Source organism: Bacillus sp. VA13 (genome assembly GCF_055710085.1).
This window is the reverse complement of the sequence record NZ_JBVQPP010000003.1, coordinates 459086-634388: the sequence shown is the minus strand read 5'-3', so window position 1 is coordinate 634388 and position 175303 is coordinate 459086. Positions and strand designations below refer to the sequence as shown.

The following is a 175303-nucleotide window of genomic DNA, read 5'->3' as shown; positions in this document are numbered from 1 at the left end:
TAGTACCTGTGAAGATGCAGGTTACCCGCGACAGGACGGAAAGACCCCGTGGAGCTTTACTGCAGCCTGATATTGAATGTTGGTACAGCTTGTACAGGATAGGTAGGAGCCTTGGAAACCGGAGCGCTAGCTTCGGTGGAGGCATCGGTGGGATACTACCCTGGCTGTATTGACCTTCTAACCCGCCGCCCTTATCGGGCGGGGAGACAGTGTCAGGTGGGCAGTTTGACTGGGGCGGTCGCCTCCTAAAAGGTAACGGAGGCGCCCAAAGGTTCCCTCAGAATGGTTGGAAATCATTCGCAGAGTGTAAAGGCACAAGGGAGCTTGACTGCGAGACCTACAAGTCGAGCAGGGACGAAAGTCGGGCTTAGTGATCCGGTGGTTCCGCATGGAAGGGCCATCGCTCAACGGATAAAAGCTACCCCGGGGATAACAGGCTTATCTCCCCCAAGAGTCCACATCGACGGGGAGGTTTGGCACCTCGATGTCGGCTCATCGCATCCTGGGGCTGTAGTCGGTCCCAAGGGTTGGGCTGTTCGCCCATTAAAGCGGTACGCGAGCTGGGTTCAGAACGTCGTGAGACAGTTCGGTCCCTATCCGTCGCGGGCGCAGGAAATTTGAGAGGAGCTGTCCTTAGTACGAGAGGACCGGGATGGACGCACCGCTGGTGTACCAGTTGTTCTGCCAAGGGCATCGCTGGGTAGCTATGTGCGGACGGGATAAGTGCTGAAAGCATCTAAGCATGAAGCCCCCCTCAAGATGAGATTTCCCATTCCGCAAGGAAGTAAGATCCCTGAAAGATGATCAGGTTGATAGGTCTGAGGTGGAAGTGTGGCGACACATGGAGCTGACAGATACTAATCGATCGAGGACTTAACCCACATTTTGAATGATGTCACACCTGTTATCTAGTTTTGAGAGAATAAGTTTTTTCAAAAAATACTTGATTTTCTCAAGAATACATAGTATAATGTTAAATGTCACTGAAATTGTCTGGTGATGATGGCGAAGAGGTCACACCCGTTCCCATACCGAACACGGAAGTTAAGCTCTTCAGCGCCGATGGTAGTCGGGGGTTTCCCCCTGTGAGAGTAGGACATCGCCAGGCAGACTTCATTCCGCAGTAGCTCAGTGGTAGAGCTATCGGCTGTTAACCGATCGGTCGTAGGTTCGAATCCTACCTGCGGAGCCATTATTGGAGAGCTGTCCGAGTGGTCGAAGGAGCACGATTGGAAATCGTGTAGGCGGTCAACTCCGTCTCAAGGGTTCGAATCCCTTGCTCTCCGCCACTGATACTTATACATAATTACATTTGAAAGTCTGGGCCCGTTGGTCAAGCGGTTAAGACACCGCCCTTTCACGGCGGTAACACGGGTTCGAATCCCGTACGGGTCATTATATGATGGAGGATTAGCTCAGCTGGGAGAGCATCTGCCTTACAAGCAGAGGGTCGGCGGTTCGAGCCCGTCATCCTCCACCATTATCATCGCGGGGTGGAGCAGTTCGGTAGCTCGTCGGGCTCATAACCCGAAGGTCGCAGGTTCAAATCCTGCCCCCGCAACCAAATATATAAATGATATAAGAAGTGCCCGAAGGGTGCAGCCAAAATTATTTTATACAAATATGGTCCGGTAGTTCAGTTGGTTAGAATGCCTGCCTGTCACGCAGGAGGTCGCGGGTTCGAGTCCCGTCCGGACCGCCATTTAAATAACAAGGCTCGGTAGCTCAGTTGGTAGAGCAACGGACTGAAAATCCGTGTGTCGGCGGTTCGATTCCGTCCCGAGCCACCACCTATGCCGGTGTAGCTCAATTGGTAGAGCAACTGACTTGTAATCAGTAGGTTGGGGGTTCAAGTCCTCTTGCCGGCACTGTTTTTTCAAAACTTAATGTGGAGGGGTAGCGAAGTGGCTAAACGCGGCGGACTGTAAATCCGCTCCCTCAGGGTTCGGCAGTTCGAATCTGCCCCCCTCCACCATTTATAGGGGCATAGTTTAACGGTAGAACAGAGGTCTCCAAAACCTCCGGTGTGGGTTCGATTCCTACTGCCCCTGCCAAATTTATGACATCTTGAGATTATGGCGGTTGTGGCGAAGTGGTTAACGCACCAGATTGTGGCTCTGGCACTCGTGGGTTCGATTCCCATCAATCGCCCCATATTATCATTGGGCTATAGCCAAGCGGTAAGGCAACGGACTTTGACTCCGTCATGCGTTGGTTCGAATCCAGCTAGCCCAGTCTCACTTTTTATATTAATTGCATATGATGTATGAAGTCCCTTAAGATGCGGAAGTAGTTCAGTGGTAGAACACCACCTTGCCAAGGTGGGGGTCGCGGGTTCGAATCCCGTCTTCCGCTCCAATTACGGCGGCATAGCCAAGTGGTAAGGCAGAGGTCTGCAAAACCTTTATCCCCGGTTCGAATCCGGGTGTCGCCTTTCTTTTGCCGGGGTGGTGGAATTGGCAGACACACAGGACTTAAAATCCTGCGGTAGGTGACTACCGTGCCGGTTCAAGTCCGGCCCTCGGCACCAATTTTACTTACATGGTAAGTTGAATTGGTGTTTGTGTTTTATCATTATAACTAATCATATTAATGATCTACTTGTGTAGATCATTTTTTTATTGTTTTGATTTATGCAGCTAAGTTACGTTCCGATACATGATCATAAAGCTGCTTGAGTTATTATGTTTAGTTAAGTCTCTTAATCCTTTTTTATTTTATATTTCCAAAAAAACTTTTTTGAAATACGTTGACACTTTGTAAGATCCATGATATATTTATATTCGTCGGTTAGATACGACGTAAAACTTGCCGGTGTGGCGGAATTGGCAGACGCGCACGACTCAAAATCGTGTTCCTTCTGGAGTGTCGGTTCGACCCCGACCACCGGTATACTTGAAAAAAACCTGTTTCTTATACAGAAACGGGTTTTTATTTTTTATCAAAGAAAAGGAGCCTATCTTAATTGAGGCTCCTTTTATCATTCACTCAGCGTATTGGTCTATGATCTCTTCTAGTACCTCTTTAAGCTCTTCTGCATCTTCAAGCTCTGATTGGCTGAAACGGACGCGTACAAGCTGTTCTCCGTCATTATACATCTCTTCCAGCCATCCTCGCAGGCCTCTTGCCCTGCGGTCGACTTCGAAAATGATTTCTAAACCATTTTCGTCTAAAAGGAAAATAAGCTCTAATTCCTCAAGCATCTGACGATAGTAGCCTGATGTCGGAATGAACTCAAATTCTTGAACGAACGGAAGGCGGCGTTGGAAGTAGGGCGCTTGTTCGCAGTCTGCTTCGTTAAGACGGAAACCTAGGTTTTCGATTGCTTCCAGCACACTTTCAATCCAAGGGTGCGCTTCAACGAAAATGCGGTCTTGGTCGGATTTATCGATACCGCCTTGTATATCAAGGTCTGTCACTACGGCGACCTCTACTTTCCCTACAGTAATCGGTGTATCAAGAGGGAGGGTGAATGAGAACGGAAATTGCTGCTCTTCTCCAGGCTGAATGGTGAATGAACCAGTGACCTGAAAAGAATGAATTGTAGCGTATTTCCGGTGTTCTTCATCGTCTTTTACAATGACGTACCGTGTGTTAAGCTGTAAATCAATATAGCGGATGTCCTGAGCGATTTTCCCGCCTTTGACATGGACAGTTCCCCGTACTTCTTCTCCTGGATAATATGCGTCTTTCTCTAAAATTGTATCTACTTTTGCAGCACCGATACCGGCACTTGCTGCGAGCTTCTTAAAAAATGACATGTTAGATCTTCCCCTTTTTCTTTTTCTCAACAGATATACGTAAGAAGGAAGAAAAAAGATTCATTTGATTCATACTTTTTACCTATTATTCGTCCGGCCTAGGGACAGACTAAGAATACTATTGAAAGCAAAGGAGCGGATTGAAATGGATAAAGAAAGTATGGTTGCTGATGAATTACACAGAATGTTTTTGGCTGGTGAGCTGCAAATCACGGTAGAGGAGGATATAAACAATATTTCCGAAAGGCTTAGAAACGGTGATCTCAGTTTAGACCGATTAAGCGGTGAAGACGCGTTTATAAAAGAAACGGTAAACGAGGCTTTAAGAAGAGTGGAGCAATAAAAGGGAGAGACGGGATCTGAAAGATGAGATTCCGTCTTTTTTTGTGACTTTGTTACAGTTCTCTGCAAGATAAAAGCAAATCGATTTGAAATGGCTTACTCAGGAGCCAGCCTTTTTCCATCAGAAGTTCAGATAGTTCCCCATGCAGATGAACAGCTGCATCTAATTGATCATGCAACGCTGTTCGGAGGTCGGGGTTTGCAGTTTCCGTTATTGCGACAGTGTACTTTTTAATGATGATTTGTATTGTCGTTAAGCAATCAAGAATCATTATAGGTATGATTGGGGTTGAAAAATCGTTCAATGCCTTCACCGCCTGTTAGTGGGTTTTATCTTTTAGATCTTCCTATTGAGAAGTATTTAGCCTTGTTTCATGGATTTATACAAAATGCTATAATGATTAACAAATTTTTTCGGGGAGTGGGATGATGAAACAGATTATTGCGATGGGCGGCGGGGGTTTTTCGATGGAACCGGAAAATTTGTCCCTCGATCAATATATCATCAATCAATCGGGACGGAAGTCGCCTCGCATTTGTTTTTTGCCGACGGCGAGCGGTGATTCCCAAAACTATATTCAGCGGTTTTATCATGCTTTTCAAACACTGGATTGTGTGCCGTCTCATTTATCCTTATTTAAGCCGCCGACAACAGACTTCATTTCTTTTGTTATGGAAAAGGACGTGATTTATGTTGGCGGGGGAAATACGCGGAATATGCTTGTGCTGTGGAAGGAATGGGGGCTGGATCTTATTCTCAGAGAGGCATGGAAGAACGGGGTGATTTTAGCTGGATTAAGTGCCGGTGCGATCTGCTGGTTTGAAGAAGGAGTGACAGATTCGGCAGGACCGCTGACAAGTATGAAAAGTTTAGGTTTTTTGCAAGGGAGCTTTTGTCCTCATTATGACGGTGAAAAGAACCGGAGGCCGATATACCATCAGTTGATATCTAACGAATTCTTGTGCGATGGCTATGCGGCGGACGATGGAGCGGCTCTCCATTTCATAAATGATCAGCTGTTTCAGACTGTGAGTTCAAGACCGGGTGCAAAGGCATATCGGGTGATGAGGGGTGAACATGAGATTTCTGAAATCCCGCTGCGGGCCAAATATTTGGGTTGAATTAGCTGAATATTTTCTATATTCCTCTTTTTTTTCGATTGGTTTTATGTTAAGATGAGTCCGAAATCAATAGTTACTGGGGGTGCCCGTTTTCGGGCTGAGAGAGAAGGTAAGCTTCTTAACCCTTTGGACCTGATCTGGTTCGTACCAGCGTGGGGAAGTAGAGGAATTGTTTTTATTATTGTCGTGCTGGGCAATAATATGTTTCTTTCTGACTGTAACCGGGTTCATTCACTTGAATCCGGTTTTTTGTGCTGGTTATGGGCTTGATTTTGTCCTTTCAAACGAGAGAGGGGAAGGATCAATGATGCAAAACGATTCAGTGCAGCAAGCCAACATTTCCATTATGTCGAGTTTTTCGGGGAGTAAGAAAATATACGTGGAGGGTTCTTCCTCGGACATCCAAGTGCCGATGAGGGAAATCGCCTTAAGTCCGACGACAGGATCGTTCGGCGAAGAGGAAAACGCGCCTGTGCGTGTCTATGATACAAGCGGACCGTATACGGACCCTGATGTGACCATTAATATTCAAGAAGGATTAAAGCCGCTCCGCCAAAAATGGATCACAGAGCGTAACGATGTGGAAGAATATGAAGGACGGACTATAAAACCAGAAGATAACGGTTATAAAAAGGCAATCCCAAACATAAGCTACCCAGAACTAAAGCGGAAACCGCTGCGGGCGAAAGCGGGTCAAAATGTCACCCAAATGCATTATGCTAAAAAGGGGATCATTACACCTGAGATGGAGTTTATCGCCATTCGCGAGCATGTATCTCCCGAATTTGTCAGAGATGAGGTAGCAAGCGGCCGGGCGATCATTCCTTCAAATATTAATCACCCTGAAAGTGAACCGATGATTATTGGCCGGAATTTCCATGTGAAGATTAATGCGAATATCGGGAATTCAGCGGTTACGTCATCAATTGAAGAAGAAGTGGAAAAAATGACGTGGGCCATCCGCTGGGGAGCGGATACGATGATGGATCTATCTACCGGTAAAGATATTCATACGACGCGTGAATGGATTATTCGCAATTGCCCTGTGCCTGTGGGAACTGTTCCGATTTATCAGGCGCTTGAAAAAGTAAACGGCGTAGCGGAGCATTTAACGTGGGAGATTTACCGTGATACGCTGATCGAGCAGGCAGAGCAGGGAGTGGATTATTTTACGATTCACGCGGGTGTTTTGTTGCGGTATGTCCCGCTAACCGCCAAACGGACAACAGGAATCGTGTCACGCGGGGGAGCGATTATGGCACAGTGGTGTCTGGCCCATCATCAGGAAAGCTTTTTGTATACTCATTTTGAAGAAATCTGTGAAATCATGAAAACGTATGATATTGCTTTTTCTCTTGGGGACGGGCTTCGCCCCGGATCAATCGCTGATGCCAATGACGAAGCGCAATTTGCTGAATTAGAGACCCTCGGAGAACTGACGCAAATTGCCTGGAAGCATGATGTTCAGGTGATGATTGAGGGACCGGGGCATGTGCCGATGCATAAAATCAAAGAGAACGTCGATAAACAAATGGACATTTGCAAAGAAGCGCCTTTTTACACATTGGGGCCGCTGACGACAGATATTGCGCCGGGCTATGACCATATTACTTCAGCGATCGGAGCGGCGATGATCGGCTGGTATGGGACAGCAATGCTTTGTTATGTAACGCCGAAGGAGCATTTGGGGCTGCCAAACCGTGATGATGTTCGTGAAGGGGTCATTACATATAAAATTGCTGCGCACGCAGCAGATCTTGCAAAAGGGCATCCCGGAGCGCAAATACGGGATGATGCGTTATCGAAAGCCCGCTTTGAATTCCGTTGGCGAGACCAGTTTAATTTATCTCTTGATCCAGAAAGAGCGCTTGAATATCATGATGAAACACTGCCGGCAGAAGGAGCAAAAACCGCTCACTTTTGTTCAATGTGCGGGCCGAAGTTTTGCAGCATGAGAATTTCTCAGGATATTCGGGATTATGCGAAGGATAAAAAGCTTAGTGAATGGGATGCCATTCAAGAGGGAATGAAAGAAAAAGCTGAAGAATTTGTGAATCAAGGCAGCAAGCTGTATAAATAATAGATTGACAGGCGAAATGGAATACGTTTTAATATAGCTAATAAATATTACCAGCATTTGCTGATCGGGACACCGAAGGCTCTTATCTTTTAGATAAGGGCCTTTTTTGTATGAAAAAGGAGGGATCATTGATGGGAATCAAAAAAGAGAAGGGGAGAAAACGATTTAGGAAGCGAAAAATATATGGGAATCAGATTTTGCCGCTTGATCTTCTGATTGAAAAAAATAAACGAGAGATTATGAACAGCGCGGAGCTTATGGAGGAAATTTATATGAAGATTGATAAGAAGCATACGGCAGTGCATAACTAAATATAAAAAAACCCGCTAATTACAGCGGGTTTTTACATTTCTATTAAGCATCTTTTTTAATCGGCAATCCAAGGCCTTCTGCCACGCGTTTTCCGTATTCAGGATCCGCTTTGTAGAAATGCTCGATTTGGCGAAGTTTGATTTCTTCTTTTTCTACCGGCTTCATGGCGTTTACGATATTTTCAACAAGGCGGGCACGCTCATCTTCGCTCATTAAACGATAGAGGTCACCGGCTTGTGTGTAGTGGTCGTTGTGATCGTAGCTTACGCTGTCAGCGATTCCTTGTACCGGATATGCTGCTTGTTTATCCTCAGGTGACTCTTTCGGACCGCCGAAGCTGTTAGGCTCGTAATAAACAGATCCGCCGCCGTTATTGTCAAAACGCATTTGTCCGTCACGCTGATAATTGTTCACTTCGTTGCGTGCGCGGTTGATTGGCAGTGCTTGATGGTTTGCACCGACACGGTAGCGGTGTGCATCATGATAAGCAAACAGCCGGCCTTGAAGCATTTTATCTGGAGAAACATCAATACCAGGCACGAGTGTTCCAGGTGAGAATGTCGCTTGTTCTACTTCTGCAAAGTAGTTTTCCGGATTTCTGTCTAGAACCATGCGTCCGACTTCGATTAACGGATAGTCTTTTTGAGACCAAACTTTTGTGACATCAAACGGATCGAAGCGATACGTATTTGCATCTTCTAAAGGCATGATTTGCACATATAGTTTCCATGCAGGGAAATCACCGTTTTCAATTGCGTTGAAAAGATCTTCTGTATGGTAATCAGGGTTTTCACCGGCAATTTTTGCTGCTGTATTGACATCAAGGTTTTTTACGCCTTGTTCTGTTTTAAAGTGATATTTAATCCATACGCCTTCGCCTTCGGCATTTGTCCATTTGAATGTATGGCTTCCGAAGCCGTGCATGTGGCGAAGTGTTGCAGGAATTCCGCGGTCTGACATCAGAATTGTCACTTGGTGCAGTGATTCTGGTGAAAGTGACCAGAAATCCCATATAGCTGTAGGGTTTTTCAAGTGTGTTTTTGGATCTCTTTTTTGTGTATGGATGAAATCAGGGAACTTAATCGCATCGCGGATGAAGAATACCGGTGTATTGTTACCGACGATGTCGTAGTTTCCTTCTTCAGTATAAAATTTAACAGCAAATCCGCGCGGGTCGCGAACGGTGTCAGCCGAGCCAAGTTCACCGGCAACTGTTGAGAAACGGATGAACAACGGTGTCCGTTTGCCGACTTCAGAAAGGAAAGCGGCTTTCGTGTATTTTGTTACATCATTTGTCACTTCAAAATATCCGTGTGCGCCTGCTCCTTTGGCGTGAACGACACGTTCAGGAACACGTTCTCTGTTGAAATGGGCCAATTTTTCGAGTAAATGTACATCTTGGATTAAAGTTGGTCCGCGAGAACCGGCAGTCATTGAATTTTGATTATCTCCAACCGGAGCGCCCCAGCTAGTTGTCAGTTTATTTGAACTCATGTCATCACCTCTTGAAATTTATAAGAACATAATATCATCTCTAAGTAAAAAGTCAATATTATTTTATAATTATTATAAAATAGTCATTTCTATTAAGGGATATAAAGTATTAAAAATGTTGATAAACCCTTGTCATAACAGCTTATAAGAGAGAAAAAGTTTTTTGAAGAAATGATTTTTTCTTCTCTATTTGCGAATCAAGCAGATTAAGTGATAAACAAGAATGCCAAAAATCTTGTTTGAAAAAAGAGTTGACACATCGGAATAGTTTGAATTAACATGATATTCAAACAAAAAACAATTGGGCAGCTGATCGGACCGCCGAAGGCTCTCATCTCTACAACGAACAGAGATGGGGGCCTTTTTGTTTTTGTAGAAGGCGGGGTTGGCAGAAAGAGAGGGATAAAAGTGGCTGTGACCATCAGCATCAAAAAAAAGACATTCGTTCAAGAGGGCCGCAAAACAACGGTCTTGGAGAACATTCAATTATCAATCGCACCAGGTGAATTTCTTACGCTCATCGGACCTAGCGGGTGCGGAAAAAGCACGCTGTTAAAGATTATTGCGGGGCTTGATTCAAATTATGACGGGAGTGTTGAAATTAACGGACGCAGCGTAACAGCTCCGGGTATTCAGCAAGGATTTATTTTTCAGGAGCACCGCCTCTTTCCATGGCTGACGGTTGAGCAGAATATTGCCGCCGATTTGAACTTGAAAGATCCAACAGTCAAACAGAAGGTGGATGAACTGATTGAGATTGTCAGATTGAAAGGATCGGAGAAAGCATACCCGCGCGAGCTGTCAGGCGGTATGTCACAAAGAGTCGCTATCGCACGGGCTCTTCTGCGGGAGCCTGAGGTCCTGCTTTTAGATGAACCGTTTGGTGCACTCGACGCTTTTACTAGAAAACACCTGCAGGACGTGTTGCTGGATATATGGAGGAGGAAAAAAACAACGATGATTCTCGTGACTCATGATATAGATGAATCTGTTTATTTAGGAAATGAGCTTGCGATCCTTAAGGCTAAACCGGGGAACATCCATAAGCTGATGCCCATTCATCTGGCGTATCCACGAAACCGGACGACTCCGGATTTCCAAGCGATCAGACAGAAAGTGCTGTCGGAATTCGAGAAAACGGAAGATCTAGAGTACGCTGAAGGATCAGGGATATAGAAAGGGCGGAAGCAGAAATGAAAAAAGGACTCATTGTATTGGTTACCGTTTTTTTTCTGCTGGCAGGCTGTGGAGCAAATGGAGCCAGCAGTGACAACAAACAATTGAAAGAAATTCGAATCGGTATTCAGCAAAGTTTAAGCCCGCTTTTGATTGCGAAGGAGAAAGGCTGGTTTGAAGATGCATTTGAAAAAGAAGGCATCAAAGTGAAATGGGTGGAGTTTCAAAGCGGTCCGCCCCAATTTGAAGGACTTGCGGCAGACAAACTTGATTTTTCTCAAGTCGGCAATTCTCCTGTTATCGCTGGACAGGCGGCAGGCATTGACTTTAAAGAAATCGGTTTGTCTCAGGACGGATTGAAAGCAAACGGCATCCTTGTCAATCAAAACAGCGGCATTCAGGACGTCAAGGACTTAAAGGGGAAGAAAATTGCAGTCGCCAAAGGCAGCAGCGGTTTTGATTTTCTGTATAAAGCACTTGATCAAGTGGGATTGTCAGCTAATGATGTGACGATTATTCAGCTTCAGCCTGATGAAGCGGCCTCTGCGTTTGAAAACGGGTCTGTTGATGCCTGGTCCATTTGGGAGCCGTACTTGTCTTTAGAAACAATCAAACACGGAGCAAACATCCTTGTGAACGGGGAAAGCACAGATTTATATTCACCCGGATTTACTTTAGTAAGAACAAAGTTTGCCGAAGAGCACCCGGACGAAGTAGTCCGTTTTCTGAAGGTGTTTAATAAGGCTGTTGTGTGGCAAAAGGAACACCTGGATGAAGCCGCTGACTTGTATGCAGACATTAAAGGTCTCGATAAAAAGGTCGTCGAAAATGTGTTGAAAAATACTGAGCCTCTGAATGAGGTCATCAGTGACGACATTGTGAAAGCACAGCAGGAGACAGCAGATTTCCAATATCGAACGAAGGCGATAGACAAGAAGATTGATGTGAAAGAGGTTGTGGATAACACATTTATTAAAAAAGCGTTAAAGGAAAATTCCTCAGGAGGTGATCAATGATGAAAGCAGAGGATGCAGGCTCGCTGCCGAAAACGAGTGCGGAAGCGGTGCGGAAAAAGCCCGGAAGGATGAAATACGGCTGGATGAAGGGGCTTTTGCTGCCCGCTGTCATCATCGCCATCTGGCAAATCATCGGCGGCCTTGGGGTAGTGTCCGCTACAGTGCTGCCCACACCCGTTGCGATTGTCCTGACGTTTAAAGAGCTTATTTTGTCCGGTGAGCTGTTTAGTCATCTGCAAATCAGCATCTATCGGGCGGCGCTTGGTTTTTTGCTTGGCGCGGGGCTTGGCTTGATTATCGGGATTTTGGCCGGATTCTCAAAACGGACGGAGTTGTATCTTGATCCGTCATTGCAAATGCTCAGAACCGTTCCCCATCTGGCGGTCACGCCGCTGTTTATTTTATGGTTCGGTTTTGATGAGGTATCTAAAATTTTGCTGATTGCGCTCGGTGCTTTTTTTCCTGTCTATATCAATACATTTAACGGCATCCGCGGAGTTGACGCGAAGCTGTTTGAAGTCGCCCGGGTGCTTGAATTTAAATGGCATCAGCAGATTTCCAAAGTGATATTGCCGGCATCCCTGCCAAATATATTGCTCGGCATTCGCTTATCGCTCGGCATTGCATGGCTTGGACTTGTTGTAGCAGAGCTGATGGGCTCAAGCTCAGGAGTCGGTTATATGATCATGGATGCAAGACAGTTTTCACAAACGAACAAAGTGTTTGCCGGGATTATCATTTTTGCGGTGGTTGGAAAGCTGACGGATTCCTTTGTCAGGCTGCTTGAACGAAAACTGCTAAAGTGGAGAAACAGTTACGAAGGGTAATATACGTAAAGGGGAGATGGATATGGAAATTCTTTGGTTTATACCGACTCATGGAGACGCGAGATATTTAGGATCTGAAAGCGATGGACGGACTGCGGATCATCTTTACTTTAAACAAGTCGCGCAGGCGGCTGACAGGCTGGGATATACGGGTGTTCTTCTGCCGACGGGAAGATCGTGCGAGGACCCATGGCTTACAGCATCGGCTTTGGCAGGAGAAACAAAGGACTTAAAGTTTTTAGTCGCGGTAAGACCCGGTTTAATGCAGCCTTCTCTAGCAGCCAGAATGACATCTACCTTAGACCGCATTTCAGACGGCCGGCTGCTGATCAATGTTGTGGCAGGAGGCGATCCGTACGAGCTGGCTGGAGATGGCCTGTTTATCAGCCATGATGAACGCTATGAAGCGACAGAAGAATTTTTAACCGTTTGGCGGAGACTTTTGCAGGGAGAAACGGTTTCCTATGAAGGAAAGCATATAAAAGTGGAAAACAGCAATCTGCTCTTCCCGCCGCAGCAAGCGCCGCATCCGCCTATCTATTTCGGAGGATCGTCACAGGCGGGGATTGAAGCTGCTGCAAAGCATACAGACGTGTATTTAACGTGGGGCGAGCCGCCTGAACAAGTAAAAGAAAAGATTGAGAGAGTCAAAAAGCAGGCGGAAAAAGAAGGGAGATCCGTTCGATTCGGCATTAGGCTGCATGTCATTGCCCGTGAAACCGAACAAGAGGCGTGGGAAGCGGCTGAGCGCTTGATCAGCCACTTGGATGATGACACCATTGCCAAAGCGCAGGCAGCTTTGAGCCGTTACGATTCTTCAGGCCAGCAGCGGATGGCGGTCCTTCATCAAGGCGATCGGACGAAGCTTGAAATCAGCCCGAATTTGTGGGCGGGGATCGGCCTGGTCAGGGGCGGGGCAGGAACAGCTCTTGTCGGTGATCCGCAGACTATTGCCGACCGGATAGCGGAGTACCAGGCACTCGGCATAGAATCGTTTATATTCTCTGGCTATCCGCATTTAGAAGAAGCATATTATTTTGCAGAGCTTGTGTTTCCGCTTTTGCCGTTTGAAAATGAGCGCACGAGAAAGCTTCAGAACAAAAGGGGAGAAGCCGTCGGGAACACTTATTTTGTCAAAGAGAAAAATGCGTCAGTTTAAGTAAAACACAGCCCCCAAACATGGTATGATATTCAAATAAAGGGGGCTGTTTTTCTGAAAACATTGATAAGCGCAGCAGTCATTTGCCTGATAGCTATGCTGTCAGCATGCGGACATACAAAGCAGATGGAAATCAAAGCAGCGGACATGTCAGATCTTGAAAAAAACAGAATGGATATTGCAGCTTCACAGGCATTCACTGCCGAAGCCGTTAATATCAGTGAAAGTATTTCTTCAGTTGACATGTACATCGAACATTATCAAAAAGGAAAGCTTATTGAGACGATTGGTCCGGTAAGTGCAGATTATTCAGAGAAAAAACCCGATACATTACAATTTGTTTATTTTGAGAATGAAGAGGGAGAAGGAAAGACTAAACGCAGCACTGTTCATTTTGGCATTGTTGATAAACAGGGAAATACAGCGGCCAGTTCATCGGTGAAACGTGACGATAGCGCAACACAGGAAATGACTCAGACTATTTCATCGGCGGTACCGATTTCTTTCGAGAAACCTTTTTTGATCGGCAGCAGTATAAAAGGGACTGACGAGCCAATGCACACCTCTGAACATAAAAAAGAGCTTATGAAGCATCAAGATGCGTTACTGTATTATGTGGAGTTGCATCATTAGAAACGGGCGGCTTCAGGCCGTCTGTTTTACAAAGCGGTATGCTTGCTTTTTTGAATGGTGCATGATACATTTTAAATCGTAATAATTTCGATTTAAAAAGGAGGCTATGTGTCTTGGCTAAAAAGTCAAAAGTGGCAAAAGAGTTAAAACGCCAACAGCTTGTTGAACAATACGCTGATATTAGACGCGAGTTGAAAGAAAAAGGAGATTACGAGGCACTCAGCAAGCTGCCAAGAGATTCAGCACCGGGAAGGCTCCACAATCGTTGCATGGTAACGGGGCGCCCGAGAGGATATATGAGGAAGTTTAAAATGTCCAGAATCGCTTTCAGGGAACTGGCTTATAAAGGCCAGATTCCCGGTGTGAAAAAAGCGAGCTGGTAAGAAAAAACTCCGGCCGATTACAGCGCGCCGGAGTTTTTTTCGTTTTTCTTGAAAGAGATGACATAGGATAGGTGCTGGATGATCATGATGATAAACACAATAATAATAGGGAAAAACGGAATACGCGATTGAAAAAGCGGATAAAAAATGAGAAGAACCGCTGCGGCAGGAAGCGAGAAGTAGACGGCGATATATGACGCGCGGCATGCTTTTGCCGTCATCATCTTCTCTCTTTCGTCCTGCTCTTCAAATTCATCAGGCAGAAGAAGCTTTTTTGCAGCAGGGCGGCTTTTCTTCTGTAAGTACAAATAAACCGCAGACGCCGCAACAAACAGAATAAAGGGAGTGAGGTTTAATTCAAACACCATCTCGCCGCTCTTTGTGCGGATAAAGGATGCAATGCCTTCTGATGCTTCAAAGTATGCAATCAGCGTCCAGCATGCAAGGCCAAATAAAACAAGTTGAAAAGCTGCTTTTGTTTTCATGCTCATCTTAGTTTTCCTCCTCTAACCAAAAGACATCCTCCATTTTCATGGAGAAGGCTTTGCAGATTTTCAGTGCTAACAACAGTGAGGGAACATAATCGCCTTTTTCGATAGCTGCCACAGTCTGTCTTGTAACGCCAACCGTTTCTCCGAGTTTTTCCTGAGAATAGCCGAGGCGTGCCCTCAGCTCTTTTACTTTATTTTTCATCATGACGTCTGTCCCCTTCACATTCTCGATTGATTATATTGTATAGTATACTTAACATTATGTAAATGTGACTTAACACTTTACAAAAAGAAAACTTTTTTTCGACAAAATTTTTATATTCTCTTGACGAAAAATTAATAAACGTGTAATATAAAACAAGTCAGCGGTACTGTTACTGAAAAACACAAATGCGGGTGTAGTTTAGTGGTAAAACCTCAGCCTTCCAAGCTGATGTCGTGAGTTCGATTCTCATCACCCGCTCCATACATACGTTATTAACGCAGTGTTTCGTTTCTTAGATAAACGAAGTATTGCGTTTTTTTATGTAAAAAAGAACACGTCATTCGTGTTCTTTTACGTAAGCCAATGTACTGTATGGGTACCGCCGTGAATTTGTTCAAACATTTTCGTTAATGATGATAAGAGTTTAACAGCGCTGCTTTTTTCAATGGATGGCGGAAAAAAAATGATTTGCAGCATTTTCTTCGTCTCGTTTGAAATGGGATAGCGATTGACGCTGTTTTTTAAATCGCCAAATATGCCGTTTTCATCAGAGAAAAGCAGTATGTTTTCTTTTTCTCCCAATGAGATTCGGACTGGCTCATGAAGCTTGCCGGCATCATAAATCATAATGGGCAGAGAATATTTTAATGCGAAAAAATCGATGGTGTCATGGGCTGAATCCTTGCTTTCCATGAATTGTTCTTTGGATATTGGGATCAGCATGTCTTCCATTGGGGTTGTTTCTCCCTCAAATGTAGGGTTAAGCTGTTTAAAGAGTTCCCGCCATTCCTTGACGAATGGTTCATCAGATATTCCACCGTCCGCATAATCGAAAAACAGGGATTCTTGAAATAGGCGAAGCCTGCCTTTCAGCATTTGCGGAGAGGAGCCGACTTCGATATTCTCATAAATCACAGCCGCCGCATGTAAGCCGGCCGCACGTTCAGTAATAACAGAATCAAGTTTGATATTCACTAGCATTCACTCCAGTTACGTGATATCAACCTATTATAAACGCTGTATCGTTTTATCACAAAGAAAGGAGGCTGTGCAAAATATGAACGTTTATCAGCTCAAAGAAGAATTAATTGAATACGCGAAAAGCATTGGCGTGGACAAGATTGGTTTTACGACCGCTGATACATTTGACAGTTTAAAAGACCGTTTGATTCTTCAAGAATCACTCGGCTATCTCTCCGGCTTTGAAGAGCCTGATATCGAGAAAAGGGTGACGCCGAAGCTGCTTTTGCCGAAAGCGAAATCAATTGTGGCGATCGCTCTCGCATATCCTTCCAGAATGAAGGATGCGCCGAGAAGCACGAGAACGGAGCGCAGGGGCATTTTTTGCAGAGCCTCCTGGGGCAAAGACTATCACGATGTGCTGAGGGAAAAGCTCGATCTGTTGGAGGAATTTCTGAGAAGCAAGCATGAGGATATCAGAACAAAGTCAATGGTAGATACAGGTGAATTGTCTGATCGGGCGGTTGCAGAACGGGCCGGCATCGGGTTCAGCGCGAAAAACTGTATGATCACAACGCCTGAGTATGGCTCATATGTGTATTTGGCGGAAATGATCACAAATATACCTTTTGAGCCAGATGTGCCAATTGAAGATATGTGCGGGTCCTGCACGAAATGTCTGGACGCCTGTCCGACGGGAGCACTTGTAAATCCGGGACAGCTGAATGCCCAGCGCTGTATCTCTTTTCTGACCCAGACGAAAGGATTTTTGCCTGATGAATTCCGGACAAAGATTGGAAACCGCCTGTATGGGTGCGACACGTGTCAAACGGTGTGTCCTCTCAATAAGGGGAAGGACTTTCATCTTCATCCGGAAATGGAGCCGGACCCTGAGATAGCAAAACCGTTATTGAAGCCGCTCTTGACCATCAGCAACCGCGAATTTAAGGAGAAATTCGGACATGTCTCAGGTTCTTGGCGCGGAAAAAAACCGATTCAGCGAAACGCCATTCTCGCCCTTGCCCACTTTAAGGATGCTTCCGCACTGCCTGAATTGACGGAACTGATGCATAAGGACCCGCGTCCTGTTATCAGAGGAACAGCTGCATGGGCGATCGGTAAAATCGGAGACCATGCATACGCGGAAGAGCTTGAAAAAGCGCTGGAAAAAGAGAAGGATGAAGAGGCAAAGCTGGAAATTGAAAAAGGAATTGAGTTGCTAAAAGCTTCAGGCATGACTAAACAAGGCCTGTCCTGACATACGTATAGAACAGAAGGGAAAAACACTTGAGATGCATCCAAGTGTTTTTTCTCTATAAAAAAGTATGGTGGGTGGGGTGAGCTTGAAGCACATTTTAGAACAATTAGCGGAGGAGCGGCTGAGCTATTTGGTTAACGGGCATGCTATGAGACAAGAGTCTGAAGTCGGAGACCTTGAAGTCATGGAGCGAAAGAAGAAGCTTCTGGAAAAACGTAAAGTTGACATCATAAAAGCGAAAGCAAAGGCCGTCATCGATCATGTGCGGGTTGAGGATGACGGAACGACCTGCCTTACGTATACCATCCATTATGAATACGTGTGTAAAGAGCATGATGACAGCTTGTATATGGAAGAGCATATAGAGGAGCGGGTAGCTTTCCTTTATGATCATATTTTGATTAGTGATCAGGAAATTGCGAAAAAGTCGGCTGGATTTCATGAAGGGACCAGTATTATTGACTATTCTCAAGAGGAAAGGGAAGCGTTTGGCAGAGCCTTTCAATACGATCGTCTCGGCGCTGTGCAATATGCCGAGAAATTTTGGAACAAGCGCAACCCGGCTTATAAAAATTTCAGCGATAACTGCACGAATTTTATTTCACAGTGCCTTCATGCGGGAGGCGCACCGATGCGCGGCCATCCGAACAGAGGGTCAGGCTGGTGGATGAAACAAAGCTCATGGAGCTATAGCTGGACGGTGGCTCATTCTATGAAAATGTATTTGTCGAATTCAAAGGCCGGTCTTCGTGCGGTGCGGGTGAAATCTGCGGAAGAGCTGATGCCTGGCGATGTGATTTGCTATGACTTTGAAGGAGACGGCCGGTTTAATCATACAACGATTGTTGTGGCGAAGGACAAAGGCAATATGCCGCTTGTCAACGCCCAGTCCTATGACAGCCGGATGAGGTATTGGTCATACGAGGATTCTACGGCATACACGCCGTCAATACGATATGCCTTTTTTCATATCGTTGATGATACGACAAAAGACTAATTAATGATATAATGATGGGCGGATAAGAAAAACAGAGGTGAACATTGTGGCATTACATGTCGTTTTATATCAACCAGAAATTCCCGCCAATACAGGGAATATTGCACGTACTTGTGCAGCAACCAATACAACGCTCCACCTGATTCGTCCGCTCGGCTTTTCAACGGATGATAAAATGCTGAAGCGTGCCGGACTCGATTATTGGGAGTTTGTTAACGTTGTGTATCATGATTCGTTAGAAGAATTGTTTGAGGAATATCAAAAAGGCCAGTTTTTCTTTATCACGAAATTCGGCCAGCAGCCTCATACATCTTTTGATTACACTGATCTTGACGAGGATTATTTCTTTGTATTCGGAAGAGAAACAAGCGGTTTGCCAAAGGATTTAATTCAAAATAACATGGACCGCTGCCTGCGTCTTCCGATGACAGAGCACGTTAGATCGTTAAATCTGTCCAACACTGCGGCGATTCTCGTTTATGAAGCGCTGCGCCAGCAAAATTACCGTGATTTAAAATAGTGAAAAAATCCGCTCATCGATGATGGGCGGATTTTTTTGTGCTGCGAGAGATGCTTTGTTTTGTTTTTTGGGCTTAACAACGTAACAGTGTTATGTTACAATGTATCCATCAAAGGAGCTGGACTTATGGAAGAACAATTAATCTCTAAAAAAGAATTGCTTGAAAAAACATCGATTTCATACGGTCAGCTGTATCGGTGGAAGCGGAAAAACTTAATTCCTGAGGAATGGTTTATTCGCAAATCCACTTTTACAGGGCAAGAAACGTTTTTTCCGAGAGAGGATATTTTAAAACGCATTTCAATGATTCAAAAGATGAAGGAAAATTTGTCACTGGATGAAATGAGGGAAATGCTGTCGCCGAAAATGAAGGATGTCAGCATGACCGCTGATGAATTGATTCAGAAAGGATTGATTTCAAGAACTGCTCTTGATGTTTTTTCAGAAGGCGGAGGAAATTCGGTTTTTTCTTCTCGAGACCTGCTATCGCTGTATGTACTTGAAGGGCTCCTGCAGTCCGGAAATGTCAGTCTGGAAGAAGCAAAAATGGCTGCAGAGGTGTTAAAGCAGCATGATACTGAAGAGATCAAGAATCAGACGGAGCTGATTGTGCTGCGGAAGCTCGGTGTCACAACTTGTTTTATAGCGGCTGCAGCGGACAGCATTCTGTTTGAATCGTCCGTCAAGGTTGTGGAACGGGTGGATTTAGTAAAAGCGTCAGAGGAATTAAAAACAACATATATACAGGAGGGCCATCAATGGATGTAATGGAAAAGCTGGTGATAAACGGATCAGGAAGTTCAAAGGGAGGAACATTTCAATCAGTTGAAATAAACGGCAGCGGAACAGTGGCCGGGGACGTGGAGTGTGACACTTTTTCTTTTAATGGAACCGGAAAAGCTGACGGCAGCGTCAAAGCGAAAGCGGTAACCATCAGCGGTTCAGGAAAGATACATGGAGACGTTGAAGCAGAATCAATTCGGATTAACGGAACAGGTTTTATTCAAGGAGAGGTTTCCGCAAAACAATTGAAAATCGCTGGATCATCAACATTTGGTGGCACAGTCAAGGCTGATGGCATTGACATTAGCGGAAAAGCGGTCATGGAAGCGGATTGTGAAACGGAAACCTTCCAATCGGAGGGGAAATGCAAAGTCAGCGGGCTTTTAAATGCTGATGAGGTGACCATTAAGCTTTCTGCCGGGGAAAGTTATGTGCGGGAAATCGGATGCCGCCATCTTCAAGTGACCGGCAGAAAAGGAATGCTGACATTGCTCAGACTAATGCCGCAGCCTGTTTTAACGGCTGAACTGATCGAAGGTGATGTCATTGAACTGACAAATACAAAGGCGAAAACCGTGCGAGGAAATAAAGTGAAAATCGGTCCGGATTGCCAGATTGAAACCGTTGAATACAGCGGGGACTATACTTGTGATCCGAGCGCTTCGGTTGAAACATGCACGAAGATGTGAGGAGGATCGTAATGGAGACAACAAAACTGGGAAATTTAAAATTATATGGTGCCGGACATGCTGCAGGCGGCGCATACCACCATGTCAGCATCAAAGGTGAAGGTGTAATCGGTGAAGGGCTGTCTGCCGCGGGCTGCCGCATATTCGGAACAGGCCTTTTTCTCGGGGAAGCAGAGACTGAGCGGCTGCGTGTATTCGGAGAAAGTGAATGTAAAGGCAATCTGACAGCCGGCAGAATCAATATTTACGGCACAATGAAAGTCAGTGGCTCACTTCAATTTGATCGATTCAATCTAAAAGGCCTGACTGAAATTTGCGGGAATATGACTGGAGAATCGTGCGATGTGAAAGGGAAGCTTAGCGTTAAAGGTGATTGTGAAACGGAAATGTTCCATGTCACAGGTTGCGTTGATGTATCAGGTTTATTAAATGCGGGTGATATCAAGCTGGGATTGAGCCATGATGTAAGCCATGTGCGGGAAATCGGCGGAACAACCATTACAGTGAAAAGACGCGCGACATTTTTTAACCGGAAGAAAGTGAAACTGATTGCCGACGTCATAGAAGGAGATCAGGTTTATTTGGAGAATACCGAGGCGGCAGTTGTCAGGGGAAAAGAAGTGATCATCGGGGCGGGCTGCAGCATCGGAACAATTGAGTACAAAAATAAATGCGAATGTGATCATCATTCAAAGATTAAAGAAAAAACAAAATTATAAAACATTGTTCTGTTATACAAAAAGGGTGCTCTTATGAGGAGCACCCTTTTTTATTCTTTTCCCGGCTTGCTATCGTACCCTGCGGTAAAAATTGATACTAAAAAAGTGACAATGACACCCATCATGATGATTGTTTTCACCGTCTCTCCCCCTCTTCAATTTTTCCGTGCTGTCCGAGTCTGGATGATTCTGTATTTTTCTTTATTATGAACGGTCGCGGTCTGCCTTGTCAACGCCGTATAAGTATCTTTATTTTTAAGAAACCAAAGCATGTATCACGAGATGGCGGCATAGATTGTATCAAAGTACCTTATTTGCATAGCGCATCAAACATGATGGAGGAGGTCCTTATGGATATATTAAAGAAAATTGAACAGTACAGAGAGGAAGAGCAGCGGCTGAAATGGGAAGGAACATTCGCCGATTATTTGGAGATTATTAAAGAAAATCCAATGGTCGCGCAATCTGCTCATTCTCGTGTTTTTAATATGATAAAAGACAGCGGGATAGAGGAGATTGACGGACGTAAGAAGTACAGCTTTTTTGACCGCGAGCTGTTCGGGCTTGAGGAATCTTTGGAGCGTCTGGTGGAAGAGTATTTTCATCCGGCCGCGAAACGGCTTGATGTCAGAAAGCGGATTCTATTACTGATGGGACCTGTGAGCGGCGGTAAATCCACGCTGGTCACGATGCTCAAAAAAGGTCTCGAAGCGTACACCTTGACGGATAATGGCGCTGTATATGCGATTAAAGGCTGCCCGATGCACGAGGACCCTCTACATTTAATCCCCCATCATTTGCGTGATGACTTTTACAGAGAATACGGCATTAGAATAGAAGGAAGTCTTTCTCCTTTAAATGTCATGAGGCTGGAAGAAGAGTACGGAGGAAGAATTGAGGATGTGAAGGTTGAACGCATCTTCTTTTCAGAAGATAAGCGTACGGGAATTGGAACATTCAGCCCGTCTGATCCGAAATCTCAGGATATTGCCGATTTGACGGGAAGTATTGATTTCTCAACCATTGCCGAGTACGGTTCAGAATCAGATCCGCGCGCATACCGGTTTGACGGAGAGCTGAATAAAGCGAACCGCGGGATGATGGAGTTTCAGGAGATGCTGAAATGTGATGAGAAATTTCTCTGGCATTTGCTTTCATTGACACAGGAAGGGAATTTTAAAGCGGGGCGATTTGCGTTAATTTCTGCTGATGAGCTGATCGTGGCTCACACGAATGAAACGGAGTATCGCTCATTTATTTCTAATAAGAAGAATGAAGCCCTGCATTCGAGAATCATTGTAATGCCGGTCCCTTATAATTTAAAAGTGTCTGAGGAAGAGAGAATTTATGAAAAAATGATCGCGGAGAGCGATGTATCGGATGTTCACATTGCCCCGCATACGTTGAAGGTCGCTGCGATGTTCTCGATTCTTACCCGATTAAAAGAACCGAAGCGGTCGGATATCGATCTGGTCAAGAAAATGAGACTGTATGATGGAGAAAGTGTGGAAGGATATAATTCTGTCGACGTTGAGGATATGAAAAAAGAATATAATGATGAAGGCATGAGCGGCATTGATCCGCGGTACGTGATCAACCGGATTTCTTCAACGATTATCAGAAAAAATATGGAGTCGATCAATTCTCTTGATGTTCTTCGTTCCTTAAAAGAAGGTCTTGATCAGCATCCTTCGATTTCAAGCGAGGACAGGGAGCGGTATTTGAATTTTATTTCTGCTGCCCGCAAGGAATATGACGACATTGCGAAAAAAGAAGTTCAAAAAGCGTTTGTGTACTCATATGAAGAATCAGCTAAAACACTTATGGACAATTATCTCGATAACGTAGAGGCCTATTGCAATAAAAACAAGCTTCGTGATCCTTTGACAGGAGAAGAAATGAACCCTGACGAAAAGCTGATGAGATCAATCGAAGAGCAGATTGGCATTTCGGAAAACGCCAAAAAAGCGTTCCGCGAGGAAATCTTAATCCGTATCTCGGCTTATGCGAGAAAAGGTAAACGGTTTGATTATAATTCTCATGAAAGGCTGCGTGAAGCCATTCAGAAAAAGTTGTTTGCTGATCTGAAGGATGTCGTTAAAATTACGACGTCAACAAAAACGCCGGATGAGCAGCAGCTGAAAAAGGTAAATGAAGTCGTGGCCCGTTTAATTGATGAACACGGCTACAACTCGACGAGCGCCAATGAGCTGCTGAAATATGTCGGCAGCCTGCTGAACCGATAAGCAACGTGACCCGTCCGAATAGGGCGGGTTATTTTGTCCCATTTTCTAAATAGTTTGTCAATTAACCGTGCTTTTGTGCATATGATGAATATAAATCTTTTCGAAAGACTTGTTTCATAATCTGGCACAAGCCGGAATACGTATGTATCACGACCACAAATGGTTAAGGAGGGGAATTCATGTCCCAAAATGACAGCGGCCATTTTTTGATTTCTGAGGAAAACTGGTCCCTCCATCGCAAAGGCTTCGATGACCAGCAGCGCCACCAGAAAAAAGTGCAGGAAGCGATCAAAAATAATCTTCCGGACCTCGTGACTGAGGAAAGTATTATTATGTCTAATGGAAAAGATGTAGTGAAGATCCCAATCCGTTCACTGGATGAGTATAAAATCCGTTATAACTATGATAAAAATAAACACGTAGGGCAAGGAGAAGGCGACAGCCAGGTTGGAGATGTTGTGGCCCGGGATGGATCAGACAAAAAACAGGGACCTGGAAAAGGGCAGGGCGCCGGTGATCAGGCAGGCGAAGATTATTATGAAGCAGAAATTTCATTAATGGATTTAGAAGAAGCGCTTTTTAAAGAATTAGAACTTCCAAACCTTCAGCAAAAAGAGCGGGACAATATCATTCATACAGATATTGAATTTAATGATATCCGTAAAACAGGGTTAACCGGTAATATTGATAAGAAAAGAACAATGATGTCAGCTTTTAAACGAAACGCGATGTCAGGGAAGCCATCGTTCTATCCGATTTACCCGGAGGACCTGAAGTATAAGACGTGGAATGACATAACAAAGCCCGAGTCAAAAGCCGTCGTCTTAGCAATGATGGATACAAGCGGCAGTATGGGGGTTTGGGAAAAATACATGGCCAGAAGCTTCTTTTTCTGGATGACCCGTTTTTTGCGAACGAAATATGAGACTGTTGAAATTGAATTTATTGCCCATCATACAGAAGCAAGAGTCGTGTCGGAGGAGGACTTCTTCTCAAAGGGAGAAAGCGGCGGAACAATCTGTTCTTCCGTATACCGGAAGTCGCTTGAGCTTATTGACGAAAAGTACAATCCCGCCCGCTACAACATTTACCCGTTTCATTTTTCTGACGGTGACAACCTGACATCTGATAACGCGCGCTGTGTGAAACTGGTCAATGATATTATGAAGAAGGCCAATCTTTTCTGCTACGGCGAGGTCAATCAGTACAACAGGCATTCAACGTTAATGTCTGCATATAAAAATGTGAAAGACGAGAAATTTAAGTACTATATTTTAAAACAGAAGTCTGATGTTTTTCAGGCGCTGAAGAACTTTTTCAGAAATGAAGAGTCCGGAGTAAGCCATCAATTTTCGTAATGAAAAGCCCATTTCAGGGCTTTTTTTTATTTAATAAAAGTAAGAAAGCGGTTGCGAAAAAAATACGAGAAAAAAAGAGATTTTTCCTTTGACAAATCTTCTTTCATTTATTAATATTTTATCTTGTGAACTATTATTGAGGAATGAGGTGAAAAGGAGTTGACTGAATCAGAACGTGCTTTGCTCACTTTTGAACAGCTCTTTGATACGTCTCGGGCTATCTATAAAAAGCAGAAGAAGATATTGGAGATTGTACTTGAGCCTTTTGATATTACAGTCCTTCAATATTTACTGATGTTTAAAATTCATCAAAGCGGAAGCACGCCGCTCAGTAAGCTGGCCATGTCTCTTGATCTTAAGCCTGCTTCTGTGACCCGGATGACCGATATCCTGTATAACCGGCAATTGATGAATCGATATGACAGTCCGGCTGACCGCCGTATCGTAATGATTCAGTTAACCGAAGAGGGGGAAGAACTTTTACAGAAAGCCGCTGTGAAATACGCAAAAATGGGCGCGAGCCTGTATCAGGAGCTTGACACGTCTCAGCTTCAATATTTGCGCAAGCTTGCTGGGAGCTTATCGAAGCTCGCTGAAGGCTGTTCAGAAAAAAGCGGTAATTGAAAACTTCCCACATATTTTCACCATCTTTCCACAAAATGATAGAGGATGAAACGAAAGGAGAAAAACAAAATGAACAGAGGACGTTTAATTCTGACCAACATTATCGGTTTGATTGTTGTTCTTGCAATTATAGGCGGAGGTGCTTACTACTATTATCAAAGCACAAACTACGTAAAAACAGATGAAGCAAAAGTAGCCGGCGATATGGCTGCTATTACAGCTCCAGCAGCAGGTAAAGTATCTGACTGGGATCTTGAAGAAGGAAAAACAGTGAAAAAAGGCGACACAGTTGCAAAAATCAAAGGTGAACAAACTGTTGACGTAAAATCCATTATGGATGGAACAATTGTGAAAAACGAAGTGAAAAACGGACAAACCGTACAAGCTGGTACAACAATTGCACAAACGATTGACATGGACAACCTATACATCACAGCAAACATTAAAGAAACAGATATTGCGGATATTGAAGTAGGAAATAGTGTAGACGTAGTAGTTGACGGAGATCCTGATACAACTTTTGACGGTACTGTAGAAGAAATTGGCTATGCGACTAACTCAACTTTTGATATGCTTCCATCTACGAATTCAAGCGGAAACTACACAAAAGTAACGCAAAAAATTCCTGTTAAAATTTCAATCAAAAACCCATCTGATAAGGTGCTTCCTGGTATGAATGCATCTGTTAAGATTTCTGAGTAAAACAGATCAGTCATCACACCATGAAAGGAGGTTGTCTTAGATGGCTACAGGCAAAGAAAAAAATGCAAAAAGCCCTATGTCATTGCTGATTGTGCTAATGGCGGGTTTATTTCTGGCAATTCTAAACCAAACACTGCTTAACGTTGCAATGCCGCACTTAATGACTGAATTTGGCGTAAGTGCAACGACGATTCAGTGGCTCACAACAGGTTACATGCTTGTTAACGGTGTCTTGATTCCGTTATCTGCGTTCCTGATTACGCGCTTTGGTCAACGGAGTCTCTTCCTCGTTGCCATGTTCTGTTTTACGCTCGGTACGTTAGTCTGCGGTATCGCACCTAACTTCTCTGTAATGCTGATCGGCCGTTTGATTCAGGCCGTGGGCGGAGGTATCTTGCAGCCGCTCGTTATGACAACCATTCTGTTTATCTTCCCTCCTGAAAGCAGGGGGAAAGGAATGGGGATTTTCGGACTTGCAATGATGTTTGCTCCTGCAGTCGGCCCGACTCTTTCTGGGTGGATCATTGAGAATTATACATGGCGCATTATGTTTTACGGCCTTGTGCCGATCGGTGCCATTATTATTATTGTGGCTTTCTTCATCTTTAAAAACATGGTGGAACCGCAAAAAATCAAACTCGATACTCTCGGAGCGATTCTTTCTATTGTCGGTTTCGCATCTCTGCTATACGGTGTCAGTGAAGCCGGCTCTGACGGGTGGACTGATCCTATTGTATTATCAACAGTGATTATCGGCGTCATCGCAATAATTGCGTTTGTTGTTCAGCAATTGCGCCATGATGATCCGATGCTTGATTTCAGAGTGTTTAAATATGACATTTTCTCACTCTCGAGTGTCATTAATATCATTATTACAGTGGCACTTTACACTGGTATGTTCCTGTTACCGATCTATCTGCAAAACCTGGTCGGCTTTACGGCGCTTCAATCCGGTCTGCTTCTGCTTCCAGGTGCGATCGTTATGCTGATTATGTCACCGATCTCAGGTATTTTGTTCGATAAATTCGGACCGAGACCGCTTGCGATTATTGGGCTTCTCGTGACAGTGGTAACAACATATCAATATACGCAATTAACAATTGATACACCATATACGCACATCATGCTGATCTACTCAATTCGTGCATTTGGTATGTCTCTCTTAATGATGCCAGTCATGACAGCTGGGATGAACCAGCTTCCAGCCCGTCTGAACAGTCACGGAACGGCGATGAGCAACACGCTTCGCCAAATCAGCGGATCAATTGGAACTAGTTTAATTACGACGATTTATACAAACCGTACGACATTCCATTATTCACAAATTGCAGATAAAACAAGCACGGCGGACCCGAACTTCCTCCATGCATTCCAAAATGCAGTTTCGAATTTAATGGTGAATATGAATGTACCTTATGAAACAGCGAAAACGTATGTTTACACTCATATTTATAAACACGCGTCACTCGATTCAAACGTCATGGGGATTAATGACGCCTTTATGTGGGCAACAATATTCTGCGTAGCAGGGTTAATTTTAAGTATCTTCCTGCGTGACGTCAGAAAAGATAAATTGCGTAAGAAGAAAAAAGAGGAGCTTTCATTACTTCCTGCTCCAAAAGAAGCTAAGGAATCTTAATCTGTACAGGGAGGTTTCCTGAATGAAAATTTATGTAGTGTATGATAGTGAAGGCGAACATACTAAGGTGCTTGCAGAAGCGATTGCTGAAGGCGCGAGAGAAAACGAGGCGGCTGAGGTATTGATTGACCATGTCGATCAAGCAGATATCCGCAAGCTGAAAGATATGGATGCGATTATCTGGGGATGCCCAGGGCATTTCGGAACAATCAGCTCCGGTCTTAAAGCTTGGATAGACAGACTTGGCTACTTGTGGGCTGAAGGCGAGCTGATCAACAAAGTCGGCGCTGTTTTCTGCACAACGGCAACAACACACGGCGGTTTGGAAATGACAATGCACAACTTAATCACGCCGATGTTCCACCAAGGCATGATCGTTGTCGGTCTGCCTGGCAACGTGCCAGAAAACGCACTGTACGGCTCTTATTACGGAGCAGGCGTCACTTGTCCGGTTGACAGTGATGAGTTAATGTCTGAGGAAGGTATTCAGCTTGGACGCGCCTTAGGAAGACGCGTCAGCCAAGTCACAGGAAACCTAACAGCAGGACAGTAAGGAGAGGTTGAAATGGCCATTATTATAGCAATTATTGCTGCTGTCATTGTCATTGCGGGCCTTATTACATTTAACGTCCGCAACGCCTCTCCTGGACCCGAGAAGCAAGAAGCAACCGAAAGAATCGCCCCTCCAGAAGAGGAAAAAAACGAAGCGCAATACCCAGCTGAAGCAAGGGCTGCCGAGCATACGCCATCCGTTGTAAAAAACGATTCTCCAAAAGAGAAACGAGAAACAATGGGTGATGATATTTACAGGCAGGCGCTGCAAAAGTTTAAGCATTCTGATGAAGATCAGGCAGAAGAAGAGGTCACTGAAGAAAGTGACAAAATGCAGGACCGCAGCTATCGTGATGCACTGCTCTCCATGAAAAATAAGAAAAAGTAACCAAAAAGGCAAATCCGTTTACTCATGGCGGATTTGCCTTTTTTTTGCTATATGTCTGTATGTTTTATATTTGATAAGCGATATTATTATCTCATCTGATTTTTTAATAGTTTTCTCTACCTATTTCACTATTCTTTTGCAGGTAGCATTTCTCTTCTTACTATTTAATAAGGTAACAAAGTATATAGCACTTATCTTACTTATCACTTTACACTTAGGAATTGCAGTAGTAATGGGATTGATAACCTTCTCTCTAACTATAATCGTGATAGATGCAATACTTATTAGTGATAAAGATTATAAGAATATTTATAATTATATTAGAAATAAAATAAAGAGGCCAACGAAAGAAGAAGTAATACTCCCTCAAAACGGTCTAGTGGAATAAAGTATAATGAAAATATTAATGAAGGCAGATGAGATTAAATGAGGAAAAAACCGTTTATTGTCGATTATCTTTATAAAAACTCCTTAGATCAAACAATTGAACTTTGGCTCCCTATTCCTGATGGATTGGCTCACGCATCATTAAAACCATCTCAACTACATAGATTGCCTACTGGTGAAAATCTAGGTTACTTCATTCTACATAAAAATGATACATTACATTTTCAATATACTCGCGAATGGTATACCTCAGAAGGGGAGACGATACCTTTAAGCAAGGAAGAGGAAGAATACTATTTAAGAGATACGATTCTTTCACCTGTTAATAAAGAGACTTTAGATCTTGCACGAGATATTACAATAGGGATAAACAGTAAAAGGGAGCAAGCAAAAGCGATTTTTCGATATATTGTTACCAATTACAAGTATAAGTATCCCCCTAAGAGCAGAGGGGTAAAATCCTTCCTTCGATTTAAAAATGGAGATTGCGCTGAGTTTTCCTTTTTATTTTCTTCCTTGTGCAGGTCCCTGGGAATTCCTACAAGAACTTTATTTGGAAGTTGGTCATTTGGAAAAATGAATGGCCATGCGTGGAATGAAATATATTTAGAGGATGAGGGGTGGATTGCTGTTGATGTAAGTATGGCTAATCTGCGGAAACATAATATACTAAGGTTTTTATATAGCGATTTACGAACTATGTGGTGGGGAAAATACTTTGGTAAAACAGAAGGACAGCGGGTTGTTTTCTCCCGAGATAGTGAAATCGAACTTATGCCTGCATACGGCGACAGCAAAGGTAGATCCATAGCAATTGAACCTCTGCAAATTAATGATAGAGATTTTTATTGGGGACAGGAGTCCTTGAAGGGTGCTGCCCCTTACCTTCAACCAGCGTATGTGAAGATAGATACGCAAAATCTCCTACCTAGCACATCTATTGGTGTGGAAAACCTTCTGGGAACCTGGAAAGTAAAGGAAACTGGATGGCGAGGTTTCTTGGCGCAATCAAAGAAATATTTAGCAGTGATCGCCCTAACTACAATGGGTATAAATTATATTTATAGTAATGACTATCTTGAATTTTTATTTAAGTTTAGTTTTGTTGCGTTATTTACATGTTTTGTTTTAAGGAGAGAGCGAGCATTCTTATTTAGCATTTTTTTAGTTATTATGACTCTTTCTCTTTTATCTACAATATCTGAACTATTGTGAGTATATATTAGTTATAAAAAAATAACTTATAGGAAGAGAAAATGTGTATGAAGGTGCTTATATGACGGTGAATGCAATGTATGAAGTAGTTAATAAAAATTATTGTTCTTATTAATATAAAATAAAGAACGTTATATTTTTATATTACAGACTTTCATAGTGGCTGGTGGTACTTCATCCAGACATCGATATTTAAATTAATTTCCGAGCGACTAATGGACAACAGTGTATAAAATCTTAGCGACTAACAGAACACAAGAATTTTAAAATCTGATTCTTGCCCTTTTCCCTCAGAAAAAGCTAAAAAGAATGTTTTTATCATAACATATTATTCACTACTAACTTCAGACTTCTATAATCTGTTAAGTAACTATATGAATATAATAACTATAGAGCTGGGACTTTACCCAGTAGAATAAAAAATGTGGCACTCACCAATCAGCTGTGAGTGCCATGTTTTATCTATTTTAATTTTTTGTACACATGAAGTATACCTTCATTTTTTTACCTCTCATTTTGAGGGAAATCATAGATCACTTGAAGAAGTTGACGCGAGAAAAAGGAATGGCTGTCATCGTCTCAAGCCACCTGCTGTCAGAAATGGAACTGATGTGTGACCGAATTGCAATTCTGCAAAAAGGAAAGCTTATCGATATTCAAAATGTGAGAGATGAAATCACTGATGAGAACGATACATATTTCTTTAAGTTGAGCAGCTGAATAAAGCCGCTTCTGTTCTGAAGGAGTACAATTTGGTGAAGAAGGCAAATGGTGTAGAAGTCAAACTGGCTAAAGACGAAGTCCCTGCGGCTATTGAATTGCTGGTGATGCAGCAAGTCCGCATTTACGAAGTTAAAGTAGTGACAAAATCGTTAGAGGACCGTTTCTTAGAAATAACAGGTGAAGCAAAAGAGGAGGTTCAACATGCTTAATTTGATTTATAATGAGTGGATCAAAATTTTCAGCCGTGCCGGAACATGGGTGATGATCGGGATTCTGGGATTAACAATGGTTGGATTTGCATTTCTGGCGAATCATTTTTCTGCTGGTGATTCAAATCTCCATTGGAAACAAGAACTCCAAGCGGAAAACACCGTACTGAAGAAAGAAATTAAAGAAAATCCTTCACTGAAAGGTGAATATGAAGAAACAATCACACTTAACAACTATCATATAGAGCATAACATCCCCGGTGACACAGGCTATACTGTATGGTCTTATGTAACGGATTCAGCAGGTTTTACAATTCTTACCGGGCTGTTTACCATTATTATCGCAGCCGGAATTGTCGCGAACGAATTTAATTGGGGAACCATAAAGCTATTAATGATCCGCCCGCTCAGCCGTTTTCAGATTTTGCTCTCCAAATATATTACAGTTCTCTTGTTTGGTTTCTTATTGCTGTTTATTTTATTTATAGGTTCTACTTTGCTGGGACTGATCTTTTTTGGGACAGGCGGTGACACTGCCGCGAATATTCATTTAATCTATAAGGATGGCCATGTCATTGAGCAAAACATGATAGGGCATTTGGCCACAACGTATCTTTCTGAATCCGTCGCGGCTTTAATGGTGGCGACGATGGCATTTATGCTGTCCGCTGTATTTAGAAACAGCTCTCTTGCAGTAGGGTTTTCCATCTTTTTGTTGGTAGCCGGTACGACTGCCACTGCATTTATTGCAGCGAAATTTGACTGGGCGAAGTATATATTGTTTGCTAATGTAGATTTGTCTCAGTATGTGGATGGCACACCGTTAATAAAAGGGATGACTATGACGTTCTCTATCAACATGCTGGTGATCTACTTTATCATCTTCCTGTTGCTTGCTTTCGGAATCTTCATGAAACGGGATATTGCAAACTAATGAAAAAAAGCTGTTTTGCTTATGCAAAACAGCTTTTTTATCGAAATAAAAACTGCAGGTTTGCACCTGCAGTTTTTCATATCAATTTATGCTTACGCTTCTTTAGTAACGTTAGCAGCTTGTGGTCCGCGGTTTCCTTCAACGATTTCAAAAGAAACAGCTTGGCCTTCTTCTAAAGTTTTGAAGCCTTCGCCTTGAATAGCAGAGAAATGAACGAATACATCGTCTTGACCTTCTACTTCGATGAATCCGAAACCTTTTTCAGAGTTGAACCATTTTACTTTACCTTCTAACATGAAATTTCCTCCTAAAGCGATCATAACGCTTAAATTCACTATTCTTGCTCTTAACAAACTTTCAAGACGAAAACTCTTACAAAACTTTCTTCTTAAAGATAGTTCGAACAAAAATAATTACCTTTACTCTACCAGTAATCTTCAGAAAAAACAACTGCTAAATGAAACTTTTTTCGGAAAATACCATATTTATTTTTCAATTTGATATTTATTTACGGAAATTCATCTGTTTTCTCGATATGTGATCATACGTTTGCCTTAGTATTCCTTCTTTTCGGGAAGACAATGTAATAGGAATTGACAACCTTATTGGATATGAGTAAGGTAAAAGTTAATCAATATTACAAATGACAACGTTTATCAACTAAGAGAGCGTATGATTTTTATGTCTGATATTGGGTTGCATGCTCTAATACATAGATAGGAGTATGGTCACAATGAAAAAGTGGCTTATATGCAGTTTCGTTGTTGTTCTTCTCGTTTCATTTACAGCATGCTCACCGTCAGCAGAACATGAAACGATAAAAATCGGAATTGCTGAGTCTGACGAGGCAATATGGAACTATATTGCTAAAAAAGCTGAAGAAGCAGGGCTGGATATTCAGCTGATACCTTTTTCTGATTATGCGGAGTCTGATATCGCGCTTGCTAACAAAGAAATTGATGCCAACGCCTTTCAAAACATTTCATTTTTTCAGTCGTTCACTCAAAAATACAAACTTAAGCTGGAACCGCTCGGTACGACATACATAACGCCTATGGGCATTTATTCAAAGCAGTATAACCGATTCCAAGATATACCACGAGGAGCTGTCGTTTCTGTACCGGATAAAGCACTCGATTTTGGCAGGGCGCTTACGGTGCTTAAGGAGGCAGGGTTGCTAACGTTGAAAAACGGATTTAACGGAACAGGTTCAGTCGATATGATTAAAGATAATCCGAGGCACCTGAAATTAAAAGCCGTCCGGCAACAGGGTGCAGTGAGCGGCACCGACGTGTTTGTCATGAAACCGTCTGAAGCAAAAAAAGCGGGACTGAACCCGGAAAAACATGCCATAAAGAGCGGTGGACTAATGTCTAAGGAAGAGATGAATTTGATTGTTGTCAGAGCGGAGGACCAAGATCGGGAAGCGCTGCAAACCATTCTTGAGCTCTATCAAGCTGATGATACAGCGGCATTTATAGAAAAAGAATATCAGGGGGATCTTGTCCCGGCTTTTCTGCCTTTGAAACGTCTTTCAGATTGGAAGAATGAATTCGAACATTGAATTCATTCTTTTTTTTCTGAAAAACATACTTTGTTTCGTCCCGTTTCTTTCGCTTTGTACAGCATTTGATCGGCAAGAATCGGCAAAGATTCTGGATGCTCCGTATTATTAGGATAATGAGAGGCCCCCAGTGATATCGTAACTGACAGCTCTTCACCATTTGTTAATCTAATTGGTGCGTCACTGACAGCACATCTGATCCGTTCTGCGATCTGGGCTGCTTTATCAAGCGTACAGTTCGGCAGGAGCACGGCAAATTCTTCACCGCCAATCCGTGCGGCAGGATCAGTATTTCGGATGCTCTGCTTCAGACGTGAGCCCAGCTCTTTCAGCACCTGATCTCCTTCATGATGGCCGTATTGGTCATTGATGGTTTTAAAATGGTCGATATCCATATAAATCAGTGCGAATTGAAAATGCGGGGTATTGGCCGCCTGTTGATATAGAGCTTGTGTGATTTCTTCAAACTTTCTTCGGTTATAAATGCCTGTTAAAAAGTCAAAGTGCGCCTGAAACTTATATTGTTTAAAAAGAAGATGTGCATTTGTTTCATGATCAATAATATATAAACTGAGCATGCCGCCCGCTATTGAGACGATCCAAAAATATAAGTGAAGTTCATATGAATGTAAATCTATAAGAAAATAAAAGGAAAAGGAGATCATACTATTTGTGATCATTAAAAGATAGAAAGCATGTTTTAATTGGACTTTTTTTCTTCTAGAAACAATGAGTGACGGGATGGCAGCGATACAAATGATAATAACCGAGTATATTGCAGATGTGTTCATCGTGATCAGCATGCGGCCTGCAGCGATCATAACCAAGGCCGTTGCCGTTGAAACCCAGCCCCCATAAAGAGCGGCAATCATAATAGGGATATTTCGAAGATCAATGATTGAATGCTGATAGGTAAATCCAAAAACCATTAGAATAACCCCGAGCAAACCGCAGGCCAGTCCTTTAACAGCTTGGAAGGATATGCTGTCTTTTTTATGTACTAACCTTTCTTTAAACAGGTGGGTGAAGAGATAATTAAATGTGATTAAAATGGTCAAGTTTACAAACAGTTCTTTCAGCAAATATTATCACCCTTATATAAGGTACTAAAGATGGAAGGGAAAGAAAAGAACAAAAAAGGGATTATATAAGGTTTTTTTTACTTGAATCCTTAGTTTGAATAATTCGCACTTGACCTATCGGAATTAGTGTAATATAGTAAATGAGAAAATTTGAAGGGAGAGTTTACCTGCTTTGGAGACTTTACTAGTTGTATTACATGTATTTATTTTATTTTTACTTATCTTAGGGCTTTTTGTGATGCAGAAAAAACATGTTTCCTTCTCTAAACGTGTATTTACTGCGCTGGGGCTGGGGATTGTATTCGGATTTGCGCTTCAGCTGATTTACGGCCCGACTTCAAATATAGTCATTCAAACAGCGGACTGGTTTAATATTGCCGGGGGCGGGTATGTCAAATTGCTTCAAATGGTTGTCATGCCGCTCGTTTTTATTTCAATTCTCGGCGCATTTACAAAGCTGAAGCTGACAAAAAATCTCGGAAAAATCAGCGGTTTGATTATCGGGATATTAGTAGCGACAACAGCTGTAGCGGCAGCTGTCGGTATTGCCTCCGCGCTTTCTTTTGACCTGCAGGCGATTCAGGTTGACCAAGGGGATACAGAGCTTTCGCGGGGACAGGAACTTCAGCAGAAATCAGAAGATATGACAGCGAAATCGCTGCCGCAGCAGATTGTTGAACTGCTGCCGGGAAACCCGTTTTTAGATTTTACGGGAGCTAGACCGACTTCAACGATCGCGGTCGTTATTTTTGCCGCTTTCCTTGGAATGGCATTCCTCGGTGTGAAGCATAAACAGCCGGAACAGGCAGAAACATTTAAAAAAATGGTTGATGCCGTTTATGCCATTGTCATGCGTGTTGTTACCCTCATTTTGAGACTGACGCCTTATGGGGTGCTGGCCATTATGACAAAAACGATTGCGACGAGTGATATTGACAGCATTCTAAAATTAGGGATGTTTGTGGTTGCTTCGTATGCCGCGTTAATCACAATGTTTATCATTCATTTGCTGCTGCTGACGCTCAGTGGTTTGAATCCGGTTGTTTATTTGAAGAAGGCGCTGCCTGTACTTGTATTTGCTTTTACTTCACGGTCAAGCGCGGGTGCTTTGCCGCTAAATATTAAAACACAGAAAAGCATGGGTGTGCCGGAAGGAATCGCAAACTTTGCCGGTTCGTTTGGTCTTTCAATCGGGCAAAATGGATGCGCCGGCATTTATCCTGCGATGCTGGCGATGATGATTGCTCCGACTATCGGCCAAAATCCGTTTGACCCGGTGTTTATTATCACAGTTATCGCAGTCGTTGCCATCAGCTCCTTCGGTGTTGCCGGAGTTGGCGGCGGAGCGACATTCGCGGCGCTTCTTGTTTTATCATCATTAAATATGCCTGTCGCACTCGCCGGTTTATTAATCTCAATCGAACCGTTAATCGACATGGGGCGTACTGCTCTAAATGTCAGCGGAAGTATGACATCTGGCCTCATTACGAGTAAGGTAACGAAGGAAATTGATCCAGGTATATTCAATGATCAATCCAGAGTGATCGAAGCCGAAGAAGCGTAACATATGAAAACGTGTAATCCATCTTGGATTACACGTTTTTTTTAACGTCCGGGTTCTAAGTCCTCAAGCATTTCCATCATGGTGTTGTCGTCCATCACATTCATTGCGCTTTGTTCAAATTGAATGGGTTCAGCATAATGCGGCTGTCTTTTTTTCGCTGCTGTCTCAGTTTGCCTAGTTTGAGTCTGTGTATGCTGATGCTGGGTTTGCTGCGCTCCGGCATGCTGATGCTGACGGCCATTTTGCTGTTGGCTTTGATTTTGCGAACGTTCCTGATTATTACCGCCGCCAAGTGCTTGTTTGACCATATTTCCTACATTAGAAGCATCAAACATGTTATTTTTAGAATTTTGTCTGTTCATTTGTCCTGTAATAAACCCGCTGATTCTTTGGCGGATCTGTGGTGATAAAGCAGCAATAAGCATAGTTGACCCTATAATCATTGCTGCGGGGCTGAGTCCTCTTCGCTGATTGAACAACGTGATCCCTCCTTTATAAGTGTATTGATATTTTCCCCTCTAATTAGACAAATTAACCGCTTTATTTCCCGGGAAAGCATTTCCGTTATTTTTTCATGCATAATTAGAGCCAGTTAGAAAAACCTATAAGTAAAGTGATAAAGGAGGAATTCACATGCTTGGAAAAAAACAAGTCCTTGCGTCCATGCTTCTTATCCCTTTGCTTATGACTGGCTGCGGTATGGCCAATCAGGGTGAGGGCAGACGTGATAATGCAAATCCAGAAAACGTTAACTACCGCAATCCGGCAAACGATAATGGCACAAGAAATATTAACGATGCCAATAATAATCGTGACAATGTCGATAATAATGTAACTGACAATGTCAACGATAACGGCAACAACAACGGCAACAACGGTAATGATAACCGTAAATTAGAAGTTGCTGACGACGCTGCCGATAAAATCACGGATTTGAAAGAAGTAAAACATGCAAATGTAATTGTTGCCGGAAATCAAGCATATGTTGCGGTTGTATTAACAAATGGAAATAAAGAAGTTGGCAAAGATCTCAAAAAGAAAATTTCTGATAAAGTGAGAGACACTGATAAAAACATGGATAATGTTTACGTTTCTGCGAATCCAGACTTTGTAGACCGAATGCAGGGATATGGCGAGCGGATACAAAATGGCGATCCGATTGCAGGATTCTTTGATGAATTCAGTGAAACTGTACAGCGTATATTCCCGCAAGCTGAATAAATGAAAAAAGCCGCATAATTTGTGCGGCTTTTTCTTTGCGTTAATGACACACCGCGAATGCAGGCTGCATAGAGTAAAAATAAAAGGTACAAGACGGACCGGCTCAGGGAGGGAGACGTTTGCGGGATGGCATAGGAAAGCGTGCGGCATCCGCTCTATTCCTGTGCGGAGTCCTTGTGATGCTGGCTGTAAGCTCGGCCATCGTATCAAGCACGATGTATATACTGTCTTTGCCAGGGCAGGCATCTGGTATAACAAAAGAACAAGTGACGAAGCACATGAAGAAAGAGTCATTCAAACAGGCCGATATTTATTACACTTCTAAGGAAAAGTCCTTACTGCCATTGACGAAAGATACACTTGAATATGCGGTCAGTATTAATCAGATTATAATTGGATATTCGAACCAAAAGCCTATTGATATTATTTTTTTTCCTAATGAAAAACAGATGGAGGCTTACTCCGGTTTACTGGATGTCGTCGGTTTTTATTCTGAAAGGGAGCAGCTGATCGGATTGTTGCCTGAAGAGAAAAAGAAACTTTTAGAAGGTGACGAAGTAGCGGTTTATTTGTACCAGAGATTGTTGATTCATGAATACACGCACCATGCGTTTCACCAGAAATTGAAGGAGCTTGAAGCAGATCCCGATGAGTTTCCGTTATGGTTTCACGAAGGGTTAAGCGAGTGGATCGCGAACTATGAATTGCTCATAGATCCGATCACGTTTTCTGTCGTGCCCTTTGACCGTTTGCAGACAGATCAAGATTGGCAGAAAGCCCGAGCTGAATATGACACTGATGTCTATTTGCAAAGCTTTTATATGGTCAATGAGCTGACGGACAGATACGGGAAAGACATTATTTCTGAACTGATAAAGCAAACGGCAAAAAAAGGGGACTTTAAAAAAGGATTTCAATCGGCAACAAAGGAAAGTCTTGATCAGTTTGAAAAAGATTTTAAGAAAACATTTGAAGAAAACAGTGCGGCATTGGATAGTATTTATCCAATGCCTTTGTTATTAATGAAGTCCTTGCTGGCCCATACCGCCTTGAGTTGGAGGCATTTGTCCTTGTGCCGGAGCAAATGAATTTCTCAATTGTTCCATATCCTGCGCATCTAGCTGAGGAACTTGGTAATAGCCGTGTTTGTTTTGGTATAGGAAAATTTCAAAAGCCATTTCAACATACTGCTGAATTTGCGCAGATAGTACGCGTCTTACGGCTGGGTTTGTCATTTCCAGAGAAGCCATCGTCAGCATAGAAGCCTGTGCTTTAACTGCGCAAAGCATTTGTCGGCTGATGATGCTGTCATCAATATCATTCATGGATTGAACAGGTTTTTTAGGCTGTGACGGCTGCATGCCGTAAACAGTCTGGTTGTCTTCCTTCATCATATAAGTTGCTGTTTTTTGTGAAGGTTCGCTTCCTGTTTTGAAGCATTCTGCAGTTAAGTTATATTGAGACGTAATGAATTGATGTTGACGATCAAGGATGTTTAATAATTCCTGATCCTTACAAAATTGTCTCAGCATCATAAACTGATCAAGTACAGTAAGTGTTCCGGAAAGCACCTCGTGCATATCAAACATTTCATGTCCGCCGTGATTTTTATGCGGCTTGCCAGGAATACCTTTGTTCATTTGGGATTGTTGCTGCTGATTTAACTGATCCAAACCGAATTCCTCCTTTTTTTTTCAGATCAGCTGTATTTTGTGTCAGTCTGCCGCGATTTATGCAGAAGCCTGAAAGGAATTATATGCTGTCTGTCGAAATGATAAGCAGACAAAGTCGTTGTCATAAAGTGTATCTTAAAGGAGGAAAAATGATGAGGCGTATTCTGCATATTGTGTTGATCACGGCATTGATGTTCTTACATGTAATGTACACGTGCGAAGCTGTAAAGGCAGCTGAACCGCAACAGCCGATATCGGTTGATAAGGCGATACAGCAAAAAGAAGGACAGGCGCTTGTCGAAGGATATGCTGTCGGCCAGGCTGTTTCCCCGCAGAACTATAAGCTGACAAGCCCTTTTTCAAATGATTATAATGTCGCGCTGGCAGACAGTAAAAACGAGACATCGTCCGATCACATCCTTCCCGTGCAAATCCCCTCCGCCTTCAGAAGCCAATTTGGGCTGCAAACCAATCCGCTTCTTCTTGGAAAAAAGATAACTGTTCAAGGAAAGCTTGAAAATTACTTTAACACGACAGGACTTAAGAACGTTCAGTCGATGGACTTAACTGACGACGCGAAAACTCTGCCGGCTGAACAGCCAATGACGATAAATGAAGCGCGGGGACGACTGAATGAAGAAGTAACGATAAAAGGGATCGTCACTGCTGATCAAAGCGCGATCGGAGGCGGGAAGCTGTCGACCTTTATGCAGGATAAAAGCGGAGGCATTAACATTTATTCGCCTTCCCCTAAACAATTTCCCGAATTAAAAGAAGGCATGGATGTCACGGTAACAGGGAAAATCACGACATACCAAGGGCTGACAGAAATCATTCCAAACTCATCAGGCATCAAAATCAACAAGTCAAATCAACCTATCCCGTCTCCTAAACATTTAACAATAAATGAACTGATTAACAGCAGTCTTGGTGATCAGTTTGAAGGCCGCCTTGTGACACTAAAAGCATTTGTTTCCTCAATTCCAAATTCTCCTGCCGGCGGGGGTTATAATGTAACGATGGTAGATGAAGACCATCATGCGATGACGCTCCGGGTTATGAATGAAACAGGGGCGATAGACGAACTTGATGAGGGCAAATGGTATGAATTTACCGGTGTGTTAAGCAGATACCAATCCTTTCAGCTGCTACCGCGAAAATCGTCTGACTTGAAGCTGCTTAAAGAACAGCCCGCACCTCCGTCTGCGGAGGGTGAATATGAAGGTATTGTTGACCGGGTTGTTGACGGCGATACCATTCATCTTAAAACTCCAGTACTTGGAACGACAAAAATCAGGTTTGTAAATGTAGATACACCTGAAACGTATCACACACCCAAAAATGAAGCGGACGAAAATCAATTAAGATTTGGCAAAGAAGCATCTGACTATCTAAAAACGGTTCTGTCTCCTGGAGATAAAATTACTGTCAAGGTCGGAAGTGAAGCCAAGGATAACTATGGCAGACTTCTTGCACAGGTCATAACCGAATCGGGTTCAAACGTGAACTTAGAGCTTGTAAAAAATGGCTATGCTCCGACGTATTTTATTTGGCCGGTTGACAATGAAGGGGATTATCAGCAGTTTCAAGCTGCCGTAGCTGCTGCGAAAATAGAGCAAAAAGGAATTTGGAATGAAGACGATCCCCTCTTGGAAATGCCGTTTGAATTTAGAGCCAGAGAGCAGGGGAAAGGCCTGACAAGATATGTGGGAGATTCATCAAATAAAACATATGTGCAACCAGCTGACTGGAAGCAGGTAGCTGTGGAAAACAGAATTTTCTTCGCCTCAGTAAGTGAAGCGGAGAACGCAGGATATAAAAAGAGGCAAACGGCACCTCAAGAAAGTGTGCCGCTTAGAATTCTCAGCATGAATGATTTGCATGGCAAGATCGACCAGCAATATGAGCTTGATCTCGATGGGAACGGAACTGCAGACGGCCCTTTTGGACGCATGGACTATGCCGCCGCATATTTGAAAGAGAAAAAGGCCGAAAAGAAAAACACGCTAATTGTGCACGCGGGAGATATGATCGGAGGCAGCTCTCCAGTTTCATCTCTTCTTCAAGATGAACCGACTGTAGAGCTGATGGAGGACATCGGATTTGATGTCGGAACTGTCGGCAACCACGAGTTCGATGAAGGTACGGATGAACTGCTGAGGATCTTAAATGGCGGAGATCACCCGAAAGGCACGAGCGGATATGATGGACAGAACTTTCCCCTTGTATGCGCCAATTGTAAAATGAAATCTACAGGAGAGCCCTTTTTGCCGGCATATGACATCATAAATGTGGAGGGCATACCCGTTGCCTTTATCGGGGTTGTCACACAGTCGGCCGCGGGCATGGTCATGCCTGACGGAATAAAAAACATCGAGTTTACAGATGAAGTAACAGCGGTGAATGAGGCGGCCGAAGAGCTGAAGAAAAAAGGCGTGAAGGCTATCGCGGTTCTCGCGCATATGTCAGCCGAACAAAACGGTGCCGCAATTACCGGTGAATCTGCTGATCTTGCAAACAAAACAGATTCTGAAATCGACGTCATTTTTGCAGCGCATAATCATAAGGTTGTTAACGGTGAAGTGAATGGAAAACTGATTGTTCAGGCGTTTGAATATGGAAAAGCGATAGGTGTTGTTGATGTAGAGCTCGATAAAACGACAAAAGACATTGTCAAAAAGTCAGCGGACATCGTATATGTCGACCAAAGTAAAATAGAACCGGATGCCAGTGCGTCAGCCATTTTAAAGAAATACCAAACACTTGCTGAACCGATTATCAGCGAGGTTGTCGGCGAAGCGGCTGTTGATATGGAAGGGGGGTATTCGAATGACGGTGATACGCCTCTTGGAAACCTGATTGCGGATGGCATGCGAGCGGCCATGAAAACGGATTTTGCTCTTATGAATGGCGGCGGAATACGGGAAGCGCTGAAGAAGGGTCCCATTACGTGGGGAGATCTTTACAATATCCAGCCGTTCGGAAATGTGTTAACGAAGCTTGAGATTAAAGGAAAAGATTTAAGAGAGATTATCAATGCGCAAATCTCGCCGGTTTTTGGTCCTGACTACAGCATCAGCGGGTTTACGTATACGTGGGACAAAGAAGCCGGAAAAGCTGTCGATATAAAATTGGCAGATGGCACCGAGATACAGCCCGAAGCCACATATACATTAACCGTCAACAATTTTATGGCGACGGCGACAGGAACTAAATACCAGCCAATCGGATTGCTTGGGAAAAATCCGGTGACAGGGCCTGAGGATTTGGAAGCGACAGTTGCTTATGTGAAGAGCTTTGATGAGCCAATTGCTTATACAAAAGAGGGAAGAATTAAGCTTGCTGAAGCGAGTGACATTGAAGACCCTGTAACAGAAGACCCAGTTACGGATGAGCCGGGAGATGCCCCGGGAACGGAGCCGCCGGTTAAAGAGGATCCAGAGCCTGGGGAAGACCAGAATGATTTAAAAGAGACTCCAGGTACTGTGCCGGTTCATCAGCTGAAGCCTACAGACATTTTGAGATTAGGTGAAATGCCGAGCGGTGAAAAATATACTGACACAGCCGGCAAGATCAGCACATTGCCTTTACAAAATGGAACTGCGAAAGGCGGGTCTGATCATCAGCTTCCGGATACATCAGCGGGCTACTATAACTTTATGGTAATCGGTGCGGCGGTGACACTGTCTGGAACTTATCTATATGTCAGAAGAAAAAGGAGCGCCTCCAGAACGTGAAAAAGGTTATTCCACTCGTCATCATTGCGGTCGGTCTTTTGATCACAGGCTATGGGGGCCTTAAATTGATCGATACGAATAAGAAGACCGAACAGACATTAAAAGAAGCAAAACTGGCGGCTGAAAAGCCGCAGGAAGGCTCGGGCACAAAACAAAGCGCAGGTCATGCAGAGAACAAAGCATCATTTAAGCCTGAGACCGGCCAAGCGAGCGGCATTTTAGAAATACCTAAAATCAACGCGGAGCTTCCGATCGTGGAGGGCACCGATGCAGATGATTTAGAAAAAGGTGTCGGGCATTACAAGGACAGCTATTATCCTGATGAAAATGGGCAAATTGTGCTGTCGGGACATCGGGATACCGTTTTTCGCCGGACGGGAGAGCTGGAAAAGGGGGATCTGCTTCGTATACTCCTGTCATATGGAGATTTCACATATGAAATTGTGAAAACAAAAATTGTCGATAAAGATGACACATCCATTATTACGCTCCAGCATGAAAAGGAAGAGCTCATTCTGACGACCTGCTATCCGTTTTCATATGTCGGAAACGCCCCGAAGCGTTATATTATATACGGAAAACGAGTCACTTAAAAAGCCGCAGTCAAGTCCTGCGGCTTTTCTTCATGAAAAATATGTGTCGCAAAGGTTTTCTATATCAGCTGGGAAAGGCGCTTCGGCAACAATCTGCTCGCCGGTTATCGGGTGAACGGCTTGTACCTTTTTGGCGTGGAGCGCCTGTCTGTTTAGCAGCTTGCTCCCGCCTCCATAAAGCGAGTCTCCTGTCAGCGGATGGCCGATGCTCGCCATATGAACACGAATTTGGTGTGTTCTTCCTGTTTCCAGCTCTAATTCCACGAGCGTCAGTCGCTCTTTCGCATTGCTGGCAATCACCTTGAAATGCGTGACGGCTGTTTGTCCGCCTGGTGAAACCCGGCGTCTTGTCGGATGTGATCTGTCTCTGCCAATCGGTGAATCAATTGTACCTTTTTTTGACTTTAGCTGTCCTTCAGCGATGGCGGTATACGTTCGTTTTAGCGTCTTTTTCTCTAACTGCTGATCCAGGATGGCGTGTGCCAAACGATGCTTGGCAAAAACGATTGCGCCAGATGTATCCTGATCAAGACGATGGACGTGGCGCACCTTGCATATTTCCCCATTCACCTGATAATGGTATGCGATCAAATTAGCCAGTGTGCCGGTTTGGCCATCCTCATTCGGATGGGTCGCTATGCCTGCAGGTTTATTGACGATAAGCATATGATTGTCCTCAAATAAAATATCAAGCTCTCCATACTCTGGTATGACGGAGGATTCTTCACTTTCCTGAAGATTAATGAACACACGGTCTCCTTTTTTGACGATAACATTATTTATGACGGATTCGTGATTGACCTTTACCCGATGATGGGACATCCAGTCTTGAATCACGGGTTTAGAGGCTTTAAGCGCTGTTTTCAGTACAGAAAACAGCCATTTGCCATCTTGTTTTTCATTGATGAGGAGCTCAAGCCCTCTGCCTTTTTGTTTCATGTTAAATGGCTCCTTTTCGATGCGGAAGGCTGCTGTTTCTCATAGGAAACACTTACCTTAGCTTTCGTGTTTTTTTCTGTGCTATTCTTGATTAAGACTTAGGATATTCGATGGCAAGAAAGGTGATTGACGTGAGAATTGTGAACGCAGCAACTGCAGAACAGGAGAGCTTTATCAAGGAGCTGTCAATGGAGCTGATCCATGATGTATTTCCTCTTTATTTCTCCGAACTGGACATTCAGCGCTTTAAAAAGAAAGGCGTTCTGTCTTTAAATAACCATTATTACCAAGGAACATTAAAAGAAGCATTTCAAATTATGGCTTGTCTGCAAATGATACATATTATCCTGACAAAGCCTTCGCCGCACACTGATTTGAATGATCAAGCGATTTTTGAAAAAAACAGCAAGATGCTGAATGATTTTGGGATTTATTTTCCGTTTGCTTTTTCTGACTTTCAAACGAAGACAAACAAAGCCTTCTTCGGTCACAGAAGGCTGATATAATCAGGCAGCAAGAGCTTTTCCATTTTCAGAAAAGCTCTTTTTTGTATCAGAGAAATCATATCATAAAACCTTTCCTCTAACTCCCTTTTTAATCGGCACGTGTCTGAACATACTAATGATTGAAAGGGGTGCTGACAATGAGTTCAGTAAGAAATACAATGACAACGCAGGTAGCTACCGTTTCTCCGAATCAAACGATTCAGGAAGCGGCTTCTCTCATGAAACAGCATAACGTCGGGGTAATTCCCGTTGTAGAGCAAGGTGTTTTAAAAGGAATGCTGACTGACCGTGACATTGCATTAAGAACTACAGCTCAGGGCCGAGATGGCCAGACACCCGTTTCAGAAGTGATGTCAACAGACCTCGTATCGGGAAATCCTAATATGAGTCTGGAAGACGCGTCGCAGCTGATGGCCCAGCACCAAATCCGCCGCCTTCCTATTGTAGATCAAAACAATCTAGTCGGGATCGTTGCGCTTGGAGACCTGGCAGTCAATCAGATGTCGAACGAGTCTGCTGGAGAAGCGCTGACAAACATTTCTCATCAAAACATTCATTAATAAGGAAGAGCTTGCGGTGTGCAGGCTCTTTCTTCACATAAACCTTACTTTTTGAAAGCAGACATGTTTCGGGGTATAGTGAGTGTATACATATGTCTCAATTTGGACTAAAGGAGTTGTACGCAGTGATTAAAGCGTTAATTTTTGATTTTGACGGACTTATTCTTGATACAGAAACACACGAATATGAAGTCCTTCAGGAAATATTTGAGGAACACGGCTCAGTCCTTCCGTTATCCGTCTGGGGAAAGGTCATTGGAACAGCCGCGGGATTTCGGCCGTTTGAATATTTAGAAGAGCAGATCGGCAAAAAGCTGAACCATGAAGAGCTGACAACATTGCGAAGAGAACGGTTTGCGAAACGCATGGAAACAGAAAAAGCAAGACCGGGTGTCGAGGCGTATCTGAATGCGGCAAAGGATTTAGGCTTAAAAGTAGGCCTTGCCTCCAGCTCTGATTATAAATGGGTATCGGGCCATTTGAAGCAAATCGGCCTGTTTGATGATTTTGAGGTCATTCAAACGGCGGATGATGTGGAAGAGGTGAAGCCGAATCCTGAACTATATTTATTGGCCGCAAACAATCTTGGCGTATCACCATCAGAATGTCTCGCGTTTGAGGATTCTGTCAATGGTTCGATTGCTGCGAAAAGAGCGGGGATGAAGTGTGTCATCGTCCCGAATAAAGTAACAAGCACCTTGATGTTTGAAGATTATGATCACAGGCTTGAATCAATGGCGGAGATGGAACTCGCCCTATTGCTTGATCATCTGAATAAACAACAATAGAAAGGAGCGAGTAGATTGTCTGAGAAATTAGATTTGACCCGTTTTGAAAAGAAAATGGTCATTCGCAATATCGAAGAGAAAGACATCGACAAGATTATCGATCTTCAAAAGGACTGCTTTCCGGGAATGGAGCCTTGGAAGCGGGAGCATTTAATCAGCCATCTGGAACATTTTCCCGAAGGGCAGTTTTGTGCAGAATTCGAAGGTGAAATTATCGGTTCGTGCTCAAGTCTCCTGATTAATTTTGATGAATATGATGACCGCCATACGTGGCAGGACATTACAGATGATGGTTATATCACCAACCATAATCCGGACGGCTTGAATATGTACGGAATTGAGGTCATGGTGCATCCGAAATACAGACGAATGAAGATCGGCCACCGTTTGTACGAGGCGAGAAAGGACTTGGCCAGACGCTTAAATCTGAAAAGCATTATCATAGGCGGACGGATCCCGAACTATCATAAATATGCAGAAGAAATGACGGCGAGAGAGTATGTTGAACAGGTGACTCGCCACCAAATTTACGATCCGGTCCTATCTTTTCAGCTGATGAACGGCTTTACCCTTATGCGAATTAATCCGAACTATCTCCCGGATGATACAGCTTCGATCAAGTATGCGACGCTGATGGAATGGAACAATGTCGATTATCTTCCGCAGCAGACAAAACGTTATTATAAATCGGCGTTCCCTGTGAGAATCTGTGTGATCCAATATGAAATGAAGAAAATTTATTCCTTTGAGGAATTTGCGAATCAAGTAGAATACTATGTCGATGTCGCTTCTGACGCGAGATCTGATTTTGCGGTGTTCCCGGAAATTTTCACAACCCAGCTCATGTCTTTCCTTGAGGAACGGTCACCGAGCTTGGCGGTACAGAGAATTACCGAGTATACGGAAGATTACATCAGCCTATTTACTGATTTGGCTGTGAAGTACAACGTCAACATTATCGGCGGATCTCATTTCGTTGAAGAGGAAGGCAAGATTTATAATATCGCTTACCTGTTCAGACGGGACGGAACGATCGAGAAGCAATATAAACTCCATATTACGCCGAATGAACGCAAATGGTGGGGGATCAGCGCAGGAGACCAAGTTCGCGTGTTTGATACGGACTGCGGAAAAATCGCGATCCAGATCTGTTATGACATTGAGTTTCCTGAGCTTGCCCGGATTGCGGCGGATAAAGGGGCCAAAATCATCTTTACGCCATTTTGTACAGAAGACCGTCAAGGCTATTTGCGTGTCAGATACTGTTCGCAGGCTAGAGCGGTTGAAAATCAAATTTATACGGTTATCTCTGGAACGGTTGGAAACCTTCCGCAAACGGAAAACATGGATATCCAATACGCCCAGTCAGGCATCTTTGCCCCGTCTGATTTTGAATTCGCCCGAGACGGCATTGTCGGCGAAACAAACCCGAATATTGAAATGGTCGTCATCGGCGATGTTGACTTGGAAATTCTCAGAAGACAGCGCCAAAACGGTACAGTGCGCCAGCTAAAAGACAGACGGCGTGATGTTTATCATATTCAATATAAAAAATAATCCCGAAACCCGCCTGAAAATGGCGGGTTTTTTTATTAAAAACAGAATTGAAACGATTACGCGCTTTCTTTAAAATAAAAGTAAATTGTATATCGGAAAAGAAGGTGCCTTATGGAGTTTCTGCTTGTTTTAGTTCCTGTTTTCGGAATTTTCGCAATTGGTTATATCGGACAGAAAACGCTCGGCTTTAATATTCAAACGCTGTCCAAAATGTCCTTATACTTAATGTCTCCTTTTCTGGCATTTGATACGTTTTATACTAACAAGCTGACGATGGATTATGTCTATCTCTCTATTTTTGTGCTGGGGCTTTGCCTAGTTCTTGTTCTATTTGTCTACTTTTTATCTTTTTTTCATAAGTATCCGAACCAAGATCGCTGTGCCATGATCCTGTCATCCGCTTTTATGAATAACGGCAATTACGGAACGCCTGTTGTCCTGCTGGTGTTTGGGACAGCCGGCCTGGACACGGCCGTTGTGTTAATGGTGCTGCAGCAGTTAATCATGAGCACGATCGGCTTGTATTATGCGGCAAAAGGAGGTTCGGAGGAAGGCGGATTTAAAATGGTCATGACCCGGGTTATCCGTATGCCTGTTGCGTACGGGGCGCTTTTAGGCGCAATACTTCAGCTTATGCATATTTCAATTCCTAAAGAGTTAATGACAGGAATTGAGCTGGTCGGAAATGCAGCCATTCCTACGATTATGATCATTCTAGGCATGCAGCTTGCATTGATTTCTTTTAAGCATATTGAATACAGAAAAATTTCTTATTCATTGCTTTTGAAGCTGATGGTATCTCCGGTGATTGCGCTAGGCTTCACATTGATATTGCCGGTGGATGACATGACAAAACAAATCATGATTGTCGTCGCCGCCATGCCGACAGCTGCTAACACGACTTTAATGGCTGTCCAGTTTAATACAAGGCCGGAAGTCGTTTCGAGCGCAACCTTTATCAGCACGATGCTGAGTATTGTCACTTTGCCTGTTCTGCTTTGGATGCTGCATCCCCTTTCTTCTTGAAAAAGAGGATGTTTTATTATTTCCGGGGTTTATTGACTCTAACTCCGTCTGGCTTTATATTGAAGGCAGGGAAATCATCACCAAGACATCACATAAGAGAAGGTCTGTTTCAATTGAATTGGCACTTTAGTGAACGCTAATGAAATGGAGATGATGGGGATGGAAAACATTCAGCAAAATCAGGGATTAAAGCAAAAAGATGAGCAATTTGTGTGGCATGCCATGAAGGGAGCGCATCAAGCGGACAGCCTGATTGCCCAAAAGGCCGAAGGGGCCTGGGTGACCGATATAGATGGACGCCGCTATTTGGATGCGATGTCCGGTTTGTGGTGTGTCAATGTTGGTTACGGGAGAAAGGAGCTTGCGGAGGCTGCCTATGAGCAATTAAAGGAGCTGCCTTACTACCCGCTAACGCAAAGTCACGCACCGGCGATTCAACTGGCGGAAAAGCTGAATGAATGGCTTGGCGGCGATTATGTCATCTTTTTTTCCAACAGCGGATCGGAAGCAAACGAAACTGCTTTTAAAATCGCCCGCCAGTACCATCTGCAAAACGGCGACCACAGCCGTTATAAATTCATCTCAAGATACAGAGCATATCACGGCAACACATTGGGAGCGCTCTCAGCTACCGGCCAGGCGCAGCGAAAATATAAATATGAGCCTTTAAGCCAGGGGTTTCTGCATGCAGCTCCTCCAGATGTATACCGGAATCCTGAGGATGCCGACACGCTAGAAAGCGCAAATGAAATTGACCGCATCATGACATGGGAATTAAGCGAAACGATTGCCGGGGTCATCATGGAACCCATCATTACTGGCGGAGGCATCTTAATGCCGCCGGACGGATATATGAAGAAGGTGGAGGACATTTGCCGCCGTCACGGAGCTCTTTTGATTTGCGATGAAGTCATCTGCGGGTTTGGACGGACAGGCGAGCCATTCGGATTTATGCATTATGGCGTGAAGCCTGATATCATTACGATGGCAAAGGGAATCACCAGCGCGTATTTGCCATTGTCAGCGACTGCTGTTAAACGTGACATTTTCGAAGCGTATCAAGGTGAAGCTCCCTATGACCGTTTCCGCCACGTGAACACATTCGGTGGAAGCCCGGCTGCCTGTGCATTGGCGTTGAAAAACCTGCAAATTATGGAGGACGAACAGCTGATTCAGCGATCGCGCGACCTGGGAGCAACGCTTTTAGGTGAGCTACAAGCCCTAAGAGAACACCCGGCAGTCGGAGATGTTAGAGGAAAAGGGCTGCTGATCGGAATCGAGCTCGTCAAAGATAAATTGACAAAAGAGCCGGCTGATGCCGATAAAGTAAACCAAGTGGTTGCGGCGTGCAAAGAAAAAGGGCTGATCATCGGCAAAAACGGCGATACAGTCGCCGGCTACAACAACGTCATCCAGCTCGCCCCGCCATTTTGCCTGACAGAAGAGGACCTTTCCTTTATCGTGAAAACGGTGAAAGATAGCTTTCAGACGATTTAATATAAAAGTGATTTGTTAAAGGAGCACACAATGAGTTTTCACAACCAGCCCATTTTACCGGCTATTCGCAATATGAAGCAATTTGATGAGTTTTTGAACAGTTCATTTTCCTACGGTGTTATTCTTGATATTCATCTCGGCCAGCTGAAGGGCGTGATCAGAGAGGCACAAAAGCATGGAAAGAACATGATGGTGCACGTCGATCTCATTCAAGGGATCAAGCATGACGAGTACGGAGCGGAGTTTATTTGCCAGGACATCAAGCCCGCCGGGATTATTTCCACAAGATCGAACGTGATTGCCAAAGCGAAGCAGAAGAAAATTTATGCCATTCAGCGCCTATTTCTGCTTGATACAAGCGCGATGGAGAAAAGCATGGAGTTTGTCGGCAAGCATAAGCCAGACTTCATTGAAGTGCTCCCAGGCATCGTTCCGTCACTCATTCAAGAAATTAAAGAGAAAACGGGGATTCCCATCTTTGCTGGCGGTTTCATCCGTACGGAAGAGGATGTAGAACAGGCCTTAAAAGCGGGGGCTGTTGCTGTTACAACATCAAATACTAAATTATGGAAGAAATATGAAGACTTTTTGAACGGAAAATGATTGACACCGCTTTCATCCACTGATACAATTGCACTAGGTTAATACATTGTGATGGAGAACTCGGAGACCACAGCAGCTCTTTACGGTAAATGTTTATGCACCCGTAAAGCGGTTTGTTGTGGTTTTTTATTCTCTTCTTCTCTATCATACTTCTTAATCGTGACTTTAGGAGGAATGTGCTATGACAGCATTTTGGGGAGAAGTCATCGGTACGATGCTGCTTATCATTTTTGGGGCAGGTGTTTGTGCAGGTGTCAATTTAAAGAAATCGCTTTCATTCCAGTCTGGCTGGATTGTTGTTGTATTTGGGTGGGGATTGGGTGTTGCCATGGGCGCTTATGCAGTTGGCGGCATCAGCGGAGCCCATTTGAATCCGGCGCTAACGATAGCGCTTGCATTTGTGGGAGATTTTCCATGGAAAGAGGTTCCGGTTTATATTGCGGCGCAAATGATCGGAGCGATCATCGGTGCGGTGATTATTTATCTGCATTACCTGCCGCATTGGAAGTCAACGGATGATCCCGCTGCCAAGCTGGGTGTTTTCTCAACAGGTCCCAGCATTCCGCATACTTTTGCAAACGTTTTAAGTGAAGTCATTGGGACATTTGTCCTTGTGCTTGGAATCTTGGCCATTGGGGCAAATCAATTTACAGAAGGGCTTAATCCTTTAATCGTCGGTTTCCTCATTGTAGCGATCGGTATTTCTCTAGGAGGCACCACCGGCTATGCGATTAATCCTGCCCGCGACTTAGGTCCGCGGATTGCACACGCGTTTCTTCCGATTCCGGGCAAGGGATCATCAAACTGGAAATACGCATGGGTTCCGGTAGTCGGCCCGATCTTGGGCGGATCATTCGGCGGCGTATTTTACAACGCTGCATTTAAGGGGCACATCACAAGCAGCTTCTGGATTGTAAGCGTTATATTGGTTGTGGTATTGTTAGGGCTATATATCTATACGAAATCACATTCTGCTAAAACATTATCAAATTCAAAATATATTTAATCAAAGGGGAGACACCTTATGGAAACGTACATTTTATCCTTAGATCAGGGGACGACAAGTTCAAGAGCGATTCTGTTTAACAAAGAAGGCAAAATCGTTCACTCCGCTCAAAAGGAATTTACACAATACTTCCCGCATCCAGGCTGGGTTGAGCATAATGCGAATGAAATTTGGGGATCAGTGCTCGCTGTTATTGCATCAGTCATTTCTGAATCGGGAATCAGCGCTTCTCAAATTGCCGGCATCGGCATTACGAACCAGCGTGAGACGACGGTTGTGTGGGATAAGGATACAGGAAAGCCTGTCTATAATGCAATCGTTTGGCAGTCCAGACAGACGTCCGGCATTTGTGAGGAACTTCGTGAAAAAGGATATAATGATAAATTCAGAGAAAAAACTGGGCTTTTAATCGATCCATACTTTTCCGGCACGAAGGTGAAGTGGATTTTAGATAATGTAGAAGGTGCAAGAGAAAAAGCGGAAAAAGGCGAGCTGCTGTTTGGAACGATTGATACATGGCTCATTTGGAAAATGTCAGGCGGAAAAGCGCATGTGACTGATTACTCCAATGCCTCCAGAACGCTGATGTTTAATATTTACGATTTAAAATGGGACGATGAACTGCTCGACATTCTAGGCGTACCGAAATCCATGCTTCCTGAAGTGAAGCCGTCTTCCCATGTGTATGCGGAGACTGTTGATTATCACTTTTTCGGAAAAAATATCCCGATTGCGGGAGCGGCAGGCGACCAGCAGTCCGCATTGTTCGGCCAGGCGTGCTTTGAAGAAGGCATGGGGAAAAACACATACGGCACTGGATGTTTCATGCTGATGAATACAGGGGAAAAAGCAATTAAGTCCGAACACGGGCTTTTGACGACAATCGCTTGGGGCATTGACGGAAAAGTTAACTATGCGTTAGAAGGAAGCATTTTTGTTGCAGGCTCTGCCATCCAGTGGCTGAGAGACGGATTGAGAATGTTCCAAGATTCATCGCTTAGCGAAACTTATGCGGAGAAAGTGGATTCGACTGACGGCGTATATGTTGTTCCGGCATTTGTCGGATTGGGAACGCCTTACTGGGACAGCGACGTGCGCGGTTCGGTTTTCGGTCTGACAAGAGGGACAACAAAAGAGCACTTTATTCGTGCGACACTGGAGTCATTGGCTTATCAGACAAAAGATGTGCTTGACGCAATGGAAGCAGATTCAAACATTTCATTAAAGACGCTTCGTGTAGACGGAGGGGCTGTGAAAAATAATTTCCTGATGCAGTTCCAGGGAGATCTTCTGAATGTTCCTGTGGAGCGTCCGGAAATTAATGAAACAACTGCGCTTGGCGCAGCCTATTTGGCAGGTATTGCTGTGGGATTCTGGAAGGACCGTTCTGAAATCGCGAACCAGTGGAATCTGGATAAACGGTTTGAACCTGAATTAGAAAAAGAAAAACGTAATGAGCTGTATAAAGGCTGGCAAAAAGCCGTCAAAGCAGCTATGGCTTTTAAATAAAATCATACTATGATATAATGGTTACAAGTTAATAAGAACGGTCCTGAGATGAGGAGAGACCACAGCACCAAAGTGTAAGCATGCACTTTGGCTGTTGTGGTCTCTTTTTCTATTTACAAACCGTGACAACAAGGAGGAGCAATAATGAAACATCAATTTTCAAGTCTTGAAAGAGATCGCATGCTGACAGACATGACGAAAAAAACCTATGATCTATTTATTATCGGAGGAGGAATTACAGGAGCGGGAACAGCTCTTGACGCGGCATCAAGGGGAATGAAAGTCGCGCTTAGCGAAATGCAGGATTTCGCGGCGGGAACATCAAGCCGATCAACTAAATTGGTTCATGGCGGCTTGCGCTATTTAAAACAGTTTGAAGTGAAAATGGTTGCTGAAGTAGGGAAAGAGCGGGCGATTGTTTATGAAAACGGCCCGCACGTCACTACCCCGGAATGGATGCTGCTTCCGTTTCATAAAGGCGGTACATTCGGTTCATTCACAACCTCTATCGGTTTAAGAGTTTATGACTTCTTAGCAGGTGTGAAAAAATCAGAACGAAGAAGCATGCTTTCAGCAAAAGAAACGCTGCAAAAAGAGCCATTGGTGAAAAAAGATGGCTTAAAAGGCGGCGGGTACTATGTGGAATACCGCACTGACGATGCAAGACTGACAATCGAGGTCATGAAGGAAGCAGTCAAATTCGGGGCAGAGCCGGTGAATTATTCAAAAGTGAAGGAGCTCCTTTACGAAAAAGGCAAAGCAGTTGGCGTATTAATTGAAGATATGCTGACAAAGAAAGAATATAAAGTGTACGCGAAAAAAATTGTCAATGCGACAGGCCCTTGGGTCGACCAGCTCAGAGAAAAAGACCATTCAAAAAACGGAAAGCATTTGCAGCATACAAAAGGCATTCACCTTGTATTTGACCAGTCTGTCTTTCCGCTGAAACAGGCAGTATATTTCGATACACCTGACGGCCGTATGGTATTTGCGATTCCTCGTGAAGGCAAAACATACGTGGGAACAACAGACACTGTTTATAAAGAGGCGCTGGAGCATCCGAGAATGACAACGGAGGATCGTGATTACGTCATCAATTCAATCAATTACATGTTCCCGGAACTGAATATCACTGCGAATGACATCGAATCCAGCTGGGCGGGGCTGCGTCCGCTGATTCATGAAGAAGGCAAAGACCCTTCTGAAATTTCACGGAAAGACGAGATTTGGACATCTGACTCAGGCTTGATCACCATCGCCGGCGGGAAGCTGACAGGATACAGAAAAATGGCGGAGCACATCGTCGATCTTGTGCGCGATCGCTTAAAAGAAGAAGGCGAAAAGGATTTCGGTCCATGTAAAACGAAAAACATGCCAATCTCAGGAGGGCACGTCGGTGGTTCGAAAAATCTTATGTCCTTCGTTACAACGAAAACAAAAGAAGGAATCGCAGCCGGCTTATCAGAAAAAGACGCAAAACAGCTGGCGATCAGATACGGCTCCAATGTAGAGCGTGTATTTAATCGCGTGGAAGCATTGAAAGATGAGGCCGCGAAACGCCACATTCCGGTTCATATTCTTGCTGAGGCAGAATACAGTATAGAAGAAGAGATGACCGCAACACCTGCTGACTTCTTTGTCCGCAGAACGGGACGTTTATTTTTTGATATCAATTGGGTAAGAACATATAAAGATGCCGTTATTGATTTTATGAGCGAGCGATTCCAATGGGATGAGCAGGCAAAAAACAAACATACAGAAAACCTCAACAAGCTTTTACACGATGCGGTTGTACCGCTCGAACAATAAATCATAACGGGCTGTCTCTCAGCCCGTTATTTCTTTTTACATGCCGAAAGTGCCAGACCTCAGGTTAACAAGTGACAGAGGCACCCGCTTCATATAAAATAATGGCATAAGCTGATACAAAGGAGGACGAATATGACTTGGAGAAAGAGCTATGAACGTTGGAAACAGACAGAACATTTAGATCCGGAACTTAAAGAGCGCCTCACTGAATTAGAGGGGAATGAACAGGCTCTTGAGGACTGCTTCTATAAAAACCTTGAATTCGGTACCGGCGGAATGCGCGGAGAAATCGGCGCCGGGACGAATCGGATGAATATTTACACTGTGCGCAAAGCATCAGCCGGGTTTGCGGCATACATCTCGCAGCAAGGTGAGGAAGCGAAAAAACGGGGCGTTGTCATTGCTTATGATTCCCGCCATAAATCGCCGGAGTTCGCGATGGAAGCGGCAAAAACACTTGCGACACAAGGCATCCAAACATACGTCTTTGATGAGCTTCGCCCGACGCCGGAGCTGTCATTCGCTGTCAGACAGCTGAACGCCTATGGGGGAATTGTGGTAACGGCAAGCCATAACCCGCCTGAATATAACGGCTACAAAGTATACGGGGATGACGGCGGCCAGCTGCCTCCAAAGGAAGCGGACATCGTCATTGAGCAGGTAAACGCGATTGAAAATGAGCTGACGATCACAGTCGACGATGAAAATGCGTTAAAAGAAAAGGGCTTAATCAAGATCATCGGTGAAGACATTGATAAAGTCTATACAGAAAAATTAACGTCCATTTCCGTTCATCCTGAATTATCCGGAGAAGTAGATGTAAACGTTGTTTTTACACCGCTGCATGGAACTGCAAATAAACCGGTCAGACGCGGTCTTGAAGCACTCGGTTACAAAAATGTAACGGTTGTTAAAGAACAGGAGCTGCCGGATTCAGACTTCTCTACTGTTACCTCTCCAAACCCGGAAGAGCATGCGGCATTCGAATATGCCATTAAGCTTGGGGAGGAACAGAACGCAGATATTCTCATCGCAACAGACCCTGACGCTGACCGTCTCGGTATAGCAGTGAAAAACGAACAAGGCCAATATACAGTACTGACAGGAAACCAAACCGGTGCGCTGCTGCTTCATTACTTGCTTTCTGAAAAGAAAAAACAAGGCATCCTTCCTGACAACGGTGTCGTTCTCAAAACAATCGTCACAAGTGAAATTGGGCGTGCGGTCGCTTCTTCATTCGGTCTTGATACGATTGATACGCTGACAGGCTTTAAGTTTATCGGTGAAAAGATTAAGGAATACGAGGCATCAGGCCAGTATACCTTCCAATTCGGTTATGAAGAGAGTTACGGTTACTTAATTGGGGATTTTGCCCGCGACAAGGACGCTATTCAGGCGGCGCTTTTGGCAGTTGAGGTTTGCGCGTTCTATAAAAAACAAGGAATGTCATTGTATGAAGCGCTCATCAACCTCTTTAACGAGTACGGTTTTTATCGTGAAGGGCTGAGATCCCTGACGCTGAAAGGAAAACAGGGGGCAGAGCAAATTGAAGCGATCCTTGCTTCCTTCAGACAAAATCCGCCGCGAAAAATGGCCGGCAAACAGGTTGTGACAGCTGAAGATTACGCTGTAAGCAAACGGATGCTTCTGAAGGAAAACAAAGAAGAAGCGATCGACTTGCCAAAATCAAATGTACTGAAATACTTCCTGGAAGACGGGTCTTGGTTCTGCCTTCGTCCTTCCGGAACTGAGCCGAAGGTCAAATTCTATTTCGCCGTAAAAGGAACCTCTATAGAAGACAGTGAAAAGCGTCTTGCCGCTCTTTCTGACGATGTAATGAAGACGGTAGATGACATTGTAGAGGCTACAGCAAAATAATTCGAGTATAAGCTGGATCATTGTAAATGATCCGGCTTTTTTCTTTTTCTCATCCAAAAGTCTGAAAGAAAATCCTCCCTCAAGCGAAGTAGAGACATACAAAAAACTGGTATAATCTAAAATAACAAGACCAATGCCGGAGTGAGAAACGTGAGCAAAACGAGGATGGAAAAATTAAAAACGCTGAAAACGATTGCGGAAACCTTAAATCAAGGGCACGATGTCAAAGCAACACTGGATGAGGTTTTAAAAGAATTGCTGAGTCTGACGAACCTTCAATCCGGCTGGATTTTTCTGATCGAAGAAGACGGGTCCTATACGTTAGCGGCCGACGCTTATCTGCCCCCGGCTTTAAGCCGTAAGGAAAAAGTGCTGATGTGCGAAGGGGAGTGCTACTGCCTGACAAAATTCAATAACGGAGGGCTTAGAAGGGCGGCTAATATCATGAACTGCAAGCGCATAGAATCAGCCAAGGAACTGCACTGTTTTGACACAGAAGGGATTACGCATCATGCAACTGTGCCCTTAGAGGACGGGGACAGGAGATTCGGGTTGTTAAATGTAGCGTCGGCCGGAAAAACCATGTTTGATGAGGAAGAGCTGCATTTACTCGAGTCTGTCGCCTTTCAGATCGGAACGGCAATACAGCGCATGAAGCTTTCTGAATATAAACAAAAAAATGCTCTTTTAATGGAACGCAACCGCCTCGCTCAGGAGCTTCACGATTCTGTCAATCAAATGCTGTTTTCCGTCAGTTTAACTGCCAGAGCGGCAAAAACACTGACAAAAGATGAGAATTTGCAGCAGATGATTGATTTCATTCAAAACCTATCACAAGACGCGCTCGCAGAAATGAAAGCGTTAATTTGGCAGCTTCGCCCCGGAGGATTGGAAAAAGGGTTATCTGAAGCCATTAAAAGCTATGGCGCGCTCATTGGATTGAATGTCATTTTTACACAAAAAGGCTGTCCTGTTCTTACCGATGAGCAGGAGCATATGCTGTGGCGTGTTGTTCAGGAAGCTTTAAATAACTGCAAAAAGCACGCCGGAACTGGTACGGCGTATGTCAGTCTGACTGCTTCCTCGTGCCATGCGGAGCTGAGTATCATCGATCATGGGGCAGGGTTTTGCTATGAAGCGCATGAAGGTCTGCCTTCACTCGGCATCAAGGGTATGAAAGAACGGGCGGAAAAAGCAGGGGCGGAGTTTTTGATTGAGTCAGAACTTGGAGCGGGGACAAAGCTGTCCATTAGGCTCCCGCTTACCAATCAGAAAGGAAGGACAGTGCAATGAAAATTGTAATTGCGGATGACCACCATGTTGTCAGAAGAGGGCTTCGCTTTTTCTTTGCCACCCAGGGTGATATTGAAGTTGCAGGCGAGGCGGCAACCGGAACAGAAGCTCTTCGTATCATCGAAGAGACAAAACCTGATCTTGTGCTGATGGATCTGTCTATGCCTGAGATGGACGGCATTCAAGCCATAAAAAAAGCAGTACAGCAATTTCCGGGGATCAATATCATTGTGCTGACGAGCTACTCCGATCAGGAGCACGTCATCCCCGCGCTTCAGGCAGGTGCGAAGGCGTATCAATTAAAGGATACGGAGCCCGAGGAATTGGTGAAAACACTAAGACAAGTGCATGCCGGCCAATACAAGCTTTCTTCAGCTATTATGCCCCATGTGCTCACACATATGAGAAATCAGCATGATCCGGAAAAAGAAAAATTTTATCAATTAACACGCAGGGAAAAGGACGTTCTGAACGAAATTGCGAACGGGAAAAGCAATAAAGAAATCGCGGCAGCCTTGTTTATTTCAGAAAAAACAGTGAAAACCCATGTGTCAAATCTTTTAGCAAAGCTTGAAGTGGCCGACCGCACGCAAGCAGCGCTTTTCGCAGTGAAATATAACTTGAATGGAGAGATTACGAAATGAACATGTTAGTCATAAACGGTACGCCTAGAAAACATGGAAGAACGAGAATTGCCGCATCCTATATTTCAGCGCTGTATCACACGGACTTAATTGATCTAAGCGAGTTTATATTGCCGATTTTTAACGGAGAAGCGGAGCAATCTGCACTTTTGCAGGTACAGGAGCTTAAGCAGCGCGTCACTAAAGCGGATGCAATTGTCTTATTATCTCCTGAATATCACAGCGGCATGAGCGGCGCTTTAAAAAATGCGCTGGATTTTCTAAGCAGCGATCAATTCAAATATAAGCCCGTGGCATTATTGGCGGTGGCGGGAGGCGGAAAAGGCGGCATCAACGCGCTGAATAATATGAGAACGGTAATGCGGGGTGTCTACGCCAATGTCATTCCGAAGCAGCTCGTGCTTGATCCGGAGCACATTGATATTGAAAATGCTGCAGTGACGGAAAATATAAAGGTCAGCATAAAAGAGCTTGTCGAAGAACTCAGCATGTTCGCAAAAGCAGGAAATCCCGGCGTCTGAACGCCGGGATTTGTTTATGTGAGCAAGGCTAATTGATCTTCGTAGGTCAGCTCTGTGGCATGATCAATATAACGGAGAAGGGAATACAGCATCTTTTCAAGAACGGCGTAATCCTGTTCAAAATGATACGCATGCAGAAAATGTTCGATTCGTTTTGATAACAAATCATCCTCTGTACGCACCATTAAAATTAATAAATTATCCCATTGAGAACGATGGGTGTAATACAGCGCTTTATCGTAATCGGCATAATCCATGAATCGCTTCTCCTTTCTTGTGTGAGAAGTTCATGATTAGTTTATGCCGCATCCCATGTTATTGACGGGGCAAAACTTGGCGTCTGCGGCAGTACAGGGATAGCAATATGAGGGAGACATAAAATCAAAATGCTGAATGAAGCTGTCGCTTTTGGAAAACCTATGATAGAACATAATCTGGGTACAGGAGACTGAAAACATGAAATCTCTGCCGTATACCATTGCGCTTCTTTTTTGCGGATTGATCATCTTGTCAATGGCCGCAAAAGGACATTCAGCGGACACAGACGAGTCCGTTCCAAAGTGGGAACAGCTCGCCTGGAGCAAAATTCAGGATGAATATAAGGGCGCTTCATTTTCTGATTACGCTTATATGGGGCGGACCGAGGTGAATGATGAGCAGACGAAAGATGTTTTTCGGGTGACGGTCAGACAGAAAGCTGATACCTTTTCTGTTCGGGCCGAAGTCTATTTTCATCCGGTGACAAAACATATGATCAGCATCAACGTCTTTAGGCTCTAATCAAAAAACTGTACAGCCGCTAGGCCATACAGTTTCTGTTTTTAGAAATATCGTTTTGCACCAAGATAGCGCTGTTTCCAGTAAGAGTTGTTCATACTGGAAATGACAACTCCGGAATCGTTGGCATTAATGAATTCCCCGTTTCCAAGATAAATTCCGACGTGGGAAGGGCCGGCTTTATATGTTGTAAAGAAAACGAAGTCTCCGACAGCAGGCTGGCTGACAGATTTCATTGTGTTCCAATATCCGGCTGCCGTTAATCTAGATACAGATGTAACTTTGTTCAGTGCATAGTAAATGAATCCGCTGCAGTCAAACCCGGCCGGTGTCGTGCCTCCCCAGCGATACGGAACCCCAAGCTGCTCTTTAGCGGCGGCAATCATTGTGTTAATTTTCGCGCTTGTTGAGCTGGAAGTGCTTGAAGAACCGGATGAAGATGAAGCTTTTCCGGTAATGACCAGCTTTTGGCCAACCTGCAAGACATCTGTTTTTAAATTGTTTTTCTCCCGAATCTGCTGAGCTGTTACATTAAACTTTTGAGCAATCACCCATAAGGAATCGCCGCTTTTCACCGTGTATGTAGTCGTCGTGCTTGAGCTAGCATTTGACGAAGAAGACGATGATGATGAAGTGCCTGAAGATGCTTGACATGTCAGCTTCAGCACTTGCCCGACGTACAGCATGTCTGATTTCAGATTATTGCTGTTTCGGATTTGCTGTACAGTCAGGTTATAGTTGTTTGCAATTTTCCAAAGTGAATCTCCGCTTTTTACAGTATAATTCTTTGTTGCTGAAGTTTGGCTCGAATTGGATGAAGTGTCTTTGGAAGACGTATTAGAGCCGCTTGATTTTGTTTTCAACACTTGATTCACATAAATGGTGTCTGATTTTAAGTTGTTCAAGACCTTCAATTCGGCGACGGACATATTGACTTTGTTTGCAATTTTCCAGAGCGAATCTCCAAGCTGCACCTTGTATGTTCCGGTAGAAGATGAAGAGCTTGAGCTCTTATTAGAACTGCTTTTTGTACTGGAACTAGAGCTAGAGCTTGAAGAAACCGTACCGGCTACCTTTAATTTCTGACCTGCACGAATCATGTCGCTGCTTAGTCCGTTTAATTTTTTTAGTTCCTGCACCGTCATTTTATGCTCATTTGCGATCAGCCAAAGTGAATCTCCGCTTTTCACTGTGTAAACAGAACTTCCGCTCTTCTTGGTTGTTGAGCTTGAAGTAGATGAAGTGCCTGAATTGCTGTCCGGAATGGTAAGCGTCTGGCCGATAGACAGAACAGTAGTCGAAAGATGGTTGGCGGATGTGATAGCCGCCACACTTGTGTTGTAGTTTTGGGCCAGTTTCCATAAAGAATCTCCGCTTTTGACCTTAATCGTTGCTGCTTCAGCTGGTGTCACTGCTAAAGTTGTACTGACAATCGCAGATGCTGTCAGCCCTGCTGCTAATTTCTTTTTCATCTGAGCTCTCCTTTTTCCCCCAATGATTTTGAATATGCTGTTTCTTTTTTATATCGGCAGGTTCGCCCCATCGTTTTGCCTTTTTTGAAAAACAGCCATATTATCTTAACAAAAAGGGGGAAAAAGGGCATAAAAAAAGAAGGAATCATGATCTATTCCTTCATTCTTAAAAGCTTCATGATGTCTTCTTTGTTTTTGACAAGGTCGCGCAGTGTGTAGTTGTCCAAAACCGCAAGATAGGCCATAAGCGCTTCATTCAGCACATGTTTTAAGCCGCACACCGGGGAAATAACGCAGAGATTCTTGTTTACATCAAAACATTCAACAATATTAAAATCGTCTTCCGTTTTTCTGACAACCTCACCGATGTTGATGTCTTCAGGGTCCATGCCTAAGCGGATACCGCCGCCTCGTCCGCGTATTGTTTCTACATAGCCGAGCTGGCCGAGCCTGTATATCACTTTCATGAGATGATTTTTTGAAATAGAATACGTTTCGGCAATCTGTTTTATATTCGAAAGTTCTCCGGGACGTTCTGCGGCCAGAAAAATCAAAACTCTTAATGAGTAATCTGTATAATTTGTTAACTTCATAATAAGACCTCGTAATAAGACATTTTCTATATCTTATCATAATCGATTGAAAAATGAAAAAAAAGGAATTTTTCACTGGAAAAACGTGCACCCTGCTGGGTACACGTTTTTGATTACATGTTATTCGGCGGATTTTGGTTTTTACGGTTCTTGTCAATTTCGGTGTTTTGCATTTTACGTTCAAATGCAGACAGATAACGCGATGCAAAATCCTTTCCGCCAAGGCCAAAGGATAAACCGAAGGCGAGTGCGAAGCCGCTAAGCACGATGATGAACGCGGAATTGACGATTGTGGCAGCGACACCAAGCTGGTCAAGGGCCATAAAGAAAGCAAGTGCGATAACCGTATATTTAGCAATCGCCGCTAAAGACTTGAATTCCTGGCCTTTGATTATGCTTGCGAGCACTTTTCGCACCAATTCCCCGGCGTAAAGGCCGATGCCGAGAATGAATACAGCGACAAGGACATTCGGCAGATACGCGATGATGCCAGTCGCAATCTCTACGAGAAAGTGCAGCTGAACAATTTGCAGCGCCTCGGCTGTAAACAGCAGAATGACAATGATTTGCGCAATCATACCGACAACTTGAGACAGGGACAGCTTGGTAGGCGTTCCTGTTTCCATGCCCATTTTTCCTAATACAGAATCAAAGCCTGCGCGATGGAGGAGTCCGGACATCATGGTGTTTACCCATTTTCCTGCCCACATACCCGCTAAAACAAGCACGATGGCAATGATGATGTTCGGAAGCATGTTTAAAATGGTATTCAGCATAGAGACAGCAGGTTTCGAAATGCCTGCGACATCCAGCTGGTCAAGCGCTGAAATGACAACTGGTATTAAAATCAGCACATAAGCGATTGTTCCGATGACTGCAGAAAGACTTGTATCTTTTAAGTAAATAGATAAACCCATACGTGCGGCGAATCTTTCCGTACCGATGCTTGCAAGGAAATTCGTAATGATGTCACGTACAAGACGGGCAACAAGCCAGCCGATTAAAACGATAAGCGCGGCGGCAAATAATTTCGGCAGAAAAGCAAGCACGCTTTCCATCATATTTGTAAACGGACCTGAAATGCCGCTGATTTTCAAAGAAGATAAAACCCCTGGCAGGAAAACAAGCAGCACGAGATAAAAGACAATTTGCGAAGCGGCATTGACTGCCTGATGAATATCTTTTCCTTCAGACACCAAATTCCACTTGCGCAGCTTGTCACTCGTGTTCAGCTTCATCCCGATTTTTTTAACAAGGAAGCTCAATACAGAGGCTGCAGCCCATCCTAACAGCAAAATGAGTCCAGCCTTCAGCACACTCGGGATAGCTGCTGTAATTGCGGAAAGCATGCTGACAAACGGTGACGCCACTGATGTCAGGTGCAAAATGTTAAAGAATAAAATAAAGACGATAATCAATGCGATAAAATAAACGACCTTGCTTATGACTTTTTCTGAGGAATAGCGTGATGGCTTTTTCCCAGCAAAGAGCTTGTCGTCAATTTTTGTTTTTCTGAGCCCTTTGTAAACCGCCTTTTCAATGATTTTAGCGATAGCCCATCCGATTAATAAGACGAGTAAAGCAATGATTAAGTTTGGCAGCTTACTGAGATAAGAAGAAAGCATGTCTGCTACATTCAATTGGTATCGCTCCTTTTTTTCGTAATATGGTGTGTTTTTACCCACTGGCACACTCGGCAAACAGCTGAATGTGCCGAGCTAATTTTTTTCTGCCCAAGCGAGGCTATCATCTTTTGTCAGGCGGGCTCATACATTATAGATAAGTCCAAGTAGGGGGGATTCGGTTGAACGCGGAGGAGAAGAAGGGATTACAGCGGGCAATTGAGGAAATTACCGAAATTGCAAAAGGATTCGGCCTTGATTTCTACCCGATGAGATATGAAATCTGCCCGGCTGAAATTATTTATACATTCGGCGCGTACGGGATGCCGACAAGATTCAGCCACTGGAGCTTCGGGAAGCAATTTCACAAAATGAAGCTGCATTATGATCTTGGATTAAGCAAGATTTATGAGCTGGTCATTAACTCAGATCCATGCTACGCTTTTTTGCTGGACAGCAACTCACTGATCCAAAATAAATTGATTGTCGCTCACGTTCTGGCCCATTGTGATTTCTTCAAAAACAACTGCCGATTCCAAAACACGAAGCGCGATATGGTGGAAAGCATGGCGGCAACGGCCGAGCGGATTAAACATTATGAACAGGTTCACGGGATAAAAGAAGTAGAAGCTTTTTTAGACGCAATCCTTTCGATTCAGGAGCATATCGATCCGTCTTTGGTCCGTCCGAAGCTCCTATGGAGTGTGGATGATGAGGAAGAGGATATTGAAGAGGCAGCGACGCCATACGATGATCTATGGTCTTTGGATGAAAAGAAACCGAAAAAACAAGTCAAAAAATCGAAAAAACCTTTCCCGCCGCGGCCGGAAAAAGATATTCTGCTTTTTATCGAGGAGCACTCCCGGGAGCTAGAGCCGTGGCAGCGTGATATTTTAACGATGATGAGAGAGGAAATGCTTTATTTCTGGCCTCAGCTGGAAACAAAGATTATGAATGAGGGCTGGGCTTCCTATTGGCACCAGCGAATTATACGTGAGCTTGATTTAACCTCAGATGAAGCGATAGAGTTCGCCAAGCTGAATGCAGGTGTCGTTCAGCCGTCCAAAACAGGCATCAATCCTTATTATTTAGGGCTGAAAATATTTGAAGACATTGAGGAGCGGTACAACAACCCGACGGAAGAAATGAAGAACATGGGCGTGAAGCCTGACTCAGGCAGGGAGAAAATGTTTGAGGTCAGGGAAATTGAATCCGATATCTCTTTCATCCGCAATTACTTAACAAAAGACTTAGTTATGCGCGAGGATCTTTATTTGTTTCAAAAACAGGGCAGAGATTATAAAATCGTCGACAAAGAATGGAGATCGGTACGCGACCAGCTCGTGAGCATGCGGGTAAACGGCGGGTTTCCATATTTGACAGTAAACGACGGCGATTACATGAAAAATAACGAGCTCTATATTAAGCATTGGTATGAAGGCATAGAGCTGGATTTGAAATATTTGGAGAAAGTGCTCCCTTATTTATTTCAGCTTTGGGGAAGAAGCGTACACATCGAGTCTGTGCTTGAGGATAAGGAGGTCATGTTTTCGTACGATGGAAAAGGTGTTCACCGCAGGTATTTATAAAAAAAGAGGATGCAGCGTTCTGCATCCTCTTTATTTTCCTGTTTTTAACATCTTAAATATGATGTTTGCCTGATCGGTATTGTTAATCAGTCCGCGGAATTTTTCTTTTCCGGGGCCATACGCGTATACTGGCACTTCTTCGCCGGTATGATCGGTACTCGTCCAGCCGCTGTTAGATCGTGTGTTAAAAATCTTGATGATGGCTTTGTAGGCGCCTTTGCTTTTGTCAGCCTGTGCAGCAGCTTCAACACTTTTGATTTCTTCTGATGTAAATTTCAGATTTGTATAGCGGGAGAGCACATCTTTGACCGGTTTGCCTTCACTGATTTTTTTGGCCATAAATTCAGGCGTTTTTTTCGCGGAGAGAATCGGCTCCGCGTGCCAATTCTTTTCGCCGTTTGCGCCAATGGCAAAGCCGCCGGTTGTATGGTCAGCAGTTGCAATGACAAGTGTATGTTTATCTTTTTTCGCAAAATCAATCGCAGCTTTATAGGCCTGTTCAAAATCTTTAACCTCGCTCATGGCTCCGACTGTATCATTGTCATGGGCCGCCCAGTCAATTTGGCTGCCTTCGACCATCAAGAAAAATCCTTTTTTATTTTGGTTCAGGCGGTCAATTGCTGAAACCGTCATGTCTTTGAGAGATGGTGTTTTGCTGTCACGGTCGAGTGCTTTAGCAAGCCCTCCGTCTGCGAAAAGCCCGAGCACCTGCTGATCTTTATTTTTCTTCAGTGCTTGTTTTGTTGTTACATAGCTATAGCCGGCTTGTTTGAATTCCTTCGTCAAATTTCTGTCCTTGCGGTTAAAATACGATTTTCCGCCGCCAAGCAAAACGTCTATTTTTTGTTTGCCTTTTATTTTGTCATCCATATAGCTGTTGGCGATTTGGTCCATGTTTTTCCGTGATTCATTGTGGGCGCCATATGCGGCTGGAGTGGCGTGGTTAATTTCAGACGTTGCGACAAGCCCTGTTGACTTGCCTTGCTGTTTGGCCTCTTCAAGTACTGATTTTACTTTTTTTCCGTTTTTATCGACGCCAATTGCATTGTTATATGTCTTAACGCCTGTCGCTAATGCTGTTCCGGCAGCTGCTGAATCTGTAATATTATAGTCAGGGTCATCCGGGTGCGTCATCATCATGCCTGTCAGATTCGGGTCAAACTCCGTTAACTTCGGGTTATTCGGTGTTTCACCGTTATTTTTTAGGGAACGGTAGGCGTTTATGTAAGGAGTCCCCATGCCGTCACCGATCATCACAATGACATTTCTGATCTCGGCTTTGTCTTGTTTTTTGGCGCTTGCCGTTTCGGTTTGCTGCAGCTCGGCTCCGGCAAAGATCCCAGCTGTAAGGACAGAAACAGCGGCGATTGGCAAAAGTTTTGATTTCATGTTTTGAAACAAATTCATTTTTTGCATGCCTCCTTTAATGTATTATGTTTATCATGTTAGGGAAATTTTGTTAAACGCGGCTGTTGATCGTGTAAACATTAAGTAAAGCATTGTAAGGAAATGAAAAACGTCGTTTCGTTATTTTGCCTTAGTTGGTTCAAAGCATTCATTTTTCAGAAAAATCTTTACCTCTCTGTCCTTGCATGATATGTTTGTTTAAATAAAAAAACTGCGGATAACCGCAGCTTTCCTCGTATATTCTTTATCACACATTCTTCCATAAGTGAGTGGACCCCGAAAGTTTTTCATTTATTTCCTTTATGTTGAAAAACATCCCAAAAAACATGACAAAAGCACTCGTTTTTTGTCACCTTTGAAACGAAAATGAAATATTTAATACCCTTAAAAACTTTTTTTAGGAACGAATAATTAAGAAATTTGTCGCATGAAGTCAAGACTATTTCTGTTGGGAATCTATCCTTATAATAGAAAACAATAAGATTAATTTAAAAAAAGAGATACATATATATAGATTTAACATTTGGGGAGGAAAATATGAAAAAGCAAATCATTACAGCTACGACAGCAGTTGTTTTAGGATCGACATTATTTGCAGGAGCGGCATCTGCACAAAGCATCAAGGTGAAAAAAGGCGACACTTTATGGGATCTTTCAAGAAAATATGACACTACGATCAGTAAAATTAAATCAGAGAACAACCTTCGCTCAGACATCATTTATGTAGGGCAGACTTTATCGATTAACGGCAAATCTACAAGTTCAAAAAGCAGCAGTTCTTCATCATCTTCTACATACACAGTAAAGAGCGGGGACAGCCTTTGGAAAATTTCGAAAAAATACGGCATGACAGTCAATGAACTGAAAAAACTGAATGGCTTAAAGTCAGACTTGCTTCGTATCGGACAAGTCCTGAAACTGAAAGGTTCAGCAAGTTCAAGCAGCTCAAGCTCATCAAGCGTATCAACATCTTCAAGTTCAACTTCAACTTATAAAGTGAAGCGCGGGGACAGTCTGTCTAAAATCGCAAAGCAATACGGCACGACCGTTAGCAAATTAAAAAGCTTAAACGGCTTAAAATCAGATGTAATCTATGTCAACCAAGTGTTGAAAGTAAAAGGAACAAGCACAAGCTCAAAACCTGCTTCTTCCAGCTCTTCATCATCTTCAAGCAGTAAAACATCATCTACCACATCACTTAATGTGAGCAAGCTGGTTTCTGATGCCAAAGCGTTAATCGGAACGCCATACAAATGGGGCGGAACGACAACTTCCGGCTTTGACTGTAGCGGATTCATTTGGTACGTGCTGAATAAACAAACAAGTGTGGGCAGAACAAGCACTGCGGGATACTGGAGTTCTATGAAGAGCATTTCCAGCCCGTCTGTCGGAGATTTTGTCTTCTTCACAACTTATAAATCCGGCCCTTCCCACATGGGAATTTATGTCGGGAACAACAGTTTCGTACATGCAGGGTCTGACGGCGTACAAATCAGCAGCCTGGACAACAGCTACTGGAAGCCTCGTTACCTCGGTGCGAAAAGATTCTAATTTTAAAGGAAACCCGTTCATTGGAACGGGTTTTTTTTCATTAGACGGAGCACATCCGTGTTGGTTGCTCCTAAAAATGAAAATGTGATAGAAAATCCAAGAATTTTTTTTCTTTCTTATTTTCATAAAGGGCGATTGCGTAAGCGCCGGCATAGGGCAGCTGTATTGATTGATAAGGGATTCTGATCATCTGTTTCTCTGCCAATTCACGCTTTACTGTAGATAAGGGCAGAAATGAAACTCCGAGTCCTTCCTTGATAAATCGTTTCGTTATATGTGTTTGTGTCACTTTCATTGTTCTCACAAATGGAAATGTCACTCTGACTTGACGGAGCAAGTCGTCCCAGTAATCAGGATGATTGTGGGTCAAAAGCAGGTACTGCTCGAGCACCTCTTTGGCATCAATTTCTTTGTCATCTATGAAACGCTGATCAGGGGGGGCAACAAGGACAACAGGGTCTTTATATAAACAGTGGCAGGTTAAAGAGGAAGACTGTACCTTTAAACAGCTCAGTCCGATATCTGCTTCCCCGGCTTTAATCTGCGACGCGATTTCTGCCGATTCGAAAATCGTAACTGCCATTTCTGTTTCCGTATTCATCGCTGTGTACCGCTTCATGACAGAAGGAAGCACAGTATCCGCGATAAGCGGAGAAACCGCGAGCTGTAAGGTTTGAGAGTAGCCTTGTCTCACTCTGTGAAGCTCTGCCATGCTGTTTTCGTAATCATCAAGAAGCCGCAGCGCATACGGCAAATAAGCCCTGCCTTCATCAGTCAGCTGGATCTGCCTGCCTTTTCGCTCGAACAGCTTGCAGCTGATTTCTTTTTCTAATTGCTTGATATGCACGGTCACAGTAGGCTGAGATAAAAAAAGCGTTTCCGCTGTTTTTCGGAAGTTTTCATATTTCGCAGCGGTCACAAAGGTGTGAAGCCATTTGAAATCCATTTCTATTCTCCCTCTGATTAATATTTTTAATTAATTCCCTTTAAAATATTCAATATTTTTTAAATATTATATTTACTATAATAACAGAAAAGGATAGGGGGAATACAAATGGTACATTACGGATTAAAGGGAATTACATGTGTGGAGACATCTATCAGCCATATTGATGGTGAAAAAGGCCGTCTGATTTACAGAGGCCATCATGCAAAAGACATCGCGCTGAACCACAGCTTTGAAGAAGCCGCTTATTTGATTTTATTTGGAAAACTGCCGTCACCTGAAGAGTTGCATACATTTGAAGATAAGCTGGCTGCGGAGCGGCACCTGCCGGAACACATCGAGTGCTTGATTCAGTCACTGCCAAACAAAATGGACGACATGTCGGTGCTGAGAACGGTTGTTTCAGCATTGGGGGAAAATGCATACTCGTTTCAACCAAAAACTGAAGAAGCGATTCGGCTGATTGCAATCACGCCTTCTATCATTGCGTACAGAAAACGATGGACGCGCGGTGAACAGGCAATTGCGCCATCTTCCCAGTACGGACATGTCGAAAACTACTATTATATGCTCACAGGTGAACAGCCTTCAGAGGCAAAAAAGAAAGCGCTTGAAACATATATGATCCTGGCCATGGAGCACGGCATGAACGCATCCACTTTTTCGGCACGGGTCACATTATCCACAGAGAGTGATTTAGTGTCTGCCGTCACTGCTGCTCTCGGCACGATGAAAGGCCCGCTGCACGGAGGCGCTCCTTCTGCGGTAACAAAAATGCTTGAAGACATTGGAGAAAAAGAAAATGCTGAAGCATATCTGACAGAAAAACTCGAAAAAGGAGAGCGCCTGATGGGATTTGGCCATAGGGTGTACAAGACGAAGGACCCGCGGGCAGAAGCTTTGCGGCAAAAAGCAGAAGAGGTGGCCGGCAATGACCGCGATCTTGATCTTGCGCTGCATGTAGAAGCAGCAGCGATTTGTTTGCTTGAAATCTACAAACCGGGACGTAAGCTGTATACAAATGTTGAATTTTATGCGGCGGCTGTCATGAAGGCGATTGATTTTGAGGATGAATTGTTTACACCGACCTTTTCAGCAAGCAGAATGGTAGGATGGTGTGCCCATGTGTTGGAGCAGGCAGAAAACAACATGATCTTCCGTCCATCAGCGAAATATACAGGCTTCATTCCTGAAGAAGTTCTTTCTTAACATATTTTGTCGTTTATTCGCTTCTATGGCGTGGTAACGTTCAGTATCAACCACATGTCTAGGAGTGATGAATATGAACCCAATGGACAGACAAACAGAAGGGCAAGCGCCGCAGCATCAGGACAGACAGCCGGGCATTGAGTCAGAAATGAACCCGCTGCCTCTGTCAGAGGACGAGGATTATCAAGGGAGCGGAAAGCTGAAAGGAAAAGTCGCGATCATTACCGGGGGCGACAGCGGAATAGGGAGAGCAGCTGCTATTGCGTTTGCTAAAGAAGGGGCTGATGTCTCCATTCTATACTTAGATGAGCATTCGGACGCAGAAGAAACGCGTAAACGGATCGAAAAGGAAAATGTCCGCTGTCTGCTAATCCCGGGAGATGTCGGGGACGAGAACCATTGTGAACAAGCTGTGCAGCAAACCGTAGACCATTTTGGCAAACTTGATATATTGGTGAACAACGCCGCTGAACAGCATCCGCAGGACAGCATTCTCAATATTTCAACAGAACAGCTGGAAAAAACATTTCGCACAAACATTTTTTCCATGTTTCATATGACGAAGAAAGCTTTGCCTCACTTGAAAGAGGGGAGTGCAATTATTAATACGACTTCGATTACCGCTTATGAAGGGAATACGGCGTTAATTGATTACTCCAGCACAAAGGGTGCGATTGTCTCCTTTACGCGATCCATGGCGATGTCGCTTGCGGATAAAGGCATCAGAGTGAATGCGGTAGCGCCCGGCCCGATTTGGACACCGCTTATTCCGGCGACATTCCCTGAGGAAAAAGTGAAACAGCACGGTTTGGATACCCCAATGGGAAGGCCGGGACAGCCGGTTGAGCATGCAGGCGCCTATGTCCTGCTGGCATCTGACGAATCTTCCTATATGACAGGGCAGACCATTCATGTGAATGGCGGCCGTTTTATTTCATCATAATCAACGAAAACCAGCATGATGGCTGGTTTTTTTATGTGAGGAGAAATTTAAAAATAAAAATTTGTCGATTTTTCTAACAATTCCGTTTTCATTTTTGTGATTTTATATATAATATTGAATAGGAGAAAGGAATGATTTGCGACCGGTACAAATAGAGTAGAAAAAAAGAAAAATGACCATTGTCGCTAATGAATTCAGAAAATTCAAATAAAATATATAAAAATAGATCATTAGTCTAGGAGTTGAAGGGGAATGAAAGGGAGCGTATTTAGGAAGAAAAGCATTCAGGATTTAATTGCTGCGACGAGTGGTGAAAAATCTTTAAAAAGAGAATTAGGGGCATTCGATTTAACATTGCTTGGAATCGGAGCCATTATTGGCACAGGGATTTTTGTGCTGACGGGAACAGGTGCAGTCACGGCAGGTCCCGGGCTGACCATTTCATTTGTTGTGGCGGCGCTGGCTTGTTTATTCGCCGCCCTGTCTTACGCAGAATTTGCTTCAAGTGTGCCTGTTTCGGGTTCGGTGTATACATTCACTTATGCGACATTGGGTGAGCTTATGGCCTTTATTATCGGGTGGGATTTAATTTTGGAATACATGCTGGCGGTAAGTGCAGTGTCAGTCGGCTGGTCTGGTTATTTCCAATCGTTTTTATCAGGGCTCGGCATTCATCTTCCGGTTGCTTTAACAGCGGCACCGGGGGCAGTGAAAGGCACCTTTACCATGTTTAATCTGCCTGCATTCGTCATTGTAATGGCGATAACGTTTTTGCTTTATTTAGGCATTAAAGAATCTAAAAGAGTCAACAACATCATGGTCATCTTGAAAGTGCTGGTCGTTCTGCTGTTTATCGCTGTGGCAGCCGTTTACGTGAAGCCGCATAACTGGCAGCCGTTTATGCCGATGGGCTTTGGCGGCGTATTCAGTGCAGCTGCGCTCGTATTCTTTGCTTTTATCGGATTTGATGCTGTATCCTCTGCTGCGGAAGAGACGAAAAATCCTGCGAAGGATCTGCCTAAAGGCATCATATTCTCTTTATTGGTTTGCACGATTTTATATGTCACCGTATCAGCGATCATGACAGGGGTTATCCCGTTTGCTCAGTTTGCGGGTGTGGATCATCCGGTTTCTCTCGTTCTTCAAAGCGCCGGGCAAAACTGGGTGGCAGGCATCATTGATATTGGCGCCGTTTTGGGAATGACAACCGTTATGCTCGTGATGCTTTATGGACAGACACGCGTCATGTTTGCCATGTCGCGTGACGGACTGGTGCCTGGCTCACTTTCTAAAGTACACCCAAAGCACAAAACACCTTATGTGGCCACTTGGTTTTTCGGAACGATGTCGGCGCTTCTCGGCTCACTTGTTCCGCTGGATGAACTTGCAAAGCTGGTAAACATCGGGACGCTGTCAGCGTTTGTGCTGATTTCTGTGGCAGTTATCGTTTTGAGAAAGAAACAGCCGGATCTTCCGAGAGCCTTTAAATGCCCAGGGGTTCCAGTGATCCCAGGCCTGGCGATTCTGTTCTGCCTGTTCTTAATTTTAAATCTTGGATGGGTGACGATTGTACGCTTCCTTGTGTGGCTGTTAATCGGCTTGGCAATCTATTTCCTGTATTCAAGAAAGCATTCAAAATTAAATCAATAATCTTTCGATAAAAGAGAGCGGTGATTCAGGCCGCTCTCTTTTATATTCTTGATCATGAATATATAGAAATGAAGACAAAAATAAGAGATAATATAGGCTGGAAAGGAAGTGACGTTTATTGTCTGAGCAAAAACCAGTCCAATGGGCTTCGAAAATCGGTTTCGTCATGGCAGCCGCCGGCTCGGCCATCGGCTTGGGCGCGATATGGAAGTTCCCTTATGTAGCGGGAACCAATGGAGGAGGAGCCTTTTTTCTTATCTTTGTGTTATTTACCATCCTCTTAGGCTATCCGCTTTTAGTGGGGGAATTTCTTTTTGGAAGACGGAACCAGACGAATGCCATTGATGCATATAAAAAAGAAGCGCCGCGAACAGCTTGGTTTCTTACAGGGTGGGTCGGCGTAGCCGCATGTTTCTTAGTACTGTCGTTTTACAGTGTAATCGGAGGATGGATTTTGCTGTATATCTTGAAGACAGCATCAGGTTCACTGTCCGGACTTTCTCAAGCGCAGTATGGCACCCTTTTTGCTTCTATTATCCAAAATCCGGTGCAGACGCTCGCGGCTCAGTTTGTATTTATGGTGCTGACTGTCTTGGTAGTCGCCAGAGGGGTTCAAAAAGGGATTGAACGGGTCAGCGCGGTGATCATGCCGATTTTGTTTATATTGTTTATTCTTCTCGTTCTTCGGTCTCTCACACTTAATGGTGCGATGGAAGGCGTGAAATTTTTGCTTGTGCCTCATTTCGGCGATCTGACTCCGGAATCCATATTATTCGCGTTGGGACAGGCTTTCTTTACGTTAACACTGGGGGTTTCGGTGATGGTGACTTACAGCTCTTACTTGCCGAAAACACAAAATGTCCCTCGTTCGGCAGCCTCCATTGTCGTGATGAATATCATTGTGACACTCTTGGCGGGTTTGGCCATTTTTCCGGCAGTTTTCTCATTCGGCTTTCAGCCAAATGAAGGTCCGACACTGCTATTTACAGTGCTTCCGGCCGTATTTGAACAGCTTCCGTTCGGCACGCTGTTTTTTATCGGCTTTCTCGTTGCGTTTTTATTTGCAGCCTTAACCTCAGCGTTTTCGATGGTTGAAATTATTGTCGCCACAATCGGAAAAGGGAACGAAAAGAAGAGAAAAAAACTGTCATGGGCGAGCGGGCTTTTGATTTTCTTGGTCGGAATCCCTTGCTGCTTGTCGTATGGTGTATTGAGCGATGTCCACATATTTGGTAAAACGTTTTTTGACATTGCCGATTTTACCGTCAGCAATGTTTTAATGCCATTAGGGGCTCTGTTAATTTCTCTTTTTATCCCGCTCAAAATTTCGAAGCCCGAGCTCTGGGAAGAAATGAGAAACGGATCAAATGCAGGTAAAGCATTCTTTTACACATGGTTTTATTTGCTTCGTTTTATCGTGCCATTAGCCATTATTATTGTATTCTTAAATTTAATCGGGATTTTATCCTTTTAAAAAACAAGCTCCGTTTCCGGAGCTTGTTTTTTATTTAATAAGACGATATCAACGGTGCCCATGCCGTTTTCAGTTTTTCGATACCGAGCCTGATGTCCCCTTCTGACAAACCGCCATAACCGATTAAGACAGAAACAAATGGCGGCTGTCCTTTATATGAGGGGGATACGGGATAGATGGTTACGCCGTTGTCGGCGGCAGCTTTAATCGCTTCTTCTTCACTGACTGGAAACAAAAGCCGCAGCAGGATGTGAAGCCCGGAGTTTTTACCGAGAATCTCAACGCTGTTTCCCAGTTCAGAGCGTATGGCATCTAACAGAACAGCATGTTTTTTTCGGTATAAGGCTCTCATTCTATTTACGTGCTTTTGCCACTCTCCGCTTTCGATGAAGTCTGCCAGTGCCATTTGCGAGTGGAAAGAGACCGTTTGCTTCATTAACTGAGCGTTTTTTCTGACCGGTTCCATGAGTGCAGGGGGCAGAATCATGTAGCTGAGCCGCAAGGAGGGCAAAAGTGATTTTGAAAAAGTGCCGAGATATATGACTCTGCCATTCGGATCAAGACCCTGCAAAGACGGAATAGGCTGGCCGCTGTAACGAAATTCTCCATCGTAATCATCCTCTATAATGAACGAGTTTGCTTCTTTTGCCCATGCCAGCAGCTCCTGTCTGCGGGTTATCGTCATAATGGTCCCAAGCGGGAACTGATGCGAAGGAGTCGTATACATGAGATACGGATTGTGGCGTTTAAGCTCACCCAACAGGACGCCTTCTTCATCAGAACAAATCGGAATGACATTCATGCGATTTGCTTCAAACATCCTTCTTGACCGGTGAAAACCCGGTTCTTCAAAACCGATTTTTGTTCCTGGTTCAAGCGTAAGGCAAAGAATTTGCAGAAGCACGGTTGTTCCTGCGCCAATAATGATCTGCTCTGGCTCGCAATGTACTCCTCGTGACAGCCTGGCAAAACGGGCAATCATGTGCCTGAGTTCAGGTTCTCCTTGTGGGTCGCCAGAGGTGTGAAACGATCCGGAATACCGATCCAGACTTTTTGCCGTACTTTTTCTCCAGGCGTTAAAGGGGAAGTGAACATGATCAACATTGCCTTGATGAAAGTCAATAGCAGGTGCTTTATTTTCATGTATGACCTGTCGCATAGACTGCTGAAAATGGTCAGGAGCCGCCGGGAAGTCTGCTTCTACTCCCGCCGCGAACCAGCCGATTTTTGGCTTGCTTTTGACATAGCCTTCAGCAGTTAATTGCTCGTAAGCACGTTCGATTGTTGCCGTACTGACACCGAGCGAGCCGGAGAGCCTGCGTTTTGACGGAAGCTTTGTTCCCTTCGTGATTCGCGCATGTGAAATTTCTTGTTTGAAAAAGGTATAAAGCTGCTCATACAGCGGTGTTTTGCTTTTTTTATCAAGAAACGGCGTGATATCCATCTCATATCTCCTTTGTATCTGGCATGGTCAACTTTTCTAATATTGGCTATTTGGCAAATGCCATTTATTCGCTATGATCATTGTAACGAAAGGAAAGGGGATTGAGAAGATGATTCATATGAAACAACTAACCACGAAAGAAGAATGGGCCGAGTCGTATCCGGTAATGAGTGAATTGAGAACAGAACTGGATGAAGAGACGTATTTACAAAGGCTTCAAGCCTGTGTGCGGAAAGAATCGTATATGCTGTTTGCCTTATATGAGGATACAGCAATCAGGGCGCTGTGCGGCGCGCTGCCGAGGGTTTCCATTCATAAAGGGGAGCACTTATGGATTGCGGATCTTGTGACAACCGCGCCTTGCCGATCAAAGGGATACGGCAAAATGCTTTTAGATTATGCCGCAGACTGGGCGAGAAAAGCCGGATTTGGCTCTGTCAGTCTTTCATCTGGCCTTCAGCGCAAAGACGCACACCGATTTTATACAGACAAAATGGGTTTTACTATAGAAAGCTACTTGTTTCGAAAGCCAGTGTAATGAAAAAAGACGCCTCTTCAGGCGTCTTTCTTTTAAAAGCCAAACTGTAAATTGGTATCAACAGATACAATGGTATACACACAAATAATTACAAAGAGATTAAGGACGACGCCGAGCAGGCCGGGGCCTGTGCGTCCTCTCTTGATGAAGAGTTCAATAACGCCAAACGGAACGGCAGCCATGGCGAACGGAAGCATTTGATAGGAATAAAATGTGACGTTGCTGATAATCGCCAAATTCAGTAAGAGCAGGGACAGAACCGCTGTCCCGACAGAGATCCAGCCGAATACATTGTGTTCTTTAAAAATTCTTACCAGTTCCATAATTCCACCTCGCCGACATTCGCTGATTTTACAGATTTGTTTTTCAGCATGCGCTGGATTTCCTTGGTTGGTCCTGTAACGACCGAACCGTATACATTGACACCGTTTTTCTCGACATAATCCAATCGGTTATCCACATTCAGGTCTTTTCGTTTTGAAATGACCTGCGCCCATTTTTCGTGCTTGGACATGAATTTCAGGGCGTTGATAAACTGATCGCCATTTGACTTGCCTTTTGTATTAAGTGCGGCCAAGAACTTTGAATCCTTCCCAGGATAGCCAAGAGGTTCTGTGTACACTGTCTCATTTGTATTTTTCTCTGTTTCAATTGCATTCCACAAGAAGCTCACATCATAGCCTTTGAACTTGTTATACACTTCTTTTGTCGGGTATGCACGGTCATATGAAAGATAGACCTCGGAAACCGTTCCTTCAGGTAATGTCTTTAACGTTTTTTCTGCTTTTGCAGTTGTTTGTTCTGATGCATTTGATGGGTGTGTAAAGTAATGGCCGGTTTTATTCACTTCTAAGTCATAGTAGTTAACGGCCGGCGCTTTCACTTTATCATAAAACATTTCAACCCGTTCATTCCCTACGGCAGCTGTCTTCGTGCCGATTTGCTTTTGCAGCGGGAATTCCGTATTCATGCCAAACAGCTTTACCTGGCTTTTCAGTCCGGATGTATCGACAAGAACATTCGGCATGGTCAGGGCTACAGTGACTGCGGCGGTTTCCATAAACTCATTGCCAGTGCTGTGTTTTCCTCCCATTCCGTAATAGAGGTAGCTTCCCAGCGTACAAAGCGGCAAAATCATCAATGTCGAAATGACGGCAAGTACAGAAATTCGCAAATAAGACTTGCGTTTGCCGTAGGCTAAAATCGCTTTTTGTTTTTCAGGACTGATGCTGACATCCCAATCGTTATCGTCCTCTAGCTCGCTGTCAATCAGTTCCTGATACACTTCTAGCTTCTCAAGTTCTTCCTCAAATGCGGTCATTTCCTGGTCGCTCATTTCCCCATTTTTATATTGATCAAAACGCTTTTTAAATTCTTCATTCATCATTAACACCTCTATTATAAAGTGCTTTCAGCCGCTGTCTGGCGCGAAATAAAACACTTTTAAAATTCGCCTCTGAAATATTCATAATATGGGATGCTTCTTTGTAATTTAACTCTTTTAAATAATATAGCGTTAAGGCCTCCCGATAATTATCGGGGAGCTCGGACATATAACCAGTCAGCACTTCCTTTATCTCTACCTGATGGGCAGGGCTCTGAACAGCATTTTGAAAGAGGCTCCCGATCAAGTCATCAGATATGGTTACTTCTTTCTTATGCTTTCTGACGTAATCAATGAAGGCGTTTCGCGCCACTTGAAAAAGCCAGGGCTTTACTTTGCTGTGATCATAGGAGTGAATGTGTATGTATGCCCGCATAAAGGTTTCCTGCAGCAAGTCTTCGGCAAGATGCTTGTCTTTAGTCATGGAGAGCAGGAACCTATAAACATCATTCATGTACATTTGGTAAATTTCATCGATCGTCACTGCCTTTTCTCCCCTCTATCTTATACACGCATAAGAAAGGTTTAAAGTTGCACATTACGTGCAAACGGCTTTTTTATACCTAATCAAACACCATTCCTATATAGTAACCAAAAATGGCCGCGAAAGATAGTACCGAGAAATGTTTAACATTTTTGCCAGAGGGGAAAAGATAGTGAAAAAGTGAAGGAGTGGCATAATGGAATATACCAGTATTGCAGATACAGGAATCAAAGCCTCCAGAATCGGCCTCGGTACATGGGCGATTGGCGGAACGATGTGGGGAGGCACTGACGAAAAAACATCCATCAAAACAATCCGCGCCGCTCTTGATCAGGGGATTACACTGATTGACACCGCGCCGGCTTATGGCTTCGGGCAGTCCGAGGAAATCGTCGGCAAGGCGATCAAGGAGCACGGCAAAAGAGATCAGGTGATTCTCGCAACGAAAACGGCTCTGGACTGGAAGAACAACCAGCTGTTCCGCCACGCGAACAGAGCGAGAATCATAGAGGAAGTCGAGGCTTCTTTGAAGCGGCTTCAAACGGATTATATTGATCTTTATCAGGTGCATTGGCCTGATCCGCTTGTGCCAATTGAAGAAACGGCAGAAGTAATGAAGGAATTATATGATGCGGGGAAAATCCGGGCGATTGGCGTCAGTAATTTTTCAGTTGAGCAAATGGATACATTTCGCGCCGCTGCACCGCTTCATACGGTACAGCCTCCATATAATCTGTTTGAAAGAGAAATCGAAGAGAATGTTCTTCCGTATGCAAAAGACAAACAGATCACAACGTTATTATACGGCAGTTTATGCAGAGGGCTGTTAACAGGAAAAATGACCGAAGAGTATCCATTTGAGGGCGACGATCTGCGAAATCACGATCCGAAATTCCAGAAGCCCCGCTTTAAAGAGTATCTTTCCGCTGTCAAACAATTGGATGAGCTGGCGAAGACACGTTATGGAAAATCAGTGATTCACTTGGCCGTCAGATGGATCTTAGATCAGCCGGGAGCGGATATCGCTCTTTGGGGAGCAAGAAAGCCTGAGCAGGTTGAGGCGGTATCAGAGATTACAGATTGGAAGCTGAGCAGTGAAGATTATAACAACATCAATGCCAAATTAGAAAATACGATATCAGACCCGGTCGGGCCGGAGTTTATGGCACCGCCGACCAGGGAGGAAATATAACAAAAGCTGAGGGTGAATCCTCAGCTTTTTAGCGTTTTAACCGGAGAAATCATAAAAAATTAGTACCAGGTAATAAAAAATGTTGTTATAATAAGTAACAGTAAGAATCATTGATTACGACAAAGGAAGTGCGATATGTATAAGTTTTGTGCAAATGCTTTAAAAGTTATTCTTTCTCTTCGCGGAGGAGTGAAGGTGTATAACAAAGAAAACCTTCCGGCCGATTCAGGTTTTGTCATCGCGTGTACACACTCCGGCTGGGTTGATGTGATCACACTCGGAGTCGGGATTCTTCCTTATCAAATACACTACATGGCGAAAAAAGAGCTTTTTCAAAATAAATGGATCGGTTCGTTTCTGCAGAAAATTCATGCCTTTCCGGTAGATCGGGAAAATCCCGGGCCAAGCAGTATTAAAACACCGATTAAGTTGCTGAAAGAAGGAGAGATCGTCGGTATCTTCCCAAGCGGAACAAGAACCTCTGAGGACGTGCCTTTGAAAAGAGGTGCGGTGACGATTGCGCAAATGGGGAAAGCGCCGCTCGTTCCCGCTGCTTATAAAGGGCCCTCAAGCGGAAAGGAATTGTTCAAAAAAGGAAAAATGAAGCTTATTATCGGTGAGCCTCTTCAGCAGGCTGATTTTGCCCACCTGCCGTCAAAGGAAAGACTTGCAGCTATGACAGAGGCTTTGAATAACAGTATTAAAGAACTTGAAAAGAAGCTTGAGCAGTTATAAACCATCAGTACTTCTACTCACTAATTTCCCGATTGTTTATAAGTTCCTCGGCAATTAGCTATACTAATTGAGGAATTGACTATTGGGAAAGGTTACGGAAAATGAAAAAAATCATCGTAGTCGGAGCTGGAATTCTGGGAGCGTCAACTGCATATCAGTTAGCCAAAATGGGGGCTGAGGTTCTTGTTATAGATCGGAAAGATAAGGGACAGGCCACCCATGCGGCGAAAGGCATTATTTGTCCGTGGCTGTCACCCAGGCAAAATCAGGCGTGGTACAGAATGGCAAAGGCAGGAGCACACTTTTACCCCAGCTTCATAGAGGAGCTTAGAAAAGAAGGCGAGAAAGAAACGGGTTATGCTCCTGTTGGTGCTCTTAGTATCCATCACGAGAAAGAAAAGGTAGAGAAAATTGAAAAACGGGTGCAGGAACGCAAACAAGATGCCCCGGAAATCGGTGAGATTTCCTTTCTATCTGAAATGAAAACAGCTGGCATGTTTCCGCTGCTGGCTAAACGGTACCATTCCATTCATATAAGCGGAGCTGCCCGAGTGGATGGTGAAGTGCTGAGAGATGCATTAGTGCGTTCAGCTCAAAGAATGGGCGCCGTTTTTTTAACAGGCGATGCCAAGCTTCAATATCATGCGAAACGAGTGACAGGAGTAACCGTGAGTGATGAACGTTATGCTGCTGATGAGGTGATTGTTTGTGCAGGTGTATGGGCAGAGCAATTGCTGGAACCTTTGGGCATTCGCTTCAAAGTAAGCGTGCAAAAAGCGCAAATCGTATATGTGCAGGTTCCGGCCGCAAATGATATGGACAGCTGGCCGGCTGTGATGCCGCCTTCTAAGGAATATCTGTTAGCTTATGCTGACAAGAGAATAGCCATCGGAGCAACTCGTGAAGATGACATAGAAGGACATGATGTACGGATAACGGCCGGCGGGCTGCAGGAATTGTTGAACAAAGGTTTAGAAATGGCTCCTGGTTTAGCAAATAGCACCTTTCAAGAAGCAAGAGTCGGTTTACGCCCCTTTACACCAGGTGATGTGCCGGTGATCGGACCCCTTCCCGGCTGGGATGGGATCATAGCAGCAAATGGCCTTGGATCGTCAGGTTTGACAATGGGGCCCTATATGGGGCTGCAGCTGGCAAAGCTGGCTCTCAAAATGGATGTAGACATCAATTTAGAAGATTATGATATAAAAAAAGCAGCAGACGTTCATTGAACATCGGCTGCTTTTTGTTTTTATATTTTGGATAATGAAAGCTGATCCTCTGGCAGTGCTTTGAGTGAGCCGTCATTGTTTAATACAGAACGCCACGTATAACGCGGTTCATAACCAAGGATCTTTTTCGCTTTATCGATTGCCATCAGCGTTTCATATCCTTTTATATCTCTTTTTAAAGAGACATCCGGGAAAAACCGCTTAACTAAGTCTTCACTCGGTTCTTTCATGATGGTGTCCGGCGCAGTAATATGGAAGACATCGTTCCCGAGATTATTTTTTTCGACTGCAAGGAGGCAAGCGTGTGCTGCATCTCTTACATCGCAATACGCCCATGCATTTTTCTTTTGTATCTCTTTTTGCTGCTCGTTCCAGTGCATGCCAGGGATTTTTTCGTACTCATCAGGCTCATATATATTCGCAAAACGGAGAGTGACAATTTGTGTTTTGGTAAGCTTTGAATACATATCTGAGAGAATTTCAGTCAGCCGTTTTGCCATGGCATACGATGATTTTACGATCGTCGGGTGCTCCTCGTCTACAGGAAGGTAGCTGAGCTCTTTCGGGACAAACGGATATCCCAGCACCGTTTCACTTGAGGCCCATACCAGCTTAGGGATTTTAAAATCTTTACAGGCTTCCAAGACATTAAAATTAACGAGCATATTATTTTCAAATATCGCCTGGGATGTATTCCTGACATCGGTCGGGATATTCCCGAGGTGGACCACAGCATCACAGCCCATAATAAGCTGGCATACCTGGCCATAATCCCGCAAATCTGCTTGAATAAATTTTTTCGATGCTGATTCTTCTCTTAATAACCGATCTGACGCTGTCACATCGTGGCCGGCCTCCAATATTGTTCTTACGGCCCACCGTCCTATTTTGCCTGCTGCCCCAGTTACCACTACTTTCATGTTTTCACTCCTTTTTCTTGTTTTAAATGAGATCGAACCCCCTGATTAGACTTCCCGAGGATTAGCGTTTTATTAGCAACAGTTTTCATAGGAGCAGAATGGGGAGGCTAAAACAAAACATAATAAAAAAGACACCTCAATAAAAGGTGTCTTTTCACATTATGCTTCTTTCGGTTCTCCAGCTTCGACCAGCTCTTCTGCCGCAAGCTTTTTAACTTCAATATAAGCGACGTGGTGACCGTCAATTTCGTTGATGATAAATTCGCAGCCTTCTTCGATGATAGAATCGCCTTTTTCAACATCGTATTTTTGGGTAAGGAACCAGCCGCCGATTGTATCGACTTCTTCGTTCTCTAAATGGATGCCGAGCAGGTCGTTTACTTGATCGATCAACACTTTTCCGTCAAGAATATAATGGCCTTCGCCGATTTTGCGGATTTCGTTAATTTCATCAATATCAAATTCATCGCGGATTTCGCCGACGATTTCTTCGATAATGTCTTCAACCGTCACGAGCCCGGCAGTCCCGCCGTATTCATCAGACAGGATGGCCATGTGGACCCTTTCTTTTTGCATTTTGACAAGCAGATCTTGGATCGGCGCAGATTCAATGACATGAATGATCGGGTTGACGAATTGAGAAATGGTGGAATCAACAGATACCTCGCCGCTGATGCAGGCGGTTAGCACTTCTTTAATATTAATAACCCCGATAATGTTATCCTTATCGCCCTCTTCTACAGGGTAGCGGGTATATTTTTCAATCTGAATGATGTCCATCATTTCAGAAATCTTGATATCATGCGGAAGGCTGACAATTTCGGTCCGCGGAATCATAATTTCTTTCGCGAGCCTGTCATCAAATTCAAAGATTTTATTCACATATTTAAACTCTGACTGGTTAATTTCACCGCTTTTATAGCTTTCAGACAGAATGATTCGCAGCTCTTCTTCAGAGTGAGCGAGTTCGTTTTCTGAAACGGTCTCCAGGCCAAATGCTTTTGTCAATAACCGTGCGGAATTGTTCAAAAGCCAAATGAACGGGAACATAATGCGGTAAAACCAAATCAACGGTTTCGCAAACAGCATAGACACTGCTTCCGCCTTTTGGATAGCGACTGTCTTAGGTGCAAGTTCTCCGACAACAACGTGCAGGAACGTGATAATGGCATACGCAAAAATAAACGATATGACATGTGAAAGGGAACCTGGAACGTTCAATTGTACGAAAAGCGGGTGAAGCAGCCTTTCAATCGTTGATTCACCTAAAACCCCTAATCCGATGGAAGTCAATGTAATTCCGAGCTGACACGCAGATAAATATTCATCAAGATGCGTGGTCACTTTTTTTGCGGCTATTGCTGCTTTATTTCCTTCCGCGATCAGCTGATCGATCCGTGAGCCTCTGATTCTGATAATGGCAAACTCAGATGCCACGAAAAATGCCGTCAGGGCGATTAAAACAGCAACTAAAATCAAATTCACTATGTCCAATTAGAACCTTCATTCTAGCAATGAGAATGAAGGTAACACCTCCTGTTAGATAGAATGGTTTTAACTTAACAGCAGCATAAATGATTGGAACACGGCGAGCTTTTCGGGCGGGAGCTTGCTTTTCAGCTTGTCACGATCCTCGGGCTTCAGCCGTTCAAACCGATGCAAGATTCCGGAGATGTTTTGATTCATATGATCAATTTCTAATGCCAGATTTCCAATTTCATCATCAAGTTTAGCTGAAGAGGGAAACTGGTTCTCCAGTCGATCTTTAATATCGGACAGGGCCAATCGCTGCTTCTTACAATCTACAATAAATATAAGCCGTTTGAGTGCATTTTCGTCGTAGTAACGGTAATTTGAACAGGATCTGGCCGGCGTAAGCAGACCGATATTCGTATAATAATCAACTGTTCGTTTCGTTACTCCGGCAAGTGCCGCTAGTTCACTGATGCGATAAGTCTCAGCCCCATCTATATCCCTCCCAACCATCACGTTATAGTTATGAGAATAGTTTAATATATGAATGGTGTCTTGCACAAGTTTATTGTTTTTGATGAGTGAGTTAAAATATAATGTATTTTTTGAAAAGATTCTCATATAGCATTGACTAAATGATACATATTTTGCATAATCAAGTGGATACAATACGAAATGAATAAGAAATGTGGGTAGCCATTCGCTGTTTCGGCACGATGGTGAACATAGTGAACCAAAAGTGGAATCGAATGAAAAAGGAAACATTCCCACAGGTTTTACATGGAGATCAATTTTCTTAATGTACTAGCATTGATCTCACAATTATTATATATGATTTATTACGGGTGTGGAGTAAATTCATTTATATTTTTCTGAATATTTCAATATTTAGATCTCTTTCGCAATGAAAGGATAAATGGCTGAACGGTCTCATTTTATTTATTTGGGCTTTTAAACAAGGCTCTCAGTAGATTAAAAAAGAAGATATGGTATTCTGAAATTCGTTTAAAATATGGATGAAAATAACAGAAGAGTCAATCCGTCTTAGATAATGTGACGTGCTTGAAGTTTGCCGTTTTGGCCATTTAATTTAGATATAGGTTTTGAAAACAGTTGGCTTTTACCAATTGTCTGTGTTCAACTTATTTCATATAATTCACTACAATTTAAATAGTTTATTCCGATTCACAGGTCACAAGACTGCCAATTAGCTACTAAGTAATCAATGACTTACACATATTTATGTAGATGTTGATATTTCATGGTCTTCAGCCGATTTTGCCCAGAAGGAATATCGGCCCGGCTTAAAGAGAAAACCGCTGCGAAATCAGCAGACTTATTATGAAGCAGAAAGGAAGACAGGAGATTGAAAGCATATGTTTTTCCGGGACAAGGATCCCAGTATAAGGGGATGGGCAGCAGCCTATTTGATGAGTTTTCAACCCTGACAGAACAAGCAGATGATATTTTAGGATATTCAATTAAAAATTTATGTCTACATGACGAAAACCAAAAACTGAGTCAAACAGAGTATACTCAGCCTGCTCTTTTTGTGGTGAATGCATTAAGTTATCTAAAAAAGGTCAATGAAACAGGGAAAAAACCTGATTTTGTAGCAGGACATAGTCTTGGTGAGTATAACGCTTTGTTTGCCGCAGATGTATTTGATTTTGAAACTGGCTTGCTGCTGGTAAAAAAGAGAGGAGAACTGATGGGCAAGGCCGCTGGGGGAGGCATGGCTGCGGTCATCGGTTTTCCTGTCGAAAAGATCAAGCACCTATTAAAAGAAAATAGCCTACCGGTTGATATTGCTAATCATAATTCACCGACACAGATTGTGATCTCTGGTTTGAAATCGAATATACTGCTGGCACAACCTATTTTTGAAAAGGCGGGTGTAGCGGCTTTTATCCCGTTAAAAGTGAGCGGAGCATTTCATTCCCGTTACATGGCTGATGCGGAAAGAGAGTTTTCTGACTTTCTAGAAGGTGTTCAGCTAAAACCTCCAACAATACCTGTCATTTCAAATGTTGAAGCAATGCCCTATGGGCGAGAAGACATCGAAAAAAATATAACGATGCAAATTACTCATCAGGTCAAATGGACAGACAGCATAAGGTACTTGTCAGCAATTGGGGTGCAATCCATTGAGGAAATAGGGCCAGGCAATGTACTTACGAAGCTGACGCAAAACATTCAAAAAGAAGCAGAGCCTCTGCAGCTTAATCATAGAAAAAAACAGTTTGAGCATGTCGCGAAGATTACACCGCAGACCCTTGGGAGCAATTCATTTAAAAAAGAATACGGATTACAATATGCATATGTGACAGGTTCCATGTATAGAGGAATTGCGTCAGAACAGATGGTGGTTCAAGTTGGAAAAGCAGGAATGCTTGGATTTTATGGAACGGGAGGCATGAAAATTGAATCGATTGAACAAGCGATTCAATATATACAACATAAACTGACAAATGATGAATCTTTCGGTATGAATTTGCTATGTAATCTGGATAAACCGCAATTAGAGGAAAAAAAGATAAAATTGTATTTAGATTATGGAATAAACATAATCGAAGCGGCGGCTTATATTAGCCTAACAGCTCCTCTCGTGATGTACCGGGCCCGCGGCGTCCAAAGAAAACAGGATGGAACGGTTGAAGCGAAGAATAGAATATTTGCAAAGGTGTCTCGGCCTGAGGTGGCAGAAATTTTCCTGCGACCTGCCCCGGACCATTTATTGAAGCAGTTAACTGAAGAAGGGAAAATTACTCATAATCAGGCCGAATTGATGAGAAAAATCCCGATGGCTGATGAGATAACTGTCGAAGCTGATTCGGGCGGGCATACGGACAAGGGCTCAGCGTACGCTCTCATGCCAGCCATAATTAAGCTGCGGGATAAAATTCATGCAGAATACCGCTATCCCCAAAAAGTACGAATCGGTTCAGCAGGAGGGATTGGAACACCTGAGGCTGCGGCTGCTGCATTTATACTCGGTGCGGATTATATTGTAACAGGTTCTATTAACCAGTGTACTGTGGAAGCTGGAACAAGCAATGCGGCTAAGGATTTGCTTCAGGACGCGAATGTACAGGATACCGATTATGCTCCAGCTGGGGATATGTTTGAAATCGGGGCCAAAGTCCAGGTACTCAAAAAAGGATTGTTATTTCCTGTCAGAGCCAATAAGCTTCATGAGTTGTATCAGAATTATAGATCAATAGATGAAATAGATGAAAAAACGAGAAGAATGGTTGAGGAAAAATATTTTCATCGAACATTCGAAGAAGTTTATGAAGACATAAAAAAATATAAGGCTTCTTATGAGATAGAAAGAGCAGAGCGTCAGCCGAAGCACAAAATGGCACTTATCTTCAAATGGTATTTCGGAAATGCAACGAGGCTAGCACTTATTGGGGATCAAAAAGAAAAAGTAAACTATCAGATTCACTGCGGTCCTGCACTAGGTGCTTTTAACCAATGGGTCAAAGGGTCAGAACTGGAAAACTGGAGAAACCGTCACGTCCATAAAATTGGTGAAAAATTAATAACAGAAACTGCCGATTTATTGAATCAGCGTTATAACGCAATGGTCAATTAGAAGGTGATGGCATCTCAATTTCCATTGAAATAGTATAGAAAGAATTCAGTTTTCAAGAAGGGATAGGTGAGATTGACAGGATGTATATTGAGAACTATGGCGGGAAGGCTGTGAGCTGCCCGATGACAGCCCGGTTCGAGATTGATATTGAAGCGGTAAGGCAGGTGATCGCCCCTCAGACGAAGGTCTCATCCTGAATACACCGCATAACCCGACGGGAACCGTACTCAGCCAGAAAAATATAAATGATCTAGGCGCTCTGTTAAAATAGATTAAAAACAAACGGCCAAACGATCTATGTTGTTATTTGATGAACCGTACAATCAGCTGATTTATGATGAAGAGCTGACAAATCCTTTTCAATCTTATCATCGTGTATTTTGGCGAGTTTATTCAGTAAAGACCACGGCATAGCAGGGGAGCGGCTCGGTTATATCGGCTTAGACAGCAGCATGCCGGTCTTTTGATAAACGCTTTTGTGTACAGTAATTGAACGCTTGGATTTGTATATGCGCCTGTCATGATGCAGCGCTGTGGCGAGGATGAATAATTTAAGAATAGAAGCAAACGCTTATAAAGAACGCAGAGAACTTATGGTTGACATTTTAAAGGAAGTCGGATTTGAATTTTAACTGGAAAAAGGTGGTTTACTTCGTTTTTCCGAAATCGCCAATTGAAGATGAATTCACATTTTATGTACAAGCAGCGCAAAGTATAAATTGTTAGCTGTTTTGGAATGAGAGGGCATTGCTGTTTATTCTTCAGTGTGCCTCTGGAGCAAATCAAAAAATCACGGGAAATCTTTATTTCCTTATATAAAGAATTTTCATAAAGAGAGAAAGTTTGAATAATTAATGTTTGGCATCTCTCTAGGAGTTATCTAGGAATAATTAGCATAATAGGGATCGGAACTGTTATATCTTTGTTTAATACTTCTTTACAATTAGCTGCGAGAACTGAAGAAGATCTCTGACGGACAAATCAGTTAACTAAAAAGATACCACCACGTGCTGGTATCTTTTTTATATTTATGTGATTTTCCAAGCCTTTGCCAGCTTCTTTATACCACACTTTATTGTTTCTTCAGATAATGCGCCAAATCCAAGCAGAACGGCAGCAGTTGAGGCTGATGATGGTTCCAGGAAATAAATGGAGGACGGATACACGTTGATGCCCTCTTTTTTTGCAGCAAGGATCAATTCATTTTCAGACATATTATTCTTTACTTTCAACAAAATATGCAGGCCAGACCCCTGACTCAAAATGTCTGCCTGATCCTGAAAGAAATGATTCACCGCATTAACTAAAATATCATGTTTCTTTTGGTATAAACGGCGCATTTTCCGAATGTGCCTCGCAAAATCATTTGATTCCATAAACAATTGGAGCGTCTTTTGCAATAGAGGGGACGCAAGCTGATTATAACTGTTTATCTGCTTCTGAAAGCGGTGAAACAAAGAGCGGGGCAGGATGAGATAACTTATTCTGAAAGAAGGTGACATAATCCTCGAGAAAGTACCGGCATAAATCACCCTATTATGCTTATCTATGCTTTGGAGCGTCGGAAGAGGACGTTCGTTAAAACGGAATTCGCTGTCATAGTCATTTTCAATTACATATGCATTTTTTTTATAAGCCCACTGCAGCAGCTCCATTCGCTTTTTCATCGAAAACGTCATACCAAGAGGAAATTGATGAGAGGGGGTTACATAAACGGCTTGAGCTTGGCTGTTGTATAAGTCCTTCATACTAATGCCATCAGACTCCAGAGTTAAAGATCGATAGCTGAAGGAAGGGAATTGTTCAAATATCCCTTTTACTCCAATGTTTACAGCTTCTTCAATGCCTACTATTGCGACATCATCCTTTAGCAGATGAAACAAAAGCTGAAGTGAATGATAGGTTCCTGCGCCGATTATAATTTGATCAGGTGAACAGCATACCCCCCGTAGTTGGTGCAAGTATGATGCAATTTCCTTTCGTAAGCCGTATTCACCCTGTAGGTCTGCATTTTGAAGCAGATGATGGTTTTCGGATGTTAAACATATATTGCTCCATTTTTTCCACTTTTTAAAAGGGAAATGATGAAGGTCGACATGGTCATAATGAAAGTCATAACTCGCGATTGATTTTTTTTGCTCCTCTTCTTCTGATTCTCCGGCAGTTTCAGCATGCAAAGACGGGATGTCTTCCGGAGAAACAGCGTAAAAACCGCTTCGGGGCCTGCTTCTGATATATCCCTCTCCTAGCAAAAGATCATAGGCATCTGCGATAGGCGTTCTGCTGATTTTTAAATATACTGATAGATTTCTGATTGAAGGAAGTCTTGAATCCGGTTTTATTCTCCCCGACACGATTTCCTCACGTATGTAATTGTACAGTTGTATGTATAAAGGCATTTTCGATTTTTCATCAAGTAGCGGCATGATTTCAATCACTGGGAGTGTGCTCCTTTGCTAATAAACTGACACCCAAAAGTAAGCGAAAACTGACCATTTATCATTTTCTGAAATTTGGATACGATAATGATAACATTTTTTCAAACTTATGTATATAATTGTTAGATTTTATTAGATATAAGGAGTGTAAGACATGCCTGCTATTTTGCCAAATATCAAACGGTTGACCCCGTATGTCAGAAGACAGCATATAAAGGGTGCATGACGATCAAGCAATGAAAACCCATACTCTCTTTCAGCTTCTGTCAGGGAAGTACTTAGACGGATTGGATAGAAGAATCTGCGGTTATATCCCGACACTTTATGTTATGAAATGCTGAAAGATTTGTTCCACACTCTTCATGTAAAGTCGGGGGAAAACATTGTTTGGGAACAGGTCAAGCGAGCAGATCTCACTCATTTTTCAAGCAAACATCAACATCGGCTTAAAATCGCCATTACAGACCCTTCAATGTTTCTATTATACTTTAGCGACAGAGACAATCGGTAGGTGTAAATCAGACAACTTTAAGGTCGGCATTGACGTGGTGAGAAAGTAGAGTTAATGCAGCAGTATTCGCAAATCGAATGCCCGACTGTACTTCGGTTTTTATGCACAGAAGTAGGGAAAATAGCCTATTTGTTCTCCGGATTCAACATTATAGATGAATGCTCCATGGATTTTGCAGAGATTTAAATACATCGTCGATACCGTGAATTCAAGATATGACAATGTGATAGTAATGTGAATATTTTCAAAATCAAATTTACTTTTCAGCGCCCGTGTCGGCTAAGGTATTGCCGATGAAGAACTTATCCAGGCGTTGATGAAAGTAAAAACTCTTTATAACATAAACTCACTCAGTCAAAAGCTGGCGCTGGCTACATTGCGTAATCAGAACACTCCGCTGCTTAACTGAAAAATTGCCAAAATATTGGCTTTGCCATTATGCCACCACAGACCAATTTTGTTAAATGCATTCCGCCCTATGGTATATAGACAAAACAATTGTATGAATAACTTCTTGAAAAACAAATCAATGTCCATTACTTCAGTGAAAATCTGTTAGAAAATAAGCTGAACATTTCGATTGGGACAAATGGAGAAATCGGAATGCTGTGTGTAAAAATCAAGCGGTTGTTGGTTTTTCGATAAAGAGACCGCCTCATTATAGATATAGTTTTATTTCTATTTTACTTGGAAGGATAATATCTAATGAACTGGTATGCAATCTTTGTTGAAAGCGGAAAAGAAGAAATTGTCCAAAAATATTTAAACATGTATTTTGATATGGATACGCTACATTCAATGGTCCCGAGAAGGATTGTGCCCGAACGAAGAAAAGGGAAAATCTATCATGTTATGAAAACATTATTTCCAGGTTACGTACTTATCAAAACAAAAATGAATGGCAACATGCTACATAAAATGCGTTCAATTCCTAACTTCTATCGTTTTGTAAATATCGGCAGCTGTTACACTAAAGAAGCAGGGGAATATTATTGTCAAATACAAGAAGAGGAAATGAGCGTTTTATTTAAATTGATAGAAAAAGGTGACATTATTAGCTATTCAAAGGTTCGATTAGAGGGATCTAAAGTTAATGTCACTGCCGGGCCTCTTCATGGGCTGGAAGGTTCGATAAAAAAAATTGATAAACGGAAAAACAGAGCAAAAGTCCAGCTGAACCTGCTGGGTAAAGAACAAACTGTAGAACTTGGGATTGAACTGACCGTCAATGATACTTTACACTCCTAAAAGTCTAAAAATTAAAAATCATTTTCGGAATGAGTTGTGTTACAATAAAATATACAAATTATAATCAAACTTTGACTTGGAGGTGGTATGATGGGGCCCTCTGCTTAGGCAACAATACACCGCGTACCTCAATGTTAAGGGAAAATGATTATATCAGGAGGTGACTCCTTATCCTTTCCATGAGGGGGATAAGGTTAAATGGACGATATTGACAGTCTGATTTTAATTGGCGTGCTCATTGCTTTAACCGCGTTTTTCGTTGCGAGCGAGTTTGCGATTGTTAGAGTAAGGAGATCCAGAATAGATCAGCTTATAACGGAAGGAAACAAACGGGCGATACTCGCAAAGCGTGTCATTACAGATTTGGATGAATATTTATCCGCATCCCAGCTGGGCATTACATTGACATCAATCGGGCTTGGCGTGCTGGGGGAGCCGGCATTTGAACGGATGCTGCATCCATTGTTTGAACCGCTCGGCCTGCCGGAATCGGTTTCTCATGCGATCTCATTTGCGGTCGCATATGGCTTGATTACATTCCTGCACGTTGTTGTAGGTGAGCTTGCCCCGAAAACGGTCGCGATTCAAAAGGCTGAACAGCTGACCTTGCTGATAGCGGGTCCATTGCGTTTATTCTATTTGCTCCTGTTTCCGTTTATTTGGATCCTCAATGGATCGGCGCGGTTTTTATGCGGCATGTTCGGTTTAAAGCCTGCGTCAGAACATGACGGTTCCCATTCTGAGGAAGAACTCAGAATGCTGTTGTCTGAGAGTTTAAAAAACGGAGAGATTAATCCGTCTGAATATAAATATGTGAATAAAATTTTCGAATTTGATAATCGGATCGCCAAAGAAATTATGATACCGCGGAAGGAAATGGCAGCTGTGTCAACAGAGATGACAATGGCCGAGATGCTTGAAGTCATGCTGAAGGAAAAATACACGCGCTGGCCTGTCACAGATGGGGACAAAGACAGTGTCATCGGTTTGGTTAATACGAAGCATTTGTTTTCCGATTTGCTGTTTATGACAGAAGAGGAACGAATGAAGATGACGATCCATCCGTATGTGCGACCCGTAATCGAAGTGATGGAAACCATCCCGGTTCATGACTTGCTAATTAAAATGCAGCGCGAACGTATTCATATGGCCATATTGTCTGATGAATACGGAGGAACCTCGGGACTTGTGACGACAGAGGATATTCTTGAGGAAATTGTCGGCGAGATCAGAGATGAATTTGACGAAGATGAACAGCCGCTGATCCAAAAGCTTGGCGATCGCCATTATGTGATGGACGGAAAGGTTCGGATCGATCAGGTGAACAGCCTTCTTGGCGCATCGATTCAAGAGGACGTCGATACGATCGGCGGACTGATATTAAAAGAAAACATCGATATTGAGGCTGGTGAATCCATCCGCATCGGTTCATATACGATAAAGGTGCTGAAGATGGACGGCCGATTAATCAAACAAATCGATATAAAAGAAGAAGCTGGCAACACAACCGGGATTACGGCGCACCACACGCTGCCAATGCCTGAGCCTGTGATGCTGAACAGTGCAACCTTGAGCGAGAAATAAGCTCAAGGTTTTTTTACGTTGCAATTGTCCAGCCGCACCAAAATGCTAAAAGCGACCCGCAAATCGTCAGGGCGATGTACAGGATGCTTTCCATTACGCGTTTGGCCAGCAGGAGCTGAACACTTTCAACGCTGAAAGTGGAAAAGGTCGTGAAGGCGCCAAAAAAACCCGTGCCGATGATGAGGGAGGCCGAAGCATTTGTAACGTGAAGCCCTGTGAATATTCCAAGCCCGAGAGCTCCGAGAATATTGACTGTTACTATGCCGATGGGCAGGCTGAGACCTTTGGATTTGGCGGTTATGACATTGCCAACCCAGAAGCGCAGCATCGCGCCAAGACCGCCCGCTATGAAGATACCCGCTAGTGTCATCTTTCCTGCAGCCCCTTTCTTAGCAGAATGCCTGCTATGCGCCGTCCCGCCAGAACGCCAATCAGTGCAAGAACGATTCCCGATATCAGTGAGACTGCCATATACAAAACAGCCAGTGAGGATTGTGCTTGCAATAGCATCACCGTTTCTTTAGAAAACGTAGACATTGTCGTAAATCCGCCGCAAAAGCCGGTGCCTAAAAAAGCCGACAGCAGAGGCCGTTTTGCCCTGATCATAAAAAAACCGGTCAGCATGCCTAATAGAAGGCTGCCTGCCGCGTTTTCCAGCCAGGTTGCTGCCGGGAATTGATCGGTGTGTATCCACATGTTTAATCCGTATCGGAGGCAGGCGCCAAGCGCGCCTCCGATAAAAACTGCGCTATATATTTTCATGTTTTCCATCCTTTTTGATGAAATCCGGGTAGTCTGTTACGATGCCGTCCACACCCATGGCTTGTAATTTTGCTGCTGTCTTTTGATTCTTGACAGTCCATGCGAATACTTTTAAGCCATTTTTATGGGCGGAAGCGATCATCAGCCGGTTGAGTCGTGTGTATTTTATATTGACATAGTTTGCGATAGATTGGCAGGCCTTCAGCTGATTTCTGGACAGCATGCCAAAATTGGGCCTTGTAATGACTGCTGTCGGAATCGATGGATAAAGCTCACGGAACCTCTGGACGGAGCGGAATTGAAAGGATTGGACAATATTGTTGATAGAAAAAGAAAATTGCTCTAACAGCTGTCCCACTTCTTCTTCAATTCCGACTTGAGATGGATGGCCTTTTAATTCAATTAAAAGGCCGATTTTTTTATGGTAGCGCTTAAGCACCGCTTCCAAGGTTGGAATGCGCTCTCCCTGAAAAGCGGGGCCGTACCAGCTTCCTGCATCAAGCTTTTGCAATTCCTCCAATGTAAAATCCTTAACAAAACCCGAGCCGTTTGTTGTTCTGTCAACCCTGTCATCGTGTATCACAACAATCTGCCTGTCTTTTGTAAGCTGGACATCCAGTTCGATCATATCTGCATTCTTTTCCGCCGCAAGGTCAATTGCGGCAAACGTATTTTCCGGAGCGTAACCTGATGCTCCGCGATGGGCAATGGTGTACAAGCTAAGTCAGCTCCTCGTATGGGCATTTCTGTTATTGTATCAAATCCATATATGCGCGGCGATACAAACTGGTGAATTTTTTCTGCCATAATCGGAATGGTCCGGGCTGAGGGCTGCGTATAACTAAAAAAAAGACACTCAGCGCATCAGAACATATTTCGCCAGGAAATTAGGCCTTTCGACATATTCACAAAACATTCTGTTACTTTATAATAGCAAAAAAGGAGGCGAGATCATGGGAAAAGGGAGAATCAGAGTGGAGGAAAGAATTAAAGCCGAAACGGATGCTGAAATGCAAAAAGCAACTCTCCTTGATCAGACACAAACGAAAAAAAGTAAGTGACTGTCCCTATTGAATCTGGCTGATAGATGAATTGAGAAATGACCCCGGCGGAACGCCGGGGTTTTGTGCTGTAAAAAGACATTTAGAAGAGCATCTTTACGAATCTTTTAGTATAATAAACATTCGATTTAAATAGAAGGGAGACTGTCATGCCAGATTATCTGCAGCAATATTTCACGCTTGATAAAATCATACAAATCGGCATCAGCTTGGCGATTTTGCTGGTGTTTCTTATACTCAGAAAATTGTTCACAAGATATTTCTTTAACCTGCTTTTTAATTTGACAAACCGGCCGAAAACAGAAATTTTCAAACAGGTGGTTCTGGCGTTTGAAAAGCCGGCCAGATGGTTTTTTGTTGCCTTAGGGCTGTTTTTAGCGATCCGGTATTCACCGTTTTTAGACGAACAAATGCCGGTCATCAGCAAAATATATCGCTCACTGATTGTTGCGTTATTGTGCTGGGGGCTTTGTAATTTGACCGCAGCGTCGTCGTTTATTTTCCATAAGGTGAATCAGCGCTTCGAGCTGGACATGGATGACATTCTGGCGCCGTTTTTATCCAAATTGCTCCGTTTTGTCATCATTGCGCTCAGTGTCAGTGTGATCGCTCAGGAATTCAATTATGATGTCAACGGGTTTGTGGCGGGCCTAGGTCTTGGCGGGCTGGCCTTTGCGCTTGCAGCGAAGGATACCATCAGCAACTTCTTCGGCGGTATCATTATCATTACTGAAAAGCCGTTTACCATCGGTGACTGGGTGGAGACGTCGACAGTAACCGGATCAGTAGAAGATATTACCTTCAGGAGCACGAGATTCAGAACAGCACAGGGGGCGCTTGTAACGGTGCCGAACTCTACGCTGTCGATGGAAGCGATCACGAACTGGACGAGAATGACCAAACGCCAGATCACGTTTTCCATCCATGTGTCCTATGCAACGCCGATTGAGAACCTTGAACGCTCCATTCGTTCTCTCAGAACCATGCTCTTAGAACATGAGGGCGTTGATGATGAAACGATCATGGTCAACTTTGATACGTTTGCCGACAGCTACTACAATTTATTTTTCAACTTCTATACAAAAACAACGGTTTGGGCTGAAAACCTTGATGTTAGAGAGGATATCAACTATAAAATTATTGAAATTCTCGCCGCAGAAGGTGTTGAGTTTGCATACCCCGGCCAAATGGTTTTTGTAAAGCAAAAGCACCAAAACGATCCGTTCCAAGTCAATCTGAATAAAGAGGAAAAGGAACGGGCTTAAAAGGGAAAGACTTCGTCTGACAGAGGCGGAGTTTTTTTCGTGGTAAAATAAGAGAAAAAAGGCGGTGTTGAGTTGGAAGCATTCAGAAATATTTTAAATGAAGCGCAGCGAATTATCGTGCTGACCGGAGCGGGGATGAGCACAGAATCAGGGATTCCCGACTTTCGTTCAGCCGGGGGCATTTGGACGGAGGATGCCTCAAGAATGGAAGCGATGAGCCTTGATTACTTTTTACACCATCCACGTCTGTTTTGGCCTAAATTCAAAGAATTGTTCCAGATGAAAATGAGCGGCAGCTTTGAACCGAATGAAGGGCACTTGCTTTTAGCTGAGCTGGAGAAGGAAGGGAAGCAGGTCGATATTTTTACGCAAAACATTGACGGTCTCCATAAAAAAGCCGGGAGCAGACATGTGTACGAACTGCATGGCTCTATCCAGACAGCAGCTTGTCCGGCATGCGGCGCCCGTTATGATCTCCCTCATTTGCTGGAGCGGGAGGTGCCAGAGTGCACGGCGCCCGGAAAAGATGGTGACATTTGCAGAACGGTATTAAAAACCGATGTTGTTCTCTTTGGCGATGCCGTCTTGCACTTTGACACCCTTTATGAAAAGCTGGATCAAGCAGATCTTTTATTGGTCATCGGCACGTCTCTCGAAGTTGCTCCGGCGAGATTTGTGCCTGAGGACGCAAGCCAGATTCCCGGCCTGAAGAAAGTCATCATTAACCTCGAGCCGACGTATTGTGACAGCTTGTTTGACATGGTTATCCATCAAAAAATTGGGGAGTTTGCCCAAAGTTTGGGCATAAAAAAGTGAGGCCGCCATATGCGTGCGCCTCACTTTTTTATTCATGAACAGGAACCATGGTGTCCTCTAACACTCCGAAGGAATAGCCTTTTTCTTTTAGTTTATTGATTAATGCCGGCAGCGCGTTTACGGTAGCGGGAAGATCATGCATGAGAATGACATACGGCCTGCTTGAATGGCTGTGTTCCATATTCTCAAGCTGCTGTAATACTGCCGTCACATATTTTGAATTTCGGTATTTCCAGTCCATGCTGTCAATCGTCCAATCCCAGTACACAAAACCGTCTTTCTCAAGATTGCGGATTTGTGAAGCGGTCAGTGACGGCTTGCTCCCGTATGGCGTTCTGACAAGATCGGTTTTATATCCTGTAATGTCTTGCAGCGTGTCACGCGCCTTCTGCATTTCTTTTAACGGAGATGTCGGTGTTTGATAGAACAATTTGTTATTATGGGTGACGCCGTGTAAACCAAGGGCGTGGCCTTCCTTTTCTGCCCTTTTCACCGCTTGTTTGAATTCGTTCATCCGCGGTGACAGCATAAAAAATGTCGCTTTTACATCAGCGCTTTTCAGTACGTCGAGCAAGCGGGTTGTATAGGCTGACGGACCATCATCGAAGGTTAAGTAAACCGTCTTATCTCCCATGTTCTGCTTTGTCTGCAGATGTTTGATCAGAAGATCGGGGGAGTCGTTTTTCAGCTTCAGGCTTTCCTTCTCATTGCGAAGCTGGCCGTTTGTGGTGACAGTGACTTCCTTTGCTTTCGATGAGCTGTTGGAATACCCCACAATCACCATAAGCAAAAGCAGCACACATAAAACTGCTAAACTTGCAAATTTAAAAGCAAGCGAAACTGCAGAAGGAGAAGCGTCTCCTCTTGTTTGTCGCATAACAATCTCTCCATTGGCATAAAATCTCTACATACTGCTGTACAGCAGGCAGCTTATGAAGATGCCATATGTTTACAACCTATGTATTACCAGTCAAGTATACAGGAATAAAACTGGAAAGAACATAGAAAATTTGTCGAAATATCAGATTTTAAGGAAAAAATAAACTCCTTCCCGCTATAGATCTCTTGGATCTTTCTGTTTTTCAGCTAGTCCAATATGGTAGAATAAGTGGCAATGACAGCTAGAAAAACATCAGGGAAATCTCGAAAAGGGAGGGCTATTATGAAGGTTTTAGTCAACGGCCAGCTGATCGAACGCAGCGAAGCTTCGATCGATTTGGAAGATCGCGGTTATCAGTTTGGTGACGGTATCTATGAGGTTATCAGGGTGTACAAAGGGGTATTGTTCGGCTTGCGCGAGCATGCGGAGCGTTTTTTCAGAAGTGCGGCTGAAATCGGAATGTCACTGCCGTTCAGTATAGAAGATTTAGAGTGGGACCTGCAAAAACTTGTACAGGAGAATGCGGTCAGTGAGGGAGCGGTATACATTCAGACAACAAGAGGTGTGGCGCCGCGAAAACACCAGTATGAATCTGGACTTAAGCCGCAGACTACTGCTTACACATTTACCGTGAAAAAACCGGAGCAAGAGCAGGCATACGGAGTGGCAGCCATTACAGATGAGGATCTTCGCTGGCTGAGATGCGACATTAAAAGTCTGAATTTACTGTATAATGTTATGACCAAGCAAAAAGCCTATGAAGCAGGAGCATTTGAAACGATTTTACTAAGAGACGGCACTGTTACGGAAGGTACATCCTCTAACGTTTATGTTGTGATCAATGGGATGGTGCGAACGCATCCAGCTAATCGGCTCATTCTCAATGGAATTACACGGATGAATATTTTAGGGCTTATTAAAAAGAACGGGATCGAGCTTGAAGAGACGCCTGTCAGTGAGGAAGAACTGAGACAGGCGGAAGAGATCTTTATTTCGTCAACGACGGCAGAGATCATTCCGGTCGTGACGCTCGATGGGGAATCGGTCGGAAGCGGTGAACCCGGACCGGTGACAAAACAGCTTCAGGCTGCTTTCCAAGAAAGCATTCAGCAGGCAGCAAGCATTTCATAATGAAACATAAAAAAAGAGCCCGCTTTGCACGCGGAGCTCTTTTTATTTTTTAATAAATCCAACCAAAATGGAGATCATCGGCGATATATAGAGGAAGAACGTAAACGGGATATAGTCTATGACGGGAACACCAAGTGCGCTCGCCATAAAAGCACCGCATACTCCCCAAGGGATCAACGGATTCATTAATGTCCCGCCGTCCTCTAAGGATCTGGAAAGAAATTTTCGCTGGATGTTTTGTTTGTCGTATAAGGTTTTAAATGATTGTCCCGGTATTAATATTGAAAGATACTGTTCTCCGGTTGCCAAATTGATGCCGATGCTTGAACAGACAGTTGCCGCAATCAGATGGCCTTTTGAGCGGATGCCTTTCATGACACCTTCCAATAGCGCGGAAATCAATCCGATTTTCTCCATCAGCCCGCCGAGTGCAAAAGCAATCATAATGAGCGAGACTGAGCCCATCATGGATTGCAGTCCGCCTCTGTTGATAATTTTAGCGGCGGCCTCATTGTCAGTTTCGAACGTCGTGCCATTTTGCAAAGCTGTCATAAACGCCTGCAGGCTGCTGTCAGGTACAAAAATAGCAGTCAAAATTCCCGAGGAAATAATTCCGGCAGTCAGCACGGGAATCACGGGCACACGCCTAACCGCCAGCAAAACGACTAAGAGCGGTGAAAGAAGAGCCCACGGCGTTACGTTTGCGGCATCCTTGATTCCGGTTATGACATGTTGAATATCATCGGTTGAAGCAGTGTCCGCTGACACAGATAAACCGAGAAAGTAAAACAGTACGACGGTGATGAGCAAAGCCGGAATAGTAGTGCCCATCATATGGCGAATGTGTTCAAAGATTGGTATTTCGCCTATGCCGGCGGCAAAATTGGTTGTGTCCGACATCGGCGACATTTTATCACCAAAGCATGCGCCGCATATGACCGCGCCTGCCGTCCATTCAAGCGGAACGCCGGCCGCGCTCGCCACTCCGATCAGCGCGACCCCAATCGTGCTCACAGTTGTCAGGCTTGAGCCGACAAGCGTGCTGATGATCATGCAGGAAAACAAAGCAGTCAAAAGAAGGTGGCTGGGTTCAATAAAGGAAAGGACATAAACCGTTACGGACGGTATTGCGCCGCTGTACATCCAAGCGCCGATTAAGATGCCGATCAGCGCCAGAACGATAATTGGCTGTACGCCGTTCTTGATCCCATCTGTAATCCCTTTTTCTAAGGACTTCCAGGAAAACCCGAACCATAAACCGGCAGCTGAAAGCATGATAACACATAGAAACAGCGGGATATGCGGTTCTGTATGAAGCGAGAATAAGCAAGAAATAATGATTCCTAACATAAATATAAATAAACCGACGGCTAACGGAAACGTCAGCTTTTTTTGAGAATCCAAAATAACACCCCATATTTATCTTTAATGCTTTTGCGCTTTTGGGCACGAAAGCATTATAACAGAAAAAAACGAAAATCTATGTTTTTTCACAATTATGAATTTAAAAAAGCGAGCACAGGGCGTGCTCACTTTACAATCAGGACGGGTATATCCGATTTCGCTGATAGCTTTTCACTTACACTTCCGAATATTAGCTTTTTCAGCCTGTTTTGGTCTCTGCTTCCGGTTACGATCATATCGGCAGAAATGCGGTTTGCATACTCGATAATTGATTCAGCCGGATCGCCTTCTAATATATCAATATTTCCATCAGCCTGCTGGTCATTCAGCATCATTCTGGCTTCGGCGATGACTTCTTCCGTACGATCTTCATAGATCATTGGCTCAGGTGGTGCAACATCTGATATCAGCGGATCAGGAACACTTGTCATGCCTCCGCCAATATAGCTTGCCCCTGCTGCAGGCCTCGGCGGGTCGATGATGGTCTGATTGTCTTTCATATCATGTGAATGGGCGACGGTAATGGCAGCATTTACGGTTTTAGCAAGATCGATGGCTGTCTGCAGCGCTTTCTTACTATTTTCACTTCCGTCAAACGCAACGATGATACGGTCAGCATGAAACATCATTCTCACCCTTTCAAAAACGTCTTACAACACAATACCCGGATTCGAGTACAATTAACCTTTTCCTATTCAAGTAATGATTGACAAAAAAAGGTTTTGTTTATATGATGAAAAAAAGATGAAATCAGAATGGAAGGAGGGTTTGCTATGCCAAGGAATTTTCGTGTTTACAAAACAGTTTCATATTGGTGCGGCAAACCCCATGTTCTGTTTGATTGAACGGTTTTTTCAGTCTAGCCGCGCGCTGAAAAGCGCTGTGCATATCATATCGGTTAAAAAAGGCATGGAGCTGACGCTTCATGCCTTTTTTATATACAAAATCTAAGGAAAGACAGGTGTATGGGATGTGAAGACAAATACAGAGGCGAGGGCAGCTCATGTCAAACTAAACGAAAAAAGCAGCAAGGAAAAAATAGAAGGCGGCTGATGAGATAAAGGAGATGGGGATCGATGTTTTCAGTATTGAAAAAGCTTGGCTGGTTTTTTAAAGCGCACTGGCTGCGCTATACGATTGCAATTGTGCTTTTATTAGGAGTCAATGTCATTGAAATGTTTCCGCCTAAGCTCTTGGGGAACGCCATAGATGATATGAAATCGGGGGCGTTTACTGCGGAAGGGCTGCTGTTTTATATCGGTATCTTTTTTGTGCTGACGGCGGTCGTATATGTCATGTCTTATTTTTGGATGCACCAGCTGTTCGGCGGAGCGAATGTGATGGAGAAAATTCTCCGTACGAAGCTGATGGGGCATCTTCTGGCCATGTCGCCGCCGTTTTATGAAAAAAACCGGACAGGCGATTTGATGGCACGGGGGACGAATGATCTTCAGGCTGTCAGTTTAACGACGGGGTTTGGCATCTTGACATTAGTCGATTCTACGATGTTTATGATGACGATCTTTTTGACGATGGGATTTCTGATCAGCTGGAAGCTGACCTTTGCCGCCATTATCCCGCTTCCTATTATGGCGATTGCAATCAGTCTATACGGAAGTAAAATTCATGAACGGTTTACGGAGGCCCAAAATGCGTTCGGGGCGCTGAATGACAGGGTGCTTGAATCTGTTTCGGGCGTCCGGGTGATTCGCGCGTATGTACAGGAAACAAATGATGTCCGCCGGTTTAATGAAATGACCGCAGATGTTTATCAGAAAAATATGAAAGTGGCTTTTATTGATTCGCTGTTTGAGCCGACAGTCAAGCTGCTTGTCGGTGCCAGCTATTTGATCGGGCTCGGTTACGGAGCGTTTCTTGTGTTCCGGAACGAGCTGACGCTTGGCGAGCTTGTTTCCTTTAATGTTTATCTCGGCATGATGATTTGGCCGATGTTTGCAATCGGTGAACTCATTAATGTGATGCAGCGGGGCAATGCGTCATTAGACCGGGTAAATGATACCCTTTCTTATCAACCGGACGTGATGGACCCAAAGCAGCCCGTTGAATTGAAAGAGCCTGGAGATATCGTTTTCAGCCATGTCAGCTTTACATATCCAAGCTCAACAAGCGGCAATATTCAAGATATTTCGTTTATGGTACGAAAAGGGCAGACTGTCGGGATTGCCGGTAAAACCGGGAGCGGAAAAACAACGATTATTAAGCAGCTTTTGCGCCAGTACCCTGCCGGTGAAGGGAGTATCACATTCTCAGGCGTACCGATTCAGCAGATCCCTCTTGACCGGCTCCGCGGGTGGATCGGATATGTGCCTCAGGATCATTTGCTGTTTTCAAGGACGGTAAAAGAAAATATTTTATACGGAAAACAGGATGCAAGTGATGAAGAGGTTAAGCAAGCCATTGCCGAAGCACATTTTGAAAAAGATTTACACATGCTCCCATCCGGTTTGGAGACAATGGTTGGTGAAAAAGGGGTGGCGCTGTCCGGCGGGCAAAAACAAAGAATTTCGATTGCTAGAGCACTTATGGCGAATCCGGAGATTTTGATCCTGGATGATTCGCTTTCTGCCGTAGATGCCAAAACAGAGGCAGCGATTATCAGGAATATCAGAGAAAACCGCAAAGGAAAAACGACATTTATTTTGACGCACCGTTTATCCGCGGTAGAGCATGCTGACCTGATCCTTGTGATGGACGGCGGCGTGATTTCTGAGAGAGGCACGCATCAAGAACTAATGGCCAATAATGGGTGGTACAGGGAACAATATGAAAGACAGCAGCTGTTCACTGCGGAAGAAGGGGGAGCAGGGGCATGAAAACAGGAAAAACGTTATGGATGTACGCACTCCTATATCGAAAATTGTTGATCACTGCCGTCCTATTGCTTGCGGTCGCCGTCGGGGCAGAACTGACCGGGCCATTTATCGGCAAAAAAATGATTGACGATCATATCCTCGGCATTGAAAAAACATGGTATGAAGCTGAGGAAAAAGATAAAAACGCCGTTCAGTTTCACGGCACTTCTTATGCCAGAGAAGACCGTATCCAGGGACCTGTTTCTCAAGAAAAAGAAGCGCATATTTATCAAGTGGGAATGGCGTTCTATTTTGTTGATCAGGCTGTCAGCTTTGACGGGAACAGAACGGTTTCTGACGGAAAGCTGACAATCACAAATGGAGACAAGAGCCGGACATATGCTGCCGAAAAGCTGACAAAAGAGGAGCTTTTCCAGTTCTATCAGCCGGAAATAAAGGGAATGGTGTTTTTGATCTGCCTGTATGGGGGCTTGCTTGTGTTTTCGGTTTTCTTTCAATATGGACAGCATTATTTGCTGCAGATGAGCGCCAATAGGATTATTCAAAAGATGAGGCAGGACGTGTTTTCACACATTCAAAAAATGCCGATTCGCTATTTTGACAACCTTCCGGCCGGCAAAGTGGTTGCGCGGATTACCAATGATACGGAGGCCATCAGGGATTTGTATGTCACAGTGCTGTCAACATTTGTGACAAGCGGAATCTATATGTTCGGGATATTCACGGCTTTGTTTCTGCTGGATGTTAAGCTCGCGTTTGTGTGCCTGGCAATTGTGCCGATTATCTGGCTGTGGTCGGTCATATACCGGAAATACGCATCTTATTACAATCAAAAAATCCGCTCGATCAACAGTGACATTAACGCAAAAATGAATGAGTCCATTCAAGGCATGACAATTATTCAAGCTTTCCGTCATCAAAAGGAAACAATGAGAGAATTTGAGGAATTAAATGAATCTCATTTTTATTTTCAAAACAGGATGCTGAATCTAAACTCCTTAATGTCCCATAATCTTGTCAATGTGATCCGGAACCTTGCGTTTGTCAGTTTGATCTGGCATTTTGGCGGTGCAAGCCTGAATGCGGCCGGGATTGTTTCCGTCGGTGTGCTGTACGCGTTTGTCGATTATTTAAACCGGTTATTTCAGCCGATCACAGGCATCGTCAATCAGTTTTCAAAGCTGGAGCTGGCACGGGTTTCTGCCGGGCGTGTTTTCGAACTGCTTGAAGAAAAGAATACGGAAGAAGCGGGTGATCCGGCGAAGGAGCGCGCGTTGGGGCGGGTTGAATTTCGTGATGTGTCATTTGCTTATCAAGATGGTGAAGAGGTATTAAAACATATTTCCTTTACCGCGCAAAAAGGCGAAACCGTAGCGCTTGTCGGCCATACCGGATCAGGAAAAAGCTCGATTTTGAATCTCCTGTTTCGTTTTTATGATGCGCAAAAAGGGGATGTTCTGATTGATGGGAAAAGCATTTACAACATGTCAAGACAGGAACTCAGATCCCATATGGGCATTGTGCTTCAGGACCCGTACTTATTCTCGGGCACGATCGGATCTAACGTAAGTCTGGATGACGAAAGAATGACCGAAGAAGATATCAAAAAAGCACTGCGGCAAGTCGGTGCCGAGCCGCTTCTGAAAAAGCTTCCAAAAGGCATTAATGAACCCGTGATTGAAAAAGGGAGCACGCTATCCTCTGGAGAGCGGCAGTTAATTTCTTTCGCAAGAGCTTTGGCATTTGATCCCGCCATTTTGATTTTAGATGAAGCGACGGCGCACATTGATACAGAGACAGAGGCCGTGATCCAGAAGGCGCTTGATGTCGTCAAACAAGGGCGCACCACCTTCGTCATCGCTCACCGGCTTTCAACAATCAGAAACGCGGATCAGATTTTGGTCCTCGATAAAGGAGAAATTGTTGAGAGAGGAGATCATGAGGAATTGATGGCAGTCAAAGGCCAATATTATCAAATGTATGAGCTGCAAAAGGGGCAGAAACATTCCATTGCATAACGCTCAAAAACCCAAAACAATCATGTTTTGGGTTTTTTATGTAGTTAATAAGCCAGTCCGGCACGGTATCCGATATACTCTCCTGTAACGAGCTCACGATATAGAAAATCAGCAGTATCGCCGACCGTAATGCTCGTGCCGCCCTCCGGCAAAACGTCACGCTCTGTACGATAAACGCCGGTTGCTGTTCCGTCCGGGAGGTAAGTGGGACAGATAATTGTCCAGTCTAACGAGGAATCTTTTAGCATTTCGTATACTTTTGCATGCTCCTTGGCTGCACGGGTTAGCTTTCGTTTCGATTCATTTGTTTCAAACCGGTATTTTCCTGGTTCATATCGGGAATCAAGAATGCCTGCGGTACCGATCGTAATCAGCCGTTTGATATGCTGTTCTTTCATAATGGCGATTATATTTGCCATCGCTGCGGACAGGGTATCATCACCATCTGTGCCGAGACAGCTGATCACGATTTCAGCATCCTTCACAACTTTTTTCACATCTTCCCGGAGGCGCGCGTTCCCCATGACGATTCGGTCTTTTGGAAGGGGAAGCTCAGCATGTTGAGATCTGACCAGAGCGTAAATGTCAAACTGTTCATCTGCGGCAGCTTGTTTTAAAAAGGCTTGTCCGACGCGGCCGCTGGCACCAAATAAAGCGATTTTCATCAAAAAACCTCCTTGCCCCTCATTATAAAAGGATGTTCTCAGTTTGAACAGCGCGGGAAAGAATACCTGTACAAATAGACAGAACGATGGGAAACATATTCATGAATCATGGATATACTTACGAACTGAACCAGCTCCCAATTCACAAAGGCGATGAATGCCACCCTTATTCCCTCCCTTTTTTTCTAGGGTATGTGGAGTAGGAAAAAAGGGTGACAAATATAAAGAGAGCGCGGAAACCACGCCCTCTAAAGCCATATATTGAATGTTATTGAACTCTGCCGCCCATTTGCTGCTGAGCGAAAGATACCAAACGTTTTGTGATTTCTCCTCCGACAGAACCGTTAGCGCGGGAAGTTGTATCCGCTCCAAGGTTAACGCCGAATTCAGAAGCGATTTCAAGTTTCATTTGATCGATAGCCTGAGCTGCGCCAGGAACTAGTAAGTCATTTGAAGAGTTTTGGTTAGCCATGTGTAAAATCTCCTTTTTGTTTAGTATGGTTGGGTTAACTGGAGTTGCACCAGTCTGTGGACCCGTCTCGGGTGTCACTGCCGCTCGGCGTAACCCAATGCTTGCCGGCTTGTTACTAGTATTATGTTAAAATGGCCGGAAACTCATGCGGAGAATTGAGTGGTAAATCTTGAGAAGGCATAAAAAAAGCTTAGCCGTTCAGGCTAAGCTAGTCATAAATATGAAAAAGCATCAGTTCATGTATCTCGTTTGTAAGAGCAGGCTCGTCAGCGCGGGCGGGAAACAAATCTCCCCATTCAATCTCACCGCTTTTATGATAGATGCCTTCATAATGGGTTCCTTTATAATAAAACGAAATTCTCCATCCGGGCAGCTTTTCTTTTTGGAACAAAGGTTTCCAGCTGAAATGAGAAATCATTACGGCCACGCTCCTTAAAATTGATATCAATTGACCTGAATACGAACGAATTGTGTTCATTGTACCACTGTTTCAAAACATCATTGAAGAGGTCTTTGTGATGCAGTTTGTCCCAGCTTTTGACAAAGATAAGCCCGCTTTATCAAAAAAAGCGGGACAGATTACGAAGGCCACAGCGCATCATGGGAGGTGATCGCCTTCTCGGATAGATATGACGCGTATTCAAAGCTTCTTCGTTTTGTCAGAGAATCAACATGATGCAAATTCGGATGAGAAAAGATACTGCGGCCCGGACGTGAATTTGCTTCAAACATCCATACCTTACCGTTCTGATCAATGCCAAAATCGAAACCGATCTCCCCGATAAACCCCTCGATATGATCATGAAGCACATGACTTGCCGTCAGTGCCGCAGCAGAAAGCTTTTTAATGACCTCAATTCTTTCAGCGGGATCATCGTATACTTCTGCAAGTGTTTTTACTATTCCGCCATTAGAAAGATGTGTTGTAATGCTGTTTTCTCCGGAAATTTTGACGGCTATGGCTGTCACCGTCCATTTCCCTTTTCTGTTTTTATTCGTATGGACACGGAAATCCGCTGGTTTGCCTTGAAATTTGATCAGATCCACACCTTGCTGAATGAGAAAGTCAGACGGGTCGTGCTGTTTTCGAAATTCTGCCAGAAATGCGGCGGAATCGGAATAATCGATTGAAGAAAACGTTTTGGCATCATTTGTATGTTTCACCGTCAGGCCGTCGTCTGTTTTTGTCAGCTGATAAATGCCGGTGCCGAGTGCTCCGTTAGCCGGTTTAATATAAACTTTTTTATATGCAGCGCAGAGCTCATCAATCCGCTCCTCAGATGGTGTCAGCTCGGATTTCGGTAAGAAAGGGGCTGTTCTCGGATCTTGTTCGAGCAGTTGATGAACGCTCCATTTATTGAAAAATGTTTTATTAAACCATGGAATTTGATATTCATCGATCAGTCTCTTTTTTGTATGTTGCAAGAGAAGCGAATCTTCAATTTTTCGGTTTGGCAAACGGTCATAAACGACGTTCGGCAGTGGGACGATTTTTTTCTCCCAGCCGTTTTCTCTGTAGAGGAGCCCCTCAATCGTGCCTTCCTTCCAATTGATTTGGTGCGCGCCAAAAACGAAGCAGTAGCCTCCGGCTTGTTCGTGTAACGTGACGAGCTTAGAAAAAAAGAGAGAACGATCCTTAAAAGGGCGCTCAAGAGATACGGTAAACCCCGCCGTAAAGATGCCGATTAGCGGCCCGATATGCACCGTATGGTCATGAATCAGAATGTCAGCCCTGCTTCGGTGGGGAAGCAAAAGCTCATGAAATAGATTTTCAGAGAGAAGCACGGTTTGGTCCAGGTGCTGTCTGTAAGAAACGTGGCATCTGACAACCTTCGTCCCGAACGCGGCATGCAAAAGTCCGTTTCGCTTCAGCGAAGAGGGCAGGAACAGGGTATTTTCACTGTTTTTGTCTATGCCGATCAAAAACCGTTTACGATTCACGCGGAAGAACTCCTTTCTGGCTTTGCTCAGAAAACAGATATTGGCAGCGCTTTAGGGGACAAGTGTACAGCTGTTCTTTTTGCTCGGGAGAAACACGCAAGATTGACTTTCTGCCCGGCTTGGAATTGATATCCAAGATCCAAATTCTTCCGTCCTTCGCAAGGCATATATCAAGCCCGAGTTCAAACAGCGGCCCGTAGCGCTCGTCAAGATAATACGGAACCGACTGTGTAATCGAGAACACGTCATCAAGTAAGACCACTTGCTGTTTTTTCGGTATATCTTCAAACCAAGAATCAAATGTCAGCGCATCAGATCCGCCAGACAAGTTGGCCAGCAGCCCGTGTTTGTATCCGCGTCTCACTGCCTTTCCGACTGTATTCCATTCACCTGCTTCGTTTTTTTCCATGAACAGGCGGATATCGCACGGGTATTGTTCCTTATCTTGAATATTTAAATAAGGCTGAAGCAAATATTGGTGCTGAAGTACTTTTTTGCACCATGTTTTAAAAGAAGCCTGGTTGGAAAAGGTTTTTGTCTGCTTATCTTTTCCGATGTGATACGTAGCGGTAATGTTTTTCTTGCCCAGCTCCAAAAGAATCACGCCTCTGCCTCCTGCGCCGAATGCCGGTTTTAAGATGCAGGCTTTTTCTTTGGATAAGAAGGAGTGAATTTGTTCATAACGGCTCACCTTCATCGTTTCCGGAATATAAGGATTGATCACAGCATGCTGCTGCAGATCATGAAGGACGGTCCACTTATCGGGAAGACCCCGCCCGATAAATTCCGTTTTCGGATATTTTTTAAGCCACTCAACGATAGGTTTTGCTTTTTGGGATTGTGAATCCTTGCCGTAAAAACAGCGGTCATAAATATAATCTGGAATTGCCATTTCAGTTTCGTTCCATGTTCTGCTGGCCGAATGATAAACCGATGCTTTGACACGCAAGGTGTCAGGAGAAATATCAAACGGTGTAAACCGGATGAAACGTATGCCAAATTCGGGTGCTCTCTTGGCCAATTCTGCGGAATAGTCCGCTTCATGCTGGCGGGTTAAGGACATAAAACCGAGTGTTATCATGGTGAGACTCCCCCTTTTATTCAAAAGCTGCCGGCGGGTGTCAGCAGCTTTACGCTAAATACATTCAGGATGAACGCAGCTGACGGTATTCTACTTTACAGATTACGATTCTTCACCTTGCCCTATTCCAAAAGAACAAGCTGATTTTCTGACAACAGGAATTTGTCTCCTCGTTTGCTAAGTGATTGCATGAGCATCTATAATACGAATAGGTACATCATCTATATGAAAATAAGCTGAATGACAGATGGAGGAAGATGAATAGGAATGGGTATTGCAGGAACCTTTATTTTTATGATCGTGATCGGCGCTGCTATTGGCGCGGTGACCAATCATTTAGCAATTCAAATGCTATTTAGGCCCTATAAGGCGTACTATTTGTTTGGAAAACGAGTCCCTTTTACCCCCGGGCTGATTCCGAGACGACGGGATGAACTTGCAAAACAAATGGGACTGATGGTTGTCAATCATCTCTTAACCCCTGAGGGCATTAAAAAGCGGCTCGTTTCTGATGCAGCCAAAACGCAGGCTCTTCAAGTCGGGGAACAGCTGATTCAAAAGCTGTCACTTTCTGAAGTGACAGTAAAAGAAGCGCTTGAAAAAGCCGGGGTGAAGCGTCCTGATGAAGCGGCAGACGCATGGATCAGCCGCTGGACGGATGATAAACTGAATGAGCTTTTCCGCCAATACGAGCACCAATCGTTAAAAGACCTGGTGCCTTTGGAAGTGCAGGAAAAGCTTGAGGAAAAGATCCCGATGATTTCAGGATATATATTGTCTCGCAGTGCCAGTTATTTTGAAAGTGATGAAGGAAAAATCCGTCTCGGCAATATGATTGATGGCTTTTTGAAAGAACGCGGCATGCTTGGAAGCATGGTACAAATGTTTCTGGGTAATACAAGCCTTGCGGACCGCGTACTGCCGGAGCTGCTGAAGTTTTTGCGGAATGAGGAAACAAATAAACTGCTTTCTGATCTCTTGAAAAACGAATGGGGCAAGCTGAGGGAGTATACGTTTTATGAAGCAGACGAAAAATGGAATGCAAAAGCGCTCATTTTCAGCCTGAAACGAAGAGTGCTGCAAACATTTTCGACTGCTCCTTTCTTCGACAATACGATTGGCACACTTACCGTCCGCTATGAATCTGAGCTGACCGAGCAAATGCTGCCGGCACTATTAGACAAATTGCTTGAAGGGGTTTCGGCTAATCTTGAAAGTGTCTTAAAACGGATGCGCCTTGAGGAAATCGTCAAGGAGCAGGTGGATCAGTTCCCGGTGCAGCGGCTTGAAGAAATGGTGCTGTCCATTTCAAAAAAAGAATTTAAAATGATTACCTATTTGGGAGGCCTTCTCGGCGGAATCATAGGTGCAGTTCAAGCGTTGTTTGTCACCCTTTTTTAAGAAGACATGGTTCTTGAATAATGAAAGGAGCTCCATAGTCTGTTATAGTGGAGTGGTATGTCTAAACGGCAATGATGAAAGGAGCTATTCACAATGGCAGTTAATTTTTATGATGTAGCATATGATCTGGAAAATGCATTACGCGGGAGCGAAGAGTTCACCCGTTTGAAAAACCTTTACGATGAAGTAAACGCAGATGAATCAGCGAAGCGCATGTTCGAAAACTTCCGTGATGTACAGCTTAGACTCCAGCAAAAACAAATGGCAGGAGAAGAAATTACACAAGAAGAAGTGACTCAGGCCCAAAAAACAGTTGCGCTAGTACAGCAGCACGAAAAAATTTCTCAGCTGATGGAAGCGGAGCAGCGCATGAGCATGCTGATCGGCGAATTGAACAAAATCATTATGAAGCCTTTAGAAGAGCTTTACGGCAGTGTCGAAGGCTAATCAGCAAAATCCCTTCTTGGAAAAGAAGGGATTTTCTTTCATTCAGCAAACTTGGAAATCCAATGAGTCTTTTACCTCTCCATTGATAATCACTGATAATGTATGAATTCCTTTGTAATGTTTTCTGGTAGTTAGATCCTTAAAGGATTGAACTCTTATGTATGACTTCGTTTCGTTTTTTCTTATAGTTGTTTCTGTTATTTTAAATACTTTTTGATGACGCTGACCTCTTGCTTTTACAAAATCAATTCCGTACTCAATTCTTACTTTTTGATCCCTGTCTGAATGAATAGAGAAAGAAAATTCAAGGCTTTCGCCAATAACTATACGGCTGGATTGACATGTTAAATCATGTAATTGTATCGATTCAGCATTTTCATAACCAAAAAGCGCTAAGGCCTGTTTATCACCCTTTTTTAATAAGGTCCGATAGGCGTGTTTGATGATCCAATCGGTATAAGGATGTGTTCCGTACCATTGATCTGCGACTTTTCTCAGCAAATGAGGGTGAGTTTTTGATATATCATTCAGGTTGTTGGCCACGCTTTTCCTTACATATAAGGACTCGTCCTGCATCAGCTTCTCAAGGATCGGCAGAACGGGGGAAGGATCCGATTTTAAAGCGGGTATCGATTTTCCCCATGGCAGGCGGGGTCTGCTTCCTTCGCTCGCAAGTCTTCTCACGTGTTCATTTTCATGCTCGGACCATTTAAGAAATTGTGCAATCATTTTTTCTTGATCTAAAAGCAAAAAAGGCCTTACAGCAAATTCTGAGGTAGAATATTGCGTAAAGTATTCCAATGCCCTTATTGATTCCTCCCAATGCGCTAACCCGTACTGTTCCACATAATCAGGGAATAGAATTCCGCTGAGTCCTTTAAAATGGGGGGCTGCATCCCGTAAAATTGAGAGCGCTTCATTGTAATGTTTTGGCAGTGTTTCGTATAAGGAAGCTGTAATGCGGCGCATCCGCTCTTTTAAAGCGAGTTCAGGCCAGTCTTCCTGCAGCAATTGTTCCTCGAAGTTGTCTTGGTTAAAATCAGGACAAGATGCCTTTATATGGTGTATCAATCGAGATATTAGTTTTTCATTGTATATTTCTTTTAAATCAGCCATCTGATCACCGCTTTTTCGTTTATTATTTATATTATATGGGAATGTATGTTCTGTATCAAGCGATTAGTTCCAAAAATTAACAACAAATCCTACCTTAGTATACATCATTTGGATACTTTTTTTAGTTAAAAAAACCCTTGTCATCAGCAAGAAAAACTGAGATAATGGCATTGAAAGCGCCTACACTTACAAGGTTTCAATTGGATACGGTCGCATATCATGCCGTTAAATAGAGGGGATAAGCAACAGAGAGTAAGTGTTCGGAGCGCATCATCGGTCAAACAAGGGGTTCCTGATACATGATTTTTCGTAAATCGAAATAACGATATTAGGGAGAATGGCTGCTTCGATCGTATCCTATCATCATGCCATACATAAAGTCTGCTGAGTCAGGCTTTTTTTGCTTTCCAGAAAAGGTTGTTCTAAACACAGAGACAGGGTCATATCCTATACACAAGTACAGTCATCAAGGAGGGGGACATCTCTGTGTCAAAACAATTGCTTGCCTTAAATATAGATGGAGCGCTGCTACGGTCGAACGGGAAGATTCATCAGGCAACGAAGGACGCGATTGAATATGTAAAGAAAAAAGGGATTTACGTTACTCTCGTGACCAATCGCCATTTTCGTTCAGCACAGAAAATAGCGAAATCACTTAAGCTTGATGCCAAGCTGATCACCCATAGCGGGGCATACATCGCTGAGAAAATAGACGCCCCGTTTTTTGAAAAAAGAATTTCTGACGATCACACCTTTAACATTGTTCAAGTGCTGGAGAGCTATCAATGCAATATTCGGCTTCTTCACGAGAAGTATTCCATTGGAAACAAGAAAAAGGTGAATTCAAATTTATTGGGGAAAGCACTCATTCATCCGTCTGACCCGATCTTTTATCCAGTCCAGTTCGTTGAATCATTAAGCGATCTTCTCATGGATGAGCCGGTGAGTGCACCTGTCATCGAAGTGTATACGGAGCACGACATTCAGCATGACATCACAGAAACGATTACGAAAGCCTTCCCTGCGGTTGATGTTATTCGCGTAAACGATGAGAAGCTGAATATCGTCCCGAAAGGTGTCTCGAAGGAAGCCGGCCTGGCCCTTGTCGCTTCAGAGTTGGGCCTGACTATGGATGATGTCGTGGCCATCGGGCATCAGTATGACGACCTCCCGATGATTGAACTTGCCGGACTTGGGGTAGCGATGGGGAACGCCGCTCCGGAGATCAAGAGAAAGGCAGATTGGGTCACAAGGTCGAATGACGAGCAAGGTGTTGCTTACATGATGAAGGAATATTTTCGAATGCAGCAGCGAAAAGGATTTCTTGATAAGTTCCACATGAAACGTGTGTAAAAAAAGCCGCTCGCGCCCTGACAGGTGCGGCGGCTTTTTTGCCGGATTGATTTTAACGGTTTATTTCTGTACACTAAAGAAAGTTTTGAATCTGATAAATTAGGTGATGAAGTTGCAAATTAAAATAGAAGGCATACATGATGACCGCCTGCATCGGCCTCTGCAAAATATTGCAAATTTGTTTTATGAGGAGTGCGAGCTTGTGTACGGCGGAGAGGAGCCCGCAGATTTTGTCATTTCTTTAGATTGCTCACAAACGGATGAGCATGTGACGGTTTCGGGAGAAGTGAAGGGAACTGTCATAAAGGAGCAGCATACAAAATCTTTTTCTCCCGATATGAATGAAAAAGAAGCCTTTAAGCAAGTGAAAAACACGATTTCTTATGTGTATCTCAATCTTCTTCAGGCGCATACGGGCATCACGCAAAAGTGGGGAATTCTTACAGGCATCCGGCCCACAAAGCTGCTTCATAAAAAGCTGCAAAGCGGAATGCCGAAGGCGCAAGCTCACACTGAATTGAAAAAAGACTATTTAATTCATGATGAGAAAATTGAGTTAATGCAAGAAATTGTTGACCGACAGCTGGCGGCAGTACCGGATTTGTATCAAGTAAAGGATGAAGTCAGCATTTATATCGGCATCCCGTTCTGTCCGACAAAGTGCGCATATTGCACATTCCCTGCATACGCCATTCAAGGGCAGGCGGGCAGAGTCGGCTCTTTCTTATGGGGGCTGCATTACGAAATGCAGAAAATCGGCGAATGGCTGAAGGAGCATGATGTCAAGGTTACAACCATTTACTTTGGCGGCGGGACACCGACAAGCATTACCGCGGAGGAAATGGATTTGCTGTATGAGGAAATGGTCCGCTCCTTCCCGGATGTGAAAAACATTCGCGAGATTACGGTGGAGGCCGGACGCCCTGACACGATTACAGAAGAAAAACTCGCCGTTTTAAACAAATATGACATTGACCGGATCAGCATCAATCCGCAATCCTATGAAAACGAAACGCTAAAGGCGATCGGGCGGCATCATACGGTTGAAGAGACCATTGAGAAATATCATCTGTCACGCCGGCACGGCATGAATAATATCAACATGGACTTGATTATCGGTTTGCCTGGGGAAGGCGTGAAGGAATTCAGACACAGCCTTTCAGAAACGGAAAAGCTGATGCCGGAATCTCTTACGGTTCATACGCTTTCCTTTAAACGGGCGTCAGAAATGACGAGAAACAAGCATAAATACAAAGTCGCCGGCAGGGAAGAGGTTTCTCAAATGATGGATGACGCGGTAGCCTGGACGAAAGAGCATGGGTATGTGCCTTATTATTTATACCGCCAGAAAAACATTCTTGGAAACCTTGAAAACGTCGGATACTCTTTGCCGGGACAAGAAAGCATCTACAACATTATGATTATGGAAGAGGTCCAGACGATTATCGGAATCGGCTGCGGCGCTGCTAGTAAATTTATTGATCGGGATACAGGGAAAATCACGCATTTTGCGAATCCGAAAGATCCGAAATCGTACAATGAGCGCTTCGAGCACTACACGGACGAAAAAATCAAATATTTAGAGCAGATTTTTGAAAAAACGACAAAGCAGCACTGATTACAGTGCTGCTTTTTTTATCCCTGTTTTTTTGCGGGCTGAACCTCAGGCTTCCATTTAAATACCTTGTTCAGCAAGCGGTAAATTCGTTTTGATTCCTTTGTGACAAGCGGTCCCAAAATCGCCAGAATGAGGACATATAATGCGGCAAACGGTTTTAATGTGGCCGACAGTCCGCCGGCTATTCCGAGATTCGCAACGATAATCGAAAATTCTCCCCGCGATACGATCGTCAGCCCGATATTCGATGAAGCCTTATGAGAAAGCCCTGCGCGTCGTCCTGCCACCATTCCGGCGATAAAATTTCCCAGAATGGTCAAAATCACTGCACCCAACGCAAGCCAAACCGCTTCACCAAGCGAAAACGGATCGATACTGAGGCCGAAGCTGAAAAAGAACATCGCACCGAAGAAGTCGCGAAACGGAACAACGAGGTGTTCAATCCTATCGGAATGCTCTGTTTCTGAAAAGACCAAACCGAGCAGCAGCGCGCCGATTGCTTCTGCTACATGAATCGTCTCTGAAAACCCGGCGATAAAAAAGAGTGCTGCGAAAATGACGATAATAAACACTTCGTTTGAGCGAATGTCCAACAGTTTGTTCAACAGCGGCGGGAGTTTTCTTGCTGCGATAAAAAACAGCAGCATATAACCGAAGGCGATCAAAATGGACAAGAGTGCACTCCCGACTGATGTCGCATCGCCTAACACAAGGCCGGAGACAACGGACAAATACACGGCAAGGAAAATATCCTCAAACATAATGATGCCGAGAATCAGCTCGGTTTCCGGATTCGCGGTTCTTTTTAAATCAACGAGCACTTTTGCGACAATCGCACTTGACGAGATTGTGATGACGCCTGCGAGGATGAGGACTTCCAGAAAGGAAAATCCGGTGATAAATCCGTAAAGCAGTCCGAGGCTGAAGTTAATCAAAATATAAATCGTTCCGCCGACCGCGATTGATTTTCCTGATTTGATTAACTTCCCGACAGAGAATTCGAGTCCGAGATAGAAGAGGAGGAACAGTACGCCCATTCGCCCGAAAAACTCGATGATTTCACTGCTTTGAATAAATGTTAGATCAATAATCCCTATTTTCGGCGCGTGCGGTCCAACAAGCATTCCCAGCACAATCAGAAACGGAATAATCGAAAATTTAATTTTATTGGCGATTACACTGGCAATCGCGACAAGCACAAGTGCTGTACCGACTTCAAATACGAGATGATCCATCGGCCGTTCACACGCCCTCTCCAGAAAGAAAATCGTGAATCAGTTTCTTCAGATGCTTTCTTTCACCTGAGAGGACAAGTGTGTCATTTTCTTCAATAACCGAATCGGCTCCGGGATTTAAAAGTTTTTCCTGATTGTGTTTGATGATGGCGATCACAGTGACATCGTAGTTCTGGCGGACATCAAGCTCCCCGAGTGTGCGCCCGATCGATTTGGCGCCTTTTTCGACCTTAAACCATTCAATAATGAGATTGCTGAAGGCCATTTCGATGGACTCCAGTGCTTGCGGTTTATAGACCATGCCACCTAGAATAGCGGCAATTTGCCTTGCTTCAGAATCATCCAATGAGATATTGGAAAGGAGCTCATCTGGGTCCCGGTCATTAAACCGGTAAATTTCCCTTCTTCCGTCATCATGAATGATAATCGTCATTTTTTCGTGGCTTCTTGTTTCGATTTCAAACTTTTTGCCGATGCCCGGCAGATCGTTTTCTTTAATATTCAATGAAAATCCCTCCGAATGTAGTGTTGGCCATGGGGCGAGTTGCAAATAAAGCTTGGGGATTTATATTCGGAGGTAATTAGACTGGTATTTGACAGGGACGGCACACACCTTTTCCAGCCTGTTTATCAGCGGTTCGTCAAGGGGCTTGACAGATAGCTGCCTGACAGACTGTGCCAGCGGACTGTACTCTTTGTTCAGGTCTGCCAGGTACAGGCTGCTCGGCGACGGAATTTTGGCCGATTGTGCTTCCTGCGGATATGAGGACATAGGCACATAGCTGTCAGTGCTTGCTTCAAGCTGGGACGGCAGAACCACGTCCGAAGGGGGAAAGTACACCATAAATAAACTTAACAGAAAACTGATCAGCAATTTATCCATGTTCCTTTCCTCCCTTCTCGTCAAGATATCCCTTCTTTTTCACTATATAAAACTTTATGTTTCCATTCAAACAATATGCATTTTTCAGTATCTATTGACCTTGAAAAATAAAAAGGTTTATTTGAGGATGGCGGGGAATGTATATGTGAAGGAAAAAAGCAAGCGCATACATGGAGGTGTTTCATATGGAGTTTATTCAGTATGAAGTGAATGGAGCCGTTGCCGAGATTATCCTGAATCGACCTGATGCCCATCACGCCCTTAATGAACAGATGCTGTCTGAATTGAAGGAGGCGGTCGAAATGGCGGCTGCAAGCGAGGCGCTCATCGTTCTCTTGAGAGGAACGGGGAAAGGCTTTTCGGCCGGCGGAGATATCCGGATGATGACATCAGAGCATGACCCTGATCAATTTAAGCAGCTGATGGATACGATTGAGGCTGTCACTCTGACGTTATATCAGATGAAGAAAGTAACAATTGCAGCTATTCACGGCGCTGCTGCGGGATTGGGTCTGAGTTTGGCGCTTTGCGCTGACATTGTGCTCGCGGAAAAAAACGCCGTTCTCGCGATGAATTTTATCGGCATTGGGCTTGTTCCAGACGGCGGAGGGCATTATTTGCTGAAGAAAAGAATTGGGGAAGCGAAGGCGAAAAAGCTGATTTGGAGCGGGAAAAAACTTTTTGCCGCGGAAGCCGCCGATATGGGGCTCCTTGACGGGACATTTGCCGGAGACCCTGCGGAAGGCGCAAGACCCTTTATCGAAACCCTTTTGGCCTCACCTCTTTTGGCGATGATCGAAACGAAAGGTATCTTTCAAAGCCTCCAGCTTGAAGAACTGAAAAAGGTGCTCTCTCTTGAGCGCAGCGCCCAAGAGAAAATGAGAAGGACCAAGGATCACCAAGAAGGAATCCGTGCCTTTTTAGAAAAACGGGAGCCGAAGTTCCAAGTGTAACAGATCAGCCGGAAAGCTGATCATCTGTGAAACAAAATCAGCTTTCCGGCTGCATTGACTAAACGATGGGTATGACTGTGAAGCTCTTTTTCTTTTAAGAGGGCTTCACCATGCGTTTTAGCCGCTTCTTCATTTTTCGCCTCGAATCGCTCGTTTACCACTGTTTTCCCCGAAGGATCAAAAGCTGTAAGGAAATATTCAGCCATCAGGTTTCCCCTCCATTTTCAAGGTTTATCAGTCTTCTTCATTTATATTCTAAAAAGGAAATCAAAATCCTTTATTATGTTCCATCCAATATTAGTATATAATGGGTCAGGGAAGGAGGAGATTCAGTGCTTAAGATTGATCACGTAACGAAGACATTTGGAGATTTTAAAGCCGTTGACGGATTGGACTTAGACATTCCGGAACAGCAAATGTTCGGTCTTTTAGGCGCAAACGGAGCGGGAAAAACGACGACGTTTCGCATGATCCTTGGCTTATTAAGCATTACAGAGGGCTCAATCAGCTGGAAGGGCCACCCTGTTAATTACAGTATCAGCAACAAAATCGGTTATTTGCCGGAAGAGCGGGGGCTTTATCCGAAAATGAAGGTAAAGGATCAGCTCGTCTATCTTGCCAGATTAAAAGGGATGGAGAAGCGGGAGGCTGTAAAAGAGCTCGGCACATGGCTTGAACGCTTCAATATAACAGATTACGAGAATAAGAAGGTTGAAGAGCTTTCGAAGGGAAATCAGCAGAAAATCCAATTTATTTCGGCTGTTTTGCATAAGCCGGAGCTGCTGATTCTTGATGAACCATTCAGCGGCCTGGACCCTGTCAATGTTGAGCTGTTAAAAGAGGCTGTGATTTCTTTGAAAAACAGCGGCGTTTCTATTTTATTTTCTAGCCATCGGATGGAGCATGTGGAGGAGCTATGTGAGAACCTTTGCATACTGCAGAAAGGAAAGCCGGTTGTGCAAGGCAAGCTGAAGGAGATAAAGCGTTCCTTCGGCAAAAAGAATGTCACCATTCACGCCGATGAAGATCTGCGTTTTTTGCAGTCTCATGAAGGCATTCTCCAATGGAAGGAAACGGCCGGAGGCGTCAAGCTGCAGATCGCTAATGAAGACATTTCTCAAGAGATCTTTGCTATGCTCCAAGGAAAAGGGTTTATCAGAAAGTTTGAGCTTGAAGAGCCGTCACTGCATGATATTTTTATAGAAAAGGTGGGGGCCGTCTATGAATAAATTTTGGATCATGCTTTCTCATACATATAAAAATAAGATTATGGCAAAATCCTTTATTATTTCGACTGTCATCACAGTACTGCTTGTTTTAGTTGTAACGAATCTGGAGTCGATCATTTCTTTGTTTCAAGGTGATGATGCGAAAGAAAAAATCGCCGTTGTTGATGAAACAAACGAATTATATCCGATTTTCTCGAAGCAGCTGAAAGCGGTGGATACAAACAGTGATCTTGATGTGAAGCAATCGAAGCAATCGGAGGATGAAGTCACAAAGCAAGTCAAAGATGAAGCGCTTGATGGCATGCTCATCATTAAACGAGATGAAAAAGGAACCATTTCAGGAACATATAAAGCGTTAACGATTTCTGATGAAAGCACGTACCAAACGCTGCAGCAGGCGCTGACGCAAACCAAAACGGCTGTCGGAACGGCGGAGCTCGGCGTTTCGCAGGAAACGATCAGCAGTCTTTATGCGCCCGTTACTGTCGGGCAGGAGGCACTGAAAGAGGGTGCGAAGTCTGAGGAAGAGCTGGGCCAGACGGTAGGGCTTGTTTATATTATGCTGTTCGTCATTTATTTCTCTGTGATTATGTATGCCAGCATGATTGCGATGGAGGTTGCAACCGAAAAATCTTCGCGTGTCATGGAAATCCTGATCTCAAGCATGCCGCCGATCCAGCAGATGTTTGCAAAGCTGCTTGGCATCGGGCTCGTCGGGATCACGCAGCTTGCAATCATTATAGGAGCCGGCTCTCTGTCGCTTAAGCTGAACCAAAAGAGCGAAACGGCATCATCTGTCGGCGGATTTCTTAATCTGACCGACGTATCAGCAACCACTGTCATCTATGCTGTGATTTTCTTTTTGCTCGGCTACTTTTTATACGCGACACTTGCCGCGTTTCTCGGCAGTGTCGTCAGCAGAATAGAGGACGTGCAGCAAACGATCACGCCGATGACGCTATTGGTTGTCGCCGGTTTTATGATCGCGATGTTCGGCTTGAATGCACCTGATGCAGGATTTATTACGGTAACCTCGTTTATTCCGTTTTTTACACCAATGATTATGTTCTTGCGCGTCGGTATGCTTGATATTCCGTTCTGGCAGGCTGCTGCCGGAATCGGAATCACGCTGCTCACCATTGTCATACTGGCTGTCATCGGTGCCAGAATTTACAAGGGCGGTGTATTGATTTACGGCAACTCAAGCGCATTCAAAGCGATCAAACAAGCACTTCGTTTAGCGAAAAATTGATTAAAAACAGCCTGGGGATTCTCAGGCTGTTTCTTTATTGACAGAACGTGCATTCGCAAGAATTCGATGCTAAAATAAGGGTACTTCATCCTGGAAAGGAGCAGAATGTTGACTGATCTAACCTTTATTCATGCGGCAGATCTACATCTAGACAGCCCGTTTTACGGGATATCGCATCTGCCGGAACCGATTTTTGCCCGGATTAAAGAAAGCACATTTAAAAGCGTGAAACATATGATAGATGCTGCAGTAAGAGAAAACGTTGATTTCATTTTGCTGGCGGGGGACCTGTTTGACGAAGCCAATCGAAGCTTAAAGGCGCAGCTCTTTTTGAAAAAACAGTTTGAAAGACTGAGAGAATGCGGGATTTCAGTTTATGTGATCTTTGGGAACCACGATCATCTTGGCGGGGAGTGGACGCCGATTGAATGGCCTGAGAATGTCCATATTTTTTCGTCCGCAGTTCCTGAAGAAAAATCGTTTTATAAGGAAGGTAGGCGCATAGCAAGCATTTACGGTTTCAGCTATCAGGCCAGAGCCGTGACGGAAAACCAAGCCGCCCGCTATCGGAGGTCGACTGACGCCCCGTTTCATATCGGTATGCTCCATGGCACACTATCAGGATCTGAAGGACACGATCCGTATTGCCCGTTTACGCATGACGATCTCGTGAAAAGCGGAATGGATTATTGGGCGCTTGGCCATATACATAAACGCCAGGTTCTTTCTGCCGAGCACCCGGCAATCATCTATCCGGGAAACACGCAAGCGCGCCATATGAAGGAGACGGGAGATAAAGGCTATTATCTCGTTCGTGTGACTAACGGAGATATTTCTTATGAATTTCAGAAAGCGCATGATGTCCTGTGGGAAAAAGCGGCAGTTGATGTGACGGGGGCAAAGAATATGACTGCCATTTTCCAAATGGTTGAGGACGCGTTTTCGAAGCTCCGGATAAAGGGGAGCCCTGTTTGTGTAAGACTCGTATTACAAGGGCGGGCGCCGGAATGGCTGCTGGAGGCGCCGAAAGGCACCTTGGATGAGCTTCTCGAAGCCTTTCAGGAGCAAGAGGCTGAGGAGGAACACTTCGTTTTTCCGCTTTCATTGGACGATGAGATAGAAAATGAAGCAAACCTTACAAACCTTGATCCTTTTTTTGGCGGTTTATTTGCGGACATTGACCGCGGCGATCTGTCAGATGTGCTGGAAGGGCTTGAGCGGCATCCTGTGTACAGAAGGCACGCGGACCGGTTTAGCCAAGAGGAGTTACAGGAAATAAAAGAACAGGCACAGATTTTATTGAAAAGACAGCTTAAGGTGCTTGAAATATGAGGCGGTGAAAGCTTTGCGAATTACATCTTTACATATCTACCAATACGGGAAATTTTCCAATCAGACCTTTCACTTTTCCGCCTCGCCTGTCCAATTAATCTACGGATTAAATGAGGCAGGGAAAACGACGATAATGTCATTTATTGAAAGCATGCTGTTTGGTTTTCCAAAAACGAAAAAATATGAACCGAAAACAGGCGGTGTCTATGGCGGTGTTCTTGAAGCTGAACATCCTGAGTATGGGGCTGTGAAAATTGAACGGACGAAGGGGACTGCCGAAAAGCTGAGAGTGTACACAGAAAAAGGCGAAGTGAAGCAAGAAGATTTTTTAAAGCAGCTGTTCCAGGGCACAGACAGGGCGCTGTACAAAGCCATTTATTCGTTTGACGTATTCGGGCTGCAGGAAATTCACGCCTTTAATCGGGACATGATAGGGGAATTTTTGCTGTTTTCCAGCTTGTTTGGCGCTGAAGCCGTATCTAAGCTTGATTCACAGCTGACAAAGGAAGGCGAAAGGCTCTATAAACCAAACGGGCGAAACCCTCAATTGAATCAGGAGCTGGAAACGCTTAAGCAGCTGGGAGCGAAGCTAAAACAGGCTGAAGCAGAGGAAGCGGGCTATCATCAGATTCTTGAGGATAAAAGAACGCTCGAAGCCCGTCTTGCAGCCGCAGAAACCGAATTGAAAGAGGCGGCAGGCCATATCCGAACGATTGAGGGAGCGATTGAGCTGAAGCCGCTGCTAAATGAAAAAGCGGCGCTGGAACAGGCGATGGCACAATATCCGGAACAGGCGGGACAATTTCCGGCTGACGGACTGCATCAGCTGGAAAAATATGAATCTCACCTTCACCCGAAATCCGCACAGCTGGAGGCGCTTCGGGTGAAGATGGCGGAGCTGGACAAACAGATGCAAAAGCTTAATCCGGATAAAGACATTTTGGCGAAAGAAACGCTGATACAAGAGCTTTCGGCAGCGTTTCATATGTACCAATCCTATGGAGAACAGCTCGCCGCCATTCAGGCACAGCTGCGCCAGTCATCTGCACAGGCTGCGGCAGGACTGGAACAGCTCAATAAAACGGATGAAAATGAGCTCCTGAATATGAACTCGTCATATGACTATGAATGGCAGCTTCAGCAGGCGGTGCAGCAATACGTACAGGCAAGAGACAGAAAACGGCAGCTTGATGAGACGTTTGAACTTGCCCGGCAAGAGTTGGAAGACGCAGAAAAGGCCGTTCATGCCGCTTCGTCCGCTATCCTTGAAAACAACGAAAGAAAAGATAAAGAAGCGGCTCTTAAAGCATATGATGAAGCACAGGGGCAGCATCAGGAGCAAGCGAAGCTGAGAGAGCAGCTGAGGTTTTTTGAAAGGCAGCAGGCTAAACAGAAAAAGGTTGTCATTGCAGCTGGTATGTTGTTCATCGTTCTCTTTCTGTTGCTGCAGCAATGGATTCCCGCCATAAGTATCGGCGCTGCCCTTCTTGTATATTGGCTTGTGTCTGGGAAAAAAACACCGTCTTCCGGAAACAGCCGGGAGATGAGACAGCCAATGACAAACATTTCACCGGCAGAAGCCGAAGCGCTTAGAGAAGCGTTATGGGAGGATGACCGCAATAAACAGCATCTCATCACCCAGCGGGCAGTGCTCCAGCAAAAAGAGGCGGCGTATGAAAGAGTCATCCAGCAGTTTGAACAGTGGGAAGCCGATATGGCCCCGTCCTTTTCACAGGTCGAGCGTTTTATGAAGGAGCTCGGATTCAAGGAAGATCCGTCTTTTTTGCTTGATGCATACAGCTTAATGAAGGATGTCAAAAAAGAAGTGAAGAAAAAGCATGAGCTGACAATTGAAGCAGGCAGGCTGAAAAAGCACCGACGCACATTCGAAGAACGCGTCAGCATGCTTCATCCTGCGAATGAGAGTCAGAACACCTCCATCTCGGACGCCCTTCACACATTGCGGAAAAACGTTGAACGTGAAAAAGAAATCGCGAAGCAAAAAAAGGCTATTGAAACAGATATTTATTATACAAAGGAGCAGCTGCTGGAGCTGGAGCAAGAAATACAGTATTTTGAAGCACAGATCGAACAGCTATTTGCCGCGGCGGCTGCAAAAGACAGAAATGAGTTTTGCGCCATAGCTGACATCAGCAGGCAATTGAAGGATACGGAGAACAAGCTTCATCACGTAAACGCACAGCTTCAAGGCGGACACCCAGAGGAGCTTGAACTGGCGGATTCCAATACGCTTTCTGAATTGAAAAACAAGCAAGTAGTTGAAAATGAAAGAAAAGAGCGGCTGACTGAGGAGATTCAACACCTTCGCAGCCAAATCGCATTGCTCTTCGTCAAACAGGAACAATTAGAGGCTTCGGGATTGGTCTCAGATCTCAAGCTTCAAACGGAAATGCAAAAAGAGCGTGTAAAAGAAATCGCTAAAAAATGGGCCTCGATCCAAATGATCAAACAGGTGATCCGAAACAAATTGGAACGGCATAAAAAAGTCGAGCTCCCACGCCTTCTGGAGACGGCCGGAGAATTTTTCCGCCCGCTGACCGACGGAAGCTACAAGACGATTTATTTTTCTGAAACAGATGATTCTATTATGGTCATGCGTTGTGATGGAACTGTCTATCACGCGGAAGAGCTATCACAGGGAACATGTGAGCAGCTGTATACAGCGATCCGGTTTGCCCTGGCCGTTACGCGTCAGGATGGGTCAAGGCTTCCGTTTCAGCTTGACGACAGCTTTGTTCATTTTGATCAGGAAAGGCTCAAACGAGTATTAGACGTTCTTTATAATTTATCCGAAGACGGAAGGCAGATTTTATATTTTACATGCCATGACCATGTGAAAGATGCATTTCAAAGCAGCCAAATCATTCATTTGGTGTCATAAAAGAGGTTCTATAGCTGTAAAACGGTATGTGATATACTGGTATTATGTAAGATACGGAGGGAGCTTTAATAGAATGGCTAAAGGGATTATGCTACATGAGGTTGGCGAACAGGTGGACCAATATCTATTGATTAAATCCTCGACGAAAGGGATTGCCAGCAATGGAAAACCGTTTTTAACGCTGATGCTGCAAGACCAGTCAGGTGATATTGAGGCGAAGCTGTGGGATGCCAAGCAAAGCGATGAAGTGACCTATGCGCCGCAGACGATTGTGAAGGTCGTGGGGGATGTTCACCATTACCGCGGGCGCAATCAGCTGAAGCTGAGAAATATCAGACCGGTGAGCGAGCATGAAAACGTCAATATTGATGATTTTTTAGAAACCGCGCCGATTCCGAAAAATGAAATGATGGATACCATCACTCAATATATATTTGAAATGAAAAATCCGAATATCCAGCGGATCACAAGGTTTTTAGTCAAAAAACACGAAACTGAATTTATGGATTATCCGGCGGCTACGAAAAACCACCATGAGTTTGTCTCAGGTTTAGCGTATCATGTTGTGTCTATGCTGAATCTGGCGAAATCCATTGCAGATTTATATCCGTCTCTTGACCGCGATCTGCTTTATGCTGGCGTTATCCTGCATGATCTTGGAAAAGTAAAAGAGCTGTCTGGCCCTGTTTCCACTTCGTATACGGTCGAAGGCAATTTGCTCGGCCATATTTCGATTATGGTCACAGAGCTGTCAAAAGCGGCTGAGGAGCTTCAAATCGATTCTGAAGAGGTGTTAATTCTTCAGCACTTGATTTTGAGTCACCACGGCAAAGCAGAATGGGGCAGCCCGAAACCGCCGATGGTGAAAGAAGCGGAAATTTTACACTATATAGACAACCTGGATGCAAAAATGAATATGATGGACAGAGCGCTTGAGCGCGTGAAGCCGGGTGAATACACTGAACGTGTATTTGCACTGGAAAACCGTTCCTTTTATAAACCGACTTTTCATAAATAATCGTAAAAGGACTGATGCTGAAACATTCAGGTCAGTCCTTTTTTATGCGCTTTTGCCGCTCATAACTCGTCTCATTCCGGCATATGGTTAAGAATAAAGAATCTATGCAAAAAGGGGGAGGAGCCCGTGTTATTTTTTCCATGGTGGGTGTATCTTTGTATTGTAGGTATCATTTTCAGTGCATATAAACTTGTGGCGGCAGCCAAGGAGGAAGAAAAAGTAGACCAGTCCTTTATTGAAAAAGAAGGGCAGATTTATATAGAGAGGATGGAAAAGGAGAGAGAACGCCGAAGTTCTCAACAGCATGATGAAGAAAATCCAAACCATTCCATCGCATAAAAAAAGCTGTGCAGCTCAATGAGCCTGCACAGCTTTTTTATTATTTAGAACTGCTGCTTGTTGAAGACGTGTTAAATGTGTCTTTCAGGTCTTTATCCTTCACTTCAACGTCAGCTTTCTTCATGACTTTTTGAACAGCTTCCTGAACGGCTGTGCTGTCATTTAGTTTTTGTTCAAGCACTTCAGATTTCAGATCTTTTTTCATATCTTCGTATTTACCGCGTTCTTCTGTCTTTTTGATGATATGGTAGCCGTATTGTGTTTTGACAGGATCACTGACTTCACCTGTTTTTAATTTGAATGCAGCTTTGCTGAACGTTTCGTCCATTTGGCCTTCTTTTGCGAACCAGCCAAGGTCCCCGCCTTGTGAAGCAGAGCTGTCTGTAGAGTATTCTTTCGCAAGGTCTTCAAATTTCTCGCCTTTTTTCAGCTTTTTCTCTACTTCTTCAGCTGTCTTTTTATCAGCGACAAGGATGTGGCTTGCATGGATTTTGTCTTTTAAGCCTTCCCAGTACTCTTTAGTATCAGCATCTGTTACTTTGATGTTATCTTTAGCTGCCTTTTGCGTGAGCAATTCATATTTTACTTGTTCTTTAAGGTAATCCTTGCCATATTGCTCTTCGAGAGCAGTATATTGATCGCCAAGCTGTGTTTTGTATTCTTTTAGTTTGTTGTCAATTTCTTTATCTGTCACTTTATATTTCTTGTCTAATACTTTTTCTTGCACCAGCTGTGTCAGGACGCTTGCACCAGCTGTTTTCTTCATGTTTGTGTAAAGCTCGCCTTTTGTTACATCGCCTGCGTCTGTTTTTGCGATGACTTCTTTGTCGCCGCTGCTGCAAGCACTGAGAGCGAGGATGCTTGTAGCAGTGATAGCTGCTATTGCGATTTTCTTCATTGTTTTCAAACACTCCTAATCATTCCAAATTAAATTACCTATGCGTATCATAACATATTGTGGCTTTCTGTAAAAAGATTTTAAATAAAGGGCATTCGTCTAGTCAAACTTTTGCTGATGGCATACTTATATATTGATCAAGAAAAGGAGGTATGTAACATGAGCGGAGGATACTCTAACGGATTCGCACTGCTTGTAGTACTGTTCATTTTGCTTATCATCGTAGGTGCAGCTTACATCTACTAAGCAGCCCGGGGATCGCTTGCAAGATAAGCGATCCTTTATTTTCACTAGCGCCTAATCGTTTCAAACATGAATTGCATAAGATGTAATTGGTAAATAAAGCTTTTTACAGGAGGTGCTTTTTAAGATGGGTGAAGTATTTGCAGGCGGATTCGCTTTATTGGTTGTGTTATTTATTTTATTGATTATCATCGGCGCTTCTTGGCTGTACTAATCAAAATAAAAAAGCATAGCTGCTGAATCAGCAGCTATGCTTTCTTTCGTATTTACACTGTAAAGGAGATCTCCACAAACGAAGAGATCAGTAAAATTAATATAGATACGTTAATAAATCGGAATACCTTATCTTGCCGCTCTTCAGGAATCTCTCTGACAAGGCATAATGTATTGGTGAGCCTGTTTATGAAATATAAAATAAACACGGCAGCCACGATAAAATAGAATAAAATGATGGGAGATTCCCCCTCTCTCTGAACTGTCCCATATTACATTACCAAATATTTATTAAAAAAGATAGAATGCAAATTGAAAAATCGCCACTAGCGCCAAGGATTGGCTACTTTTCAACAAGAATATCCAAGCCGTCTGCTTCCTGATCAATGAAAGCGGCTTTCGGCGCTTTTATCAGCTTGAGAGCCAGCAAGAAGTCAGGCAGACAGTAGCCGGCATGAATGCCCGAAATCATGCAGAAATAATGGGCGTGATTCGGAAAAGCCAGCGCGGCGTAAAACAGTACAGGCGTAATCAGCAAGAACGGGCTTACGAGTGAAATCAGCATTGTTGTTTTTGGTATTCGTTTCCATGTACGCATGCGTAGTATATAAAACTTTTTTTCTATTTTTCTTTTTTTGCAGATGATTGGCAGGACATGGATGACTTTATGTACAAATAGAATAACGACGAGCAAACCGCCGAACAAAGGTACATATTCATCGCTTAAGCTTGTGCCAGGCCGCAGCAGCTCAAATGCTAAAAAGGTAGATATAAAAACCAAAATCATAAAACATACAGCAGTTAATATTATGCGAACGGCACCATAATCCTTCATGAGATTTATGGTCTTCCAGCAATTCATCAAAGTCATCCTTCCATACATCTTGAATAGAATCTCAAAATAATTTACTCCTCCCAAGAGAAAAAATCAATGCTTTTTTAAGAAAAAATATCATCCGGCAGGTATTTTTTTGAAACAAGCAAACAAACTGCGAAATATGGGGTTAGAACTTTCTTCTCAGTGAATTATCAGCTAAAATAAGATTAAAGATAGAAAGAAGTGGTGTGGATGGATTCGATGGATCATCGCATTAAGCGATTAGAATATTACATACAATTATTAGTGAAAACAGTAGATATGGACAGGTACCCCTTCTATGCGCTTCTCATTGATAAAGGGCTGAGCAGGGAAGAGGGGGAAGAGGTTATGAGGATATGCGATGAATTGTCGGGAGAGCTGGCAGCACAAAAAGCGCAAGGATTTGTAACCTTCGATAAGCTCCTTGCGCTTTTTGCCGGACAGCTGAATGAAAAGTTAGATGTTCATGAAACGATTTTTGCCCTGTATGAGCAGGGGCTTTATCAAGAGCTGATGGAAGTCTTTATTGATATCATGAAGCACTTTGATTAACTGTTTACAGGTTCGAGCTCTTCTGCCGGTTCATCCGCCGCACTGTCCTTTGCTTTTTTCTTCAGTTTTCCGTTTGCGCTTTCAAAGTCATTGTCAATATTGGTGAGTGACGTTTCGAAAATTTCCATAAAATCATCGCCGTAGATATGGCGTATCATACACATCATTTCAGCCACTTCAGGGAATTTTCCGAATAAATGATACAGAGGCTGTGACCCTTTAAAAACCGCGTTGCGTGTCGGATCAAATTCCTCAAGCAAGCTCCAGAATACCTCAGTGCCTTCCTCAGTCAATTGGACGTATGTGTTCCGTTTATCATTCAGCCGTTTGGAGAATCTTAAATATCCTCGTTCTTCCAGCTTTTTTGAAAAGTTGAATGCGGTTGATACGTGCATGACCCCGAATTTCGCGATTTCAGAAATGGAAGCTCCATTCAATTGATACGCAATCCATAAAATATGATGCTCATTAATATTCAGGTCATACGGTTTGAGCCATTGCTGCCAATCCTTCTCGATCGATTTCCAAAGAGCCTTGCTAAGCTGAGCCATTTTCTGGGTGAAGACCAGAGCCTCTTTCACATCATAGGGCGGTTCCACTCGATTCATTACGTCACCTGCTTCTCTTTTTCTTTTTCTCTATTATGCCAATAAAATAAAGATTAATAAAGATGAAAATGTAAGAATTTTTTAATAAATTCACAATCCATTGCGGTGAGAGGCTTTTTCGGCAAAAAAAAATGCGGGTCTAATTTTGGCCCGCATTTTTTTCTTTAGAATAGGATATTAGTTTTGTAAGGTTTTCTCCAGCTGTCTGATTTTCTCTTCAATATCAGCGATTTCTTTTTGCAGATCCTGCTGGTGAGGCTTGATCTCTTCCTGCCATTTTTTAATGGACGTTTGGAGCTCGCCGCTCACGTCTTTAATGACATCTGTACTTTCTTTTGCCGCTTTGATCAGCTGGTCTTTTAATGCAAGCCCGTCTGATTTTAAGCGTTTGATCGTTTCTTCGAAAGAATCATAATTGGTTTTCATTTTTTCACGCAGCTGCTTTCCTGAGGAAGGTGCAGAAAGAAGAACTGCTGCTCCTCCGATGATGCCGCCTACGAATAGTCCTGTTAATAGAGAACGTCCGTCCGCCATTACAATCACCCCGTCTTTTTCTTGAAAATAGGATTCATTCAGCATTTTTCATTTTTGTTGAAAGCCTGAACTTCTATACATAGCTTGCTTTATTTTAGCATATTTTTTAAGTGAAAAGGAGGGAGAAGGTTGTCTGTCTTTATGATTGTGTTATCCTGCATCACCCTTGCCTTCGCTTCAGGCGCTGTTTACTATATCAGACTTCTCAGCCAGGCTGCTTCTTATCCGCCCAAAAAGGTCATCCGGCAGAAAGCGCTTGTTTGTTCAACCGGAACCGCCTTTACACTATGTCTTATCTTTTTCACAAAACTCTTCGCTTAAAACATGCTGACATGCTGCGGGCTCTCTGTCCGGAAAAAACCTCTCCCGGAAGCGGAAGAGGTTTTGTGTGACAATTATTTAGCAGCTTCCATAAAGCTCGATCGTCTTAAAATGGTTTGGACAATTGGATAAATAATGATCATTGCAATTGTATTCAGCACAGTTGCCGGCAGAACAACTGCTGCGAACAGTGCGGCAAAACCGCCGGGCAAACCGACGATCAATAAAGCTGACGATAAAAATACAATTCCCGATAAGATGGTCCCGATTGCTGTCAGCACAGCGGCTGCACCTGTTTTCTGGTTCTTTCTGAACAAGAGGAACAGGATGAAGAACAGAAACGCGGACACGGGTTTATCGATGATGTTAGGAATCTGTCCGGCTGGAAATGCGGTTGTAAGCGCGGAGATGATTCCGGTCACAATCCCGATGACGAGTACGTTTTGCACCCGCGGGAACAGAAGGATGCCCATGAACATCATGATCAGCATCATATCTGGTTTCATGCCGCCTAAAAAGGGCGGAATAATGGAATGAAGCGCTGCGCCGATTGCGGCAAACAGAGCCATAATGACTAACTCTTTTGTTTTCATCTCTATGCTCTCCTCTGCTAAGCTTTTTGCCCTCCAATAATATGCTCGTCATTTATTGCGAAGGCTTAAAGAATATGATATGCAAACAGTATACCAAACGGATCGTTTGCATAGCCAGACTTTTTACTCATTTTCTTGCTGGAATTTCTTCATGAACGCAGCTAATTTTTCACAGTCTTCGAGAGACACCGCGTTATAAATAGAAGCGCGGCAGCCTCCTACTGAACGGTGTCCGCCAAGCCCGACCATTTTCGCTTCTTTTGCTTCCTGAACGAATGTTTTCGTTAATTCGTCATCACGAAGCGTGAAGGTAACGTTCATACGTGAGCGGCTGTCCTTTCTGACATGCCCTTTATAGAATCCGTTGCTTTCATCAATACAGCTGTAAAGCACTTGTGCTTTTTGCTCATTGCGCTGTTCAGCAGCTTCCACACCGCCGTTTTCCTTCAGCCATTCCAGAACAAGGCTCAGCATATAAATCGCAAATGTCGGCGGAGTGTTGTAGAGTGAGTCCGCTTTGACATGCGTTGAATATTTCAGGATTTTTGGAACGTTCGCATTTTCATTCTGCAGCCAAGTTTTTTTCATGATGACAACTGTCACGCCGGAAGGGCCGAGGTTCTTTTGAGCGCCTCCGTAGATCACGTCAAACTTGGACACATCAATTTTTCTGCTTAAAATATCGCTGGACATGTCAGCGACGAGTGGAATAGGGGAATTCGGGAATTCCTGCCACTGTGTGCCGAAAATCGTATTGTTGGACGTGATATGTAAATACGCGCTGTCTTTTACATCCGTAAGGTCAATCTCCGGAATGTAGCTGTAATGATCTCCTTCACTTGTAGCTGTTACAGAGGTGTTCCCGAACAGCTTTGCTTCAGCGAGGGCTTTTTCGGACCAAGCCCCAGTCATCACAAAATGCGCGGTTTTTTCAGGTGTTAAAAAGTTCATTGGAAGCATTGAGAATTGAAGGCTTGCCCCGCCTTGAAGAAACAAAATATCGTAATCTTCCGGGATGCCCATCAGTTCAATTAAAAGGCTTTTCGCTTTTTGGTGCACCGCTTCATACTCTTTGCTGCGGTGGGAAAGCTCCATAACAGACATGCCGGATTCGTTAAAATCAATAAATTCTTTCTGTGCTTTTTCCAGAACTTCCAGTGGCAGCGCTGCAGGACCTGCGTTAAAATTCGTTGTACGTTCCATTATGATCTCTCCCTGTTTTCCACGTTAATGTATAAAATAATACAATTATCCTATCACAAAAATTCAGTTTTTTGATAAAAAATTAGAATTATCAAAAGAAATTGACGGGTGTTTGCGGAATGTTCACAAAATAAAATAACCTCATCTTATGATGAGGCCAGGCGTTTTGCGATAGAGGAAGAGATGTTCTGCAGATCCTCCGGTTTATAATCATCAGCATGCGTTTTCCAAACCGCTCCGAATCCATCTCCTTTTCCGTAGCGAGGGATAATATGCATATGGTAGTGGAACACAGATTGTCCAGCTTTTTCGCCGTTATTGTTCAGCGTATTTAAGCCGATCGGTTCAAATTCATCCCGGATAGCGCGGGCGATTTTCGGAACCGCATGGAAATATTGTTTTGCTAATTCATCTGTAAATTCATATACATTCTCAATATGTGTTTTCGGAATGACAAGCGTATGGCCTTTTGTCACTTGGCTGATATCAAGAAAGGCAAGTACATGTTCATCTTCATACACCTTCGCGGATGGAATGTCGCCGGCAATAATTTTACAAAAGATACAATTCTCTGCACAATGCATGAGGGTTCCTCCTTATGAAATTGTTTAGTATGTATACACTCATCGTACCACAGAAATGCAGAAAATAGAAAACAGGATGAACGGCGAGCGTTCACCCTGAATGCAGAGGAAGAGCTTATATGAAGAAAATGTGTTATGCCTTTGGTAAGCACCTCATTTGTCAATAAAATGAAGACTTGTTTAATGCCTAACGATTCCTGCGATAAACACCTCATTTGACAATTTGCTTCATACATGAAGAATTCATCAATTCAGTGAAGAGAAATGGTTTGAGCATTGGACATGTTTATTTTCTATCCAACTGTTTCTAAGACGTCTTTGACAAACACCTCATTTTTCAGTTGATATGCTTTTCCTCTACAACTATTATGATGTCCAGAACCTGTCTCTTTATGACAGCAAATTCATCATTTGTTAAAAGGGAATTGTTTCAAATCAGGCCTTGTTTTTGGTACTATGAAGAAAAACACTATAAGGGGAGAAACTATGTCTCTGCTATCGGTAAAAGACTTGACCGGCGGATATACAAGGAATCCGGTTTTAAAAAACGTATCATTCACCCTTGAACCGAATCAAATTGTCGGCTTAATCGGGCTGAATGGTGCTGGTAAAAGTACAACAATCAGACACATCATCGGGCTGATGGACCCGCATAAAGGTTCAATCGAATTAAACGGTAAAACGTTTGCTGAGGATCCGGAAGGCTACCGTTCACAATTTACCTATATACCTGAAACACCTGTTTTATACGAAGAATTGACGCTGATGGAGCATCTTGAACTAACAGCCATGGCATATGGACTGTCAAAAGAAACGATGGAGAAAAGGCTGCCTCCGCTTTTAAAGGAATTCCGAATGGAAAAGAGGCTGAAGTGGTTCCCGGCCCATTTTTCTAAAGGAATGAAGCAGAAGGTTATGATTATGTGCGCATTTTTGGCAGAGCCTGCGCTCTACATTATTGATGAGCCTTTTCTAGGGCTTGATCCGCTTGCCATTAACGCGCTGCTTGAGCGGATGAATGAAGCGAAAAAGGGCGGGGCGAGCGTGCTGATGTCAACGCACATTTTGGCAACGGCAGAACGCTATTGCGATTCGTTTATTATTTTACATAACGGCGAGGTGCGGGCGCGCGGCACGCTGTCAGAGCTCAGAGAGCAGTTTGGAATGAAGGACGCGGCGCTGGACGATTTGTATCTTGAGCTTACAAAGGAAGACGCTGGCCATGAATAATATGCTTGATATTTGGCAGTCGCGGCTGCAGGAGCATATCAAAGAAACAAGAACATACATGAAATATATGCTCAATGATCACCTCGTCATTGTTTTGATTTTTTTTCTAGCGGGCGCTGCAAGCTGGTACAGCAAATGGATACGGGACATTCCCGCTCACTTTCCGTCCTTTTGGGTGATGGCCGTGCTGTTTTCGCTCGTGTTGACAAGCTCTTATGTGCGAACGCTTTTGAAGGAGGCTGACCTTGTTTTCTTATTGCCTCTTGAAGCAAAAATGGAGCCTTACTTGAAGCAGGCGTTTGTCTACAGCTATGTGTCTCAGCTGTTTCCGCTTATTGCGCTGAGCATCGTTGCGATGCCGCTTTATTTCGCAGTCACACCGGGGGCTTCGCTCGTATCGTATGCCGCGGTCTTTGTCCAACTGTTGCTGCTGAAAGCGTGGAATCAGGTAATGGAATGGCGCACGACTTTCCAAAACGACCGCAGCATGAAACGGATGGACGTCATCATTCGCTTTGCGGCGAATACACTCGTTCTTTATTTTGTTTTCCAATCTGTTTATATGTATGCGCTTCTCGTCTATGTCATTATGGCTGTTCTTTATCTGTATATGTCTTCCGCAGCAAAACGGAAAACATTTAAATGGGAGAGCCATATTGAGTCCGAATTGAGACGAAAGCAGCGTTTCTATCGGATTGCCAACCTGTTTACTGATGTGCCGCATTTGCGAAAGCAAGCCAAACGCAGAGCTTATCTCGACTTTTTGCTGCGGCTTGTGCCGTTTGAACAGCGCAAAACATTTGCCTATATGTTCACCCGCGCCTTTTTGCGTTCGAGTGATTATTTGGGCATTCTTGTCAGATTAACGATCGTTTTCGCGCTGATCATTATGTATGTCTCAGCTAGCCCGCTGATTGCAGCGGTTTTGACTGTGTTTGCCATTTTCATTACGGGCATTCAGCTTCTGCCGCTCTTCGGCCACTTTGACCATCTGGCGCTTCAAGAGCTGTACCCTGTGAAAAAAGAAACAAAGCTGAAAAGCTATTTCTCTCTATTAAAAACTGCACTTAGTATTCAAGCGCTGCTGATGTCTGTTGCATCTGCCTATGCAGCCGGCTTGACCGGTTTTCTGTACGCGCTGATCGGTTCTGCCGTTCTGATTTTTGTTGTTTTGCCTGCTTATATGACAACCAGGCTGAAAAAGCACGGAAAGCTGTGAACTGAAAAGAGGTAATCAAATGACAGATAATCAGCTGCTGATGCAGGAAGCTTTGGAATGGAAAATGCATTTTTTGCGAAAGGATTCCATGTTTGAACGCTTTTCGAAGCGTGTCCAGACGAAGGTGAATGAACGGATTCCTGAAAAAATCCATACGGTCGTCACCGAGAGTGTAAGAAAAATGGTAGAAGCGACAATGGCCGGCTCCAATATCATCACTTATAAAAAGGATACAAGTGCACTGTCGCTCAGTGAAAAAAACGAATTGGCGAAAAAAACGATTGTTTCTTATCAGAAAGTGGCAGTTGCTGAGGGAGTCGGCACCGGAGCGGGCGGCATTTTTTTAGGTATTGCAGATTTCCCGCTGCTGCTTTCGATTAAAATGAAGTGTTTATTTACCTTATCCTCCATTTATGGCTTTGATGTGAAGGATGCACAAGAAAGAATGTTCTTGCTGCTTGTGTTTCAGCTTGCGTTTTCGAGTGATGACTGCCGCAAAGCGCTTTTTTCTGTCATCGACAATTGGGAGACGGAGAAAAAGAGCATCGATTGGAGAGTGTTCCAGCAGGAATATCGCGATTATATCGACGTCGTGAAGCTTTTGCAGCTTTTACCCGGAGTAGGAGCAGCTGTCGGCGGAATTGCCAATTATAAGCTGCTTGCTCAGCTTGGAGAGACGGCAAGACACGTTTTTCACCTGAGAATATCAAAGGAAACAGCCGGAGAATAAACACTCCGGCTGTTTTTTTATAGCTTATGATAGGTAATCGCGGCGCCCGCAAGGACCTTGGCCGCAGTCAGCATCGCTTTTTCATTGATATCAAATTTCGGATGGTGGTGGGAATAGACGCGCTCTGGCTGTTCAGGAGCGGCACCTGTAAAGAAAAAGGTGCCTTTGACGTTTTGTAAGTAATAAGCAAAATCCTCGCCGCCCATTTGCGGTTCACCGTCAATGACCTGCTGAACGCCCTCTGTGTTCTTTGCGATGCTGACCAAGTGGCTCGTTTCTGCAGGATGGTTTACAACCGCCGGATAGCCCCGTTCATAGTTGTACTCATAGGATGCACCGTGCATGCTGCACACTCCTTTTACAACCCCTTCAATTTCTTTCTCCAGAATAGTACGGACATTTTCGTCAAAAGAACGCGCTGTACCGATGAGTGTCGCTTGGTCTGCGATGACATTAAACGGGTTGTCGGCGATGAACGAGCCGGTCGAAATGACGGCGGATTGAATCGGGTTGACTTTGCGGCTGACAATGTGCTGCAAGGAGGAAACGATTTGCGAGCCGATCAGGACGGCGTCTTTTGTATCATGCGGGTGAGCGCCGTGGCCGCCCTTCCCGAGGATTTTTATCGTGAATCGGTCCGCCGCCGCCATCACGGCGCCGGGGCGGCAGAGAATGGTTCCGAGCGGCTCAGTCGCCCAAAGATGCGTGCCGAATATCACATCCGCGTTTTCGAGACAGCCGTCATCGATCATTGGCTTTGCGCCTCCCGGATAATATTCTTCCGCATGCTGGTGGATCATCACAAATGTTCCCTTCAGCTCATGTCTGTTTTGGTGAAGGACCTTCGCCACTGCGAGAAGAGCTGCCGTATGGCCGTCATGGCCGCATGCGTGCATGACACCTGGCGCTTTGGAGGCGTAAGGAACATCTTTTTCATCTTGAATGGGAAGGGCGTCAAAGTCGGCCCGCAAAGCGACGGTGGGGCCTGGTTCGCTTCCTTCTATATATGCTAAAACCCCTCTGCCACCGACATTCGTGCGGATCGGGACTCCTAACGATTCATAATAGGAAGCAATAAATGCAGCGGTTTTTTCTTCTTGAAACGAGAGCTCAGGATACATATGAAAATGGCGTCTGATCTCGACCATTTCTTCAAAACAGCTGTCGAGCTGTTTGTTTATCTCTTTCTGCAGTATGGATATGGACAAAGCCGCTTCCCCCTTTTTCTATGCTTTTCCATGATTGTATAGAAAAAGTCTGAATATTTCAACTCGTCGAATTTCAAAGCAATATCATGGCTGCGATGGTTGTCACTGAAAGGCCAATTGCAACGGGAATGAAGTTTTTTCTGGCAAGCTCAAAAGGATCAACTTTGCAAATGGCCGCCGCGGGAATCAGCGCCCATGGGACCAGTGTTCCGCCGCCCACCCAGATGGCAGATATTTGGCCGAGCGCGGTCAGAACGGCGGGATCAGTATGAAGTGCGGACGAAAAGAGCTTGGCGATAGAGCCTGCGAGAGAAATGCCTGAAAACCCTGATCCGTCGAGGCCGGTTATGGCTCCGGCGGCAGTTAAAGCAGCAGCGGCAAGCTCCTTTGACATGGGCATCATGTGGGATAAAGCAATGCCGAGATCATTGACAATTCCGTGGGAGCCTTTAGGGAGTGAAGTGCCTAGTATGTTTTTATAGCCTGAGTCACCAAGATAAAAGAAAGCGGCAATCGGGATGACGGGGCCGAAAACCTTAAAGCCGAACTGGAATCCATCAATAAAATAACCGGTGATTTTTTCAAGCCCTTTTTGCTTATACACGAGAAAATGAACGATCAGGAGGATGCAGATGGCAGACCCGCCAATTAAAGCGGTCGCATCATTTCCCTGTAGGTTAAACAAGAGCATGCAGGCAATATCCGCAAGAAAGACAAGCGGAATTATAAAAGCCAGTATGGACCGCAGGCGTTTTGGCAAGTACAGCGAGGTGTCTTGTTCGCCAGAACGTACAGGGGAAAAAGAAGCTGGACCCAGCTGTTTTTTGCGTTCGCGCTGAATCATGATAAATGCAGCAGTTGTTGTGGTCACGCCCATAATCAGCACAAGGGGAATACTCGCTGAGATGACATCACCGACTGGAATGCCTGCTGCATCCGCTGTCAGCTTTGGTGCCGCCTGAATGACAAAGTCTCCTGACAAAGCAAAACCGTGTCCGAATAAGTTCATGGCCATGGCTGCGGCAATAGGCGGCAAACCGGCGCGGGCGGCTGCTGGGAGCAGGATGGCACCGATCAAAGCGACACCTGGAGAAGGCCAGAAGAAGAGAGAAATGGCGAACATCAGGCCGCCAATCAGCCAGTAGGCAGTCACAGGACCTTTCACAAGGCTTGCAAAGGGAGAAATCATCGCTTCATTTATCCCTGTTTTTGTTAACAAATCACTCATCGAAACGATAAAACAAATGATGAAAATCGTGGGCAGCAGTTCGCCGGCCGCGTAGATAAAGCTGTGGAATAAACTGCTGACAGAGGCTGAAAGTGAATGGCTGGCCCATAGCGATATGATAAAAATGCCGAATAACGAAATAAAGGTCGTATCTTTCCGCAGCAGCATAAATAGGATAATCGCCCCAATAAAAAATACATACAGAACATGGACAGACAAAATCCCGACTTCCATCATTGATCACTCCTTCCGCTTCCTACAGATTATTCATAGGCGGGCGGAAGGTGCCGGGACGGAAGGCTGGGTTATGATGGAAGATAGACATTGATCTGTTTTAGCTGCTCGATCAAATGATGCTATAAGACTCTATTCGCTTTTTGCTGATGTTCCGGGTAGCATTCAGGTGAAAAAATGATGCCCCATCGGCAAGCCAGTTTTTTCTGTAACCGATGATGCTTTCCGAGGGCTTTAAAAATGAACTATCCGCGCGCTGCATCTCGTAATCATCATATCCGAAGTGGAAACCGTAGCACGGGCACAATTTTTCACTTTGCTTTCCGTCCAATAAATAAGCTGCCGGACACGCCGGCAACTATTCGACAGCGGAATATGTGGTGACATACGAAGGCCGGGAGAAGATTGACGTTGTATCAATTCCGGCAGACGTGCCGCGTTTTTTGTGGGCTTCTTTGTATGAATCGGACTGCTGCCAATCTTGAAAGGCTCTTTCCGTTTCCCACAAGGTGAGAATGACATAGGTGTCACTGTCAAGCGGACGGAGCACACGAATCGCTTCAAAACCGGGCTCGCTTTCGACTTTTCCCGCTCTGTTTTTAAATTTGTTTTCAAACAGCGGACGTCCTTCCTGAGTGACGGCAATATTGTTCAATACTGCAAAACCGGGATGCTTCATCTCTCCGGCTTGGTCAATCACTTCATAAGCGTGGGGTGCCTGGAAAACCGTATCTCCGCTTGTTTCGTGGATCAAAATCGCGTTTTCCTGCCCCTGCATCAAAAGTATATTTTCCGAGGGATGCTTCTTTACGATCGTTTTTAAAAAATCGGCTGTCCCATATGTAATATAAACCTTCATATCAGCCACCTCCTGCTTGCTAGTATATCAAAACAATGGTATAAGTTTCTATTGGCGAGTGCTTCGAACATAATTCCAAACAATTTTTCCCATACTACCTTTAGAAAGGCGAGGTGAGTTCATGTTTAAGATAAAGAAAAAGAAACTATTTATACCCATCATTATTTTAGTGTTAACTGCTTTTCTCGCTTTAATAGGATATATTTCAATTATTTTTCTCGGACATTATGTCATTGATGAAAAGAAGCTCATTCTTCATGCATCTTCAAAAATTGTGGATCAAAACGGAGATGAAGTTGCAAGCCTGTATACAGAAAATCGTGAGCCTGTCTCGATCAATGAGATTCCGAAGCAGGTCAGAGAAGCGTTTATCGCTGTTGAGGATAAAAGGTTCTATGAGCATCACGGTATTGATGCAAAATCTGTCGGAAGGGCAGTATATCGCGATATATTAGCAGGCGGAAAGGTGGAAGGCGGAAGCACGATCACCCAGCAGCTTGCCAAAAATATTTTTCTGACACATGATAAAACGTTTTTAAGAAAAACAAAAGAAGTGATCATTGCGATCAATCTTGAACGGGATTACAGCAAGGACAAGCTGCTGGAAATGTATTTGAACCAGCTTTACTTCGGACATGGAGTCTACGGCATACAAGCGGCGTCCCACTATTATTTTAATAAAGAAGTAAAAGATTTAACTGTATCCGAAGGTGCGGTTTTGGCCGCTATTCCGAAGGCGCCTTCTACGTATTCTCCGGTTTTGCATCCAGATAAAAGTAAGGAGCGGCGTGATACGATTCTTGGCATGATGAATGACCAAGGCTACATCAGTGCGAAAGAGGCTGTCAGCGCGCAGGGGAGGACGCTTGGGCTGAACGTGAAGAAGCAGTCGGAAACACCATGGTTTGACAGCTATATTGATCTTGTGATTGAAGAGGCGGAGGACAAGTACTCGATTTCCGGAGAGCAGCTCCTTCAAGGCGGATATACGATCAAGGTGCCTCTCGATTCAAAGCTGCAAAAGACGGCTTATCAGGTGATGAAGCAGGGAAGCTATTATCCCGGAACAGATCAGAATGCCGAAGGAAGCGCGGTCTTTATCAATAACAAGACAGGCGGTGTGGAAGCGGCGATCGGCGGAAGAGATTACACAGCTAAAGGGTACAACCGTGTCACAGCTGCCCGCCAGCCGGGTTCCACATTTAAGCCGCTTGCAGTATACGGACCGGCGATGCAGGAAAAGAAATTTAGGCCCTACTCTCTATTGAAGGATGAGCTACAATCCTACGGAGATTATACGCCGAAAAACTATGACAGCCAGTATGAGGGCGAAGTGACCATGTCTGACGCCATTACGTACAGCAAAAACGCGCCGGCTGTCTGGACGCTGAATGAAATAGGCGTCGAAACAGGAAAGTCTTATTTGAAAGCAAACGGCATTGATATCCCTGATGAAGGGCTTGCTCTCGCTCTAGGCGGCTTGGAAAAAGGCGTTTCGCCGCTCCAGCTTGCCGGCGCATTTCATACGTTTGCCGCGAATGGAACGTATACTGAACCGTACTTTATTTCCAGCATAAAGGATGAAGACGGAGAAACAATAGCCGATCATAAAGAAGAAGGAAAGCGGGTATTCAGCAAGCAAACGTCCTGGAATATGACCAGAATGCTGCAGCAGGTGGTCAAAAACGGAACGGCAACGTCCGGCACTTATCACGGCGACCTGGCGGGAAAAACCGGTTCTACTTCTTATACTGGCGTCTCCGGAGCGACTAAGGACGCCTGGTTTGCAGGCTATACGCCGAAAATAACCGGGGCTGTCTGGATGGGCTATGACAAAACGGATCAAAGCCATTACTTAAAAGGCGGCAGCGCGTATTCGACGAGACTGTTTAAGGATATTTTGACACAGGCTGGAGAAACCGGTTCTGTGTTTACGAAGCCTAAAAACGTCAAAGAACTGGAAAGCCCAATTAAGCTGGAGCCGGTCAAAACACTGAAAGCAGATTACACATTTAAAGCTGCGGGGCTTTTTACCATTGAATTAAAATGGGACGCTCAAGAGGATGATCGGGCCGTATACAGAATTTATGTAAATAAGGACGGCAAGGAGACGCTTCTTGATTCAGTTGAAGGAAAGGGAAGCTATGAAATCCCTTATGCCAACTTGTTTTCGGGCGCTTCTTATAAAATTGTGCCTTATAATACACAGACAAAGAGAGAAGGGGAAGGAACCGATTACGTTCAGCCTAAATTGTTTTCCTCTTAATGGAATTCGGCGATTTTTTGAACTTTGAGCCTCACTTCTATACCATTTGCCTAAAACAAGGTATAGTGTAATAAGTCAAGAAATACGAACGTATGGTTGCAGTATGAAAGGTGGAAATCAGATGAGTAAACGAGAAACGTTTAACGAGACGTTTTTAAAAGCGGCACGGGGAGAAAAAGCGGATCACACGCCTGTATGGTATATGAGACAAGCAGGGCGATCACAGCCGGAATACCGTAAGCTGAAGGAAAAGTACGGATTGTTTGACATTACACATCAGCCGGAACTTTGTGCGTATGTCACAAGACTGCCGGTTGAGCAATACGGAGTCGATGCTGCAATCCTTTATAAAGATATCATGACTCCGCTGCCGTCAATCGGTGTGGATGTTGAAATCAAAAACGGGATCGGGCCTGTGATTGATCAGCCGATCCGGTCTCTGGCGGACATTGAAAAACTCGGTCAGATTGATCCGGAACAGGACGTGCCGTACGTGCTTGAGACGATTAAACTGCTTGTCAATGAGCAGCTCAACGTCCCGCTCATCGGTTTCTCAGGGGCGCCTTTTACGCTGGCCAGTTATATGATCGAAGGCGGTCCGTCGAAAAACTACAATAAAACAAAAGCCTTCATGTACAGCATGCCGGATGCATGGAACCTGCTGATGTCCAAGCTTGCCGACATGATCATTGTGTACGTGAAAGCGCAAATTAAGGCAGGCGCAAAAGCGATTCAAATTTTTGATTCGTGGGTCGGCGCGCTGAATCAAGCAGATTACAGAACATACATCAAACCCGTGATGAACCGGATCTTTTCAGAGCTTGCGGAGGAGAATGTGCCGCTGATCATGTTTGGTGTAGGTGCAAGCCATCTGGCAGGTGATTGGCATGACCTGCCCCTCGATGTTGTCGGGCTCGATTGGAGACTCAGCATTGATGAAGCCAGATCAAAAGGCATCACTAAAACAGTGCAGGGCAACCTGGACCCGTCCATTTTGCTTGCGCCATGGGAAATCATTGAGAAGAAAACGACGGAAATACTTGATCAGGGCATGAAATCGGACAGCTTCATTTTTAACCTTGGACACGGGGTATTTCCTGACGTCAGTCCTGAGGTTTTGAAAAAACTGACAGCATTTGTCCATAAATATTCACAAAACAAAAAAATGGGTCAATATTCCTAAGCATATCTTTTGGTATCTGGATGATATCCTGTCAAAATGTTTGTATCAGATCATTAAAGAGGGTGTAAACAGTGAGTAGAAAGAAAATGGGGCTTCTCGTTATGGCGTACGGCACGCCTTATAAAGAAGAAGATATCGAACGTTATTATACACATATCAGAAGAGGCAGAAAGCCTGAACCTGAAATGCTTCAAGATTTGAAAGACAGATACGAAGCAATTGGCGGCATTTCACCGCTTGCCAAAATCACAGAAGAGCAAGCGCACAAGCTTGAACAGCACTTAAATGAGATTCAGGACGAGATTACGTTTAAAGCGTATATCGGACTGAAGCATATCGAGCCATTTATTGAAGATGCTGTAGCAGAGATGCATAAGGACGGCATTACAGAAGCGGTCAGCATCGTGCTGGCACCGCATTTCTCCACGTTCAGCGTGCAGTCCTACAACAAACGTGCCAAAGAAGAGGCTGAAAAACTTGGCGGCTTAACGATTACGTCTGTTGAAAGCTGGTACGATGAACCGAAATTCGTGAAATACTGGGTTGACCGAGTGAAGGAAACATATGCGTCAATGCCTGAAGATGATAGAGATAACGCGATGCTCATTGTATCTGCACACAGTCTGCCGGAAAAAATCAAAGAATTTGGAGACCCGTACCCGGACCAGCTTCATGAATCGGCGAAATTGATTGCTGAAGGCGCAGGCGTTTCCGAATATGCTGTCGGCTGGCAAAGCGAAGGGAACACGCCTGATCCTTGGCTCGGGCCTGATGTCCAGGATTTAACGCGTGATTTATTCGAACAAAAAGGTTATCAGGCATTCGTATATGTCCCTGTCGGATTTGTAGCAGATCATTTAGAAGTGCTTTATGATAATGATTATGAATGCAAAGTGGTTACAGACGATATCGATGCAAGCTACTACCGCCCGGAAATGCCGAATGCAAAGCCGGAATTTATTGATGCATTAGCAACAGTTGTATTAAAAAAATTAGGACGTTAAAGAAGGCGATGAACATGAGTGACGGCAAAAAACATGTAGTCATCATCGGCGGCGGCATTACCGGTTTAGCCGCCGCCTTCTATATGGAAAAAGAAATCATAGAAAAAAATCTGCCCCTTGAGCTGACGCTTGTTGAGGCAAGTCCGAGAGTCGGCGGGAAAATTCAAACTGTCAAGAAAGACGGCTATATCATCGAAAGAGGGCCTGACTCATTTTTGGAACGGAAGACAAGCGCTCCGCAGCTTGTCAAAGATGTCGGCCTTGAACATTTGCTTGTCAACAATGCAACAGGACAATCCTATGTGCTTGTAAACCGCACCCTGCATCCAATGCCGAAGGGCGCCGTGATGGGGATACCGACAAAAATTGCGCCGTTCGTTTCAACTGGTCTGTTTTCTGTGTCTGGGAAGGCAAGGGCTGCTATGGATTTCATCCTGCCTGCAAGCAAGTCAAAAGACGACCAGTCATTGGGAGAATTTTTCCGCAGACGTGTCGGAGATGAAGTGGTTGAGAATTTAATCGAGCCGCTTCTATCAGGCATCTACGCTGGTGACATTGACAAGCTCAGTCTAATGTCGACTTTTCCGCAATTTTACCAGACGGAACAAAAGCACAGAAGCTTAATTCTCGGCATGAAAAAAACAAGGCCTCAAGGCTCCGGCCAGCAGCTCACAGCTAAAAAGCAAGGGCAGTTCCAGACCCTTTCAACGGGTTTGCAGACTCTTGTCGAAGAGATTGAAAAGCAATTAAAGCTGACGAAGGTATACAAAGGGACAAAAGTGACCAAGATCAGCCGCGGCGGCACTGGCTACTCGCTCGAACTGGATAACGGCGTCATACTTGATGCTGAATCAGTGATTGTGACTGCTCCGCATAAAGCGGCTGCAGGAATGCTTTCTGAGCTTCCTGCCATTTCTCATTTGAAAAATATGCACTCCACATCCGTGGCAAATGTCGCCTTGGGCTTCCCTGAAGGCGCCGTCCAAATGGAGCATGAGGGAACGGGCTTTGTTATCTCAAGAAACAGTGATTTCGCGATCACAGCCTGTACGTGGACAAACAAAAAATGGCCGCACGCAGCGCCTGAAGGCAAAACGCTGCTTCGGGCATATGTCGGAAAAGCCGGAGACGAATCAATTGTCGATCTCTCAGATAACGACATTATCAACATTGTGTTAGAAGACTTAAAGAAAGTCATGAACATAAACGGGGAGCCGGAAATGACATGTGTCACCCGCTGGCATGAAAGCATGCCGCAGTACCATGTCGGCCATAAGCAGCGCATCAAAGAACTGCGCGAAGCACTGGCCTCCGCATATCCGGGTGTCTACGTGACAGGCGCTTCTTTTGAAGGTGTTGGAATTCCCGACTGCATCGATCAAGGAAAAGCTGCCGTGTCTGACGCGCTTACCTATTTATTCAGTTAAAAACCTCCGCTCTGGCGGAGGTTTTTTTGTTGTGCAATGGCAATATTGTGTAAAGAAAATGATTGAATTGATCAGCAGGTTATGATACATTTGCATATGTACTTAATGACTAAAATGTTCAAATGGTCAGTTTCGAGGTGAATACAATGTCAATAGATCGAAAAAAGCTCATTTTGGAGGCGGCCACAAAATCTTTCACGCAGTTCGGGTATAAAGCGACGACAATGGATCTTGTGGCAAAGCTTGCGAACGTGGGGAAGGGAACCATTTATACTTTTTTCAAAAACAAAGAAGAGCTGTTTGACGAGATTTTCACTACTTTATTGAAGGAAATGAAGCAAAAAGCGGACGAAGCGATGGAGCCGAACCTTCCGTTCCATGAAAATGTGCACAGGGCGCTGTTTGCCATTCTGGAGTTCAGGAAAACACATCAGCTGACGATTAAAATTTTCCAAGAAAATGCTGAGATTGGTACAATGGCAGTTCAGGAAGTGATCCAGAAAATGGAGAGAGGCATTCTGTCTTATATAAAAAGTAAGATTGAAGACGGGATTAAGAACGGTGCAATCAAGCCGTGCGATCCTGAGCTGACAGCTTTTGTGATGCTGAAGCTTTATATCGCGCTCATTTTTGATTGGGAAAAACAGCATCCCCCGCTCGATAAAGAGACGATTGCGGAACTGCTTGAATTGTATGTTGTCAAAGGATTGTCAGCCAACTAGATAATCCTTTCTCTTTGCAACAAAATGACCATTTTTTATGATGAGTCAGTTTTAGAATGGAGGCATCAGGATGAACACAATACGAAGTCAGTGGAAAGACATCGTAACGAGTAAAAAATTATTAATTCCCATCATTGCCATTTTGTTTGTCCCGCTTATTTACAGCGGCGTGTTCTTAAAGGCTTATTGGGACCCATACGGCACAGTTGACCAGCTGCCTGTCGTTGTCGTCAACCAAGACAAAGGGGCAACGTATGAAGGAGAAAAACTTCAAATCGGTGATGATCTGGTCAAAGAATTAAAGGATAATGATAACTTTGATTGGCATTTTTCCAGTGATCTTGACCAATCGTTAAAGGACTTATTAAATCAAAAATACTATTTAGTTGTCGAGATTCCTGAGGATTTTTCTAAGAATGCCAGCACTGTATTGGACAAAAATCCGAAAAAGCTGGATCTGAAATACCATACGAATGCCGGTTCGAACTATGTAGGGGCAACGATCGGTGAAAAAGCGATTGATAAACTAAAAGCCTCTGTTTCTAAAGAAGTGACCGAGCAATATACGAAAGTCATTTTTGATAACTTTAAAGATATCGCCAAAGGTTTGAGCGACGCGAGCAGCGGAGCGAAAAAAATTGATGATGGCACAAAGGATGCGAAAAACGGAAGCGCCCAGCTGAAAGATAACCTGGAGAAGCTGAAGGAAAGCACCGCCACTATCAGTGACAAAACGGCGCAGCTTGCGGATGGAGCGGCTCAGGTGACAAGCGGTATCCAATCACTTGACAGCTCGCTCGGAAAATTCCAGGACAGCAGCAATACGATTTATGAAAACTCAGGAAAGCTTGCGGCAGGATCAGGCGAGCTGACAGGCAAGATGAATGAGCTTCTTGCCGGACTTCAAAAAGTGCAGCAGGGCTTGCCTAATCTCACAAACGGGCTGGATCAGCTCAACAGTAAAGCCCAAGAAGGTTCTGAGAAAGCAGCAAAAGCGGAAAAGCTCATAAATGCAGTCGATTTAACGAAGCTTGAAACAGCTGTGAACAACCTTGAAAAGTCAGAAACAGCGATGAAAGATTTCCAAAAACAGCTGACGGACTTTGAAAACAGCTTAAAAAACCGTGATCAGGCATTTAAAAATCTCATCAATTCGAGTGACTTCTTAACAGCGGAGCAAAAGAGCCAGCTGATCAACTCTGTTGAGAAGCAGCTTCCGCAAGTTGATGCGCCTGATTTTGATCAAATTTTAAGCCAGCTTCCTACTGCTGATCAGCTGCCTGACATTGCAACGATTAAAAGCTCTCTGGAAGATGTGAAAGCGCAGGTGGCACAGCTAAAAGCATTGCCGGAAGCTACATCTAAGCTTTATAACGGCGCAAAAACGACTCAAGATGCGATTGACAGATTAACTGAAGGAACCCAGAAGATATACAACGGTTCACAGCAGCTGACTGAAAACCAAAATAAACTGACAGCGGGTATCGGTGAATATAATAAGCAATTCGCAAAAGCAAAAGCAGGCTCAGAGCAATTGGTGACAGGAAGCAGTCAAGTATCTGGCGGATTGTTGAAACTGTTAGACGGGTCTAAACAAGTCCAAAGCGGATCATCAAAACTCGCAGACGGATCTGCTTCACTTGATACAGGTTTAGGCAAGCTATTGGACGGCACAGGAGAGCTGTCTAGTAAGCTGAAGGATGCGGCTGATCAAACAGGAGATATCGATGCTGACGATCAAACATACGGCATGTTTGCCGATCCGGTTAAAACCAAAGATGATGCCATCCATTCTGTTCCTAACTATGGAACAGGGCTGACACCTTATATCCTGTCAATGGGCTTGTATGTCGGCGGCATCATGCTGACGGTGGTCTTCCCGCTGAAGGAAGCGTCAGGACGTCCTAGAAACGGTTTTGAGTGGTTCTTCAGCAAATTCAATGTCATGATGCTCGTTGGAATTATTCAATCGCTGATTGTGGCGACGGTTCTGCTTCTTGGAATTGGTCTCGAGGTAGAGAGCACGTGGAGATTTTACGTGTTTACGATCATTACGAGTCTCGCTTTCCTAGCGATGATTCAATTTTTGGCGACAACGATGGGCAATCCGGGACGATTTATCGCAGTCATTATTTTGGTGCTGCAGCTCGGTGCCAGCGGAGGAACCTTCCCGTTAGAATTGCTTCCGAATTTCTATCAAGTCATCCATGGCGCATTGCCGATGACCTACAGCATTAACGGGTTCAGAGCGGTCATTTCAAACGGGGATTTTGGCTACATGTGGCAGATGGCCGGCGTCTTAATCGGCATTGCCCTCGTTATGATTTTGCTGAGCATTACTTACTTTACAATGTTAAGCCGAAAGGAAGAAACTTCAGAAGAACAGCCGGCTTCATAATGAAAAAGAACTTGTTTCCTTTGAAACAAGTTCTTTTTTTATTACATTCCCCATTTGACAAGCAATCCTGTATAGGTTAATCCGCCGCCAAATCCGAAAAGCATCACGGTTTGATCTTTTTTCAGCTTTCCGGCTTTCACTGCGAGATCCAGCGCCAAAACAATCGAAACAGAAGACGTGTTTCCGTAGTATTCGACACTGGTGAGCGTTTTTTCAATCGGGAAAGGTGTTTTTTCACAAATCGACTCGATCATGCGCAAGTTGGCGCTGTGAGGCACAAACCAATCGAGGTCGCAGCTTGTCAGACCTGCTTGATGTAAAAGACGTTCAAATTCGCGGGGAACGGTTCTCGCTGCCCATTTATACACTTCACGGCCGTTTTGGACCATTTTACCGGAACCGGCAAGCTGCACCCCGTTTCGTTCATTCCGCAGTCCGGCACGATACAAAATATCTCCGCCGTTCCCGCTTGTTCCATGGACAGACGCAAGAAATCCGGGCGCCTCTTCGTCTCGTTCAACCAACAGCGCACCTGCAGCGTCGCCGAACAGAACGCATGTCGTTCGATCGGTATAATCCGTTACTTTTGACAGTGTCTCTCCGGCGATGACGAGAATTTTTTGATGAAGGCCGGATGTGATTAATCCGTTTGCCAAATGAAGGCCGTATGTCAGCCCGGCGCACGTCGCATTAATATCCAACGCGCCGGTGCTTTCCCAGCCGAAATATTCCTGCACACGGCATGCCGTACTCGGAAAGGCATAATCGGATGTTGTTGTGGCAACGAGGATCATATCGACATCATCAAGTGTCCCTTCATAACGGCTCTTAAGATCCTTCACCGCTTCGATGCATAAATCAGAGGTAAACTGCTGTTCATCCGCAATACGGCGTTCTCTCATTCCTGTGCGCTGAACAATCCATTCATCTGACGTATCAACGATCTTTTCTAAATCAGCATTGGTTAAGCGCCTGCTCGGCGCATAGGTGCCGATAGCTGAAATTTTTGCTTTTGACATATGTATCACTCCTTATGATCAGATTATAACACTAGATATTAGTATCTGGTACTAAAAAGAAGGTTTTTTCATAAAAAAAGAGAAAATGTGAAATAGGGAATCTAGAAATAGAAAAAGGAGGCTGGTAAATGGTCAGTCAAGAAGCAATAGTCTTTATGGCGTTCTCTGGAGCTGTTGCGTTTTTGTTGCCGATCGGACTGATAGTATGGTTTAAGCGAAAGTATGGCGCCTCGTTAAAGGTGTTTTTTATTGGCGCTCTCACGTTTTTTGTCTTTGCTCAGCTATTGGAGGGCGGCGTTCATGTTTATGTACTGCAAGTGAATGAAATGACGAAAGAAGCCATGCAAAATCCATTGTGGTATGGCATTTACGGCTGCTTGATGGCTGGGATTTTTGAGGAGTGCGGAAGGTATATCATGATGAGAATTTTTTTGAAGCGCCATCATGCTTGGGCGGATGGCCTGGCTTTCGGAACGGGCCATGGCGGGCTTGAAGCCATCCTGATTACTGGCGTGTCCTCTATCTCGCTTATTGTATACGCAATTGCGATGAATAGCGGAACGTTTGAACAGCTTTTGATCAATGAAGACATCAAACAGGTGCTTCTGCCGATTCAGGAGCAGCTGCTGCATACCCCTTCGTATGAATGGCTGCTGGGGGGAATAGAAAGAATCAGTGCGATTGCTGTTCAAATCGGACTGTCGCTGCTGGTCTTGTATGCGGTTAAAAGCCGCCGGCCGCTGTTTTTGCTGTATTCTATTCTTTTACATGCACTCTTTAATGTACCGGCGGTTTTATACCAAAAAAGAATAATAGAGCATGCTGCTGCTGTTGAAATCATTGTTGCTCTAATAGCTGCAGTATCAGTCTATTGGATTGTAAAAGCAAAAAGTCTCTTTCAATAAAAAAGTCCAAGCAGCAGCACAGCCCGCTTGGAAAAATGCGAATGGAAATATTCATGAAGCATGGGTCATCAGAATATTTCTGATTCAGTCCTTAGCAATGACAGCAAGAGTGTCTGTGTTTTTTACAAGAGAAACAATGGTTTTTCTTTCTTTTCTTCTTCTCGCAAGGGTCATGGCATTCTTTCTTTTTCTTGCAATGGTCATGGAAATCTTTATCGAACCACTCGTCAAAGAACCAAAACTCATCAAACCAATCGTGACAATGATGTTTCCGTTCATGTGAATGACGACAGCACATAGATATCCCTCCTCTTCCCATGCTTACTACAGCATATGAGAGATTGATAGGAAAAGATTGGACGGGTCCCTCGGGAAAAGAGTATATTTTATATAGAAAAGTAAAAGGAGGAATGTCCTATGACGTCCGTACGTAAAACGATGGAGCTCATTAAAGAACTTGTATCGATCCCAAGCCCGACAGGAAATACATATGAGGTGATCAATTATATTGAAAGCCTTTTAAAAGAATGGAAGGTAGAAACGGTTCGGAACCATAAGGGCGGCTTAATTGCAACGCTTCCCGGACGCGACACATCCCAGCACCGCATGCTGACGGCGCACGTTGACACCCTCGGCGCTATGGTAAAGGAAATTAAAGCTGACGGCCGGCTGAAAATCGATTTGATCGGCGGGTTCCGCTACAACTCGATTGAGGGGGAGTATTGCCAAATTGAAACCGCCTCGGGAAAAACGTATACAGGCACAATTTTAATGCATCAAACATCAGTGCATGTATACAAGGATGCGGGGAAAGCTGAGCGCAATCAAGAGAATATGGAGATCCGCCTTGATGAACCTGTTCACTGCCGGAAAGATACGGAAGAGCTTGGCATTGGCGTCGGAGATTTTGTGTCGTTTGATCCCCGTGTCGAGATCACATCAAGCGGATTTATTAAATCGCGCCATTTGGATGATAAGGCAAGTGTCGCCTTATTGCTCCGCTTAATTCATCAAATTCAAACAGAAGAAATTGAATTGCCGTATACAACTCATTTTCTCATTTCGAATAATGAAGAAATCGGATACGGCGGGAATTCGAATATTCCTCCTGATACAGTCGAATATTTGGCGGTTGATATGGGAGCTATCGGTGACGGGCAGGCGACAGATGAATATTCAGTATCAATCTGTGTGAAGGATGCGAGCGGGCCGTATCATTATCAGCTGAGAAAGCATTTAGTCCATTTAGCCGAGAAGCATCATATCGACTATAAGCTTGATATTTACCCATACTACGGGTCGGATGCGTCAGCAGCGATCAAATCCGGGCATGATATTGTGCATGGCCTCATCGGGCCGGGAATTGACGCTTCGCATGCATTTGAACGCACCCATAAATCGTCTCTTCGCCATACGGCTAAGCTTCTGTACTATTATGTACAGTCACCGATGGTATAAGGGGGGGAAGGCGAAATGAAGATGTATGAGCTGAAAAGCACTTTCGGCTGGGAAGGTGATGACGGTTTGGGGGAACAGCTGATTCAGCAAATCCTCGCCGGAGAAAAAACAGCCACGTGCGCCCCAAAATCATTATATTCAAAAGATGAATTGAGTGACGTGTATCAAACGGCGGGGCAGCTTGTTACCGTTTATGATAAACATGACAATCCGAGATGCAATATAAAAGTGACATGTATTTGAAACGACCTTTGGAGCGCCTGATATGAGGTTAGTCAAAGGAGAGGGCAATGGAGATCGAATTGAGGAATTTCAGGAAGACCATCGGATGGCATGGGCGGAACTGATCAAAAATGGTGAACTGGAGCTGAATGAGGATACTGTTTTGATTACAGAGCTGTTTGAGCTTGTTAAAGATTAAAAAAGCCTGCGGGGCAAGAACCCCGCAGGCTTTTCATTAACCGGAAATGGTTGCGTTTTGGTCTGCTTTTGCTTGAGACATGACCGTTTCAGCTTTCGCTGGATTAAACAGGCCTTCCCATTTAGACATCACAACAGCAGCAAGCGCGTTACCAGTCAGGTTGACAACTGTACGTGCCATGTCCATGATGCGGTCTACACCGGCAATAAAAGCAAGTCCTTCAGCTGGAACGCCGATGGTGCCAAGTGTCGCAAGCAAGACGACAAAAGAAGTACCAGGCACGGCAGCCATCCCTTTAGATGTCACCATAAGGACGAGCACAAGTGTAATTTGGTGCCAAAGCGTTAAATCAATGCCGTATACCTGTGCTAAAAACAGCGCGGCAATAGATTGATAGAGAACGGAACCGTCTAAGTTAAACGTATATCCAATCGGAATCACAAATGAAACAATGCCTTTCGGGCAGCCGATTTTTTCCATCTTTTCCATGATGCGCGGAAGAACTGTTTCAGAGCTGGACGTACTGAACGCCAGTAAGATTTCGTCCTTCATGTAAGCAAGGAATTTGAAAATGTTGATGCCGGCAATTTTTGCAACAATTCCAAACACGACAATTAAGAAGAAAGCAAGTGCGACATACACCAATCCGACAAGCTTTCCGAGAGAGAGAAGAGAACTGAGCCCGAATTTAGACACAGTCACTCCGATAAGTGCGAAAACGCCGAATGGCGCTACTTTCATCACAAGGTTTACAACGTGGAACATGGCATGGGATACACCTTCGAAAAAGGCTAATACAGGCTTGCCTCTTTCACCGATCGCGGAAATACCCAATGCAAATAGAACTGTAAAGCAGATGATGGCAAGAAGATCCCCTTCAACCAAGGACTGGAAGAAGTTTGTCGGCACAATATGCAGGAACGTTTCCGCCACTGATTTATTGCTTTGCTCTTTTTCGGTTTCAACATATTGACTAATGTCAGATTTTTGAGCTTCGTGTATATTAACTCCTGTACCCGGATGGAAGATGTTTGCAAGGGCTAGTCCGAGAATGATAGCAAAAGTCGTAATGATCTCGAAGTACAGAATTGTTCTGAAGCCTAATTTACCGACTTGCTTTCCATTTCCTGCACCGGCTACACCGATGATTAAGCTGGAGACAACAATAGGAATCACTATCATTTTGATTAAGCGTAAAAAGAGATCCCCGATTGGCTGCAGGTAAGTAGGCAATGCTGGGTTGCCATACCAAATAACGCCAACAATGACACCTAGAATAAGTCCAACGAATATTTGTGTGGCTAATCCAAACTTAATTCTTTTCATAGATTACCTCCCAAAAAACAAAGTATCAACATATATCATGAATAGACATATATTTAATCTCACTATTAGATCAAATTATAATAGATAAGAAATGAATTCGTCTATAGTAAATTATATTTAGAAAATAAAGAATTTTCTAAAATGTGATTAGAATCACCAGAATTATCTAAAAACGGGTGAGCTTTGACCTAACCTGATTATTATTTCAAAATAAAGAAGTGTTGAAAAATAAAGAAAATCCCGCGCGTGCTGCGCGGGATTTTCGCTCTTTACAAATCGTTAACTTTTATGCAGTCATTGCAGATATTTCCATAACACTCATGCTGCTCTTCAATCTTTTTTCCGCATTCCGCGCACTTTTTCGAAGGCAGGTTTCTAAAAAAATCTGTGATTTTCCCCAGCATAACCAATCCCTCTTTCCCCTTTGTAGCGACTTCATTGTAATATAACAGATTATAAAAATCAATAACTGTTTTGATACAATGTTTAAAACATGCTTTTTTTAAGAAAAATGGGTATATTGAAGGAGGATCAATTTTCTTGAAAAGATAGGAGGACATTATGAAAGTTACAGTTATCGGATGCTATGGCGGTTTTCCGGCCGCAAATGAAGCGACGTCGGGCTATTTATTTCAGTCAGGTGATTACTCTTTGCTTGTCGATTGCGGCAGTGCCGTATTATCTAAGCTGTTCGGATATGTGCCGGCGGAAAAGCTGGGTGCGGTGATTCTGTCTCATTATCACCATGACCATATCGCTGACATCGGGCCGCTGCAATTTGCCAAACAAGTCGGTTCGTTTCTCGGCAAAGGAGAGCATACGCTTCCGATTTACGGACATGATGCTGATATAGAACAGTTTCAAAAGCTTACATATAAAACACATACGAAAGGGATTGCCTTTCAGCCGGATCAGCCGCTGACTGCCGGTCCGTTTACGATCACCTTTTTAAAAACGATTCACCCGGTGACGTGCTATGCCATGCGGATTACTGACGGCAGCCATACTGTCGTATATACTGCTGATTCCAGCTATCAGGAATCATTTATTCCATTTTCGGAAAATGCCGATTTATTGATCTCAGAATGCAATTTTTATGCCGATCAAGACGGGACAAGCGCAGGTCATATGAACAGCCTGGAAGCCGGGCGAATTGCAAAAGAAGCGGGAGCGGGAGAGCTGCTGCTGACGCATTTGCCGCATTTCGGCGTGCATGACAATCTTCGCAAAGAAGCGAAAACCGTTTTTAGCGGCGAAGTGAATATTGCGAAATCAGGTTTTGTGTGGGAAGGATAAAGGAGGAGCACCATGTTATTTATCGACAATCAAAATATCAATGATCCGCGGATCAATCTTGCTATTGAGGAGTACTGTGTAAAGCATTTAGACCCTAAACAGCCGTATTTGCTCTTTTATGTAAATCAGCCGTCTATTATCATTGGGAAAAACCAAAATACAATAGAAGAAATCAATACAAAATATGTAGAGGGAAATGGGATTATCGTTGTCCGACGTTTATCAGGCGGAGGAGCTGTGTATCATGATCTGGGGAACTTGAACTTCAGCTTTATTACAAAGGATGACGGGGACAGCTTTCATAACTTCAAAAAGTTCACTGAGCCGGTGATCCAGGCTTTACGCCAGCTCGGGGTAGAAGCAGAATTGAGCGGCCGGAATGACATTGTAGTGGATGGCCGGAAAATATCCGGAAACGCCCAGTTTGCAACAAAAGGACGCATTTTCAGCCACGGCACTCTCATGTTTGATTCAGCCATTGATCATGTTGTGTCAGCGTTAAAGGTGAAAAAGGATAAAATTGAATCAAAAGGCATCAAATCGATCAGAAGCCGAGTGGCAAACATCAGTGAGTTTCTCGATGATAAAATGACTACGGAAGAATTCCGTAGCCATTTGCTTCGCCATATTTTCAACACAAATGACATTCAAACCGTACCGGAGTATAAGCTGACGGAAAAAGATTGGGAGGTCATTCATCAAATTTCGAAAGAGCGCTACCAGAATTGGGATTGGAACTATGGCCGTTCACCGAAATTTAACCTCAATCATTCGAAACGTTATCCGATCGGATCGATAGATTTGCGTCTGGAAGTCAAGAAAGGCAAAATTGAGGACTGCAAAATCTTCGGAGATTTCTTCGGTGTCGGTGATGTATCTGAAATTGAAAACCTGCTGGTTGGAAAACAATATGAACGCAGTGTCATCGCTGATGCGCTGGAAGGTGTGAATCTTAAGCATTACTTTGGGAACATTACAAAAGAGGATTTCCTTGATCTGATTTATTAAGGCAAAACACATTGTTTGAAAGAGCGGTTGTGTTTTTGAAATAATGGAGGCAGGAGGGATTCACATGAAAGTGTTTTTAATCGGAGCGAACGGACAAATCGGACAAAGACTCGTTTCTTTATTCCGAGACAATCCTGATCATTCTGTCAGAGCGATGGTCAGAAAAGAAGAACAGAAAGCGTCTCTCGAAGCTGCCGGTGCAGAAGCTGTGCTTGCGAATCTGGAAGGCAGCCCGGAAGAAATCGCCGCAGCGGCGAAAGGCTGCGACGCGATCATTTTCACAGCGGGTTCAGGCGGCAGCACAGGCTATGATAAAACGTTGCTGGTGGATCTAGACGGAGCGGCAAAAGCGATGGAAGCTGCGGATATCGCGGGCATCAAGCGGTTTGTCATGGTTAGCGCCCTGCAAGCCCACAACCGTGAAAATTGGAATGAATCACTTAAACCTTATTATGTGGCCAAGCATTATGCTGATAAAATTCTGGAAGCAAGCGGTTTAACTTATACGATTATCCGTCCGGGAGGCCTTCGCAATGAGTCTGGAAAAGGAACTGTTTCAGTCGCCGCCGATCTGGAACGGGGATTCATTTCCCGTGATGACGTGGCGAAAACGGTCATTGCTTCTTTAGATGAAACCAATACGGAAAATCGGGCCTTTGATCTGACAGAAGGAGATACACCGATTGCTGAAGCATTAAAGAAACTATAACAGTACTGACACTCAGGGCTTTTTGCTCTTGAGTGTTTTTTTCTGTTTCTCTATAATGGAGGAGAAAGCTTGGCTTCAATAATGAATGACTATTCATTCACTTTAAGGGGTGGGAGAATGAATCTTGTTTCCAAATTGGAAGAAACAGCATCTGAGAAGCCCGACAGCATCGCATGCAGGTTTAAGGATCACATGATGACTTATCAGGAGCTGAATGAACACATTCAGCGATTTGCGGACGGCCTTCAGGAAGCCGGTATGGAGAAAGGGGACCATCTAGCTTTGCTGCTTGGCAATTCGCCTGATTTTATCATCGCGTTTTTTGGTGCGTTAAAGGCTGGGATTGTGGTGGTGCCCATCAACCCGTTGTACACGCCAACAGAAATCGGTTATATGCTGATAAATGGCGATGTAAAGGCGATCGTGGGCGTTGATCAGCTTTTGCCGCTTTATGAGAGCATGCATGAATCGCTGCCAAAGGTTGAGCTCGTCATTTTATGCCAGACGGGAGATGCCGAGCCAGAAGCTTCAGACCCAGAGGTCAGGATGAAAATGACAACGTTTGCAAAAATATTGCGTCCAACATCCACCGCTAAACAAAGCCCGGAGATTGTCCCTGATGATACCGCGGTCATTTTGTATACGTCAGGAACGACCGGAAAACCAAAAGGCGCAATGTTGACCCATCAGAATTTGTACAGCAATGCCAACGATGTCGCCGGCTATTTGGGAATGGATGAGAAGGACAATGTGGTCTGCGCTCTTCCTATGTTCCACGTGTTTTGTTTAACCGTCTGTATGAATGCCCCGCTGATGAGCGGCGCAACTGTCTTAATTGAGCCTCAATTCAGTCCGGCATCTGTTTTTCAGCTTGTTAAGCAGCGGCAGGCGACTATTTTTGCCGGTGTGCCTACGATGTATAATTACTTGTTTCAGCATGAAAACGGAAAGAAAGATGACTTTTCTTCCATTCGGCTGTGCATTTCAGGAGGTGCGGCGATGCCAGTCGCGCTGCTGACCGCGTTTGAAGAAAAATTCGGCGTGACCATTTTGGAAGGCTACGGGCTTTCGGAAGCATCACCCGTTACGTGTTTTAACCCGTTTGACAGGGGCAGAAAGCCGGGCTCCATCGGGACAAGTATATTGCATGTCGAGAACAAGGTCGTAGATCCGCTCGGACGCGAGTTGCCCGATCACCAGGTCGGCGAATTGATCGTGAAAGGCCCCAATGTAATGAAGGGCTATTATAAAATGCCAATGGAAACAAAACATGCGTTAAAAGACGGGTGGCTTTATACGGGCGATTTGGCAAGAAGAGATGAGGACGGCTATTTTTACATTGTTGACCGGAAAAAAGACATGATCATTGTTGGAGGATACAACGTGTATCCGCGCGAGGTGGAGGAAGTGCTGTACAGCCACCCGGATGTCAAGGAGGCGGTTGTCATCGGTGTGCCGGACGCCCAAAGCGGGGAAGCGGTAAAGGGATATATTGTACCCAAACGCTCTGGCGTAACAGAAGCGGATATCATGCAGCACTGTGAAAAACATCTCGCCAAATACAAACGGCCTGCCGCCATTACGTTCCTTGACGACATTCCGAAAAATGCGACGGGGAAAATGCTCAGACGGGCGCTGAGAGATATTTTGCCTCAATAATACGAAAAAAGCGAAGCGGTAAGCTTCGCTTTTTCATTTTCAATCCTTTGCTTCTTTTTTAATAATGTTTAGCAGCGCCTTTGTATCGCTTTTACTTAATTTGTAGTATGTCCCGTCCTTCAAATAAACGGCTTGCTGGCTGCCGTCAATCCATAGTCTGAATGAGTCGTACCGGTCTTTATGAAACTTGATTGTCCCTTCGTAATCAGGGGCTGATGTTTTTTCTGTCTTCAGCTGTTTTCCCTGATTCATGATGTCCAGCATATCTTTGACGTGCTGCCTTTTTTCAATCTCGATTTCTTCCTGGCCGCTTGAAGACAGCGTGATCAAATCCGCGTCTACCGATTGATACACATCGCCTGACCGGCTGTAAAGATAGAAAAATGCAAGAAACACAAGACCGATAACCACGATGGCTGCCACTATTTTTTTCATTTGCATCACTCCAAACATTGTTAGTTTTCCCAGCGATCGGGCTTTCCATGCCTAAAAGGACGGAAAAGTACGGATACACAGCTTGGTTCTAAGAATTTGAATTTATGATTACAATAGAAGTAACGGGTTGATGTGAGGAGTGAGGCGTTATGCGCAAGTGGATTGCGGCAGCAGGGCTTGCTTACGTGCTGTATGTGCTGTTTTTTTATTGGTATTTTTTCCTGTCCGGTGATTCCGCAGTACCGGAGGCTGTGAAAGGGACGCAGGCTGACCCGGCTTCTTTCATGAAGCCGTCTGAATTGGCAGTGGCTGAGCAGTATTCGAATGTAAAGAATTTTTTATTTTTTATCGGGCTTCCTCTTGATTGGTTTTTGTTCTTTGTATTGCTGGTCAGCGGCGTTTCAAAGAAGATCAAGAAATGGATGGAAGCAGCCGTGCCCTTTCGGTTTTTGCAGGTTATTGGTTTTGTGTTTGTGCTTTCGCTGATCACAACGTTAGTGACGCTGCCTTTAGATTGGATAGGCTATCAAGTATCGCTTGAATACAACATTTCCACACAGACAGCGGCCAGCTGGGCTAAGGATCAGGTCATAGACTTTTGGATCAGCTTTCCGATCTTTACGCTTTGCGTTCTCGTGTTTTATTGGCTGATCAAAAGGCATGAAAAAAAATGGTGGTTATACGCTTGGCTGTTAACTGTGCCGTTTTCGCTGTTTCTGTTTTTTATTCAGCCGGTCATTATCGATCCTTTATACAATGATTTTTATCCGCTGAAAAACAAAGAGCTTGAAAGCAAAATTTTAGAGCTGGCAGAAGAAGCCGATATTCCGGCTGACCATGTATATGAAGTAAACATGTCTGAAAAAACAAATGCGCTTAATGCCTATGTCACAGGAATCGGGGCGAACAAACGGATTGTATTGTGGGATACGACGCTGAACAAGCTTGACGATTCAGAAATTCTCTTTATTATGGGCCACGAAATGGGCCATTATGTCATGAAGCACGTCTATATCGGACTGGCCGGTTATTTGCTCGTGTCGCTCGCCGGATTTTATGTCATTGGTAAGCTTTACAAGCGGACGGTCCGCTTTACCCGCAGCATGTTTCATTTGGAGGGACGGCATGACCTTGCAGCACTGCCGCTGTTGTTGCTTTTGGTGTCCGTTTTGAGCTTTGCGGTCACGCCTTTTTCTAATGCGGTTTCGCGTTATCAGGAGAATCAGGCTGACCAGTATGGGATTGAGCTGACGGAGAATAGAGAAGCCGCTGTCAAGACGTTTCAGGATTTGGCTGTGACGGGACTGAGCCAGGTTGATCCTCCCGTGCTTGTAAAGATTTTCAGAGGCAGCCACCCTTCGATCATGGAGCGGATTCAACACGCGGAAAAAGAAGAGAATGCATCGGAACATCAGGATGCTGACAAATAAAAAGAAGCAGGTATGGAGAACCTGCTTCTTTTTTTATTATTGTGCAGCTGCTTGTACGTTGATTAACCCTTTTCCATAGTAGAAAGAGCTACCAAGGTATGTTGCAGTGCTTTCTAAACGATCACGGACTTGTGCGTTTGTCCAAGTCGGGTGCTTAGAAAGAATTAACGCTGCTGCTCCGGCAACGTGAGGAGTCGCCATTGACGTTCCGTTGTAAGCGCCGTAAGTGCCTCCAGGTAGTGTGCTTTGGATGGATACACCAGGAGCCATTACATCAAGCTCAGGACCGACGCTTGAGAATGAACCTCTTTGGTTGCTGCTGTTTACCGCACCTACCGCAATGGTAGAAGGATATTTTGCAGGATAGCCGATTGTGCTTGAGCTTCCGGAAGTGCCTTCATTTCCGGCTGCAGCAACAACGACGATACCGCTGGCTACGGCTCTATCAACGACTGATTTCAAAGCTGTAGAACCAGAAGGTCCGCCAAGGCTCATGTTAATCACGTCCATTTTGTTGGAAATGGCCCACTCAATGCCGTTAATGATCCAGCTGTATTGGCCGTTTCCTGTTGAATCAAGAACTTTTACTGCATATAACGATGCGTTTGGCGCTACGCCCAAAACACCGATTGAGTTATTAAGTGCGGCAACCGTACCGGCTACATGTGTGCCGTGAGAACTGCCATCTTGGTATGGGTTTGTTTCAGAAGGTACGAAGCTTGCTCCGCCTCTGACGTTCAAGTCAGGATGAGAAGAGTCAATTCCGCTGTCAATTACGGCTACTTTTACGTTAGAACCTGTGTAGCCTTGAGAGTGAAGAGCCGGCGCTTTAATTTGAGAAATGCCGTAAGGAACGGATTGCGCATATTCATGTGCAATATGATCTTCTTCCACATATGCAACGCTCGGATCTTGTTTTAATTCTTTTACAGCTTTTTCATTCAACGTTGCTGTGGCTGCGTTAACATACTTAAACTGCTTTTGAATTTTTCCGCCTTTCTCAGAAATAACATCTTTTTTCTTAGCGGAACTCATTGCACTCATTGTCTGTTTAAATCCGACAATGTACTTCTTTTCTGTACTGCTTTTTCCGGCAGCCTGCGCAGACATGTTGCTGAACGCCATCGTAAAGATTAACGTTAACGCAAACAACAAGCTGATCCACAATTTTTTGTTTCTCACTCTTTACCCTCTCCTTTAAAAGAATTCAGAGTAGACTTACTTAAAAGACTATTCTGTAAATTTATTGTAATAGATGGAATAATATTTTAGTAGACCCATTTTTTCGCGATGATTTTATCTCTATTTAGGTATATCATCTCTCGCTATTTCTGTAGAGACTCGAAATAACTAATTTTATACAGAAAAGAACGAAAATAGACATGAGTAAATGTTCATTATGCTGAAATGTCATTCTTTTTCAGGTTAAAAGCTCCTGAGTCCCGGGAAATTCCTGTCGAAAAAAATCCTTCAAATGACCTGCATGTGTTTCCATGAGATCAATGGATATTATTGTGATATTTTTTCTATGCATGCTGATAAAAATATTCTAAAAAATAAACTTTACAGAAAATTCTATTAAAGTTAAAATAGAACGATTCTAAAGAGGGAGGAAGAAATGAGATGAACATTCGCCAAGCAAAGACATCAGATGCCGCAGCCATCGCGCCGCTGTTTAACCAGTATCGGGAATTTTATAAGCAGGCGTCCGATCTGAAAGGGGCAGAGGCTTTTTTGAGAGCGTGTCTGGAAAATGACGAGTCCATTATTTTGACAGCAGAAGAAAATGGAGAAATCATAGGTTTTACCCAGCTCTATCCAACGTTTTCTTCTGTGGCTATGAAAAGAATTTACATATTAAATGACTTATTCGTTGCTCCCCATGCGCGGACAAAGGGAGCCGGCGGGCAATTGCTATCTGCCGCAAAAGATTTTGCTGCGGAAAACGGGGCAAAATCTTTATTGCTCCAGACGGAACACCACAACCGGATGGCAAGAAGCTTATATGAGCAAAACGGCTATGAAGAAGAAACTGCATTTGTCCATTATCGTCTCAATGTGCCAGCGAAGTAAAATTGAAGCTTGATGATTTGGTTTTTTGAACGTTCTTCGGTTACGATATAAACGAAAAGGAGTGTGCCGAATGTCAACGTTATTTCAAGCATTGCTGGCAGAAAAACATGCCGATGATGTTTCAGTTCATGTGAAAACCATGTCAACAGAGGATTTGCCGAAAGACGGTGTTCTGATTAAAATTGCTTATTCCGGCATCAATTATAAAGATGGCCTAGCCGGAAAAGCAGGCGGCAATATCGTCAGAGAGTATCCGCTTATTTTGGGCATTGACGCTGCGGGTACGGTTGTCTCTTCCAATGATCCGCGCTTTGCCGAGGGGGATGAGGTGATTGCGACAAGCTATGAGCTCGGTGTCTCCCGCGATGGCGGATTAAGTGAATATGCTTCAGTGCCTGGTGACTGGCTGGTGCCTCTGCCATCGAATCTTACACTAAAAGAAGCGATGGTGTACGGAACGGCGGGATTTACTGCGGCGTTATCGGTGCATCGGCTTGAACAGAACGGTCTGTCTCCGGAAAAAGGGAGCGTGCTAGTCACAGGAGCAACCGGCGGTGTCGGCGGAATTGCGGTATCGATGCTGAACAAGCGGGGCTATGATGTGGTGGCAAGCACAGGAAACCGGGATGCGGCCGATTATTTGAAGCAGCTCGGTGCAAGCGAAGTGATCAGCAGGGAAGATGTCTATGACGGATCGCTTAAGGCGCTGTCCAAGCAGCAATGGCAGGGAGCGGTTGATCCTGTCGGCGGAAAACAGCTTGCCTCGCTTTTAAGCAAAATCCAATATGGCGGAGCTGTCGCGGTGAGCGGCTTAACGGGCGGGGGAGAAGTTCCTGCAACGGTTTATCCATTTATTCTTCGCGGGGTCAGCCTGCTCGGAATCGATTCAGTGTACTGTCCGATGGATGTCAGAGCCGCTGTTTGGGGGCGCATGTCTTCTGATCTCAAGCCTGATCAGCTGCTGACCATCGTGGACAGGGAAGTGCCATTGGCAGAAGCGCCGGCTGCGTTAAAAGATATTTTGCAAAATCGCATTCAAGGTAGAGTCATTGTGAAGCTTTAACAGGATCAGCTTGCAGAGAAAGCTATGTTTTTCTGCAAGCTTTTTTGTGTACATGATGTTAAGCTGCTGTACCGCTGTGTCCTGTCACTTGAAAGCATGTCCGTTTTTAACCGTTCCTCCAGAAACCTAATTTGATTTTGATCCATACCCTTTCTTCCCTTTATAGTCCTACTTCGTTACAGAGAGAAACAAGATGTACCTGTAAGCTGAACTTTCTCTTCTCATTTTAAAAATAATTAGTGATAATGATTCTCATTCCGTGTTATACTATCTTTTGGACATCTTAATCTTAGAAACTACATACAGGAGAGACTGGAACGTATGAAAAAAACACTGATTATTCTTACAGTTTTACTTCTTTCTGTTCTAACGGCTGCCTGCTCGTCTTCAAGCGGCAATCAAAACAGCAAAGAACATAAAGTGGCGGTAACACATGATTTAGGGAAGACAAATGTGCCTAAGCATCCGAAGCGGGTTGTTGTTCTTGAGCTTGGTTTAATCGACACACTGCTCGATCTCGGCATTACGCCTGTCGGGGTTGCCGATGACAATAAAGCGAAGCAGCTGATCAACAAGGATGTGCTGAAGAAAATTGACGGCTACACATCTGTCGGCACTCGCTCACAGCCAAGCATGGAAAAAATCGCTTCATTAAAACCCGATTTAATTATTGCTGACACGACCCGGCATAAGAAAGTATACGATCAGCTGAAAAAAATCGCGCCGACCATTGGGCTTGATAATTTAAATGCTGATTATCAGGATACAATTGACGCTTCACTTACGATTGCAAAAGCAGTCGGCAAGGAGAAGGAAATGGAGAAAAAACTGACAGCGCATGAAGAAAAGCTTAGCGAGACAAAGCAGAAAATCAGCGCTAACAGCCAGTCCGTCCTTTTGATCGGAAATACAAATGATACGATTATGGCAAGAGATGAAAATTTCTTTACATCAAGACTTTTAACACAGGTCGGTTATCGATATGCGATCAGCATGTCAGAAAACAGCGAATCAAGCAATGGCGGCGACTCAGTGAACATGAAAATGACACTTGAGCAGCTGCTGAAAACAGATCCGGATGTGATCATCCTGATGACAGGTAAAACAGATGACATTGGTGCGGACGGCAAACGCCCGATCGAAAAGAATGTACTTTGGAAGAAGCTGAAGGCAGTGAAAAACGGACATGTGTACCACGTGGACCGTGCGGTGTGGTCTCTGCGCCGCAGTGTGGACGGGGCGAATGCCATTTTGGATGAGCTTCAGAAAGAGATGCCGGCTGATAAGAAATAAAAGAAAAAGACAGGCGTTCGCCTGTCTTTTTCTTATTTGATAAAGCCGGATAAGTGGCTGTTGATATTATAGTCTTTAATCCGCCATTTCTCTTCTGCGAATTCAATGTTGCTGAGGCAGGCATTGACGAGGCGCGTGCTTTGTAGCTCTGGGTCACCCCCGGAAATTTCCGTCAGCAGTGCGTGAATCGCTGCGCCGTGCGCGACGATCAGCACCTTTTTGTTTGGATACGCCTGATTCACTTTTACCAAACCGCCCATCAGCCTGTCAGTGAGTTCTTCCAGCGTTTCCATATTCGGATAGTTTTTATCCGGATAGCGCTTTGTCCGTTCTTCCAACAGCATGCCCTCCGCATCTCCGTAATCGCGTTCCTTAAAATCATCCATCTCGACAATCGGAAGATGCAGATATTCATTAATGATTTCCGCGGTTCTTTTCGCTCTTTTCAGCGGGCTCGTCACAATAATATCCCAAGAGAAATCCTTTACATATTCTCCGGTTTCTCTTGCTTGGCGTTCACCTGTCGCGTTCAGCGGGATATCGGTTTTGCCTTGGCATTTTTGCTGCAGGTTCCAATCGGTTTCTCCATGTCTTACTAAGCAAACGGCTGTCATAAAATCCCCTTCCTGACTTTGGTCATATCGCTATTATACTAAATCAAAAGCATGCATCCTATGAAAAAGCCTATGCAAGAACTTCAAATAATAAAGCCAGTCCGATTCCGCCGCCGCTTCCGATGGCCGCAACGGCATATTGACAGTCTGTCCGTCTTTGCGTTTCATAAAACAATCTGGTTACCAGAGCTGCACCCGATGCGCCGTACGGATGGCCGAGAGCTAATGCGCCGCCGCGCACATTGATTTTTGAAAAGGGGATGCCGAGTTCTTGCGAGCAGACACAAATTTTGACGGCAAAGGCTTCATTGATCTCATATAAATCGATATCATCAGGTGTTACATCGTGTGCAGTTAAAAGCTTCCGGATCGCATCAACCGGTGCCGCGGGTGGATAGTTCGGGTGAATCCCGCTGACAGCACTGCCGATAAACCGGAGCACTGGCTTAAGCCCTAGGGCTGTCGCTTTTTCTTCTTCTATTACAAGGAGAGCGGCCGCTCCGTCTGATATGCCGCTGCTGTTGGCTGCTGTAACCGTTCCGGAGCTGGTGTCGAAAACCGGTTTTGCACGGGAAATAATCGCTTCTATCGGCCGCTTTTTCAGAAATGCTTCATCCACCTCCAATTCTCCGAGAGGAACAATTTCTTCACGGTAAAATCCTCCATCATGCGCGTTTCTGCTGCGTTGATGGCTGAGAAGCGCGTATTCATCCTGCATGCTTCTGCTGATGGAATAGCGTGCTGCCGTATATTCGGCTGCGATGCCCATGTCGGGATCACCGATCGCATTTGGAGAAAAGCGGGCCCGTTCTGAAAAAGGTGATTGGCTGCTGCTTTCTGAGCCGCCCGCGATATACATCGTGCCGGCTCCGGCTTGAATGAGACTGCAGGCATAGCGCACAGCTTCAAGGCCGGAGCCGCACTGTCTGTCAATCGTCATTCCGGGAACCGATAAAGGCAGTCCGGCTTGCAGAGCTGACAGCCTAGCGAGGTTGCCGCCTCTGCCGGTCGCGTTTCCGAGAATCACTTCATCAATTTGATCCCCTAGCTTTCGGCTGAGACAGCTTATGATGGGAGCCGCCAAATCCTCCGGTAGAAAGGGCTTTAGCAGCCCATTTTGTTTTCCAAAGATCGTTCGTTTTGCATCAACAATAACCGCATTCAAGTTACACTGCACCTTCTTCTAGCCATTTCCTCACGCTGGAACGGGCAATTTTTCCGCTGCTCGTTTCTGGCAAGGAGTCAGTAAATACCCATTTTTTCGGGATTTTGTAGGCTGCCAGTTTCTGTTTGCACCAGGCTTTCAGCTTTCTGGCATCAGTGTTTCCGTGAACGACAGCTACAGCGATTTCTCCCCAATACTCCTCAGGGATTCCAACGACAGCCGCGTTTTCAACCTCTGCACAGGAGAGAAGCACACGTTCAACCTCTTCTGGGAAAATATTTAATCCTCCGTATACGATCATCCCGTTTTCTCTTCCTGATATGTATAGAAAGCCATCCTCATCGACACAGCCCATATCATCTACTGTCATCCACCCGGATTCATGTGGTGCGCTGCCGTTGACATAGCCCGAAAACCTCATTGGGCTTTTGACAAATATTTTTCCGATTTCCCCCGGCTGACAGCGTTCCCCGGCAGCATTGCGGATTTCAATCTGGACGTTGTGAAACGGGCGGCCGGCTGAATGTGGCTTCCGTTTGCTATCTTCCGGAGTGGAATATGTCACAAAGCTAAGCTCTGATGTGCCGTAAAAATCGTATAGCTTGAGATGAGGCCATGCAGCGGCGAGCTTCTTCTTAGATTCTTCCGGCCAGTCTGCACCCGATGAAATGATTTTGACGGGACTGTTGGGAAAGGCCTTAACACGGGTGAGGGCGTCTGTCATTGTCGGTACGGTATAGAGAACGCTGATGGATTCACGGCTCAGCCATTCCTTCGTTTGGACAGGCGAAAACTTTTTCAACAAACAAACGGTTCCTCCCAGAAACAAGGTGCTGACAGCCCCATATAGGAAGTGAGAGGACATTAACGTCCCAGGAATCAGAACCTTATCATCTGATGAAATCGAAAAATCTGTTTCCGTACAGGTAAAGCTCTCCATCCAAGAGCGGTGAGAACGCGTAAAGGCCTTCGGTTTTCCTGTCGAGCCTGACGTAAATCCCATATAAAAAGGGTGCTCGGGATTAATGGTAGGCAAGGGAGTAGCGGATGCTTCAGAAATATCTGCCATACAGTGATCCAGCAAAACAACAGGTGTCTTGCTATCTGTCAGTTTGTTTTTGAAAAAGGCTGAAGTAATCACAAGATCCGCATCGCTTATGGACAGACGCTCCTTGCATTCAGCCGCGCTCCAGCGTGTGTCGATGGGAACAGCCGTGCATCCTGCCGCTGCAGCTCCGGCAAACAGCTGTAAAAACGCCAGGCTGTTCGGGAGCAGGATCGCCACACGGTTTGGCATGCTCGGCTGCGACCGCGACCGCAGCCAATTTGCGGTTTGAGAGACGAGCTGAGCCCAATCCCGGTACGTGATTTGCTCCGATTCAGTTTGGATCGCCACACGGCCGGGCGATTTTTCCGCAATAGATGAATAGGTATGAGTTATTGTCATGAAATTAGCCTCCTTTCGTAAACTTCGTATCAGAAAGAGACAAGGCTTGGGTGATTTTTATCGCCAGAAACGCAGATACAGCCGCTTTTATCAAATCACCAGGCACATATGCAAGGCTCATGAAGGCGGCCTGTGACAAATCAATATCCATCATGACAGCTTGTACAGGTATACCGAGCAGGTAAATAAAGATGATGCCGAATACAATATGAGTGAAAAAGAGACGCAATGGAGTCACCTTTCGCAGTCTGCAAACAGCTAAACTGATCAGCCATGAGGCAAAGGGATAAGCGATCAAAAAGCCTGCGCTCGGTCCGAAAAAAACACCAAACCCACCTCGTCCGCCGGGCAAAAGCGGCGCTCCGAAGGCGACGAGCAGCAAAAAGACAAGCTGGCTTAAGAAAGCAGACTTAGGCTTGAGGATGCTGCCTGCCAGCATGACACCAAGCGTTTGTAATGTAATCGGAACGGGTGTAAAGGATAAGAAGAGAGGGGGCATAAAACCCAACACGGCCATCAACGCAGTGAAAATGGCAATATGCATCATATCTATTAATCTCAGCATGTGAAATCCTCCAAACAGTAATAAAATATGGTTATACAATAAATGCAGGCTATTATTATGTCAACTTATTTTTAATTTTAGTTAACATAATAGACGTGAAAAAACCGGCTGCTTGGCAGACCGGTTTTTGATATTTATTCTTCTGTCAGGATGACAAGCGAATCAACAGATGCGGCCACATGAGAAACAGCGCGGCTGACTTCCTGAAGCCCTCCAAGAAAGGCCTGCAAATCGACGTCGATTTTGCCTGATTGCTCTTTGCTGACTTTCATGCTGTGGACAATTTCATCGAATAAGCGGTTAATTTGCGTCATTTTTTCTTTGCTCTCGCTGACTAGCCCATTCACGTCTTTGATATGCTTTGATACGATGTTGATTTGTGTATTCGTATTGTTCACAAGCTCAGACACGGTAGAGACGGTTTTTTTCGTATCCTCAGAAAGCTTCCGCACTTCGTTTGCCACTACGGCGAAGCCTTTGCCGTGTTCGCCGGCCCTGGCTGATTCAATCGAAGCATTGAGCGAAAGAAGGTTTGTTTGTTCAGCAATGCCTGTGACGATGCCGAAGATTTTTTCAATTTGCTGTGCGATTTCATCCAGTTTGACCATTTCTTTTTCGATTTGGACAAGGCTTGTGTCAATTTTATTCATCTGTTTTTGCTGGATTTCAAGCTCTTTTTTCCCGCCGATCGATTTTTCTTCAACAGTGCTGGATGTCACTGTGCCGGCTTTGGATGCTTCGGAAATGCCTTCAGATTTGTCCACAAGCTCTTGAACAGATCTGCTCGTTTCTGAAAACAGATTTGCAATCGACCCAGAGGTTTCTTGAATTTTCTGATGAAGAAGGTTTTTCTTTTCCTCTTGTTCATCGCGGGTTTGGTTGTACTCGCTTTGAAACGCTTCAAGGACAAGCTGCTGTTCTAAGTTCAAAATTTTAGTTGTCGCTTTGATGGCTTTCAGCAGTTCTTGGTGATTTGTAATGGATGTTTCGTAAATGTTGATCATTGACAAAAGTAGTTCTTGAAACGCGCCCATGTACCATTTTGGCAGGAGGCCGATTCTTAAATGAATGGAGGCAATTCTGTTTCGCTTTTCAATGAATTCGTCATCGATAATACCTGCAAACATTTCCTGAATATGCCGTTTTAACGTTTGTTTTAAGCGATCAACTGAGCTGTGATCATTAATGATATCCATCAATGAACTTTCGTGGTCAAGGTTTTTATAAAACGCATCGACGATGTATACGATGTTTTCTTGAATTAACGGTTGAAGCTGCTCTAAAACGTAAAGCTCGGCATCTCCTAGTCTGACCATTTTGAGCTGTTTTTTGACATCTGCATGTTTGTTTGTGAGCTGAATGCGGTTTTTTTGTTGTCCGTTTGACTCAGAAAAATAAGCTGTTTCTTGTTTTCTATCTTTTTTAAATAACAATACCATGATCCCCCTTGGGAAAAATATAATTTTCACTTTTTGGCTTTTTAAGCCTTTTTCTTTTTTATCGGCCAAGAGAAACATGAATGAAGATGCAGATGAAAAATATTTAAAAAACCGTTCATTAAAATGAACGGTTTAATCGAGATCTATTTGTTTTAATGGTTTGATGGCCGGTCCCTCCACAACTTCACCGGTTGGCTTAAAGCGTGATCCGTGGCACGGACAATCCCACGTATGCTCGCCGTCGTTCCACTCGACCTCACAGCCTAAATGGGTGCACGTCGTATCGACGAGATGGAGGCAGCCTGTTTCATCTCTGAATGCTCCCGCACGTCTGCCGTTAATGGTGACGGCTTTTCCTTCACCCGGCGCAATCTCTTCAAATTGGACGTCGGGCTTTTCAAGCTTTCCTTTAATAAAATGTTTGGCGACATCGGCATTGTATGAGATCACTTTCTGCAGTCCGGGATTCAGATGGAAACGGGACGGCGTAAATATGCTTTCGTATGGGTTATCTTTTCTCTCTACAAGGTCTGACAATAGAGTGGCCGCAACCCCTGATGACGTCATGCCCCATTTTTTGAACCCGGTCGCTACTAGAATATTGTCCTCATTTTCCGACATCGGCCCGATAAATGGGATTTTGTCAATTGTCACGAGATCCTGAGTGGACCAGTAATATGGGATGCTTTCGATGCCGATGGTGCTTTCGGCCAGCTGTCTCAGTGTTTCATAATGTGTAGACATGTCTTTTCCCTGGCCTGTTTTATGGCTTACCCCGCTGAAGAGAATCAGCTTTTCACCGTTTACAACCGTATAGCGGAGCGCCACTGCCGGCTGATCGATACTTAAATACATGCCCTCGGGATATTCGATCTTCGGCTTGATGGCGAGGACATAAGATCTGTCAGAGTACATTCTCGTAGCATATAATCCGCCTCCGTCGTAAAAAGGGAAGTGGGAACAGCATATGATAAAGCGGCTCTTAATGGCGTGCCGGCTTTTTGTTACCACTTCTGGCCTTTCTCCTTTTTTGATATCAAGCGCAACGGTCTCTTCATAAATCCGTCCGCCTTTTTGAACAATCTGATCCAGAAGCGCCTTTAAGTATTGCAGCGGATGAAATTGGGCTTGATTTTTCATGACAAGCGCCAGCTTAGAACCTAAGGGAATCGGAAGATCCTTGATAAGGTCTCTTTCAATTCCGAGCTTTGTGTATGCCTCATGCTCAGTGCGGATTTTTTGTACAGCATTTTCTTTTGCTGTGTAAAGATAAGCGTCTTGTTCGATCCATTCGCAATCAATTTGATGTTCATCCACAATGCCTTTTATGTAATCAATTGCGTTTTGATTTGCTTCATAATAAAGCCTCGCGTGGTTCAATCCGAAATTGCGGATAAATTCATCGTATATCATGTCATGCTGGGCGGTTATTTTAGCGGTTGTATGGGCAGTGGTGCCGTTGAGAACCTGATTTGCTTCAATCAAGACGACACGGAAGCCTCTCTTCGTGAGTTCGTACGCCGTTGTGATTCCCGTAATCCCGCCTCCGATAATGGTGACGTCACATTCAGTATCCTCTTGAAGCGCCGGAAAAGAAGGCAGGTCAGTTGATGTTTTCCAGTATGTTTCAGGTGCTTCCTTTGCAAAATATGGATTAGCCAAGCCATGATACCTCCCATCAGATTTATTCTTAATTTTTCCATATTCTATCTTTTCATACATAGGAGGCAGGGATTGTTCATAACATAATAGGGTTGAAAAGGAGTGATTTCATTGGCGAATCAAAAAAAGAAAACATTGCCGCCTCAGCACCAGAACCAGCAGCCGGGTTTTGAATATCTCATGGATCCCCGTCCGGTTTTTGATAAGCCGAAGAAAGCGAAAAAATTAGAGGGCAAAACCGCTATCATTACTGGAGGAGACAGCGGGATCGGACGCGCTGTATCGGTGTTATTCGCAAAAGAAGGGGCTAATGTGGTCATTGTGTATTTGAATGAGCATCAGGACGCCGAGGAGACAAAGCAGTATGTAGAAAAGGAAGGGGTAAAATGCCTGCTGATTGCAGGAGATATCGGAGATGAAGCGTTTTGCAATGATGTGGTCATGCAGGCAAGCCAAGCGTTTCCGTCGATTGATATATTGGTCAACAATGCAGCTGAGCAGCATGTCCAGCCCAGTATTGAAAAAATCACAAGCCACCAGCTGGTCAGAACCTTCCAAACGAACATTTTCTCCATGTTTTACTTAACAAAGGCGGTGCTTCCTCATTTAAAAAAGGGAAGCTCTATCATTAATACTGCATCAATTACCGCCTATAAAGGCAATAAAACGCTGATCGATTATTCAGCGACAAAAGGTGCGATCGTTACGTTTACAAGGTCACTTTCCCAGTCGCTTGTTCAGCAGGGCATCCGGGTTAATGCAGTAGCGCCGGGCCCCATTTGGACACCGCTTATCCCGGCCAGCTTTGCGGCAAAGGATGTGGAAGTGTTTGGTTCAGACGTGCCGATGGAACGCCCGGGACAGCCGGTGGAAGTGGCGCCAAGCTATTTATACCTTGCCAGCGACGATTCCACCTATGTCACAGGACAGACGATTCACGTCAATGGCGGAACAATTGTGAATGGGTAATAAAAAGCCAATCCTTGAGGATTGGCTTATTCGCTCTGCTTGAGCGTTACATATTCTTTAGAGAGCGTAAGAAACGCATCTTTATCTTTTTCGTCCAAGGCTTTGTTGATTTGGTCCGTCAGCATGGCCAGCCGACGCTTATACAAGGATTCATCGAGCACCATTTGAATGTAGACATCCGTCATTGTGACATCAAATTCTTTTGTTTTTTGCGTGTTGCGGGACTTCATGAGCTCAGTGTACGATTTTTTCTCTTTCATAAAGAATCCCCCCAATGCCTTTTTTATAGTATATGGATAACGGTCGAAAAAATCAATTAATTTTTATAATTTTTAGACAACTAATACTTGGCAATCTATCGACATATCCTGCAAAATGCCGTAAACCGAAGATCTTACGAATGTAAAACCGGGTTATTACTAGTAATTTAGTACCAATAAATATCATTAAAAGATGATTTTAGCTCATTTGTTAAAAAAACCTGTCGTTTTATAAAAACAGATGATAGATTATTAGTATAAATTTTGCAGAAAAAGGATGGAGGCCATAATATGAGTCAGAAAACAGACGCACCTTTAGAATCGTATGAAGTGAACGGCGCAACAATTGCCGTGCTGCCAGAAGAAATCGACGGCAAAATTTGTTCCAAAATTATTGAAAAAGACTGCGTGTTTTACGTCAGCATGAAGCCGCTGCAAATTGTCGACAGAAGCTGCCGGTTTTTCGGATCAAGCTATGCGGGAAGAAAAGCAGGAACTTATGAAGTGACAAAAATTTCACACAAACCACCGATCATGGTGGACCCTTCGAATCAAATCTTTTTATTCCCTACACTTTCTTCGACAAGACCCCAATGCGGCTGGATTTCCCATGTGCATGTGAAAGAATTCAAACCGACTGAATTCGACGATACGGAAGTGACGTTTTCGAATGGGAAAACGATGGAGCTGCCGATCTCCTGCAATTCGTTCGAGAACCAGGTATACCGGACAGCATGGCTAAGAACCAAATTCCAAGACAGAATCGAACACCGCGTGCCAAAACGGCAGGAATTTATGCTGTATCCGAAGGAAGAGCGGACGAAGATGATTTATGATTTTATTTTGCGTGAGCTCGGGGAGCGGTATTAGAAAAAAAGAAAGGAGCTGACCAAACAGGGCAGCTCCTTCTCCTGCTTTAGGCTGTCGGAATTCCGCCGGTGATGCCATATACCTGAGATGTCACATAGCTTGAATTCTCTGAAGCTAAGAATACATAAACATCTGCCAATTCTACTGGCTGCCCAGCGCGGTTTAATGGAGCGGGCGGGGTACCTTGGCCGAATTTTGGGATATTTTCCGTCGGCTGTCCACCGGAAATCTGCAGCGGCGTCCAAATTGGCCCAGGTGCAACTGAATTCACTCTGATGCCTTTGGAGGCCAGCTGTTTTCCCAGTCCGACGGTAAAGCCGATAATGGCGTTTTTCGTTGCTGCGTAATCTAACAGCATCGGGCTTGGATTATAGCCTTCTACTGAGGTGGTGGTAATAATCGACGCGCCTTCCGGCAACAACGGAAGCGCTGCTTTTACAACCCAATAAAGGGAAAAGACGTTCACTTCAAATGTTTTATAGATTTGTTCAGTAGGCAGATCTTCAATGTTTTCGATTGCTTGCTGTTTGCCGGCAACCAGCGCCAACACATCCAGTCCGCCGAGTTCCTGATGCGCCTGTTTGACTAGGTCCTGGCAAAAGGATTCGTCGCTCAAGTCTCCGGGGATCAGCACTGCTTTTCGCCCTTCTGCTTCTATCAGTTCCTTCACTTCTTCAGCATCAGGCTGTTCCGCAGGCAAGTAGTTAATAGCTACATCGGCGCCTTCTCGGGCGTAAGCAATCGCGGCAGCGCGGCCGATGCCGGAATCGCCGCCGGTGACAAGCGCTTTTCGGCCGGTGAGTTTACCCGATCCTTTGTAGCTTTTTTCTCCGCAATCCGGCACCGGCTTCATGTTCTGCTGCAGGCCGGGCGGTTCTTGATATTGTTCAGGAAATTCATCATGAAAAAATGCTGTTAAAGGATTGCTAAGATTTGAATCAGACATCGTCAACGCTCCTTTTCTGTTTGGTGTACATTTGTATGTGTACCCCTGAGCATATGGAG

At 44.2% G+C, this 175303-nt stretch carries 167 protein-coding genes, 17 tRNA genes, 2 rRNA genes, 7 pseudogenes and 1 riboswitch; of the genes and pseudogenes, 125 read left to right on the top strand and 68 right to left on the bottom strand.

Annotated features, from left to right (window positions below; genetic code table 11):
• The 18 genes from AC0C66_RS15265 to AC0C66_RS15180 all read left to right on the top strand — a co-directional run.
• Window positions 1–881, top strand: a 23S ribosomal RNA gene (locus AC0C66_RS15265); the annotation flags it as partial.
• Between the two features lie 111 nt (window positions 882–992).
• Window positions 993–1108 (top strand): 5S ribosomal RNA (rrf, locus tag AC0C66_RS15260).
• A gap of 9 nt (window positions 1109–1117) precedes the next feature.
• Window positions 1118–1192: transfer RNA gene (locus AC0C66_RS15255), tRNA-Asn, on the top strand.
• 5 nt (window positions 1193–1197) lie between these two features.
• Window positions 1198–1289, top strand: a tRNA-Ser gene (locus AC0C66_RS15250).
• 34 nt (window positions 1290–1323) lie between these two features.
• Window positions 1324–1395: transfer RNA gene (locus AC0C66_RS15245), tRNA-Glu, on the top strand.
• Between the two features lie 9 nt (window positions 1396–1404).
• Window positions 1405–1480 (top strand) — tRNA-Val (locus tag AC0C66_RS15240).
• A 7-nt stretch (window positions 1481–1487) separates the two neighbouring features.
• A tRNA-Met gene (locus AC0C66_RS15235) sits at window positions 1488–1564 on the top strand.
• A gap of 61 nt (window positions 1565–1625) precedes the next feature.
• Window positions 1626–1702, top strand: a tRNA-Asp gene (locus AC0C66_RS15230).
• Window positions 1703–1714: 12 nt separating this feature from the next.
• Window positions 1715–1790, top strand: a tRNA-Phe gene (locus tag AC0C66_RS15225).
• 5 nt (window positions 1791–1795) lie between these two features.
• Window positions 1796–1868, top strand: a tRNA-Thr gene (locus AC0C66_RS15220).
• Window positions 1869–1890: 22 nt separating this feature from the next.
• Window positions 1891–1975: transfer RNA gene (locus AC0C66_RS15215), tRNA-Tyr, on the top strand.
• A gap of 5 nt (window positions 1976–1980) precedes the next feature.
• Window positions 1981–2054, top strand: a tRNA-Trp gene (locus AC0C66_RS15210).
• Window positions 2055–2078: 24 nt separating this feature from the next.
• Window positions 2079–2154, top strand: a tRNA-His gene (locus AC0C66_RS15205).
• 9 nt (window positions 2155–2163) lie between these two features.
• A tRNA-Gln gene (locus AC0C66_RS15200) sits at window positions 2164–2235 on the top strand.
• Between the two features lie 48 nt (window positions 2236–2283).
• Window positions 2284–2358, top strand: a tRNA-Gly gene (locus tag AC0C66_RS15195).
• Window positions 2359–2363: 5 nt separating this feature from the next.
• Window positions 2364–2434 (top strand) — tRNA-Cys (locus tag AC0C66_RS15190).
• Between the two features lie 7 nt (window positions 2435–2441).
• A tRNA-Leu gene (locus AC0C66_RS15185) sits at window positions 2442–2530 on the top strand.
• Between the two features lie 280 nt (window positions 2531–2810).
• A tRNA-Leu gene (locus AC0C66_RS15180) sits at window positions 2811–2892 on the top strand.
• Window positions 2893–2984: 92 nt separating this feature from the next.
• On the opposite strand, the gene spo0M is transcribed toward AC0C66_RS15180, so the two are convergent.
• A complete protein-coding gene (gene spo0M / locus AC0C66_RS15175) occupies window positions 2985–3761 on the bottom strand; it encodes a sporulation control protein Spo0M (RefSeq protein WP_088679604.1) in 777 nt (258 codons plus the stop codon).
• 139 nt (window positions 3762–3900) lie between these two features.
• Between spo0M and AC0C66_RS15170 the strand changes: the two genes are divergently transcribed.
• Window positions 3901–4104 carry a hypothetical protein gene (locus AC0C66_RS15170; RefSeq protein WP_072566821.1) on the top strand — a complete coding sequence of 68 codons (204 nt, stop codon included), beginning with the start codon at window positions 3901–3903 and terminating at the stop codon, window positions 4102–4104.
• A gap of 52 nt (window positions 4105–4156) precedes the next feature.
• On the opposite strand, the gene AC0C66_RS15165 is transcribed toward AC0C66_RS15170, so the two are convergent.
• Window positions 4157–4375, bottom strand: coding sequence for a spore coat protein (locus tag AC0C66_RS15165; RefSeq protein ID WP_044059171.1), 219 nt, complete (start codon window positions 4373–4375; stop codon window positions 4157–4159).
• Between the two features lie 157 nt (window positions 4376–4532).
• On the opposite strand from AC0C66_RS15165, the gene AC0C66_RS15160 reads away from it, so the two are divergent.
• The 3 genes and pseudogenes from AC0C66_RS15160 (at window position 4533) to AC0C66_RS15150 (ending at window position 7635) form a co-directional block, all read left to right on the top strand.
• The gene (locus AC0C66_RS15160) at window positions 4533–5225 is read left to right on the top strand and encodes a Type 1 glutamine amidotransferase-like domain-containing protein (protein WP_088679603.1); all 693 of its coding nucleotides are present in this window, start codon (window positions 4533–4535) and stop codon (window positions 5223–5225) included.
• A 68-nt stretch (window positions 5226–5293) separates the two neighbouring features.
• A riboswitch (TPP riboswitch) is annotated at window positions 5294–5401 on the top strand.
• 131 nt (window positions 5402–5532) lie between these two features.
• Window positions 5533–7305 carry a phosphomethylpyrimidine synthase ThiC gene (gene thiC / locus AC0C66_RS15155; RefSeq protein WP_088679617.1) on the top strand — a complete coding sequence of 591 codons (1773 nt, stop codon included), beginning with the start codon at window positions 5533–5535 and terminating at the stop codon, window positions 7303–7305.
• 131 nt (window positions 7306–7436) lie between these two features.
• A pseudogene (locus tag AC0C66_RS15150) lies at window positions 7437–7635 on the top strand (FbpB family small basic protein).
• 24 nt (window positions 7636–7659) lie between these two features.
• Here the strand turns inward: AC0C66_RS15150 and katA are convergent.
• Complete coding sequence (gene katA / locus AC0C66_RS15145; RefSeq protein WP_472973619.1) at window positions 7660–9111, bottom strand: catalase KatA; 1452 nt, start codon at window positions 9109–9111, stop codon at window positions 7660–7662.
• A 408-nt stretch (window positions 9112–9519) separates the two neighbouring features.
• Between katA and AC0C66_RS15140 the strand changes: the two genes are divergently transcribed.
• The 6 genes from AC0C66_RS15140 to rpsN all read left to right on the top strand — a co-directional run bounded on the left by AC0C66_RS15140 (window position 9520) and on the right by rpsN (window position 14305).
• Window positions 9520–10287, top strand: coding sequence for an ABC transporter ATP-binding protein (locus AC0C66_RS15140; protein ID WP_088679616.1), 768 nt, complete (start codon window positions 9520–9522; stop codon window positions 10285–10287).
• A 17-nt stretch (window positions 10288–10304) separates the two neighbouring features.
• Window positions 10305–11303 carry an aliphatic sulfonate ABC transporter substrate-binding protein gene (locus AC0C66_RS15135; RefSeq protein ID WP_072565976.1) on the top strand — a complete coding sequence of 333 codons (999 nt, stop codon included), beginning with the start codon at window positions 10305–10307 and terminating at the stop codon, window positions 11301–11303.
• Window positions 11300–12130, top strand: a complete 831-nt coding sequence (locus AC0C66_RS15130) for an ABC transporter permease (protein ID WP_461845678.1) — start codon at window positions 11300–11302, stop codon at window positions 12128–12130. Before AC0C66_RS15135 ends, AC0C66_RS15130 begins: the two co-directional genes overlap by 4 nt.
• A 22-nt stretch (window positions 12131–12152) precedes the next feature.
• On the top strand, window positions 12153–13289 hold the full coding sequence (gene ssuD / locus AC0C66_RS15125) for an FMNH2-dependent alkanesulfonate monooxygenase (protein ID WP_087987984.1): 1137 nt from the start codon (window positions 12153–12155) through the stop codon (window positions 13287–13289).
• 96 nt (window positions 13290–13385) lie between these two features.
• Window positions 13386–13922, top strand: a complete 537-nt coding sequence (locus AC0C66_RS15120; protein ID WP_088679615.1) for a hypothetical protein — start codon at window positions 13386–13388, stop codon at window positions 13920–13922.
• A 113-nt stretch (window positions 13923–14035) separates the two neighbouring features.
• Window positions 14036–14305: a 30S ribosomal protein S14 gene (rpsN, locus tag AC0C66_RS15115; RefSeq protein WP_088679600.1), complete on the top strand. Its 270-nt coding sequence runs from the start codon at window positions 14036–14038 to the stop codon at window positions 14303–14305.
• 17 nt (window positions 14306–14322) lie between these two features.
• Here the strand turns inward: rpsN and AC0C66_RS15110 are convergent, their stop codons facing one another.
• Window positions 14323–14796, bottom strand: coding sequence for a hypothetical protein (locus AC0C66_RS15110; protein ID WP_014113134.1), 474 nt, complete (start codon window positions 14794–14796; stop codon window positions 14323–14325).
• Window position 14797: 1 nt separating this feature from the next.
• Window positions 14798–14998, bottom strand: coding sequence for a helix-turn-helix transcriptional regulator (locus AC0C66_RS15105; protein WP_041521149.1), 201 nt, complete (start codon window positions 14996–14998; stop codon window positions 14798–14800).
• Between the two features lie 190 nt (window positions 14999–15188).
• Here AC0C66_RS15105 and AC0C66_RS15100 point away from each other — a divergent pair.
• Window positions 15189–15262, top strand: a tRNA-Gly gene (locus tag AC0C66_RS15100).
• Between the two features lie 90 nt (window positions 15263–15352).
• On the opposite strand, the gene AC0C66_RS15095 is transcribed toward AC0C66_RS15100, so the two are convergent.
• Window positions 15353–15976 (bottom strand): B3/B4 domain-containing protein, encoded by a 624-nt coding sequence (locus AC0C66_RS15095; protein ID WP_088679599.1) that lies wholly within the window; start codon window positions 15974–15976, stop codon window positions 15353–15355.
• A gap of 82 nt (window positions 15977–16058) precedes the next feature.
• Between AC0C66_RS15095 and queG the strand changes: the two genes are divergently transcribed.
• The 16 genes and pseudogenes from queG (at window position 16059) to AC0C66_RS15015 (ending at window position 31904) form a co-directional block, all read left to right on the top strand.
• A complete protein-coding gene (gene queG / locus AC0C66_RS15090; RefSeq protein ID WP_061188232.1) occupies window positions 16059–17219 on the top strand; it encodes a tRNA epoxyqueuosine(34) reductase QueG in 1161 nt (386 codons plus the stop codon).
• A gap of 67 nt (window positions 17220–17286) precedes the next feature.
• Complete coding sequence (locus tag AC0C66_RS15085; protein ID WP_072183317.1) at window positions 17287–18216, top strand: amidase domain-containing protein; 930 nt, start codon at window positions 17287–17289, stop codon at window positions 18214–18216.
• A 37-nt stretch (window positions 18217–18253) separates the two neighbouring features.
• Window positions 18254–18736: a tRNA (uridine(34)/cytosine(34)/5-carboxymethylaminomethyluridine(34)-2'-O)-methyltransferase TrmL gene (gene trmL, locus AC0C66_RS15080; RefSeq protein WP_072183318.1), complete on the top strand. Its 483-nt coding sequence runs from the start codon at window positions 18254–18256 to the stop codon at window positions 18734–18736.
• 126 nt (window positions 18737–18862) lie between these two features.
• The gene (locus tag AC0C66_RS15075) at window positions 18863–19504 is read left to right on the top strand and encodes a YhbD family protein (RefSeq protein WP_014113139.1); all 642 of its coding nucleotides are present in this window, start codon (window positions 18863–18865) and stop codon (window positions 19502–19504) included.
• Complete coding sequence (locus AC0C66_RS15070; RefSeq protein WP_061188236.1) at window positions 19495–20208, top strand: bactofilin family protein; 714 nt, start codon at window positions 19495–19497, stop codon at window positions 20206–20208. The genes AC0C66_RS15075 and AC0C66_RS15070 overlap by 10 nt, the downstream gene beginning before the upstream one ends.
• A gap of 11 nt (window positions 20209–20219) precedes the next feature.
• Window positions 20220–20927 carry a hypothetical protein gene (locus AC0C66_RS15065; protein ID WP_088679598.1) on the top strand — a complete coding sequence of 236 codons (708 nt, stop codon included), beginning with the start codon at window positions 20220–20222 and terminating at the stop codon, window positions 20925–20927.
• A gap of 350 nt (window positions 20928–21277) precedes the next feature.
• Window positions 21278–23173 carry a serine/threonine protein kinase PrkA gene (prkA, locus tag AC0C66_RS15060; protein WP_003224051.1) on the top strand — a complete coding sequence of 632 codons (1896 nt, stop codon included), beginning with the start codon at window positions 21278–21280 and terminating at the stop codon, window positions 23171–23173.
• 179 nt (window positions 23174–23352) lie between these two features.
• Complete coding sequence (yhbH, locus tag AC0C66_RS15055; protein WP_014113143.1) at window positions 23353–24531, top strand: sporulation protein YhbH; 1179 nt, start codon at window positions 23353–23355, stop codon at window positions 24529–24531.
• Between the two features lie 159 nt (window positions 24532–24690).
• A complete protein-coding gene (locus tag AC0C66_RS15050; RefSeq protein WP_014113144.1) occupies window positions 24691–25155 on the top strand; it encodes a MarR family transcriptional regulator in 465 nt (154 codons plus the stop codon).
• Window positions 25156–25190: 35 nt separating this feature from the next.
• Window positions 25191–25857: pseudogene (locus AC0C66_RS15045) on the top strand (biotin/lipoyl-containing protein).
• 40 nt (window positions 25858–25897) lie between these two features.
• Entirely contained in the window at window positions 25898–27496 is a 1599-nt protein-coding gene (locus AC0C66_RS15040; RefSeq protein WP_472973618.1) for a DHA2 family efflux MFS transporter permease subunit, read from the top strand.
• A gap of 22 nt (window positions 27497–27518) precedes the next feature.
• Window positions 27519–28049 carry an NAD(P)H-dependent oxidoreductase gene (locus tag AC0C66_RS15035; RefSeq protein WP_014113147.1) on the top strand — a complete coding sequence of 177 codons (531 nt, stop codon included), beginning with the start codon at window positions 27519–27521 and terminating at the stop codon, window positions 28047–28049.
• 12 nt (window positions 28050–28061) lie between these two features.
• Window positions 28062–28436, top strand: a complete 375-nt coding sequence (locus AC0C66_RS15030) for a hypothetical protein (protein WP_014113148.1) — start codon at window positions 28062–28064, stop codon at window positions 28434–28436.
• 426 nt (window positions 28437–28862) lie between these two features.
• Complete coding sequence (locus AC0C66_RS15025) at window positions 28863–30038, top strand: transglutaminase-like domain-containing protein (protein ID WP_072183315.1); 1176 nt, start codon at window positions 28863–28865, stop codon at window positions 30036–30038.
• 507 nt (window positions 30039–30545) lie between these two features.
• Window positions 30546–30970, top strand: a pseudogene (locus AC0C66_RS15020) (ATP-binding cassette domain-containing protein); the annotation flags it as partial.
• Window positions 30963–31904: an ABC transporter permease gene (locus tag AC0C66_RS15015; protein WP_090558540.1), complete on the top strand. Its 942-nt coding sequence runs from the start codon at window positions 30963–30965 to the stop codon at window positions 31902–31904. The pseudogene AC0C66_RS15020 and the gene AC0C66_RS15015, both read left to right, overlap by 8 nt.
• A 92-nt stretch (window positions 31905–31996) precedes the next feature.
• Here AC0C66_RS15015 and cspB read toward each other — a convergent pair whose 3' ends face one another.
• The gene (cspB, locus tag AC0C66_RS15010) at window positions 31997–32200 is read right to left on the bottom strand and encodes a cold shock-like protein CspB (protein WP_003224086.1); all 204 of its coding nucleotides are present in this window, start codon (window positions 32198–32200) and stop codon (window positions 31997–31999) included.
• A gap of 437 nt (window positions 32201–32637) precedes the next feature.
• On the opposite strand from cspB, the gene AC0C66_RS15005 reads away from it, so the two are divergent.
• Entirely contained in the window at window positions 32638–33468 is an 831-nt protein-coding gene (locus AC0C66_RS15005) for a MetQ/NlpA family ABC transporter substrate-binding protein (RefSeq protein ID WP_472973617.1), read from the top strand.
• Between the two features lie 2 nt (window positions 33469–33470).
• Here the strand turns inward: AC0C66_RS15005 and AC0C66_RS15000 are convergent, their stop codons facing one another.
• A complete protein-coding gene (locus AC0C66_RS15000) occupies window positions 33471–34550 on the bottom strand; it encodes a GGDEF domain-containing protein (RefSeq protein ID WP_079288693.1) in 1080 nt (359 codons plus the stop codon).
• Between the two features lie 172 nt (window positions 34551–34722).
• On the opposite strand from AC0C66_RS15000, the gene tcyP reads away from it, so the two are divergent.
• Window positions 34723–36114 carry an L-cystine transporter TcyP gene (gene tcyP, locus AC0C66_RS14995; protein WP_072182539.1) on the top strand — a complete coding sequence of 464 codons (1392 nt, stop codon included), beginning with the start codon at window positions 34723–34725 and terminating at the stop codon, window positions 36112–36114.
• Window positions 36115–36155: 41 nt separating this feature from the next.
• Here tcyP and AC0C66_RS14990 read toward each other — a convergent pair whose 3' ends face one another.
• A complete protein-coding gene (locus AC0C66_RS14990; RefSeq protein ID WP_072182541.1) occupies window positions 36156–36557 on the bottom strand; it encodes a hypothetical protein in 402 nt (133 codons plus the stop codon).
• A 190-nt stretch (window positions 36558–36747) separates the two neighbouring features.
• On the opposite strand from AC0C66_RS14990, the gene AC0C66_RS14985 reads away from it, so the two are divergent.
• Together AC0C66_RS14985 and AC0C66_RS14980 are read left to right on the top strand one after the other, a co-directional pair.
• Window positions 36748–37335: a YhcN/YlaJ family sporulation lipoprotein gene (locus tag AC0C66_RS14985; RefSeq protein ID WP_072182538.1), complete on the top strand. Its 588-nt coding sequence runs from the start codon at window positions 36748–36750 to the stop codon at window positions 37333–37335.
• Window positions 37336–37454: 119 nt separating this feature from the next.
• Window positions 37455–38423, top strand: coding sequence for a gluzincin family metallopeptidase (locus tag AC0C66_RS14980; RefSeq protein WP_061188249.1), 969 nt, complete (start codon window positions 37455–37457; stop codon window positions 38421–38423).
• Here AC0C66_RS14980 and AC0C66_RS14975 read toward each other — a convergent pair.
• Window positions 38355–39008 (bottom strand): spore coat protein, encoded by a 654-nt coding sequence (locus tag AC0C66_RS14975; RefSeq protein ID WP_041520902.1) that lies wholly within the window; start codon window positions 39006–39008, stop codon window positions 38355–38357. The two genes, AC0C66_RS14980 and AC0C66_RS14975, sit on opposite strands and share 69 nt — an antisense overlap.
• Window positions 39009–39091: 83 nt before the next feature.
• Here AC0C66_RS14975 and AC0C66_RS14970 point away from each other — a divergent pair, with 83 nt between their 5' ends.
• Window positions 39092–42745 (top strand): 5'-nucleotidase C-terminal domain-containing protein, encoded by a 3654-nt coding sequence (locus tag AC0C66_RS14970; RefSeq protein ID WP_461845679.1) that lies wholly within the window; start codon window positions 39092–39094, stop codon window positions 42743–42745.
• Complete coding sequence (gene srtA / locus AC0C66_RS14965; RefSeq protein ID WP_072182534.1) at window positions 42742–43338, top strand: sortase SrtA; 597 nt, start codon at window positions 42742–42744, stop codon at window positions 43336–43338. The genes AC0C66_RS14970 and srtA overlap by 4 nt, the downstream gene beginning before the upstream one ends.
• Before the next feature lie 30 nt (window positions 43339–43368).
• On the opposite strand, the gene AC0C66_RS14960 is transcribed toward srtA, so the two are convergent.
• A complete protein-coding gene (locus tag AC0C66_RS14960; RefSeq protein ID WP_461845680.1) occupies window positions 43369–44277 on the bottom strand; it encodes an RluA family pseudouridine synthase in 909 nt (302 codons plus the stop codon).
• Window positions 44278–44387: 110 nt separating this feature from the next.
• On the opposite strand from AC0C66_RS14960, the gene AC0C66_RS14955 reads away from it, so the two are divergent.
• The 14 genes from AC0C66_RS14955 to AC0C66_RS14890 all read left to right on the top strand — a co-directional run bounded on the left by AC0C66_RS14955 (window position 44388) and on the right by AC0C66_RS14890 (window position 59474).
• A complete protein-coding gene (locus tag AC0C66_RS14955) occupies window positions 44388–44783 on the top strand; it encodes a YhcU family protein (protein ID WP_087987999.1) in 396 nt (131 codons plus the stop codon).
• Window positions 44784–44920: 137 nt separating this feature from the next.
• Complete coding sequence (locus AC0C66_RS14950) at window positions 44921–45343, top strand: CBS domain-containing protein (protein ID WP_014113165.1); 423 nt, start codon at window positions 44921–44923, stop codon at window positions 45341–45343.
• A gap of 125 nt (window positions 45344–45468) precedes the next feature.
• The gene (locus tag AC0C66_RS14945) at window positions 45469–46131 is read left to right on the top strand and encodes an HAD family hydrolase (protein WP_014113166.1); all 663 of its coding nucleotides are present in this window, start codon (window positions 45469–45471) and stop codon (window positions 46129–46131) included.
• Between the two features lie 15 nt (window positions 46132–46146).
• Entirely contained in the window at window positions 46147–47688 is a 1542-nt protein-coding gene (locus tag AC0C66_RS14940; RefSeq protein ID WP_072565994.1) for a bifunctional GNAT family N-acetyltransferase/carbon-nitrogen hydrolase family protein, read from the top strand.
• A gap of 111 nt (window positions 47689–47799) precedes the next feature.
• Window positions 47800–48714 carry an AEC family transporter gene (locus AC0C66_RS14935; protein WP_461845681.1) on the top strand — a complete coding sequence of 305 codons (915 nt, stop codon included), beginning with the start codon at window positions 47800–47802 and terminating at the stop codon, window positions 48712–48714.
• Between the two features lie 144 nt (window positions 48715–48858).
• On the top strand, window positions 48859–50211 hold the full coding sequence (locus AC0C66_RS14930) for an aspartate aminotransferase family protein (protein ID WP_072182540.1): 1353 nt from the start codon (window positions 48859–48861) through the stop codon (window positions 50209–50211).
• Between the two features lie 30 nt (window positions 50212–50241).
• Window positions 50242–50814, top strand: coding sequence for a glycerol uptake operon antiterminator GlpP (gene glpP, locus AC0C66_RS14925; protein WP_072182531.1), 573 nt, complete (start codon window positions 50242–50244; stop codon window positions 50812–50814).
• Window positions 50815–50995: 181 nt separating this feature from the next.
• Window positions 50996–51820 (top strand): glycerol uptake facilitator protein GlpF, encoded by an 825-nt coding sequence (gene glpF / locus AC0C66_RS14920; protein WP_014113170.1) that lies wholly within the window; start codon window positions 50996–50998, stop codon window positions 51818–51820.
• Window positions 51821–51838: 18 nt separating this feature from the next.
• Window positions 51839–53329: a glycerol kinase GlpK gene (gene glpK, locus AC0C66_RS14915; protein ID WP_072182530.1), complete on the top strand. Its 1491-nt coding sequence runs from the start codon at window positions 51839–51841 to the stop codon at window positions 53327–53329.
• 141 nt (window positions 53330–53470) lie between these two features.
• Complete coding sequence (gene glpD, locus AC0C66_RS14910; RefSeq protein WP_072182529.1) at window positions 53471–55138, top strand: glycerol-3-phosphate dehydrogenase; 1668 nt, start codon at window positions 53471–53473, stop codon at window positions 55136–55138.
• 132 nt (window positions 55139–55270) lie between these two features.
• A complete protein-coding gene (locus tag AC0C66_RS14905) occupies window positions 55271–57016 on the top strand; it encodes a phosphoglucomutase (protein ID WP_461845682.1) in 1746 nt (581 codons plus the stop codon).
• A gap of 150 nt (window positions 57017–57166) precedes the next feature.
• Window positions 57167–58309 (top strand): GAF domain-containing sensor histidine kinase, encoded by a 1143-nt coding sequence (locus AC0C66_RS14900; RefSeq protein ID WP_326198534.1) that lies wholly within the window; start codon window positions 57167–57169, stop codon window positions 58307–58309.
• Window positions 58306–58953 (top strand): response regulator, encoded by a 648-nt coding sequence (locus AC0C66_RS14895; RefSeq protein WP_088679566.1) that lies wholly within the window; start codon window positions 58306–58308, stop codon window positions 58951–58953. Before AC0C66_RS14900 ends, AC0C66_RS14895 begins: the two co-directional genes overlap by 4 nt.
• On the top strand, window positions 58950–59474 hold the full coding sequence (locus AC0C66_RS14890; protein ID WP_088679565.1) for an NADPH-dependent FMN reductase: 525 nt from the start codon (window positions 58950–58952) through the stop codon (window positions 59472–59474). The genes AC0C66_RS14895 and AC0C66_RS14890 overlap by 4 nt, the downstream gene beginning before the upstream one ends.
• Window positions 59475–59488: 14 nt before the next feature.
• Here AC0C66_RS14890 and AC0C66_RS14885 read toward each other — a convergent pair whose 3' ends face one another.
• Complete coding sequence (locus AC0C66_RS14885; RefSeq protein ID WP_003224139.1) at window positions 59489–59731, bottom strand: YhdB family protein; 243 nt, start codon at window positions 59729–59731, stop codon at window positions 59489–59491.
• Window positions 59732–59930: 199 nt separating this feature from the next.
• Here AC0C66_RS14885 and AC0C66_RS14880 point away from each other — a divergent pair, with 199 nt between their 5' ends.
• Complete coding sequence (locus AC0C66_RS14880) at window positions 59931–60254, top strand: YqzG/YhdC family protein (RefSeq protein ID WP_088679564.1); 324 nt, start codon at window positions 59931–59933, stop codon at window positions 60252–60254.
• A gap of 41 nt (window positions 60255–60295) precedes the next feature.
• Here AC0C66_RS14880 and lytF read toward each other — a convergent pair whose 3' ends face one another.
• From lytF to AC0C66_RS14865, 3 genes are all read right to left on the bottom strand, one after another.
• Window positions 60296–61723 (bottom strand): peptidoglycan endopeptidase LytF, encoded by a 1428-nt coding sequence (gene lytF, locus AC0C66_RS14875; RefSeq protein ID WP_472973616.1) that lies wholly within the window; start codon window positions 61721–61723, stop codon window positions 60296–60298.
• A gap of 152 nt (window positions 61724–61875) precedes the next feature.
• A complete protein-coding gene (gene nsrR / locus AC0C66_RS14870) occupies window positions 61876–62316 on the bottom strand; it encodes a nitric oxide-sensing transcriptional repressor NsrR (RefSeq protein WP_014113179.1) in 441 nt (146 codons plus the stop codon).
• Between the two features lie 113 nt (window positions 62317–62429).
• Entirely contained in the window at window positions 62430–63956 is a 1527-nt protein-coding gene (locus tag AC0C66_RS14865; protein WP_072182527.1) for a mechanosensitive ion channel, read from the bottom strand.
• A gap of 164 nt (window positions 63957–64120) precedes the next feature.
• Here AC0C66_RS14865 and spoVR point away from each other — a divergent pair, with 164 nt between their 5' ends.
• Complete coding sequence (gene spoVR, locus AC0C66_RS14860; RefSeq protein ID WP_088679561.1) at window positions 64121–65527, top strand: stage V sporulation protein SpoVR; 1407 nt, start codon at window positions 64121–64123, stop codon at window positions 65525–65527.
• 30 nt (window positions 65528–65557) lie between these two features.
• On the opposite strand, the gene phoA is transcribed toward spoVR, so the two are convergent.
• Window positions 65558–66943: an alkaline phosphatase PhoA gene (gene phoA, locus AC0C66_RS14855; RefSeq protein WP_072182525.1), complete on the bottom strand. Its 1386-nt coding sequence runs from the start codon at window positions 66941–66943 to the stop codon at window positions 65558–65560.
• Between the two features lie 528 nt (window positions 66944–67471).
• Between phoA and AC0C66_RS14850 the strand changes: the two genes are divergently transcribed.
• On the top strand, window positions 67472–68485 hold the full coding sequence (locus tag AC0C66_RS14850) for a C40 family peptidase (RefSeq protein WP_088679559.1): 1014 nt from the start codon (window positions 67472–67474) through the stop codon (window positions 68483–68485).
• Window positions 68486–68555: 70 nt separating this feature from the next.
• On the opposite strand, the gene citR is transcribed toward AC0C66_RS14850, so the two are convergent.
• Window positions 68556–69431, bottom strand: coding sequence for a transcriptional regulator CitR (gene citR, locus AC0C66_RS14845; protein ID WP_014113183.1), 876 nt, complete (start codon window positions 69429–69431; stop codon window positions 68556–68558).
• A 108-nt stretch (window positions 69432–69539) separates the two neighbouring features.
• On the opposite strand from citR, the gene citA reads away from it, so the two are divergent.
• The 4 genes from citA to AC0C66_RS14825 all read left to right on the top strand — a co-directional run bounded on the left by citA (window position 69540) and on the right by AC0C66_RS14825 (window position 74707).
• Window positions 69540–70640 carry a citrate synthase CitA gene (citA, locus tag AC0C66_RS14840; protein ID WP_472973615.1) on the top strand — a complete coding sequence of 367 codons (1101 nt, stop codon included), beginning with the start codon at window positions 69540–69542 and terminating at the stop codon, window positions 70638–70640.
• A gap of 73 nt (window positions 70641–70713) precedes the next feature.
• Window positions 70714–71583, top strand: a complete 870-nt coding sequence (locus AC0C66_RS14835; RefSeq protein ID WP_014113185.1) for an SDR family oxidoreductase — start codon at window positions 70714–70716, stop codon at window positions 71581–71583.
• 252 nt (window positions 71584–71835) lie between these two features.
• On the top strand, window positions 71836–73233 hold the full coding sequence (bcaP, locus tag AC0C66_RS14830) for a branched-chain amino acid transporter BcaP (RefSeq protein WP_014113186.1): 1398 nt from the start codon (window positions 71836–71838) through the stop codon (window positions 73231–73233).
• Window positions 73234–73351: 118 nt separating this feature from the next.
• The gene (locus AC0C66_RS14825) at window positions 73352–74707 is read left to right on the top strand and encodes a sodium-dependent transporter (RefSeq protein ID WP_072183558.1); all 1356 of its coding nucleotides are present in this window, start codon (window positions 73352–73354) and stop codon (window positions 74705–74707) included.
• A gap of 34 nt (window positions 74708–74741) precedes the next feature.
• Here the strand turns inward: AC0C66_RS14825 and pdxR (AC0C66_RS14820) are convergent, their stop codons facing one another.
• Window positions 74742–76151, bottom strand: coding sequence for a MocR-like pyridoxine biosynthesis transcription factor PdxR (pdxR, locus tag AC0C66_RS14820; protein WP_472973614.1), 1410 nt, complete (start codon window positions 76149–76151; stop codon window positions 74742–74744).
• A 109-nt stretch (window positions 76152–76260) separates the two neighbouring features.
• Here pdxR (AC0C66_RS14820) and AC0C66_RS14815 point away from each other — a divergent pair, with 109 nt between their 5' ends.
• Window positions 76261–76689 (top strand): GNAT family N-acetyltransferase, encoded by a 429-nt coding sequence (locus AC0C66_RS14815; RefSeq protein ID WP_472973613.1) that lies wholly within the window; start codon window positions 76261–76263, stop codon window positions 76687–76689.
• Window positions 76690–76721: 32 nt separating this feature from the next.
• Here the strand turns inward: AC0C66_RS14815 and AC0C66_RS14810 are convergent, their stop codons facing one another.
• Genes AC0C66_RS14810 through sigM form a run of 3 tightly spaced genes read right to left on the bottom strand, consistent with a single transcriptional unit; the run spans window position 76722 to window position 78557 of the window.
• Window positions 76722–77012: an anti-sigma factor gene (locus AC0C66_RS14810; RefSeq protein ID WP_472973612.1), complete on the bottom strand. Its 291-nt coding sequence runs from the start codon at window positions 77010–77012 to the stop codon at window positions 76722–76724.
• Window positions 77000–78076, bottom strand: a complete 1077-nt coding sequence (locus AC0C66_RS14805; RefSeq protein WP_072183560.1) for an anti-sigma factor — start codon at window positions 78074–78076, stop codon at window positions 77000–77002. Before AC0C66_RS14805 ends, AC0C66_RS14810 begins: the two co-directional genes overlap by 13 nt.
• Window positions 78066–78557, bottom strand: a complete 492-nt coding sequence (gene sigM / locus AC0C66_RS14800) for an RNA polymerase sigma factor SigM (protein ID WP_003224177.1) — start codon at window positions 78555–78557, stop codon at window positions 78066–78068. The genes AC0C66_RS14805 and sigM overlap by 11 nt, the downstream gene beginning before the upstream one ends.
• 196 nt (window positions 78558–78753) lie before the next feature.
• Here sigM and AC0C66_RS14795 point away from each other — a divergent pair, with 196 nt between their 5' ends.
• The 3 genes from AC0C66_RS14795 (at window position 78754) to AC0C66_RS14785 (ending at window position 81713) form a co-directional block, all read left to right on the top strand.
• Entirely contained in the window at window positions 78754–79749 is a 996-nt protein-coding gene (locus AC0C66_RS14795; RefSeq protein ID WP_472973611.1) for an aldo/keto reductase, read from the top strand.
• Between the two features lie 135 nt (window positions 79750–79884).
• Window positions 79885–80484, top strand: coding sequence for a 1-acylglycerol-3-phosphate O-acyltransferase (locus tag AC0C66_RS14790; RefSeq protein ID WP_003224182.1), 600 nt, complete (start codon window positions 79885–79887; stop codon window positions 80482–80484).
• Between the two features lie 101 nt (window positions 80485–80585).
• Window positions 80586–81713 carry an NAD(P)/FAD-dependent oxidoreductase gene (locus AC0C66_RS14785; RefSeq protein WP_014113193.1) on the top strand — a complete coding sequence of 376 codons (1128 nt, stop codon included), beginning with the start codon at window positions 80586–80588 and terminating at the stop codon, window positions 81711–81713.
• A 20-nt stretch (window positions 81714–81733) separates the two neighbouring features.
• On the opposite strand, the gene AC0C66_RS14780 is transcribed toward AC0C66_RS14785, so the two are convergent.
• From AC0C66_RS14780 to cueR, 3 genes are all read right to left on the bottom strand, one after another.
• Window positions 81734–82633 carry an NAD-dependent epimerase/dehydratase family protein gene (locus AC0C66_RS14780; RefSeq protein WP_003224186.1) on the bottom strand — a complete coding sequence of 300 codons (900 nt, stop codon included), beginning with the start codon at window positions 82631–82633 and terminating at the stop codon, window positions 81734–81736.
• A 159-nt stretch (window positions 82634–82792) separates the two neighbouring features.
• Window positions 82793–84127: a hemolysin family protein gene (locus tag AC0C66_RS14775; protein WP_088679553.1), complete on the bottom strand. Its 1335-nt coding sequence runs from the start codon at window positions 84125–84127 to the stop codon at window positions 82793–82795.
• 60 nt (window positions 84128–84187) lie between these two features.
• The gene (gene cueR, locus AC0C66_RS14770) at window positions 84188–84619 is read right to left on the bottom strand and encodes a Cu(I)-responsive transcriptional regulator (RefSeq protein WP_032727347.1); all 432 of its coding nucleotides are present in this window, start codon (window positions 84617–84619) and stop codon (window positions 84188–84190) included.
• A gap of 853 nt (window positions 84620–85472) precedes the next feature.
• Here cueR and fabD point away from each other — a divergent pair.
• Window positions 85473–87707 carry an ACP S-malonyltransferase gene (gene fabD, locus AC0C66_RS14765; protein WP_088679552.1) on the top strand — a complete coding sequence of 745 codons (2235 nt, stop codon included), beginning with the start codon at window positions 85473–85475 and terminating at the stop codon, window positions 87705–87707.
• A 77-nt stretch (window positions 87708–87784) separates the two neighbouring features.
• Window positions 87785–88539: pseudogene (locus AC0C66_RS14760) on the top strand (aminotransferase class I/II-fold pyridoxal phosphate-dependent enzyme); the annotation flags it as partial.
• Window positions 88540–88735: 196 nt separating this feature from the next.
• Here the strand turns inward: AC0C66_RS14760 and pdxR (AC0C66_RS14755) are convergent.
• A complete protein-coding gene (pdxR, locus tag AC0C66_RS14755; protein ID WP_080376129.1) occupies window positions 88736–90145 on the bottom strand; it encodes a MocR-like pyridoxine biosynthesis transcription factor PdxR in 1410 nt (469 codons plus the stop codon).
• 1216 nt (window positions 90146–91361) lie between these two features.
• Here pdxR (AC0C66_RS14755) and loaP point away from each other — a divergent pair.
• Together loaP and AC0C66_RS14745 are read left to right on the top strand one after the other, a co-directional pair.
• Entirely contained in the window at window positions 91362–91904 is a 543-nt protein-coding gene (gene loaP, locus AC0C66_RS14750) for an antiterminator LoaP (protein ID WP_088679550.1), read from the top strand.
• A 198-nt stretch (window positions 91905–92102) separates the two neighbouring features.
• A complete protein-coding gene (locus AC0C66_RS14745) occupies window positions 92103–93488 on the top strand; it encodes a hemolysin family protein (RefSeq protein WP_072182720.1) in 1386 nt (461 codons plus the stop codon).
• Window positions 93489–93501: 13 nt separating this feature from the next.
• On the opposite strand, the gene crcB is transcribed toward AC0C66_RS14745, so the two are convergent.
• Genes crcB through AC0C66_RS14730 form a run of 3 tightly spaced genes read right to left on the bottom strand, consistent with a single transcriptional unit; the run spans window position 93502 to window position 94968 of the window.
• Window positions 93502–93858, bottom strand: a complete 357-nt coding sequence (gene crcB / locus AC0C66_RS14740) for a fluoride efflux transporter CrcB (protein WP_061188269.1) — start codon at window positions 93856–93858, stop codon at window positions 93502–93504.
• Window positions 93855–94250, bottom strand: a complete 396-nt coding sequence (locus AC0C66_RS14735) for a fluoride efflux transporter FluC (RefSeq protein ID WP_072182721.1) — start codon at window positions 94248–94250, stop codon at window positions 93855–93857. The genes crcB and AC0C66_RS14735 overlap by 4 nt, the downstream gene beginning before the upstream one ends.
• Entirely contained in the window at window positions 94237–94968 is a 732-nt protein-coding gene (locus tag AC0C66_RS14730) for a glycerophosphodiester phosphodiesterase (RefSeq protein WP_072182722.1), read from the bottom strand. Before AC0C66_RS14730 ends, AC0C66_RS14735 begins: the two co-directional genes overlap by 14 nt.
• 235 nt (window positions 94969–95203) lie before the next feature.
• Here AC0C66_RS14730 and AC0C66_RS14725 point away from each other — a divergent pair, with 235 nt between their 5' ends.
• The 3 genes from AC0C66_RS14725 (at window position 95204) to AC0C66_RS14715 (ending at window position 97392) form a co-directional block, all read left to right on the top strand.
• A complete protein-coding gene (locus tag AC0C66_RS14725; protein WP_003224203.1) occupies window positions 95204–95311 on the top strand; it encodes a YhdX family protein in 108 nt (35 codons plus the stop codon).
• Window positions 95312–95460: 149 nt separating this feature from the next.
• The gene (gene mscY, locus AC0C66_RS14720) at window positions 95461–96576 is read left to right on the top strand and encodes a small-conductance mechanosensitive channel protein MscY (RefSeq protein WP_072182723.1); all 1116 of its coding nucleotides are present in this window, start codon (window positions 95461–95463) and stop codon (window positions 96574–96576) included.
• A gap of 72 nt (window positions 96577–96648) precedes the next feature.
• Window positions 96649–97392 carry an NAD-dependent protein deacylase gene (locus tag AC0C66_RS14715; RefSeq protein ID WP_072182724.1) on the top strand — a complete coding sequence of 248 codons (744 nt, stop codon included), beginning with the start codon at window positions 96649–96651 and terminating at the stop codon, window positions 97390–97392.
• Between the two features lie 28 nt (window positions 97393–97420).
• Here the strand turns inward: AC0C66_RS14715 and AC0C66_RS14710 are convergent, their stop codons facing one another.
• Window positions 97421–98269 carry a polysaccharide deacetylase family protein gene (locus AC0C66_RS14710; RefSeq protein WP_088679549.1) on the bottom strand — a complete coding sequence of 283 codons (849 nt, stop codon included), beginning with the start codon at window positions 98267–98269 and terminating at the stop codon, window positions 97421–97423.
• 285 nt (window positions 98270–98554) lie between these two features.
• Between AC0C66_RS14710 and dat the strand changes: the two genes are divergently transcribed.
• Window positions 98555–99403: a D-amino-acid transaminase gene (dat, locus tag AC0C66_RS14705; protein ID WP_072182726.1), complete on the top strand. Its 849-nt coding sequence runs from the start codon at window positions 98555–98557 to the stop codon at window positions 99401–99403.
• A gap of 42 nt (window positions 99404–99445) precedes the next feature.
• On the opposite strand, the gene nhaC is transcribed toward dat, so the two are convergent.
• Window positions 99446–100807 (bottom strand): Na+/H+ antiporter NhaC, encoded by a 1362-nt coding sequence (gene nhaC, locus AC0C66_RS14700; RefSeq protein WP_072182727.1) that lies wholly within the window; start codon window positions 100805–100807, stop codon window positions 99446–99448.
• 125 nt (window positions 100808–100932) lie between these two features.
• Window positions 100933–101433, bottom strand: coding sequence for a universal stress protein (locus AC0C66_RS14695; RefSeq protein ID WP_014113208.1), 501 nt, complete (start codon window positions 101431–101433; stop codon window positions 100933–100935).
• Between the two features lie 163 nt (window positions 101434–101596).
• Here AC0C66_RS14695 and AC0C66_RS14690 point away from each other — a divergent pair, with 163 nt between their 5' ends.
• The 3 genes from AC0C66_RS14690 to bmrD all read left to right on the top strand — a co-directional run bounded on the left by AC0C66_RS14690 (window position 101597) and on the right by bmrD (window position 105659).
• A complete protein-coding gene (locus AC0C66_RS14690; protein ID WP_072182743.1) occupies window positions 101597–101758 on the top strand; it encodes a hypothetical protein in 162 nt (53 codons plus the stop codon).
• Window positions 101759–101883: 125 nt separating this feature from the next.
• On the top strand, window positions 101884–103641 hold the full coding sequence (gene bmrC, locus AC0C66_RS14685; protein WP_072182728.1) for a multidrug ABC transporter ATP-binding protein BmrC: 1758 nt from the start codon (window positions 101884–101886) through the stop codon (window positions 103639–103641).
• Window positions 103638–105659, top strand: a complete 2022-nt coding sequence (bmrD, locus tag AC0C66_RS14680; RefSeq protein ID WP_072182729.1) for a multidrug resistance ABC transporter ATP-binding protein/permease BmrD — start codon at window positions 103638–103640, stop codon at window positions 105657–105659. The genes bmrC and bmrD overlap by 4 nt, the downstream gene beginning before the upstream one ends.
• A 44-nt stretch (window positions 105660–105703) precedes the next feature.
• Here the strand turns inward: bmrD and AC0C66_RS14675 are convergent, their stop codons facing one another.
• From AC0C66_RS14675 to spaC, 6 genes are all read right to left on the bottom strand, one after another.
• Window positions 105704–106324, bottom strand: coding sequence for an NAD(P)-dependent oxidoreductase (locus tag AC0C66_RS14675; RefSeq protein WP_461845685.1), 621 nt, complete (start codon window positions 106322–106324; stop codon window positions 105704–105706).
• 38 nt (window positions 106325–106362) lie between these two features.
• Window positions 106363–106488, bottom strand: coding sequence for a hypothetical protein (locus AC0C66_RS14670; RefSeq protein ID WP_014113213.1), 126 nt, complete (start codon window positions 106486–106488; stop codon window positions 106363–106365).
• A 104-nt stretch (window positions 106489–106592) separates the two neighbouring features.
• Entirely contained in the window at window positions 106593–106796 is a 204-nt protein-coding gene (gene sspB, locus AC0C66_RS14665; RefSeq protein ID WP_003233287.1) for a beta type acid-soluble spore protein SspB, read from the bottom strand.
• A gap of 208 nt (window positions 106797–107004) precedes the next feature.
• Window positions 107005–107223 (bottom strand): YheE family protein, encoded by a 219-nt coding sequence (locus AC0C66_RS14660; RefSeq protein ID WP_072566014.1) that lies wholly within the window; start codon window positions 107221–107223, stop codon window positions 107005–107007.
• A 152-nt stretch (window positions 107224–107375) separates the two neighbouring features.
• Window positions 107376–108737 (bottom strand): YheC/YheD family endospore coat-associated protein, encoded by a 1362-nt coding sequence (locus AC0C66_RS14655; RefSeq protein ID WP_461845686.1) that lies wholly within the window; start codon window positions 108735–108737, stop codon window positions 107376–107378.
• Window positions 108727–109818 (bottom strand): spore coat associated protein SpaC, encoded by a 1092-nt coding sequence (gene spaC / locus AC0C66_RS14650; protein ID WP_014113216.1) that lies wholly within the window; start codon window positions 109816–109818, stop codon window positions 108727–108729. The genes AC0C66_RS14655 and spaC overlap by 11 nt, the downstream gene beginning before the upstream one ends.
• A gap of 267 nt (window positions 109819–110085) precedes the next feature.
• Here spaC and AC0C66_RS14645 point away from each other — a divergent pair, with 267 nt between their 5' ends.
• Together AC0C66_RS14645 and AC0C66_RS14640 are read left to right on the top strand one after the other, a co-directional pair.
• Window positions 110086–111219 (top strand): DUF445 domain-containing protein, encoded by a 1134-nt coding sequence (locus AC0C66_RS14645; protein WP_014113217.1) that lies wholly within the window; start codon window positions 110086–110088, stop codon window positions 111217–111219.
• 93 nt (window positions 111220–111312) lie between these two features.
• On the top strand, window positions 111313–111666 hold the full coding sequence (locus AC0C66_RS14640; RefSeq protein ID WP_003224239.1) for a YlbF/YmcA family competence regulator: 354 nt from the start codon (window positions 111313–111315) through the stop codon (window positions 111664–111666).
• A 42-nt stretch (window positions 111667–111708) separates the two neighbouring features.
• On the opposite strand, the gene AC0C66_RS14635 is transcribed toward AC0C66_RS14640, so the two are convergent.
• Complete coding sequence (locus AC0C66_RS14635; protein ID WP_332606720.1) at window positions 111709–112782, bottom strand: DNA alkylation repair protein; 1074 nt, start codon at window positions 112780–112782, stop codon at window positions 111709–111711.
• Between the two features lie 486 nt (window positions 112783–113268).
• On the opposite strand from AC0C66_RS14635, the gene AC0C66_RS14630 reads away from it, so the two are divergent.
• Together AC0C66_RS14630 and AC0C66_RS14625 are read left to right on the top strand one after the other, a co-directional pair.
• The gene (locus AC0C66_RS14630; protein WP_014113220.1) at window positions 113269–114135 is read left to right on the top strand and encodes a Cof-type HAD-IIB family hydrolase; all 867 of its coding nucleotides are present in this window, start codon (window positions 113269–113271) and stop codon (window positions 114133–114135) included.
• Between the two features lie 112 nt (window positions 114136–114247).
• Entirely contained in the window at window positions 114248–115753 is a 1506-nt protein-coding gene (locus tag AC0C66_RS14625) for a coproporphyrinogen III oxidase (protein WP_014113221.1), read from the top strand.
• Window positions 115754–115770: 17 nt separating this feature from the next.
• On the opposite strand, the gene khtU is transcribed toward AC0C66_RS14625, so the two are convergent.
• Genes khtU through AC0C66_RS14610 form a run of 3 tightly spaced genes read right to left on the bottom strand, consistent with a single transcriptional unit; the run spans window position 115771 to window position 117871 of the window.
• The gene (gene khtU, locus AC0C66_RS14620; RefSeq protein WP_063334972.1) at window positions 115771–116988 is read right to left on the bottom strand and encodes a K(+)/H(+) antiporter subunit KhtU; all 1218 of its coding nucleotides are present in this window, start codon (window positions 116986–116988) and stop codon (window positions 115771–115773) included.
• 7 nt (window positions 116989–116995) lie between these two features.
• Window positions 116996–117493, bottom strand: a complete 498-nt coding sequence (gene khtT / locus AC0C66_RS14615; protein ID WP_072182737.1) for a K(+)/H(+) antiporter subunit KhtT — start codon at window positions 117491–117493, stop codon at window positions 116996–116998.
• 60 nt (window positions 117494–117553) lie between these two features.
• Entirely contained in the window at window positions 117554–117871 is a 318-nt protein-coding gene (locus AC0C66_RS14610; protein ID WP_072182738.1) for a hypothetical protein, read from the bottom strand.
• Between the two features lie 185 nt (window positions 117872–118056).
• Here AC0C66_RS14610 and AC0C66_RS14605 point away from each other — a divergent pair, with 185 nt between their 5' ends.
• On the top strand, window positions 118057–118824 hold the full coding sequence (locus tag AC0C66_RS14605) for an enoyl-CoA hydratase (RefSeq protein WP_072182739.1): 768 nt from the start codon (window positions 118057–118059) through the stop codon (window positions 118822–118824).
• A gap of 20 nt (window positions 118825–118844) precedes the next feature.
• Here the strand turns inward: AC0C66_RS14605 and AC0C66_RS14600 are convergent, their stop codons facing one another.
• Entirely contained in the window at window positions 118845–119030 is a 186-nt protein-coding gene (locus tag AC0C66_RS14600) for a YhzD family protein (RefSeq protein ID WP_061188280.1), read from the bottom strand.
• A 126-nt stretch (window positions 119031–119156) separates the two neighbouring features.
• Between AC0C66_RS14600 and AC0C66_RS14595 the strand changes: the two genes are divergently transcribed.
• From AC0C66_RS14595 to yhaL, 6 genes are all read left to right on the top strand, one after another.
• A complete protein-coding gene (locus AC0C66_RS14595; protein ID WP_072182740.1) occupies window positions 119157–120053 on the top strand; it encodes an ABC transporter ATP-binding protein in 897 nt (298 codons plus the stop codon).
• Window positions 120046–121305 (top strand): ABC transporter permease, encoded by a 1260-nt coding sequence (locus tag AC0C66_RS14590; protein ID WP_072182741.1) that lies wholly within the window; start codon window positions 120046–120048, stop codon window positions 121303–121305. Before AC0C66_RS14595 ends, AC0C66_RS14590 begins: the two co-directional genes overlap by 8 nt.
• Before the next feature lie 105 nt (window positions 121306–121410).
• Window positions 121411–122637, top strand: a complete 1227-nt coding sequence (locus AC0C66_RS14585) for a DNA repair exonuclease (RefSeq protein ID WP_072182742.1) — start codon at window positions 121411–121413, stop codon at window positions 122635–122637.
• 4 nt (window positions 122638–122641) lie between these two features.
• On the top strand, window positions 122642–125539 hold the full coding sequence (locus AC0C66_RS14580) for an ATP-binding protein (protein WP_072182747.1): 2898 nt from the start codon (window positions 122642–122644) through the stop codon (window positions 125537–125539).
• Between the two features lie 73 nt (window positions 125540–125612).
• Window positions 125613–126557 carry a 3'-5' exoribonuclease YhaM gene (yhaM, locus tag AC0C66_RS14575; RefSeq protein ID WP_061188283.1) on the top strand — a complete coding sequence of 315 codons (945 nt, stop codon included), beginning with the start codon at window positions 125613–125615 and terminating at the stop codon, window positions 126555–126557.
• Between the two features lie 126 nt (window positions 126558–126683).
• Complete coding sequence (gene yhaL, locus AC0C66_RS14570) at window positions 126684–126896, top strand: sporulation protein YhaL (protein ID WP_061188284.1); 213 nt, start codon at window positions 126684–126686, stop codon at window positions 126894–126896.
• 40 nt (window positions 126897–126936) lie between these two features.
• Here the strand turns inward: yhaL and prsA are convergent, their stop codons facing one another.
• Window positions 126937–127794 (bottom strand): peptidylprolyl isomerase PrsA, encoded by an 858-nt coding sequence (gene prsA / locus AC0C66_RS14565; RefSeq protein WP_061188285.1) that lies wholly within the window; start codon window positions 127792–127794, stop codon window positions 126937–126939.
• A 159-nt stretch (window positions 127795–127953) separates the two neighbouring features.
• Here prsA and yhzE1 point away from each other — a divergent pair, with 159 nt between their 5' ends.
• Together yhzE1 and yhzE2 are read left to right on the top strand one after the other, a co-directional pair.
• On the top strand, window positions 127954–128040 hold the full coding sequence (yhzE1, locus tag AC0C66_RS14560) for a sporulation protein YhzE1 (protein WP_003327753.1): 87 nt from the start codon (window positions 127954–127956) through the stop codon (window positions 128038–128040).
• 124 nt (window positions 128041–128164) lie between these two features.
• Window positions 128165–128251 carry a sporulation protein YhzE2 gene (yhzE2, locus tag AC0C66_RS14555; protein ID WP_003155248.1) on the top strand — a complete coding sequence of 29 codons (87 nt, stop codon included), beginning with the start codon at window positions 128165–128167 and terminating at the stop codon, window positions 128249–128251.
• A 52-nt stretch (window positions 128252–128303) separates the two neighbouring features.
• Here the strand turns inward: yhzE2 and AC0C66_RS14550 are convergent, their stop codons facing one another.
• Together AC0C66_RS14550 and AC0C66_RS14545 are read right to left on the bottom strand one after the other, a co-directional pair.
• Entirely contained in the window at window positions 128304–128486 is a 183-nt protein-coding gene (locus AC0C66_RS14550; protein WP_024571667.1) for a hypothetical protein, read from the bottom strand.
• 107 nt (window positions 128487–128593) lie between these two features.
• Window positions 128594–129112 (bottom strand): DUF3267 domain-containing protein, encoded by a 519-nt coding sequence (locus tag AC0C66_RS14545; RefSeq protein ID WP_019713826.1) that lies wholly within the window; start codon window positions 129110–129112, stop codon window positions 128594–128596.
• A gap of 207 nt (window positions 129113–129319) precedes the next feature.
• Between AC0C66_RS14545 and AC0C66_RS14540 the strand changes: the two genes are divergently transcribed.
• Window positions 129320–129661 (top strand): YhaI family protein, encoded by a 342-nt coding sequence (locus AC0C66_RS14540; RefSeq protein ID WP_472973610.1) that lies wholly within the window; start codon window positions 129320–129322, stop codon window positions 129659–129661.
• Here AC0C66_RS14540 and AC0C66_RS14535 read toward each other — a convergent pair.
• The gene (locus AC0C66_RS14535) at window positions 129658–130269 is read right to left on the bottom strand and encodes an HTH-type transcriptional regulator Hpr (RefSeq protein ID WP_014113235.1); all 612 of its coding nucleotides are present in this window, start codon (window positions 130267–130269) and stop codon (window positions 129658–129660) included. The two genes, AC0C66_RS14540 and AC0C66_RS14535, sit on opposite strands and share 4 nt — an antisense overlap.
• A 177-nt stretch (window positions 130270–130446) precedes the next feature.
• Window positions 130447–130803 carry a YtxH domain-containing protein gene (locus tag AC0C66_RS14530; RefSeq protein ID WP_003224279.1) on the bottom strand — a complete coding sequence of 119 codons (357 nt, stop codon included), beginning with the start codon at window positions 130801–130803 and terminating at the stop codon, window positions 130447–130449.
• A 129-nt stretch (window positions 130804–130932) separates the two neighbouring features.
• Between AC0C66_RS14530 and AC0C66_RS14525 the strand changes: the two genes are divergently transcribed.
• Window positions 130933–131124: a membrane protein YhzF gene (locus AC0C66_RS14525; protein ID WP_003239499.1), complete on the top strand. Its 192-nt coding sequence runs from the start codon at window positions 130933–130935 to the stop codon at window positions 131122–131124.
• A 74-nt stretch (window positions 131125–131198) separates the two neighbouring features.
• Here the strand turns inward: AC0C66_RS14525 and trpP are convergent, their stop codons facing one another.
• The 3 genes from trpP to AC0C66_RS14510 form a co-directional block, all read right to left on the bottom strand.
• Entirely contained in the window at window positions 131199–131717 is a 519-nt protein-coding gene (gene trpP / locus AC0C66_RS14520; protein WP_090558587.1) for a tryptophan transporter TrpP, read from the bottom strand.
• Between the two features lie 123 nt (window positions 131718–131840).
• Window positions 131841–132920 carry a 3-phosphoserine/phosphohydroxythreonine transaminase gene (gene serC, locus AC0C66_RS14515; protein WP_472973609.1) on the bottom strand — a complete coding sequence of 360 codons (1080 nt, stop codon included), beginning with the start codon at window positions 132918–132920 and terminating at the stop codon, window positions 131841–131843.
• A gap of 146 nt (window positions 132921–133066) precedes the next feature.
• Entirely contained in the window at window positions 133067–133504 is a 438-nt protein-coding gene (locus AC0C66_RS14510) for an HIT family protein (protein ID WP_003233231.1), read from the bottom strand.
• Window positions 133505–133990: 486 nt separating this feature from the next.
• Between AC0C66_RS14510 and ecsA the strand changes: the two genes are divergently transcribed.
• Genes ecsA through AC0C66_RS14495 form a run of 3 tightly spaced genes read left to right on the top strand, consistent with a single transcriptional unit; the run spans window position 133991 to window position 136683 of the window.
• Window positions 133991–134734 carry an ABC transporter ATP-binding protein EcsA gene (gene ecsA / locus AC0C66_RS14505; protein WP_003233230.1) on the top strand — a complete coding sequence of 248 codons (744 nt, stop codon included), beginning with the start codon at window positions 133991–133993 and terminating at the stop codon, window positions 134732–134734.
• The gene (ecsB, locus tag AC0C66_RS14500; protein ID WP_017695369.1) at window positions 134727–135953 is read left to right on the top strand and encodes an ABC transporter permease EcsB; all 1227 of its coding nucleotides are present in this window, start codon (window positions 134727–134729) and stop codon (window positions 135951–135953) included. The genes ecsA and ecsB overlap by 8 nt, the downstream gene beginning before the upstream one ends.
• Before the next feature lie 19 nt (window positions 135954–135972).
• The gene (locus AC0C66_RS14495; RefSeq protein ID WP_472973608.1) at window positions 135973–136683 is read left to right on the top strand and encodes an EcsC family protein; all 711 of its coding nucleotides are present in this window, start codon (window positions 135973–135975) and stop codon (window positions 136681–136683) included.
• A gap of 17 nt (window positions 136684–136700) precedes the next feature.
• On the opposite strand, the gene sndC is transcribed toward AC0C66_RS14495, so the two are convergent.
• The 4 genes and pseudogenes from sndC to hmoB all read right to left on the bottom strand — a co-directional run bounded on the left by sndC (window position 136701) and on the right by hmoB (window position 140212).
• The gene (sndC, locus tag AC0C66_RS14490) at window positions 136701–137891 is read right to left on the bottom strand and encodes an N-acetyl amino acid acetylase SndC (protein ID WP_072182340.1); all 1191 of its coding nucleotides are present in this window, start codon (window positions 137889–137891) and stop codon (window positions 136701–136703) included.
• Between the two features lie 73 nt (window positions 137892–137964).
• Window positions 137965–139356: a hypothetical protein gene (locus tag AC0C66_RS14485; protein ID WP_072182339.1), complete on the bottom strand. Its 1392-nt coding sequence runs from the start codon at window positions 139354–139356 to the stop codon at window positions 137965–137967.
• A gap of 119 nt (window positions 139357–139475) precedes the next feature.
• Window positions 139476–139663, bottom strand: a pseudogene (locus tag AC0C66_RS14480) (hypothetical protein); the annotation flags it as partial.
• A gap of 48 nt (window positions 139664–139711) precedes the next feature.
• The gene (gene hmoB / locus AC0C66_RS14475; protein WP_014113243.1) at window positions 139712–140212 is read right to left on the bottom strand and encodes a heme-degrading oxygenase HmoB; all 501 of its coding nucleotides are present in this window, start codon (window positions 140210–140212) and stop codon (window positions 139712–139714) included.
• Window positions 140213–140333: 121 nt separating this feature from the next.
• On the opposite strand from hmoB, the gene AC0C66_RS14470 reads away from it, so the two are divergent.
• The 6 genes from AC0C66_RS14470 (at window position 140334) to AC0C66_RS14445 (ending at window position 149212) form a co-directional block, all read left to right on the top strand.
• Window positions 140334–142478 (top strand): transglycosylase domain-containing protein, encoded by a 2145-nt coding sequence (locus AC0C66_RS14470; RefSeq protein WP_072182338.1) that lies wholly within the window; start codon window positions 140334–140336, stop codon window positions 142476–142478.
• Between the two features lie 121 nt (window positions 142479–142599).
• Window positions 142600–143661 carry a uroporphyrinogen decarboxylase gene (gene hemE / locus AC0C66_RS14465; protein WP_072182337.1) on the top strand — a complete coding sequence of 354 codons (1062 nt, stop codon included), beginning with the start codon at window positions 142600–142602 and terminating at the stop codon, window positions 143659–143661.
• A gap of 71 nt (window positions 143662–143732) precedes the next feature.
• Window positions 143733–144665, top strand: a complete 933-nt coding sequence (gene hemH / locus AC0C66_RS14460; protein ID WP_072182336.1) for a ferrochelatase — start codon at window positions 143733–143735, stop codon at window positions 144663–144665.
• 14 nt (window positions 144666–144679) lie between these two features.
• Window positions 144680–146092: a protoporphyrinogen oxidase gene (gene hemY, locus AC0C66_RS14455; protein ID WP_072182335.1), complete on the top strand. Its 1413-nt coding sequence runs from the start codon at window positions 144680–144682 to the stop codon at window positions 146090–146092.
• A gap of 146 nt (window positions 146093–146238) precedes the next feature.
• Window positions 146239–146814 (top strand): TetR/AcrR family transcriptional regulator, encoded by a 576-nt coding sequence (locus tag AC0C66_RS14450; protein WP_014113248.1) that lies wholly within the window; start codon window positions 146239–146241, stop codon window positions 146812–146814.
• A gap of 70 nt (window positions 146815–146884) precedes the next feature.
• A complete protein-coding gene (locus AC0C66_RS14445) occupies window positions 146885–149212 on the top strand; it encodes a YhgE/Pip family protein (protein WP_461845687.1) in 2328 nt (775 codons plus the stop codon).
• Window positions 149213–149253: 41 nt separating this feature from the next.
• On the opposite strand, the gene fabHB is transcribed toward AC0C66_RS14445, so the two are convergent.
• Complete coding sequence (gene fabHB, locus AC0C66_RS14440) at window positions 149254–150231, bottom strand: beta-ketoacyl-ACP synthase III FabHB (RefSeq protein WP_090558601.1); 978 nt, start codon at window positions 150229–150231, stop codon at window positions 149254–149256.
• Between the two features lie 128 nt (window positions 150232–150359).
• Here fabHB and AC0C66_RS14435 point away from each other — a divergent pair, with 128 nt between their 5' ends.
• From AC0C66_RS14435 to AC0C66_RS14420, 4 genes and pseudogenes are all read left to right on the top strand, one after another.
• On the top strand, window positions 150360–151136 hold the full coding sequence (locus AC0C66_RS14435) for a YhfC family intramembrane metalloprotease (RefSeq protein WP_014113251.1): 777 nt from the start codon (window positions 150360–150362) through the stop codon (window positions 151134–151136).
• A gap of 97 nt (window positions 151137–151233) precedes the next feature.
• Window positions 151234–151419 carry a hypothetical protein gene (locus AC0C66_RS14430; protein ID WP_309294803.1) on the top strand — a complete coding sequence of 62 codons (186 nt, stop codon included), beginning with the start codon at window positions 151234–151236 and terminating at the stop codon, window positions 151417–151419.
• Window positions 151420–151553: 134 nt separating this feature from the next.
• Window positions 151554–152594, top strand: coding sequence for a M42 family metallopeptidase (locus AC0C66_RS14425; RefSeq protein ID WP_472973607.1), 1041 nt, complete (start codon window positions 151554–151556; stop codon window positions 152592–152594).
• 15 nt (window positions 152595–152609) lie between these two features.
• Window positions 152610–153015: pseudogene (locus tag AC0C66_RS14420) on the top strand (ASCH domain-containing protein).
• A gap of 36 nt (window positions 153016–153051) precedes the next feature.
• On the opposite strand, the gene gltT reads toward AC0C66_RS14420, so the two are convergent.
• Both gltT and yhfH read right to left on the bottom strand, forming a co-directional pair.
• Complete coding sequence (gene gltT, locus AC0C66_RS14415) at window positions 153052–154341, bottom strand: glutamate/proton symporter GltT (RefSeq protein ID WP_014113257.1); 1290 nt, start codon at window positions 154339–154341, stop codon at window positions 153052–153054.
• Window positions 154342–154610: 269 nt separating this feature from the next.
• Window positions 154611–154745 carry a protein YhfH gene (gene yhfH, locus AC0C66_RS14410; RefSeq protein WP_003224325.1) on the bottom strand — a complete coding sequence of 45 codons (135 nt, stop codon included), beginning with the start codon at window positions 154743–154745 and terminating at the stop codon, window positions 154611–154613.
• 157 nt (window positions 154746–154902) lie between these two features.
• Between yhfH and AC0C66_RS14405 the strand changes: the two genes are divergently transcribed.
• The 4 genes from AC0C66_RS14405 (at window position 154903) to lcfB (ending at window position 159013) form a co-directional block, all read left to right on the top strand.
• Window positions 154903–155637, top strand: coding sequence for an MBL fold metallo-hydrolase (locus tag AC0C66_RS14405; protein WP_014113259.1), 735 nt, complete (start codon window positions 154903–154905; stop codon window positions 155635–155637).
• 12 nt (window positions 155638–155649) lie between these two features.
• Complete coding sequence (gene lplJ / locus AC0C66_RS14400) at window positions 155650–156645, top strand: lipoate--protein ligase LplJ (protein WP_087988034.1); 996 nt, start codon at window positions 155650–155652, stop codon at window positions 156643–156645.
• A 64-nt stretch (window positions 156646–156709) separates the two neighbouring features.
• Window positions 156710–157354, top strand: a complete 645-nt coding sequence (locus AC0C66_RS14395) for an SDR family oxidoreductase (protein ID WP_072182330.1) — start codon at window positions 156710–156712, stop codon at window positions 157352–157354.
• 117 nt (window positions 157355–157471) lie between these two features.
• Window positions 157472–159013, top strand: a complete 1542-nt coding sequence (lcfB, locus tag AC0C66_RS14390; protein ID WP_461845689.1) for a long-chain-fatty-acid--CoA ligase LcfB — start codon at window positions 157472–157474, stop codon at window positions 159011–159013.
• Window positions 159014–159052: 39 nt separating this feature from the next.
• On the opposite strand, the gene AC0C66_RS14385 is transcribed toward lcfB, so the two are convergent.
• The gene (locus AC0C66_RS14385) at window positions 159053–159448 is read right to left on the bottom strand and encodes a YhfM domain-containing protein (RefSeq protein WP_061188298.1); all 396 of its coding nucleotides are present in this window, start codon (window positions 159446–159448) and stop codon (window positions 159053–159055) included.
• A gap of 149 nt (window positions 159449–159597) precedes the next feature.
• Between AC0C66_RS14385 and AC0C66_RS14380 the strand changes: the two genes are divergently transcribed.
• Window positions 159598–160878, top strand: a complete 1281-nt coding sequence (locus AC0C66_RS14380) for a M48 family metallopeptidase (protein ID WP_072182328.1) — start codon at window positions 159598–159600, stop codon at window positions 160876–160878.
• Window positions 160879–160914: 36 nt separating this feature from the next.
• On the opposite strand, the gene aprE is transcribed toward AC0C66_RS14380, so the two are convergent.
• Entirely contained in the window at window positions 160915–162060 is a 1146-nt protein-coding gene (aprE, locus tag AC0C66_RS14375; RefSeq protein WP_072182327.1) for a subtilisin AprE, read from the bottom strand.
• Between the two features lie 441 nt (window positions 162061–162501).
• Here aprE and AC0C66_RS14370 point away from each other — a divergent pair, with 441 nt between their 5' ends.
• The 3 genes from AC0C66_RS14370 to AC0C66_RS14360 all read left to right on the top strand — a co-directional run bounded on the left by AC0C66_RS14370 (window position 162502) and on the right by AC0C66_RS14360 (window position 165307).
• Window positions 162502–162951, top strand: coding sequence for a GNAT family N-acetyltransferase (locus tag AC0C66_RS14370; RefSeq protein WP_472973606.1), 450 nt, complete (start codon window positions 162502–162504; stop codon window positions 162949–162951).
• Between the two features lie 70 nt (window positions 162952–163021).
• Window positions 163022–164014: an NADPH:quinone oxidoreductase family protein gene (locus tag AC0C66_RS14365; RefSeq protein ID WP_072183333.1), complete on the top strand. Its 993-nt coding sequence runs from the start codon at window positions 163022–163024 to the stop codon at window positions 164012–164014.
• A gap of 321 nt (window positions 164015–164335) precedes the next feature.
• Window positions 164336–165307, top strand: a complete 972-nt coding sequence (locus tag AC0C66_RS14360; protein WP_327816307.1) for an ABC transporter substrate-binding protein — start codon at window positions 164336–164338, stop codon at window positions 165305–165307.
• 32 nt (window positions 165308–165339) lie between these two features.
• Here the strand turns inward: AC0C66_RS14360 and phoE are convergent, their stop codons facing one another.
• From phoE to AC0C66_RS14325, 7 genes and pseudogenes are all read right to left on the bottom strand, one after another.
• Complete coding sequence (gene phoE, locus AC0C66_RS14355; RefSeq protein ID WP_014113271.1) at window positions 165340–165921, bottom strand: phosphatase PhoE; 582 nt, start codon at window positions 165919–165921, stop codon at window positions 165340–165342.
• Window positions 165922–165991: 70 nt separating this feature from the next.
• Window positions 165992–167086: an acetyl-CoA C-acyltransferase gene (locus tag AC0C66_RS14350; RefSeq protein ID WP_472973605.1), complete on the bottom strand. Its 1095-nt coding sequence runs from the start codon at window positions 167084–167086 to the stop codon at window positions 165992–165994.
• Window position 167087: 1 nt separating this feature from the next.
• A complete protein-coding gene (locus AC0C66_RS14345) occupies window positions 167088–168533 on the bottom strand; it encodes an acyl-CoA synthetase (RefSeq protein WP_472973604.1) in 1446 nt (481 codons plus the stop codon).
• 4 nt (window positions 168534–168537) lie between these two features.
• On the bottom strand, window positions 168538–169098 hold the full coding sequence (locus AC0C66_RS14340; protein ID WP_014113274.1) for a biotin transporter BioY: 561 nt from the start codon (window positions 169096–169098) through the stop codon (window positions 168538–168540).
• Between the two features lie 134 nt (window positions 169099–169232).
• On the bottom strand, window positions 169233–169748 hold the full coding sequence (locus AC0C66_RS14335) for a methyl-accepting chemotaxis protein (RefSeq protein ID WP_371864110.1): 516 nt from the start codon (window positions 169746–169748) through the stop codon (window positions 169233–169235).
• A gap of 240 nt (window positions 169749–169988) precedes the next feature.
• Window positions 169989–170537 (bottom strand): annotated as a pseudogene (gene hemAT / locus AC0C66_RS14330) (heme-based aerotactic transducer HemAT); the annotation flags it as partial.
• Between the two features lie 132 nt (window positions 170538–170669).
• Window positions 170670–172199: an FAD-dependent oxidoreductase gene (locus AC0C66_RS14325; protein WP_072183337.1), complete on the bottom strand. Its 1530-nt coding sequence runs from the start codon at window positions 172197–172199 to the stop codon at window positions 170670–170672.
• A gap of 111 nt (window positions 172200–172310) precedes the next feature.
• Here AC0C66_RS14325 and AC0C66_RS14320 point away from each other — a divergent pair, with 111 nt between their 5' ends.
• Window positions 172311–173168: an SDR family oxidoreductase gene (locus AC0C66_RS14320; protein WP_072183338.1), complete on the top strand. Its 858-nt coding sequence runs from the start codon at window positions 172311–172313 to the stop codon at window positions 173166–173168.
• A gap of 26 nt (window positions 173169–173194) precedes the next feature.
• Here the strand turns inward: AC0C66_RS14320 and AC0C66_RS14315 are convergent, their stop codons facing one another.
• Window positions 173195–173428, bottom strand: a complete 234-nt coding sequence (locus AC0C66_RS14315) for an IDEAL domain-containing protein (RefSeq protein ID WP_072183339.1) — start codon at window positions 173426–173428, stop codon at window positions 173195–173197.
• Between the two features lie 291 nt (window positions 173429–173719).
• On the opposite strand from AC0C66_RS14315, the gene comK reads away from it, so the two are divergent.
• A complete protein-coding gene (comK, locus tag AC0C66_RS14310; protein WP_024712928.1) occupies window positions 173720–174298 on the top strand; it encodes a competence transcription factor ComK in 579 nt (192 codons plus the stop codon).
• A gap of 46 nt (window positions 174299–174344) precedes the next feature.
• Here comK and AC0C66_RS14305 read toward each other — a convergent pair whose 3' ends face one another.
• Window positions 174345–175244: an SDR family oxidoreductase gene (locus tag AC0C66_RS14305; protein ID WP_072183340.1), complete on the bottom strand. Its 900-nt coding sequence runs from the start codon at window positions 175242–175244 to the stop codon at window positions 174345–174347.
• Window positions 175245–175303 lie beyond the last annotated feature (59 nt).

What these genes read in the sequence shown, in the direction of transcription:
- AC0C66_RS14675 (WP_461845685.1), bottom strand. Translation starts at nt 106,324, where the DNA reads ATGAAAATCGCTTTATTTGGTGCCAGCGGCCGCGTCGGACAAGCCTTT.
- AC0C66_RS14540 (WP_472973610.1), top strand. Translation starts at nt 129,320, where the DNA reads ATGGATTCGATGGATCATCGCATTAAGCGATTAGAATATTACATACAA.
- AC0C66_RS15130 (WP_461845678.1), top strand. Translation starts at nt 11,300, where the DNA reads ATGATGAAAGCAGAGGATGCAGGCTCGCTGCCGAAAACGAGTGCGGAA.
- nsrR (WP_014113179.1), bottom strand. Translation starts at nt 62,316, where the DNA reads ATGAAGTTAACAAATTATACAGATTACTCATTAAGAGTTTTGATTTTT.
- AC0C66_RS15120 (WP_088679615.1), top strand. Translation starts at nt 13,386, where the DNA reads ATGCTGTCAGCATGCGGACATACAAAGCAGATGGAAATCAAAGCAGCG.
- AC0C66_RS14610 (WP_072182738.1), bottom strand. Translation starts at nt 117,871, where the DNA reads ATGGATAAATTGCTGATCAGTTTTCTGTTAAGTTTATTTATGGTGTAC.
- AC0C66_RS14385 (WP_061188298.1), bottom strand. Translation starts at nt 159,448, where the DNA reads ATGAAAAAAATAGTGGCAGCCATCGTGGTTATCGGTCTTGTGTTTCTT.
- AC0C66_RS14990 (WP_072182541.1), bottom strand. Translation starts at nt 36,557, where the DNA reads ATGATTATAGGGTCAACTATGCTTATTGCTGCTTTATCACCACAGATC.
- spo0M (WP_088679604.1), bottom strand. Translation starts at nt 3,761, where the DNA reads ATGTCATTTTTTAAGAAGCTCGCAGCAAGTGCCGGTATCGGTGCTGCA.
- spaC (WP_014113216.1), bottom strand. Translation starts at nt 109,818, where the DNA reads ATGATAACACTCGGTTTTATGTCCTTAACCCGCCAGCATGAAGCGGAC.
- glpK (WP_072182530.1), top strand. Translation starts at nt 51,839, where the DNA reads ATGGAAACGTACATTTTATCCTTAGATCAGGGGACGACAAGTTCAAGA.
- AC0C66_RS14790 (WP_003224182.1), top strand. Translation starts at nt 79,885, where the DNA reads ATGTATAAGTTTTGTGCAAATGCTTTAAAAGTTATTCTTTCTCTTCGC.
- pdxR (WP_472973614.1), bottom strand. Translation starts at nt 76,151, where the DNA reads ATGGATATCACGCCGTTTCTTGATAAAAAAAGCAAAACACCGCTGTAT.
- AC0C66_RS14905 (WP_461845682.1), top strand. Translation starts at nt 55,271, where the DNA reads ATGACTTGGAGAAAGAGCTATGAACGTTGGAAACAGACAGAACATTTA.
- prkA (WP_003224051.1), top strand. Translation starts at nt 21,278, where the DNA reads ATGGATATATTAAAGAAAATTGAACAGTACAGAGAGGAAGAGCAGCGG.
- AC0C66_RS14880 (WP_088679564.1), top strand. Translation starts at nt 59,931, where the DNA reads ATGAAATCTCTGCCGTATACCATTGCGCTTCTTTTTTGCGGATTGATC.
- katA (WP_472973619.1), bottom strand. Translation starts at nt 9,111, where the DNA reads ATGAGTTCAAATAAACTGACAACTAGCTGGGGCGCTCCGGTTGGAGAT.
- hemY (WP_072182335.1), top strand. Translation starts at nt 144,680, where the DNA reads ATGAGTGACGGCAAAAAACATGTAGTCATCATCGGCGGCGGCATTACC.
- glpF (WP_014113170.1), top strand. Translation starts at nt 50,996, where the DNA reads ATGACAGCATTTTGGGGAGAAGTCATCGGTACGATGCTGCTTATCATT.
- glpP (WP_072182531.1), top strand. Translation starts at nt 50,242, where the DNA reads ATGAGTTTTCACAACCAGCCCATTTTACCGGCTATTCGCAATATGAAG.
- lcfB (WP_461845689.1), top strand. Translation starts at nt 157,472, where the DNA reads ATGAATCTTGTTTCCAAATTGGAAGAAACAGCATCTGAGAAGCCCGAC.
- cueR (WP_032727347.1), bottom strand. Translation starts at nt 84,619, where the DNA reads ATGGTTGGGAGGGATATAGATGGGGCTGAGACTTATCGCATCAGTGAA.
- ssuD (WP_087987984.1), top strand. Translation starts at nt 12,153, where the DNA reads ATGGAAATTCTTTGGTTTATACCGACTCATGGAGACGCGAGATATTTA.
- AC0C66_RS14380 (WP_072182328.1), top strand. Translation starts at nt 159,598, where the DNA reads ATGCGCAAGTGGATTGCGGCAGCAGGGCTTGCTTACGTGCTGTATGTG.
- yhbH (WP_014113143.1), top strand. Translation starts at nt 23,353, where the DNA reads ATGTCCCAAAATGACAGCGGCCATTTTTTGATTTCTGAGGAAAACTGG.
- AC0C66_RS14360 (WP_327816307.1), top strand. Translation starts at nt 164,336, where the DNA reads ATGAAAAAAACACTGATTATTCTTACAGTTTTACTTCTTTCTGTTCTA.
- dat (WP_072182726.1), top strand. Translation starts at nt 98,555, where the DNA reads ATGAAGGTTTTAGTCAACGGCCAGCTGATCGAACGCAGCGAAGCTTCG.
- AC0C66_RS14935 (WP_461845681.1), top strand. Translation starts at nt 47,800, where the DNA reads ATGGAGTTTCTGCTTGTTTTAGTTCCTGTTTTCGGAATTTTCGCAATT.
- AC0C66_RS14805 (WP_072183560.1), bottom strand. Translation starts at nt 78,076, where the DNA reads ATGATGAATGAAGAATTTAAAAAGCGTTTTGATCAATATAAAAATGGG.
- trpP (WP_090558587.1), bottom strand. Translation starts at nt 131,717, where the DNA reads ATGAAAACAAAAGAGTTAGTCATTATGGCTCTGTTTGCCGCAATCGGC.
- AC0C66_RS14345 (WP_472973604.1), bottom strand. Translation starts at nt 168,533, where the DNA reads ATGACAATAACTCATACCTATTCATCTATTGCGGAAAAATCGCCCGGC.
- AC0C66_RS14405 (WP_014113259.1), top strand. Translation starts at nt 154,903, where the DNA reads ATGAAAGTTACAGTTATCGGATGCTATGGCGGTTTTCCGGCCGCAAAT.
- AC0C66_RS15015 (WP_090558540.1), top strand. Translation starts at nt 30,963, where the DNA reads ATGCTTAATTTGATTTATAATGAGTGGATCAAAATTTTCAGCCGTGCC.
- gltT (WP_014113257.1), bottom strand. Translation starts at nt 154,341, where the DNA reads ATGAAAAGAATTAAGTTTGGATTAGCCACACAAATATTCGTTGGACTT.
- AC0C66_RS14985 (WP_072182538.1), top strand. Translation starts at nt 36,748, where the DNA reads ATGCTTGGAAAAAAACAAGTCCTTGCGTCCATGCTTCTTATCCCTTTG.
- AC0C66_RS15135 (WP_072565976.1), top strand. Translation starts at nt 10,305, where the DNA reads ATGAAAAAAGGACTCATTGTATTGGTTACCGTTTTTTTTCTGCTGGCA.
- thiC (WP_088679617.1), top strand. Translation starts at nt 5,533, where the DNA reads ATGCAAAACGATTCAGTGCAGCAAGCCAACATTTCCATTATGTCGAGT.
- yhaM (WP_061188283.1), top strand. Translation starts at nt 125,613, where the DNA reads ATGGCTAAAGGGATTATGCTACATGAGGTTGGCGAACAGGTGGACCAA.
- AC0C66_RS14445 (WP_461845687.1), top strand. Translation starts at nt 146,885, where the DNA reads ATGAACACAATACGAAGTCAGTGGAAAGACATCGTAACGAGTAAAAAA.
- AC0C66_RS14710 (WP_088679549.1), bottom strand. Translation starts at nt 98,269, where the DNA reads ATGCGACAAACAAGAGGAGACGCTTCTCCTTCTGCAGTTTCGCTTGCT.
- cspB (WP_003224086.1), bottom strand. Translation starts at nt 32,200, where the DNA reads ATGTTAGAAGGTAAAGTAAAATGGTTCAACTCTGAAAAAGGTTTCGGA.
- serC (WP_472973609.1), bottom strand. Translation starts at nt 132,920, where the DNA reads ATGGAACGTACAACGAATTTTAACGCAGGTCCTGCAGCGCTGCCACTG.
- AC0C66_RS14485 (WP_072182339.1), bottom strand. Translation starts at nt 139,356, where the DNA reads ATGATGGAAGTCGGGATTTTGTCTGTCCATGTTCTGTATGTATTTTTT.
- AC0C66_RS14510 (WP_003233231.1), bottom strand. Translation starts at nt 133,504, where the DNA reads ATGCATTGTGCAGAGAATTGTATCTTTTGTAAAATTATTGCCGGCGAC.
- AC0C66_RS14635 (WP_332606720.1), bottom strand. Translation starts at nt 112,782, where the DNA reads ATGGCTGATTTAAAAGAAATATACAATGAAAAACTAATATCTCGATTG.
- khtU (WP_063334972.1), bottom strand. Translation starts at nt 116,988, where the DNA reads ATGGATCATCTCGTATTTGAAGTCGGTACAGCACTTGTGCTTGTCGCG.
- AC0C66_RS14305 (WP_072183340.1), bottom strand. Translation starts at nt 175,244, where the DNA reads ATGTCTGATTCAAATCTTAGCAATCCTTTAACAGCATTTTTTCATGAT.
- sspB (WP_003233287.1), bottom strand. Translation starts at nt 106,796, where the DNA reads ATGGCTAACCAAAACTCTTCAAATGACTTACTAGTTCCTGGCGCAGCT.
- AC0C66_RS14735 (WP_072182721.1), bottom strand. Translation starts at nt 94,250, where the DNA reads ATGAAAATATATAGCGCAGTTTTTATCGGAGGCGCGCTTGGCGCCTGC.
- ecsA (WP_003233230.1), top strand. Translation starts at nt 133,991, where the DNA reads ATGTCTCTGCTATCGGTAAAAGACTTGACCGGCGGATATACAAGGAAT.
- AC0C66_RS15065 (WP_088679598.1), top strand. Translation starts at nt 20,220, where the DNA reads ATGGAGACAACAAAACTGGGAAATTTAAAATTATATGGTGCCGGACAT.
- AC0C66_RS14745 (WP_072182720.1), top strand. Translation starts at nt 92,103, where the DNA reads ATGGACGATATTGACAGTCTGATTTTAATTGGCGTGCTCATTGCTTTA.
- bmrC (WP_072182728.1), top strand. Translation starts at nt 101,884, where the DNA reads ATGTTTTCAGTATTGAAAAAGCTTGGCTGGTTTTTTAAAGCGCACTGG.
- AC0C66_RS14340 (WP_014113274.1), bottom strand. Translation starts at nt 169,098, where the DNA reads ATGCTGAGATTAATAGATATGATGCATATTGCCATTTTCACTGCGTTG.
- AC0C66_RS14725 (WP_003224203.1), top strand. Translation starts at nt 95,204, where the DNA reads ATGGGAAAAGGGAGAATCAGAGTGGAGGAAAGAATTAAAGCCGAAACG.
- AC0C66_RS15165 (WP_044059171.1), bottom strand. Translation starts at nt 4,375, where the DNA reads ATGATTCTTGATTGCTTAACGACAATACAAATCATCATTAAAAAGTAC.
- AC0C66_RS14835 (WP_014113185.1), top strand. Translation starts at nt 70,714, where the DNA reads ATGAACCCAATGGACAGACAAACAGAAGGGCAAGCGCCGCAGCATCAG.
- AC0C66_RS14530 (WP_003224279.1), bottom strand. Translation starts at nt 130,803, where the DNA reads ATGGCGGACGGACGTTCTCTATTAACAGGACTATTCGTAGGCGGCATC.
- AC0C66_RS15160 (WP_088679603.1), top strand. Translation starts at nt 4,533, where the DNA reads ATGAAACAGATTATTGCGATGGGCGGCGGGGGTTTTTCGATGGAACCG.
- citA (WP_472973615.1), top strand. Translation starts at nt 69,540, where the DNA reads ATGGTACATTACGGATTAAAGGGAATTACATGTGTGGAGACATCTATC.
- AC0C66_RS14430 (WP_309294803.1), top strand. Translation starts at nt 151,234, where the DNA reads ATGACAGCAAGAGTGTCTGTGTTTTTTACAAGAGAAACAATGGTTTTT.
- AC0C66_RS14645 (WP_014113217.1), top strand. Translation starts at nt 110,086, where the DNA reads ATGGGTATTGCAGGAACCTTTATTTTTATGATCGTGATCGGCGCTGCT.
- phoE (WP_014113271.1), bottom strand. Translation starts at nt 165,921, where the DNA reads ATGACAGCCGTTTGCTTAGTAAGACATGGAGAAACCGATTGGAACCTG.
- hmoB (WP_014113243.1), bottom strand. Translation starts at nt 140,212, where the DNA reads ATGAAGGTTTATATTACATATGGGACAGCCGATTTTTTAAAAACGATC.
- AC0C66_RS14535 (WP_014113235.1), bottom strand. Translation starts at nt 130,269, where the DNA reads ATGAATCGAGTGGAACCGCCCTATGATGTGAAAGAGGCTCTGGTCTTC.
- AC0C66_RS14590 (WP_072182741.1), top strand. Translation starts at nt 120,046, where the DNA reads ATGAATAAATTTTGGATCATGCTTTCTCATACATATAAAAATAAGATT.
- yhzE1 (WP_003327753.1), top strand. Translation starts at nt 127,954, where the DNA reads ATGAGCGGAGGATACTCTAACGGATTCGCACTGCTTGTAGTACTGTTC.
- AC0C66_RS14815 (WP_472973613.1), top strand. Translation starts at nt 76,261, where the DNA reads ATGATTCATATGAAACAACTAACCACGAAAGAAGAATGGGCCGAGTCG.
- AC0C66_RS14785 (WP_014113193.1), top strand. Translation starts at nt 80,586, where the DNA reads ATGAAAAAAATCATCGTAGTCGGAGCTGGAATTCTGGGAGCGTCAACT.
- AC0C66_RS14890 (WP_088679565.1), top strand. Translation starts at nt 58,950, where the DNA reads ATGAACATGTTAGTCATAAACGGTACGCCTAGAAAACATGGAAGAACG.
- AC0C66_RS14930 (WP_072182540.1), top strand. Translation starts at nt 48,859, where the DNA reads ATGGAGATGATGGGGATGGAAAACATTCAGCAAAATCAGGGATTAAAG.
- AC0C66_RS14395 (WP_072182330.1), top strand. Translation starts at nt 156,710, where the DNA reads ATGAAAGTGTTTTTAATCGGAGCGAACGGACAAATCGGACAAAGACTC.
- AC0C66_RS15005 (WP_472973617.1), top strand. Translation starts at nt 32,638, where the DNA reads ATGAAAAAGTGGCTTATATGCAGTTTCGTTGTTGTTCTTCTCGTTTCA.
- loaP (WP_088679550.1), top strand. Translation starts at nt 91,362, where the DNA reads ATGAACTGGTATGCAATCTTTGTTGAAAGCGGAAAAGAAGAAATTGTC.
- AC0C66_RS14955 (WP_087987999.1), top strand. Translation starts at nt 44,388, where the DNA reads ATGGCAAGAAAGGTGATTGACGTGAGAATTGTGAACGCAGCAACTGCA.
- lplJ (WP_087988034.1), top strand. Translation starts at nt 155,650, where the DNA reads ATGTTATTTATCGACAATCAAAATATCAATGATCCGCGGATCAATCTT.
- AC0C66_RS14695 (WP_014113208.1), bottom strand. Translation starts at nt 101,433, where the DNA reads ATGTTTCATGCTGACCGTATCATCGTTGCGTTTGACGGAAGTGAAAAT.
- AC0C66_RS14605 (WP_072182739.1), top strand. Translation starts at nt 118,057, where the DNA reads ATGGAGTTTATTCAGTATGAAGTGAATGGAGCCGTTGCCGAGATTATC.
- AC0C66_RS15030 (WP_014113148.1), top strand. Translation starts at nt 28,062, where the DNA reads ATGGCCATTATTATAGCAATTATTGCTGCTGTCATTGTCATTGCGGGC.
- queG (WP_061188232.1), top strand. Translation starts at nt 16,059, where the DNA reads ATGAACGTTTATCAGCTCAAAGAAGAATTAATTGAATACGCGAAAAGC.
- AC0C66_RS14960 (WP_461845680.1), bottom strand. Translation starts at nt 44,277, where the DNA reads ATGAAACAAAAAGGCAGAGGGCTTGAGCTCCTCATCAATGAAAAACAA.
- AC0C66_RS14365 (WP_072183333.1), top strand. Translation starts at nt 163,022, where the DNA reads ATGTCAACGTTATTTCAAGCATTGCTGGCAGAAAAACATGCCGATGAT.
- AC0C66_RS14600 (WP_061188280.1), bottom strand. Translation starts at nt 119,030, where the DNA reads ATGGCTGAATATTTCCTTACAGCTTTTGATCCTTCGGGGAAAACAGTG.
- AC0C66_RS14425 (WP_472973607.1), top strand. Translation starts at nt 151,554, where the DNA reads ATGACGTCCGTACGTAAAACGATGGAGCTCATTAAAGAACTTGTATCG.
- bmrD (WP_072182729.1), top strand. Translation starts at nt 103,638, where the DNA reads ATGAAAACAGGAAAAACGTTATGGATGTACGCACTCCTATATCGAAAA.
- AC0C66_RS14810 (WP_472973612.1), bottom strand. Translation starts at nt 77,012, where the DNA reads ATGGAACTGGTAAGAATTTTTAAAGAACACAATGTATTCGGCTGGATC.
- comK (WP_024712928.1), top strand. Translation starts at nt 173,720, where the DNA reads ATGAGTCAGAAAACAGACGCACCTTTAGAATCGTATGAAGTGAACGGC.
- AC0C66_RS14640 (WP_003224239.1), top strand. Translation starts at nt 111,313, where the DNA reads ATGGCAGTTAATTTTTATGATGTAGCATATGATCTGGAAAATGCATTA.
- AC0C66_RS15110 (WP_014113134.1), bottom strand. Translation starts at nt 14,796, where the DNA reads ATGAGCATGAAAACAAAAGCAGCTTTTCAACTTGTTTTATTTGGCCTT.
- AC0C66_RS14885 (WP_003224139.1), bottom strand. Translation starts at nt 59,731, where the DNA reads ATGGATTATGCCGATTACGATAAAGCGCTGTATTACACCCATCGTTCT.
- AC0C66_RS15105 (WP_041521149.1), bottom strand. Translation starts at nt 14,998, where the DNA reads ATGAAAAATAAAGTAAAAGAGCTGAGGGCACGCCTCGGCTATTCTCAG.
- hemE (WP_072182337.1), top strand. Translation starts at nt 142,600, where the DNA reads ATGAGTAAACGAGAAACGTTTAACGAGACGTTTTTAAAAGCGGCACGG.
- yhfH (WP_003224325.1), bottom strand. Translation starts at nt 154,745, where the DNA reads ATGCTGGGGAAAATCACAGATTTTTTTAGAAACCTGCCTTCGAAAAAG.
- lytF (WP_472973616.1), bottom strand. Translation starts at nt 61,723, where the DNA reads ATGAAAAAGAAATTAGCAGCAGGGCTGACAGCATCTGCGATTGTCAGT.
- mscY (WP_072182723.1), top strand. Translation starts at nt 95,461, where the DNA reads ATGCCAGATTATCTGCAGCAATATTTCACGCTTGATAAAATCATACAA.
- fabHB (WP_090558601.1), bottom strand. Translation starts at nt 150,231, where the DNA reads ATGTCAAAAGCAAAAATTTCAGCTATCGGCACCTATGCGCCGAGCAGG.
- AC0C66_RS14370 (WP_472973606.1), top strand. Translation starts at nt 162,502, where the DNA reads ATGAACATTCGCCAAGCAAAGACATCAGATGCCGCAGCCATCGCGCCG.
- AC0C66_RS14315 (WP_072183339.1), bottom strand. Translation starts at nt 173,428, where the DNA reads ATGAAAGAGAAAAAATCGTACACTGAGCTCATGAAGTCCCGCAACACG.
- AC0C66_RS14970 (WP_461845679.1), top strand. Translation starts at nt 39,092, where the DNA reads ATGCTGTCTGTCGAAATGATAAGCAGACAAAGTCGTTGTCATAAAGTG.
- AC0C66_RS14895 (WP_088679566.1), top strand. Translation starts at nt 58,306, where the DNA reads ATGAAAATTGTAATTGCGGATGACCACCATGTTGTCAGAAGAGGGCTT.
- yhzE2 (WP_003155248.1), top strand. Translation starts at nt 128,165, where the DNA reads ATGGGTGAAGTATTTGCAGGCGGATTCGCTTTATTGGTTGTGTTATTT.
- AC0C66_RS14795 (WP_472973611.1), top strand. Translation starts at nt 78,754, where the DNA reads ATGGAATATACCAGTATTGCAGATACAGGAATCAAAGCCTCCAGAATC.
- AC0C66_RS14585 (WP_072182742.1), top strand. Translation starts at nt 121,411, where the DNA reads ATGTTGACTGATCTAACCTTTATTCATGCGGCAGATCTACATCTAGAC.
- AC0C66_RS15070 (WP_061188236.1), top strand. Translation starts at nt 19,495, where the DNA reads ATGGATGTAATGGAAAAGCTGGTGATAAACGGATCAGGAAGTTCAAAG.
- AC0C66_RS15075 (WP_014113139.1), top strand. Translation starts at nt 18,863, where the DNA reads ATGGAAGAACAATTAATCTCTAAAAAAGAATTGCTTGAAAAAACATCG.
- phoA (WP_072182525.1), bottom strand. Translation starts at nt 66,943, where the DNA reads ATGCAAAAAATGAATTTGTTTCAAAACATGAAATCAAAACTTTTGCCA.
- AC0C66_RS15040 (WP_472973618.1), top strand. Translation starts at nt 25,898, where the DNA reads ATGGCTACAGGCAAAGAAAAAAATGCAAAAAGCCCTATGTCATTGCTG.
- AC0C66_RS14450 (WP_014113248.1), top strand. Translation starts at nt 146,239, where the DNA reads ATGTCAATAGATCGAAAAAAGCTCATTTTGGAGGCGGCCACAAAATCT.
- prsA (WP_061188285.1), bottom strand. Translation starts at nt 127,794, where the DNA reads ATGAAGAAAATCGCAATAGCAGCTATCACTGCTACAAGCATCCTCGCT.
- AC0C66_RS14850 (WP_088679559.1), top strand. Translation starts at nt 67,472, where the DNA reads ATGAAAAAGCAAATCATTACAGCTACGACAGCAGTTGTTTTAGGATCG.
- citR (WP_014113183.1), bottom strand. Translation starts at nt 69,431, where the DNA reads ATGGATTTCAAATGGCTTCACACCTTTGTGACCGCTGCGAAATATGAA.
- AC0C66_RS14335 (WP_371864110.1), bottom strand. Translation starts at nt 169,748, where the DNA reads ATGAATAAAATTGACACAAGCCTTGTCCAAATCGAAAAAGAAATGGTC.
- AC0C66_RS14470 (WP_072182338.1), top strand. Translation starts at nt 140,334, where the DNA reads ATGTTTAAGATAAAGAAAAAGAAACTATTTATACCCATCATTATTTTA.
- AC0C66_RS14495 (WP_472973608.1), top strand. Translation starts at nt 135,973, where the DNA reads ATGACAGATAATCAGCTGCTGATGCAGGAAGCTTTGGAATGGAAAATG.
- AC0C66_RS14435 (WP_014113251.1), top strand. Translation starts at nt 150,360, where the DNA reads ATGGTCAGTCAAGAAGCAATAGTCTTTATGGCGTTCTCTGGAGCTGTT.
- AC0C66_RS14545 (WP_019713826.1), bottom strand. Translation starts at nt 129,112, where the DNA reads ATGAATTGCTGGAAGACCATAAATCTCATGAAGGATTATGGTGCCGTT.
- bcaP (WP_014113186.1), top strand. Translation starts at nt 71,836, where the DNA reads ATGAAAGGGAGCGTATTTAGGAAGAAAAGCATTCAGGATTTAATTGCT.
- AC0C66_RS15025 (WP_072183315.1), top strand. Translation starts at nt 28,863, where the DNA reads ATGAGGAAAAAACCGTTTATTGTCGATTATCTTTATAAAAACTCCTTA.
- AC0C66_RS15035 (WP_014113147.1), top strand. Translation starts at nt 27,519, where the DNA reads ATGAAAATTTATGTAGTGTATGATAGTGAAGGCGAACATACTAAGGTG.
- crcB (WP_061188269.1), bottom strand. Translation starts at nt 93,858, where the DNA reads ATGACACTAGCGGGTATCTTCATAGCGGGCGGTCTTGGCGCGATGCTG.
- AC0C66_RS14950 (WP_014113165.1), top strand. Translation starts at nt 44,921, where the DNA reads ATGAGTTCAGTAAGAAATACAATGACAACGCAGGTAGCTACCGTTTCT.
- AC0C66_RS15085 (WP_072183317.1), top strand. Translation starts at nt 17,287, where the DNA reads ATGGTGGGTGGGGTGAGCTTGAAGCACATTTTAGAACAATTAGCGGAG.
- ecsB (WP_017695369.1), top strand. Translation starts at nt 134,727, where the DNA reads ATGAATAATATGCTTGATATTTGGCAGTCGCGGCTGCAGGAGCATATC.
- AC0C66_RS14780 (WP_003224186.1), bottom strand. Translation starts at nt 82,633, where the DNA reads ATGAAAGTAGTGGTAACTGGGGCAGCAGGCAAAATAGGACGGTGGGCC.